This is a genomic window from Aquimarina sp. AU58 (genome assembly GCF_900312745.1).
GTDB classification, from domain to species: domain Bacteria; phylum Bacteroidota; class Bacteroidia; order Flavobacteriales; family Flavobacteriaceae; genus Aquimarina; species Aquimarina spinulae.
Window position 1 is genome coordinate 346,029 of the sequence record NZ_OMPD01000009.1, and the last position, 230,686, is coordinate 576,714.

178 protein-coding genes and 1 pseudogene (1 of these 179 running past the window's edge) are annotated in these 230,686 nt (G+C 33.1%); 75 read left to right on the forward strand and 104 right to left on the reverse strand.

Annotated features, from left to right (window positions below; all coding sequences use genetic code 11):
- Nucleotides 1–80: 80 nt before the first annotated feature.
- From DK441_RS08185 to DK441_RS08195, 3 genes are all read right to left on the reverse strand, one after another.
- On the reverse strand, nt 81–3,587 hold the full coding sequence (locus DK441_RS08185; protein WP_109098282.1) for a caspase family protein: 3,507 nt from the start codon (nt 3,585–3,587) through the stop codon (nt 81–83).
- Nucleotides 3,588–3,684: 97 nt separating this feature from the next.
- Nucleotides 3,685–4,398 carry a hypothetical protein gene (locus DK441_RS08190; protein ID WP_109098283.1) on the reverse strand — a complete coding sequence of 238 codons (714 nt, stop codon included), beginning with the start codon at nt 4,396–4,398 and terminating at the stop codon, nt 3,685–3,687.
- A 10-nt stretch (nt 4,399–4,408) separates the two neighbouring features.
- A complete protein-coding gene (locus DK441_RS08195) occupies nt 4,409–5,071 on the reverse strand; it encodes a hypothetical protein (protein ID WP_109098284.1) in 663 nt (220 codons plus the stop codon).
- A 202-nt stretch (nt 5,072–5,273) separates the two neighbouring features.
- Between DK441_RS08195 and DK441_RS26490 the strand changes: the two genes are divergently transcribed.
- From DK441_RS26490 to DK441_RS08215, 5 genes are all read left to right on the forward strand, one after another.
- A complete protein-coding gene (locus tag DK441_RS26490; protein WP_159099322.1) occupies nt 5,274–5,438 on the forward strand; it encodes a hypothetical protein in 165 nt (54 codons plus the stop codon).
- Nucleotides 5,439–5,495: 57 nt separating this feature from the next.
- Nucleotides 5,496–7,445 (forward strand): hypothetical protein, encoded by a 1,950-nt coding sequence (locus tag DK441_RS08200; protein WP_109098285.1) that lies wholly within the window; start codon nt 5,496–5,498, stop codon nt 7,443–7,445.
- Nucleotides 7,446–7,454: 9 nt separating this feature from the next.
- A complete protein-coding gene (locus DK441_RS08205) occupies nt 7,455–8,123 on the forward strand; it encodes a response regulator (protein WP_109098286.1) in 669 nt (222 codons plus the stop codon).
- 280 nt (nt 8,124–8,403) lie between these two features.
- Nucleotides 8,404–10,008, forward strand: coding sequence for a PKD domain-containing protein (locus tag DK441_RS08210; protein WP_109098287.1), 1,605 nt, complete (start codon nt 8,404–8,406; stop codon nt 10,006–10,008).
- Nucleotides 10,009–10,097: 89 nt separating this feature from the next.
- Nucleotides 10,098–12,053: an OmpA family protein gene (locus DK441_RS08215; RefSeq protein WP_109098288.1), complete on the forward strand. Its 1,956-nt coding sequence runs from the start codon at nt 10,098–10,100 to the stop codon at nt 12,051–12,053.
- Nucleotides 12,054–12,137: 84 nt separating this feature from the next.
- Here the strand turns inward: DK441_RS08215 and DK441_RS08220 are convergent, their stop codons facing one another.
- From DK441_RS08220 to DK441_RS08235, 4 genes are all read right to left on the reverse strand, one after another.
- Complete coding sequence (locus tag DK441_RS08220) at nt 12,138–12,701, reverse strand: 3'-5' exonuclease (protein ID WP_109098289.1); 564 nt, start codon at nt 12,699–12,701, stop codon at nt 12,138–12,140.
- A gap of 150 nt (nt 12,702–12,851) precedes the next feature.
- Nucleotides 12,852–13,385 carry a tetratricopeptide repeat protein gene (locus DK441_RS08225; protein WP_025663029.1) on the reverse strand — a complete coding sequence of 178 codons (534 nt, stop codon included), beginning with the start codon at nt 13,383–13,385 and terminating at the stop codon, nt 12,852–12,854.
- A 3-nt stretch (nt 13,386–13,388) separates the two neighbouring features.
- A complete protein-coding gene (prfH, locus tag DK441_RS08230) occupies nt 13,389–14,084 on the reverse strand; it encodes a peptide chain release factor H (RefSeq protein ID WP_109098290.1) in 696 nt (231 codons plus the stop codon).
- A gap of 136 nt (nt 14,085–14,220) precedes the next feature.
- Nucleotides 14,221–15,612, reverse strand: a complete 1,392-nt coding sequence (locus tag DK441_RS08235) for an RtcB family protein (RefSeq protein ID WP_109098291.1) — start codon at nt 15,610–15,612, stop codon at nt 14,221–14,223.
- Nucleotides 15,613–16,506: 894 nt separating this feature from the next.
- On the opposite strand from DK441_RS08235, the gene DK441_RS08240 reads away from it, so the two are divergent.
- Genes DK441_RS08240 through DK441_RS08250 form a run of 3 tightly spaced genes read left to right on the forward strand, consistent with a single transcriptional unit; the run spans nt 16,507 to nt 20,699 of the window.
- The gene (locus DK441_RS08240; RefSeq protein ID WP_109098292.1) at nt 16,507–18,879 is read left to right on the forward strand and encodes a TonB-dependent receptor domain-containing protein; all 2,373 of its coding nucleotides are present in this window, start codon (nt 16,507–16,509) and stop codon (nt 18,877–18,879) included.
- A 16-nt stretch (nt 18,880–18,895) separates the two neighbouring features.
- The gene (locus tag DK441_RS08245; protein ID WP_109098293.1) at nt 18,896–19,930 is read left to right on the forward strand and encodes a sensor histidine kinase; all 1,035 of its coding nucleotides are present in this window, start codon (nt 18,896–18,898) and stop codon (nt 19,928–19,930) included.
- 4 nt (nt 19,931–19,934) lie between these two features.
- Complete coding sequence (locus tag DK441_RS08250; protein WP_132066213.1) at nt 19,935–20,699, forward strand: LytTR family DNA-binding domain-containing protein; 765 nt, start codon at nt 19,935–19,937, stop codon at nt 20,697–20,699.
- 84 nt (nt 20,700–20,783) lie between these two features.
- Here the strand turns inward: DK441_RS08250 and DK441_RS08255 are convergent, their stop codons facing one another.
- The 7 genes from DK441_RS08255 to DK441_RS08285 form a co-directional block, all read right to left on the reverse strand.
- Nucleotides 20,784–21,152: a nuclear transport factor 2 family protein gene (locus tag DK441_RS08255; protein WP_109098294.1), complete on the reverse strand. Its 369-nt coding sequence runs from the start codon at nt 21,150–21,152 to the stop codon at nt 20,784–20,786.
- A 10-nt stretch (nt 21,153–21,162) separates the two neighbouring features.
- Nucleotides 21,163–21,906: an SDR family NAD(P)-dependent oxidoreductase gene (locus DK441_RS08260; protein WP_109098295.1), complete on the reverse strand. Its 744-nt coding sequence runs from the start codon at nt 21,904–21,906 to the stop codon at nt 21,163–21,165.
- Nucleotides 21,907–21,911: 5 nt separating this feature from the next.
- The gene (locus DK441_RS08265) at nt 21,912–22,106 is read right to left on the reverse strand and encodes a 4-oxalocrotonate tautomerase family protein (RefSeq protein ID WP_025663024.1); all 195 of its coding nucleotides are present in this window, start codon (nt 22,104–22,106) and stop codon (nt 21,912–21,914) included.
- 131 nt (nt 22,107–22,237) lie between these two features.
- Complete coding sequence (locus DK441_RS08270) at nt 22,238–22,828, reverse strand: Crp/Fnr family transcriptional regulator (protein ID WP_235015731.1); 591 nt, start codon at nt 22,826–22,828, stop codon at nt 22,238–22,240.
- 166 nt (nt 22,829–22,994) lie between these two features.
- Nucleotides 22,995–23,408: a hypothetical protein gene (locus DK441_RS08275; RefSeq protein ID WP_109098296.1), complete on the reverse strand. Its 414-nt coding sequence runs from the start codon at nt 23,406–23,408 to the stop codon at nt 22,995–22,997.
- Between the two features lie 5 nt (nt 23,409–23,413).
- Nucleotides 23,414–24,181: a protein phosphatase 2C domain-containing protein gene (locus tag DK441_RS08280; RefSeq protein WP_235015732.1), complete on the reverse strand. Its 768-nt coding sequence runs from the start codon at nt 24,179–24,181 to the stop codon at nt 23,414–23,416.
- Nucleotides 24,182–24,190: 9 nt separating this feature from the next.
- Complete coding sequence (locus tag DK441_RS08285) at nt 24,191–24,898, reverse strand: inorganic diphosphatase (protein ID WP_109098297.1); 708 nt, start codon at nt 24,896–24,898, stop codon at nt 24,191–24,193.
- A 428-nt stretch (nt 24,899–25,326) separates the two neighbouring features.
- On the opposite strand from DK441_RS08285, the gene DK441_RS08295 reads away from it, so the two are divergent.
- The 8 genes from DK441_RS08295 (at nt 25,327) to DK441_RS08330 (ending at nt 30,640) form a co-directional block, all read left to right on the forward strand.
- On the forward strand, nt 25,327–25,935 hold the full coding sequence (locus DK441_RS08295) for a matrixin family metalloprotease (protein WP_109098298.1): 609 nt from the start codon (nt 25,327–25,329) through the stop codon (nt 25,933–25,935).
- Nucleotides 25,936–26,131: 196 nt separating this feature from the next.
- Nucleotides 26,132–26,833, forward strand: coding sequence for a YafY family protein (locus tag DK441_RS08300; protein WP_074407429.1), 702 nt, complete (start codon nt 26,132–26,134; stop codon nt 26,831–26,833).
- 68 nt (nt 26,834–26,901) lie between these two features.
- Nucleotides 26,902–27,288 (forward strand): DUF4345 domain-containing protein, encoded by a 387-nt coding sequence (locus tag DK441_RS08305; RefSeq protein ID WP_109098299.1) that lies wholly within the window; start codon nt 26,902–26,904, stop codon nt 27,286–27,288.
- A 216-nt stretch (nt 27,289–27,504) separates the two neighbouring features.
- Nucleotides 27,505–27,783 carry a hypothetical protein gene (locus DK441_RS08310; RefSeq protein WP_109098300.1) on the forward strand — a complete coding sequence of 93 codons (279 nt, stop codon included), beginning with the start codon at nt 27,505–27,507 and terminating at the stop codon, nt 27,781–27,783.
- 204 nt (nt 27,784–27,987) lie between these two features.
- Complete coding sequence (locus DK441_RS08315; RefSeq protein ID WP_109098301.1) at nt 27,988–28,365, forward strand: DUF2200 domain-containing protein; 378 nt, start codon at nt 27,988–27,990, stop codon at nt 28,363–28,365.
- A gap of 187 nt (nt 28,366–28,552) precedes the next feature.
- A complete protein-coding gene (locus DK441_RS08320; RefSeq protein ID WP_109098302.1) occupies nt 28,553–28,897 on the forward strand; it encodes a hypothetical protein in 345 nt (114 codons plus the stop codon).
- A 159-nt stretch (nt 28,898–29,056) separates the two neighbouring features.
- Entirely contained in the window at nt 29,057–29,521 is a 465-nt protein-coding gene (locus tag DK441_RS08325) for a hypothetical protein (protein WP_109098303.1), read from the forward strand.
- A 222-nt stretch (nt 29,522–29,743) separates the two neighbouring features.
- Nucleotides 29,744–30,640: a polysaccharide deacetylase family protein gene (locus DK441_RS08330; RefSeq protein ID WP_109098304.1), complete on the forward strand. Its 897-nt coding sequence runs from the start codon at nt 29,744–29,746 to the stop codon at nt 30,638–30,640.
- A gap of 225 nt (nt 30,641–30,865) precedes the next feature.
- Here the strand turns inward: DK441_RS08330 and DK441_RS08335 are convergent, their stop codons facing one another.
- The 5 genes from DK441_RS08335 to DK441_RS08355 all read right to left on the reverse strand — a co-directional run bounded on the left by DK441_RS08335 (nt 30,866) and on the right by DK441_RS08355 (nt 49,016).
- Nucleotides 30,866–42,829 carry a LysM peptidoglycan-binding domain-containing protein gene (locus DK441_RS08335; RefSeq protein ID WP_109098305.1) on the reverse strand — a complete coding sequence of 3,988 codons (11,964 nt, stop codon included), beginning with the start codon at nt 42,827–42,829 and terminating at the stop codon, nt 30,866–30,868.
- A gap of 73 nt (nt 42,830–42,902) precedes the next feature.
- Nucleotides 42,903–46,508: a hypothetical protein gene (locus DK441_RS08340; protein WP_109098306.1), complete on the reverse strand. Its 3,606-nt coding sequence runs from the start codon at nt 46,506–46,508 to the stop codon at nt 42,903–42,905.
- A 233-nt stretch (nt 46,509–46,741) separates the two neighbouring features.
- Nucleotides 46,742–47,434, reverse strand: coding sequence for a hypothetical protein (locus DK441_RS08345; protein WP_074407439.1), 693 nt, complete (start codon nt 47,432–47,434; stop codon nt 46,742–46,744).
- Nucleotides 47,435–47,478: 44 nt separating this feature from the next.
- On the reverse strand, nt 47,479–48,330 hold the full coding sequence (locus tag DK441_RS08350; protein WP_160112002.1) for a hypothetical protein: 852 nt from the start codon (nt 48,328–48,330) through the stop codon (nt 47,479–47,481).
- A 407-nt stretch (nt 48,331–48,737) separates the two neighbouring features.
- Nucleotides 48,738–49,016 (reverse strand): hypothetical protein, encoded by a 279-nt coding sequence (locus DK441_RS08355; RefSeq protein ID WP_074407441.1) that lies wholly within the window; start codon nt 49,014–49,016, stop codon nt 48,738–48,740.
- Between the two features lie 309 nt (nt 49,017–49,325).
- Here DK441_RS08355 and DK441_RS08360 point away from each other — a divergent pair, with 309 nt between their 5' ends.
- From DK441_RS08360 to DK441_RS08420, 14 genes are all read left to right on the forward strand, one after another.
- On the forward strand, nt 49,326–50,054 hold the full coding sequence (locus DK441_RS08360; protein ID WP_160112003.1) for a S24 family peptidase: 729 nt from the start codon (nt 49,326–49,328) through the stop codon (nt 50,052–50,054).
- A gap of 357 nt (nt 50,055–50,411) precedes the next feature.
- Complete coding sequence (locus tag DK441_RS08365) at nt 50,412–53,621, forward strand: SusC/RagA family TonB-linked outer membrane protein (RefSeq protein ID WP_109098308.1); 3,210 nt, start codon at nt 50,412–50,414, stop codon at nt 53,619–53,621.
- Between the two features lie 10 nt (nt 53,622–53,631).
- A complete protein-coding gene (locus DK441_RS08370; RefSeq protein ID WP_109098309.1) occupies nt 53,632–55,068 on the forward strand; it encodes a SusD/RagB family nutrient-binding outer membrane lipoprotein in 1,437 nt (478 codons plus the stop codon).
- 150 nt (nt 55,069–55,218) lie between these two features.
- Complete coding sequence (locus tag DK441_RS08375; protein WP_109098310.1) at nt 55,219–56,322, forward strand: phosphoglyceromutase; 1,104 nt, start codon at nt 55,219–55,221, stop codon at nt 56,320–56,322.
- 277 nt (nt 56,323–56,599) lie between these two features.
- Nucleotides 56,600–57,430 (forward strand): DUF5694 domain-containing protein, encoded by an 831-nt coding sequence (locus DK441_RS08380; protein WP_109098311.1) that lies wholly within the window; start codon nt 56,600–56,602, stop codon nt 57,428–57,430.
- A gap of 354 nt (nt 57,431–57,784) precedes the next feature.
- Nucleotides 57,785–59,287, forward strand: coding sequence for an aspartate aminotransferase family protein (locus tag DK441_RS08385; RefSeq protein ID WP_109098312.1), 1,503 nt, complete (start codon nt 57,785–57,787; stop codon nt 59,285–59,287).
- A 12-nt stretch (nt 59,288–59,299) separates the two neighbouring features.
- On the forward strand, nt 59,300–60,631 hold the full coding sequence (locus DK441_RS08390; protein ID WP_109098313.1) for a lysine N(6)-hydroxylase/L-ornithine N(5)-oxygenase family protein: 1,332 nt from the start codon (nt 59,300–59,302) through the stop codon (nt 60,629–60,631).
- A gap of 60 nt (nt 60,632–60,691) precedes the next feature.
- Entirely contained in the window at nt 60,692–61,879 is a 1,188-nt protein-coding gene (locus DK441_RS08395; RefSeq protein ID WP_235015733.1) for an MFS transporter, read from the forward strand.
- A gap of 9 nt (nt 61,880–61,888) precedes the next feature.
- Nucleotides 61,889–64,348, forward strand: coding sequence for a GNAT family N-acetyltransferase (locus tag DK441_RS08400; RefSeq protein WP_109098314.1), 2,460 nt, complete (start codon nt 61,889–61,891; stop codon nt 64,346–64,348).
- 11 nt (nt 64,349–64,359) lie between these two features.
- On the forward strand, nt 64,360–64,983 hold the full coding sequence (locus DK441_RS27020; RefSeq protein WP_235015734.1) for a GNAT family N-acetyltransferase: 624 nt from the start codon (nt 64,360–64,362) through the stop codon (nt 64,981–64,983).
- A complete protein-coding gene (locus DK441_RS08405) occupies nt 64,976–66,817 on the forward strand; it encodes an IucA/IucC family siderophore biosynthesis protein (RefSeq protein WP_235015735.1) in 1,842 nt (613 codons plus the stop codon). The genes DK441_RS27020 and DK441_RS08405 overlap by 8 nt, the downstream gene beginning before the upstream one ends.
- 36 nt (nt 66,818–66,853) lie before the next feature.
- The gene (locus DK441_RS08410) at nt 66,854–67,792 is read left to right on the forward strand and encodes a sterol desaturase family protein (RefSeq protein ID WP_109098315.1); all 939 of its coding nucleotides are present in this window, start codon (nt 66,854–66,856) and stop codon (nt 67,790–67,792) included.
- Between the two features lie 6 nt (nt 67,793–67,798).
- Nucleotides 67,799–68,911: a heparan-alpha-glucosaminide N-acetyltransferase domain-containing protein gene (locus DK441_RS08415; RefSeq protein WP_109098316.1), complete on the forward strand. Its 1,113-nt coding sequence runs from the start codon at nt 67,799–67,801 to the stop codon at nt 68,909–68,911.
- Between the two features lie 4 nt (nt 68,912–68,915).
- Nucleotides 68,916–69,743, forward strand: coding sequence for a crotonase/enoyl-CoA hydratase family protein (locus DK441_RS08420; protein ID WP_109098317.1), 828 nt, complete (start codon nt 68,916–68,918; stop codon nt 69,741–69,743).
- Nucleotides 69,744–69,749: 6 nt separating this feature from the next.
- Here DK441_RS08420 and DK441_RS08425 read toward each other — a convergent pair whose 3' ends face one another.
- The gene (locus tag DK441_RS08425) at nt 69,750–70,298 is read right to left on the reverse strand and encodes a flavodoxin (RefSeq protein ID WP_109098318.1); all 549 of its coding nucleotides are present in this window, start codon (nt 70,296–70,298) and stop codon (nt 69,750–69,752) included.
- Nucleotides 70,299–70,394: 96 nt separating this feature from the next.
- Between DK441_RS08425 and DK441_RS08430 the strand changes: the two genes are divergently transcribed.
- Nucleotides 70,395–70,754 carry a hypothetical protein gene (locus tag DK441_RS08430; protein WP_109098319.1) on the forward strand — a complete coding sequence of 120 codons (360 nt, stop codon included), beginning with the start codon at nt 70,395–70,397 and terminating at the stop codon, nt 70,752–70,754.
- A 45-nt stretch (nt 70,755–70,799) separates the two neighbouring features.
- Here the strand turns inward: DK441_RS08430 and DK441_RS08435 are convergent, their stop codons facing one another.
- Nucleotides 70,800–71,813: a helix-turn-helix transcriptional regulator gene (locus DK441_RS08435; protein ID WP_109098320.1), complete on the reverse strand. Its 1,014-nt coding sequence runs from the start codon at nt 71,811–71,813 to the stop codon at nt 70,800–70,802.
- A gap of 110 nt (nt 71,814–71,923) precedes the next feature.
- Between DK441_RS08435 and DK441_RS08440 the strand changes: the two genes are divergently transcribed.
- From DK441_RS08440 to DK441_RS08455, 4 genes are all read left to right on the forward strand, one after another.
- A complete protein-coding gene (locus DK441_RS08440; RefSeq protein WP_109098321.1) occupies nt 71,924–74,311 on the forward strand; it encodes a carboxypeptidase-like regulatory domain-containing protein in 2,388 nt (795 codons plus the stop codon).
- 24 nt (nt 74,312–74,335) lie between these two features.
- Nucleotides 74,336–75,610: a DUF4374 domain-containing protein gene (locus DK441_RS08445; protein ID WP_035094505.1), complete on the forward strand. Its 1,275-nt coding sequence runs from the start codon at nt 74,336–74,338 to the stop codon at nt 75,608–75,610.
- Nucleotides 75,611–75,695: 85 nt separating this feature from the next.
- Nucleotides 75,696–76,415 carry a DUF4198 domain-containing protein gene (locus DK441_RS08450; protein ID WP_025662989.1) on the forward strand — a complete coding sequence of 240 codons (720 nt, stop codon included), beginning with the start codon at nt 75,696–75,698 and terminating at the stop codon, nt 76,413–76,415.
- Nucleotides 76,416–76,433: 18 nt separating this feature from the next.
- Nucleotides 76,434–77,087: a class I SAM-dependent methyltransferase gene (locus DK441_RS08455; RefSeq protein ID WP_109098322.1), complete on the forward strand. Its 654-nt coding sequence runs from the start codon at nt 76,434–76,436 to the stop codon at nt 77,085–77,087.
- Nucleotides 77,088–77,202: 115 nt separating this feature from the next.
- Here DK441_RS08455 and DK441_RS08460 read toward each other — a convergent pair whose 3' ends face one another.
- The gene (locus DK441_RS08460; RefSeq protein WP_025662987.1) at nt 77,203–78,024 is read right to left on the reverse strand and encodes a dolichyl-phosphate beta-glucosyltransferase; all 822 of its coding nucleotides are present in this window, start codon (nt 78,022–78,024) and stop codon (nt 77,203–77,205) included.
- A gap of 332 nt (nt 78,025–78,356) precedes the next feature.
- Here DK441_RS08460 and DK441_RS08465 point away from each other — a divergent pair, with 332 nt between their 5' ends.
- The 3 genes from DK441_RS08465 to DK441_RS08475 are packed head-to-tail and all read left to right on the forward strand — an operon-like array spanning nt 78,357 to nt 84,225.
- Nucleotides 78,357–81,446: a hypothetical protein gene (locus tag DK441_RS08465; RefSeq protein WP_109098323.1), complete on the forward strand. Its 3,090-nt coding sequence runs from the start codon at nt 78,357–78,359 to the stop codon at nt 81,444–81,446.
- Complete coding sequence (locus tag DK441_RS08470) at nt 81,446–82,681, forward strand: hypothetical protein (RefSeq protein WP_235015736.1); 1,236 nt, start codon at nt 81,446–81,448, stop codon at nt 82,679–82,681. Before DK441_RS08465 ends, DK441_RS08470 begins: the two co-directional genes overlap by 1 nt.
- Nucleotides 82,678–84,225 (forward strand): cellulase family glycosylhydrolase, encoded by a 1,548-nt coding sequence (locus DK441_RS08475; protein ID WP_109098324.1) that lies wholly within the window; start codon nt 82,678–82,680, stop codon nt 84,223–84,225. Before DK441_RS08470 ends, DK441_RS08475 begins: the two co-directional genes overlap by 4 nt.
- Nucleotides 84,226–84,314: 89 nt before the next feature.
- On the opposite strand, the gene DK441_RS08480 is transcribed toward DK441_RS08475, so the two are convergent.
- The 6 genes from DK441_RS08480 to DK441_RS08505 form a co-directional block, all read right to left on the reverse strand.
- Nucleotides 84,315–85,532 (reverse strand): glycosyltransferase, encoded by a 1,218-nt coding sequence (locus DK441_RS08480; protein WP_109098325.1) that lies wholly within the window; start codon nt 85,530–85,532, stop codon nt 84,315–84,317.
- Nucleotides 85,533–85,781: 249 nt separating this feature from the next.
- On the reverse strand, nt 85,782–86,081 hold the full coding sequence (locus DK441_RS08485; RefSeq protein WP_109098326.1) for a hypothetical protein: 300 nt from the start codon (nt 86,079–86,081) through the stop codon (nt 85,782–85,784).
- Between the two features lie 26 nt (nt 86,082–86,107).
- The gene (locus DK441_RS08490; RefSeq protein ID WP_109098327.1) at nt 86,108–86,404 is read right to left on the reverse strand and encodes an STAS domain-containing protein; all 297 of its coding nucleotides are present in this window, start codon (nt 86,402–86,404) and stop codon (nt 86,108–86,110) included.
- A gap of 102 nt (nt 86,405–86,506) precedes the next feature.
- Nucleotides 86,507–87,769 carry an oligosaccharide flippase family protein gene (locus DK441_RS08495; RefSeq protein ID WP_370444307.1) on the reverse strand — a complete coding sequence of 421 codons (1,263 nt, stop codon included), beginning with the start codon at nt 87,767–87,769 and terminating at the stop codon, nt 86,507–86,509.
- A gap of 113 nt (nt 87,770–87,882) precedes the next feature.
- Nucleotides 87,883–91,911 (reverse strand): DUF4114 domain-containing protein, encoded by a 4,029-nt coding sequence (locus tag DK441_RS08500; protein WP_109098329.1) that lies wholly within the window; start codon nt 91,909–91,911, stop codon nt 87,883–87,885.
- Between the two features lie 95 nt (nt 91,912–92,006).
- A complete protein-coding gene (locus tag DK441_RS08505) occupies nt 92,007–92,813 on the reverse strand; it encodes a glycosyltransferase (protein ID WP_035094503.1) in 807 nt (268 codons plus the stop codon).
- Nucleotides 92,814–93,420: 607 nt separating this feature from the next.
- Between DK441_RS08505 and DK441_RS08510 the strand changes: the two genes are divergently transcribed.
- Entirely contained in the window at nt 93,421–95,460 is a 2,040-nt protein-coding gene (locus tag DK441_RS08510; protein WP_370444308.1) for a tetratricopeptide repeat protein, read from the forward strand.
- A gap of 223 nt (nt 95,461–95,683) precedes the next feature.
- On the opposite strand, the gene DK441_RS08515 is transcribed toward DK441_RS08510, so the two are convergent.
- The 17 genes from DK441_RS08515 to DK441_RS08595 form a co-directional block, all read right to left on the reverse strand.
- The gene (locus tag DK441_RS08515; RefSeq protein WP_160112004.1) at nt 95,684–96,103 is read right to left on the reverse strand and encodes a hypothetical protein; all 420 of its coding nucleotides are present in this window, start codon (nt 96,101–96,103) and stop codon (nt 95,684–95,686) included.
- A gap of 1 nt (nt 96,104) precedes the next feature.
- Nucleotides 96,105–99,695 carry a DUF6443 domain-containing protein gene (locus DK441_RS08520; RefSeq protein WP_160112005.1) on the reverse strand — a complete coding sequence of 1,197 codons (3,591 nt, stop codon included), beginning with the start codon at nt 99,693–99,695 and terminating at the stop codon, nt 96,105–96,107.
- Between the two features lie 20 nt (nt 99,696–99,715).
- Nucleotides 99,716–104,047 carry a PKD domain-containing protein gene (locus DK441_RS08525; protein WP_109098333.1) on the reverse strand — a complete coding sequence of 1,444 codons (4,332 nt, stop codon included), beginning with the start codon at nt 104,045–104,047 and terminating at the stop codon, nt 99,716–99,718.
- Between the two features lie 462 nt (nt 104,048–104,509).
- A complete protein-coding gene (locus tag DK441_RS08530; RefSeq protein ID WP_109098334.1) occupies nt 104,510–107,773 on the reverse strand; it encodes a toxin-antitoxin system YwqK family antitoxin in 3,264 nt (1,087 codons plus the stop codon).
- A gap of 365 nt (nt 107,774–108,138) precedes the next feature.
- Nucleotides 108,139–111,480 carry a toxin-antitoxin system YwqK family antitoxin gene (locus tag DK441_RS08535; RefSeq protein WP_109098335.1) on the reverse strand — a complete coding sequence of 1,114 codons (3,342 nt, stop codon included), beginning with the start codon at nt 111,478–111,480 and terminating at the stop codon, nt 108,139–108,141.
- A gap of 304 nt (nt 111,481–111,784) precedes the next feature.
- The gene (locus DK441_RS08540; protein WP_109098336.1) at nt 111,785–115,810 is read right to left on the reverse strand and encodes a DUF4114 domain-containing protein; all 4,026 of its coding nucleotides are present in this window, start codon (nt 115,808–115,810) and stop codon (nt 111,785–111,787) included.
- Between the two features lie 523 nt (nt 115,811–116,333).
- On the reverse strand, nt 116,334–119,903 hold the full coding sequence (locus DK441_RS08545; RefSeq protein ID WP_160112006.1) for a hypothetical protein: 3,570 nt from the start codon (nt 119,901–119,903) through the stop codon (nt 116,334–116,336).
- A 508-nt stretch (nt 119,904–120,411) separates the two neighbouring features.
- Nucleotides 120,412–121,230, reverse strand: a complete 819-nt coding sequence (locus tag DK441_RS08550) for an alpha/beta hydrolase (protein ID WP_109098338.1) — start codon at nt 121,228–121,230, stop codon at nt 120,412–120,414.
- Between the two features lie 77 nt (nt 121,231–121,307).
- Complete coding sequence (locus tag DK441_RS08555) at nt 121,308–121,655, reverse strand: hypothetical protein (RefSeq protein WP_109098339.1); 348 nt, start codon at nt 121,653–121,655, stop codon at nt 121,308–121,310.
- Nucleotides 121,656–121,948: 293 nt separating this feature from the next.
- Nucleotides 121,949–122,149: a hypothetical protein gene (locus DK441_RS08560; RefSeq protein ID WP_160112007.1), complete on the reverse strand. Its 201-nt coding sequence runs from the start codon at nt 122,147–122,149 to the stop codon at nt 121,949–121,951.
- A 190-nt stretch (nt 122,150–122,339) separates the two neighbouring features.
- Nucleotides 122,340–123,071 carry a LytTR family DNA-binding domain-containing protein gene (locus DK441_RS08565; protein ID WP_109098341.1) on the reverse strand — a complete coding sequence of 244 codons (732 nt, stop codon included), beginning with the start codon at nt 123,069–123,071 and terminating at the stop codon, nt 122,340–122,342.
- Between the two features lie 24 nt (nt 123,072–123,095).
- On the reverse strand, nt 123,096–123,416 hold the full coding sequence (locus DK441_RS08570) for an Hpt domain-containing protein (RefSeq protein ID WP_025667424.1): 321 nt from the start codon (nt 123,414–123,416) through the stop codon (nt 123,096–123,098).
- A gap of 3 nt (nt 123,417–123,419) precedes the next feature.
- Nucleotides 123,420–124,439 (reverse strand): ATP-binding protein, encoded by a 1,020-nt coding sequence (locus DK441_RS08575; RefSeq protein WP_235015737.1) that lies wholly within the window; start codon nt 124,437–124,439, stop codon nt 123,420–123,422.
- 37 nt (nt 124,440–124,476) lie between these two features.
- Nucleotides 124,477–125,613 (reverse strand): FIST signal transduction protein, encoded by a 1,137-nt coding sequence (locus DK441_RS08580; RefSeq protein WP_109098343.1) that lies wholly within the window; start codon nt 125,611–125,613, stop codon nt 124,477–124,479.
- Nucleotides 125,614–125,618: 5 nt separating this feature from the next.
- Nucleotides 125,619–127,214: a PAS domain-containing sensor histidine kinase gene (locus tag DK441_RS08585; protein ID WP_109098344.1), complete on the reverse strand. Its 1,596-nt coding sequence runs from the start codon at nt 127,212–127,214 to the stop codon at nt 125,619–125,621.
- The gene (locus DK441_RS08590) at nt 127,207–127,752 is read right to left on the reverse strand and encodes a heme NO-binding domain-containing protein (protein WP_074407488.1); all 546 of its coding nucleotides are present in this window, start codon (nt 127,750–127,752) and stop codon (nt 127,207–127,209) included. Before DK441_RS08590 ends, DK441_RS08585 begins: the two co-directional genes overlap by 8 nt.
- 264 nt (nt 127,753–128,016) lie before the next feature.
- Entirely contained in the window at nt 128,017–128,427 is a 411-nt protein-coding gene (locus DK441_RS08595) for a response regulator (protein WP_074407489.1), read from the reverse strand.
- 284 nt (nt 128,428–128,711) lie between these two features.
- Here DK441_RS08595 and DK441_RS08600 point away from each other — a divergent pair, with 284 nt between their 5' ends.
- Nucleotides 128,712–130,451: an NAD(P)/FAD-dependent oxidoreductase gene (locus DK441_RS08600; RefSeq protein ID WP_109098345.1), complete on the forward strand. Its 1,740-nt coding sequence runs from the start codon at nt 128,712–128,714 to the stop codon at nt 130,449–130,451.
- Nucleotides 130,452–130,528: 77 nt separating this feature from the next.
- Here DK441_RS08600 and DK441_RS08605 read toward each other — a convergent pair whose 3' ends face one another.
- The 33 genes from DK441_RS08605 to hutH form a co-directional block, all read right to left on the reverse strand.
- A complete protein-coding gene (locus DK441_RS08605; RefSeq protein WP_109098346.1) occupies nt 130,529–132,292 on the reverse strand; it encodes a serine hydrolase in 1,764 nt (587 codons plus the stop codon).
- A 244-nt stretch (nt 132,293–132,536) separates the two neighbouring features.
- Complete coding sequence (locus DK441_RS08610) at nt 132,537–133,832, reverse strand: phenylacetate--CoA ligase family protein (protein ID WP_109098347.1); 1,296 nt, start codon at nt 133,830–133,832, stop codon at nt 132,537–132,539.
- Nucleotides 133,829–135,505, reverse strand: a complete 1,677-nt coding sequence (locus tag DK441_RS08615; RefSeq protein WP_109098348.1) for a C45 family peptidase — start codon at nt 135,503–135,505, stop codon at nt 133,829–133,831. Before DK441_RS08615 ends, DK441_RS08610 begins: the two co-directional genes overlap by 4 nt.
- Nucleotides 135,506–135,553: 48 nt before the next feature.
- Nucleotides 135,554–137,092, reverse strand: a complete 1,539-nt coding sequence (locus DK441_RS08620; RefSeq protein ID WP_109098349.1) for an NAD(P)/FAD-dependent oxidoreductase — start codon at nt 137,090–137,092, stop codon at nt 135,554–135,556.
- A 142-nt stretch (nt 137,093–137,234) separates the two neighbouring features.
- Nucleotides 137,235–140,924 (reverse strand): MMPL family transporter, encoded by a 3,690-nt coding sequence (locus DK441_RS08625; RefSeq protein WP_109098350.1) that lies wholly within the window; start codon nt 140,922–140,924, stop codon nt 137,235–137,237.
- The gene (locus DK441_RS08630) at nt 140,924–142,108 is read right to left on the reverse strand and encodes a DUF2062 domain-containing protein (RefSeq protein WP_109098351.1); all 1,185 of its coding nucleotides are present in this window, start codon (nt 142,106–142,108) and stop codon (nt 140,924–140,926) included. The genes DK441_RS08625 and DK441_RS08630 overlap by 1 nt, the downstream gene beginning before the upstream one ends.
- 21 nt (nt 142,109–142,129) lie before the next feature.
- Nucleotides 142,130–142,627 (reverse strand): hypothetical protein, encoded by a 498-nt coding sequence (locus DK441_RS08635; RefSeq protein ID WP_109098352.1) that lies wholly within the window; start codon nt 142,625–142,627, stop codon nt 142,130–142,132.
- 119 nt (nt 142,628–142,746) lie between these two features.
- Nucleotides 142,747–143,112: a 3-hydroxyacyl-ACP dehydratase gene (locus DK441_RS08640; protein WP_109098353.1), complete on the reverse strand. Its 366-nt coding sequence runs from the start codon at nt 143,110–143,112 to the stop codon at nt 142,747–142,749.
- Between the two features lie 6 nt (nt 143,113–143,118).
- Nucleotides 143,119–143,715: a porin family protein gene (locus tag DK441_RS08645; RefSeq protein WP_109098354.1), complete on the reverse strand. Its 597-nt coding sequence runs from the start codon at nt 143,713–143,715 to the stop codon at nt 143,119–143,121.
- Nucleotides 143,712–144,323 carry a hypothetical protein gene (locus DK441_RS08650; RefSeq protein WP_109098355.1) on the reverse strand — a complete coding sequence of 204 codons (612 nt, stop codon included), beginning with the start codon at nt 144,321–144,323 and terminating at the stop codon, nt 143,712–143,714. Before DK441_RS08650 ends, DK441_RS08645 begins: the two co-directional genes overlap by 4 nt.
- Nucleotides 144,304–144,921 (reverse strand): outer membrane lipoprotein carrier protein LolA, encoded by a 618-nt coding sequence (locus DK441_RS08655; RefSeq protein WP_109098356.1) that lies wholly within the window; start codon nt 144,919–144,921, stop codon nt 144,304–144,306. Before DK441_RS08655 ends, DK441_RS08650 begins: the two co-directional genes overlap by 20 nt.
- Nucleotides 144,914–145,690 carry a polysaccharide deacetylase family protein gene (locus tag DK441_RS08660; RefSeq protein ID WP_109098357.1) on the reverse strand — a complete coding sequence of 259 codons (777 nt, stop codon included), beginning with the start codon at nt 145,688–145,690 and terminating at the stop codon, nt 144,914–144,916. The genes DK441_RS08655 and DK441_RS08660 overlap by 8 nt, the downstream gene beginning before the upstream one ends.
- The gene (locus tag DK441_RS08665; protein WP_109098358.1) at nt 145,684–146,748 is read right to left on the reverse strand and encodes a beta-ketoacyl synthase N-terminal-like domain-containing protein; all 1,065 of its coding nucleotides are present in this window, start codon (nt 146,746–146,748) and stop codon (nt 145,684–145,686) included. Before DK441_RS08665 ends, DK441_RS08660 begins: the two co-directional genes overlap by 7 nt.
- Nucleotides 146,749–146,806: 58 nt before the next feature.
- A complete protein-coding gene (locus DK441_RS08670; RefSeq protein WP_109098359.1) occupies nt 146,807–148,009 on the reverse strand; it encodes a beta-ketoacyl synthase in 1,203 nt (400 codons plus the stop codon).
- A 17-nt stretch (nt 148,010–148,026) separates the two neighbouring features.
- The gene (locus DK441_RS08675; RefSeq protein WP_024771985.1) at nt 148,027–148,284 is read right to left on the reverse strand and encodes a phosphopantetheine-binding protein; all 258 of its coding nucleotides are present in this window, start codon (nt 148,282–148,284) and stop codon (nt 148,027–148,029) included.
- A gap of 1 nt (nt 148,285) precedes the next feature.
- On the reverse strand, nt 148,286–148,906 hold the full coding sequence (locus tag DK441_RS08680; protein WP_109098599.1) for a 3-oxoacyl-ACP synthase: 621 nt from the start codon (nt 148,904–148,906) through the stop codon (nt 148,286–148,288).
- A gap of 7 nt (nt 148,907–148,913) precedes the next feature.
- Nucleotides 148,914–149,975, reverse strand: coding sequence for a methyltransferase (locus DK441_RS08685; RefSeq protein ID WP_109098360.1), 1,062 nt, complete (start codon nt 149,973–149,975; stop codon nt 148,914–148,916).
- A gap of 17 nt (nt 149,976–149,992) precedes the next feature.
- Complete coding sequence (locus tag DK441_RS08690; protein ID WP_109098361.1) at nt 149,993–151,138, reverse strand: beta-ketoacyl synthase N-terminal-like domain-containing protein; 1,146 nt, start codon at nt 151,136–151,138, stop codon at nt 149,993–149,995.
- Nucleotides 151,131–151,592, reverse strand: coding sequence for a thioesterase family protein (locus DK441_RS08695; protein ID WP_108807405.1), 462 nt, complete (start codon nt 151,590–151,592; stop codon nt 151,131–151,133). Before DK441_RS08695 ends, DK441_RS08690 begins: the two co-directional genes overlap by 8 nt.
- On the reverse strand, nt 151,570–152,838 hold the full coding sequence (locus DK441_RS08700; RefSeq protein ID WP_109098362.1) for an ABC transporter permease: 1,269 nt from the start codon (nt 152,836–152,838) through the stop codon (nt 151,570–151,572). The genes DK441_RS08695 and DK441_RS08700 overlap by 23 nt, the downstream gene beginning before the upstream one ends.
- The gene (locus DK441_RS08705) at nt 152,831–153,571 is read right to left on the reverse strand and encodes an ABC transporter ATP-binding protein (protein ID WP_109098363.1); all 741 of its coding nucleotides are present in this window, start codon (nt 153,569–153,571) and stop codon (nt 152,831–152,833) included. Before DK441_RS08705 ends, DK441_RS08700 begins: the two co-directional genes overlap by 8 nt.
- Nucleotides 153,572–153,585: 14 nt before the next feature.
- On the reverse strand, nt 153,586–154,581 hold the full coding sequence (locus DK441_RS08710; protein ID WP_109098364.1) for a BtrH N-terminal domain-containing protein: 996 nt from the start codon (nt 154,579–154,581) through the stop codon (nt 153,586–153,588).
- The gene (locus DK441_RS08715) at nt 154,571–154,978 is read right to left on the reverse strand and encodes a hypothetical protein (RefSeq protein ID WP_074407509.1); all 408 of its coding nucleotides are present in this window, start codon (nt 154,976–154,978) and stop codon (nt 154,571–154,573) included. The genes DK441_RS08710 and DK441_RS08715 overlap by 11 nt, the downstream gene beginning before the upstream one ends.
- A gap of 7 nt (nt 154,979–154,985) precedes the next feature.
- A complete protein-coding gene (locus DK441_RS08720) occupies nt 154,986–155,441 on the reverse strand; it encodes an ABC transporter permease (protein WP_109098365.1) in 456 nt (151 codons plus the stop codon).
- A gap of 3 nt (nt 155,442–155,444) precedes the next feature.
- Complete coding sequence (locus DK441_RS08725; protein WP_109098366.1) at nt 155,445–155,876, reverse strand: hypothetical protein; 432 nt, start codon at nt 155,874–155,876, stop codon at nt 155,445–155,447.
- A gap of 1 nt (nt 155,877) precedes the next feature.
- A complete protein-coding gene (locus DK441_RS08730) occupies nt 155,878–157,011 on the reverse strand; it encodes a beta-ketoacyl-ACP synthase III (protein WP_109098367.1) in 1,134 nt (377 codons plus the stop codon).
- A gap of 12 nt (nt 157,012–157,023) precedes the next feature.
- A complete protein-coding gene (locus tag DK441_RS08735) occupies nt 157,024–157,947 on the reverse strand; it encodes a hypothetical protein (protein WP_109098368.1) in 924 nt (307 codons plus the stop codon).
- Nucleotide 157,948: 1 nt separating this feature from the next.
- A complete protein-coding gene (locus tag DK441_RS08740; protein ID WP_109098369.1) occupies nt 157,949–158,833 on the reverse strand; it encodes a lipid A biosynthesis acyltransferase in 885 nt (294 codons plus the stop codon).
- A 6-nt stretch (nt 158,834–158,839) separates the two neighbouring features.
- On the reverse strand, nt 158,840–159,088 hold the full coding sequence (locus DK441_RS08745) for an acyl carrier protein (RefSeq protein WP_074407515.1): 249 nt from the start codon (nt 159,086–159,088) through the stop codon (nt 158,840–158,842).
- A gap of 3 nt (nt 159,089–159,091) precedes the next feature.
- Nucleotides 159,092–160,315 carry a beta-ketoacyl synthase gene (locus DK441_RS08750; protein WP_109098370.1) on the reverse strand — a complete coding sequence of 408 codons (1,224 nt, stop codon included), beginning with the start codon at nt 160,313–160,315 and terminating at the stop codon, nt 159,092–159,094.
- 15 nt (nt 160,316–160,330) lie between these two features.
- Nucleotides 160,331–161,062, reverse strand: coding sequence for a 3-oxoacyl-ACP reductase FabG (gene fabG / locus DK441_RS08755; protein WP_109098371.1), 732 nt, complete (start codon nt 161,060–161,062; stop codon nt 160,331–160,333).
- 56 nt (nt 161,063–161,118) lie between these two features.
- The gene (locus tag DK441_RS08760; RefSeq protein WP_109098372.1) at nt 161,119–162,246 is read right to left on the reverse strand and encodes a WG repeat-containing protein; all 1,128 of its coding nucleotides are present in this window, start codon (nt 162,244–162,246) and stop codon (nt 161,119–161,121) included.
- The gene (hutH, locus tag DK441_RS08765) at nt 162,246–163,781 is read right to left on the reverse strand and encodes a histidine ammonia-lyase (RefSeq protein ID WP_109098373.1); all 1,536 of its coding nucleotides are present in this window, start codon (nt 163,779–163,781) and stop codon (nt 162,246–162,248) included. The genes DK441_RS08760 and hutH overlap by 1 nt, the downstream gene beginning before the upstream one ends.
- A 111-nt stretch (nt 163,782–163,892) precedes the next feature.
- Between hutH and DK441_RS08770 the strand changes: the two genes are divergently transcribed.
- On the forward strand, nt 163,893–165,134 hold the full coding sequence (locus DK441_RS08770) for an NAD(P)/FAD-dependent oxidoreductase (protein ID WP_109098374.1): 1,242 nt from the start codon (nt 163,893–163,895) through the stop codon (nt 165,132–165,134).
- Nucleotides 165,135–165,173: 39 nt separating this feature from the next.
- Here DK441_RS08770 and DK441_RS08775 read toward each other — a convergent pair whose 3' ends face one another.
- From DK441_RS08775 to DK441_RS08785, 3 genes are all read right to left on the reverse strand, one after another.
- Nucleotides 165,174–165,923 (reverse strand): LytTR family DNA-binding domain-containing protein, encoded by a 750-nt coding sequence (locus DK441_RS08775; protein ID WP_109098375.1) that lies wholly within the window; start codon nt 165,921–165,923, stop codon nt 165,174–165,176.
- A gap of 7 nt (nt 165,924–165,930) precedes the next feature.
- The gene (locus DK441_RS08780; RefSeq protein ID WP_160112008.1) at nt 165,931–168,990 is read right to left on the reverse strand and encodes a histidine kinase; all 3,060 of its coding nucleotides are present in this window, start codon (nt 168,988–168,990) and stop codon (nt 165,931–165,933) included.
- A gap of 168 nt (nt 168,991–169,158) precedes the next feature.
- Nucleotides 169,159–169,734, reverse strand: coding sequence for a hypothetical protein (locus DK441_RS08785; protein ID WP_074407523.1), 576 nt, complete (start codon nt 169,732–169,734; stop codon nt 169,159–169,161).
- Between the two features lie 593 nt (nt 169,735–170,327).
- Here DK441_RS08785 and DK441_RS08790 point away from each other — a divergent pair.
- From DK441_RS08790 to DK441_RS08800, 3 genes are all read left to right on the forward strand, one after another.
- On the forward strand, nt 170,328–171,170 hold the full coding sequence (locus DK441_RS08790; RefSeq protein WP_109098377.1) for an N-acetylmuramidase family protein: 843 nt from the start codon (nt 170,328–170,330) through the stop codon (nt 171,168–171,170).
- Nucleotides 171,171–171,249: 79 nt separating this feature from the next.
- Nucleotides 171,250–171,717, forward strand: coding sequence for an RNA methyltransferase (locus DK441_RS08795; RefSeq protein ID WP_109098378.1), 468 nt, complete (start codon nt 171,250–171,252; stop codon nt 171,715–171,717).
- Between the two features lie 75 nt (nt 171,718–171,792).
- Nucleotides 171,793–173,136, forward strand: coding sequence for a sodium:alanine symporter family protein (locus DK441_RS08800; protein ID WP_109098379.1), 1,344 nt, complete (start codon nt 171,793–171,795; stop codon nt 173,134–173,136).
- Between the two features lie 41 nt (nt 173,137–173,177).
- On the opposite strand, the gene DK441_RS08805 is transcribed toward DK441_RS08800, so the two are convergent.
- Nucleotides 173,178–175,253, reverse strand: coding sequence for an OmpA family protein (locus DK441_RS08805; RefSeq protein WP_235015738.1), 2,076 nt, complete (start codon nt 175,251–175,253; stop codon nt 173,178–173,180).
- 169 nt (nt 175,254–175,422) lie between these two features.
- Between DK441_RS08805 and era the strand changes: the two genes are divergently transcribed.
- The 4 genes from era to DK441_RS08825 all read left to right on the forward strand — a co-directional run bounded on the left by era (nt 175,423) and on the right by DK441_RS08825 (nt 180,091).
- Entirely contained in the window at nt 175,423–176,304 is an 882-nt protein-coding gene (gene era / locus DK441_RS08810) for a GTPase Era (RefSeq protein ID WP_025667378.1), read from the forward strand.
- 166 nt (nt 176,305–176,470) lie between these two features.
- Nucleotides 176,471–178,003, forward strand: a complete 1,533-nt coding sequence (locus DK441_RS08815) for a choice-of-anchor I family protein (RefSeq protein WP_109098380.1) — start codon at nt 176,471–176,473, stop codon at nt 178,001–178,003.
- 304 nt (nt 178,004–178,307) lie between these two features.
- Nucleotides 178,308–179,615, forward strand: a complete 1,308-nt coding sequence (gene der, locus DK441_RS08820; protein ID WP_109098381.1) for a ribosome biogenesis GTPase Der — start codon at nt 178,308–178,310, stop codon at nt 179,613–179,615.
- A 236-nt stretch (nt 179,616–179,851) separates the two neighbouring features.
- Nucleotides 179,852–180,091: a hypothetical protein gene (locus DK441_RS08825; RefSeq protein ID WP_235015739.1), complete on the forward strand. Its 240-nt coding sequence runs from the start codon at nt 179,852–179,854 to the stop codon at nt 180,089–180,091.
- Nucleotides 180,092–180,272: 181 nt separating this feature from the next.
- Here DK441_RS08825 and DK441_RS08830 read toward each other — a convergent pair whose 3' ends face one another.
- The 15 genes from DK441_RS08830 to DK441_RS08890 all read right to left on the reverse strand — a co-directional run bounded on the left by DK441_RS08830 (nt 180,273) and on the right by DK441_RS08890 (nt 194,339).
- Nucleotides 180,273–180,737, reverse strand: a complete 465-nt coding sequence (locus DK441_RS08830; protein ID WP_109098382.1) for a hypothetical protein — start codon at nt 180,735–180,737, stop codon at nt 180,273–180,275.
- A 2-nt stretch (nt 180,738–180,739) separates the two neighbouring features.
- Nucleotides 180,740–181,000, reverse strand: a complete 261-nt coding sequence (locus tag DK441_RS08835; RefSeq protein WP_109098383.1) for a hypothetical protein — start codon at nt 180,998–181,000, stop codon at nt 180,740–180,742.
- Nucleotides 181,001–181,320: 320 nt separating this feature from the next.
- Entirely contained in the window at nt 181,321–181,866 is a 546-nt protein-coding gene (locus DK441_RS08840; protein WP_109098384.1) for a hypothetical protein, read from the reverse strand.
- Between the two features lie 3 nt (nt 181,867–181,869).
- Complete coding sequence (locus DK441_RS08845) at nt 181,870–182,253, reverse strand: hypothetical protein (protein WP_109098385.1); 384 nt, start codon at nt 182,251–182,253, stop codon at nt 181,870–181,872.
- Between the two features lie 4 nt (nt 182,254–182,257).
- Nucleotides 182,258–185,704, reverse strand: a complete 3,447-nt coding sequence (locus DK441_RS08850) for a DUF6443 domain-containing protein (RefSeq protein ID WP_109098386.1) — start codon at nt 185,702–185,704, stop codon at nt 182,258–182,260.
- A 19-nt stretch (nt 185,705–185,723) separates the two neighbouring features.
- A complete protein-coding gene (locus DK441_RS08855) occupies nt 185,724–190,184 on the reverse strand; it encodes a hypothetical protein (protein WP_109098387.1) in 4,461 nt (1,486 codons plus the stop codon).
- A gap of 146 nt (nt 190,185–190,330) precedes the next feature.
- Entirely contained in the window at nt 190,331–190,693 is a 363-nt protein-coding gene (locus DK441_RS08860; protein WP_109098388.1) for a hypothetical protein, read from the reverse strand.
- Between the two features lie 261 nt (nt 190,694–190,954).
- Nucleotides 190,955–191,128: a hypothetical protein gene (locus tag DK441_RS08865; protein ID WP_160112009.1), complete on the reverse strand. Its 174-nt coding sequence runs from the start codon at nt 191,126–191,128 to the stop codon at nt 190,955–190,957.
- A 39-nt stretch (nt 191,129–191,167) separates the two neighbouring features.
- On the reverse strand, nt 191,168–191,341 hold the full coding sequence (locus DK441_RS26495) for a hypothetical protein (RefSeq protein ID WP_160112010.1): 174 nt from the start codon (nt 191,339–191,341) through the stop codon (nt 191,168–191,170).
- Between the two features lie 762 nt (nt 191,342–192,103).
- Nucleotides 192,104–192,583 carry a hypothetical protein gene (locus DK441_RS08870; RefSeq protein ID WP_109098390.1) on the reverse strand — a complete coding sequence of 160 codons (480 nt, stop codon included), beginning with the start codon at nt 192,581–192,583 and terminating at the stop codon, nt 192,104–192,106.
- A 24-nt stretch (nt 192,584–192,607) separates the two neighbouring features.
- Nucleotides 192,608–192,820: a hypothetical protein gene (locus DK441_RS08875; protein WP_109098391.1), complete on the reverse strand. Its 213-nt coding sequence runs from the start codon at nt 192,818–192,820 to the stop codon at nt 192,608–192,610.
- Nucleotides 192,821–192,847: 27 nt separating this feature from the next.
- Nucleotides 192,848–193,087: a hypothetical protein gene (locus DK441_RS08880; protein WP_109098392.1), complete on the reverse strand. Its 240-nt coding sequence runs from the start codon at nt 193,085–193,087 to the stop codon at nt 192,848–192,850.
- Nucleotides 193,088–193,211: 124 nt separating this feature from the next.
- The gene (locus DK441_RS08885; RefSeq protein WP_160112011.1) at nt 193,212–193,532 is read right to left on the reverse strand and encodes an AraC family transcriptional regulator; all 321 of its coding nucleotides are present in this window, start codon (nt 193,530–193,532) and stop codon (nt 193,212–193,214) included.
- The gene (locus tag DK441_RS26500) at nt 193,519–193,722 is read right to left on the reverse strand and encodes a hypothetical protein (protein ID WP_160112012.1); all 204 of its coding nucleotides are present in this window, start codon (nt 193,720–193,722) and stop codon (nt 193,519–193,521) included. Before DK441_RS26500 ends, DK441_RS08885 begins: the two co-directional genes overlap by 14 nt.
- A gap of 20 nt (nt 193,723–193,742) precedes the next feature.
- A complete protein-coding gene (locus tag DK441_RS08890) occupies nt 193,743–194,339 on the reverse strand; it encodes a hypothetical protein (protein WP_160112013.1) in 597 nt (198 codons plus the stop codon).
- Nucleotides 194,340–195,510: 1,171 nt separating this feature from the next.
- On the opposite strand from DK441_RS08890, the gene DK441_RS08895 reads away from it, so the two are divergent.
- The 6 genes and pseudogenes from DK441_RS08895 to DK441_RS08920 form a co-directional block, all read left to right on the forward strand.
- On the forward strand, nt 195,511–196,482 hold the full coding sequence (locus DK441_RS08895; RefSeq protein WP_160112014.1) for a hypothetical protein: 972 nt from the start codon (nt 195,511–195,513) through the stop codon (nt 196,480–196,482).
- Between the two features lie 52 nt (nt 196,483–196,534).
- On the forward strand, nt 196,535–196,849 hold the full coding sequence (locus tag DK441_RS08900; protein ID WP_109098396.1) for a hypothetical protein: 315 nt from the start codon (nt 196,535–196,537) through the stop codon (nt 196,847–196,849).
- A 15-nt stretch (nt 196,850–196,864) separates the two neighbouring features.
- The gene (locus DK441_RS08905) at nt 196,865–197,434 is read left to right on the forward strand and encodes a Crp/Fnr family transcriptional regulator (protein WP_109098397.1); all 570 of its coding nucleotides are present in this window, start codon (nt 196,865–196,867) and stop codon (nt 197,432–197,434) included.
- A 129-nt stretch (nt 197,435–197,563) separates the two neighbouring features.
- Complete coding sequence (locus DK441_RS08910; protein ID WP_109098398.1) at nt 197,564–198,208, forward strand: hypothetical protein; 645 nt, start codon at nt 197,564–197,566, stop codon at nt 198,206–198,208.
- 651 nt (nt 198,209–198,859) lie between these two features.
- On the forward strand, nt 198,860–199,405 hold the full coding sequence (locus tag DK441_RS08915) for a hypothetical protein (RefSeq protein WP_109098399.1): 546 nt from the start codon (nt 198,860–198,862) through the stop codon (nt 199,403–199,405).
- Between the two features lie 787 nt (nt 199,406–200,192).
- Nucleotides 200,193–200,336: pseudogene (locus DK441_RS08920) on the forward strand (ribosome biogenesis GTPase Der); the annotation flags it as partial.
- A gap of 34 nt (nt 200,337–200,370) precedes the next feature.
- On the opposite strand, the gene DK441_RS08925 reads toward DK441_RS08920, so the two are convergent.
- From DK441_RS08925 to DK441_RS08935, 3 genes are read right to left on the reverse strand one after another with little or no spacing between them, the layout of a single operon-like run.
- Nucleotides 200,371–200,700, reverse strand: a complete 330-nt coding sequence (locus tag DK441_RS08925) for a MerR family transcriptional regulator (RefSeq protein ID WP_024772724.1) — start codon at nt 200,698–200,700, stop codon at nt 200,371–200,373.
- 2 nt (nt 200,701–200,702) lie between these two features.
- Nucleotides 200,703–201,809: a CapA family protein gene (locus tag DK441_RS08930; protein WP_109098400.1), complete on the reverse strand. Its 1,107-nt coding sequence runs from the start codon at nt 201,807–201,809 to the stop codon at nt 200,703–200,705.
- Nucleotides 201,810–201,815: 6 nt separating this feature from the next.
- Nucleotides 201,816–202,793: a M23 family metallopeptidase gene (locus tag DK441_RS08935; protein WP_109098401.1), complete on the reverse strand. Its 978-nt coding sequence runs from the start codon at nt 202,791–202,793 to the stop codon at nt 201,816–201,818.
- Nucleotides 202,794–202,999: 206 nt separating this feature from the next.
- Here DK441_RS08935 and alaS point away from each other — a divergent pair, with 206 nt between their 5' ends.
- A complete protein-coding gene (gene alaS, locus DK441_RS08940) occupies nt 203,000–205,633 on the forward strand; it encodes an alanine--tRNA ligase (RefSeq protein ID WP_109098402.1) in 2,634 nt (877 codons plus the stop codon).
- Nucleotides 205,634–205,691: 58 nt separating this feature from the next.
- Nucleotides 205,692–206,639, forward strand: a complete 948-nt coding sequence (locus tag DK441_RS08945; RefSeq protein ID WP_109098403.1) for a GSCFA domain-containing protein — start codon at nt 205,692–205,694, stop codon at nt 206,637–206,639.
- A 298-nt stretch (nt 206,640–206,937) separates the two neighbouring features.
- On the opposite strand, the gene DK441_RS08950 is transcribed toward DK441_RS08945, so the two are convergent.
- The 3 genes from DK441_RS08950 to DK441_RS08960 all read right to left on the reverse strand — a co-directional run bounded on the left by DK441_RS08950 (nt 206,938) and on the right by DK441_RS08960 (nt 212,102).
- The gene (locus tag DK441_RS08950; RefSeq protein WP_160112015.1) at nt 206,938–208,557 is read right to left on the reverse strand and encodes a cadherin domain-containing protein; all 1,620 of its coding nucleotides are present in this window, start codon (nt 208,555–208,557) and stop codon (nt 206,938–206,940) included.
- A 287-nt stretch (nt 208,558–208,844) separates the two neighbouring features.
- Entirely contained in the window at nt 208,845–210,020 is a 1,176-nt protein-coding gene (locus tag DK441_RS08955) for a DUF3103 family protein (RefSeq protein WP_109098405.1), read from the reverse strand.
- 321 nt (nt 210,021–210,341) lie between these two features.
- Nucleotides 210,342–212,102: an aromatic amino acid hydroxylase gene (locus DK441_RS08960; protein WP_109098406.1), complete on the reverse strand. Its 1,761-nt coding sequence runs from the start codon at nt 212,100–212,102 to the stop codon at nt 210,342–210,344.
- Nucleotides 212,103–212,219: 117 nt separating this feature from the next.
- On the opposite strand from DK441_RS08960, the gene DK441_RS08965 reads away from it, so the two are divergent.
- Nucleotides 212,220–213,893: a T9SS type A sorting domain-containing protein gene (locus DK441_RS08965; protein WP_160112016.1), complete on the forward strand. Its 1,674-nt coding sequence runs from the start codon at nt 212,220–212,222 to the stop codon at nt 213,891–213,893.
- A 25-nt stretch (nt 213,894–213,918) separates the two neighbouring features.
- On the opposite strand, the gene DK441_RS08970 is transcribed toward DK441_RS08965, so the two are convergent.
- On the reverse strand, nt 213,919–214,356 hold the full coding sequence (locus DK441_RS08970; RefSeq protein WP_109098408.1) for an META domain-containing protein: 438 nt from the start codon (nt 214,354–214,356) through the stop codon (nt 213,919–213,921).
- A 250-nt stretch (nt 214,357–214,606) separates the two neighbouring features.
- On the opposite strand from DK441_RS08970, the gene DK441_RS08975 reads away from it, so the two are divergent.
- The 18 genes from DK441_RS08975 to DK441_RS09060 all read left to right on the forward strand — a co-directional run.
- Complete coding sequence (locus tag DK441_RS08975) at nt 214,607–215,176, forward strand: TetR/AcrR family transcriptional regulator (protein WP_109098409.1); 570 nt, start codon at nt 214,607–214,609, stop codon at nt 215,174–215,176.
- Between the two features lie 102 nt (nt 215,177–215,278).
- On the forward strand, nt 215,279–216,352 hold the full coding sequence (paaE, locus tag DK441_RS08980) for a 1,2-phenylacetyl-CoA epoxidase subunit PaaE (protein ID WP_109098410.1): 1,074 nt from the start codon (nt 215,279–215,281) through the stop codon (nt 216,350–216,352).
- 12 nt (nt 216,353–216,364) lie between these two features.
- Nucleotides 216,365–217,345 carry a 1,2-phenylacetyl-CoA epoxidase subunit PaaA gene (paaA, locus tag DK441_RS08985; protein WP_109098411.1) on the forward strand — a complete coding sequence of 327 codons (981 nt, stop codon included), beginning with the start codon at nt 216,365–216,367 and terminating at the stop codon, nt 217,343–217,345.
- A 33-nt stretch (nt 217,346–217,378) separates the two neighbouring features.
- Complete coding sequence (gene paaB / locus DK441_RS08990) at nt 217,379–217,663, forward strand: 1,2-phenylacetyl-CoA epoxidase subunit PaaB (RefSeq protein ID WP_025667674.1); 285 nt, start codon at nt 217,379–217,381, stop codon at nt 217,661–217,663.
- Between the two features lie 101 nt (nt 217,664–217,764).
- Entirely contained in the window at nt 217,765–218,520 is a 756-nt protein-coding gene (paaC, locus tag DK441_RS08995; protein ID WP_109098412.1) for a 1,2-phenylacetyl-CoA epoxidase subunit PaaC, read from the forward strand.
- A gap of 93 nt (nt 218,521–218,613) precedes the next feature.
- Complete coding sequence (paaD, locus tag DK441_RS09000; protein WP_109098413.1) at nt 218,614–219,117, forward strand: 1,2-phenylacetyl-CoA epoxidase subunit PaaD; 504 nt, start codon at nt 218,614–218,616, stop codon at nt 219,115–219,117.
- Nucleotides 219,117–219,485, forward strand: a complete 369-nt coding sequence (locus tag DK441_RS09005) for a VOC family protein (RefSeq protein ID WP_235015740.1) — start codon at nt 219,117–219,119, stop codon at nt 219,483–219,485. The genes paaD and DK441_RS09005 overlap by 1 nt, the downstream gene beginning before the upstream one ends.
- 2 nt (nt 219,486–219,487) lie before the next feature.
- Nucleotides 219,488–220,267, forward strand: coding sequence for an enoyl-CoA hydratase-related protein (locus DK441_RS09010; protein WP_109098415.1), 780 nt, complete (start codon nt 219,488–219,490; stop codon nt 220,265–220,267).
- A 5-nt stretch (nt 220,268–220,272) separates the two neighbouring features.
- Nucleotides 220,273–221,445, forward strand: coding sequence for a 3-hydroxyacyl-CoA dehydrogenase NAD-binding domain-containing protein (locus DK441_RS09015; RefSeq protein ID WP_109098601.1), 1,173 nt, complete (start codon nt 220,273–220,275; stop codon nt 221,443–221,445).
- Between the two features lie 78 nt (nt 221,446–221,523).
- Nucleotides 221,524–221,901 (forward strand): four helix bundle protein, encoded by a 378-nt coding sequence (locus DK441_RS09020; protein WP_109098416.1) that lies wholly within the window; start codon nt 221,524–221,526, stop codon nt 221,899–221,901.
- Between the two features lie 111 nt (nt 221,902–222,012).
- On the forward strand, nt 222,013–222,393 hold the full coding sequence (locus DK441_RS09025; RefSeq protein ID WP_235015741.1) for a PaaI family thioesterase: 381 nt from the start codon (nt 222,013–222,015) through the stop codon (nt 222,391–222,393).
- A 92-nt stretch (nt 222,394–222,485) separates the two neighbouring features.
- The gene (gene pcaF, locus DK441_RS09030; RefSeq protein ID WP_109098418.1) at nt 222,486–223,697 is read left to right on the forward strand and encodes a 3-oxoadipyl-CoA thiolase; all 1,212 of its coding nucleotides are present in this window, start codon (nt 222,486–222,488) and stop codon (nt 223,695–223,697) included.
- A gap of 3 nt (nt 223,698–223,700) precedes the next feature.
- Nucleotides 223,701–226,202, forward strand: coding sequence for a phenylacetic acid degradation bifunctional protein PaaZ (gene paaZ / locus DK441_RS09035; protein ID WP_109098419.1), 2,502 nt, complete (start codon nt 223,701–223,703; stop codon nt 226,200–226,202).
- 173 nt (nt 226,203–226,375) lie between these two features.
- Entirely contained in the window at nt 226,376–227,128 is a 753-nt protein-coding gene (locus tag DK441_RS09040; protein ID WP_109098420.1) for an enoyl-CoA hydratase/isomerase family protein, read from the forward strand.
- Nucleotides 227,129–227,241: 113 nt separating this feature from the next.
- The gene (locus DK441_RS09045) at nt 227,242–227,838 is read left to right on the forward strand and encodes a transferase hexapeptide repeat family protein (RefSeq protein ID WP_074407553.1); all 597 of its coding nucleotides are present in this window, start codon (nt 227,242–227,244) and stop codon (nt 227,836–227,838) included.
- 152 nt (nt 227,839–227,990) lie between these two features.
- Nucleotides 227,991–229,271 (forward strand): dihydrolipoamide acetyltransferase family protein, encoded by a 1,281-nt coding sequence (locus DK441_RS09050; protein WP_235015742.1) that lies wholly within the window; start codon nt 227,991–227,993, stop codon nt 229,269–229,271.
- 102 nt (nt 229,272–229,373) lie between these two features.
- Nucleotides 229,374–230,447 carry a branched-chain amino acid aminotransferase gene (locus DK441_RS09055; protein ID WP_109098422.1) on the forward strand — a complete coding sequence of 358 codons (1,074 nt, stop codon included), beginning with the start codon at nt 229,374–229,376 and terminating at the stop codon, nt 230,445–230,447.
- Between the two features lie 140 nt (nt 230,448–230,587).
- Nucleotides 230,588–230,686: the 5' portion of a thiamine pyrophosphate-dependent enzyme gene (locus DK441_RS09060; protein WP_109098423.1), read on the forward strand. 1,965 nt of this gene lie beyond the right edge of the window; 99 of the gene's 2,064 nt are visible here — the first part of the coding sequence; it begins with the start codon at nt 230,588–230,590; its stop codon lies off the right edge, out of view.

The following is a 230,686-nucleotide window of genomic DNA, read 5'->3' on the forward strand; positions in this document are numbered from 1 at the left end:
TTTCTTTAAGACCAAACTAGTTTTATGCCAGACTTAACCAAAATATACGATATTTTAGCTTGATGTTTACTCCTCAGTGATTACCACATCCTGAAGTTATTATAGATATTATTATGTCTGATTAATGGAATATTTTTGTTGAATTTACTTTCAAAAGGGTCTTCATTACTTTTTGTTGTACAATATTGAATAATGTCTTTACAAAATTCCTGAACTGTAACTTTCTTTCTGGAGTTTATGAGCTCTAAAATAGCAAGCGTTATTATTCCATTTCCTTTAGTATTACTTTCATAGTATTTGTTAGTTCCTTCTGAAGCAGAAATAACCGTAGTACCATTGGTTAATTTTAGGTCCTCAAAAACTTTTCTCATTAAATTAACAGCTTTTATCTCTTTTATTGTATTAGCTTCGAAAACCTCACCAGAATAACATGTGTTTAATATGAGTAGCCTGTTTCTGGATCGTGCATTTCCCAGAAGGTCATCAAAATCAGTATAAGTAATACCTGTGGTGGTAATATTATCAATTTTTGAAGTACTTGTACAAAAGAAATATTCATTTTCTGCTTGAATTGCATGACCAGAAACAAAAAATAAGATCACATCGTTTTCTTTAGCTTGGGATAAAAACTCAGAAATTTGCTTTAAATTATTTTGGGTTACCTGCTCATTGATTAAGCTTAATGATTTTATTGTGGCTGTATTAATTTGTTTAAAAGCTTCTGCTATTTTTTGAGCATCTTTTGAAGAGTTTGGAGTGTTTTTTAGGTACTGGTATTCTGAAACTCCTAAGGAAACGATATACAAATCAGAAGAGATGGGTTGTCCTACATATTCTATATGTATTTCCTCCTGGTCAGAAGATGTTCCCTGTTCATTAACTACAGATATCAGGATTTTGTTTTTTCCATTAGATAAAACCAATGGGATAGTTTCAGAAAATGATTTTTGTTTTAAATCATACCCCAGATCTCTAATCCAAATACCATTAACACTAACCTGAAGGTTTTTTAAAAGATATTTACGATCTATTGCCTTTACATCAATATCGATTACCTGGTTATCTGTTTTGTTGGGTAATAGTGACTTATTTGTAATGGTAAGCTCTGGTGCGTGGATACCAGATTGCAATTCTTCTTCTTTTTTACCAATTCGTTGTACCCTTTTCTTATATGCTAATTCATAAAGTTCTTTAGTACTATAGATGCTATCGCTTATGGTTTCTTTTATAGATTCTATGACCAAATCGGGTCTATGGTATTTTAGATCGAATTGCTCAAAACCGTATGTTCTATTATTTTTAAATAAGGATACCAACTCGTATCCTTTTCCTTTGTTGAAGTAGTTAAGATCATTATCTATAATCAAACTACTGGTCATGTCTTTATGAAAATACTTTGAAAATATTTTTTTAAAGTTTTTAGAAAAAAATTCTAACCCTGTATTGCTACTTACAATTAGTGAGTCTGATTGTCTTATATCAAAATGATCATAATTCAAATCAAGAAAAGTTTGTTTTCCTGATTTAAGATCGACCAAAAGGTTTTTTTCTTTTCCATAAAATAAAATCAGAGATTTGTTTAAAAATTTTAATTTTCGGGATAGTTTGATTTTTTCTTTACTTACTGAATGTGAAGAGTTTATTTTTAATTTATTAATAGCTTTTAAATCATTGTAATTTCTTATTTCAATTATATAATGATTATCTATTTCGTTTATAGAACATAATAATTTAGAAAATCGACTAAATGAAGAATTACCATTTACATTATTTAAAATTTCTTTCAAGGACTTAGAATTAATATCATATAGATAAGTTGACCACCTTATATCTACTTCGGTATTAAAATTCTTAACATTAAAACTATTAATTACTATTTTTTGATTGTCTTCTGAAAAACTGATATCGTTTATGGCATACATAGGGATTTTAATCTCTCCGTTCTTGGTTATTGATTGATTATTGATTTGATATAGATTTACTTTGGATAAAGATTTATTTTTAAACAAATTTTTAAATTTTTTTGAGGAAGGAGGAATCATACTAAGTTTATTCATTTTACTTACATCCAGATTACCTTCATTATTTAAAATTGCTGATTCTTGCATACTCAAATCTGGATTTTCAATAATGGCAATATGTTTAAGTTTATTGCTTATAAAAATTGGATCCGAAAGGGGATAAGGCCTTAAAGTTTTAAGGGGTATAGAGTCAATTATTTTTAATGGGTTTATTCCTAAAATTTTTAGTTGATCTCTAACCTTGATAACTCCGATCCCAGCATTAAGATCATATTTGAAATCAAAGTTTCTTGTTCCATCATTTCTTTCTTTTATTTTATCGATTACTTTTATTTTTTTGAAATCATATTGAATAATATGATTTCCTTTTTTATAAATTATTGTAGAATCTGATGTAAAAAAGGGATACGTAACAGGTAGGATATTTGTGCTAAAAATTTCTTGCTGATTATGTTTATAGTTCCATACCCAAATTTGCCCTCTTCCTTTAATACTAAAATAAACTTCATTTTTACCTTCGTTTACTGAGATATTTGAAATTTTTAAAGGAGGAGTTGTTTTTAATTTATTTTTCTTTTTTGAAATTTTAATTGGCTTCATTCTATTAATCAAATTCCCCGATTGTATATCCCAAATAGAAATAGAATAATCAGCATTTATGGTCGCGATTAATCTTTTATTTATTATTTCAACTTTTAGAAAGCCAATATTAGAATTACTAATACTTCTTATGATGCCAGATTCAAAATCAAATAATTCAGCATGTTTTTTACCTCTTAAGGAGATATTATTGACTAATAATTTTTCATTCAAATTTTTACTAGATGGTTTATATTCGTTAATAAGAGTAAAGTTATTTATTAGATTTGTCATAATACAGCCATAATTAAATCCATTCGACTTTTTTGAATTTATAAGACTATAATTTTCGATACGCCACTTTTGAAAGATGACAGGAGAATCTTTTGTGCAATTTTCTGCAATAAATAAATCAAAATATTTTTCATCATTGGTAAACTCTAAATCAAAAACAAAAGAAAATAAATTCTTATGTGGTTTTTTTAGAGTATAGTCTATGCTATACTTGTTCTTTTCTTTTTTATAGAAATCAATAGTTTGATTAATTATTTTACCATTTTTTATTATACCGAACTTTTCTCCTTTTTTATCAAATTTTATGATATCAATAATATCTAATTTTACGGTTAGGATAGGTTCTCTTTGTGTAATTTCATAAAACACACAGAGACTCTTTTTTTTGTTTGTATTTTCTTTAAAAACATAGAATATATCACCAGAATAGTTAAGGCCAAATCTATGTGCATTATTTCCAATTTCCTTTTTGAATAAAATTCTTCTTGAAGAAATATCCCATATTTCAATGTCTTCATCAGTTAAAAAGGCTATTTTAGATTTATCCCCACTTAGTTTAAAGTTAATACCAAAAGGAGGCCCAGAAATGCTAAAGTAATTAGACTTTTGAATTATTATAGTACTTTTTTTTTGAGAAAAAGCACTATTTATTTGAATAATAAGCAAAAAGAGAAACAGTAGCTTTAGTCGCATTTTTATTTGTGTTAATGTAGTGAAGTATATATTATAATGGCAATCTATAAATATAGTTCTTAGAAGACTTGCGGCAATCCGCAAACAACCGCCAATATTACATTTCTACCATAAAAGGCTCTGATTGGATTATTTGCCCGTTGGTGAACTTAAAATTAATATGTAATAATACTTTAACTCTTTCAAAACTACCGTTCCAATGTTCTGAAGAAAATAACCTTAGATTTAATGCAAGTCCGCCATCTTTTACCGCATGCGCCTGGTTTAATTGCAATATTTGTTCCTGACCAATTTTAGTAATATCGATAATCAGTTTTTCTCTTTCGTCTTTTTTATGGTTAAAATAATCACGATCGGTACTTAAGGGGATTTTAGCATGATATACATAGGCAGAAACTTCATTGATATGATAGATAGTTGTAGTACTCTGAAGCTCAAAAGCAAACCTGATTTCTGGTGATGATTGTACATACTTACCGTAACATGCTTTCAGGTTTTCTTTCCAAAAATTAGAAAACTCCTTACCTTTTTTATATTCTTTTTCTATTTTTTTTACTCTTAGATCACATGTTGCAGTATATAACTTTAGATTGTCGTCTGGAGAAAATTCAAAACTTCGAATTATGTCGGGAAATATGGAGAACAAGCTATCCGAAACTACATGATTTGTAAAAAGATCTTTTGGATATGTTTTTTCGATATAATAATCGGTGTGAAGCTCTGTTGCCAGAAGTTTGATTTGTTGCTCGTTTTGAGCCGATATGTTTTCGGAAATTAGAAATATACCAAGTATAAGATATAGGTGCTTCATATTGTTTAATTCAGATTTTTGATAAGATAACAGGAGCCATTGACCTCCAAAAAGGTAGTACTTCTATAATTTCTGCACCAGGATATTCCTTTCCATCTTGTTCTTCTAATGAATAATAGTATAACTCAGTCTTTCCTATAGATAGCCAGGTATTAAATTGATATCCATTCTGTTTGGTAAGTCTTCCTAATTCAGTTTGGTTATTCTTGTCTATTACAAAAACAACAATTTCTTTATCTTGTTCAGAAGTTATGTGTACTCTTCCAAAAAAAGAAAAAATAAAGAGGATTATCAAAATGAATAGTGTAAAAGTTACCAGCACTATTTTTTTTAGTAGTTTCTTTTTTGATGTTTTAGGTTCTTCTTTTACGAGATCTATTCTTTCTAATGAATCTGTTGATTTATCTATAAAATCCGAATAGTTTTTGTATCCTAAATATTGTATTAAATATTTAAGAGTAATTTCTGAGGGGGTTCCTCTTTCTTTTCCTTCTATAAATTTTTCATATACCCGTTTGATAGTTTTGCTATCGATTGTACCTTCTATTTCGGGAGTGTGATCTAGAGTATCTGAAATATGGTTACAAATAGCATTTTTTGTAGGATTGCTAAGTTCTTTTTTAGCTTTCTCAAAAACTAATAATGCTATTTTTTTGATAACTTCTTGACTCATAAAGTAAAATTACAAATTAATTAGACATCTCTTAAGTACTGTATTTATTGGTGTCCAAAAATTGTCCACAACAAGTCCATGCTTTGACAATCCCAACATACAATCTCTGCATTTACTTTGTTCTCGTAGTTACAAGATAACGTAGTGTTATCAATCATATGAGAGGCCTCTCATTTTTTCTAACAATTAAATGTTTCAAAAGATGAGAAATTCAATTAAATTTTTATTTGCAATGTTAATGGTATTAAACCTTGGGATTATTTCCTGTACAAAAGATAGTTTGGCAGAGGTTGAAAAACTAGAAAATATCAATGCAACAGAAGGTGATCAAGGTGAGGTTATAGAAGAACCTGATGACGAAGACTAAAATTTATAAAAAAAAGAAAGGCTGCATTTTATATGCAGCTTTTCTTTTATATCTTTAATGATAAATCAAAGAAAAGTGAATTATAAGGCTTTTATCCTTTTCCTTACCCCCTTTTTATTTTCCTGTCATAATAAGCACACCACAAGCCCTAATCTTGGCGATGTGTATTTAGACAGTATTGTTTATTATTATGATGTATCAAAAGATAAAGCACAAACGATAGGTAACAGACAACAGGCAATCGATAAAGCCTATCGACAGGTCGTAGCACAACAAAACGATACCTTATATGTTAAAGTGCTATATCGAAAAAGTGTGCTTCACTATTCGCAAAAACAATATGATAGCCTTACGTATTACAATGATTTATTATTGGCAAAAGCAAAGGAATCTGGTGACTTATATTATACAGGAAAAGCTAATTATCTAAAAGCATATTATCTTCATGCCATCCAATACTCATTAGATAGTTCTTTTTATTACTATAATAAATCAAAGAACAATTTTTTAAGTATCCCAGATAGTAGCCAGGTGGGTAGGCGTTTGTTGAATATGGCTCATATTCAACAAAATTGTAGTGATTATTTTGGTAGTAAGGAAACAACTACTGAAGCCTTGCAATATTTAGACAAACAAAAAGACACTAAATATTTTGCTTCTCTATATAATGTATTAGCTATCAATAATAAAAAACTTTTAAATAGAGAAGATGCTATCAAATATTATAAAAAAGCTATTGAAATTACGAAATCAGATTTACATAAATTGGTTTATAAAAATAATTTGTCTTTGTTATATGCAGATAATAAAGAGTATGAAAAAGCAATTATAGTATTAAGTTTAATTCTTAAAGATTCTCTCATTCAAAGTAATCCTACCCAAAAAGCACGAATAATTGATAATTTGGCATATGTAAGATGGCGTAAAGATACGATAGATGTAGAAGATAAATTTCTGGAAGCACTTGATATCAGGATCAAACACAATGATCAATCAGGGTTGATAGCGAGCTATACCCACCTGGGAGAGTTTTTTTTGCAAAGGGATAAAAACAAGGCTACATCCTGGTTTCAAAAAGCGATCCGAACGGCTAAAAGGATCAAAAACCCTAGAGGAGAACTAGATGCTTTACGGTTTTTAATGAGAATACAATCAAGTGACGTTGGTATAAACAGGTATATTAGATTAAGCGATAGCCTTAAGAAACAGGAGTTACAGGTAAAAACACAGTTTGCCAAAATACAATACGATGGCCGGTTAAGATTTGAAGAAATTGAAAACCTGAAAGTGATGATGACAAAGCAACAACTGGAAGTTTCTATCCAAAGAACTCAAAAAATTGTATACCTGTTAGCAGGAATTATATTGCTACTCACAATCGTTTTTTTTGGTCATTATTTAATCCGAAAACACAGAAAAGAAAAAGAAATAGAAGTCTATGAGACCGAAAAAAGAATTTCTAAAAGGATTCATGATGAATTGGCTAATGATATTTCTCACTTAACCAGTTTTGTAGAAAAAACAGAAGATATCCCGATTGTTTCTACAAAAGAACTGTTGGGAAACAAGTTGCAAAATATATATCTGAGAGCAAGAGATATTTCGATAGAAACAGCAACTGTAGATGTTGATGAGTTTGAAGGAGAACTGATGAATCTGATACAACAATACAATACTAGTGATGTAAGTGTAATCACTAACGTATCAGAATTTGAATGGACTGCGATACCGGACTATAAAAAAATAGCAGTATACAGAGTTTTGCAGGAACTTTTTATCAATGCCAAAAAACATAGCCATTGTAAAAGGATAACATTGATGGTAAAGGACAGTGATAAGAAAAGGGTGATTAAGTATATAGATAATGGAAAAGGGTGCAATATTGGCGTTATAAAAACAAATGGATTGGTAAATGCGGAAAATCGCATAGAAAATATCAAAGGGAAGCTTACTTTTGAAACAAGCCCTGAACAAGGATTTAGAGCCACTATAGTATTTCAAAAATAGAGCGTAGTGATGTTTAAAAAAATACTGATCGCAGAAGACCAACAAAGTATAAGTAGAGGACTACAAAGTACCTTAACAGAACTTGATATCCCCTACATTGAAACTGCTGATTACTGCGATAATGCATTACTTAAGTTAAAATCTTCTTTACTTAAAAACGTTCCGTTTGATCTTTTGATTACAGATCTATCCTTTAGAGAAGATCATAAACTAAGAAAATTATATTCTGGCGAGGACCTTATCCGGCAAGTCAGAAAAATACAACCCAACCTCGATATTATTGTTTTTTCTATAGAAAACCGTGTAGGAGTCATTAAGAAACTAATTGATGAATATGGGATTAATGGGTACATCTCAAAAGGAAGACGAGAAGCAGAAGACATGGGCAAGGCTATACAATCAATCTTACAAGGTACCTCGTATTACTCCGAGGATATTGTAGCATTACTTCGCAACTCGAGTAACATATCAGAGGTAAGTACATCTGATAAATTAATCCTTGGATTATTAGCCAAAGGACTTAATCAAAAACAGATTTCTGAACATTTTAAAGCAAACAACATCCCTTCTGGTAGTAAAAGAAGTATAGAATATCGATTGCAGGATCTTAAAATACTCTTTGAAGCCGACACTCTTCCTCACCTTATTAGTATTGTAAAAGATATAGGACTGATTTAATATCTTTCTAATGTAAAATTAGCCAATTAAATCACTCTTTTTGCCTTATACTTCATATTAAAAATAAAACGTAGCTATGGTTATGATTGATTTTTAGTATTCGTCTAAAACAAAAATTTTCGACTTTCCTTTTGAGTATTTTCACATCAGAACTGGTATAAGCCTTTTTTAAAAATATTCCTGTTGCGCATTTCCGCAAGCTATTGTCTTGTATAGCTTTTATTTTTGATGCAATTCACATAAAACATTGATTTAGAAATAATTATCAAAAATTAAAACTATGAAAGCAATATCGCATATAAACCAATTATTATTTTGGTTTTTGAGGAGAACCAAGTACACTATAGCAACTCAATACAATTACTTTAAAAAAACAAATCAAAAACTGTATACATCAGGATTATGTTTACTTCTACTTGTGGTAGCAGGAGCATGTAGTGAAGATGAATCAGATCCGGATATAGACCCTCCAACGTCAAAAATTACAGTAAGTGCAGAAAATATAAACCCAGGAGAAGAAGTTACATTTACCAGCGCATCAACAGGTCAAGTCGATAAAATCGAATGGATATTTGAGGGAGGAAATATTTTAAGTTCAAACAAACCTACAGTAAAAGTACTTTATGCGAACGAAGGTAGTTTTAAAGCAACCCTAAAAGTTTCTAATTCGGCAGGATCTGATGATGATCAGAAAACTATTCAGGTAGACAAAACAAATACTGGAACTAATTTAAATGCAGATTTTAAATCAAATATTCGAAATGTAGCTGTTGGTTCTGAAGTAACTTTTTCTGATATGTCATCGGGAAATCCGAATCAATGGAGCTGGTCTTTTCAGGGAGGAACTCCTAATACTTCTACTATCGAGAACCCTAAAGTAGTTTTCAATCAGGCTGGTGTATTTCGAATTTCTTTAACCGTTTCAAACGATCAGGATTCAGATACCGAAGTTAAAGATAACTATATATCTGTTTTTGAACCTGCCAATGCGGCTTTTACTTCTGATGTTACAGAAATCATTGAAGGAAATACAGTTGCATTCACAGATCAATCTACAAATGCAGGGCAATGGTTATGGACTTTCCCTGGCGGAACTCCAGAAACCTCTACAGAACAAAATCCGGTAGTACAATACGATACTTCTGGTACATACTCAGTAACACTAGAGGTAAGTAACAGTGATAGTACAAACTCGATAACCAAAGAAAACTTTATTCATGTCAAGCCCGCTATAGATATTATATCAGATTTGATAGCACATTATAAATTTGATGCTAACCTTACCAATGAGGTTGATGCTGGTGATCCGGGTATTGCACAAGGAAATGTTACCTATATAAATGACCGAAACGGAAACAGTAATGCCGCATTATCTTTTAATGGAACATCAGGCTATGTAAATTATTCGAACCCTATACCTGGTCCGGATTATATAGGAGACTTAACATTTTCGTTTTGGATGAATACAGCAAATATCAATACCGAATCTACCATTTTGGGGTTATTCTCCTCAAAATCATACATCGATATTAGAAAAGTAAATGATCAAATTGAATACAGGGTCATGTTTAGAGGTAATTCAGTAGCTTCAATAAGTATCACGGAAATTGTAAAAGCAACGATTCCTGCAAATTCATGGGTACACGTAGCCATACGACATAAAGCTACAGATGTTTTCGAGATTTTTATCAATAATAAACTTTCAGGAAGAGAGGAAATAACAAGAGCACAAATAACTGAAAAGTCTGAAAACTCTTATATGGGAGCAAAAGATACGGGGAGTTCTGATCAAATTGAATACTATGAAGGAGCACTCGATGATCTGCGTATCTATACAAGAGCTTTAACCAATGATGAGATTAAAGCAGTGTATGAAGAGCAATAATTAATATGTAATCGAAATGATGACTACAAAATCAGATTTACCTGTCGGGGAAACAGATCTGATCTCTATCACAATACAAACATAAATACATGAAAAAAACAAGTTATTATATTGCCATTATTGTCATTGTAGTATGTCAATTGGCACAGTCACAGATATATGCAGAGACAACGTATAGTTTTTCGATACTTCATTTTAGAGTCAACATGAAAAACGTAGAGAGCTATGAATTTTTTGTCGCTGATAAAAGCGTCTATAAAGCAACTCGTAGTGGGCATATCAACTTTGGAGTACATGGAGAACTAACCATTGATCTAAAAATAGTAGAAACCTTACTCAACGGAAAACAACGGACTTTAGAAAAAAAAATTCCATTAAAACATTACCAGATTATTTCAAATGGGAATTGGCATAATGACTTTTTTTGGCGAATAAAAAAAGGAAAAGATATTGGAAAATGGCAATTTGGGCTTTTTGCTGTTTTTGGGTCAAAACATTTAACCCGAATTAATGTGTATAATGAAAACGGCCGTACTTTTTTTGATCGATATGATAGAGAAAATATTGATGAAGATGATAAAATCACTAAATATGATTATAAAATTGGTACTGATAACTATGTTTTAATCAAATCTTTAAATAGTAGACATGATGATTATTTTCCTATGGTCAATCCTTCGGCAACCAAATTATATTTTACCAGTCAACGAGGAAGTAGATTTGGTAACCCGGGAAAAGAAGATCTATATGTTGTAAATTTATACGAAGGAGGAATCGGGCAGGCACAGTTGCTTCCCGAACCATTAAACTCAATAAAAAACGAGGGAGCCTCAACTTTTACTGGTGATGGGCAAATTATGATCTTCGGTAGATGTAATGCTCCTGATGGTATGGGAGGTTGTGATTTGTATACCTCATCATTAAATGGAGAAACCTGGGAAATTCCTAAGAATATGGGGGCAGTCATCAACTCTTCGAGTTGGGATGCACAACCTTCAATCTCTGCAGATGGATCAAAACTGGTTTTTTCTTCCGGTCGAGCGGGAGGATACGGGCATTCTGATCTTTATATAAGTCATAAGAATGAATCAGGAGAGTGGAGTATCCCCAAAAATGTTGGAAATACTATAAATACTGCTAGTGAAGAAAAATCTCCGTTTTTAGCACCAGATGGTCGTACCTTATATTTTAGCTCTTCGGGGCATGGGGGGTATGGCGATACAGATATGTTTAAAACAGTACTTATTGATGGAGAATGGTCTGAGCCTGTTAATATGGGTAGTGTTATTAATACTCCGTATAAAGACCTATATTTTACCACATCGGCATCGGGAGATTATGCATTTTTTGCCTCAGAAAAACCAGGCGGAATAGGAGGAAAGGATATTTATCAAATTGGTTTACCGCCCGATATGAAACCCACAGCAACAACTATTGTAACAGGTTCTGTATGGGACAAATCTCAAAACCCTATCGAGGCTAAAATCGTCATTCAGGATTTATTAACGGGTGACTATGTAGGGAGTTCACGTAGTAATCCTAAGACAGGCAAATATACTGTAATCTTACCTGCTGGACGAAGCTACAGTATGACGGCCAGTGCAGAAGGAAGGTTCTTTAATTCACAAAATTTTAGACTAGATGATCAATCCGAATATAAAGAGGTAAACAGGAATATTATATTGGAAGAGATAAAGGTAGGTGCCAAAGCCAGATTAAATAATATATTCTTCGATACTGGTAAGTCTAATTTAACTATAGAAAGTAGGTTAGACCTTAATAGAATAGTCAAAATGATGAAAGATAGTCCAACTATGATTATGGAAATTGGAGGGCATACTGATAATGTAGGTGATGAATCTCTAAATATGTCATTATCACTAAAAAGAGCTCAGTCGGTGAAGAGATATTTGGTCGAAGCCGGAATCTCTTCTGATAGATTAGAAGCAAAGGGGTATGGTGAAAACGAACCTTTTACAACCAATTTAACAGAAGAAGGCAAAGCATTAAACAGAAGAACCGAATTTTTAATCAAAGGGTATTAGTATAAATTGTAAGATTTTAGCATTGTTTTGATCAATAGTAAAGCCAGTTATTTTTATAACTGGCTTTTTTATGAATGAAAAACATTAATCATTCGAATCATTATCTTGCTGAACACACCAATGTAAGATTTTAGCAATATTTTTGGCATCATCGACTCCTCTGTGATGCGTTCCTTCCAGAGGGATTTTTAAAATTCCTAATGCACCTTTCATTCCAACCTTTCTTCTTAATCCTTTGGTTTCAGAAAAAAGCGCTTTCACATTAATATGATTTTGTGATAAAGGATACTCCATTCTTCTGTTAGCACATTGCTTCTTCATCATATTTAGATCGTACTGCCCATAACTCGCCCAAGTGTATTCATGACCCTTGTATTGAGCTTTTAGCATTTCACAGGCAGCTTCAAAAGAAATTCCTTCTTGATCTACTAATTCTTGAGTAATCGTAGTGAGTTCTGTGCAAAAAGAACTGACTTCTGATCGTTCGGGCTTAACTAATATCCCTTCATTTTTAGAAATGCTTCCCGTTTGCGTATCCAAAAGGCAGATTCCTATTTCTATGATTTCATTGACCTGATCTGCAGGAATAGGTCCATTCCAGCAGGTAGCTTCCAGGTCTATGATTATAATTGTATTTGTTGTTTTCATTTTTTGTGTTTTTATTACGAGGGCCTAAAAAGTCATTATATTTTGATTTGTCAGGTTTAGCTTGTCGAAATCCATATGAATTACCAGTAAGATAAAAATATTTCGACAGGCTCAATATGACATCGAATTTACTTTTTAGACCCTCGTGCTTTATGATTTCTTTGTTTTCTTTTTAGAAGAAGACTTATCCTTAGCTTTTTTTTGCTTTGGCATTTTATTTTTAATTCGCTCTTCCTCTTCTTTTATATCATTAATAAAATGATTATTGTAGGCATTTTCTTTTGCCAGCTTCAGACATTTTAATGCTTTTTTATAGTTCTTTTTTTGCTCAAAAAGAATTCCTTTTTTTAGATATAACATCGCCTTATCTGTTCCCTTTACGGTTAGGGCAAAGTCGACTAGTTTTTCGGCTTCTTCATAGTCTTCATTCCAAAGTAAGACATTGATATATTTTGGATATACATCTAATGCATACATATCTTCTGCCAAAGCTTGTTGATAGTACTCTTTTGCAACCTCATAGTTTTTCAAACTTTCTGCATATATCTGACCCAAAAGACTTAATGCAATTGGATTTTTTTCATCATAAGACAATGCATAGTTCAAAGATTCTACAGCTTCCTCTAAGTTATAAGGATAAGCGTCTAATGCCTGAAATAAATATTTGTCTAGTAAATTACTCATTTTCTAATTCTTTAATTGATTGTGTAAATCATTTTTTAATTGATTTCGTTTGTTTTTAAAGGTTTTTGTCACTTTTTTCTTTTTAAAATCCGTTCCTTTAAATACTCTAATCGGGTTACCACGTTGAACATTTAGGTGGTTTTCCCATTCGTCTGAGACCGATTTTTTTAATTGTTCTAACTGTGCTTCGGCTACTTTGTTTTTTAATCGTTCGACAGCAATTTTTCGATTTTGATGTTGTGAACGACTATCCATTACCACTACACTTGTACCTGTAAGTTTATGTGTTGCTCTAACTGCAGAATTTACCTTATTTACATGCTGACCTCCCGGGCCCGAACTTCGCATCGTTTGAAATACAATATCTTTTTCTGCTATTTTCTCTATGGGTATAAGATCTAGTTCGTAGATCCCGATAAACCAGTTTTTTCGTTTATGATATTTACGAAAAGTTGAGGTTCCTATCCATTGTACAGTTCCTAACCAGGAACTTACCAAAGCGTTTACTTGATCGCCCTGCAGTTTTAGTGTTGCAGATTGTAATGTGCCGTTTTCGATACCTTTTACTCTCTGTATGATGCTATAGGTTACTCCTGTATGTCGTATATCATCCAAAAAATACTTAAGTACCTGGGCTACGACCCAGCAACATTCTGCCGGACCTCTTCCTGCTGTTATTTGTATAATTTTTTGATTCATTTTATTGTTTTTTACAGACCTCACAGGTTTTAAAACCTGTGAGGTCTTAATTTTGCGTTAGGGATTGAGGCTTTGTTGAAGCTCCTCGCCGAGAGCGACTGCCGAAAGCCCGACCCTTTGGGTAACGCCCTAACTTTTATTTATCCATTCGAACAATTTTTGGTGTAAATGTTCCAACAATTTCTACGAGTTCTTGTTGATTTGCCATTACTTTTTCGATGTTTTTATATGCCATTGGAGCCTCATCAATTCCTCCTCCTATAAGTGTTACATCATGCGCTTTTAACTGCTTTTTGATCTCACTTCTTGTAAATTTCTCTTTGCACTTTCTACGTGAGTGTAAGCGACCAGCGCCATGTGATGCAGATTGTAAACTTGCTTCGTTTCCTAATCCTCTTACGATGTACCCTGGGGCCGTCATAGAACCGGGAATAATCCCTAATTCACCTTTGGCAGCCGGTGTAGCTCCTTTTCGGTGTACAATGCATTCCTCTCCATTTACTTCTTGTTTCCAGGCAAAATTGTGATGATTTTCAATTTTTGCTATGGGTTTTGACCCTAATAACTTTGCTATCCTGGCATGAATATCATCATGACAAGCTTGTGAATAATCACCAGCAAGATTCATCGCCAACCAATATTCCTGGCCATCGTGAGTATTTAAATCTAACCAGGCCAATTGTTGTACATGCTTTGGTAACGGGCATTGCTTGGTAGCTAAATACGTATAGTGTTTGGCGATATTGGCTCCTAACCCTCTTGAGCCGCTATGTGATAACACTCCTAAATATTCGCCAGTCTTCAACCCCCACTCATTAGCTGTATCGGTAATTGTAATTACTCCAAACTCTACAAAGTGATTACCACCACCCGAAGTACCTAACTGCTTATACGCTTTGTCTTTCAATCTTTTGACTAACGGGATGGTTTTAAATTCATCTCGTTCAAAGATCTCATGATCATACTTTACCTTATGAGTTTCATACATCCCGAACTTGGTATGTTCAGAAAGTATATTCTCTAATTGATGCTTTTTTCCTTTGAGATATGAGATTGCTATTGGATAGACCGTTAAACACATTCTACATCCAATATCGACTCCAACTCCATAAGGAATCACAGCATTCTTTGTTGCCAGTACTCCTCCGATAGGAAGACCATATCCGGTATGTGCATCTGGCATTAAAGCTCCTGCAGTTGCAACTGGTAATTTTAAGGCATCAAACAACTGGTATTTTGCCTGTTCATCAATTTCATTATCACCATAGATTTGGAAAGGAGATCGAGTTGTTTTCAATGCATGCCTTTTGACCTCTACGGGTTTTAATAAACTCTCTGCTATTTTCCCCCAAATACCATCACCCTGGTATGCTTCTGGATTAAGCAACACTTTTTTGGCTTCAATTAATATATGTTCTTTTTTTACTCTCTTCTGATATCGATTAATCTGACCCAAAGTCACATTAATACTATTATTCTTTGGAAAGCCTAATTTAATTAGATCCTTTCCGCTTAGTTTCTTTCCCATTGGTACAGGTTTTAATATTTGTCAATAATGAGTGGTGTAATGAATTTTCATTACTGACATAAACTTGATAAAATGTTTCGAGAGATTTTATTGTGATTTTGACTGCACTTCGACAAAGCCTGTCCTGAGTTTACCGAAGGGCTCAGTGTGACAAAATTGTAAAACAAAAAGTCCGAAACTTTATGGCTTCGGACTTCTTCTCATATATAATGGAAATTATCTACTGGTGAAGTCCCGAAGCATACTCGTAAAAGAACCTGGTTCTTTTGGAGTGTGGCAATATAGGTTTGTAAAAATCATATTACTTCGGTTATTAAAGATTAACTATTATGGTTTTGCAATTTATAAACTGCGGTGCAAATATGTAATCTATTTTTTAATTATACAACTAAAATTTAAAATTTAATTTACTGGTTTTTAGTGTTTTATGTTGTTCTTAGGCATAGGAATCCCTGTCCGTTTTTTAACGGATATTAGCCTGTTTGGTAACCAATTACTGTTCTGATGTTTATCTCTCAAATACCATTTTTATTTGATAAAAGTAGGTATACAAAAAAGATGATAAAAAAAGCGTCCAATGTATTGGACGCTTATGATTTTTATATCTTATGTATAGTTTACTACCTATATTCTTGATTTAAAAACGGCCTTACAGCGTCCTTTTTATATGTGAAAAATAATAACATAGGCTTAAAACTTGTTTTTTGGTTCAAAATTATGACGCAAATATGAGGTTATTTTTTATTCCTTCAAAGGATTTATTAGAATTCATATGTCTAATAGACTTTATCCGCTATAAGAAACTCTTCATCTTTTTTTTATCCTGATTCGTCAGAATCTGGTTTTTGGCTATTAACGTATCATGCAATTTTACCGTGTAAAAAAAAGGAAGTCATGAATACATCAATCAAAATCACGTTAGTTTTTTTCCTGGGAATTTTGTTCAGTAATGCACAAAATACAATTTTGGGAACGGTTACCGAAAACACAAATTCACCATTAGAATTTGCTAATATTATTTTACACTCATCTAATATATCGAATAGTCTGACAGGTGCTGTTAGCGATAATAATGGGAGCTATATTTTTGAAAATGTTCCTGCTGGAAACTACTGGGTAGAAATTTCTATACTTGGGTTTAAAACCCAAAAATCTGAACCTTTTTTACTTTCAGAAGAAAGTACAAGAAAAGTAGTAAATTTTGTTCTAGAAGAAGAAACACAAACATTAAATGAGGTCGTTATAACATCTTCTAGGCCTATAATACGACAAACTGCAGAAAAATTGATTGTAGACCTTGAGAAATCTGAAATGGTAAACTCTAATCTTCAGGGTGTAATGAAAAAGCTACCGGGGGTTATTGTTACCAACGGAAAACTAAGTTATGGAGGCCAACGAAATATTAGAATTTTGATAAATGGTAAGACAACTGATTATATGGATATAGCTTCACTTTTACGAGATATGCCTGCTGATAATATAGCAAAAATTGAATTAGTCCAACAACCTGGTGCTCAATTTGATGCAGAAGGTTCTGGTCCGCTGATAAACATTATTCTAATAAAAAATGTGAAACTAGGAACTCATGGAAATATAAAACTAAATACAGGGTACAATAATGAATTTAATTATGGTGCCAGTGCTTCTGTAGCGAGTTATAAAAACAAATTAAATTGGCAAATAAGTACTGGATATCAAAAATCTACTTCTCGTGAAGATTTATTTTTAAAACGTCAGGTTAATAATCAAGTCTATGATCAGGCCACTATTTCTCCATATGATCCAACACCGTTTCGGGTTAGTGGAGGATTAGATTACTATATAAGTAATCATCATAGTATTGGAATAAGCGCAAGAGGAATTCAAACAAACTCAAACAGAATTGCGTCAAACAATACTTCTATCATTGAAAACGATATATCTAATACGTTGATAACAGCATATAATTATGATAGAGAACGAACTATTTTTAGCATTAATCCATATTATGAATTTGATACCGATAACAATACCCTTGTTTTAGACTTTAACTATATTAATTATAAGAATAAGAACATTGATAATTTATATCAGGTTGGACAAAGTCCTATTCTGTATGATAACCAGCGTTATTTTCAGGATGGTAATTATGAGATATTTACCTATAAAGGAGATTATAAGCGATCTTTTAATGATGTTTTTAATGTAATAGTAGGTGCAAAATATTCAGTGGTAGATACAGATAGTGATTTACGTTCTTTTACAGAAGACAGCAATCAGGGTTTTGTTTTAGACATTGACCAAAGCAATCGTTTCTTGGTAGATGAAAGTATCATTGCATTGTATTCTAAACTGGATACTAAATTAGGGAATTGGTTATTATCCGGAGGTCTGCGCTGGGAAGATAGTAATACCAAAGGAACATCTACTAATACTAATGAAACCCAAACAAGAAACATATCAAAACTATTTCCAAGTGCTACAATTACTAGAAAGTTAACCGAGGAATTTAATGCAAACTTATCGTATAGTTATCGTATTCGCAGGCCTTCATATAATTCATTAAATTCTTTTGTATATTATTATGATCCCTATACTTTTGAAGAAGGTAACCCAAATCTTAAGCCAGAGTTTACAAACAGTTTTCAATTTAGTTTAACGTATGATGAACAGCCGTTTTTTAGTGTTAGCTATAAAGAAACTACCGATGTTTTGTTTGAGATCACCTCCCAGAATGATGCTACAGGACAAGCTAAACGTTCTGTAATTAATTTAGCCAAAAATGAGAATTGGAGTTTCAGAGCATTTGGGCCATTAAACTTTATTAAAGGATTAGATGGATTTACTGGTGTTATAGTAAGTCATAATAAATATACATCTAAAAATTTAACCCCAAAACTAGATTTAGCACGATGGAATTTAATCTGGTATACGAGTGCCCAACTCAAATTACCGTGGGGTATTAATTCTGAACTTACGGGGTATTACTCAACCAGTGGGGTGGATGGACAATTTAAGCACGAATGGCTGGCAGGATTAAACGTTGCAGTGAGTAAAAAATTTATGAAAGATCAATTAAAAGTTAATATGGGAATGAACGATATTTTAAATCGCCCAATTAATGGAGTTGTAAAATATGATAATATTAATGCAGAGGTAATAGTCGATCAGTCTCGACAAAATGTGTATTTACAACTTTCATATAGCTTTGGTTCTAAATTTAGCAAAAAGAAAAGTAGAAAGGACACTTCTAAAGAAGAACAAAACAGAATTAAAGACAATAATTAATACATTTACGTTATAAATGGATACACGTCTTAACAAATCAGATTATTTATTAATTGGTATTTATTTACTACTGATACCAATAGTATTACATTCGTACGAGTATTATTTGCAAGGCGCTTCACTAAGAGCATATTTGGTAGATTTTTCTGCAGGATTTATCCTTATTTTTATTTTCATCTTTTTGTTTATGTACTGGTTAATTCCGGCGTATATTATCAAGAAGAAACGGTATGTACACTTTACTTTTTTTAGTCTGTTTTTCATGACGATTATAGGCACAACTGGATTAATTGCAGGATTTTGGTCGATAGAAAAAAGTTGGGATTGGAATGCTCTTATGGTAGCCTATAGATCTGTTCCAAATCTAATTACTAAAGGTTTATTGGTAAGTATTGAAAACATAGGATTGCCTTTGGGGTTACTTTTAACAAAGAAGTTTTATGAAAGCCAAACAAAACTTTTAGATATGCAAAAGCAACAAAAGGAAAGTGAATTAAAATTCTTGCGCTCACAAATGGAACCTCATTTCCTGTTTAATAATTTAAATTCTGTAGTTGCGCTAATAGATAGTAATACAGAAATAGCTAAAGAATACGTTAATCGTCTATCTTTAATTTATCGCTACTTAATTAAAACTAAAGATTCTGAAATTATGGAGCTTCATAAAGAAATGCGGCTTGCAGAGAATTACATATTTTTGATAGAAACCCGATTTGGTAAAGATTATAATTTTAAGATTACACAAAATACAACGCTTTCAGATAAATTTATCCCAACAGGAGCTATGCAGACATTGTTAGAAAACGTTATAAAACACAATAAACCACGACAACAAAATAACATAAAAGTTACTATAGCAATTAATGAAGATTTGATTATTGTATCTAACAGTAAATCTGATTTTAAGACCAGTGAAGAATCTTTTGGAACTGGATTAGTGAATTTAAATACAAGATATAAGTTGTTATCGGATAAGGAGATTACTATAATAAATACAGAATTGGAATATAAAATTTCGATTCCAATTATTAAACTAAGAAGTGAATCTTAAAGGAATGAATATTTTAATTTTAGAAGATGAAATTCTGGCGTACCAGATGTTAATTACTCATTTAAATAATTTTTTTGGAGAAGAAGTTTCTCATGATTGGTCGCGCTCTGTTGAAGATGGTAAGGTGTTTTTAAAAAGTAATACGTATGATTTCATTCTATCTGACATTCAATTATTAGATGGTCTTTCTTTTGATTTATTTGATGAATTTACTGTAAATTATCCAATAATATTTTGTTCTGCTTATGATGATTATTTGTTTCAAGCATTTAATACAAATGGCATAGCATATATATTAAAACCATATACAGATAGCGATTTTAAAAATGCACTAGAAAAATACCAGACACTATTTCGGCAGGGTGATTATGACACATTAACCCATTCGACTCTAAAAGCCTTAAAATCTGCATTACAGGAGGAGCAGGCTAACTATAAGCAACGATTTGTGATAAAACATACAAACGGTATTCAGTTATTAAATACAGCAGATATTAGTGTTATTATTGCTTCTGGGGATTTCTGTATCGCTACTCGTCATGACGGAAAAAGATACCCTATCTCGCAAAGTATTGGCGTTCTAAAAGGCCAATTAGCACCTAGTAAATTCTTTAAAATCAATAGAAGTCAAATCATACATATAGAATATATCGATACTATCGAAAATCATTTTAAAAACCGATTGCTAATCACAATGAAAGGGTATCCCGAAAAAGTAATGACAAGTACCTCAATAACCTCAATGTTTAGAAAGTGGCTAGAGCAATGATTAGGTTATGTGGAAAAAAATAAAGCCTCTGTAAAGAGGCTTAGAATAAATTGTTTTACAAATCAGGCCTGTATAACACTTCATTTATTGCTCATGAGTGAATAGTTTATTTACAATTTTCCAATCGTTATTGATTTTACTTAATGATAAATAGTCGTAATAATTATAACCTAGCATGGGAAGGTGTAATTTCGCCATGGCAATTTTACCTATGATATCGATTCCTATAATTTTCATTTTTAGATGCTCATTTAATTCCTTAGGACTTTGTCTATTTTTAACTCCTTCAAGATATTTGGTTACACTTTTTAAGTAATCAACGCCTTTGATATCTCCATAGATATATACGTTTTTATGAAAACAAGATTCGAGTTTGGTTGCATCTCCATAAAAAATTCCCTCAAAGTAATTAGTAATTAGACTTTCGATTTCTTTTATATTCTCTTTATACATGATTTATTTTTTAGATGGCGTGTCCAACCGTATGTCCTCCTGCCACATTAATTGTTTCTCCGGTTACAAAATTTGATGTAACCAAATAATATGCTGCTTCGGCAATTTCATTAGCTTCTCCAATTCGGTTTAATAAATGCAATCCTGCTAAGCTATCGGCATCTTCAATTCCGATTTTACCTTGTAATGGGCTTCTAATTATTCCCGGAGCTATGGTGTTTACTTTGATGTTATTTTTACCAAATTCGGCGGCAAGTTGCCTGGTTAAAGCATGTATGGCTCCTTTACTCGCTAGAGGAGCTGTTGCCGGGAATCCATCAATAGCATGGTCGACTAAAACGGTTCCGATGTTTATAATTGAACCATTTTGTTGCTTTATCATATGAGGAATCGCAGCTTGCGATGTAAAATATGTTCCTTTTAGGTTTACATTCCAATACTGATCTAAATCTTTTTCCTCAACATCTAAAAAAGGTTTTGGAGAAAATACTCCTGCATTATTAATTAAAACATCTACCGTGTTGAATTTTTCTATTGCCAGACTTACGAGTTTTTGTCCTGTTTCTTGTTTGCTGATATCACCGACCAGGTAGATTACGTTAGAAGGAGAACCAAGTTCCTTATATGCGTTTTTTAAGTTTTCTTCGTTAGAAGAGTTCATTACAACATTACTTTCTCGCGCTATAAAGTATTTTGCAATTTCTTTACCAATTCCTGTAGATGCTCCTGTAATAATTACTGTTTTGTTTTTCATGTTCTTTATTTTTTAGTTCCTAAATACTGTTTCCCGTTCACTCCCCAATTTTCGATAGGAACTTCTTCAATAACAACATGAGTTGTTTTTGGGTTTTTGTTCAGTATGTCAACAACGAGCTGTGTAGCTCCTTCTATTAATTGACGTTTTTGGTCTGTTGTTACCTGTTCATCGGTAACTTTAATGTTAATGTATGGCATGACTTTTTTATTAAATTAATGGTCACACAAAGGTGTTGTAGAATGAAATTATTACGAAGGAGGATTGTCACTTCTTTAGGGTGATGTACATCACTTTAACCCGGATTTAAGCAATAAACGAGTAAAAATAATTAAGAGTTTAATCTGCTAAGCGTTTCTCTGGAAACCCCTAAATAGGCGGCAATCATTTTTTTGGGAACACGTTGAAAAAGTTTTGGATAATGCTCGAGTAATAATTCGTATCGTTCTTTAGACGAATTTTTCAATAATGATAAGATTCTATTCTGAAGCGCAATTCGACCAATTTTACTTTTTTTCGCCCAAAAACGTTCCATTTTATGCATTTTGGCCGTTAGCTTTTCTCTATTTTCAAAAGTTATATAGAGTAACTCGCTATCTTCTATACAGTCTATAGAGGTTTTGGATTTGGTTTGTTTTACAAATGATTCGTAATCTGTAATCCACCAATTTTCCATCCCGAATTGTAGTATATGCTCTTTTCCTGTATGGTCTATAAAATAGCTTTTTAGACATCCTTTTATAATCCAGTATTCTTTGTTAACAATTTCACCTTCCTGAACAATATATTGATGTTTACGTCTTTTGATTTGCTCAAAATGACTCAACACAAAATCGAATTCTTTATCGGTAAGACTGATTATTTCTTCGATATGTTGTCGTAAAGGGTGTGTCATTTTAATTGTTGCAAATCCTAGATGCATGAATCAAAGCAAGATAAATATACCCGAATCCATTGGTTTCTGTATTTATTTTACTTCTGGTTAAACTTATAAAAAATTAGTGCTATAGGAAATAGAAAAGCCTTTTGATCAGAAGTTAAACAATTCTGGTTTTATGATATGGAGTATAGTTTTTTACTTTTCATATTCACTCTTTACAAATTTTTCCATCTTTCCTTTCTTTTTTTCCATCTATTATCATTGTTGACTTGTATAGAAAACAATTTCCAACGATTTCAATTTTCTCAACAAATACACCATTATGAGAGTTAATGAATTTTTCAGATTCGGTAAATTTCATCTTAGTTTTATCATACTTGAGACGATAAGAGCATTCATCAATCCACTCTATAATTATGTAAGATTTTTTTTCAACTCCGTCATGTTCTACAATCTCAATTTGGCTATTTCCATTTCGTTTAATTTTAAAACTTTTTGTTATATCTTTTTCAATTGGAACATAAAATTCACCATTCATAAAATCTTCACATTTCAAGCTTTGAGCATAAGAACTTAATCCAATTAACATCATTCCAATTAGTAATAATTTTTTTCTTTTCATAATAGTTAATATGATGTTGGCGTATTGTTTTTTATTCTAATTATTGCTAAATCATCTGTTACCAGATGACTCCATTTATCTTTTAATACTCGAATTTTTCTATCCAGGAAATTATCGAATTCTGCACCTTCATTATCAATTAATAAATATTCGATAATTTCGTTTTCAGGTTTTTGTTTTGATTTGTTCTCCAGATTCTTAAATGTAAAGATTCCATCTGTACAGATGGATAAATCTTTAAAATTAGAAATTGAGACTTTTTGTTCTTGACTATCAAACCAGCTATCAAAATCATCACCTAAATGATATCCAAGATAATCAGGTTTGTCATCTTGTTCGTATTCAATTAGCTCTCCATCCTTACAAATTAGACCATCTCCGATTGTCAAAAACTCAGCTTTTGATTCTTTCGTTTCGACAATACCAATTATTAGAGTTGATAGTAGCTCATTTGTTTCAAGCCCTAGTTGATTTTTGAAGAGTTTAGTCTCGCGAATTAGGATTTTAACAACTTCCTTAAGTTTATCTTTTAATTGTATTGAATTATCAGTTACAAACTCTTCATAAAATTTATTTTTAGCAATATTTCGTAAAATCTTTCCGAATAGAATTGAAGCAAAAACGGATTCTGTTCCCATTGTACAGCCATCCAAGACAGCCAATAGTATTTCATTTGTTCCGATTTGCTCCTCAATTAAGAAGTCTTCGCAGTGGTTTGTATGAAATTCACCAATATGTAATGTTTTATATATTTTCATTTGAATTTTGGTCATTTCAATGCTCTAAGGCTTTTCATAGGATACGTTGTTGTGTTTAGTATCTTTTAATTGATATTCATTAATTGCTTCTGTAAGTATATCAATTGCAATTTTTTTATTTCCAAATCCCTTAGATTCGATTTTCCCTGGTCCTTTATAGTTTGTAAACCATAATTCCACTATTTCGGTAATTCCTTTGTAATCATTGTTTAATTCATCTATACTATTAACTCCGTATATTGGAGAATTGCTCGAAACAGCAATTAATTTATCATCTTGTTCTCCTCTATCCTGTAGATACAAGACGCCAATTATTTTACATTTTAGTATATGACCTCTTTCCACTGGAGGTCCAAGAACGAGTATGTCTAATGGATCACCATCACCACCTTTTTCTTTTGAAAGTAAAGTCCTCGGGATCATTCCGTAGTTACCAGGATATCCTATATATTTTACAATTCGAGGTTTTTTGTCGATCAACTCCCATCGTATTTTTCCGGTTGATTTATCTAACTCCCATTTATCCAATGTACCTGCAGGTATCTCAATTACTGCATTAATATCTCCATCCTCAAGGAGAGGTGCGATATCAGTCAGTAAATTAAGTGTATCACTTTCTTTTTCCTGAACGATTTCAACAGAATCGGATTTTTTATCTGTTTGTCCTGAATCACATTTGGTGAGGAATAATGATAAAGAAATGCAAAGTAAAATGACAATATTTTTATTCATAGCTTTTGTTGGTTAAAGAACATGGTATACACAAGTTAAAGATTGGACTTTACACTAAACTAGTTTCTAACCTTGTCGGTTGTTCTTTTTCTATATTTTTTTGAGGTTTTTCTTTCAAGTTCTGGACTTCTCTATTTCGTGAACAACAATGGTATATGTATTAGTATACATATATCGATTATATTTTCACAAATCTACAGGATTTTTGATGAATAGAATAGTTTCATCCTGATGGTGTGGATTTAAGGTGCAAATCCGTGCCATTTGGCTATATCCAAACCTTATTGAGGCATAGTTCAAGCAAAACAACAGAAATTTATACTCAAGTGCCAACAAATAATTTGAGGTGTATCCAAAATCTTCTAGATTTGTGAGTAAAAGAGAAATATACCCAATTGGATATATTCAATTGTTGGCAACATTCCAGAATGAAGAAATTTTTATTGTTAATTATTACTCTTTTATTCCTTAATTGTTCGTCTGAATCGGCAATAATAGGGATTCAACCTTATGGAAAAATCAATCAACCTGTTCTTGACTCTATTACAAGTATTCTAAAAAGGACATATCATACTGAAATTGTAGTTTTGAATGGAAAAAAACTACCGGAAAAAGCTTTTGTAAATATAAAAAGTCCAAGATATCGAGCGGATTCATTACTCATTGAATTATCCAAAAGTCGTCCAGACTCAATTGGGTTTATTTTAGGGATCACATCAAAAGACATCTCTACAACTAAAAGGGGTTCGGATGGGAATATTAAAAAACCTAAATCAAAATATACAGATTGGGGAGTTTTTGGTTTAGGCTATAAACCTGGCACGAGTTGTATTATTTCTACATTTAGATTAAGGAATGTAAAAACAGATTTGTTTATTAGTCGTGTTCAAAAGATATCTGTTCACGAAATCGGACATAACTTGGGACTTGATCATTGTGAAACTGAAAAATGTGTTATGCAAGATGCTGTTGAAACTATTAGCACGGTGGACTCTGAAGGATTTAAACTTTGTGAAAAATGTTATCGGAAAATATAAAAAACGTTGTCTAACAAGATATATGTGATCATAGCTGATTAGTGTTTAATCGATTGGTTCTTGTATATTTATGATGGCGCAGTGATTTTAAAACTGAAAAAGGTATAAAATCTGCGCAGATGTGTCCAAGGCTAGGTAACATTTTGCACAGCTACGACACATATATTAAACGTTGGCCACAAGCAGAAAACACAAAATGGAAGAAAAAGAAAAACCAAGACTTTCGAGATTAACTGCTATCCTTACCCAATTACAATCGAAAAGAATTATTACTGCAAGACTACTTGCTGAAAAGCATAATGTAAGTTTAAGAACCATTTATAGAGATATTCGAACCCTTGAAAAATCAGGAATCCCTATTGTAACCGAAGAAGGTAAAGGCTATTCAATTATGGAAGGATATCATCTTCCACCTGTTCTTTTTTCAGAGGATGAAGCTAATGCCCTAATCACAATAGAACAATTAGCAATAAAAAACAAAGACCAGTCATTAGTTGATAACATTTCTAGCGCATTAGAAAAAATCAAAGCTATATTGCGCTACTCTCAAAAAGGAAATGCTGATTTATTAGCAGAGAGAGTTTACTTTAGTGGTAACAATAATGAGGAAAAAACAAGTAATAATCTGATGCAAATACAATCAGCTATTACCCAATATAAAATATTAACAATAGATTACCTTTCTTCTGAAAAGAAACAAACTACCCGTAGTGTTGAACCTTTTGCGATTTATAGTATTCACGGAGACTTTTTATTAGTAGCTTTTTGTCGATTACGAAATGATTTTAGACACTTCAGAATAGATTTTATTGAAAACATCACAACTGAAAAACAGGTTTTTAGTCCTCACAATATGACTATAAAAGAATATTTTGAAAAATATGTGAAAAATCAATAATACCCTTGACATAACCATGTCACAACCCCGATTTACATTTGCGGATATAATAATTAAAAAATCTAAAAATGGAAATTATCAGAATTATAGTCTTATCATTATCAGCTTTAATGCTCGTATTTGTTGGTGTAATGAGATTAAGCAACCCAATAAAAACTTATCTAAAAAGTTCTGGGATTAAACTTGAAAATGATGCTAGTTTATTAAATGAAATGAGAGGAGTCGCTGCAGTAATGCTTTTTGCAGGAATGATTATTTTACTTGGCACATTTATCGAAAAACTAACTTTTAACTCACATTTAGTCGCTTCATTAATTTTTATAGGTTTCGCAATCGGCAGGTTAATAAGCCTAAAAGCTGATGGAAAACCAAGTAAGCAGATTATTCAAGGAATTTTATTTGAAATTGTATTAGGTGTTGCAAATGCTTTTTGCCTGATTCATGTTTTAGGTTAGTTATACGATAATGCCAGTAGCTAACACGGTGTATAAGTAATTGCGGTTTGGGTGCTCCTCAAACCGTTTTTCTTTTTTTAATAACTATTTTCATTTGAAAATAGTTGCAATAAATCCGCTACTACTCATACAAGAGATGTTATCTACATATGACAAAATTTTACTTCTTAATATTAATTTCACTCTTTATTTCATATAAATAGGAACTAAAAAAATTTGGGCAAAAGTTCCTTTTTAGTTTCACAAAATACTGGTTATGATGAATTTTATGACAATGGCTATCCTGAATATTTTTTTGTCATCATACTTGATACAAAAAACCAAATTGTCTTTATTAGTAAACTTCTAGACTTTAATTACGGAGACGAATTCTGGGAATCTGAATTTAATGTAAAAATAAGTTACAAGAAAAATGGAAACTTCAAGTTTACGATAATTGGACTTGATGAAAAATATACTGGAATTTGGAATGGTCAGGAATTAAAAAAAGAATAAACACGGTAGGTAACACGATATATGTGATCGTAACTGACTAGTGATTTATCGATGGATTCTTGTATATTTATGATGGCGCAGTGATTTTAAAGCTGAAAAATGTATAAAACCTGCGCAGAAAGTGTCTGTAGTTAGGTAACAATTTACACAGCTACGACACATATTATTAAACGTTAGCACCAATCAATTCAAAATCAAATAAAAATGAAAGTTACGGCCGAAAAAAATGAAAAGGTTGCCAATATGATATTTGCATCCATTTATCCACTTTATTGGAATAGATTGGAAAAACATGGTAGGACAAAAGAAGAGTTCCATCAAGTAATAGAGTGGTTTACTGGTTTTGACGAAAATAAATTACAATCACTTATCGAAGAGAAAGTAACGTTTAGAACGTTTTTTGAGAAAGCAAAAATCCATCCCAATGCATACATGATTAAAGGAGTCGTTTGTGGTTATCGAATTGAAGAAATAGAGGATGAATTTGAATTGTATAGACAATGTAGACGTATGGAAAAACTGATTGATGAATTGGCAAGAGGTCGTAAAATGGAGAAAATTTTGCGTAAAGAAAAAAAGTAAAAACTGGTGCTAACAAAACCTAAACTGCATTGAAACACAGTTTAGCCAGAACGTTATCGATAGGTTATATAAATTAAACAAGATCATGATAAAACCAGTATTCCTTTTTTTATCCCTCTTACTTTTAGGGTGCAACGGTCCAAATAAAAAAGAAAATAGTTCCTTTTCAAATACGGAAAGAAAAAGTATGAATTGTGTAAAGAAGATATTTGAAAAAGACAGTATCTATGGAGACATTAGAAATCACGCTTCTGAAAAGGCCCCATTAAGTGAAGCAATTCACGATTACACAAAGAATGTGAAGTCATTGGATTATTCTGATTGCCCAAAAGAATTTGAATCAGCATTTCATAAACATATGGATGCCTGGCTGGATTTTAGAAAAGTATCGGATAAATATCCGTTACTTCGTGGAGAACTACATGATATTTTTGCTACGATAGAAAAAAGTGAAGATTCTACAGAGTTTAAATCAAGGTTGAATCAAATTTTGGAAACATGGAAAATAGTTGAAGAGATTTCAAATCAATAAAAGCTCGTTGCTAACAGCATGTCCTATGTAAAACTCTCCTCGAACGCTAAGGTTAAAAATTTATAAAATCAACGTAGATTCGTCTATAACTGGGTAACATTTTACCCTGCTACGACACATATATTAAACATTTGTATTAATTATGAAAATCTATTAAACTTGAAAAACATTTATATCTATAATGCACCAATAAAAGGATTACTTATAATAAAACTTTTATTAGGAATCAGTTTATTATCTTTTTTTGTTTACTTATTTAAAAATGAAATCTTTCCTGATATCTGGACATTTGCGGGACCACTACTTAGCCTAGCACTTATAATAAATGGACTGACAAGCTCTAAAATAAAAGAAATAAATGTCCATAACTCACAGAAAATGATTGAAATTATTAAAGAATCTTTGTATTCAACAAAAACTAAAAAGATTAATTTTCAATCATTAAAATCAGAATTGAAATCAGAAAATGCAAAAAAAATATTCACGCTTATAATTAAACTTAGATTAATCATTTCAGAAAATGATAAAGAGATTGAAGAACTCAACAGTAATTTGTTTTCACTTAATAATGATAAGCTTACAAAGTTACATTCTGATTTAAAGGCAGTATATAAAAATAAATAAAGCTTACAAAACCTATAAACAATACTTCGAGCTTAATTGAAAAGTTTACGTATTTTTATTAGGTCTCAAAATCTTTGGAATTTTGTTTTGGATGAGAAAACCAAAACCAAAAGATTTTGCTATATACATGGCGGAAAGCAAACTCTAGTTAGCTCCTATACTGTTCATAGCTAGACGTTATAAACAATCAACATGCAAAATGAGTAAAAACATCCATCAAAAATGAATTTAGCACAAAAATTGGGGTTTCAGGAAAATGCAAAACTGTTGATAATCCATGCAGACGATGCGGGACTTTCGCATTCTGAAAATATAGCAACAATTCAATCACTAAAGAAAGGCTTTGTGAATTCATATAGCATAATGGTTCCGTGTCCGTGGTTTTATGAAATGGGAGTATTTGCAAAAAATAACCCACAATTTGATAATGGAATTCACCTGACACTAACCTGTGAATGGGAAAATTATAGATTTGGACCTGTTTTACCTGTTTCTGAAGTTCCAAGTTTGGTTGACAAGAATGGTCATTTCTACAAAAAAAGAGAACAACTTAGAAAAAATGCATCTGCCGAAGATGTTAAAAATGAGTTGCAAGCACAAATCGAAAAAGCAATCAAATTCGGATTAAAACCAACGCACATTGATTCGCATATGTATAGCATCGGTGCAAGTCCTGAGTTTTTTGACATCTATAGAGACTTAGGAAAAAAATATGGTCTTCCTGTTTTAATAAATAAACAATTGATGAAAATGGTTGGACTAAATCCTGAATTAAATATTAAAGAAGGAGATTTTCTAATTGACAGGACTTATGTTGGAGAACTTGAATATTTCAAGACTAATAAACTAAATGACTATTACAATTCAATTTTAGAAAATTTGACAAGTGGATTGAACCTTATTTTAATTCATCCTGCATTTGATGATAACGAAATGAAAGGAGTAACTGTTAACCATCCAAATTTTGGTTCTGAATGGAGACAAATCGATTTTGACTTCTTTACAAGTGAGCAAAATAGCTCGAAACTTAAAAAGAACAACATCGAGTTAGTTACTTGGAATGATATTAAAAAAATGCATAACAATATATCCTATGTAAAACCCTTTCCCAAGTCTTAAGTTGAAAATACGATAGTTTTAATATTCTAATTAACTTATAGTAATGATTTTATGTTGATGTATTGTTGGTATTCACTTCGTGGTATATCCTTACCAAGGCAGATACAAACAGAACCGGTATAAGAGCATCTGATCCTTAAGGTTCCCCTATCTCTGTATAAAGAAAAACCCCATACGACTAGTCGTATGGAGTTTTTGGTTGGCTCGCCTGTTTTTACATATGTATTACATGTCTGTAATATAATCTAGTGATAATGTTAATGTTCTTAATCGAATTAATGGTTTAGGTTGTGCAGTTAGATTAGAAAATATAGTAAGATCAAACCAAAGTGATGCTTCGGTATCATCTACTTGATTTGTACTATACCATTCTTTAATGCTATTGGCCCAATCAGAAATCATTTGTTTCAATGCTTTATCCGACCCATCACCTAGTACTTGTATCGACTGTAGTGGTTGCATAATTACCGGAAGAAAAATATCACTTAGCTTGCTGTTTGCCTGATAGCTATAATTAGCATTCATCAAAATACTAATGGTATCCTGGGAATTTTCTGCCAATAACGTATCAAATAAAATAGTAAGCTGTTGCTCTAATGTTCCCACATTCGGGCTGGCTGGATTATTTATCGTTGCAATATTTAGCGGTTCGCTACTATCTATAGTTGGGTGAAATGCATTCGAAAACCCAATATTACCTGTCGTATATACAAAATCATCTGCCGATGGTTTACCAGGGACTAACTCTACATTACGCTTCAGGTTTGCAGTAGTATCGGCATCCTGTCTGTTTAGGATATTCATCGTAGGGATAAGTACCTCACGATTGGCTATAGATTGTCCAATAGAAGCTTCAAGGATTTTACCTGTATCTTTAGAAGTATAATAATAACTATAACTGGCTCCATCTTCAGGATCAATACTGATTGCATTGTAATCAGGTATATTTACAATTGGGATACCTATTCCTTCTGGTACTGCACCAAAAATATTAACTAATAATACTCCTGTATTGGTTTCTATTGTTGTAGAACTTTCTTTGATATAAAAAGAATACGGATCTGCAGTATAGCCTTGTTTTAATAGCTCATTAAAAGTATTAAGAGCAAAACCATTACTGGTTTCTGCGGCATCTGCCATTCTGGAAACCATTTTATTATAAGACGATAAGGCTACTGCTGCTGATTCGAACTGAGAAGCATCAGTAGTCGTAGCATCGATCTTGATCAATGTATCATTAAATACCTGATTGATGTTAGGGAAAACAGAAATAAACTCAGCCATCTGTGCAAATGCATCTTCAAAACTGGCAAGAGCTTTAGCCATATTCTCCTGAACATTAAACAGAATCTCAAAATCAACCTGATCCTGAGGGTAGTGAAAGGTTTGAGAATAGGTGATCTGGTAGTTCCAATTTAGGATGTCATCTACCGTATTTGTATTGGTAGTATAAGGATAAGAACCTTCTTGTTTAACCATTGCAGGTGCAGTAGGGAAGGACCTTAAGATCAAAGGAACTTTAAAATTACCTAATGAAGTTTCTAATGGATGGGTTTTGCTTTTTGAAATAAAACTTAACCATGAAGAAGCTTTATAATCCTCGATTCCCGGAACCGAACTAATTTGATGCTCGATAGCAAAGCCAGCATAGGTAATACCCAGATCTACATAGGATAATACTTCATTTTCGGTACCTCTAATGATATCTGGAGAAGAAAGCAGGAAGGGCAGCTTGGCGTCTTTACTTTCACTTAATGCCAATTTTGGAGAACTTAGACTAAAGGATGAGCTGAAGTTACCGCCATCAACATTTTTCTGTACGGTATGACTTAGTGGAGGTGTAATAACGTTTCCAACTTCATCAAACAATGTATCTGTTATAGTTACTATAGTTTTGTCGATTACAGCATCGGCACTTAATTTTAAACGAACAATTCGATTATTCTCGCTGAGGAGTGAGGCGTTTAAAACATTTATGTCATCAGAAACGGTATAATTGCCTATTTTTTCTGCTTCTTCTTTACTCATAAAATTAGAGAAGAAAAGATACACTATAGTGGCTTCTTCCTGATCTAATTCTACTCCCATAAAGATAAAGTTCAGATTGATGTTTCCGTATAGTTGAGGAGTATCTGCACCTTCGGGAACGGTATCTGCCTGTACCGTGGCAGCAAATTGAATTCCGGCACGAGTGGTATACGCATTACTAAGTTTAACTAATAATTGCTGTAAGAAGGTTTCCTGAATATTAGATGTATCTGCTGTCTGCCCTGCAAAAACAGGCACCATTGATAGCTTAAGGATTTCTGCCAGTCGTTTTTTGTTGGCCAGCATGTCAGTAAAGAATGTTGTACTTCCGAAATCATCAACTAATTGAATAGCAGCTGTAAATTCTGGAGTTAATACATCATCAATACTTGAAAAGATCTGTTTACCCCAAAGATCCATATCAATATTTTTAAAATCAGTATAGGTAGAAGGAGTAGAGAAATCTATCCCCGTCTTAGGATTAAAATAATAGATAGGAATGTGATCTTTTGTCTCTAACTTATTAGATATTGGTTTTGGTGCAAAAATCACCGGGTTACTGGTATCGTTGATCTCATATCCAATACTGGTAGTCGAATCAAGACCTAATCGAGTAGCCCATATTTCTGTACCCCCAGTATTACTTAGATTCTCATCGCGGTCTACACCAGAAGTAACTTTAAGTTGATACACATCACTTTTAGATAAAGCAGTTTCAAATCCAGTAGCAAAGTCTTCTAAACCTGTTGTTTTTCCTGCTTCTGCTTTTGATAAAGGCGGAATACTGGTACTGGCAGATTTAATACCTCCAGTAGTTTCAAAATCACCAGAAATAGAACCTCCGATACGCTCGATGGTAAAACTTAACTCTAATCTGAATATTTGATCAGTATTTACCTGTGCAGCATCTATGTCGAAAGATATGGTATGATCACTATCTGGTGTTGCAGTAGTAATTTCTCCCATACTACGATTAGCTAAGAATAGATAGATAGAAGCAATCCATTCTTGAACCAAGCTGTTCACATCATCTTTACTTAGTACAAAAGGATTAGAGGTTAATGTAGTATCTATTTGAAAAGCGATACCATTAGGATCGGTTAACTGGTACCAAATCTGAGTATAGGTTTGTAGATCCCTGGTGGCTTGTTCTATCACTGTAGAGGTAGCCAGATCTTTATCATTATCGGCACTAAATTTTGACCAGCCATTAAAAACAAGAACATTAGTATCACTTGGATTCGTTAAATCGGCTTTAACATTACTTACGGTAACCGTTATTTCTACATTTTCAGGAATGTTATCTACCGTAATAGTGACTGATTTTTTATCGGCATTAAGAACAATAGACTCGATATTAACATTTTGATCGATTGTATAGTTAGCTTTATCTATAGCACTGGTTTCATCTACAGTTACAGTATATTGTCCCAGAATAGTAGTACTGCTTTTTGCTGTTGTAGAGATTAGTCCCTGATAATAACTGGGATCAAAGTTTAATCCCGTATCTAGTTTGGCTTGCCCTTCTTCTCCGGTTACCATCCAGGAAGAACTAACTGAAGGCCACTGGTTAAGTCCTAGAATAGCATCTGTATATCCTGTTAATACAGGTGGTTCATTTAATGGTTCATTACTGGTTGCAGATGGATCTGATAACTCGCTTATAATACTGTTACCATAAATATCCTGCCATGCAAAATTAACTTGAAGAATATCACCTAATCCTAAATATGGACTATCGTTTCCATCGGGAAGATCATTTTCTGAAGCGACTACCTCTTTACTAAAACGAGTATAAGGTATGCTTACCTGGTAGTTCCAGTTATCATCGGCCGTTAGTGTTTTTGGAACCTGGATTTTATCGGTACTCTCTGGATCTTCTGCATCTGTTGTCGGACCAGAAGGTAAACCAATGTTACTACTGTTAAAATAATCATTAGCGACTACCTGATAGGTGAGCGAACTATACACATTTTGTAAGAATAGTTCTCCAAAATCTGCTGTTTTTGGATTATCGGGAACAGGAGCAGGTATAGGTCGTATTGCATCTATAGAAGTAGTGCCTGCAGCAACAGTGGCTGTTCTGATTTTTGGACCACCAGTGATTGTAACATCTTGATTATCGGCAAATATCCCTATAACATCCTGATTGTAATTGGCTATAGAAGAAATATTTTCTCCATAAAAATCGGATAATGAAGCGAAGGTAGTACCGCCAGGGCTGGTACCTACAGTGATGGTAAGCTGCGGTAAGAAAATAGAGTCAAATAAGTTCAGCTGATCTGGTAATTCACTACCTGATTTCTGTTTGTTGATTTCCTGTATAGCAGCAACAGTAGTCTCAAAACGACTAGCAATTTCCTGAAGCGTATTACCACCAACTCCAACTTCGTAGATGCCTTCATTGATATTTAATTTAATCCCTGATCTAAGGGTCAGGTTTTGATTATCGGAAGCTACATCAGCAATATTTCCGTAGTATGCATAGGCCAGTTCACCTAATGTTTGTGTATTGGCAGATGCTAATTTTATGGCATTCGGATTGGATTGTGCAAAGAGTACAGAGTTATCTTTATTAATGGCCTCCCCATTGGCAAAAACATTCATATACGAAGTTATTGTATTTTGAAGGCTTTCTTCAGAAGGTTTGCTGTACATTACAATAAATGATAATGTAGCCTCGCCGTTATCATCAAAAATACGATCCGGAAGCCCTTGTTTACTATCTGTATTATAGTAGTATAAATAGTATCCTCCGTTTCTGGTAATGCTGGCTTGCCATAGCAATCGTAAGAAGTCTGTTTGCGTATTGAGCAATCGCATTTTTTCGTCTTCGGGAATCGATGCCGTTTTTAGTAATGCATCAAAAGCCATATCAGGTCTGGTTTCCGTAGAAAGATTTACCTGAGCTAATCCCATAGTGAGTGCATTTTGTGCATCTGTCTGGATACCGTCTGGTGTACTTCCGTTAGAATCAACAGCATAGGCAGGGATCAAACTGGCAATTAGTGAATTGTTATCCCCAATTTCGCTAACTATTTTTTCAAGAATATTAGCATTATTACTGTTTGCCCCAACCACTTCATACGTGGTTTGTGTGGATGGACTATCAGAAACTACAGGTACTTTCTTTATAGTAACTTCTACCAGGGATCCAAGTCCATAATATGCAACATCATGATTGATCATCTTTTTAGAGACGTCATCATATTGACCTATTAAAAATTCCATTCTTGGATTAACCACTCGGGTACTTAGATCTGGTAGTTGCAGTAACGTATCTGGTAATGGCCATAAACTTAATGCCGGCACACCAGGAGGAGTACCTCCATACGGTAGGTTAATAGAAGAAGCAGCATTCCAGACAATCTCTGATGTATATGGATAACTAGCTTCGCTATTCGTAAACAAATCATTAACACCTAAGAAACTAAGACCTGTGTTTAGTTTGTTTTTGGTAGCATATTCAGCAACCTTATTTATGCGGATAGCATCATCACTATCGGGTGTAATAGTAATCACCATTTTTGCAGGGTCATCACCATTAAATGATAACCATTTTAATGCATCTGGATCTGGATTGCTAAAGGTAATTTCAAAATTATTACCTTCTGTAAGAGTGGGGATAGGAAACTGCTGACCATCTAGTGCATATAGTCCTGCAGATTCGAGATCCCCGTATGATAAAATACCTTTATTATCTTCTACCCACATCCCTTTATAGTTTGGAGTAACTCCATCTACCGGAAGTTTAAGACCTGCCAGGTAATATCGAGAAGTCATACCAGATAAGTGTTGTATGCCCTGAGTAGCCTGAATTTCTTTAAGTAGTTCGCCTACTTTAAACTGCTCTAGGTTTGCCATATCCAACGTTGCAGAATCAAATAGATCTGTAATCTTATCGTTATTATGATCTTTATCGTCAGAATTAGCGAGATTTTCTGGAGTAACATTAAATTTGGAAGCTACACTTCTCAGGTTATCTCCTTCGACAGTGGTATATGTAATTAGAGGAATACTCAATGTAGCGACAGGAAGTAATAAGTTCGCTATAGAAGCAATACCACCATCAGTAATCAAAATATTGATATCAATTTGATTTCCTTTTGGTACGATATCATTGATAGCTTTAACTACTTGAACCAGAGATTGAGAAGGTAAAGTGGTGTAATCGTATGTATAATTGTTATAGGTAAAACTAATAGCAATGCCTTCTTGCAGAATGTTTTGAGCTTCTTGGTTTAAAGTTGCCAGGCTATTTCCATCAAAGCTCTTTCCATAAATAGCTTGATTAGCAATACTGTCAAAAGTATCTCCCTGTTGCACAGTATACGTACTGTTAGAGATATACATATTTTTGCCAGAAGTTAATGCTACCCCAGAATTATCATTAAAAAGTTCGGCAATAGTATATGCCATATCCCCAGAGAGGTCACCATTATCATTAACCCATTTTACAATACTGTCTGGGCTATCTCCGCTATTGGTGTAATATTTAAAATCTTTTAAGGAATCCTGCGCATTCTGAACCATTTGTTTGGCAATCAGTAAGAAATAGTCACTAAATACAAAGTTACCTACAGAAATATCTTCTCCTTCTGCAAAAGCAGCAAAAGTTGCAGGATCTTTCTCTTGCATCTGGATTGCTAATTGATCGAAGTATTTTCTAAGATCACTTATATATGTAGAAGAAATAGTGTTATAACTTTCAAAATCATAGGTCACTCCTTTGTAATCGGTACCATAATCTGGTGTCGATAATTCTAGTGACAATGCCATTGGGAAAAATGTAGCGTTGACATCTGTTTCTTGCTGTGGTTGTTCCTGAATATGCAGATCAAACTGATCTGTCATAAAAGAATCTATAGCTTCTGTCGGGATTGGACTAGGATTAGAAGGATCACTAAAATAAGCTAATAATTGCGTTAATTGCGAACTGGTGACAGGAGTATTATCTACTTGTTCACTAGTGATAGAACCATTCTGTAGTGCAGCGACTGTCCATCTGAAAATTTCTTTACTTAACAACTCAAAAGAAGAATCTGCGGTGTCTTTAAAAGCTTTTTGATATCCATCTACACGATCCTCTTGTGGTGGTGTCATAGATTCTAAGAAAAGCATAGCAATATAGCATGCTTGTTGCTCGCTTAGTTCAGTAGCTTTATCACCGGCCATAGTAAGCCCTAGTCCCAAATATCCTGTTAGTGGGGCTACTGTTGCGGCTTTTTCCAGATTAGACCAGTTTGGTGTAACTTGAGTTAATGCTACTGTAAGTGGATTATGTAAAGCGATACGAAGTTGTTTTGCATTTTGTAACTCATTCTGTGCATACGCTTTTAAAGCCATACCAGAAGAAGCATCTCCCCAAGGTGGATTACTTGCAATGGCTTTGATTGTAATACTCTGGCTGATACTTGCAGAGAAGCTGAAGTGCATTTTTATTTTGAATAACCCCAGATTTATACTTACACTCAATGAAACACTTACCGAAGCTGATAACTGAATTACAATAGGCTCATAAGGAGAGAAGGTTAATTGAGCCAGTAACCTGATATCAATATTAAGATCAGCTTTAATGATGGCAAAATCAATAGTACCATATAGTTTTCCGATAACACCCACTGTACCTCTAAACCAGAAATAATACGCTTCTGCTACCTGAGCATCATTAGATGAAGAGGTAGTTGTTAATTGATATGGATTATACTTAGCCAGAACCCCTTCTAGAATTGCTACTGCAGTAAGGCTAAATCCTGCTTTCAAAATACCAGCATCAAAATCATAACCAAATCCAAATTGCATACCGAAACCAAAAACCAGAACAGGATTAAAAGTACCTAGCGTGGTATCCGGTACTTTATTTGTTGTAGCACTACTAAGTTTACCAAAATAAACTCCGGCAGAACCCATAACAGGGATCGGGATACCTATCGGTGTCCAAATCAAAGTTTGAAACGTGAATGATCGAGAAAAATCTTCTTTCCAGGGGAATCCTATATCTACTTGAAAATCACCATTGGTAAACAATTCTATACCAAAAATTGGTAATGTAAGGTTAACCTGCCCTAACTGTATTTTTCGCATTACTGTAGGTAGAGCAATTTCGGCCTTATACAGACCTATGGTATCACTGATCTTTTTGTATAAAATCTGAAAATCGAGACCTTTAAAAATACGAGCCGGTTCTCCTTCGAGAGCCAGGCGTAATGCATATAAATTAGGATCATTAAAAACAATCTGCATGGTGATAAAGTAATCACTGCTACTAGCATCGGATCCATTTGTTAATGCTACTGCCGATGTAGATTTTTTATCTTCCTCAAGCTTAAGTACCCCAAAATCCATTCCTACCAACCAGTTACTGTTGGCGTCCAAATTGATGCCAGGGATTTCTCCTGGCTCTGTAGGTGGCAGACTAGCCATAATATCTATAGCATCCTGCACTTTTTCTACATTCTGGAAACCCGGTATTGCCACATGCTGTCCTAATGCCAATACCCGTAAATCCAGATATTTGTTTCCTTGCCCCGAAGGAGAAGGCGTAGTTTCTGGTTTGGCGGCATCCCAGGTTAAAGGTTCCTTAGTGTTATCTTGCCATAAGAAACTACCATCTAAAGTAACCATCACTCCATTATCTTTTGGATCAGGTTGATTTGATTTGTAGGTAACCCCAATAGATTCTATAGTAGCGAATCCTAATGAAATAGGGCCTATACCCAGACTGAAGCCAACCTGTTTTGATGTGAAATCATACTTTAGACTCAGGTTGTTAAGTGGTATCTTATCGAGAATATTCCAGGGAGCAGCTAATCCAAATTGAGTTCCTGTTGCCCAGGATACCATTTTTTCTACCATACTACCGATAGTAGTAGATTCGGTAAAGCTTAATTCTGCTACATAATGATGTTTTCCATTGGTGCCAATGTCCTTTACTTCACCTTTTAAGAATTCCCAGATAATTCCAAAGGATTTTACACTGGGATCGAAATCATAGAATGCCTGAAAATTAATACCCAACCAGGTAACATTAGCATTTATATTACCGTAGTATCCTACCTCTGTTTCTTCATCTTTCTTACCATATGCTACCATAGCATTACCTTCTACACTAAGATCAAGGAAATCAATCTCCCAGGGTTTAGCAGTTTTACCGTTAAATTCCCAATATTTGGTTTTTGTCTGGATTTTAAAACCAAGACCATCAATAGCATAATCAAATCCATCCTCGGGTTTCCAGGTTGGTGCAATGTAAAAAGTGAGTAGTTGCCCAATTTCTAGGGCTCCAGAGGTCTGTGTGCCAGTAAATGTCCAACCATTCCCGGTGGCATATGTAGATTGTAGTGATAACCCAATTTTCATACTTTCGGGTAATACTACAAATTCACCTCCGATACTGATTTCATTTTTACCCGTGTTATGAATAACATTAAACGTTAATTTATTAATCGTAAAAAGAGGTCCTATAACTAAGGGTTTGTCTGCTTCGAGAATCGTATTTAGTTGATAGTACTTTTCATTTGGTTTTAGGTCAAAATCCAATAAGGTTACAGCGGTCTCTAAATCCAGTTCTGCACCAAATAATTCTAGTAGGTCACTAAGCTGGATAACACCGTCGCTTAGCCCTCCGTGGACTTTAAAATCAGGGTAAGTACCTAAAACACTAACTGTTCCTTCACCTATTGTAAAATCACCGGTTACCGTAAATTCAATTTTTCTGTTCGTTACGTCCTGTACGTTGTAGACTTGCACATCTACACTGGGATTAATTTGAAAAGGAGGATTTGCAGATAATTCCCAGGGTGTATCTGTACTCATTGCATACGACATATAATCAAATGCATGAGTTTGATTGTTGTAGTGTAGTTGAATGTCTTTTAAACCAAAACCTGCCATTCCATTCAAAGGAGGTTGAAGTACTTGAACCAGATTAATACCTCCGGCCATCTGGAAAAAACTGGATACACTTAGAGGACTGCTAAAACCGCCAGTAATAAGCCAGGTGTTCTCTTCTTCAGGGTATTTAATCATTGTTTCCAGTACTATAGGATCATTATTGGCATCTTTGCCAGACCCAATAATATTCCCTTTCAAACCTCCTTCTACTGCGCTTCCGGCTTCGTTAATTTTTAAACTGAAACCAGGCTTTTCGAAACCTATCCAAGGGATTCCGTCGATATTCCAACTTTGATTTATTTCCGTTTCAATCTCTGTTACAACTGACTCTTCGGGGCTGGTAAAATTTAATGTAATATTAAAATCAGGACCAAAGGCAGTTGTTGTTCCTTTAGATAAGGTAACTTGTGTTACTGTATCCCCGTCTTTTTCTTCTGTAATATCCTCTTTGGCTACAGTAATAAAAAACAAATTACCTGTTACGAGTTTGAAAAAAGAGGATAAGTATGTATTTGGTAATGCATTTAGGATATTTACACCACCATTACTATAATTATTAATAAGTTTATTATATACACCTTCTAATGTAAGCGCTTCTTCTTCTAAAACCATTAGATCGGTGTCAGAACTGGTTTTGGTACGAGCTTTTGAAGATGCTAATAGCGTAACAATAGGTAAGACCAATTTTACTCCTACCAGACCAAGCATTAGTTTATCATGAATATCTTGTTGATAATAAACTCCCAAATTCGTGAAATAGGTGTGTACGTCATTAGATTCGGTATACGAGTTTACCATAAACGCTCCCGAAACAGCTAGTGCATTGTAGTACTCTTCGGGTTTACCTGGATTTGTTTTTTTTAGATAAGTATCAAAAGTTTGATTTCTGAAGTTTAATGCTGCGGTTTTTGCCGCTTCTGCAACAGGAGAATAGTTTACAGCGGATAAGGTAGAAGGATAATTGGCTCTATCTTCTTCTCCAGTTTTTGGAATTTGTAAAAAAGGTCGCCCCAAACTAATAGGTAAACTGGATGATCCTTGACCTTCAAACACTCCGGGTAATCCCGAATTGGCATAGTAATAATTATAAACTTCCTGAGGAACTGGCCCAAGAGTGATAGCTACGATTTCTTTATTTCCTGCCCCGGTAAGCGTACTGGTTAGGTCATCAATTTTTACATAGCTCCCATTTTTGTAACCTTCTACTAATGATAATGTATATCCACCATCCATTAATGGTTTAACTTGTTGCCCTAGTTTAAGAATAAAATTATCTAAACTTAATTGAGCATAAGCTCCAAACATATCATTATCGATGTATACTTCTTGAATTTTTGTTTTAAGGGCGGGTAAAGAACTGTTTTTATTTTTTAGATCCACAGCAAATGCCGAGGCATAATCAAAAGGCATTTCCTGATACTTTTTTTGTATTTTGGCAATGTCACTTAGGATAAAAAATGCAATGGGTGTATTACTGCTCATTTGTGCAGTAAAAGCAGAAAGGATTAAGTTTAAAGTCATTTCTGCCGGACTAGAAAACTGATGCAAACCATATATGGGCCAGAGTCGAAGTTCTTTTTTAGTAGTATGGGCATTATAAATCGACTCGGCATTTATAGATCTTATTTTTAAATCGGCATTATAGGTTTGATCTTTTGCATACCATGTCCATAAGGTTTCTGGAACAGTTGTTAGGGAATCTGCAGGAAATTTGAACGCTAATTCTGCAAATGAAGCCGATTCTTTTGTTAAATCGTACGGGTCTTTACCTTTACGCTCTATTTGATTAGGTGCTTTTTCCCATAAATAGGGCTGTAGTCTTAAAAAATAGGTGACATTAAAAAGATCTGCATAATTTACCTGGCTGTTATCGGCTCCGCCAGTAAAACCAAAATCAATTTGTTCCAGGTTTGGTTTTGTGTCTTTATATTCTAAAAAGGTAATGGTGGCTTTACCATAGGTTATACTGGTTGTCAATATATCATTTGGGATAAGATCGGTAAGTAATATAGCCAATTTGTCTGGAGTATCTGCTCCAGAATAGATCATTAGAATATTTTTAGAATAGTCTGTAGCATCAACTATTCTTTTCATAATATTTACTGTAGTGGCCTGATGTCCAAAATTTGGAGTCCCATCTACATAGAATCGTAGTTCATCCTTACTTTTTATAAGTGCAAGCATGTCCTTTATTGATGCATCGGTAGTAGACTCACTAGCTTCCTGCCCTTGCATTAATTTGGTTAAAAGATCATTGAAGTCGCCCATCTTAAAATATTTTTATGATTTGTGTAATTCTTTACAGAATTATGATATGTTGATTATAAATGTCATGTCTGTACTACTCTGCTAGTGTCGCTATTTTCTTATTGCTTTTTAAGCTTTTTACGGTGCTTGGATCATCTTTGTTATACATAGCATACCAGCCTAATCCAGATGATTTTCCTCCAGAATTAGGATTGCCAAACAGATAAAATAAAGAAGAACCATTAGGTGGAATTTTAAGTAAGCCTAAAAACTTCAAAGCAATTTGGGTAAACATAAGAAGGAACGATTTTTGACTATCGTCAAAAGCTAATCGAAGCTGCCCTATAGAGAGTTTAAGTACCGATTGTAGGCTAATCAATTTTGCTCCACCACCCGTACCTGGTAGAGAAATACCAATGTTGGCATTATAAGTATCTCCAGTGCTATCAGGTGCCCAACTTAATAGCAGAAAAGAGTCTAAACTTACTTTACCTGCCAGTTCTCCCGGAGTTCCCATGTTTAGTTTAAAATCCAAACCATACCAGGCAGAATTATCAACCCCAGATAATCTAACGTCGGGGATTACAGTTAAGAAACCTTTGTCCTGAGGGCTTTTTTCACTGTTTCCGATAATTAGGCCTTTAAGATCTAATGCAAAATTGATAAATAAACTTTCGCTTCTGGCTGTACTGGTGGTGATATCAAAGGTGATTTCTCCTGCATCAAAATTCAGGGATTTATTTTGCTGTGGATGTTCAATTTCATAAATCATAGAAATCCCAAGATTACTGAAATTAAGACCACTTCTTGGAGTAAGATTATCGTTATCAGGACTTCCAAAAGAGAAAATATCAAAATTGGTTATATTTTTCGTATCACTTGTATTCTCAATGATTTTGTAATCAATGAATCCTTGCATACTAAACCAGGACTCATCATACCCTTCTTTAGGGGAGTCTCGTGTAGTTAATAATACATTAGTGATCTCTATTTTATTATAGATATTACTGTCAAACAAAAAGATATTATCCTCAACACTACCCATGCTATATACTGCATTCCCGTTATTAATCTGAAAACTACCTTTGAGTAAAATATTTTTGAAAATATTCTCTGGATTCCCCATACTTAATACTTCACTATCAAAAAGTTTATTGATGGTTAATTGAGAATAGCTTTCAAAGTTTTTTACGGCAGTATTCTCGAATAAAACTTTTAACGAGAGGAGCCTAAAATCATAAGTATCTGCAGTAGTCGGGGAGATGGTTTCTGGTGGGTTGATGGTGTCATCAAAGTCTGGATCTACATAATAAATCAAACCAAACATAGTACTGGATTGATCAACAACAGCTCCTGTGTTTTTGGCATCTCCTTTTTTTACGGGGCTTATTTCTACTGCAAAATGGTGTGCATTAAATGCTTCGGGATTAGTAATTCCTGCCATAATACCCTGAAGATTTGTAGGGATTTCTTTAATATCCATTCGCAATACCAAAATACCTGTCCAGTTTTCATCGGTAGCGATTTCATTAAATTTAGAGAAGTACTCGTTGTCAGACTGTTCGTATGTTTCTTTAAAATAGGATTGCAGCCATTGTGATAGTATGATTAATTGATCAGCATCTGGATCTTGTTGTACTCCTTCAGAATTAATGGTAGACGGAGAACCAAATTGATCGCGTTGCGTCCATTTTTTGGGATTAGCGACCAGGCTTTCTTTAGCACTAATTTCTGAGTCAGGATTAGGATCATATAATTTGCCTTTACGCCCTTTAATGATCATAATATTTTTGTAGTTATTGTATTCACTTCCTTGCCCTACATTGGCCTGCAACTCCCAACTATCAATACTCATGATATTGTTAAATGTAGCTGTTAGAGGGTCTTCTTCGCCTAGTGCTCCTAAATATTTTGAATTTGCAGTGACTAAAAAGAGGTCACTGGTTTGTAGTGCTTCGACCAGTTCGTTTTCTGGATTTAAAAACTCTAGTTTGTACTCTTCACTATGATCTGTATTTTGGCCTAAGAAAACTTCGTTCCATAGGGTTTGCCCTCCGCTTTGTGTTGTGGTGGCCAAAAGTCCTGACGGAGTGGTAGAAGTAGTGGGAGTTACTCCGTTTTTATTTACCATTTCTTTTGCAGATAACAATGATGTATTAGTGCTAGCTTTTCCTATGTTATTTCTACGAGTTTGACTAATAATTTGACTTTCAAATGTTTCTGTGTCCGATTCAGAAAAAGAAGTGATTCCATTTCCTACAGTTAATCCCAGATATGGAACTATCGGGAACAAGGTTGTATTATCGGCATTATAGGTAAAGCCTAAATTATTATGAATAAATAAATCTGGATATTTATAGGAAGAGCTCCCTTCTCCAAAAAGAGCAGAGCCTTTTGGTTGAGATACATAGGTAACCGTATTACCAGAAGTGTTTAGTATAGTTGCCCAGGCGGTTTCTTTTGTATGAGATAATAAAGGAGCTGTTGGTGATTCTGGTGCTTTTACAGATGATGCAGCTTCAAAAGGGAATTTAGGTGCTAATGCTGCATTTTTAGAAATAAAACGAATGGTATCTCCTTTTTGACTTAAGGTGAAAAACTCTGTGCCCTGTAGGCCACACATCATGTAGTATTCACCAGTAGTTGTTTCTTTTTGAAATTGAATTTCAAAATCTCCTTCGGGAGTGAAATGAAATTCTTCTGAATTACTATTATCGTTTATAGCACCTGTAGAAATTACCAGGCGAGCATTGTATATATTGTTAGATTCTTGCTTAGGTAGTAGTGTTATTTCATTTCCATAGTTAGAAGTAAAATACGAGTCTAGGGTAGTATCTCTTTGATCACTGTTTTTGCCGGTAAAGTTGAAATAGGTTCTTCTCGAGTTGTATGCTGTATTGATATTACATACAGAAGAATCATCATTCGGGCAAGGATCAAAGGCTTCATTCGTAACATCTGAAGGATCGATTGCAACACTAAAACCAAGATAATCTCCTGCAGGAGTGCTTTGGGCTAATGGTAGCCATTCTGATAATGAATCTTCATCACCTTCTTCCTCTGGAAACAAGTATTGAAATCCCCATTTTAGATTGTTTAAGAGGGAAAGCCTATTGATAAAAAAATTAGAAAAGCGTATACAACCCCGTAACTCTCCTGAGAAATCAATGTACCCTATTTTGGTAGGAATAGTTTTTGGAGCCGAAGTTCCTGAAAAATTGATAACCAGATTACCTGGGTTGCCATTAAGAGTAACTACATTGGTAGTATCATCTAAGATGAGCCCCATTCCATTTTGTATAGTAAGGTTTAGGCTCGAGGTAAGAGGTGCTTGTAGTCCTGTGTTTAAGTTAGAACCGTCTGCACTAAGCCCCATGAGAGATGTGTTAGATTTGTCGATTTCATTAATATCAATCTGTTCGAGCCATATCATAGCTCTATTGGCAGAGCTAGAGGAGATTAGCTCGTTTATGTTTTTTACAAAAATTTCGGCATCTGCTTCATTTTCAATAGAAGGTGCCTGTGCAGAAAACACAAAATTTCCGTTATAATAGGTGTTACTCAGAGCATCTTTTAAGTAAATAGTACCATCGGGAGGATCTATTTCTTCTGGTGTAACAAAAGCAATAAAACCACGATCATCTGCTGCATTTTCAGCGATATATAACTGATTGATAAACTTCTTAGAGAAAACTGTCATGTCTAACTAATTAAGATGGATAAAAGCAATAAGCTTTGCCTTGTTTTAAGAGAATATAAGAGCACTACTAATTTGTTTTTAGACAAAAAAGCATTGATGATGACTAGGGTTAAATTTCTGATATTCAGGTGAGTAAAGGCCCATGTGTATAGGCCTTTACTTATCTGAACACATTAATTAATGCTTACTCCTAATCATAGTGTAAAGGAGATACTAATTATTAACCTGAGCTATTAATTAGTAAACGTATAGGCAGCAGCCATAGTTTCCTGATTACTGTTTCCAGTAGGATTATATCCACTCATGAAAATAGCTATAGTATAGGTAAGACCTCTACCGATATTTACATTGTTAAAAGCTCCGCCATTATTACTGGTGATCTGAACCGCAGACAACGGACGAGCGTAGAAAGAAGGAGCTCCTGCTTGCCAGATAGCTGCCCATGAACCATTACCTTTAAGATCGATTTGATTTGGGAAATTTTCCAAACCAAAAGATACACTAGTTGTACCAGGTTTTACGTTAACGATTGTTCCTTCAAAATTATTAGTAGGACTTGGTTGTCCAGCAGCAGGAATAAATGAAGAAGAACAAATGTTTCCATAGGTCTGTGCAGGGTCGTTTAATGTAGGACCAACCGCATACCCAACAATATAGCTATTGTTGTTAAGATCCAAACCATCAAAGTTTAATGATCCTGCCTGAGTATTACTAGGTATGATCTTGCTTTGAAGTGGTGGTGTACCAAATGGAATCTCGTTACTATTCTGCCATAATACTACTTGGTTTCCAAAAGTATTTGGTTGATTCCCCGAAAGAGTATCATAAGTAATGTCAAGAGAGTTGGCCGTAATGGTAGTAATCTCAATTTTTGTTGTTAATACCGTTGTTGATTTTCCTTGTTTTTCTAATGTTGCAGTACTCATAATTGTTTAGATTTAAATGTTAATTTTAGGTTTTAAAAATGTATCTATTTATCCGACGCCGGATCACTTGTGTTAAAATTTAAGATGGCTGCAGCAGTGGTATTATCTGCCCCCATAAAGTATATTAAGGTATATTCTGTATCTCTACCTAGTGATAGGTTGTTTAGCGCTACAATCCCTTGATTAGAATAACTATCTATTTTTGTTTTAATAAGAGCATCAGGAGGTAGGTTATATGGCGAAGCATAGCCTTTCCATAACCCAACCCAATTTCCGTTTTTTTTGGGCAGGTAGCCCGAAAGAGTTTGGTAGAAAACTGATAATGAAGTTTGCCCTAAATTTTCAATTCCAATATGTACATTAGACAGCGGTGCTTTGATACCCCCTGCACCCAGAATCGCACTGGCACAAATATTTCCTGTTCCAGAACCTACACCGTATCCCACTACATAGCTGTTATATGTAATAGTAAGGCCATCAATAGTAACAGTGCCACTTTGAGTATTAACTCCTATTTCTATCATTTTTAAGGGCTCTACTGTCCAGGGAATAACAGATGATTCCCAAATAGCTATAAAATTTTTGTATGTTGATGGTTGATTAGCAGGAAGTCCCGAAAAGGCTACAGTAATTGATTCTCCGGTAAAACTAGTAATTTCAATCTTACAAGTATTGAGTTTTGCCGTTTCAATTGCTACAGCAAGAGGTTGAAATTCTTTCAAAGCAATAGGATTAATATTAGAGGTGTTAAATTTCACTACAGGACAGGATGCTAACACGCACGATGATTGATTTGGAAAACATAAAAAGAGTATAACTATACATAAGGATATAATTCTCTTCGTTGTAAATCCGTAAAGCCCCGATTTAAAGAAATAGTTGAAATTTATTGGCATTGCTATTTACTTTTTGATTTGTGTGTGTGAGTTGGTGTATTGAGTATGAATGTACTCTTGTACTAAGATACCTTTAAATCAAAACATTTCCTATAGGTATAAACCCGTGTTTTTTAGGAGTTTACAGTGGTGTTTTTGAAGTTTATAGCAAGGGTTTTACCATAAAAAAGAAGGGAAAAAAGGATGGTTATTGCTTAAAATCAGAAGGTTTACAATTATATTAGATAAGAGAGCGTACTTTTCTTAAAAGTGAAATAATCATGACAGAAATTAACGATCCGTCATCAAAAATTAGGCATATGTAATTTGAAAAAAGATAAGCTGAAAAAGGAGTTTGATTATACAGTATTAAAATGTGTCAAAATATGCAATCTATGTGGTCATGATTACGTTTGCTCCCCCAAAGATCACAAAACTGATGCTAGATGAGATCTGGTATTAGAATTTTGTTCTTTTGAGTAGAACCCGAACTTAAAACCTACGTCTTCTACATATACATAACTTTGTATAGAAACATCATAGTTAATAGGCGCATTTAATTCTTTCATGAGATCTATAATACGGTAGAGTTTTGTTTTTGAAATCCCCAGACGAGATGCTAATTGTTCTGGTGATCCTGTAGCTTGTAAACGAGTGAGTTGATCTATTCGTTCTATAGTTTTAATGTGTTTAATAATAATACCCATAACTTATTTTCTTTTATGATTACTGTTTTTAATACACTTTTATTCTGATCTATGATAAGCTTTCAACTTATCTTAAAATTCAAAATTTTCAACTTCTTTAGTGGAGTAGTACGGGGTGTAATCCAATTTAATAAGACTTAATACAGGCGAGAATTTCTTTTTGTTCATTTTTTTGTATATTTGTTTGTGAGTAATACAAATATAGTTTAAAATATTGAACTAAACAAGATAATAGTTTAATATTTTGGTTTAATTAAGATGTGTAATATACTTTTAAACTGTAAAGTTTATAATATTAACTTTTTGAATATGGATTTACAAAAGATTAAGGAAATAGCAGACGAAAAAGGCAAGTTAATCAAGGATTTAATTGAAGAAACAGGGATTAAGAAAGGAACTCTTTTCAATTATATGAAAGGAAAAACAGCTATTACTTTAGAAGCTTTTCTAAAAATATCGGATGTTTTAAAAGTTCCGCCTTTAGAATTATTGGCCGTAGTTCAAAATATTAAACTTAACAATGATGCAGCCGAAATGATTCATAGTATGGAGCCTACTAATGATACCGGGCAGGTCCAATCAAATTCTATTAATGTTATGATGGTTCCTTTGGTAAATCAATATGCATATGCAGGGTATTTAAGTGGTTTTGAAAATGAAGGTTATGTAGGAGAATTACCAAAAATGCCATATCTGGCAGATAGGCAATATAAAGGTAATTACGTGTTTTTTGAGGTAAAAGGAGATTCTATGGATAATGGTAGTTATGAAAGTTATCTTGAAGGTGATCTTATCCTTTGTCGAGATGTGAGACAGGATTTTTGGAGTAGTAAATTGCATATTAATAAATGGGATTTTGTAATCGTGCATAAAGAAGAAGGTATTCTTTTAAAAAGAATTATTGAGCATGATGTTGAAAAAGGAATACTAACCCTTCATTCTTTAAATGATTATTATGATGATATCGAAGTGCATCTAAAAGACGTTGCCAAAATTTTTAATGTTGTCGATGTAAGAAGACATAGAAATCGACGATAATTATAAACTTTTTTAAAGAAGTAGGTATACAAATGTTATATACCTGTAATTTTTAAAACTACCCTGTCTACAAAATATTGGTCTTTTACGACGACGTATTCATTCCTCGGTAAGATTTCATCTTTTTTAGTACTGCAGAATTTCAATTCATAACCAGAACTCTTCCTTTAGGTTGATTCATACTTCATTCCTTAAAACTAGAAATCGAGGTTAAATTAAGTTAATCTTTTTAACGTTAGGTTTACCATTTGTCATTATTATAGTAATGATTAAATAACGTTTCTATTTTACTAATATTAAAATTTATATACAATTTTGGCTGGTAAATTTAGTATTAGTAAAATTTAAACTTAACAAATGAAAAGTTCATTAACACTTTTTTCAGTATTATTTTACTTTTTTTCTACGGTAGTCAGCGGTCAGGAATCTAGTATTAAGGGAATAATTACAGACGGTCAAACCCCACTTCCCGGAGCAAATGTTATGCTTCAGGAAACTCAAAAAGGGGTGGTAACAGATTTTGATGGTAATTTTGAAATCGTTGGAATTCAAGAAGGGCAATACAGTATTGCTATTTCTTATCTTGGTTTTGAAGATAAGGTGATTTCAATTACAATACATCCAGAGGAAATTAAAAATTTAGGAAGTATTGAACTCGTTGCTTCTGCAGAAGCTCTGGATGAAGTTGTAGTCACAGCTTTGGGTATAGAGAAAGAAAAAAAACGATTAGGGTACTCGGTGCAAGAAGTGCAGGGAGATCAACTTACAACGGCCAGAGAAACGAATGTTACGAACTCATTAGCTGGCCGTGCAGCAGGAGTTCAAATAACAGGAGGAGGATCGGGTGTAGGGTCAACTTCGCTAATTACAATACGTGGAGAAGGTTCTCTTATTCCGGGAAATAATTCTCCTTTGTTTGTAGTAGATGGTATTCCGATAAGTAACCGTACAATTAGCAATCGAGCCGAAGGAAATCTTGAAACAGATTATGGTAATGGAGCACAGGATATTAATCCAGATGATGTTAAATCTGTCTCTATCCTTAAAGGACCTAATGCAACAGCTCTTTACGGATCTCGTGGATTAAACGGAGTCGTTTTAATTACTACGAAATCTGCCGAAAGAACAAAAGGATTAGGGATTAGTTTTACTCAAAATGTAACTTTTGAAAATGCATTACGAATACCAAAGTATCAAAACCAATACGGTCAGGGAGCAGGAGGAGAATTTGCATTTCTTGATGGATTTGGAGGCGGTGTTAACGATAATATTGATGAGAGTTGGGGACCGCGTTTAAATGGTCAATTAATTCCTCAACATGATAGCCCAACAACTAGTGGTTTTAGAGCAGGAGATTTTGCAGTAAGACCAAGGAATGCCGATGGTACTTTTGCAGATGAAATTATTCCTACACCATGGAAATCTAATCCCGATAATATCGAAGATTTTTTCAGAACAGGATCAACAATAACAACAAACCTGGCTTTAACAGGGGGTAATGAATTTGGGAATTTAAGACTTTCTTTAACCAATTTAGAAAGTGAAGGCATTCTTCCAAATACAGATTATGACAGAAGAACATATGCATTAAATGGCTCTTATAATCTAACAAAATGGTTAAAGGTTTCTTCATCGGTTAACTATGTTAATAGTAAAAGTAATAATAGACCAAATAACTCTTATGGTACAGAGAATATCATGTATTTATGGGTTTGGTTTGGGCGTCAGATAGATATGAATTCTCTTCGAAATTATTGGCAACCAGGCTTAGAAGGGAGACAGCAGTTTAATTATAACTATAACTGGCACGATAATCCATTTTTTACATTGAATGAAAATACTAATGGGTTTGATAAAAATCGAATTTTTGGTAATGCCAGAGTAGATATAAATATCACACCTAGTTTATCTCTTATGTTGCGTACAGGTGTCGATTATTTTAGTGAACTACGTGCCAGTAGACGCGCCTATAGTACTCAACGGTTTGCAAAAGGGCAGTATCGTGAAGATGATATTTTCTTTAAAGAGCAAAACACCGATTTTCTCCTGCAGTATAATAAAGCACTAAATGAAGATTTTACAATGGGATTATCATTGGGAGGTAATACGAGAGAAGAAGAAAACCGATATAAACGAATTAGTGCAAACTCGTTATCAGTTCCCGGAATTTATAATTTTGAAAATTCGGCAGAACCATTGTCAAAAACACAATTTAATGATAAGCGTAAAATCAATTCATTATATGCATTTGCGAACTTTTCATATAAAAACTTCCTTTTTCTGGATATCACAGGTAGAAATGATTGGTCCAGTACGTTGCCAAAAGACAATAACTCATATTTCTATCCATCGGTCGGTCTTAGTGCTATCGTTTCTGATATGGTAGAGTTGCCAGAGATGTTTTCTTTTGTAAAACTTCGTGGTGGTTGGGCTGTCGTTGGTAATGATACCGATCCCTATGCCCTTAGAAATACATTCTCATTTAATGAGCCTTTTGGGAATTTTCAACGAGTGAGTGCATCGGATATATTGCGCAACGAAAATTTGAAACCAGAAGAAGCTTCATCAACCGAAGTTGGGGCAGATATCCGATTTTTTAATAATCGCCTGGGATTTGATGTAACCTATTATAAATCTATTGTAAAAAATCAAATTCTGACTTTACCCGTATCGAATACATCAGGATTTGGATCAAGGATTATTAATGCAGGTGAAATTGAAAATACAGGATTCGAGGTTGTATTGAATGCTAAACCTATTAAAAGTAAAGGTGGGTTTACATGGGAGACCAATGTTAACTTTACCAGCGCTCGTGGTGAAGTAAAATCTTTAATTGATGATTTAGATACTTATGAGATATCCTCTAATTATGTTAATGTATTAGCTCAGGTCGGAGGTAGAATGGGTGATATTTATGGTACAGGTCTGGTAACAGTAGATGACCCTAACAGTCAGTTTTTTGGTCAGGTAGTACATAATGAAGATGGCTTTTCTGTACGAGATCCAAACTTAAAGAAATTGGGAAATTATAATCCCGATTTTACTGTGGGTTGGCAGAATACTTTTACGTATAAAGGATTTAATTTCGGGTTCTTGTTTGATTGGAGACAGGGAGGAGAAATCATGTCTAGAACAACCCTTATTGGTGGTACTTCGGGAATGATGGATTTTACAGCTGTAGGAAGAGAAACAGGAATCATCTCAGAGGGTGTTATCCAAAATGCAGATGGAAGCTATAGACCAAATGATGTAGTGCTTTCTGGACGAGATTATTATTGGTGGCGTTATAATCGTGGTAACGAAGAAATAGGGATATTTGATGCCTCTTTCTTAAAACTACGAGAAGTACGTTTGGGATATAATTTTCCTCAAAAAATCCTTAAGAAAACGATTATTAAGAGCCTGTCGTTGTCATTGGTAGGTAGAAATTTAGCATTATGGACAGAAAACCCTCATTTTGATCCAGAGACGATCTCTTTTAATGGAGGAACCATTGTACCAGGAGTTGAAGATATGGCATTACCAAGCTCTAGAAGCTATGGGATTAATCTAAATGTAACTTTCTAAAGCAATAAAGATGAAAAAATATATAATAGTAACATTAACAATATTAGTATCAGTACTATCCTGTACTAATGATTTTGAAGAAACGAACGCTAACCCCAACCAACCCGAAGAAGTAAGTTCAGATTTATTAATATCTACAGTTATCTCTACTGTGGCTAATAGAGCAGCACAATCTGGATGGGATAGGGGTAATATTGTAGGTCAGCTAACTGCAAAGATTAATTTTACAGGTTTCGACCGTTATGAATGGGGGTCAGAATCTGGATTATGGAATGAATATTATGGGATTCTACCAGAAATTGATCTTATTTTGAAGACTTCACTACAACAAGAAACCAGAAATACAAGTTATGAAGGGATGGCATTAATCCTTAGATCTTATGTCTTTTCTATTCTAACAGATAATTGGGGAAATATTCCTTTTTCAGAAGCGATAGATGGCCAAAATAATAACTTCACTCCTAAATATGATAGTCAACAAGAGATTTATACTGCAATTCTTCTGGATTTAAAAAAAGCAGAAGAACAATTGGCAATAGGACAGCCTATCCTTGGTGGCGATGTTTTATATGGAGGCGACCTCGAAAAATGGAGAAAGCTGGCAAACTCTTTAAGGCTACGTTATCTATTAAGAATTTCGAACAAAGTAAATGTTTCTTCAGAAATGAAAGAGATAGTAGATAGCGGCATTTTTATAGCTACCAATGCCGATAATGCTGTAGTACCCTATCCAGCGACAACACAAATAGATTCATGGCCTATAAGTACAGGTAGAATTGGGGGATTTGATGAACACCGACTTAGTGAAACCAGTGAGGCCGTTTTGAAACAATTTAATGACCAACGCTTGTCAAAGTGGTTTCAGCCGACAGATAACCCAGATGATGATCCTAATCTTTTTGTAGGGTTAACTAATGGATTAAGTGAAGATAATGCATCAACATTTAATGGTGGAGCCAGTAACGTATCCAGAATAAATCAATCCTTTTTTTATGATTCTCCAAATAGTGTAAAAGCAGCAATCATACAAGCAGCCGAAGTTCATTTCATCATTGCAGAAGCTGCACAACGAGGTTGGATCACTGCAGATGCTAAAACATCATATGAAAATGGTGTGAGATTATCTTTTGAATATTGGGAGGTTAATCAAGATATCAATACTTATCTTGCACAAATTGGTGTGGCATATGATGATAAGTTAGAAACCATAATCACTCAAAAATGGTTAGCATCATTTTTGGTTGGTTTTGAAGCCTGGTATGATTTCAGAAGAACGGGATTACCCTCGGCAATTGTTCCGGGACCAGACAATGTAAATGGTGATCGTGTACCAGTACGTTTTTTATACCCGGATAGCGAGCAAACACTTAATAATGAGAGCTACGAGCAGGCAATTTCCCAAATGGGAGGTAATGATATTAATATAAAAGGCTGGTGGGAAAACTAATGATCACCAGGTTTTAGGATAACGATATCATGTTTAGAACATAATAAATAAAAAATATCAGATGGAATAAGCATAATTAAGAGCGGTAATACCAGCCAAAATGATTAGTATGCGATTCCATCTGGTTTCTAAAATAATACATATAAACAGATGAAAAAAAATATAATCTTTATAGTCGTTCTTGCTTTGCATTTGTTTGCAGTTAATGGCAATGCGCAAAAAGAAAATTCGCCAAAAGTAATCTTGATCACTTTAGATGGCTTACGCTGGCAAGAACTTTATACAGGTGCCGATTCTCTATTGGTAACAAATAAGACGTATGTAAATGATACTACAAAGTTAAAAGCAGATTTTTGGAGGTCAAAAGCAAAAGATAGAAGAGAAGCTCTGATGCCATTTTTTTGGAAAAAAATCACTGCTATGGGGCAATTACACGGAAATAGAAACGCAGGAAGTAAAGTTGATCTAACAAACAATATGTGGTTTTCATATCCGGGATACAATGAGATTTTAACCGGGGTTGCTGATGATAAAAATATCAATAGTAATAAAAAGATAAATAACCCAAATAAAACAGTATTGGAAATCACAAATAATCTACCAGGTTATAAAGGAAAAGTAGCTGCCTTTGGAAGCTGGGATGTATTTCCGTATATCGTAAATGAAGATCGTTCTGGAGTCCCTGTTAATGCAGGTTTTGAAGCTGCAACAGGAAATGATCTTAGTCAAAGAGAAGTGTTTTTAAACCAGTTGCAGGACCAGATTCCGAGCCCTTGGGGTACGGTTCGTTTAGATGCTTTTACACATCACTATGCAGTAGAGTATATGAAGAAAAACCATCCCGACTTGGTGTATATTGCATATGGTGAAACAGATGATTTTGCTCATGATGGAGATTATGAAGCCTACCTAAGAGCTGCTTATAATACAGATGGTATGATCAAAGAATTATGGGAGTTTACACAGCAGGATGCCTATTATAAAGATAATACCGTTTTTATTATCTCTACAGATCATGGTCGAGGAACAGATCCTCTGGATACCTGGAAGAGTCATGGAACAAAGATAAAAAATGCAGGACAGGTTTGGATTGTTGCTTTTGGAAAAGGAATAACAGTTTTGGGAGAGGTAAAGAATACCGAACAATTATACAGTAACCAAATAGCGGCTACTGTTGCTGCGATTATGGGAAATGAATATCCTGTAAAAAATGCTGGGAAACCAATTAAAAGTATCGTGAAATCAAAAAAATAACCACTTCTTAGTCAAAAAAGAGATATTACATAAACTCTAACTTTTATTTTTGAATATCTAAGTAAACTCTCACAAAATGCTCGTTACTTATTCCTATATAAGCGAATGAATAATTATCAATGCATTTTGTGAGAGTTTACTTGCGTTTTATGGGGTATTTAGAATTTTCTTTCAAAAAGCAGTCATTACTTATCATTCTTTGATTGCTATTTATCATTCTTCTCTTTTTTTGTAACAACTTGAGTAAATTAACATCTTTACTATAAACGTGTTACTAATGAATCCTAAAAACCTATTTTCTGTACTAGTATTCTCCGTTATTTTATTATTTCTGTCATGTGAGAAAACTAAACCATTAGAATCGTCTAAAGAAAAAATAGAATCGCCTAGTATTGCATTATTTGGTACATTCCATTTTGCCTCTACTTCAGATTATTCATCTATGGATCTTGATGATTTTAGGTCGACTAAAAGGCAAAAAGAAATTCGTTTGTTAATAGAGGCACTTAAAACATACAGGCCAACAAAAATTATGGTCGAATATCCTTACAGAAAAGAGGATAAGCTCAATGATGATTATAAAGAATATCTTAATGGTATATATACGCTTAGCATTAATGAAATTAACCAATTAGGTTTTCGTCTTGCTAAAGAGTTAGGGCACCAAAAGCTTTATTGTATAGATCAAAAAATATCACTTCCCTTTGGGCCATTATCTAAATATGCAGAAAAATATGAAAAGCAAAAGTTTGAAACTTTCTTATCAAGTATCAAAGAAAATGATCAAGAAGACTCTAAGCGTTTAAAAAAATCAACACTATTAGAATACTTTGTGTATAAAAACTCAAATGAAGAAGATTTAAAAAATAAGAATCAATACTTAAAAGGAACTGCCCAGTTTGTTTCCGATTCGACTTATATTGGAGTACAGTTTGTTTCAAAATGGTGGGAACGCAATTTTCATATTATGGCTAATATTGATATGCAAACTCAAAAAGATGATAGGCTTTTAGTTATTATAGGAGGAGCGCATCGAGCAGTTTTGAAAGATTTTTATGAGGATAGAGAAGATGTTAGATATGTTGAAATTTCAGACTATTTAAATTAGAGCGACTTAGAATCTAGATCATTACTACATGCCTATATACAATTTTTAGAATACTTCGATCTAAGCAGTAGTATACAGAGATAGGGTAGTGTAAATAATTTAAATATTATTTAAACAACTCTATATACTGTGTGAAGCTGAGCTTTTTGGCATTCAGACTATAATTCTTTAGGAGTTAAAAATGTTTAAACCACCTTGGTATTTATTTAAAAAAAATTAAAATAATATAAGATATGTGTTAAGTAACACCTAGTTAAATATTCACGTCATTTTTTATCCAATTTCCGTCATTTAGTTATTTCAATTGATACTTAATTTTGTGTTATAATTTATTTAGATTAAATAAAAATAACAATGTTGGATACCCAAATTACCCTTAAACCTGACCTCGCGGTTGACTATCTTTTTGATGCTCATTCTAAATATGAATATGAAGAATATATACAAAAAGCTGTTCAGTATATTAAAACCTTTTTAGATAATGACTGTTTTTATAGTGGGGAATCTGCAGAAATGCTTAAGTCTCGTAAAGAAGGAATTTCAGTAAATTCACAAACTAATTTATCTTTGGATCAGGCATTACGAGAGATTAAAGATGTATTTCTTGACCATGCCATTTCTTTTCACCATCCTCATTATGTAGCGCATCTTAATTGTCCTGTTTTATTACCAGCATTGGTAGGAGATTTAATAGCTTCATCTGTTAACACAGCGATCGAAACCTGGGATCAAAGTACGTCTGCTACTTTAATAGAAAAAGAGATGATTCGTTGGATTTGTAATGAAATGAATTTTCCCGCAGAATCAGATGGTGTTTTTACCAGCGGGGGTACACAATCCAATTTTAAGGCACTTTTGATGGCGAGAGATCATTATGCATTTACACATTATGGAATTAACTTAAAAGAGAATGGGTGGTCTGATGAGGTTAGTAAGTTTCGTATTTTTTGTTCAAATAAAGCACATTTCAGTATCAAAAAAAATGCAGCTTTATTAGGTATGGGATATGATGCTGTAATACCTGTAGAAACAGATGATAAGATGAAAATGAAAGTAGATGCTCTGGTACAGGCTATAGAAAAAGAAAAACAACGAGGCAATATACCAATTGCTATAGTTGCTACAGCTGGGACAACAGATTTTGGAAGTTTTGATCCTTTGCAAACGATCTCTAAAATTGCAAAAGAGTATAATATCTGGTTTCATGTAGATGGAGCATACGGAGGATGTTATGTCCTAACCGATACCCATAAACATATGTTTAATGGCGTAGAATATGCCGATTCGATGACAGTCGATTTTCATAAAACTTTGTTTCAACCAGTATGCTCTAGTGTCTTTCTGGTTAGAGATACAAAGTATTTTAAATATATTTCTTACTACGCAGATTATCTTAATCCTATAGAAAACAGGGATGAAGAACATCCGGATTTGATTGAAAAATCTATTCAGACTACCCGACGATTTGATGCTTTAAAACTATGGTTTACTTTAAAAGTAACTGGAGCTAAAAATTTGGGTGGATTTCTAGAAAGAGTACACCACCTGGCCAGAGAAATTTATTACATCATTAAGGATGATATCTATTTTGAAGTAGCACACAAACCAGAACTAAGCACTCTTGTATTTCGGTTTAAGATTCCTGGTGTATCTGATGAAAAAGTCTTAGATACAGTAAATCTACATATTAAAAACACGCTTTTTAATGCTGGTAAAGCTTCTGTAGCCAGTACTAAACTAAATGGTAAAACCTATTTAAAATTTACCTTGTTAAATCCGAGAACAACAAAAGAAGATTTGATAGAGGTTGTTAAAATGATCAAAGAACAGGGGCTAATTTATACCACAAATAATTAAAATAATACGATGATGAGTGATACTAAAATAGTAGATTTTGTAGCGGTAGGGATTGGTCCTTTTAACCTGGGACTAGCTTGTTTAACCGAACCTATTGATGGGTTAGAAGGAGTTTTTTTAGATAAAAGCCCTAAGTTTGACTGGCATCCCGGGATGTTACTTCAAGATACAACATTACAGATTCCGTTTATGGCAGATTTGGTAACTCTGGCAGATCCTACCAGCCCATTTAGTTTTTTGAATTATATCAAAAAACAAGGACGCATGTATTCCTTCTATATAAAAGAAAATTTCTTACTACTTCGTAATGAATACAATCAATATTGCCAATGGGTAATAGAAAAACTGCCTAACTTGTTTTTTAATACCGAAGTAACTCATATACAGTATAATGAAAAAGAAGAGTATTACGTTGTTACTTCAAAATGTACACAGACCGATGACTTAAAAATATACAAAGCAAGAAAACTGGTTTTAGGAACAGGAACTCAACCTTATGTTCCGGGATGTTGCAAACAATTAGAAGGAAAAGCATTTCATTCTTCATCATATCTACAGAGTAAAGCAGTAGTGCAATCCAAAAAATCTATTACCATATTAGGTAGCGGGCAAAGTGCAGCAGAGATTTTTTATGATCTTTTGCAAGAGATTGAAACAAAAGAATATCAATTAAACTGGATTACCAGGTCTCCAAGATTCTTTCCATTAGAATATTCTAAATTAACTCTAGAGATGACTTCTCCAGAGTATGTAGATTATTTCTATAATCTGCCACAGAGTAAAAAGGATCATTTAATTCAAAATCAAAAACATCTCTATAAAGGAATTAATCAAGATCTAATTGCAGATATCTATGATCTAATCTATACCAAGCAGTTGACTAATGATGTTAAGATATCATTACGTACCAATTCTGAATTGACTGCTGCAGCGTATAATGAAAATGAAAACACTTTTGATCTTGAATTACACCAAATTGAACAAAATAAACGATATCGCCATCAAACAGAAGCGCTAATACTAGCAACTGGCTATACCTATCAGAAACCAGAATTTATAGAAGGTATAGCAGATCGGATTAAGTGGGATGATAAAAACCGATATGATGTACATCGCAATTATAGTATCGATAAGCAGGGTAAGGATATCTACGTACAAAATGTAGAATTGCACACCCATGGGTTCGTAACTCCAGATTTAGGAATGGCTTGCTATCGCAATTCTTTTATCATTAAAGAACTAACAGGAAAAGAGTATTACCCGATAGAAAAACGTATTGCTTTTCAACAATTTGAAGTGACTCGGGAAGAAGAAATTAGTATGGAGGAACCTGTTTTAAGGTAAACCATAATCAGACCTCACAGGTCTTTAAGACCTGTGAGGTCTATAAATTGTAATCTTACAATGACTCTAAAAAAAATCCTTATTCTTATGACTCTGGTAGCGGTAGTAAGCGATTATTTGCTACACCCCTTTTATCCACAGTTTTTTGAAGCTCGCTTTGGGGTTACAGATCCCAAATATGTAGGGTACTATTTTGCTGCCATTTGTTTTATGGTGATGATTGCGTTTCCGTTTTGGGCATATATATCAAAAAAAGTAGCTGAGTTAAATATTTTGGTGTATACGCAATGTATAGCAGGAATATTAGCATTATACTGTTATTGGACCACCTCTTATATTAATTTCTGGATCATATCCTTGATTATGGTATTATTTAAAGGAAGTTATCTTTTGGTATACCCATATATCTTAAAAATTATTACCAAAAAAGAACATACAAGCACGATAGGAGTGCTCTCTGTTGTTGTACATCTAGGAGGAATTTTAGGAGCAGTGATTGGTGGATTGACGGTAGATCTTGTTGATGCCAGTTATATTTTTCTGGCGATGGCCGCTGGAGATTTTATACAAATGGGAATAAGCATGTATGTAATGCGTAGCAAAAAATATGATACAAATAAAATTATTGAAACTCAATCGACTCTTGATGCTAAGGATAAAATTATTCCCCAAGGTTTTATCCTTAAGATTGGGTTAGTAACCATGATCTTATATTTTAGTGATTTTCTAATCCGCCCTTTTTTCTCGTTATACTGGGAAAGCCTTTCTGATTATGACGGTAAATTAATTTCTGGAAGCATATATGCGATACCTGGTTTTGTAGCATTAATTGCGCTGTGGATCAATACAAAGTATAGTCCAAAAAATAAAAATAAGAGTATCATATCAGCATTATTTCTAGGAATGATTGGGCTCATACTTCAAGGGCTTCCTGTTGAGGCCATTGTGATTGTAGGAAGAATCATTTATGGTTGGGCGATTTTTCAGGGAGTAGTACGTTTTGATGTATTACTGTTCGAGTTTAGTTCACCAAATTCTTATGCTATCGATTACAGTAAGGTCCATTTTTTTCAAAACCTGGGAGTATTACTAGCTTCTTTTTCGGTAGGGATTGTGGTAGATCAACACGGGTTACAAATTCCATTTACAGTAGCATTAGCAGGTTTTTTCATTGCACTAGCAATGTACTATTTCATGTTTATCAGAACAACAATTAGAGCAAGAGCAAAGAATCTAGCAAAAACATAAAGATTTTATATGTCAGTACAAGAACATACAGGTTTAGTAACATCTGCAAAAGAAGGATATGAGTTTTCATCATCATATAAGAACTTTGGTGATATTCATATACGACATTTTGATGTTGAAACAGACAGTATTGTATTACACGATTGGGTAAATCGGGATTATGCTTTATTCTGGGGTATGCAACAAAGTTCGGTTGAAAAGGTAAAAGCCGAATATGCCAGGTTAATACGACCAGATCATTATGATATTTTTGTTGGTGTATATAGAGAACAACCTGTTTTTGTTTTAGAACGTTATCATCCACAACAAGATCTTATCGGAAAATATTATTCGGCCCAGAGCAATGACTGCGGGATTCATATTATAGTAGCACCGCCATCCGAAGGTAAAATTGAAAACTTTACATGGTATATGTTTGATACGATTATGAATTTTGTTTTTCAGGATGAAAAAATACATCGAATTATCGTAGAGCCCGATATACGAAATAAAAAGATGTTTTCGATTTGCCAACGTGTAGGTTTTCAGCTTGATACTATTGTCGAACTTCCGCATAAAACCGCACAACTCGCTTTCTTAACCAGACAAAAACATAACCAACTTAAATTATTTCCACAAATCCATAAACGAAGTGCAATGAATACATTAGACAACGCCGTTTCACCCCAACAATCTGTATCCCATATACAACCAGAATTATGGGTTAAAGTAAATACTTTACTAATCAAAAAAGCAATATGCGAATTTAGCCATGAGTTACTTATACAACCCAGAATAGTAGAAAAATTGGGAGACGGTTGGAATAGGTATTCTTTGGAAGCCGATAACCCCGAGATTCGATATGAATTTAGAGGAAAACAGTTGGCATTACATCATTTATGGATTAGCGAAGTTTCTATTCAGAAATATGAATCCGAAAAATCGGTAAGGCTAGATGCTATTTTATTTATCAAAGAGTTTAGAGAAAAATTAGGGATTGATACTACTACAATGCCTGTATATCTCGAAGAAATTATTAGCACCTTGTACGGAAGTGCTTTTAAGCATGTAAAAGGAAATCCTTTGGCTATAGATTTGGTCTCTGCAGATTTTCAGACTATCGAGCAATCAATGATGGAAGGTCACCCTGGTTTTGTAGCTAATAATGGCCGAATAGGATTTGATAGTAGCGACTATAGATCATATGCTCCCGAAGCCGGAAATTCCTTTTACCTCATATGGTTAGCAGGCCATAAGAGTAGTGCCGTATATGCTGCTATCGAAGATTTACCGTATGAAACCTTAATTGAACAAGAATTAGGTGCAGATACTATTTTATCTTTTAATACTATAATAAAGAATAAAGGTTTTGATCCAGATGAGTATTACTTCATTCCTATGCACCCCTGGCAATGGTTTAATAAATTAGCTAATATATTCTCTCCAGAGGTTGCCAAAGGAAATCTGATTTGTTTGGGTTATGGTCCAGATCAATACCTGGCACAACAATCGATACGTACATTATTTAATATTTCGAACCCTCATAAACTGTATATCAAAACGGCCCTTTCTATCTTAAACATGGGATTTATGAGAGGATTGCCTTTATACTATTTGGGTACAGCTCCAAAAATGGCAGTTTGGTTAGAAGAATTATTATATAATGATTCTTATATTAAAGAAACAGGATTTAGGATGCTGGGAGAAATAGGTTCTGTTAGTTATGTAAATCCATATTTTGAGGAGTTTGGGCCACACAATGACTATAATAAAATGCTGGCCTCATTATGGAGAGAAAGCCCGATGGGTATGATCGATGACGGCCAAAAACCAATGACAATGGCTGCTTTTCTACATATTGATCAAACCGGCGAAGCATTATTACCCAAAATTATTGCCGCCTCGGGGTTATCTATCTCAGAATGGTTACACAATTATTTTAAAGCATATCTAAGTCCGCTAATACACTGTTTTTATCATTTTGATTTGGTGTTTATGCCTCACGGCGAAAATATCATCATGGTATTAGAAAATAATATACCGGTGAAAATATTAATGAAAGATATTACCGAGGAAGCCTGCATTCTAAGTTCAGAGGTTAAATTACCCGAGCACTTGAAACGTATGTATGCTCCTGTTCCCGAAGATGTGAAATTGTTATCTATTTTTACAGATATTTTTGATGGATTTTTTAGATTCATGTCCCATATCCTGGTTGAACATGCTGGATATTCTGAAGAGAATTTCTGGGAGTTAGTAGCAGAAAATATACATCAATATCAGCAACGTTATCCAGAAAAAGCAGCCAAATTTAAACAATACGATCTTTTTGCGCCAGAATTTCATCTATCGTGTCTTAACAGGCTACAATTAAACAACAATAAACAGATGATTGACCTAGATGACCCTGTTGCATTACTTCAGTTTGCAGGGCGATTACAAAACCCTATTGCTGCTTTTAGAAAAGAAAAACCCAGCCCTCTAGTATAAGATCCTTTTTTATGAATAACGCAGCAACCATACCATCCACAGTTTTTTCTAGAACTATTAAAGAGCTCGGAGATATACATTTACGTCTTTTGGATATAGAAAAAGATATAGAAACTATCCACGATTGGGTTACCAGGCCTTATGCTACTTACTGGGGTATGCAAGAGCATACTTTAGAAGAAGTAAGACTTGCGTATCAAGAAATAGTCGAATCAGATCATCATGATGCGTTCGTAGGTGTACTAAATAACCAACCTATTTTTTTAATGGAACGTTACCTCGCTATAAAAGATTCTATTTCAGAATATTATGAAGTACAGGAAGGAGACTGTGGAATGCATATTTTGGTTAGCCCCATCAAAAAAAAGATTCCAAATTTTACCTGGCATATATTTTCTACAATTCTCGAATATCTGTTTAGTGATCCACAAACCAATCGAATTGTTGTAGAGCCAGATGTGAGAAATGAAAAAATTCATGTACTCAATAAACGAGCAGGATTTCAATATCATAAAGAAATTGAATTACCTCATAAAACAGCAGCATTGGCTTTTTGTGATAAAAAAGATTACGAGAAAGCACTCATGCTAGAAGAAAATAAAAATATAGTACATAAAAATAAAATCAATGGCTAAGTTAGATATGGTAATCCAACCAGAAGTTAATCTTGATTATCTAAGACTTGATGTTTGGAAAAAAGTAAATCGAGCTCTTGTTAAGAAAGCAATTAGCGAATTTACACACGAATTACTTTTACAACCAAAACCACAGTATCAGGAAAAATATTGGGGGCATTTTGTTTTGGTCTCAGATTTACCAGGAATTACCTATGAGTTTAAAGCCAAAAAACGAAGTCTTGATCATTGGCATATCGATGAGAATAGCCTTGTAAAAAGACGAAATGGAAATCTGGTGACTGTAGATGCCATACATTTTATTTTAGAATTTAGAAATACTTTGGGAATTTCTGATGACATGTTGCCTACCTATCTCGAAGAGATTGCCAGTACTTTATCTGGAGCAGCATATAAATATCATAATAAAAAATGCTCTTCAAGAGAACTGGTCCAGTGTAGTTTTCAGGTAATCGAACATGCAATGACCGAAGGGCATCCCTGTTTTGTAGCTAATAATGGGCGTATAGGTTTTGACGCTAAAGATTACATTAAATATGCTCCCGAAACCGACAATTCGTTTCAAATTATATGGCTGGCAGGCCATCGCGATAAAGCGACATTTACAGCAGTAAAAGGGTTTGAATATAAATTACTAATGAGGCGAGAACTAGGAGTTTCTACAATCGCCAAATTTAATGATGTATTAGAGAATTTAGGATTGGATATGGAGTCTTATGTTTTTATACCCGTTCACCCCTGGCAATGGCATAATAAGATCATTCATATTTTTGCTGCAGATATAGCAAACATGGATCTTGTGTTTCTGGGAAAAGGAGAAGATCAGTATTCTGCGCAACAATCGATAAGAACATTATACAATAAAACGGCTCCTGATAAATTATACACCAAAACGGCACTATCTATTTTAAATATGGGATTTATGCGAGGCCTTTCTCCATATTATATGCAAAGCACACCCCATATCACTACTTGGATAACAGAATTGCTTAAAGATGATAAATACCTTAAAAAAACAGGGTTTACCATGCTGGGTGAAGTTGCTACTGTTGGATATAAAAACTTTAATTACGAAGTTTTAGGCAAGACAAATGCTCATAATAAGATGCTTTCTGCTTTATGGAGGGAAGCCCCCGGGGCTAAGATTAAAGAAGGTCAGCAGGTAATGACCATGGCAGCCTTTTTACATGTAGATAATGATAATACTTCATTGTTAGCAGAATTGATACAAGCTTCTTCATTTGATACCGAAACCTGGTTGAAAAAATATCTACAGTGTTATCTAAGTCCTTTATTGCATTGTTTCTATGCTTATGAGTTGGTTTTTATGCCACATGGCGAAAATCTGATTATGGTCATGGAAAATCATACTCCTGTAAAGGCGCTAATGAAAGATATTACCGAAGAAGTAATCGTTTTTAATTCTGAATTAAACTTACCCGAAGAAGTAAAACGCCTGTATACCGAAACTTCTGATAAAATGAAAATACTTTCAATTTTTACAGATGTGTTTGATTGCTTTTTTAGGTTTATGGGAGATATACTTGAAGAATATTGTGAGTATCCCGAAGGACTATTCTGGGAGTTGGTTGCCGATTGCATTAACACATATCAACAAAAACACCCCGAATTAGAAAGGCAATTCAAGAAATATGACCTTTTTGTGCCAGAATTTGATAGATGTTGCCTCAATAGATTACAATTGAAAAACACAAAACAAATGCTGAATCTGGCAGACCCTATAGAGAGTTTACAATTAGTAGGAACCCTTAAAAACCCTATTGCAGAGTATCGTAATAATAAAGTAAGGATTCCGGCTATGAGTAACTCATAAAAGAAAATCAGGTTAACCTATTTATTCTAACAAAGCATGAACGAAACAATTCAAATATGGTTAGATAAGTTTCAGAGTATTTCTGGAATTGTTATTATAACTCTTGTCGTTATAGAATGGGTTATTCTGTTTATAACCAGAAAAATAGAAAGCCATAAAGAAGGTGTAGTAAATATAGTATCCTATATATTAGAATCGATTCCATACATTTTTTTGGGTAAGATTGTGATTTTGGGGATAATGATGTGGGGATATGAATATCGCTTATTCACCTTAGGATATGAATGGTATATATGGGTGCTGGCCTATTTTTTATATGATTTTATGTTTTATGTGTTGCATTTTATAGGGCATAAAATTAGATTCTTTTGGTGTATCCATGGGGTGCATCATACCGCAGAAGAAATGAAGCTAACGGTAGCGGTACGAGGATCATTTCTTATTTTTTTGCACATGCCGCATACCATATTATGGCTTCCTCTATTAGGATTTGACCCCTTTATGATTTTTATTATCGAGTTAATAGCAAATTTGTATGGACTTTATGAACATGTGAGCGAAAAACTAATCGGTAGACAGCCATGGTTAGAGTGGATTCTTATAACCCCTTCTTTGCATAGAGTACATCATGCCAAAAATCATAAATACTTAGATACAAATTACGGAGAGACTTTTTCTATTTGGGATAAAATTTTTGGAACCCTACAAGTAGAACTAGATGATGAAAAACCCGTGTATGGATTAATGGGTGATAGTATAAATAGTGAGAGTTTATGGCAAATTCAATTACTATTATGGAAAGAACTTTGGGCCGATATGAAGACAGCAAAAAAAGTATCAGACAAATTAAAATACTTGATTATGTATCCCGGTTGGAACCATATTGATGGAGGTAAAAAGGCAAGTGATTATAGATCTGAAGCATGGATACGAGACGAACTAATAAAACGAACACAAAAAGAAGTACAAACGTAAATACAGATGAGAAATAATAATAGAATTTTAGCAATAGATTTAGCGAGAGGGGTAAGTGTATTGATGGTAATCATAGTACATACCTTATGGATATATGGCGATATACCTACTCAATCAAATACCTGGCTAGGAGGAGTAGTTCATTTTATAGGAAAAGGAACTCCGATGTTTTTAATTGCAATGGGAGTTTCATTTACCTTATCCAGAAATCAAAGCATAGTACTGTCTATAAAACGGGCATTATATATTCTCGCTGCGGGGTATATTATGAATTTTCTAAAATTTGTTTTGCCAGTTCTAATTGGGACAATACCACATGCTTTTATAGAAGCCTATGGCTGGACAGCTCCAGCTACTATAGATAACATGATCTATATGTTGCTTACTGGAGATATATTACAACTTGCAGGAGTTTCTCTATTATTTATGGGAATTATAAACAAATTTTCAAAAAACAAATATGTACCATTAATTATTGCATTTATAATAGCTGTAGTAACCAAGGAGGTACACGGTTTCCAATTAGGAATAGGAAGTGTGGATTATATCCTGGACCTAATGTGGGGAGCAAAGTGGAATGTATATTTTGCTGTATTTCCTTGGTTTTCTTTTATACTTATTGGGATGTTTTTTGGAATGTGGTATAAAGAGAATAATAAAAGTAATGCCCATATATTTAAAAGAATGTTTATAGCAGGTGTTCTTTTGATGTTGATCGGGGGTGGATTGTGTTTTTATAATTTTGAGTATCACTTCGGAGATTATTTTCATTTAGGGCCAGGAGGAACTATTTATCTGGCAGGATTCAATTTAGTTCTAATGTGGTTAGCGCATATTTTAGTTACCTATATAAAGACAAACAGAGTTTTTGAGTTTCTATATTACTGTAGTAAACGAGTAACTACAATATACATCATTCAATGGGTAATTATCTGTTGGGGAATGGGAGCTTTAGGATACCAGCAATTTGGGATTACAGCAGTTCTGATTTTGATCCCTTTATATATAATGCTAACACTCGGAATACAAAAATTACTGTTTGATAAACCATTTTGGTCGAAGAAAACAAGAAAACAAAATAATATCACAAAAAATTCAATATCTCTACAAAAACCTTAATATCATGCGACAATTTAATTGTGTTACTATAGAATATTTCAAAGAGCAAGAACTTTTATTTTGGAAAATCAAAGATACAGGAATGCCAAATTTTTGTCTGGATGGTCTTTGGGAATTTCAGGAGTTCGCAATTTGGGTAAAAGAATACTTTTCACACCCGGATCGTCCTCTTAAATTTATTGTTTCGGCTTCAGAACATGACGGAATCTATAATATGGGTGGAGATCTTCCTTTTTTCTTAGAAAATATTAAAACAAAAAATGTAGAGAACCTAACGACTTATGCGCATTTATGTATAGATGCGATTTATAATATTTACACTTCTTTTGGTCTGCCTGTAATAAGTGTAGCTCTGGTAGAAGGAAATGCGTATGGAGGCGGGTTTGAATGTGCATTGGCACATGATTTTATAATTACAGAAGAAAAAATACAGTTTTGTTTACCCGAAAATAAATTTAATTTATTTCCAGGAATGGGGGCCTATAGTTTACTGTATAGAAAATTAAACACAATAGATGTCGATGCAATAATAAAAAGCGGAAGAATCTATAAAGCAAGATATTTACAGTCATTAGGATTAATTGAAGAATTGGCTGAAAAAGGAACTGCTCTAGTATCTTTACATCTCTTTATTAAAAGAATAACTGAGAACTTCAATTTTGAATACCATCACATACAATGTAAGAAAAGTGTTTTTCCACTAGAAAAAGAAGAACTTTTGAAGGTTACAGATTTATGGGTAGAGGCATGTATGAAAATCAATACATTTGACCTTCGTAAAATGGAAATTCTCATAAATGCACAATCTAGAAAAGCTAAAGTAGAAATCTAAAATAGATCAACTTAAAACAGCTTCTTCTAGTACCAGATAAGGCTTTAATTCTAATTTTAACTGATGAATCCATTTTTCTAAGCGTTCATCGCTTAATTGAGATTCGTTATCATGATCCAATGCGAGACCATAAAAATAATCTTCTTTTCCTTCTATGACAGCTACAGAATCTGTAAATCGATATCCTTCGATGGGCCAATGCCCAATGATTTCTCCTCCATTTTCTAATACGACTTTGGCAAGTATTCCAATACCATCTACAAAGTATTCTCCATATCCTATTTGATCTCCCAAACCATAAATAGCCACTACTTTGTCGGTAAAATCAATTTCTTTAAATTCATCAAAGAAAGTCTCCCAGTCACTTTGCAGATCACCATCATACCATGTTGATAATCCTAAAATTAGGATTTTAAATTGATCAAAATCTTCTTTAGATACATCATCAATTTCTCTTACATCTAACTCTTCACTATCCCAAAGAGAAACAAAATCTTTGGTAATATCATCAGTACATCCGGTATCTGATCCATAGAACAAGCCTATTTTCTTCATAATGGTTATCATTAAATATTTCTACAAAAATATATTATTTTTAATTATTCTAAATAAAAATAATGCAATAAATTTGAATATCGAAATTTAATAGATATGTATATTTTAGATCCATTATATTGTAATAGTACTGGTGCCGCTTATACGGTAAAAAAAAATGATGAAGACGATGAAGCGCAACAAAAAATACAATTGCAAATAGGTGATATTGCTGTTTTGATGAATAATAAAGAAATAAAAACTTTTCTTACCGTTATTCGTTCTGCCCGAAAAGGGTGTCAATGCAAGAATTGTGATAATCAAAACTTTTATAAAACCATAAAATGTAATACTCCTCAAGTAGAAATTAATTTTAAGTTAACTCCAGAAATTTTGGATGGATTAGAAGAATTAGTCTTAGGGGTTTTATTTCATAAAGAGTATAAAGATATCTTAGAAAATAATAAGATAAGTTAGTAGATCAATTTGTTAGGAAGCATCAATATAAATAATTAAGTGGTTTTACCGTATGGTCTCTAATCCTCTTTGCCTGTATTTTTTAGGAGTAATACCCTCGAGTTTTTTAAAAGCTGCAGTAAAATGAGTAGAATTTTTATACCCTACTAATTCTGAAATCTCATATATTGGTTTTTTACCGTGTTGTAATAGTTTTTTTGCTTTACTCATTCTCAAATTCAAAGCATATTCAAAGATTGTTGTACCAAAAACACGTTTAAATTCTTTTTTAAGTATAAAGTCATTGAGTCCGACTATACGGGTTAATTCATGAACAGAGTATTGATTGGTTAGATCAGAGCTTATAATAAACTGAACTTCATATAGCTTTTTAATTAGGTTATCAGTATTTGAGATTTCGGTTTTAGAATTCTTTTGTATGTCTAATTGTAGAGATAGTAACTCTAGTACTTTTGATTCTAGAAATAAACGTTTTAATAGCCCTTGTCGAGTATCGGTTAATAGTTCTGCAAGTATTTCCTGAGTTTTGATACATAGAGGTTTTGTAAACTCTTTATCTTGTTTTTCTAATTCATATTTTTCACGGATTCCATATTCTGAGTCGAGTTTATGTTTTTTGATAAAATCCAGACTCATCCTGATCTTAATCTCTTTAAAATATTTGTTTTTATGATATTTAATAGATCCAGAAGTTTGGGATATATACAGAAGGTAACTTTCCTGACTTTCATAAATCAGATCGTAATTTTTTCCATTAATTTTAATGATTTGTTCACCATCAATTAGGTAAGAAAGCTCTAGTGCATTTATCGCATATGTACCATGAATATCGAAATCCTTGTTTAAGGATACATCAAAAATTGCTATATGTAATCCATCAAAATGGACATACTCTAAATAACCATCTCCATATTCAGGTAGGAATTGAAATTTTTTTGTAAGTATACCACAGTGTTCCTGGGTATTAATTAGTTCTGTAACAGTATGTAATGTGCATTTATTTTGATTGTTTGAGTTTGTTGTTTTTGACGACTCTGTATTGCGTCTTTTTTTATCCATAATGCGTCATTTTTCTCTTTCCCTAGATACTAATTTTGCAATTAAATTTATTTAGACCAAATATAAATAATAATATAAAGTCTAAACTAAATTGTTTAAAAAAAATTGTAATGTCAGTGATTATTTTAAGAAAAAACAGTGCTCTTTTTTTTCTGTTTTTATACGCAATGGTCTGTAACGCTCAGAGTAAGGTAACAGGCGTGGTTTTGGATCAGAATTCTAATCCGATTCCCGAAGCATCTATACAGGTTTTAGGACGTCAAGATAGAGGGACTGTAAGTGATTTTGATGGTAACTTTAGTTTAGAAATACCTCCGGGGTCCTATACTCTAAAAGCTAGCTTTGTAGGTTTTAAGAACTACATCAAGAAGATAGTAGTAGATAATTCAACAACTACATCCTTAACAATTGTTCTACAAGAAGATATTAAGGAATTAAGTGATGTGATTGTAAAAGCAAAATCTAACGCTCGAAATACAAGAGAAAAGGCATTTGAAGTTGAAGTTGTACAGACCAAAGGGCTTAAAAATGTAAGTGTAGATGTCAACTCGATTTTAATGACTATTCCTGGTGTAAATGTAAGGCAAAGAGGTGGTTTAGGCTCTGGTTTTGACTTTTCATTAAACGGTTTATCTGGTAAGCAGGTTAAATTTTTTATCGATGGTATTCCTTTAGAAAATTTTGGGAGCTCATTATCGCTAAATAATTTCCCGGCAACTTTGGTAGAGAGAGCTGAGGTCTATAAAGGTGTTGTTCCTATATATTTAGGAGCAGATGCCTTGGGAGGAGCGGTAAATATTATTACAAACCAACGCAAAAATAATTTCCTGGATGTATCTTATGATACGGGGTCTTTTAATACGCATCGTGCTACAATAAATGGACAATATTATAGCAAAAAAGGCTTTGCTGTAAAAGTTTCTTCGTTTTATAATTATTCTGATAATGATTATAAGATAGATGGTATTGAAATAAGAGATGAACTGGGTAATGATACAGGAATCAGACGTGATAATGTAAGACGATTTCATGATGCATATAATTCTCAAATGATCAGTGTTGAAACTGGTTTTGTAGATAAAAAATTTGCAGATAAATTACTGGTTGGGATTACTGCATCGGCTAATAAAAATGAGATTCAGCATCCTATTGATCCTCAGAACCCTTTTGGTGAAGTTTTTACAGAGAATGATGTAATTAAAGCTTCTGTTACTTTTGAAAAAGCAAATCTACTCAAGGAAAAGTTAAAAGTAAAGTTATATGCTTCTATTGGTCAAAATAATGATAAGGTAGTAGATACTTCTGCACGAAAATATGATTGGTTTGGTAATTTTATAGAAAGGGGAGACCAAAACTTAGGAGAACTTGAATTTAGTAAAACTTTATTTGAATTTAAGGATAATACACATTTGATTAATGCTTTTGGAAGGTATAAGATCAATGACTGGAGCAAGTTCAATATTAATTTTACCAAGAATTATATCAAAAGAAGAGGTGAAGATCCTGCCAGAGTGGGAAGAATACCTTTTAATGACCCCCATATTATAAACAAAAATATATTTGGTGTATCCTATGATTTAGGCTTGTTTGATGCTACCTGGAATACCACACTATTCGCTAAAGGATATTTATTAAACTCAGAAGGTATTATTGAAGATTCATTTACTACTGTAGAAGCAGATCGTTTTACAAAGATTGAGAATACATTCGAAGAACTGGGATACGGATTTGCATCGACCTATAAATTTTCTGATCACGTTCAGGTAAAAGGCTCGTTTGAGAAAACATTTAGAATTCCTGATGGCTATGAGGTATTTGGAGATGGGTTTCTATTGAAATCAAACCCCGAATTGTTACCAGAAGAAAGCTATAATGCAAATCTTGGAGTTCTTTTAAATACAGATATTAATAAGTTCAAATTGCGTTTTGATACTAACGTTTTCCTTAGAGAATCAGAGAATTTTGTTGCAATTCGATCCGAAGGGATTTTTTCAAGATTTTATAATACCGCAGCAGCAAGAAGTACAGGAATAGAAGGCGAAATTAGAACATTATATAATGATATTCTATTTCTGGATCTTAATGCAACCTATCAAAATATTATAGATCGTAATATAGGAGGGAATTCTGGTGTTGATTTTCTAAAAAATCAACGAATTGCTAATATCCCATATCTATTTGGTAATGCCAGAATAGGATGTAATTTAAAAGATATTTTTTCTACAAACGATCAAGTAACATTCTCCTGGGGTTCTTACTACGTACACGATTATCCACTTACCTCTTTTGTAGAAGGAGATCCAAATGAGAGAGATATTATACCAGAACAACTGTCACATAATGTACAGCTAGGATACTCTTTTAAAAAGGGAACCTATAATATATCTGTACAGGCACGAAATATAACAGACGAGAAAGTGTATGACAATTTTGAAATACAACAGCCAGGAAGAGCTTTCTATGTAAAATTAAGATACTATTTAACAAACAAAAACTAGTAATAACTATAAAATCATATCATAATGAAAATAATAAATTGTATTAAATATTTGATGTTGCTAGCAGCAATATCAATACTAGCTACTTCTTGTAGTAGTGACGACGACGGAGGGCCTGTTATAGATCCAACCCCAACTTCTACTTCAAAATATGTAGTTGGTTTTCAGGCACTTCCTGTAGGGGACGCATCTCCGGTAGACTATATCTTAGAATTGCCATCATTGGCATCACTTACAACTGGTGAAATCTCTGTAGAAGGACAAGGAACACCACTAAAAGGTTGGAGGTTTTTTCATAACGTAAAAAATACAGTTTTTACTGCAGGATATTCTGATGATGACAAATGTATTGCCTATGGATTAGACAAAGACGGTAAATTGATAGAAAAAGGAAATTTCGCATTTCAATCAACTTTAGATAACTATTCAGCGATAGATGATAAAACACTATTAGCTGTTGAGCTTACTTATAGTGGATTATCAGATAAGAGATTTCATATTATAAATGCAGAAACAGGTAAACTAGAAAAAATTGTTGAGCATCCTATTGATATTGATAAAGGAGATGGTACTGCAAAAAATCCAGGAACGATTCCTTGGGTAACAGGTATGGTTTTAAGAGACGGAAAACTGTTTGTTTCTTATCATAAATGGATGGCCGATGGTTCTTATGTGACACCAGATGTGAATAGGGCTTATGTTGCAGTTTTTAAATATCCCGAATTCGAATTAGAAAAAATAATTTATGATGATAGAACCAGTCCGATAGGAGTTAATGGGCATAGCACAGGGATCGAAAAAACAGAAAATGGAGATATTTATTCGTTTTCTACTTCAGCATTAAGTGCTGGTTTTACTTCTGCTACAAAACCTTCAGGTATTTTAAGAATAAAAAACGGAGCTACAGAATTTGATAAAAGTTATTTCTTTGATGTAGAATCTGCGCCTAATGGAGGAAAATTATTCTGGATGGATTATGTGGGAGATGGTAAAGCAATCGCTAGAATAATTATAGACGATACTGTTGGGCCTTGGGGCGTATTTAAAGAAACAGGAGATTTTTTCAAGCTGGTTATTATTGATTTAGAAAATAAAACCGTTACCGATGTACAAGGGATGCCAACCCATGCCAACCGATATACATCACCGATGTATGTAGAAGATGGTAAAGCATACCTTAGTAGTTATGCAGGGACAGAAACACATGTGTATATTGTAGATCCTAAAACCGCTACAGCCACCAAAGGTGCTAAAGTACAAGGATTAGCACTTAAAGGAATTTTTAAAGTAACTAACTAATCTAATCTTTGTGAGAAGAAACACTCCTGAACAATTTGGTTTAGGAGTGTTTTACATTTTTAATCAAAGTATAAAGCAATAAGAAATGAGAAAAATAACAGGATTAGTAATTCTATTATTACTATGTACTACAAAAACTTTTGCACACTTCTTTTGGATAGAAACCAATCCTAATGGAATGATAAACCAAGAGCACGAAATACGTGTGTATTTTGGAGAATTTGCTAGTGGAGTAGCAGAAAAAACAGACGGTGAAGTATTTCAAAATGCACAACATTTTACACTTTGGGTTGTGGATCAACAAGGGAATAAGATAAAACTAGAGACCAAAGCAAAATCAGCTTATCATGTAGCTAATTTTACTCCAAAATCCGAAGGTACATATTCTATCGTTTTAGATAATAAGAAATATAAGGTTTTAGATTATACTCAATATGATTATGGTATTTTTAGACCACAATACCATTCGGTTGCTAAGGTAGAAGTAGGAAAAAATACGACACATAAAACGGTTGCCATAAATCCCGAAAGTATAGCGATAGTTGATCTTTCTACAACATCTAAACAGGCTAAACTTCAAATACTTTTTAAAGATAAACCTCTGGCAGAAGCAGAAGTTACAGTATTCATAAAAGAGGATTGGTCAAAAAAAGTAAAAACCGATAAGAACGGAATGATAACATTTGGTTTGCCTTTTGAAACCCGATATGTGATTGAAGCAACACACGAAGATAAACAACCAGGAACATATGATAGCGTAGCATATCAATTTACCTGGCATTGTGCAGTATATACTATCAATTAATTTATATTAGAAAAAGCTATGACCGAAAAAGAGTTGAAAGCAATAGCATCCCAATTAAGTTGCCCTAGTGGAGATTCTGGTCTGGAAATAGCAAAAAAAATGAATCAGTCTAATTTAGGGATGATCCTTAATACGATTAAGAGTTTAAAGCTCGAAAAAGAGAATCATGTTTTAGAATTAGGACATGGTAATGCTATTCATCTTACTGAAATTCTAAAGCAAGCAAACGACATATCATATGTTGGTTTAGAAATATCAGAATCAATGAAATCTGAATCTGAGAAGCTCAACAAAAAGTTTGTGAAAAATAACCAATCTATATTTTCACTTTACGATGGTAATACGATTCCTTTTTTAGATCATTATTTTGATAAAATACTGTCGGTAAACACAATTTACTTTTGGGAAAAACCACTCTTTTTATTAGCAGAAATTTATAGAGTTTTAAAAAAAGATGGGGTGTGCTCTATAGCATTTGCTGGCATGGATTTTATGAAAACTCTACCTTTTGTAGATTCAAGGTTTGAATTGTATGATGCTAATAAAGTCAAAACTTTGGCAAATAAAATACCATTCAGATCAATCGAAATTATTGATAAAATAGAAACTGTCGAAAGTAAATCGGGAGATATGGTGAATAGAGAATATACAATCGTAAAATTTACTAAGTAACCCTATTAGTCGATGCAAAAAAAGAGAGAACATACTTGTATAAAGTATGTTCTCTTTATTGATAGATATATTTAGGGGCAATTTCGAGTCAAATTTTGTAAGGTAATCTTATACCTTAGGCAGCTAAAGCCGGAGTAGCCATTCCGTATACTTCTATTGTAGGTTCGGTAATTTCTTTAGAAAATGAAACCTGTAAAGATTGAAGTATATTATAGTTAAACCATATCGATAATAATCTGTAAGGAATTTCTAATGAATCTTTTAATCCTAATTTAGAATCTTCCATATGAACCCATCTTTTAAGAGGTTGTTCATAAATCTTATTCATAATTTCGGTTTTACCGAAGTGCTTTTTCATTTTTATAAACATTTCTACATCAAATAACCATCTGCTAAAGAAACTTTTGTTAAAAATCACAGGAACCAGGTCTGCTTTGAACACTTTGGCTCCACATTGTGTATCTTGAATAGATAATCCCAAAATGAATACAATAAGAATATTGATAAGTTTTGAAATCATTGCTCTAATACCATCTTTTTTGATATCATCTGAAGCGTTTTTAGCTCTCGATCCAAAAACAAAACTTAATCTTTTATTTGTTTTTAATGTTTTTAAAAGTCCGTCAAAATCTTCAAAATCTGTAGATAAATCAGCATCAATAAAACCAATAAATTCTATATCACCTCTACTGTGTAAGTATCTGGCACCTGCTCTTACTGCTGCAGCCTTTCCAGAATTTTTTTTGATATCAATAACACTTACTTTAAGAGGGTTGTGAGATTGAATCTTCTTTAATACTTCTACAGTGTTATCCTTACTTCCATCATTTACAAAACATAAGTGGAAATCGTTTTCCTTTTGTATAAAGTTTAAAAAAGCAGTTACATTTAATCTGTTTTCTTCGTTATAGCATGGTATGATAATTCCTGTTTTCATAATGGTAGTATTTTGAGGTTTATACTCCAAAAGTAGCCACGATTTGTGCTGTACGAGAAGGTATTTCGATGAGTAGAATATTGCTGTCGGTGAATGGTTTTTATCGAAAGACATACCATTCGTCTATAGCTGTATTAGAATGCTGGGATTCTTGAAAACCAATGTTTTGAGGATTGTGAGATTACTCTGAAAAGGTTGTAGATTTCAATAGAAGTCTGATTTGTAGTCAATCAGAACCGTAAACTGCTAATTTTTAATTTGCATTCTTTTCAGACTTGTTCTAAACCGAAACCTTTATCGTATATTTAAATCGAAAACTATGGCGAGTCTTTATGGATAAAACCACAAATAAGTATTTGATAAGTGCATTACTCATCGGAGTGGTTTTTCATGGTACCACCATTTTTTTTACGCTAGAGTCTACATATGATGCATTAATTCATCTATTTTTTGGAAATCATTATGCCAATAATTGGTTCGAACCCTGGAACTATAGTTGGTACACAGGGTTTACAGTAATGGGATATCCACCATTAGTGCATCAAAGTATTGGATTGTTCTCTTATATTGGTGGGCTTAAATTTGGTTTGTTTACTGTAGCTATTATAGCTATCATTCTTTTTATTACAGGAATATATCGTTTTGCCTTAGTACTTACCTCTAATAGAAAAGTTGCTGGATACACAGCTATACTTGCAGTGTTCTCTTCTGCTTTTATAGAAACACTACATATTTTTGGACAATTACCCAGCATTATAGGATTGTCTATCCTGTTGCATGCGTTACCCGAAATTTATCTATGGCTTAAAATCGGAAAATATAAATATTTATTAAACGCTTTGAGCCTTTTAGCGGTTACAGTGACTTCTCATCATGTAACCCCGATTTTTGGGATGGTATTCTTCATTTTTCCGTTAATAGGTATGGTAATCATGGATGTTTCCAGAGAAAAAGTAGGTTCATATAAAGAAATTAGGTTTTTACTGTTTTTACAAAGCTTTCTTTCACTTTTTAAAAGAATTGTAGGTTTTGGTTTTGGATCGCTACTACTTATCATTGTTTGTATTCTTCCGTATTGGATTAATACTAAAAACAACCCAATTACTCAAGTCCCCATACCACATGGATCTAGAGATAATTTTCTCGAAGTCACTTCATCGGGATTAGTGTTTTTTTTGATACCGTGGGGCGTTTTGCTATTCTTATTACCCTATATATGGTATCGATTTTACAGTAAACGATATTTATTTTTTGGATTATCGATAACGCTTTTAACGATATTAGGAACAGGGGGGACAACGCCAATCCCCAGAATGATGTTGGGAGACAATGCGTTTAATATTCTTACATTAGACAGGTTTACCCTATGGGCTTCTATTATGGCATTACCCATGTTTGGCGAATTTAGCTACCGATTTATAGAAGGAGATTTAAAAGAAAAAATTCAAAAAAGATATGGAGGAGTATATCATAGGATTTTAGGAGGATTGTTTACAGGAGTTCTTGTGTTTATGACACTTTTTACCATGAGTCTTGGGTATTTTAGACCTTCGCAGCCACAAAAAATTAAAATGCTGCCCATCTTAAATTTTTTAAGCCAGGATCAGCACGATCACTGGAGATACCTTCCTTTGGGGTTTGGAGATCAGATGGCGTGGCTTTCTGCTCAAACTAATGCAATGACGGTTGATGGCAATTATCACTCTGCAAGGAGATTACCCGAGCTAACGACCAGAGCGGTAGAACGACTAGAAAATTCAAAATTTAGAGGTGTAGAAGGCATTGGTTCTCTGCAACAATTTCTTACGGTTCCCGAGAAATATAATTTAAAATATGTGTTTTCTAACGATAAGTTTTATGACCCTATTTTGTATTTCTGTGGTTGGCAGAGGTTGCGGCAATTAGAAAATGGGATTATGGTTTGGGAAAAATTAAATGTTCCTCCGCTATCCAGTATTTTACCCAAAGAGGATGTTCCTATGTTTCAAAAATTAATGTGGGGTTTGATTCCGATATGCACTGTATTACTAGCATTTATTATTAATGTACAGTTGATATGGATACACGCTTTAAAAGCTAAGCATAAGAGTTTTCCTGTATATTTTAAGTTTGGAGTACACTATAAGGAATTTCAAAAATCAGTTTTTAAAGCGTCTTATCTATGGGGATTCCTAATGTTAATTATTATAGGATGTGGTTTTTATTTGATATATATAAAAAATGTAAAACAAATAAGCCCAGTTAATGTAACAGAAGCATATTATGATGCATTAGATTTTAAAGAATTTAAAAGAGCATATTCTTATCTGGATCCAAGAAGTGATAAGACGGTCGATCAATATATGTTAGAGGTTGCCGTAACAGATGGTTTATTGAGTTCGTATGCCAAAATGGATGCAATTAATGTGAGTATTACTACTCAAACAGATAGTACTGCCAGAGTTAAAGCCATTACACATTGGATCACTCCATTAGAAATAATAGATAAAACGTTCTATCATGAGTTGGTGAAATATCATAATAAGTGGTATGTAAAACCATTGCCATATGATTTAGATATTCCTCCTGATCAGTTATTTGCAGAAAACATCACTGCTTTTTATAATCATGGAAGACGTAGAATTAGTTCAGAACAGACGTATCATGAAGATGTTCTTAAACAGCCTGTATTAGAGGTGCTATCAGCAAAAATTATTGAATGTAGTGATCAATATAGTCTTATAGGCGAAATACAAAATGTTGATAATATACCAGCCGATGTTGTAATCACTGGGACATTGTATAATGGTAGAGATGAAAAGTTAGCTAGATATAATGCCAAACACCAAATGAAACATAAATTGATGCCTAAGGAAATTACTAGTTTCCGTATTAATTTTGAAGGAATTGCCTGGATAAATAAAGAGGATCATAAACCAAAAACGTTTGATCCCGATCAGTTCACAGCAATGAAATTTGATGAAAAGCCTGCTAAATTTAATTTGCAATGTGCAGGAAATGTAACCACAGTAGATTTATATAAAGGCGTTGCAATTAATGAGCTTTCTATAAAAAATGATCATGTAGAAGGAGTCTTGTTTAACTCCGGACTAGAAGAGGTTACCGTTCCTTTATTATTAGTTTCTTATTACAGTAAAGATCATGAGCTAGTGTGGGTCGATCATCAATATTTACCAGAAGGTATTCGCCCACAACGCAAACAATATTTTGATTATCAGTTATTGGATTTATCAGGCGTACAAACTATTAGTAAAGATTTGAAGAACGTTTTTGTAAATGGGTTATTAAATACTTTAATTAGTAATAAAGTAGTTCCTAGCAGAAAAGTCGAACACCAATCGGTACAATTTATACCAATAGAAGGAAAAGGATTTAGTTATATTAAGTTTGAAATTAATACCTATATCGGAGCACCAAACTAATGAAGCTAAAAAAGAAACATATCATTCTATTGTTTTTGGGAGCATTAATTTGTGCTATAAGTATTGCTTTTACGACTGTTCTAAAAAAACAAGATGAAATTTCTGCAGTGTTAGTAACCAAAGAAAGAGTATTTGAAGCAGGAAATCCTATTGTGCTAGATTTTAAGCTTAATACACCTGTTCGAACTCAACTTTTTATACATTCCTCTTTCGGAAGTAATGTGATCGATCCCGATACACATGATACAATTCGTTTTACCGTTCCAGAGTTTATGGCTAAGAAAAAAGGGTTAGTATCGTATACCTTACTTGGTGAGTCAGGGAGTTTATATGAAGGCGAAATACATATTATATCTAATACCAAAACTAAAGTACATTTAGAATCCTATATAGGGCCTCCTAGTATCATAGCAGGGGGAGAAGATTATACCATGCAAATTATCGTTCCTACAGATTCTTTTGATAATCCTTTGCCAGATAGTACTGCAGTATTGATTAGGCATCAATTTTTAGATATAGAAAAAGAAAGGATATTACAGAGCAAAGATATGATCGGTTGGGAAAACATATTTTCTTATGATCAATCAGGGCGAATATTGTTGTTTTCGAAGGTTGGAGAAACAGTTTCTAAAGAGTTTTCTATTGAGGTATATCCTTCACTACCAGAAAATTTTGAGATTAGAAGTAATCGAAAACATGCATATGCAGACGGTAATCAAATTACCGAGCTTACTACATCTATTATAAAGGATGAATATGGTAATATAGTAAGTGATGGTTCTCTTGTAAAATTTGTAATTAAAGATGAAAAAGGGTTGCTATTACATACACAAGGAAGTACAGTTAATGGCCAGGCAGTAGGTAAAATTTTGCATCCCGATCATAAAGATACGTGGCAGATTAAAGCCTATGTGCCGGGCATGGCAGAGAGCAATATACTAACTATAGCGTATACTCAGGTTTTGGATGATTTTGAAGTAAAATTTGACAATGATAATAGAGAGATTACTATTGGACCCCTGATAAGTTTTATGGAACAATTAATCCCCGACGGTACCATAGTAAAGATGGATATTTTTAAGGATAATCAAAAAATAGATACCAAAGTTAAAACTTCTTCACATGGGTTGGTTAGATTTCTGTTACAAGATGGGTTTTATGCTTCAGGAAATTACGATATGCAGATCAAAGCTTTAGGAATACAAAAAGAATTTAAGAATATAACACTAAAATGATGGGTTGGAATAGAAATATATATAGGTCATTCATCATTATTTCTTTTGTTGGAGTTATTATACTAATGCTTTTTGGTATCAGTCAGACATTATCCTATCTTACTACGGGAGCAGATCGAAGTTCGATGCTACATCTGGCTTTGCATAAAGAACAAGTATATTTACCTAAATTAAAATGGAAAGATACTATCAATCCCGGGCGACCTATAGAAAAACAAACGCTACAAGACATAGAACAAGATTACCTTAATGCATGGTATATACGTAATACAGCATATCAAACTAATACCCCAAAAGGAATAGACGATTATTATACCAAAAGTGCACGAAAACACATTTTTGCATCACTAATATCAAACAAAGAAAAAAATATTGCTATACATAGCACAACAACTACTCATAATGTAGCACTAGATTTTTATAGTGCAGATGGCCAATTAGCAGTTATAACAGATACTGGTGTAAAAGAATATCAAAGGGTTTATCGTGATCATGAACTGTTATTAGAAACAAAATTACAATCAGACTATCAAGTATTGTTAATGCTAGAAGATGGTTTTTGGCGAATACGCCATATGGTAAAAGAAAAAAATCATTCACCAGACCCAGTAACACAAACCAGTAGGTCGGTTAAAGTTATGGGAGACAAAATATTTGTTGAAGATGAAGAATACCAGATCAAAGGGATTAATTATTACCCACAGAAAACACCATGGGATATGTTTGGTGATGATTATGATATTAATGTGATTGCTACAGATTTTGATATTATTAAGAACGCAGGCTTAAATACGATACGAATTTTTATACCCTATGAAGTTTTTGGCAAAGCTAAAGTAGAAGCTGAAAAATTAGAAAAACTTAAACAAGTATTAGATAAGGCAGAAGCCAAAAACCTTAAAGTTATTGTTACACTATTTGACTTTTATGGAGATTACTCGGTATTGGATTGGACATTAACTCATCGCCATGCAGAACAAATTGTAAGTGTTTTTACAAATCATAATGCTATCCTTGCCTGGGATATAAAGAACGAACCTAATCTGGATTTTGATACCAGAGGAAAAGAAAATGTATTAGCCTGGCTAAAAGAAATGATCTACCAGATCAAACAATTTGACCCTAATCATTTGGTAACAATCGGGTGGTCTGATACAGCGTCTGCTGACTTACTACAAAATGAAGTAGATATTATTTCTTTTCATTATTATCTGGATATCGATACCTTTTCTGAAGCGTATACTGCAATGAGAGCAAAAATTGAGAAACCTATGGTTTTACAAGAATTTGGATTATCCTCTAATAGAGGATTTTGGAGCCCTTTCGGTCCCTCAGAAAAAGGGCAAGCTGATTATTATAAACAATTTCAAGAGATTATTAAGCAAGATAATATCCATTATCTCTCCTGGACCTTATATGATTTTGATGAGGTGCCTAGTACTGTGGTAGGCAAGCAGCCCTGGCGAAAACATAAGCAAAAACACTTTGGGTTTATAGATCGTGATGGTAACAAGAAACCTGCTTTTGAGTACATAAATAAATAAAAAACACTTGTATCTCGTACAAGTGTTTTACAGTTATGACAAATCATTAAGTTTGGGGCAATCCTGCCAGTATACCGGCAGAAGTATTTTTATAAAGAAGCCCCTTTGTATGTCTTTTCAATTTTGCGTGCTTTACTTTTTTTGATAGCATTAAATTGCTCTAAATACATTGCTGTGATTTTACTCATTGGTAGGGCAGTTGCTGCCTTATAATTTGCTTGCCCCAAAGCAGTGCGATATGCAGGGTCCAATACTATTTTTTCTATAGCATCAGCCAGACTGTCTACACTTTCTGGATTAAAGAACTCCCCCTGGTAGCCTTCGTCTTTTACTAATAAACTTAGATCTCCCAAATCTGGCATAACCACTGCTTTACCGTAACTTCCTGCCTGATGTAATACTCCAGAACTACCTGTTGTAGAGGTATAAGGAAACACGACCATTGCACTTTCTGCAAAGATTCGAGGTACATCTACTTCTTCTACATAACCGGTAAAAGTGAGTTGAGGTACATCTGCATATTTTTCTTTCATCGATTGCAAATACCCAATAACATTAGGATTGTCTGTTCCGGCAATTACAATCTCTAAATCAATATTTGTTCTGGATCGTATTTTTTCTACCGCTTCAATCATAATTTCTACTTTCTTGTAGGTGCCAAATTTACCAAACGTCATAATTTGTAATGGGCCCGCAGGAAGTGTGTATTTTGGTTCTTCAGGTATTTCAAAAGTTCCATGAGGAATCTGTACTACATTTTTGGTTTTATATTTTGCTTTTAAAATGTGAACATACTTGTCAATGGTAACGGCAACGATATCGGCAGATAAAATAAACCGGGTGAGTGTTGTTCCTATAACATTATAGATTTTTTGTAAAACTTTATTTTTTGTAAACCCAGAGCTTTCCAAATCAACTTGCTCCATAATATTATGCAATAGAACTATTGTGGGTATGTTGTTAAAGACACATCGTTTGGGTAATAATAAACCAAGTGCTGCAGCTATTTTTTTATCACCAAATTTCATAAACTGAAGATTGAACAATACTGCATCTGGACGCGTTTGTTTAATAGCTTTCATAACAGAGAAGATATTACTATACCTATTAAATTTCCAACATTGTTTAACGACTACATTACATCCTTCTTCTTCAAAAACGGTATCGGCATCTTTAGGAGACACATCGGTTAATAAAACAAGCTCAGATACCTCTGCATGTTGCCTAAAATGTTTTACCAGGTGGTATGCATATTCATTTAAAGTCACCTTACTAGGCGGATACGCCGTTACAATTGCTAATTTCATCTGTTGAATTTTGTATTCTTTTTTAGAAACAGACAGAGACGAATTAAAATCGAGTAGAAATCTTGTTGGTTAACAGGTTTCAAGATTTTAGGACGAATGGGGTACGTCTTTACTTTTTTAAAATAATAAACTACAATTTATAATAACCTGACAACAAAAACAACTGAAACGTAAGAAGAATAACTATAATGTTGTCGATTAGAAAGAGTTTTGTACGTATTACAGATACTAAATTTATATAACTAGAGGTTAGTAATTTTCTCTAAAAATATGATCTGCTTTATTTTTTTTGAAAGCGTTTGCTATTACATTATTTTCTTTGCCTAAAACAAAAAGTATTTTACTTCTTCTATTGGCTTTTGCATAGATTTCTTTTAAAACTTTTATTGCTTTTTTGTCGATTTTTTTTACTTTTTTTAAAGACATAACTACTTCTTCATAATGATCTAATAAGTAGTTAAAATGATCTTTTACTAATTCTGTATTATCCAAAGTAAAGTTTCCTACGACTTCAAATGTTCCTGAGGTATTTATTATTTGTAGTTTCATGATATTTAATATTTGGGGGTTATGTTTTATACGAAATCACTTCTTAGTATGTAACTTACTTTACCAAAAGCATTACTTACTTTTTTATTTTCTTTTCCAATGATGTAAAAAATCTTGTTGCTTTCCACAGCATTTCTAAATAATTTGGTCAACACTGTAACACCTGAAGCATCAATTTTTTTAACCTTATCAATACACAATATCACTTTATCAGAATTGAATAATAACTTCTCAAAATGATGCTGTAGCGACTTGGTGTTTTCTGCTACAATACTTCCTTTAATTTCAAAAATCCCTTGGTTTTTAGTAATTTGTAAAGCCATAACTTCTTGTTTTATTGGTTATTATTATTTCAAAGATGGATCATTTTTTTTGCATCTCTACGCCAAATCTGTTGAGTTGCAAGTATCCTTCGATGAATTGATTTAATGGTTCGTTGAGCCTTTTTTAGATAACTTCTGATAGCTTACAAAAAAGAAGATTTGAAATATGAGAAGAATAGCCATTGCTATTATTTGCATAATAACAATATCGGATAATGTGTCGTGAAAGAATATGATAAGTACCACTTGCGAAACCCCAAGTAACGCCGATAATACAACGGGTATATATTGATCTAAGGATAAAAAGTAATAGGCAAAAATGTTAGAAATAGCAAAAAGTGAAGTTGCGATTGCATATTTCCACAGTAGTGGCGCAACACTTAAGTATTCTGAGCCAAACATGATATTGATCACGAATTCGGGAAATAGGTAACACCCCAGAACAATTGAAGCAGAAAGTAATGTGATATAAAACACATACTTAAATAAAATAGGAGCATGAGATTCTCCTTCTTTTTGTTTTTCTACTACTTTAGGTAATAGTAACATTACAAACATCCAGGCAACAAAATAAACTACTCTGCCAATCAATGCTAACGACGCATATAGACCTGCCTCATAGGTTTCAAAATAATGCTTAACCATCAGGATGTCACTATTGTTGATTATGATTTGGGTAAACTCATAAAAAGCCGTTAGCAAAAAAAACTTAATGATATATTTAGATTCTGTAGATGGTAGTTTATGCTTTTTTGTGATCTCTATATCCTGGGAACGAAAAGGTAATAACCCAAACAAAAAAGAAATAGCAATACCCAAAGCAACTAAAATAGAAGATTGTAAACCTAAGGTATATATTAAAATAAGAGTAATAACCAATCTGCTTAGCATTTCTCCCTGGTAGGTAATTGCAAGGCTGTCAAACTTTTTACTGCCCTGAAACACTCCTCTGTTAACACTCATTATAAAATAAATAGGGACACCAATCCCAAAAATGGTAAACATAGTAGAGGATTGAGTATTAAAAAGTAGCTGAAGTTGTTTGGAGAAAATAACTAAGAGTGCACCAAAGACAATCCCGATACTACTCGAATATTTATAAATAATATTGATAAAACTTTTAAATATTGAATCCTCAAAAAGCACAGAAAACTTGGCGGTTGATAGCTGAAATGTCATCGCTATAAACGATAAAACCAAAAGAAAAGTAATTAATAATGCTGCATCTGCAAATTGTTCGGGACCTAAGATTCTTCCTAATATCAAATTGTATAGATAGTTTCCTCCATTAACAATGATAACGCTGATCATAAATTTTTGTTCAGCACTTAATTTCTTTAAAGCAGTATTAAGAATCATATTCATAAAGTTAGTTTTTAATTTTCCAACCTCTACATTTTATTTTAAAAAAAATCTCTTTTTAATAAAACCACTATACTACCTATTTTTGGGTAGTATAGCAGCTTTATTGACTATTGTTATTGTATTAAAAAACTTCCCTCGTATCTTTTCTTAAAATCATCTCCTCTAATAATATACTTATACACTCCTTGCTGTAAATTCTTGGCAGTAAACGTAAAAGTATCTGATGGAGCTGCTACAGTTCCTAACTCTTCTTTTTGCACAACTCTACCCAACATATCGATTACAGAAATTGTAATTTTTTGATTTGCTGTAGGCATTTTGATCGTTGTTTGTGTCCTGAACGGGTTAGGAGAATTATGTATAACAGTAGTATTATCTGTGGTTAGCGTAATGTCCTCGATATCATCATTATTAATAATTGTTGCATCACTATCTTCCTCATCAATAGTGTCGTCGGTATTTTCTTTCTCCTTGGTAAAAGCAAGTTTAGCAACTTCTAGATTAAAAAGAGCAAAGCTTTGATAATCTCCCTGAATAGAAAATACAACACTTCTTAATTCATCGATAGAAACACTTTGTTTTGCCTTACTAGAAAACTCTGAAAAAGGAATGGTATACGTTTGTTTTGTATCACTTGCTTTTATGGTATATCTAAGCCTGTCATTCCAGTTTACAAGATCTTTGGTTACCAAAATTACTTCTACATCTCTGTCGGTATATAATTCAAACTCAACTGCATCATACTCAGAAACATTTAGGGTTAGATCACCACCAAGAATATTTCTAAACAAGTTCACGGTTTCTTTAAGGTTACCACTTACTTTGGCATCTCGTTCTACTTGATAATGCCCTTCTTGCGTGTCACTGTTTTTATTTTTTATGATTTCAAAATTAAATACAGTAGCTCCCTGCTCAAGAAAATCGATACCCCATGGACCATCTGCCAGGTATAATACATCTGCTGTATTGGGATTATCTCCCGTAATTGCAAATCCAATATCAAATAAGTATCCTGTTTCTACAGTAATAGTTTCCTGGTATTTACCAGATAAGGATATGGTTTTGGTAATTAGTTCTTCTTTAGATAGCTCGGTAACTCTTTTGTTTCCTCTGAAATTAAACTGACTTACTTCTGATTTATTTACAATATCCAGAATAAGTTTACCGTCTCTATAAAATCCTTTTTGTACAAATACAGATGGAATGTTATTAGGAATAAAAGTTTTACCTAATGATTTTTGTTCGATCAATTTATCGATAATCGTATTTGCAATAGTTGCTACCTGTGGGATAGAACCACCCCAAATCTGGAAGTTAAGGTAGTCACCTTCTGGATATTGATCGATATTCCATAAGCTATATAATTCATTTTGAAACTCATCTATTCTTACAGAGAAATGTAAGGCTTGTTCAACTTCTCCTGTAACTCTTCTGATTTTGGTATTTACCAAAGTATGATTTCGAATTGTTAATGTTCTTATATCTTCTAATACAGAACCATTAAGTCTATCACAGATCGTTTTAGAATGATCATAAACAGATCCTTTGGTTGCCATAGCCAGGGCTGCTCCAACTCTCTTATTTTGATTGTAGTAATCTATCGAAAATACTGCCGTAGCATTCGTTATACCAATTAGATCGTCTGGACTAGAAACAAAAGATGTTTCTGTTCCTGTAGCACCGGTTGTTGGGAAATAGATACTTAAATCTTGGTTATTACCAGACTTGTATGATTTTTGACCCGGGGCGAAACGTTTCTGTAATTTCTTTTGATTGTATACGTTGTTCGTTTTTGATCTTAAAAAATTTCTTTTGGCAATTAAACTAGCCAGGTCACCATTACTTTCTAATCCACCGTCGTTTCCAGAAGTTACAACACCTTCTTCTGTTAATTCTGGAATGTTTGTAGTTTTTAAGGAGGAGTATTGATCGGCTTTGATGTGAAAAAGAACATCATTAAAGTCGTGATCTGCTCCCGGGTAGTCCCTTCTAATATCTTCAAATCCAAGTACGATACTCTCATTTGCCGTATCAGCAAGCAAGATATTATGTGGTCGTAGGGCTTCATCACATTCTGGGTTGTAATCAGGATTAGAATAGATTTGCCATAACCCAGAGTCTACGGTGCTACCATTCCAACCGTCTACAAGTAATACCCAACCAATACCAGTATCTGCTGCAAAACTTCCTATGTTTACAGTATTACCAGCATTTAATTCACCATTACTACCTGTTTTAGAAGCATTAGGAAATACAATAGTTATATCTTCTGGGCTAGGAGCCACAGCAGAAGGACTATTGATATCATAGGTATAAAAACCTAGTGTATTTTTATAATTTGTGTTTTCACCAATAAAAGTTACAGAAACATTCGTTGTACTTTCAATAATAACATTGGTGTCATATCCCGAATAGATATAATTCGGGTTAAGGTTTGGTACAGAATTTCCTTCTGGTAATGCGTTATCGATTCGTGTGAGATAATCAGAAGTGAGTGTTTCGTTTGTTCCCAGATAGTCTGGCGTTCCGTTACTATTGTATGTTCCTGGATATTGGTATCGCTGACCGATACTTAGTACAGGAAAACTGCTTGGAGTTTGGTTTCCGTTATCAGAATCAAATACAGTTTCTTTTAAATCAAAATTATCATCTAAGCCATCCTGATCAAAATCATTTCCTGCGGCAACTGTATCAGCAGTACCATCACTGTTAGTATCATACCCATCTACAGTATCCAAAGTTCCATCATTATTAGAATCGGTATCCATAAAGTCTGGATTATCAGTACCATCAGTATTTACATATCCTTGGGGAGTACCACCATGATCTGGATCAAAAGCATCGTCCATACCATCTCTATCCTGATCAGAACCAGAAAGGGTTACGAAACTTGCGCTGTTTTGCCCTTCGATAAGATCAATAATACCATCCTGATCTGCATCAATATCGTATGGATCATAAATTAAGTCACCATCGGTATCGGTAGGGTAGAATGCAACTCCAGTTTGATCAACGTCTACTATGTCTGCAATTCCATCAAGATCAGAATCCACAAAATTATCATCTTCAGAATTAAAAAAACCATCTCCATTGGTGTCATAACTTCCTAGTCCGGCTTCAACGATATCAAATATCCCATCGTTATCACTATCAAGATCCAATGCATTAGGAACTCCGTCACGATCAGTATCAAAAGCCAAAGACACTCCACTATTACAGGTGTTACCAAAATCCGGATCCAGGTAATTAAAAATTCCATCAGAGTCATCGTCTCCATATGGGTCAACTCCACCACCTTCTACCACATCAGGGATTCCATCACCATCGGTATCCTTATCAAAAGGATCCAAAACTTCATCTTTATCAGCATCTATAGGAGATACTCCAACTGCACATTTAAAGCCATCATTAGAATTTGTTACTTCTGTATTGTTTAATAATGTAGCATAAGGAGTAGCAGACTCATAGTCATTTACTAAATACAATCCACCTTTATTACTAGATACATATAATCGGTTACTGGTGTCGGTATAACACGCACCAAATGTATGACTAGGCAAATCTGTAACAGACTTATAGCTAAAAGCAGGTGTAGCTGTTGTAAGATCCCATTTATACACATTTCCTTTACTACCGCCATATAGATTACCATCTATAAATACGATATCTGCACAAGTACTTGGTGAAGCCTGATCGGATACTACAATCTCAAATGTAGGAGATGAAGAACCATCATAGCTTTGAAGATTGGTAATCTTATGAAAAGATTGTTTGTCGAGTGCGTTTTGAAAAACCCATAGATTTCCTTCGCTATCTACATCGGCAGCATAACCACCACCAAAAGAAACACCTCCGTTTTGTGCAACAGCACCTAGATCTACTACCATGTCTGTTCCAATACGTAGTAAATGCTTATCGCTATTTCTAATCGCATATAAAAAGTTATCTACAGGATTGTATCCCCCCGCATTGTATGCTGTATGCGTATGAAGAGGGTCTGAGTATGTTCCTGTTATCGGGTCGTATGATCGTAATGCTCCAGAAATTACCTGATAAAATTTTCCCTCGTTACAATCAAAAGATTGTTGGGCATACGTAATATTCGCTAGGAGAATTATCAAAAGGATAATGATCTTTTTCATAGTATATACTGGTCGTATGTATTGAAACTAATACAGACGTTTTTTTGATAGTTAAAATAGATTTTGAATTAAATTTTGCTTAAGAAGAAAAGTAGTTATCTTACCATATAGTAATTTGTTTTAAGATTGAAAATATCTGAAGCACTTTTGCTATTTGTTTTAATTTTGAAGTAGCTAAACCAGATCATTAATAGATTGATCGGAATAAGAAAAGAATCTTTTAATGTTATTTTAGAGCCTTCTACTTCAATCCAACTATCTAGTGGTTCTTCACTAATACAGTTTAACAGATCTTTTAACCCTACATGTTTTTTTAATCGAAGAAAGATTTCGATATCAAATAGCCATCTGCTTATAAATCGTTGGCTATATACATTTTCGATGATACTTTTCTTAAATACTTTTGCACCACACTGTGTATCTTTAATAGGAAGCTGAAGAATAAATCGGATAAAGAATCCAACAAAGTTTGATAAGAGCTTTCTAATTATATTTCTTTCAATATTGTTTGCTTCTGCTGCTTTTCTAGAACCAAAAACCATGGTTAGTTTTGGATCACTATTTAGTTTCTTTACTAAGTTGTCCATTTCTTCTAGTGATGTAGAAAGGTCGGCGTCAAGAAAAGCGATATTTTCTATAATGTCTATATCTGCTAGGTAGTTTGCTCCGGTTTGTACTGCGGTAGCCTTACCTTGGTTATGTTCGAGGTCAAGTACTGCTATCCTTTGTGGATCAAACTCTTTGAGCTCGCACAACATTTTTAAAGTGTCATCAGAACTGCCATCATTTACAAAACATAAGTGGTAATTAGAATTTTTGCTTAAGAAATCGCAAAACTTTTTTTGATCCAGTCTATTATATTCATTATAGCATGGGATAATAATTCCGGTAATTTTCGTCATTTTTTTTAGATTTTGGGACATACTTCCGGGGTAGTAGAAGTATTGGTTTTTTAATACGGGTCTTTATTATTTTTTTAGACCTTAATCTTTTAAAACATGTTAAACATTCTTCTGGGGATTTTTGAAGACTATTTTACATTTTGACGAATTTACTGTAATCTCGAATTGATGGTAAGCGCTAGTTATCAACTCGTTGTAAAAGTAATATTGGTTTTTGAAATTTGATTATGGTAAAACCACAAAATATTTACGCAAATTCCAAAAACAGTGTATTTCGTCGGTTAATCGATATTTTTTACTGAAATTTTAACATTTTTTGATTTGAAAAAGAAGGTAAAATACTACAAATGTTAAAGAAAAAAATGATTTTTTGATTATTTTAATGTTAAAAAAAGGGGGTTTTTCCCCTGTTTCATTCCTTAATTATTTAAAATTATGTTAATGCTGATACATTTTTTGTTAAATGAATCCAGGGTAGAGATATTATTTTTATAAAACTTATTAAGTTTTTGACTGCTGTTTTTTTAGTTATTCTTACTTTAACGATGTTAATCAACTATTACACAAAATAATGCACTTAAAGTCATTTTTTATTAGCCTTATATTTTTGTTTTCATTTTCACTTCTATTTGCACAAGATATGCAAGAAGGGTTTACGTATTTAGAAACCGGTAAATATGATAAGGCAAAATCTTTTTTTGATACAATTCTAAAACAATATCCCGATAACAAAACAGCACGTTTGTGTTACGGAAGAGCAGTGGGGTTACTAGGAGATTCGCAACAGGCGGTATCTATTTTTACAGGGCTAAAAAAGGAATATCCAGATGATTTCGAAATTAAACTAAATTATGCCGAATCACTACTCTGGAATAGCGAGTTTGCCAAAGCTGAAACGTTTTATGAAAAATTGATTAAAGAAGATAGTAATAGCTTTCCTGCAGTATTGGGGTACGCAAACACACTTTCTAATCTCAAAAAATATGAAAATGCATTAAAGATGGTTAACAATGCATTACAATTACAAGAAGGAAACCCCAATGCTCTATTATCACGCAAATATATTCGTCTTGGGTATGCCAATACCATTGCACAAGACAAAAAATATAATGAGGCCATTGCATTATTAGATCAAAACCTAATTGATTTTCCTAATGATAAGGATACCCAGTTAAACAAAGCAAATCTGTATCTCATGACTAATGACTTAGATAATGCAGAAAAAGCATATACTGCTTTGGCAATACATCCTAAGGATAGTATTATATCGCTAAATGGCCTGGCTCTTGTAGCGCATAAAAGACATAAAGAGAAAAAAGCACTAGCTATAGCTGGTATGGCGATGCATAAAGTAAAAAAGTTTAAAGAAGATAAAGAACTCTACTTATCTACACGAGAACGATATATACAAGCGCTATTATGGAACAGGAAATTTGCTGTAGCAAAAGAAGATATAGCCCGATTACAGCAGTTATATCCAGATCACCCAAGAGTACTGGCTTTACAGGCTAATCATGGGATGTATACCAGTAATTTTAAAACCAGTCTTCAAAAATACGATACGATATTAGAAAAAGACAAGGGATCTTTTGATGGTAATTTAGGAATAGCAAATGCGTATAGAGCTGTGGGGAAGGATATGAAATCCTATACATACGCCTTTAAAACATTAGAATATTACCCAAAGCAACAGGATGCCGAAAAGTTGATAAAGACGTTAAAGAAATCACATACACCATTTATCGAAGAGAAAACAGCATTCACTTTTGATAACGGAGATAATGAAGCTGTAAATATTACAGTAAAAACCGAGATTCCTCTGTCTGCCAAATTTAAATCAGAGATTCAATACGATTATAGAACTACAAAAAATACAGTAACCAAAAATGAAGCCACTTCTCATGATTTTTGGCTGGGGGGAGTATATAAATTTAATGGAAAAGTTTCTCTACAATCCAAAATAGGAATCACTAATGCCGATGGATTTACAACCGAATATACAGAATTAGTTGCCGAGGCGATAGTAAAGACAAAACCTTTTAAACTTCAAAACTTAGATGTTGGATATAAAAGAGAGTTGCAAAATTTTAATGCAGATTTATTAAACCGGGAGATTGTAATGAATAATTACTTTTTGAATTATAACCTGGGGACCAATTTTAATTTGGGATGGTATACCCAGTATATCTATACTTCTCAAACCGATGATAATAGCAGAAATCTACTTTTTACCTCTTTATACTATACGGTACTACAACGACCTATTCTAAAAGTAGGTATTAATTATCAATATCTTTCTTTTAAGAACCAGGTGCCTGTAATTTATTTTAGTCCTGCACGATTTAATTTGGGAGAGCTATTTGCAGAAGTGGTAAGTGATCCACAAAAAAAGTGGTTTTATAATGCAAGTGCAGCTTTGGGTCGACAATTTGTAGAAGACGATCCGGGTTCATCTACTTTTAGAGCAGAAGGAAAATTTGGATATCGGTTTTCAGAACGATTTAAAGCAGGAGTCTATGGTAAGTATAGTAATATCGCTTCGGCTACAGCAGCAGGTTTTGAGTATGTAGAATTTGGTTTCAGGTTAAAATGGCATTTCTTAAAAAAACCAATTTTTGATAAAAAGATTATGGAGTTACAAAAATAGTACAGATTTGTATCTTAAATCCACTGTCGGGGTTATACCAGGTTTTCTTCTTTTATATAATACAACCTACGTCTTAAACCTCTAATTTTTTTGATATTTTGTATTACAAAATTTCAAAAAAACCAGCTACATCTCTGCAACTGGTTTTTAGCATTTATTTACTCTACCCCTCACTCATGTCTTTGACGCCACTAGCGAGATGCTAGCGGGAGCGGGGTTTTATTTACTTTTTCAAAGATTTAGCTAATAGAGGTAAAACTTCATTTAGTTTTTTATATTCATATATTTTATTCCCCCCATATTCCATACCAACCCATAAATATGATTCTATCGAACTTTTTTCTTCTAATGATAAATTTTCTATTGCTTTTAAATATTCTTGTTCACCAATCTTTTCGATTAAACTAATTAAAACATAGCCATGATCATATCCTGCTGCATCGGAAATTTTATAAGTTGAAATCTTAATTATTGCTTCTTTATCTAATTTAATTGCTTTATCTAGTGTATCACAATATAAATCATCTATTTGTCTATTTAAAAGTTCTGAAATTTTTATTCCTTGAATTTCTCTACAATTACTACAACTCATAATCATTGTATAAACAATTGTAATCATTACAAAAAAGTGGAGTTTTCGCATTTTAGTTATTCTTTTTTTGTTTTGGTTTAGGATTTTGTCCAGATACTGTAATAGTACCATAAACAGTTAATCTAGAAAGAGGGTTCACAGATTGTCTTCCTCTTCTATCATTAACAGTTGTAGTTTCTGTAGATTGTATGATTTGATCCATAACTTTCCACTCTTTTTGTTTTTTATTATATTCAGGACCTCTACAGATAGTAACACATCCATGACTAACACTTCCTAAGTGTAATCTAAATCCATCTCTTAAATTTCCTTTTGAGTTTCTCTCCGTTGGATCATCATATCTATCATTATACCGATTTCCATCAGTTCTTGAATCAATCCTGTAGTATTCTGGATGTCTTTCATCTGCTTTATTATCTACTAAATCGTATTCTCCATTAGGAATTGGTTTTTCTTCAGGTTTTTCTCCAAAATTGACTTCTCCATCACCATCCTTATCATTACCACCAGTAAAAACATTATGAATTACTAATATTTGATTATACTTTTCTTCATCTTCTCCAAAAGAAAATTTATATTCCTCAGCGCTTACTGCTCTTGTATCTAGATTGTCATCCCATTTATCATCATCATAAATGTATAATCTGTTATTAGTCTTATCAAAATGGATTACAACTTCTTGACCGTCAGGATCAACAAAGAAAACAGGGTTGTTCATTGTGTAATTATATGGACTTAAGGATAAGTACTGTTCTGCAAGAGGGTCTAAGTTCATCCATCGACCTAAACTAGTATCATAATTTCTTGCTCCATAATCCATCCAATCCAACCCAAGTTCGTCTTGTTCTTCCTTACCATTATACCCATAATTATGATTTCTACCACGTAACATAGTATTATACCCGGAATGAGTCATCCCAAAGGGGTAGTAGTTTTTCTCCTGTACGATCTCACTTTGCGTTATAGAACCATTCTTATCAGCATCTTTATAGGATAGTCGTATGTTTCCTAAGTGATCTTTAAACTGGTATACATACTTATATCCATCAGCTTCTTTCTCTACAATACCTTCTGTATGATTAAAGAACTCCAGGTTACCATTCTTATAGACGAATTTCCCAGCATATTCTGTTGTCGATGAACTTCCCTCTGTTGTAATCTTCTTTAATTTTACCCCAGTGGCATCGTAAATATAGGTAATATTTCCATTATGAGAAGCATTATTTACTGTTACTGTTTTAGGGAGATTTAAATGATTATAGGTAATCCCTGTAATCCCCTTGTTTTGATCTATTGTCATATTACCATTGGCATCATAGGTATAATCATCATTGGTATTGGTACCATCTTTAAAGCCAAAACTGATATTGCCGGTATCGGCTACTTTTAAGAGTTTATTACCACTATCATAGGTATATGCCAGGATATCCATATCACCAAAAGAATTAGCTGCGGTATTTAAATGCCCCTTTCGATTTAAAGAGAGGATATTACCAACTCTATCATAGGTGATACCACTTACATCATAATGACCACTAGTACTGCGTCCTTGAGTAATTCGATTTAGATGATCATACTGATATCCATAGGCACGTTTGGTATTGTCATTTGCTGTTTTCCAGGTGGTTTCACTAATATTACCATTGTACAAAGCCGTTGCTCCCAGGTTTTCTGTAGTGGTGTTATAATTGATCTTAAATGCAAACAGTTTGTTACCAAGAGCTATATCAGGATCATTGATTTTAGTCAACCATCCCCTTACATTATAGGTATAATCCACTTCTTGTAATCCTCCTCCAACTGTTTTAGAGGTTAATTGTCCTAACTTATCATAGGTATTAGATACGATCAATTCTCCCGGGAATTCCTCGTTCTGGATCTTAGCAAAGAAAGAAGTACTAGCTGTAGCTGCAAAATGAAATCCATTAGACAAGGTAATGGTATTACCCGCTACAGTAGTTGTAGTCTGGGTGATCGGTTGTGATAAGGTTACTGCTGGTGTAACCCCGGTATTACCGGTGCAATTTACCCCAGAAGTATCTTCTATACATTGTCTTTGGGTGAGCATCCTACCCATATGATCATAGGTAAAGGTATCTATGGTAACAATGGCAGCATTGCTATCTTTGGTGTGAGTACTTTTGGTTTGTTCTACTTTACCTACAAAATCCAATTGGGTTTCTATAACATCTGTAGTGTTTAGATACTCATTCTTGCTAGCTATATAGATAGGTCTTGCTTTTTTATCATAATAAGTAACCGTGGTGATCCAATCATAGGTATCAAGTACTCGTACCTTGCTTCCTGTAGGTAGTGTCTTGGTTTGATCGGTAATAGCTTCGTTATATACCGTACCAGGATTGGTTAATCCTACAATGTCAAACCCATAATCATCATAATAGTTGATGGTATGTAACTCCAGGTTTGTTTTTGGGAATGCCACATTACTATAATAGATAGTAGTCCCATCGATCATAGCCACAGCACCGCGCTGCTCCCATAAGGTAGATTCTGTATTTACAGCTTGTTGTATGGTTTTTCTATCGCGGTTATCGGTAATCTTACCCGTATAGGTAACCCTGCCAAAAACATCATATTTGGTAAAGAGCCAGACATTGCTCGCTTTTAGATTCGCGTCCTGAGTCAGAATAGGGTGATCTAGTTTATTATACACAATATACTCCCAATCCTTACCAGGGATTTTCTTTTCAATAAGTCTATTACGATTGTCATATCGGTATTGATAACAGAGTTCTGCAAGCTCACTCTGGCTTACCCCATCACTAACCGCTACTTTAGGGGGGATTACATAGGTTAAATTCCCAAATCTATCGTAAACATAATGAGTGTCGTGTGCCGATCCTGCATTAAAGGTTCGTTTTAAAACAATTCTACCCTGTTTATCCTTGTACTCTTTGGTCGTATGATTGTTACCTTCTGCCGGAGTCCAGTTTTCATCTTGCGTGATGGTTATATGTAACTGATTTACAGCATAAAAATTATCCTTTACCAGACTAGGGGCCTCAGTATCATTTGGATTAGCAAAATCTACTTTAAAATACACCACCTCATTAGCTTTATTAGTATACCAATCTGTCTTTATAGTATGATCTGCATCACTACTGGGGTTTGCTTTCCAGGCTGTACCAGGTGCACCGATTTTTACTACTCTATTAAGAGGAGATTTATCAAAAATGCTTTCTGAATAGGCATTAATTTGTGTAAGATCACTAATCCCAGGAAAATCACTGGCATAGGTATCTCTGTAATACTGGTTAATATCGGTGTTTACATTGATCTCTTTATAACTCCCTATCGTATTGTTTGCCTCAAAAGGTAGATATTGCTTTGCTTGTCTGCCATAGGCATCATACTCGATATGAGTCACAATATCTTTACCATCTCGTGAGGCTTTGATGGCTCGTTGTTGTATGGGTCTACCCAGTCCATCAAAATAGGTGACACTTTCTATGGCTTTATCTATATCGTTAATGTTAGAGCAGTTTACATTCTCTAGTTCTGCAATGGATAACGCTACTTGAGGGACTGTGGTATGAATATAGTTCTTGTCTGATAGCACTACCTGGGCCTGGAGATTTACCCCCATTAGGATAAGTAGTATATATATAATTTGTTTTTTCATGTTTTTTATTTTAAATAAGATTACCATCCTGTACCACCACCTGTAGTTCTGTTTACTGTAACATACATAGTGACCGTAGATACTTGTCCGGTTTTGGTATCCTGTATTGTAGCACTAATCTCATGTTCGCCATTTGTATTAGACCCATAAGAAAATGTCCTTGAGGTATTTGTGGAAGTATGGTTTAGAGAAGAATCCTGCAAGCACCTTATTTTCCAGGTTACATTACTAAAACTCCCAGAACCACCACTTACTCCAGTTATTTTAAAAGTTACATTAGGGTTGTTATTATTAATATCTCCGAACAAAGGAGTGGCGCTTATTACCATTGGATTATACGCATATACTGTTTGAGTATTAGCACCCCATTGATACTGCGAGTTTTCTAATCCTCGATCCACTACTCTAAACTTAATTGTATATGTTCCTGCGTTAGGAAAATTATATGAAAGTGTTGTTCCTGTATCAGGTTGTTTTACATCATTAATAAACCATTGGTACAATCGAAGACCTGTACCACCGCCTATAGCAGAAGCAAAAAAGGTTGTCGTTGTCCCTTTTAGAATATGTGTATTTGATGCACTTACATTAGGTGGATTTAAAGGGTTATACGCATATAATTTACGTATAGCGCTGTTTACAGATTTTCCACTTCTGTTATCAATAACTTTAAAATATACGTTATAGGTTCCAGCAGTAGCAGGAATATATGCTAATGTAGTTGCTGTACTGGCTTGTTTTACATTGTTGACATACCATTCATAGCGTAAATTACCAGACCCGCCACCAACACCAGAAGCACTAAAATCAACGTTAGTTCCTTTTACAATATTAGTGTAGTTTGCGCTTACAGTAGGAGTAACTATAGGAGGATATTCAACTACTACACTCATCGTTTTGCTTACCCTGTGTTTGGTTTGGCTATTATAGGCCAGTACTGATATCGTATAAGTACCTTCGCTACTAAAACTTTTAGTAAAGCTTGTGCTGCTATCACATTGTTCTTGCGTGCCGTTAACACTCCATGTATAGAGATCAGCACCACTACTTCCTGGAGTATTGGCTGTAAAAGTAACAGCCTGATTCGGCTGGGTTGGTCCAGAACCTGGTAGATCAATAGTCACATCTCCTAAAGTAGCCGTTTGTTCACCTTGGTAATTATAACGTACTTGTTGCGCAATATGCTGGTTGTTATCTAACCCATACATAAGTCTGTTAAACTCATCATACTTATAATACGCTTTATGCCCTTTGGGGTCGGTAATACTGGTTACCCCAATAAGAGGATCATAGGTGTATCCCGTTACTTGGGCATCTGCAAAATAAGCGTCCTCTCTAAGGTTTTTAAACAGGTTTCGCATGGTTACTTCTTCTGCTTCTGTATCTTCTGTATTCGATGCGGTTTGTAACTGAGTGATTAAACTACTTGCTGTTGAAGAAATCCCGGTATAACTGGCATTATCGATCTTAACAATAGGCAAGGTGTTGTTATATCCCCATACATACATGATATGACGACCATCAACCTGCGAAACTTCTAAGGGATACCCTTGATGATCATAGCTTAGATACTCTACCTGATCCTGAAATACATTTAATGCGCTTTCCTTTCCTTTTAGGGTTTTAATCAGTTTTGGTAGTAATTTACCATTACCCCAATCTTTAAACGCTATACTTTGAGTAGCTACAAATTCATTACCTTCTTTAGTTTGAGTTTTTATCGGGATAGCAATTCTGTTCTGGGCTATTAAACTGTTATGCACTGTATTGCTTAGATCATACGGGTAGAGAAATTCTGTAATCATTGTATTATTATGACTACCAATATCTGTTTGTGTCTTCAATTGTCCATATGGAGTATCATATGCATATGAAGTTTCCCTGGTAAGTGTTTGTTCATGTAAAAACTCTCGATGTATCGTTTTTATGAGTTTGTACTCTTTGGGATAATCGATGTAATAATTATCCTTAAAATGGTGTGGGTTTCCATAACTACTCGAAATATAGTGTCTGCCAACTGCCATTCCATAGGCCTTTACACTACTATGCATACCTTTGCCATATGGGTAAAATTCCTGATATTGGTTAATAGTTTCTTTTTCAAGAACAAATTTTCCGTTTTCTTTTTTATGCACTTCCTTTTTAAGAAGCTGACCTTTTTTCCAGTCGTTATTCATTGTAGTTATAAAAGGAAAGTTTGTATAATTGTTACGGGCCACAGTATAATAATTTACCTCTTTCCCATTATCTCCACCATTTACAATGGTTTCTACTCGTCGATATAATACCGGAGCTCCCTGATAACTGGTAAAATCACGCATACTATTGCTCACGGTGTGAATTCTGGTTATATCTGCATTTATTCCATCATAGTATTTTGTAGAATACCTGAATACAGGAGAGGATCCGGTCAAAACGCCACTATCTATGCCATCTTCTAATACATATTTATAATTGGTTGTCTTGCAATTTCCATTATTATCACAATCCTCAGTGGTACTCACACGTACTCCTCCTACATAACTAAAGAGTTCTCCTGCTTCATTAACAAGCTCTTCATATTTTATAGAACAGTTTGCATATACATCTCTTTTTGTTGGGGCATAAATGCTACCTGTTATACGAATTATAGCACCTTTAGGAACTGCTGTAAAAACAACAGGGTTTGTTTTATAGTAGCTATCTGGGCAGCCTGCTGGGGGCTCACATTGTGCTTCGGTATCTTCTCCGGTTATGTTTATTTCTCCCAAAGTAGAGTAAGGAGGAGGTAAATCTAAACATTCAACTTTTATACTAGCCTCTGCACCTTGTAAACCGATATTAGGGGTTACATCTGGGTTATCAGGATCATACAGGAACATTCCTGCTCTTAGGCTTACTTCAATAATTTGGCTAGATGAGACAGTAAATGTTGTGTCAATTGTTTTTGTAATCCCTTGTCCTGCCTTATTATCACTTCTGAATGTTTTGTTCCTGGTGTAGGTATAAAAATCTGCCAGGCCGGAAGATGTAGAAGGTACCCTGTTTTGCTCATAACTGATCAAACTGTATCCTTTTGTAGGATAGATTATCTTTTTTAATGCCCCCGAGCGTGTTTTATTATGATCTATTTTCCTGTTTTCTAGAGATAAAAGAGAACCAGAATTCCCATTATAATACCCCCATGGATCCTGATATTTATAATTTACAGAAGGCCCTAAGGTGTTAGGAAAAGGATAATATTCAAATTGATACCAGGGTAAATTTGTATTGCCATTACTTTTGGTAATTCCTACTAATGTTTTTCTGTTTTTTGTTGGATCACTATACGTAAAATTATACTTTATGATCTGTTTTCCTGTATTCCAAACAGAAATCTCATTCAAGGTCTGAACCGATACTTCCTGGTCTAAAACACCCGAGGTGATATCAAATCTCACCTCACCGTTGGGAAATATAATTTTTTGAAGCTGGTGTCTGGTTGTAGAGTTATCGGTATAATCCTCTTCAATAGAAGCTGTACCTCCCACAGAGGTATCTTTAGTTCTTGATTCAGAATACACTCTTTTACTATAACTTTCTGTAGGGCTATACTCAAAATAAATACTTCCTTTATTATCGTTTAATTTGATACGGGTTAATAAAAAGCTCATAGGGACATTGCGGTTAAGAGATTCTCCTTCAATTGAAGTCTTATATGTGTAACTCCCTATTTCGTGTATCTCAAAATAGTATGTAACTCCGTTATCTTTGGTAATTATTATTGTATTGTTCGTTTTGTTTACTTTGAAGTTTCTATGCTCCATAAAAACGATATCTCCTTTCTCATCATGCGCATAGCTTCCACTTAATCCAGGAGCACTAATAACATATTTGTCCTGTTGTGCATCATAATTTCGATTGGCAATATTATTATAAATCTCAAAACGTTTATTAGTATCATACTCATCAATTGGAGTACCCTGGTCATATACTGTTTGCAAAAAAGGAATAATAGCATTGGCTTTATAAGATTGATCTCCATATTCATCATCTTTTCCCCTGATTTGTCGTGTTATCCTTCCATTGGCAATTAAATCCCATCCCATCCCGGTCATGGGATGATCTTGTTCGGTAATAAGACCACCATAATTGTACGACAGATGAATGGGCCATTCAAAATCCCCGACTTTAATAGTGTAAACAGGTATTGTATAATTAATTTTTCCGGTAGATAGGTTAACAGGGATATCCCCATATTTACCTAAAGAAGCTGCTTCTGGTGATACAGGAAAAACCTGTAAGGCTTCTTCTAATGGGTTTGGCGTATTAGTTTCCTGACCTATGGCGATAGTACCCACTATAAGCAGAAAACTTAAAAATAGTATTCTCATATAAAAGTTTTTAGTGACTGATTTTATTTTTTAATCGTATTCCCAATGCAATATTAAATCATCCCAGTTTCGTTTTTCGGGACTGAGAAAAAAAAATGAAAGTTTTTTTCGAAAAAATAAACATCAGATTTTGAGGTGAGGTAAATACCAGCATATCGAGGGTAGAATCCATACTAAAAAATAGAGCAGAAATCAATCTGCTCTATGTTAAGAATCACTAGTATTAATTTGCATTTGTCAGGCTAATTGCCAACAATAATGCGTGCTGCCAGATATCCATTATAAAAAGTAGTATGGGTACGTTTAAAACGTTTCATGACTTTATCCCCACTATTACCCAAATCCTGAACTTTTAAATCATCTTTTAATTTTTTATGTAAACTTTAGAATCCAAAAGAATCATTAAATAATCCTACCAAAGTGACAGAAGAAAAATTCGACTTATTTATTTAAGCTGTTTTTTTAGTTTATTCTAAACATAGCATCATAATTATCTTCGTAAATACTATGTAATTGTTCTAAGGGAATTTTTTGTAAGGTCTTAATAATCTTTGTTTTGTTATAGAGCGTAACAGTATAGGAGGTAAAATCTCTATTTGCTTTGACTTCCATTCCATACTTTGGTTGGGCATTTTTATCAAATGTTAAGAGGCATACAAATTGCTTCTTGGTGAAATCACTGTTAAACCAACTATTATCTACTTCATCCTCCCACCTGTTTTCTTCTTTTTTAGACAGTAATTCTTTTTTGAAATTGGCGAATATATATTCTTTTTTGTGTATGTATAAGGATAGTTTTGAAAAGAGTTGTAACATGTAATCATCATTCCGATAATTTTCTATTTGTTGTAATTTTTTATCATCCCAGATAGAATAAACATGACTAAATACTTCCTGAGTTTGTATATCATTATCTTTTATATAAGTATATCGTATTTTGGTTTCAAGATTTTTATTGATTCTTTTTTCTTTTAGAATTTGACCTTGATGATTTTTTAATCTTAGTATATTGTTTGTATTCGTTATAGAAAATTTAAAAGGTTCTATAATAGAATATCCATTAGCTATTGAACTAAGTGTAAATATTCTACCACGGAACATACCTGGAATTCCTATTATGATGCTATCGATTTCTCCATTTTTTATATGGGACCTAGTTATGATTTGATCTTTATCCTTTTCTTCATACAAGTACTGATATCCATTATAAATACTACCATTTTTATAGATAGATTTTGTAGTTAAATTAATGGATGTATCTTCTTCTTTATTGTTTGCTAACGATATAGAATATTGAAACTTCTTTTCTCCATTTTCGTACTGATCTACTGCCATAAAGTCTTTTACATCAAAATATCCATGAAAGGGTTTCCCTTTTTTATAAATCCCTTTAATATTATTTTGCCCATTGACAAAGATACTATCATAGGCCACAGATTGGATTACGCCTTCTTTATATATTTCTGTTATTGTATACTGATACCTTTTTTTATGTTTACGAATTTGTTCTCCATGAAGTTTCCCTTTAGCATACAAAGTCTTATTTCCATCATAATCTGTCGTAAACCCATCATAGGGGATTCCCTTTTTGTAATATATTTTTTGATTTAGTTTTCCTACGTTATCATAAAAAACGCATTCACCATCTACGACACCTGCTTTTGCATGATAATATCCTACATGGTCTATTGTATTAGAGTTTCCGTTTTTAAGATGGGGATAATAATAATAGTTTTGTTTTCCCTCTTCTAGACCATTTATAATATGTTGTATTTTGTAACTGACCCATATAGGTCTAGGATATTCATAATCGTATCCTATATCATTATCTGATAGCAAAAATGTACCATGGTCTTTTTTTCCATCTTTATAGGTGCCTTTTGCAATGATTTTGATTTTTTCCTCAGAGTTGTCGTTATATTGTAGCTTAACTACTCTTTCCTCCCCATTTTTTTTTCCTGCTTTATAGGTGTAGTTATATTGTCGATCTAATTGATGGTACGGGATAGAGTCGGTATATGTATTATAACTACCTTCATAACGCTTATCATTTTTATAAATAAGTACGTTTTTGAGTTTACGATCTTTGGTATATGTTGCACTTTCTCCATTTTTTTTACCATTTTTTAGATGATAATATGAGGTAATGATGCCCTTTTCAGTATTATAGACCTGCTGTATTCCTTCTTTTTTTCCACTGGATACTTTAGCAATGGTAATCTCCGCGGCCTTTAATTCAAAATAATTTTTATAAAACACAAAAGTTCCTTTATTGCGTTTACCATAAACAAAGTTCCCTTCAGCAATGATCTTTCCTTTATGCTTTATATATTCTTTTCCGTGTTTAACTCCTTGTTTATAAGTTACAAATAACTCATAGTTTTTTGCGTATAGAGGGTATAGGTAAAATGTACCTTCATAAGGTTTATTATTTTTATATATTCCTTGAGTTACTAATGTCCCTTTTCTATCAAAATGGGATGTTTCATATCCATTTTCTGTATACGAGGTAATATCTTTAATGCCATTTACATATCCACATTCATTAGCGCTGTAGTAGTTAATTTCTTTTGTGTGAAATAGATCATCATTCGAATAAAAACTTGGAGTGCCATTATATAAAAGTTCCCCTGTAGGGCTGTAATTTGAAATTTCTTCTTCTCCATTAGGCAGGTATAGTATCGAATATGCCAATTGTGTTGACCCCACATAGAATTTTTCTTCCTTGACAAGTTTTCTTGCTTTATAGGTTTCAAAACATTGGTTTGTTCCTTCCTCAGTCCAACCGTTTTTAGTATAATATGAATATACGATCTCTCCTGTTATGCTATATCCTGTACATTGCCCTTCTTGTTCTCCATTGTGATACGTGCATTCTTCTTTTTTTTCGCCAGTTGTATAATAGGTAGTAATTATTCCTTCTTTTTTACCATCTACATACATTCCTTTTTCATAAGTCCCATTTTCATAAGTCCCGAAGTGTTCATAAATATCGTTTTCAGGACATAAGGTTAAGGTATATTCCCCTTCTCGTTTACCTTCAATGTAATGTCGCTCTAGTATGATGTTTTCATTTTTATCATATCTGGTATATGTACCGTGCATTTCACCTTTACGATAGTGTACTTTAGATTCAATAGTTTTTGTATCACTATAATATGTTATACAAATGCCTTCTTGTATATCATTTTTATATGTTCCTTCTTCAATAATATTCCCAATCTCTGTGCTATATATGGTATATGAACCATGTTTTTGACCATACTCATACTGATATTGTTCATTTTTTTTGCCTTTATAATATTTGATGTTAACACCATGTCTTTTTCCATTTAAATAATTTACCTCTTCCTCTATTTGTGTGTATTGTTCACCTGTAGCATTATCAAATACCCAATCATATTTAACTACTGCGCCTTTGATTTTTCCATTTTCATAGTGAGCTATGGTATTGATCTGTCGGTTTTCGTAATACCAGATAACTTCTCCTTCAAATTTTTTTTCATTATTTTTATGTGCCCATCCTGTCATTTGAGGATCGCCATTTATATAAAAATCCTGGATGTATATTAAATCTCTTTTCTTTTTTAAGGGTAAGTTACGATAATAGACTGCATTTTTTTTATGGGTTTTTTCCCATTCACCATCAAAATAGATTTTACCTTTTTTTTGAGCAATACTCATGAAGGGAATCACAAGCAGTAGAAATAATATTTTTATATTCATTCCTCTTTGATTTATTTATGCAATCACAAAAGTAAGTTCTATGAAACGAGGAGATACACCCTGGAAACAGTGATTATAACTTCACAGAATAAGTTTTTTTGTTTTTTAATAACGGATTATCAACCTTGAAAACATTGAATATGGTATATAATGGTAGGATTGATATATATTTTCAGTTCATAAAATCCTAAGTGTGTAATTAAATAGCGAGGACAACCATGACATTATCCCCGCTATTACCCAAATCCTGAACTTTTAAATCATCTTTTAATTTTTTATGTAAACTTTAGAATCCAAAAGAATCATTAAATAATCCTACCAAAGTGACAGAAGAAAAATTTGACTTATTTATTTGAGTTGTTTTTTTAGTTTATTATAAACATATCATTATAATTATCTTTATAAATACTATGCAATTGTTCTAAGGAGACTTTTTGTAAGGTCTTAATAATCTTTGTTTTGTTATAGAGTGTAACAGTATAGGAAGTAAAATCACTATTTGCTTTGACTTCCATTCCATACTTTGGTTGGGCATTTTTATCAAATGTTAAGAGGCATACAAATTGCTTCTTGGTGAAATCACTGTTAAACCAACTATTATCTACTTTATGATTACTGGATTCTTCACGATTACTGAATTTTTCTTTTGTAGACAGCAATTCTTCTTTAAAATGGGCGAACATATATTCTTTTTTGTGTATGTACAAGGATAGTTTATGAAAGAGTTGTAGTGTATAATTATCATGTTGATCATTTTCTATTTGTTGTATTTTTTCATCATCCCAGATGGTAGAAACATGAGTAAATACTTCCTGAGTTTGTATATCATTATCTTTTATATAGGTATATTGTAGTTTGGTTTCAGGGTTTTTATTGATTTTTTGCTCTATTAAAATTTGACCTTGATGATTTTTTAATCTTAATATATTGTTTGTATTCGTTATAGAAAATTTAAAAGGCTCTGTAATAGAATATCCATCATCCTTTGAGCTAAGCACAAATATTCTATCACGAAATATTCTTGGGAACCCTATTGTAATAGTGTCGATTTCTCCATTTTTTATATGAGATCTAGTTATAATTTGATCACTATCCTTTTTTTCATATACGTACTCATATCCATTATAAATACTACCATTTTTGTAGATAGATTTTGTAGTTAGATTGATGAGCGTATTTTCTTCTTCTTCTTCTTCTTCTTTATTGTTTACTACAGGTAAAGAATGTTGAAATATCTTTTCTCCATTTTCGTACTGATCTACTGCCATAAAGTCTTTTACAGTAAAATATCCATGAAAGGGCTTTCCTTTTTTATAAATCCCTTTAATATTATTTTGCCCATTAACAAAAATACTATCATAGGCCACAGATTGGATCACGCCTTTTTTATAGATTTCTGTTATTGTATACTCAAACTTTTTTCTATGTTTTCGAATTTGCTCTCCATGAAGTTTTCCTTTAGCATACGAAGTCTTATTTCCATCATGATCTGTCATAAACCCATTATAGGGTTTTCCTTTTTTGTAATATATTTTTTGATGTAATTTTCTTTTGTCATCATCATCATAAACACGCTCTCCATTTATATATTGTATTGTTTGATATCGTTTTCCTTCGGTATGAAAAAACACACATTCTCCATCTACGACATCTGCTTTTGCATGATAGTACCCCACAAATCCTTCCTTCATATTAGGGTTTCCGTATTTATAATCGGAATAAAAATAATAGTTTTGTTTTCCTTCTTCTAGGCCATTTATAATATGTTGTATTTTGTAAGTGAACCATATAGGTCTAGGGTATTCCTTGTTGTATCCTATATCATCATCTGATATGAGAAATGTGCCTTGGTCTTTTTTTCCATCTTTATAGGTGCCTTTTGCAATGATTTTGATTTCTTTCTTATGGTCGTCATTATATTGTAGTTTAACTACACGTTTTTCTCCATATATTTTTCCTGCTTTATAGGTGTAGTTATATTGCCGATCTAATTGATGGTACGGGATAGAGTCGGTATATGTATTATAATTACCTTCATAACGTTTATCATCTTTATAAATAAGTACATTTTTGAGTTGGCGATCTTTGGTATATGTTGCACTTTCTCCATTTTTTTTACCATTTTTTAGATGATAATATGAGGTGATAATGCCTTTTTCAGTATTATAAACCTGCTGTATTCCTTCTTTTTGACCATTAGATACTGTAGCAATGGTAATCTCTGCGGCCTTTAATTCAAAATAGTTTTCATAAAATACAAAAGTTCCTTCATTTCGATTACCATATACATAGTTCCCTTCAGCAATGATCTTTCCTTTGTGTTTTAGATATTCTTTTCCGTGTTTAACTCCTCGCTTATAAGTAACAAATACTTCATAGTTGTTTGCATATAGAGGGTATAGGTAAAATGTACCTTCATAAGGTTTATTACCTTTATATGTTCCTTGAGTTACTAATGTTCCTTTTCTATCAAAATGAGATGTTTCATATCCATTTTCTGTATACGAGGTAATCTCTTTAATACCATTTACATACCCACATTCATTAGCGCTGTAGTAGTTAATTTCTTTTGTGTGAAATAGATCATCATTCGAATAAAAACTTGGAGTGCCATTATATAAAAGTTCCCCTGTAGAACTGTAATTTGAAATTTCTTCTGCTCCATTAGGCAGGTGTAGTATCGAATATGCCAACTGTGTTGACCCCACATAGAATTTTTCTTTCTTGACAAGTTTTCTTGCTTTATAGGTTTCAAAACATTGATTTGTTCCTTCCTCAGTCCAACCGTTTTTAGTATAATATGAATATACGATCTCTCCTGTTATGCTATATCCTGTACATTGCCCTTCTTGTTCTCCATTGTGATACGTGCATTCTTCTTTTTTTTCGCCAGTTTTATAATAGGTAGTAATTATTCCTTCTTTTTTTCCATCTACATACATTCCTTTTTCATAAGTTCTGTCTTCATAAACACTGTTTTTAGGACCTATGGTGAAGGTATATTCTCCTTCTCGTTTACCTTCAACGTAATGTTCCTCTAGTATGATGTTCTCATTTTTATCATATTTCGTATATCTACCGTGCATTTCCCCTTTACGATAGTGTACTTTAGATTCAATAGTTCTTGTATCACCATAATATTCTATACAAATGCCTTCTGGTAGATTGTTTTTAAATGTTCCTTCTTCAATAATATTACCGGTTTCAGTACTATATATGATATATGGGCCATGGTTTTGACCATGCTCATACTGATATTGTTCATGTTTTTTGCCTTTATAATATATTATGTTAGCACCATGCCTTTCCCCATTTAAATAATTTATCTCATATTTTATTTGTGTGTATTCTTCATCTGTAGTATCATCATGCGCCCAATCATATTCAATTACCGCACCTTCAATTTTTCCATTTTTATAGTGAGCTATAGTATTGATCTGTCGATTCTCGTAATACCAGGTAACTTTTCCTTCAAATTTCTTTTCATTATTTTTATGCGCCCATCCCGTCATTTGGGGATCGCCATTTATATAAAAATCCTGAATATATACTAAATCCCCTTTCTTTTTTAAGGGTAAGTTACGATAATAGACTGCATTCTTTTTTGTGGTTTTTTCCCATTCACCATCAAAATAGATTTTACCTTTTTTTTGAGCAATACTCATGAAGGGAATCACAAGCAGTAGAAATAATATTTTTATATTCATTCCTATTTGATTTATTTATGCAATCACAAAAGTAAGTTCTATGAAACGAGGAGATACACCCTGGAAACAGTGATTATAACTTCACAGAATAAGTTTTTTTTGTTTTTTAATAACGGATTATCAACCTTGAAAACATTGAATATGGTATATAATGGTAGGATTGATATATATTTTCAGTTCATAAAACCCTAAGAGTGTAATTAAATAGCGAGGACAACCATGACATTATCCCCGCTATTACCCAAATCCTGAACTTAACCTAATACCATTTAGTGTAAACTCAAGTGCTAAATGGTATACTTTATTATCGGATTAAAAAACTGCCTTTATATTTTTGTTTGTTATCACCTCTTAAGATGTAATAGTATACACCGGGGATAAGACTTTTGGTTTCAAAAGTTATACTGTTATTATGCAGTGCCATACGTTCTTGTCGCACTGTTCTTCCTATCATATCGATAACAACCATTTCTATGGTCTCGTGTGTTCCCGGTACTCTAATCGTAGTTTTATTTCTAAAAGGATTAGGGTAATTAGAAAGCGTAGTCACTGTGATTTGTTCATCTGTTTCTACTTGTGCCATTTGGTCATCATTATTTTCTTCCTCATCTTCTGCTACCACAGCTGGTGTCTCGGGATCTAGTTCTGGATCTATTGTTACCGTACTGGTGAATGCAAGATCCGATACTTCTAAATGAAATGGAGTAAAGTTTTGGTAATCTCCCTGTACAGAAAATACAATACTTCTTACTTTTTTGAAGGCTTCATTTTCTTTATTCCCATTTGTAAAATCAGCAAACGAAATGGTATGAGTTGTTTTTTTATCGGTGGCAGCAATTCTATATCTAAGTCTGTTACTCCAGTCTGTAAGGCCTTCGGTTACTAATATCACCTCGATATCTCTATCATTATGCATTTCGAACTGTACAGCATCGTAGTCAGATACCGTTAGTGTAAGTTCACCGGCCAGTATATTTCTAAAAAGATTTAGCGTTTCTTTTACTTCACCATATACCAGTGCATTACGTTCTATAGTATATTCATTTTTTTGAGCTGCTACGTCATGTGTTGTGACTTCAAAATTCTCGATTACGACTCCCTGCTCCCGGTAATCAATACCCCAGGGACCATCTGCCAGGTATAATGCATCTAATTGAGCAGAGTTTTCTCCTCTAATAGAGAACCCGATATCAAATAAATATCCTGTTGCTATAGTGATTTGCTCATGGTATGCTCCTGATAGTGCTACGGTTTCAACCATATTGTGTTCTTTTGATTGTTCGGTCGTTCTAATGTTACCATTAAATGTCATATGATGTGCACCTAATTTATTGATGATGTTAAGGGTTAGTTTTCCATCTGTATATGATCCTTTTTCTACAAATACCGTAGGTACTCTATGGCTCACTTTATGACTACGCATAGGTTTATCGGTTGTAAATGTATCTAAGATGTGATTCGCAATATTGGCTACTTGTGGTACCGATCCACCCCATACCTGGAAATTTAAATAATCTCCATCTGGGTAGTTACCGATATTCCATAAGCTATAGATTTCGTTTTCAGATTCACCTTTTTTAACCGAGAAGGTTAGTGCATATTCAATTTGACCCGTAGCTCTTTCTATTCTGGTACTTACTAGCGTATGATTTTTGATAGTTACCGTTCGTACATCTAGTAATTTAGAGCCGTTTAATCGATCGCATATTGTTTTTGAATGATCATAAATAGAACCTTTGGTCGATGTTGCCAGTGCAGCAGCTACTCTTTCATTTCCTTTATAGTAATCTACAGAGAATACAGCTTCTGCATTGGTGATCCCTAATAGATCTTCTGGGCTGGATACATAAGTAGACTCGGTCCCGAATATTCCTGTTTTAGGGAAATAGATACTTAAATCTTCATTGTTTGCAGATTTGTATGATTTCGTACCAGGCTGAAATCTTTTTTGACTCTTTTTGGTATTGAAAATGCTGTTTGTTTTTGTTCTGCTAAAATTACGTTTAGCGATTAAGCTGGCTAAGTCACCGTTACTTTCTAATCCTCCATTATTGGCAGAAGTAACATCGGTAGCGGTATCGATATCAACACAATTATCTGTTGAGATCGCTGTATAAGGGCTTGCTGTGATATAGAACAATGCATCGTTAAAATCCTGGTCACAAGAAGCATAATCTCTTCTTATATCTTCAAAGCCTAATATGATTCTTTCGTTATCGGGATCAGATAATAATACATTATGATATCGTAGGGTAGGGTCTGTTTCTGGATTATAATCCGGATTAGAGTGTAGCTGCCAGTGTCCTGTTCCTACACAACCGTCTGACCATGCATTGGCTAGTAATACCCATCCTATTCCTGTATTAGGAGGAAAAGTTCCTATTTTTACTTTATCACCCACTTCTAATTCGCCACCGCTTCCTACAGCCGATACATTAGGGAAAATAATGGTAATATCTTCTGGCGCGGGTATTGAAGTTGATGGGTTGTTAATATCATACGTATAGAATCCCAATGTGTTTTTATATCCTGCTCCTTCTCCTATAAAAGTAACCCATATGTCGGCTTGTTCCTGTACTTCAATATCTGTATCATAACCCGAAGAAATATAGTGGGGGTTAAAATCTGGTACCGGGTATCCTTCTGGTAATGCATTATTTACCAAATCGATAGTTTCCTGGCTTACTACATCCTGCCCGTCTAAATACAGTGGCTTTCCGTTAGAAGAAAAATCACCTAAATAGTTATATCGGTCGCAAATCTCTGGGATAGGGAAACTTGCTGGGGTTTGCCCTCCGTTTTCTGGAGCAAAACTACTTTTTCTTAAATCAAAACTATCGTCTAATCCATCATTGTCGTTATCAACTCCAGAAAGTGTAGTTTCTGCAACTCCATCACCATCACTATCATATGCTTCGGTACTATCAGATACACCATTGTTATCAGAATCCGTATCCAGATGATCATAAGCATCGGTACCATCGGTATTTACGGTTCCGTTTACCGTTCCTGCATAATCGGGATCAAAGGCATCATCCATACCATCGTTATCTTCATCAATGTTAGATAATCCCTGGTAGTTAGCACTATTTTGCCCTTCTATGATATCTACAATCCCATCATTATCAGAATCGATATCGTAGCAGTCATATATATTATCATTATCGGTATCTATAAGGATAACGGTATTCCCTTGATCAGGATCAAATGCATCTGCTAATCCATCGAGATCCGTATCCAGAAAATTGTCATCAGATCCATTGTAGACTCCATCGTTATTGGTGTCTTTATCGCCTTGTCCTGCTTCTACAATATCATAGATACCATCGTTATCAGAATCGATATCCAGAAAATCGGGATTACCGTCGCTATCTCTATCAAAAGCATCTTGTACTACATTGTCTCCGTTACCACTGATATCATTATCCAGGTAGTTGTACAAATCATCTCCATCACTATCTCCGTAAGGATTTATACCATTACATTCTGCAATATTTGTAATCCCATCACCATCACTATCGGCATCCATAGAATCTAAGGCACCGTCTTGATCTTTATCCAGCGGAGAAATACCGTTGGCGCATTTAAAACCGTCATTAGAGTTTGTGGTCTCGGTAAGATTAAGCAATGTAGCTGTTGGGGTAGCACTTTCGTAATCATTGATTAAGTATAAACCTCCGTTGTTAACAGATAAATACAATCTGTTATTAGCATCGGCATATGCTGCACCAAAAGTACCAGTAGGTAGATTGGTTACTGTTTTTTGAGAAAATACGGGTGTTCCCGAAGATAGATCCCATTTGTATAGTTTTCCTCTACTTCCGCCATAAAAAGCACCATTTATATAGGCGATATCTGCACAAGTACTGGGCGAAGCCTGATCGGCTTCTACAACCTCGAAAACGGGAGAAGAAGACCCATCATAGTCTTTTAAGTTTGTTATTTTATGAAATGTTTTTTTATTGTTGTTTTGGTATACCCAAAGGTTTCCGTCTGCATCTACATCTGCTGCATATCCACCGCCAAAAACTGTAGTCCCGGCAGGAGTTACAGCACCAAGATCGATCACCATATCTTTAGCAATTCTAAGAAGGTGATTGTCACCTTTCTTAATGGCATACAGGTAATTATCTTCTGGATTATACCCTCCTGCATTATAGGTAGTAGAATAGGTATGTAGTGCATCAGAATATGAACCGGTAATGGGGTCATATGCTTTTAAAGATCCAGAGATCACCTGGTAGAAATTACCATCATCACAATCAAAAGGTTGTTGAGCGTATCCAGATAAAGCTACTAATATAAATATGAGGGTAGTTATTTTTTTCATTTTGATATAGATTTAGGTTTCAGACACCTAAAATTAATCTATATCAACCCCTTATGTTGGTGTTATTCGATCAGTGGTAATTTGCTGTAGATGAATGGGTTTTACGAATAGATGAGTTTTTAAACCGGATAATCAATGTCTGAGCCCTTCAGGCCTGTCGAAGACATTTGAAAATACAAATTTGAAAGCACTTCAGGTCGAGTGCGGCGATGTAACTTAAAAATAATTTTTTTTAGTTCAATAACTCAAAGACTCGGCCTCATAGGATATTTATTTGAAAACAGATCTTATCTATCGTTTCTATAAACGCAGCAGTCTTGATTCTAATTCTTCAATGGGTTGTCTCAAGATAATTTATTGAACTCATTTAAATGATGAGTATACATTTTCACTTCTTCTAAAATAAAATGTGTACAAAGAATATCATGGAGTAGATTGATAAAAATACATTCTAAGCATTGATTTTTTTCCTGTTTTGACTCTTTCAAGATCATTACTATCGATCTAAGAATTCCCATATATCCTATTTACCTTTTGTTTCCTCTCTAAACCAATTATCCCATCCACTATTTTTAATGTCAGATATCGCCTGATCATAATCATTTTTATCGAGTTTGTTTTTTAGGATATATTTTTTTACCAAATCAAATTCTCCATTTTTATGGAGTCGTATCTGATCAGGCACCTTTGAATCATAAAGGATTTTCCAAATATCGAGATAGATAGTTTCTTCGACTAATGTATTTATTAATTCTTTAGAAGTTTTGAGATCTGTAAAAAATGCTGAGTAATATTTTTCTGATAATTGTAATACATCGGGTTTTCGTAATTTTTTATGATTTTGCAATTTATCCCACATGGTAGCATAAGCAATTCTTTTTTTGTTATCTGTTGCTGTTATAAATAGTGATAATAATTCTTCATTCTTAGCAACACGCTGTTTTAGGTTCTTTTTTTCAGCAGAACTCAATACTTTCATATCATCCAGAAATTTGAAGGTGTCTGAAGTAAACGTTTCAATGTCCCAAAGTGTCCAATTTTTATCACGAATTTGTCGTAGTAAAGCTTCAGAAGATTTATTTGGAAAATAGTTTAAATACGTAAAAATCTTTCTTAGATCAGTTGGCCTACTAGGGGATACACCACTATCTGGTATTAAAGAGAAACTGTATACTATTTCATAAGCCATCCATGAGTTTTCTTCTTTGATTATTATTTTTTTAATAGACTCATTTGTTCTTATCCTTTCTGCCAGATCTACAATCCAGCAACTTGAGGAGTTTTGTGCACAAAATTTTGCACTAGGATTTTTAGCTCTATAGTTTTTCCATTTAGAAAAGAACTCAGGATTCTCATCTAATAGCTCTTTGATAGATGTGTTTTTTGTATAATCTATTTTAAAAAATTTCTGCATTCCTGGAGATAATTTTTCATATTCAGTTTTCAAAGCATTTGGCAGATTATCGATTGTTATTATTTCAGAGTTTTGAGTTTTCTCCCATTCTTTCCATCCTCCGGCTTTTTTAATTTCTTCGCTTATCTGATTATAATTTTCTTTTTCTATCTTGTTTTCTGTCAGATACTTTTTTATCAAATAAAACTCTCCATCTTTATTCAATCTTATCTGATCAGGAACTCCTGTGTCATACAAGGTTTTCCAGATATCCATATAGATGACTTCTTCTGCTAGTGTAAATGCTAATTCTTTAGAACTATTAATATCTTTAAAAAATGTAGTTTGATATTTTTCTGCTAATTGTAGTACATAATTTTTTCGCAATATTGTATGGTCATTTAAGTCTTGCCATAGTATGGCATATGCTATTCTTTGTTGGTCATTTTCTGCTGTTAAGAATAGGTTTGTTAACTCTTTGTTATTTTTAATTTCACTTCCTAATATAGGTTTGTTATATGAATCTAAACCTTTGATAGGATTATTCAGAAATCTTGTTGCTTGTTTTATATTGCCCCTATAGGAATTGAGTGTACTCCATCTTTTCCATGTTTTTTTACGAATTTCTTCTAGTAAAGCTTCATAAGTTTTATTAGGGAAATTATTTAAATAATTAATAATAAGGTTCAGATTGGCATAGTTATTATATGTTGTCAAATCATTAGAGCACAACACGTCGAATGCCATCCAGGCATTCTTTTTTTCTTTTAGGGTTTTTAAAATGTTTTTTGTAGTAATAGAAGACATTGCTTTAAGCCAGCAATTATTTCCTGTACAAAACTCTCTGTTTGGGTTTCTTGTTTTGTAATCCTCCCATTGCCCCAAATCTTCGGGATATTTTTCAATATATTTTCTGAAATTCATATTCGACCAATCCTGTTTAAAAAGCTTTTGCATATCTGGCGTTAGACTTTTATAAGGTGTTTTTAATGCCTCTGGGATAAATTTTATATCGCCTGTAATTTTAAGCCAGACGTATGTTCCATTATTCTCAAACTGCTGATATTCATCTTTATTAATCCAATTATGGCCAAAATCATTTGCTTGGTTTTGATCAATATCTAAAAACTTAATTTCATGGATATCATGTATTTTAAAATGTTGTATCGCATCCTTGTAAATATGAGCGCCTATGCGCTTTATATCTTTAATAAATCGGGAGTTGATCATGATAGTCAATGTTTTTTCTGAATATTTAAATTCGATATATTCAAAAAGTCCTGTTTTTTCAGAATTGGCCTCTAGATGGTAAGAAATAATTTCTGGAGATGTTTTTTCTGAACGATAGATATACATTTTTTCTCCATTTATGTCTTTAAATCTATATGACTTTCCTTTAATTTTAACAATGCCATCTTTGTTTTTCCAATTTACAAACCCTCCACTTGCATTGATCTCTGCCTGTATTACCTCCAACTCTTTTGTTTCTAATTGTTTTTTGATAAAATCATACTCTCCGTTATGATTTAGCCTGATTTCATCAGAAACGTTAGCGTCGTAGAAAAACTTCCAGATATCCATATCCAGATATGTATAATCTTTACTTAATGTAGATTTTAGAGTAGATGAGATGTCTATGTCATTAATAAAAGTATCGCGATACTCTAAAGGTAATTTTAATAAATATATTCTGATTGATGATAGAATATTAGGGACTTTTATCCATGTATTGGCATATATTATTCGCTGATCATTATTTTCAGCCTTTATAAATAGAGATAGTAGTTTTTGATTATTAACGATATCCTTTTCAATTCTGTTTTTTAGTTTAAAATTAAGATTCTGTATATCTTCCAAAAATAATAAGGCAGATTTAGCTTCTCCATAGATATCATATGTCACTGTAGACCAATGATACCATCCTCGACGTTTAATGTTTTCTGCAATCTGTTGAGCGCTTTTATAAGGAAAATGCTTTAAATGTGTAAAGATTATATTTAGATTTTTTTCAAGATTAATGTTTATAAGCTTGTAATATTTACTCTTTTTTGTTTGTGCAATCGTATGTAGGATTTCATATGCCATCCAATAATCTTTGTTTTTTTCTAGGGATGCTTTGATTTTTTTATGAAGCTCTAATTTATCAATCATGTGTGTGAACCAGCAGGATTCATCCGAATAAATCTTTCCATTTGGGTTTTTGGATCTATAATTTTCCCAATAAACAAAATATTTTTTAGGATCTTTTTTTAAAAACTTTCTAAAATCTTTACCAGACCAGTCTTGTTCAAAAAGCTCTTGCATGTTTGGGGAGAGTTTTTTGTACTCGGTAGCTATAGAAGGGAGTGTTTTATTAATGTCAAATACTTTAATAATATCATCTTTTTTTTCTTTCCAGATATCATAGCCCCCTTTGTTTCTAATATCAGTGATGATTTGATCTGTCTTTATTTCAGTACCAGCTAAGTATTGTTGTAAAAACTCTAATTCATCAATATTATCCATAAGAAAGTCACTGGTATGATTGATTTCAGGAGTAGACTCAAATAGAATTCTAAAAGCATCCCAATTGGTTTTTTCATCTATCATATAATTCTGAAATCGATCTAGAATAGTATTTTCCTTAGCTTCAATTTTTAATTTATTAGCTAAATATTTAAACCAACAAGTAGTTGATGGCTGGGCATGGCACAAGCGCATAGAACATGTTATAAGAAATATGATTAATATAGGGTTCGTATTGTTTCTTTTTATTTTTTTATTTCTCATTAGAATTATAGCCTTGTATTAAACATCAGAATCTGTTATCTATATTTTTATGGTATTCACTTTTTATTAGACACATTATTTATCACTTATAAACCAATCTGTTACTTCAAAATTTTCTTCAAAATCACTAATGACATTAGTAATGCTTTCATTAGAGCGGATTACTACCTCTCTACAGTCAATTTGATAAGGCGATAGATAATCAGTTTTAAAAATTGTACTAATTGTATTGAAATAAGGGACAAAATCTGCATTTCTTTTTCTCGATAGTGCGAATCAAAAATTTCAATAAGATTTTTACTTTTCAGAATATTATGGTCTTTTTTAACAAGTGGATGCAATTCCTTTTTTTTATTATCTACGACGGATGATGATAAATAAGAGTAGAGTAGTAGGGATGAAAGAGCTATTACTTCTCATCGATCGTTAGTAAACGTATTTATTTTTTAGTTTCATATACATATTTTAATCCTTCCAATAGAGTTGGTAATCCATTATTGGTGTGCCCGTATGTGCTATTTTTTATAAATTTGAAATAATCGTTAGTCTTTTCAAGTTTTTCCCGAATTGTTTCAAAAGATTTATGCTTGTAATCCCAATCATTATTACCGATTGTCATATAAATTGGTTTATTTTTATTGTCATCCCCAATTTGTTTTTGCAAGTAATAATTATCCCAAAGTATAGCTGGACTTGCAGCGATGTAGTTATCAAAAATTTCAGGCCGTAAAACGTAGAAACTCATAACTCCTAATCCACCATTAGAATGTCCAAAAATGGTTTTGCTAATAAATGTGGTTTTTAATTCTTTGGATAGAGTTTGAATTAACTCTTTGTCAATAAAATCTGCATATTTTTCAAATTTACCCGAGTTTAAATAAAGTAAGCTGTCTTTTTGATTAATTTCTTTTCTAGGTGGAACATTTGATGGGGTATAATATTTCCATCTACTTTCTACCGTACTTGGAAGTCCAACAATTAAAGTTGGTGGCATTTTTTCAGACCATTCATATAACTCTGTAACATCTGATGCTATTTTAAAATATTCATTTCCGTCTAAAAGGACAAGGATTGATATACTGTCTTTATGTTTTTCAAAATCGGTTGGAAGTCTTAACCAAGTTTCTATTTTTTCATTTAGTATTTCTGATTTTAATAATAACTTCTTTCCAAGTGTTAAAGGAATAGTGTCCAACTGGGCATTTGCAGAAATACAGATTGAAAAAAAAAGAATTACTAAAAGTGCTTTTCTTGTCATTGTTTTTGTTTATATGTTCGCAACGATTTGTGTATGAGTAGTAGCGGTTTTTAAGCGCAAGCTATTACTTATAGCACTTAGTTGTACGTATGTAATTGATTCATAAATTCATTTTCATCATTATCTTCTGAAATGTCAAAAACGAGTGTTTTATCCTTTGGATTTATGTATATAAAAAATTCATGATTTCCTTCACCCGTTAAAAACCTCTTAATATTACAAGAAACTTTATCTACATTATTGAGATCTCCTTGAGAATGGAAGATATTCCGAACTATAGCATTCTCTGGGAATGAGATAAATTTTTTGTTCTTGATTTTTAAAACAAGTGAATACTCTAGTTCATCGGAATATCCTTTTAAATCGAAAATGAAATTTTCCTCACATCCTGTGATATTTTCTATAGTAAGCCCTAATTCTCTCATGTGTTTAAGTTTAAATTATTGCGTACAACAATAATATATAGAACGTATGTACTATATTCTAGATACTATATGCCAAATTTTTGATGCATCATGTTTTTTAAATATGTAATTCGCAAAAATATGGTCTTTCCCCCCTCATTTTGGTAATATTTTCATGAAATGTGATGAACTCAATTGTATATGTGATGATTTTTATGTAATGTTTTTTATTAATCGATTGAATTTTTGATTAACCTAAAATTATTTATAGCATTTTGAGTATAAATTTCTACAAGAATGAATGATGTTCCTTTCTAGAATACCTTTTCCTGAGAATTTGGAAATTTAACTCTATACCTTCTGTGCAATATTTCATGATTGTGTATGTTATGCCTGGTTTTTTGCCATAGTCTTTTTGGGCTTAGGCACTCTTCTTTCAATTCTTTAGAACCTTGTATGTTTCCTGTTTTCTCTTCGTGTCTTCTTTTTGCATATGGCAACCAAAACCTAAACATGAAGTACACAAGATGTGGTTTTCTGAGCAGTTACGGTATAATCATATCATTAATACAGCCCGATTTGCAAGTGATTAGTAATTCGAAAGGTGTTTATATTCTTTTGAAATGAAAATGAAGTATCAAAGAATATCATAAATGAATCTTATGGCTTGGAGCGAATTAAAGACTTTATGAATTTCATAGATTGTTATAACAAATTCAATCGTCTCATTAACTCCGGTCGATTAGAACGACTTACCGGGATAACATCTTTTGCAATAAGTACACTATTGTCTTCTATATCAATAATTTTTTTGATATTAATGATATAAGATCGATGTACTTTTAAGAAAAGATCGGTTGGTAGTTTTTCTTCAACTTTTTTTAAGGTAGAATGCACTGTATAATTTTGCTTTTCGGTTTTAATTAGCACATAATCTCCTTTGGCTTCAATCAAATTAATAGTTGGGATATTAATCTTGATTAATCTTCTGTCGATATTAATATAAAGCTCGTTTTCTTCAGAAGAAGGAGTGTTCGATGGCAGTTCTGTAGAAGTCTCTGCTACGGTTTCTGTTGTAGCAACTGTTGTTGCACTTTCTGCCTTTTGTATTGCTTTAAGAAATCTAGGTAAGGTTATCGGTTTTACCAGGTAATCTACAATACACTCATACTCAAAAGCTTCTAAAGCAAAATTCTTGTCAGAAGTTGTTAAAACAATCTTAGGTGGATTCTTTAAGGTATCGATAAAATCAAAACCTGTAAAATCGGGCATATGAATATCCAGAAATATAAGATCTACCTCTTCTTTATTTAAAAATTTAATGGCCTGAATTGCATTAGGGAAATCCTCAATCACATTGAGCTCATCAACCTGCGTACAAAGTTGTTGAATAATCATTCTTGCGGTTTCTTCATCATCTATAATTATGCAATTCATAGTAAGTTGGTTTTTAAGGATTTTTTAAAGCGTTTTTAGAAAATGCTCTATGGATTCTAAAATTAATATAAATTTTGAATATAACGAAGTGTTACTGCTTTTTAGCTCTTCTTCAAAATCTATTGCAGTTTGATACCCTTCTTCAAAACCAAACATTCCGATTTTATGTTTTAGTTTATGCACATTTTCTGCTGCTTTAGTATATGCTTTTGAGGTATAATTTTTAAGAAATTCATCTTTTTCATCAGGAAATTCTCGCTTTACAATACCAATTAATTTTTGTTCAAAAGCTTCAGAACCTGCAGCCAGTTCTTTTATATATATGAGATTTGGAGTTTCGTTCATAGGTTATTTTTTTAATGTAAAATAAAAAGTAGTTCCTTGCCCTTCTTCAGATTCGATCCAGATCTTACCATTATAAAATTCTACTATTTTTTTTACGATCGATAATCCAATACCTGTTGATTTTTTTTGATCATCAAGCGTTTGAAATATCTGAAATATCTTGTTGTGATATTTTTTAGAAATCCCTCTTCCATTGTCTTTAATACCGAATTTCCAGAAATTGGGGATTTCTTCATACATCACAATAACTTCTCCTTTATCCTTATCTATTGCTTGTATCGCATTATTAATTAAATTCTGAAATATTTGTTTAATTCGTGATACATCTGCATATATAACAGGAAGCTTATCGCGTGTGCTAATTGTGATATGATCAGGAGGATGTATGAGATGTGTAATATCTTCGATTAAGATATTTAAATCAATATCAGATTTTAAATTCCTAGATTTATCACTAATTATAGAGTACTCTAAAATCCCACTGATTAGATTATCCATTTTTTCAATATTTTGATCTATCAAATCCAGGTTCTTTAGTATTGGCGCTTTAAGTTCCCCATTAGCATCTTCTTTTATCCAGTTAATAAGCGTATTGATACTTCGTAATGGAGATTTTAAATCGTGAGATACTACATGCGCATAATCGTTAAGCTCTTTATTACTTTTTTCTAAATCTTTGAGTAGCAATTCTCTTTGTTTCTCTATTTCAGAAATTTGAACAGCTTGCTCCTCGATCATTACCGCAAGTTCGATTCCCGAGAGTTCGTTTCCATTTTTACCTTCTTTCATGTTTTTGAACGTTATGGATTGTAGAATTCTGGTGGCATCGGTTAAACTGGCAATCACCTTTTTTTGCTGCTCTGCTTCCTGCTGAAGCTTTTGATTGGCATCAAATAATTCTTTAGAACTTATAGACATTGCCCTTTGTAACATGCCTAGTTGATCTTCAAAATTGTGATAGGATCTATCAATAGCATTTAGAAATTTTTCTGAATACTGAGATTCTTTATGCTCGGTGTTCAAATGTTTTTTGATTTGTCTGGTCAATAATGAGTGCATATTATTCACTAAATAAAGTTAAGGTCATTGTTTGATTGTGTAGTTCACAGTTTGAGTTTTTTCCTTCAAAAGGAGAGAGTTCACCGTATGAATAAAACCCAGCTACGGTAGCCTGAGTACCAATAGATTCTATAACTTCTTCTACTTCTTCTTCAACACGTTGATCCATGACCAATTTTCTACCAATACAGCTTACTAATAAAGCTAATTCGGGTTTGTGTTTTCTGTTTTTCATTCCTATTTCTGCTGCTTGCTGGGCTCCATCTACAATATTATCAATATGTCCCATCATTAATTGAACGACAGCTCCCTCTGGGACATCTCCTGCCAGTGTCATTGTATTACTTTTTTCATCGATAGATAAAATGGTTCTTACAATAGGTTCTTCTTTATCTTTAGATTTAACACTAAGTGGGTATAATAATGCAGATTGAGGAAGCTCTGCGGCTTTATCTCCTAGATATTTTTTATATAGATCCAGAGCAGGTTGATGATCTAATTCGTACAGTACATTCTGATCAGATTTTGTAATAATTCGTTCTGGTCCAAAAGGAGTCCACCCTCCATACTGGGCATAACTAATCTCTAGAGATTCACCATAAAAGGCGATTAATATAACTTCTCCTTCTTTAGGATTCTCATTATATCCCGATATTGTTTTTTCAAATCTCGAATCATCCCCACAGAGTCCACCCGTAATGGCAATATCGTCGATCCTTGTTTCGAGACCTTCGATTAATGCCGAACCGTTTACAAAACTACCTTCAGAAATAATAAAAATATGTTTTAAACCTTCTTTTGGTACTTTTTGAATCAGTTTGTTTCCTAGCTGTATTGCATCTTTATTATTATCGATACTATTTTCTCGAAATATGGCATAGGTGCTTTTTTCAAACTCTATAGCGGTTAGTGCTATAGAATCATCAAGAACTTTACTCCCAATAATTTCACCGGCGGTAGAACCGATAACAATTTCTCCATCTGGGAATAGTTTTTTTACATCGTTATAAACTTCGGGGTTCTCTAATTCATATCGATTCCCGAAAACCAAAACTAAAGGGTTTTTTAGCTTTTTTTCTGTTGTTACAACAGCAGTCCAATCTTGATTTTTTTTCTTTTCAAATTGTTGAAATCTCATAGGTCCTATTTTTTTAATGTGAAGTAAAATGTTGTACCCTTACCTAATTCACTTTCTAGCCATATATCACCTTCATATAGATCTATTATTTTTTTTACAATTGCGAGTCCGATTCCAGAAGAGTTTTCATTATCTCCTACAGATTGAAACATCTTAAATATCTTCTCGTGATGTTCTTTTTTGATGCCTATACCATTGTCCTTAATTTTAAAGAGGTGATAGGTCTTTTTGTCCTCGTGATCAATTTCTATTGTTCCGATTTCTTTATCAGTATAAATTACAGCATTACCAATTAGATTCTGAAAAAGCTGTTGAATTCTGGTGATATCACCATCTATTACAGGAAGTTTATTTTTAATAAAAACTTCTATATGATCAGGAATCAGAATGATATTTTTTATATCGTCTATAAGTATATTAAGATCTATTTCTTTGGTTTGTAGGTTTTCTTTGTTACTTACACTAGAATAACTAAGGATATCATTGATGAGGGTTTCCATTTTTTCGAGTGTATTTTCGATCATGTTAAAATGATGTACCCCGGTTTTATCAAGTGTATCGATATGATCTTCTTTAATCCAGTTTACAAGAGCATTAATACTTCTTAATGGTGATTTTAGATCATGAGAAACGATATGTGCATAATCCTTGAGTTCCTGATTTGTTTTCTCCAGGTTTTTTACCAGTTGATCCCTTTGTTTTTCTATCTCTAATTGTTCTGTAATATCTTCTACTAAGGCAACCATGTATTTAATATTTCTATCTGGATCACGTACTGCCGCTACGTTGGTCTTTGCCCAGAATGTGGATTTATTTCGTTTTACATATCTTCTGTTTATAGAAAAATTGTCAATCTCACCATTATTCATTTTTTCCATATTGCTGGCCGAGGCTTCGTATTCATCTTTTAGAGAAATATCTTTGATCTCCATTTGTAGTAGTTCTTCCTGTGTATATCCTAATAAATTCTGGAAAGCTTTATTGGTCTGGAGTATTTTTCCAAATTGAGAAAGCGCAATTCCCAAAGACGAGTTTTCGACAATAACAGATAGTTGTTTTTTCTGTTCTTCGAATATTTGTTTTTGTTTAAGCTTTTCGGTAATATCGGTTACTATACCCTGTGCGCCTATAGGAGTTTTGTTTTTGTCAAAAATAAGACTGGCATTAATATGAACGGTGCGTACCCCATTATTTTTTGTATATACCCGGGCCTGGTAATCAGAAAAAGAACCTTTGGTAACCAATTCCTGAAAAGAAGCCATAGCGTATTGATAATCGTCTTTATAAATAAGTTTTACAACATTTAGTTTTTCTTCGGTAATATCATATCCAAATAAATTTCTAGCGGCATAGTTCATCTCCAGGACATTACCAAAAATATCCATTCTAACGTAGGCATCAAGCAAATTATCAAATACACCTTGTAGCTCAGATTCCTTTGTACCTACCTGATCTTCTAGCTTTTCATTAGTTTCCTTTAATTCTTGAGTGATCAGATAAAGTTCCCGGGATTTATCCTCAAGAATTTTTTCTGCTTGTTTTCGAGCTAATTTTTCTCTTTGTATGGCTCTTTTTAGTATTTCTATATCATCACTACTCATTTGTTTTCACGATACTAAATTTTACTTCCGTCCCATCTGATGTGAGTTTTTCTAGAGTGATTGTGGCGGTAGCATCAAAATGCTCAAAAGTTTTACGCATTAGCCCAAGTCCAAAACTATACATGGCTCTACTGGATTTATAAATCATAACCAGTTTAGAGGCTGTTTTTTCTTGTATTTCAAAAGTGGGAAGTTCTGCATCAGGATATATTTTTCGAACTTCGACATGAATATGATTTTCGATAGAAGATAGCATTTCTATTGGATCATTGTACTTGTTAATTAAATCAGGGTAGCTACTGGCTAAAACAGAAAAAAAATGTTCGGCATAGGTAAGAAGAAGATCGTCGATACTTAGTTTTGTGTGCTCGCTTAGATGCTTTAACAATCCCAGCATTTCAGAAAAGTCATAGGTACCTATGGCAGTATATGCTCCTTGCGAGGGTAGATTAGATTGTTGAATAATTTTATCAACTACTTCTAGTCCGAATTTATCTTCGACTAATTCTAAAAATTCTGTAAATACTATTCCTTTCATTCTTTTAAAAACTTTTTGGTTAGATGTTTTTATACCTCAAAAATACTATTGTGTTGTAGTTTTGAATGATTGTGTATGATCTTAAAAGAAAACGATATAGGGGATAGCTCTCAGTTTTTGAGTTGTAATTACTTTAACTCAAACTGATGTTTTCTTTATGGGGTATAAAAAACGGATAAGAACTCCTATAGTGACAATATATTTACATTAAAAAGGTATTTATTTCATATCCATATTATTTTTTGAAGTTTATAAAGATAACTGTTATGCTTTTAAAAGTTCATTAACACTCCAGTATTCAATTAAACATTTTATTTTATGCGTGTATTCTTCATATTTTAGTGGTTTTACAATATAACCAGCAGCTCCAATTTCATACGCTTCTTTAAGATCTTGATGATTATTAGATGTACTTAAAATGATCACCGGTATGTATTGTAATGATGTATCTGATTTTAGTTCTTTTAAAAATTCTAAACCATTCATTTTAGGCATGTTTAGATCAAGGAAAATAATATCGGGTTGTTGATCCTTTTTTGCTAAAACATCTAAAGCTTCTTCACCATTTTTGGCCTCTATAATTTTGTGAGGATAGTCGTTTTTATCCAAAACTCTGGCAAATTTTAGCCGTTCTATTTCGTCATCATCTATTAATAAAAAAGTCAAACTCATCATTTCAGTGTTTTAAGTTAGGTTAAAAAATGTTCTTTAACAACACTAAAGGTCTCCTTTTTAGGGATAATTTCATTATTACTTTCGTTGAAATGTATTTTTAGTGTAGACGAATGGTAATTTTTTATAGATAAATGGGGAATTGAAAACCATAACAAAATTGAAGGGTAAAGTGTGTATTTTACAGATAAAAGTAGTACTCTGGATAAGTTCATTCGTCACTTCTGAAAATATAGTTGTATCATTACAAAACAATTAAAAAGTTAATCTTTTATTTATTATAAATAATGCAAAACAACCCTCAGGAAACATCAGATCTAAAATTGAAGAATGAAAATGAAATAGATACAATTATTATTGGTTCTGGAGTAGGGGGGTTAGCTTCTGCAATTTGTTTGGCTCGTAGTGGTCAACGGGTATTAGTTCTCGAACAACATGATGTGCCCGGAGGATGGTGCCATAGTTTTTACCTAAATGGATATCGTTTTACACCTGGAGTGCATTATGTAGGATTGTTAGATAAAGGACAATCGACAAGCGAACTTTATGAAGGACTGGGAATTGCAAATGATTTGGCTTTTTTTAGAATGAATACAAAGGCATACGAACATTGCTGGATTGGTGATGAACGTTTTGATTTCCCTGCTAATTTTGATGCATTATGTGACTCGTTATCACAACGCTTTCCAGAAGAAAAGAAGGATATTAAAAAGTACCTCACTATGGTTCGTACAGTGAGTCGACAGATACAATTGATTCCTAAAATAAAAGGCTTTTGGGATCATGTTACTATTCCTTTTCGAACAAAATACATGGGTAAATATGCTTTATTTAGTTTAAAAAGGGTGATTGGTTGGTATCTCAAAAACCCATTACTCAAAACGATACTCAATATACAATATGGTGATCATGGATTACCACCAGGGAAAGCAAGTTTTCCTTTGCATTGCGCAGTAATGGATCATTATTTTGACGGTGGTTTTTATCCTATGGGTGGTGGTGGAGCCATAGTAAAAGCAATGACTAATGCTATTAAAAAACATGGTAGTGAAGTGCGTACCGGGCAAAGTGTAAAACGAATTTTATTAGAAGGAGAAAAGAAAAAACGAGCTATTGGAGTCGAACTCGAAAACGGTGAGCGAATTCTTGCCAAAAGAGTGATCTCTAATGCAGATCCGGGAAAAACCTATTTAGATATGGTAGGTCGAGATAATATAAGCCGTAAATTAGTAAAGAAACTTAATAAAACGAAATATTCGTGTACATCACTGATGCTGTTTTTGACAGTAGATATGGATCTTCGGAAAGCAGGATTGGATTCTGGTAATATTTGGATGATGCCCAAAAATGCAGATATGGATGAGCAGTTTGCAGAAATGCAAAGAGTGGATATCGAGAAGGGTGAAGAATTTGCGGGCCTTTTTATAAGTTGTACAACGCTTAAAGATCCTATAAGTTTTGATGGTCGATATCATACCATTGAAGTAATTACCTATATTAATTATGAAGCTTTTAAACGATTCGAAAACGAGAATAAAGAACGCTCTCCAGAATATCTGAAATTCAAAGAAAAATTGACTCAAAAGTTTATGAATAGCCTGGAAAAAGTAGTTCCCGGGATTAGTGATCGCGTGGTACAAAAAGAACTAGGTACTCCGATTACCAATGAGTATTATATAAATTCTACCAATGGCTGTGTATATGGTACCGAAAAAAGTTTACGCCATATTGGCCCTTTGGCGTATAAACCAAAAAGTGAAATCGAAAACTTATACCTCTGTGGTGCCAGTATTGCGTCTCATGGGGTAGCAGGAGCAAGTTATTCTGGAGTTCAGACGGCGGCGATAATCCTTAAATGTAGACAAGATGACCTTATACAACCAGATGTGGATCTAAATCAGGATGTTCGTATTTATGATGCCGAAGATCCTTCTGATTACCCAGACTGGATGCTACGTAAAATAGAAGTAAAAAAGTCACGTTTGGCTACCGATGATAATAGATTCTCTTCTGTTAAAGAAAAGTAATCTCTACTTGATATATTAACGTTATCCCATTAAATTATAGAACTTAATCTGGATAATGTTAATACTTTCTTTATTTTTTACTCTTTGTTATAAGGGATATAATTCTCCCAATGCCATGGTGTATACGTATCTGCAATCGATACTTCTAATAGTTCTTTAAAGATACTTTCTCCATTATCACTATTGGTCATTATCATAATACCCTTTTGTGCTTCTGGAAATATGATTGAATAATGCTGAAATCCATTGCCATGGCATTCTTTAAACGCCCCAAAACCATAAGGAGTTTTCAAAATACCCCAACCCAATCCATAACTTAACGCAATAGCATCATTTTGTATAGAATCTTTTAGGGCTAGTGGCCCAAATTGCTTGATAGAATGAATTCTAAGCTGTGGCTTAAACAGTTCATTCCAAGAATTTCGAGTGATAATTTTTTGTTGTAATACGGCTTTAAGAAACTTCGAATAATCTTCTGGCGTAGTTTCTAGAGTACTACCTCCTCTTGGCTCATTGTCTATATCTTTTTTAAAACGCTCACTTGTGATAGTATGACCGTACGCAAAGTTATCTTCAAATGATGATGACCATTGGTAACTGGAGTGACTCATGTTTAATGGTTTGAAAATTATTTCTTGTGCTAATTCTTCCAGATTCTTCCCCATTATTTTTTCTAATACAACCTGCAGGTAAATAAATCCTTCTCCAGAATAACTATACCTGCTTCCTGGTTCCCGGTGTACACGCAATTGATAATCCGATTCCATCCATCGGGAATTTGCAAAGCCAGTAGTGTGAGTCAAACACATACGAGCCGTTATTTTATGATATAGACTGTCGTTTTTTAAGGCAGAAAAATCATCATGCCAACGTGTAAGTGGTTTGTACTCGTATATTTTTTTAGGTAAATAAGACTCTAAAGCTGTGTCGAGATCAATAACACCGTCTTCTACCAATTTCATGACCAGTACTCCAAAAACTGCTTTACTAAAAGAGCCTCCGTAGATATTAGTAACATCATTTAGAGCTAATTTTTTATCATAATCTTTATATCCGAAAGTCTTCTGATATGTAACCTCATTGTCATTAAAAATAGTAACTGCAATCCCAGGTACATTTGCCTTTTTGATGAGGTGATTAATTTTAATTGTTAATGAATCTTTAGCTATTTGGGTCCCATCTAAACGTACAATATTTTGTGCTTTCGCATGAGTGCAACTTGTAAAACACATAGTGCTCATCAATAGTAATACGATCATTTTTTTGGATACAGCTTTTTTGTTGCTGCTTATAAACGGAAATGATAATGGGTAATAGCATTTTTGTGAATTAACGACTCTTACTATATTAAATAACATACAAATTATACTAAATGGGATTATAGATATAAACAAGAAAAATCCCCATTTTTCAATAGTTACAAGAACTACCAATGAAAGTATGTACACTATGCTCATCGTTATTTGAAAATTAATAATTTTGATACCATGGCGGTTATATAATTCGTTATCCTCTCGTTTATGAATCCAAATAAATAAAGGGAAAAGTATATTTGCCAGTGGTATTATAAAACCTAAAAATGGAGTACTATGTAATAAGATTAGCCATTTTTTCTGTATCGTTTCCTCCTTTGGATTTTCTAATATCAATAAATCATTCACCTCAATGTCTAATGCAGTAGCTAACAATTTTACGGTTTGAAGATGTGGAGTTACATCTCCTTTTTCTATACGCTGGATGGTACGAATTGTAACTTGTGTTTTTTCTGATAATTCTTCTTGAGTATACCCTTTTAATTTTCGTTGATACACTAAGTTTTTTGCAATTGATTGGGTTTCCATAATTATATTTTTGTTTGATACAAAGCTATGGAGAGCTCCTCGTTTTTGTAACGACATTTAGATGTCACCTATCTGTCATTTTTATGAGGAATCAAAACACAACGCTTAACTACATAATTATGATTTTATACAGAATATGTGTAGTTATTACCATTACGAGTATCTTTTTGTTTACCGAAGGTAACTAAAATCAATATAGAGATTGCAAAGTCTGATATGTGCACTATTTACATCAGAAAAGGTATTATTCTATTTCCCTTTTATCAATAACAATTACAGGTTTTCTGCTTAATTTAGGGAATTGAAGTTTTTGGATGTCTTTTTTATCATGAAATTCAATTTTTGGAGATACTCTTAACTTTGCTCTAAAATGATCTTTTATATCATGTAGTAAATCTTCTGTCGGGGTTTGGGTAACTATTTTAATTAAGATTTCATCTGTACCTATTGTATTGTGAAAAATCTCGATAATATAATTCTCTACCTCATTAAAATCATTAAGAATATTATCCATAGCAGGAGGGTATAAAGTTGTTCCTTTATACTTAATCATTTGCTTTTTTCTTCCTACCACTGGCCCCAAACGCATAGTATTACGCCCGCATGCACAACTTGAAGTATGCGCCTTAACCATATCACCTGTTTTAAATCGCAATAAGGGCATTGCTTCTACCCCCAGAGTGGTAACAGTAAGTTCTCCTACCTCACCAGGAGGAACGGGGCAATTATGTTCATCCAGAATTTCTGCAATAATTAGCTCTGGGTGATGATGCCCTCCTTGTTGTTCGCTACACTCTGTAAAAGCAGTATTCATTTCTGTAGATGCATAGGTAGAGTATAATTCTATGTTCCAGTTGTCTTTTATCTTTTTTGCAAGTGTATTTAACGAAAAATCTTGATTTCTAAGAGATTCTCCTATACAAATCGCGCCTTTTATTCCCGAAGCATTCAGATCAATATCGTGTTCTTGAGCATATTTAATTAATTTTAATAAAAAGGAAGGAACTACGATTAAGTAGGTAGGTTTAAATTTTAAAATAGAATCCCATTGTAATTCGGGAATCCCGGCTCCTACGCGTATAATCCCAGCTCCTAATTCTCTAGCACCCAGAAAATAGGCTATTCCCGCCATAAAGCGCCTGTCGATAGTTGTCATTAACTGCATAACGTCTTCCTTTTGCACACCAGCACAGGCAAAAGAAATGGCTTCGTTATACGCTAACCTTTTTAAATCATTATCTGTTAGTGCAAAAGTAACAGGCTCTCCGAGGGTTCCAGAGGTAGTAACATAATCTATGATTTCACTTTTCGGCACACAGATAAAATCATCATTAAACTGTTGTAATTGCTCTTTGGTAGTAACTGGGATTTTTACTAAATCTTCTAGAGTATTAATCGTCGAAGGAAGAATGTTATGCTTTGCAAAAATACCTTGATAATAAGTAGAATGTGTATCTAAATACGATATTAATTTCTTTAATTCTTGCTCTTGTACCGTTTTGATCTGAGCCAACGATGCTTTTTCTATTTCAGGAATCATTGTTTTAATTTCCTTTTTAATTTTTTAATATACGAATCAATTTCACGTTTGTCGGGAACTGTCGTAATTTCTTTGTTGCCAGCTTCTTCAAAAGCATGCAATGCAGCAGTATAATATTGTTTTTCGTAATAATACTTACCAATTAAATAATATACTTCCCAATACTCTGGATTGGTCTTCTGAAAGGTCCCAATAAAAGTGGGATCTAACATTTCTTTGTTATCAATTGCTTTTTGAAGATCTTTACGTAACCGTCTGTAATTTTCGTAATCTTTATATGCTTTAGTGAACTGAAAAGGGTCTTTTTCAATATTTAATTCGGATTGAGATAATGTTGTTTTTGTACGTTTTTTATTAAAAATATCATTCAGATTGTAAGCAACAAATTCTCCTAATTGATATGGGTTTGATGATACCCATACCATACGATCCTCTGGTTTAAAAACTATACCATGATGTGCTAATAATTGATTTAAAGCTTTTTCATTACCATATCCTATTTGTTTGTTGTTTAACCCTTCTTTGTTTCTTAGGATATTCACAGCAATTTGCGGTGTTACTTTTGGTTGCTGTTGTAATAACTCCTGCATTCTTTTATAGCGATATTGAGAATGGCTTTCTTCGATATGTTTTATATTGTTTTGATCATCAGAATAGGCCTCACTTTGAAAATGATTAGAACAAATTAGTTGATTAGAGTTAGCGACATCATAAACACCAAAGTTTTTGGGAGATACTTCAATAGTGATTGCCTTTTTATCTTTTGCACTTCCTATAAATATTGATTCAGACACAAAGACTTCTCGTTTTTTTGCTATTGCTATCGCTTCGTCTATTGTCGAGGCGTATTGTAAAATCTCACGAACCAAAATTGAAATTGGTGTTTTTGCTAATAAAGGAATTTTAGATTTCCCTGCATTTATAGTTACCGTAAGTCCATGCTCATTCATTCCCGAAACTACACCAATCATTCCTCCCCAGGTTACAGACATAAACTTATGACCTTTTGTAGGGGTTACAAAAGCAATGATTTTATCTTTGGCAAAGTCATCACCAGCATAAAAATCAAAATTCCTACCAATGATCAAATCGCCATCTACGGTTTTTTCTCCCCAGGCGGCAAATGAAGAACATCCTACTAATGCTAAATCCTGCAAAGCATGTCCTATATCATGTGCACCATGAAGATACAGTATTCTTAAGTAGTTTTCTGCTATATGATTATAATCGTTTGATGCATATTTTGAAAGTCCGTATATTTCTGCTTTATACTCTGCAGGAATATGTAAATACATTTTCCTGTTATACCAGGCTACAACTTTTCTTAATAAATATTGTTTTGTTTTTGAAGGTACTAATTCTCCGACCTTAGATAAAAAAGCATGCTCTTGTTTTTTAAATAATTCTTGTGTCAGGCTTCCGGTTTGTAACCCTATTTGTAAAGGATCTCCTTCTACATAAAGTTCCCATAAACCTTGCTTGTTTTTACTAAGAAAGCTATTTCCGATAGTAAAAAAAGAATCAGAAACTTTGATTCTTTTTTCAATAGAAGAGGAATAGTCACTAACATCTGGGATATCTTTTATAGATTTAGATACACCACATGACATTAACAGAAAAAAGAGTGCAAAAAAGCACAACCATTTTGTAAAACAAGATGTTTTTAAGAACATACTTCTTTGTTTTTTTTAGATGCTTGTTATTTTTGTTATTCTCATAGTCTAAATCGTTTTTTGCTCTTTGTTGGCTTCTAGTATTTTATCTAGTAAATAATCTTTACCTATTATTTCTGAGCAAGTAGTGACTGCACTAATAGTGACTCCCAAAATACCATGCATATTTAAACTCTGCCCGGTAAACATTAGGTTTTTGATTTTGGTTTTTGGAGATAAAAAAGAGTGCATTGGTTTATTAACATCTTTAACATAACCATACATCGACCCTTCATTACTACCAATATAATCTCTGTAGGATAATGGTGTCGAGGTATATGTTTCTTGAATACAATCTCTTATGTTTGGAAATTTTTTCTCTAATTCAATAATGATTTTTTCAGCTTTTTCAGCTTTAAATTCTTCATAAGTTTGCCCTCTTTCATTTTTGTTAGCTACCGTATTAAACGTGTCTTGCCAGGGTTTAACTTCTTCATAACGCATATAGGTCATTACAGCAATACTATCTCCATACTCATCTGTGTTTTTATTAATTCCCATAGTCATCATATATCCTTCTGGCCAACTTTCGTGGGTATAACCTTGTGTATCCCAAACTCTATCTGGATGATTAAAATGATAGAAATTTTTGTTTTGATAAGCAAAAGTATTTGGTTTTAGTACAATGTATAGGGTAAAAGCAGCAATTGTGCTTTCGATCTTATGTACTCTATTGGCATATGACTTTCTAAATTTATCTTCTCCTGCTATCTTTAGCGTTAGTTTTGGCTCAATATTAGAAATAAACAAATCTCCTTTTATTTCTTTACCATTTTTGCAGGTAACAGAATTAATTTTTTTATCATCAAATCCAAATTTAACAACCTCATGGTGTTTGTATGTTTCTCCGCCATATTCCTTTAGCCTTTTAATTAAGATTTTTGTAATTTGGCTTCCACCATTTATACATCGGTATGAGCTTTCGATGTAAGAATTGATACATAAGGCATGTACATAAAAAGGGGTACGATCACTGTCTCCAGCATATAAATAATTTGTTCCTGCAAGAACTCCTTGTAGCTTTTTATTATCAGTAAGGGAATTGATATAGGATTTTGCATTGAGTGAAAAAATTTCACTATCATCAAAGTATGGCTTCCCCTGTTTTAACTGATACAGCGGGAACTTACGACATGTTTCTTTTAATTTATTACAATAGGTTATAATAGCTTCTTCCTCGTCTGGGAATTGATTCACTAAAACTTTTATAAAATTTTCATACCCTTGAGCATGTTTGTATTCTTTTTCGTCACCTTCAAAAGTTATGATATCAAAACCGTCTTCATCGAGTTTTTTTAATTTTAAATCATCGATGATACCAATGTATTTAAAATATTGATATAGATTTTGGCCTTCAGAAAGTCCACCAATATAGTGTACTCCTGTATCAAAAATAGTTTTGTCTCTTACAAAGGTTTGTAAATTTCCTCCATACTGATTGTTTTTTTCTAACACACATACACTATAGCCTTCTTTGGCTAAAATGATAGCAGAAACCAAACCACCTAAACCACTTCCAATAATTACAATATCATAATGCTCTTTCACACGTTTAAATTTTAGTAATTTATTAATAATAAATTAATTATAAAATTGAGAACGTGTGTAACCACCACGTTCTCGCATTAAAAATTTAAACATTTTCTTTTATGAAATAATTGTTGAAATTTCTTAATGCTCGTTTCATTTTTTAATTTTCTTTATTTTTTAAAATAACCAGATTATTCTTTTGGTGCCTGATCTCGAATCCCAAATTAGTAATTATCTGTGTATGTATATTTTGACTTTCGTTTAGTAAAACTAACAGATTAATTTTACTGCTTAGTATCTTTCCTAATTCATTTTCTGTAATCGTAGCTAAATTTAGAATAAGAACATTTGTATCATATGCCATTGTTTCTTCTATAGTATCGACACAAATAATTTTACTATGATTATTAGTAATATAGCTGTTTTTAACAATATTTCTAGTGTTTTTGTTTTCTATATAGTTAATAACCTTCCTGTCTGGGCTATCTAAAGATAACAGAAAATCTAATTGACCCGAATCTTTTGAAATATGAAGTATAGTTTCTTTTTTTTCGACCGTGTCTATAATTATTTTGTAAATCTCTTTATTCGCTTTTAGATCTTTTAGTACTTCTTTATAAAGAGGGTCACCTTTGTATCGATATTCTTCGAGAATAATTTTGTTAAAATACCCATCATGTTCTATCTCATTCCTAAGTTTTCCGAATTCGCTTTTAAAATATGCCCCAATTTGTTTTGTTTTTCTAGCATAGTTTTCGCCAAAACTAGTATCGTTTGCTTTTATCCTATCGAGTATTTTGATGGTTATGCTACCATCTTTAATAATAAAACTTCCTTTGGGGAGTACTTCAGAATTTCCATGTATAAGTATGGGAATGATGTCTAATCCAAATTGCTCTGCCAGATAAAATGCTCCTTTGTGAAATCGTTTAATTTTGTTGGTATTAGATCTTGTTCCTTCGGGAAAGGCTATAAGTGAATAGCCTTGATCAACTTTTTTCTTTAAATGGTCTAATCCATTTTCTATACCACTAGATACAGGATAAAAACCAGCTAACTGTACTGCTTTTCCAAAAACAGGAGAGTTGTATACCCAATCGTTTACCAGAAAAATAATTTTTGGATATAACATTCCTATCGCCAAAATATCTAAGAAAGAAGTATGATTAGCAATAATAACTCCTGGTTTATCAAAGGTTTCATTACTTTGGTTAATGATTTTTTTCTGTACAAATGGATTTGTATATAGTACTGATCCCATAAACTTTGACATTATTTTATGAAACCATTTCATTTTTATTTTTTTAGGTAATGGGATAATTTTTATCAGAACTACACTAAATAACGAAAGCAATAAGCCTCCTAAACCATAGTAAGCAAAGGAAAGAATAGAATGTAAAAATAACCTAAGTGTTATTGGTCTTTTTGTCTTACTGCCAATAAAAAGCCTAAATAATTGTGGTTGGATGGTGAATGAAATAACAATTGCCGATAGTATTCCGATAATAGAAAGTAATGATATTGTATATAGCGCAGGATGTTTGGCAAATATTAAAACACCTACTCCTAAAATAGTAGTAATAACAGATAAAATAATAGATGTTTTATGAGTTGCTACTGCTTTTTCCCCGGTTCTATACTCATGTAGTAACCCATTAGTCATAAAAATACTATAGTCAATCCCAAGACCAAAAATAAAGGTCGAAATTATAATATTAAAGATGTTAAACTCTAATGAAAATAATCCCATTATACCAATGGTTAGCAACCAGGTGATCGCTATAGGAATACTTGTTACCAAGGTAAGAGATAAGCTTCTGTAAAAGAATAAAAGGATAAGTAATACAACAATTAATGAGTAACCAACTAGTTTGTTAAAGTCATTTTTTAGATTCCCTAAAAAGGTTTCATTCATATGTTTCCTGTCGATAACTATGGTCTGAGGTTGATCTTTAAAAAGGTCAACTACATGCTGTGCATTTTCATCTTTTACTTTAACGAGCGTTGTTGCTGTGACAAAATCCTCTTTTGTTGTTATATAATCTGCTATAGAAATCGTTTTTAAGGCATTGTAGTCTTTGATTTTTAAAGGCTCAAAATTCGATTCCAGGAGCGTATAAAATGCATTAAAACTAGTAGGTTTAAAACCTAATTTATTTCCGCTTTCAATAAGATTAGCTTTTGTGCTAGCTATTGTGTTTGTATTCCAAAAAGAATTCCATCTCGAGATTCTTTCTTTTTGAGTTTTTTCTGAATAAATTAAAGATCCGATAGAGCTGAAATCGATTACTTTTCCTTCATCTTTTAGTAGTTGCAGCTTTTCAAAAATCTTATCATTTACCTGTAAAGTACCTTGCTCCGAATTTTCATAGGCCGCCAGATAAATTGATTTTGAGGCAATATTAGTTAAAGCATCTAATCTTAATTGTGCATCTTTTAACTCTTGTGGCTCAAAGTTTAGCTTAGAAATATCATTGTTAAATTGCACTTTATTATAAGTAAACAGACTTACTATTAGTAATAATGTTAATGTTATAATTACCCATTTGTTTTTATGTAAAGGATATTGAGCTGCATTATCTATGAGTGTTGTTTTTGGCCTTTTTTGAGAAGTGCTTTTATATACTTGAGGGATAAAAATTAATGCAAAAAAAGAAGACCCTACAACACTAATTGCTGCAAAAATACCCAAATCCTGAAGTGCTTGTGATTCTAAAAATAATAAACATAAAAATGCTAAAGCGGTGGTTAAACTGCTCATTAAAACCGGAGTAGTGATTTCTTTATAAACTGCTTTTATATTAGTGTTACTTCTTATGTGTGTTAGGATATGAAGTGAGTAATCCAAAGTAACCCCTAATAGTACAGAACCGATACCCAGTGATATTGCAGAAATTTTTGCACGAATTAAGAACAATAAAGCAATGGCTAATAGCCCTCCAAAAATTGTTGGAACAAATAAAATAATCGGAATGGTAATTTTTCTATAAAAGAAGATAAGTATGATTAATAAAATCGTAATAGCGATACTAATAGTTAGTTGAATATCTCTTTTTATTTGTTTAGCATTTGCTACAGCAATTAAAGTACCTCCAAAATATTCGCTTTGTACCTTACCTTTAAAATGATCATTAAGTTGATTGTTTATTTGATAAAGATCCTCTACAAATTTGGCATTTTTGTCTGTTTCGCTAGATTTTAACTTAGGAGTAATAAATAATAAAACATGATTTTGATCTTTACTAAGTAAAAAACCATTGTGCAATGTGAAATCATCTCCAAAACTAAGTTGCTGTAATTTTTTTAAGGCAATAAATGATAATCCCAAAGGATCCTTTAAAATGTTATCTCTTGCAATAATTCCCGTAGGAGAAATTAAAGTTTTATAATTACTATTCGTTATAGTTTCGATGCTATCTTTTCGAATTTTGCTTTTAATGACTTTATAATCATTTTCTTGTAAAAAAAGAGGAAGATTTTTGTACACAAAGTCCAAAGTGTTAAAAATATCTTCTTCTTCAACCTTACCTTGGATTTGGGTAATGTGCTCACCAGATTTTATAGTAACACTATCAATAAATTGTGCTGCATATTGAGTAAGATCATCAACCGATCCTTCGGGGTCGCGCGTAATGTTTACTATGATTTTATCAGCAAAGTTTACTGTTTTTAATACTTTTTGAATCTCAGAAGTCTTATCATTTGTAGGAATCAATTTGGTGATATCCTCTTCAAATTGAATTTTTGAAGCAATAAATAATAGCCCCGCAATAATGAGTGCAAATATTCCAAAGCTCATTACTTTTCTAGAAACAATAGATGTATATAGACTATAAAAAAAGCTATCCATTATGATGCATTATTTTTTTTATAAAAAATGGTAAGAAATACATATGCTAAAATTCCTATAGTAATAGAAGAAATTATGGCTAAGGTAAAACTACCTACAATATAGGTTTTTAGGCTTTTTACCATTTCAAAATTTTCACCAATATTGGTAAATGATGGTTGAGGTTCTCCTAAAACAAAACTACCAACTTTTAAGCTCATAAAAATGATAAACGGAATGAAAGGAGGCAAACTTACATTAGAAAAAGCAAAAGAAATCACCTTATTTAGTTTTAAAACGACAGCAAAAAACAGCACGAGTACGGTGTGAAATCCCCATAGTGGTGATATCCCTATAAAAACTCCCAGAGCTACTGATAATGCTTTTTTTTGTGGGGAATCCTGGCTTTCTAAGAAGTCTTCAAAAAAGAAACGTTTTACTCCTTTTTTTTTAACTTTCCGAAATAAATTTCTAGGCTTTATATATAAAAAAGCTACTGTAACCAACCAGGTATTAAGAATACTTATTCGGGTAAAATCTTTAAAAGGCCTAAAATGTGATACCCGTTCGGTTTCATCATATAATACTTGTATCGGAATGTTTTTTACAATTACATCGCTCCAGGCCGCTTTTACAATAACCTCTATTTCAAATTCGAATTTTGAGGTATAAAAATTCAATTTTGCTAATTCTTCTAGTGGATATAGTCTATATCCAGATTGGGTATCCTGAAGTTTTGTACCCGTTTCTACCCAAAACCAGAAATTAGAAAACTTATTTCCGAAGCTACTTTTTTTAGGGACACTTTCCTGACTCATATTTCTTGCACCAATGAGCAAGATGTTTTTATGTTCTGATTTTTCTAAAGCTGTAATAAAAGCAGGAATGTCTTCGGGAAAATGTTGACCATCAGAATCTATCGTAATTGCATACTTAAAACCCTGTTTTTGTGCAGCTGCAAACCCAACGCGCAAAGCATTGCCTTTTCCTTTGTTTTTTGGTAGATGGATTTGTTGAATTTGAGGATATTCTTTTAATATCTCCCGAGTAGTATCTGTAGCCCCATCGTTTACAACAATAATATTTTTAGTGTAAAATAATACACCATCTATAACCCGTCGTAATGTTTTGCAATTATTGTAGGTAGGAATTATTACACATACGTTGAATAGGTCGATTTTTTGTTTTGTAAACTCTTTTATCACTCAATTGAAGTGTTTCAATTTTTAAGGAACTAAAATTACTGCTTTTTCTTCATCACTAAAAGCTTTCGATTGCAAAATATACTCACCGATATGTTTTTTTAAAATTTTAGGTTTTATCGTCTTGTATTGTTTAAGCAGAAATAATTTATCTTCTTTTATATTGGATTTATATTTTAGCAATCTAGGAGTATTTTCCTGGATTCCTATACGTATAAAACGAGGTTCGACAGCATTTGGTGATTTCTCTATAGCAAATTCGATATATGAAACTCCTTCTATAAACAGTCGTTTTTTTTCTTTTATACTTTTTTCATATTTCGCCTGCAATGTAATAGCAGCTCCTTTATAAGCCACCAAAACAATATCATCTTCTTTATTTACAGGTGCAAGTTGCTTATTAAGTGCAGCTACTTTTGTTTTGTCATGAGCAGCTTCTTTATATGCAATTCTTATGGTATCCAAATCTATCGATAGCATAGTAAAAGATAATAATGATATGAATGCAATCAAAAATTTCACTCGTTTAGGTTTTGGTAATTATTTGATAATATATTAATTATAAAATTAAGAACGTATTAGGCGCTACATTCTATCATTAAAAAATTTAAATATTTTTAATGTTCGTTTTATGTTTAGATTTATTGTGTTTTAAAATTAGCTGTTAATTTTAAAGCAACTGTATCTTCAAATGTAGTTACATTTTTTACTTTATAAGTATCATCTGTTTGGGTAATATCTAAAGTTAAAACTAAATCTGGATTTTTTTCCGGATTTATAATAGCCATAAATTTAATATTACTAGAGGATTGCATAAATAGTTTTTTATTTACAATACCTTCTGTTAATTCTTTTATGATTTGCATCATGCAAACACCAGGTGTTACAGGGTTTCCCGGAAAATGTCCTTTGAAAATCTCATGGTTTTTGTTGATGGTAATAGTTGCTGTCGACATATTTTCAACAGTCTCTAATGTATTTGCGGTGTAAAAATCTTTTAGTAACATGTGTAATTAGAAATTAAATCTATACGATAGGCCAATTTGAAAAACGCGATTAAATTGATTCTTTTCTTCGTATATAGATTGTGTTGAAAAATCATGAAAATCACCAGAAAAAACATCTAGTGTGCCATGCTTATATCTAGCTTCTATAGCAATTCCGTTTTTAAATTCGTAACCAAGACCTGCTGCAATAGAAAGGTCTACAAAGGTAATGTCATTACCTTCTTCTCTGTTTACAAGACTTACAGGGGTATCGTCAAAATCAAAATCAAGGCTTGGTGCAATGATCAAATGTAATCCTGTATTTCTAACAAAAAATTTGTTAGTAGCAGATATTGAAACGTAATGGATTTCGAGATCATCTCCATTTGAAAATTTGTTGTTACCTCCTTGGTTAGAATATCCCACTTCGGGTTGAAGAGCATATAGTTCTGAGAATCTGAAATGTAAAAAAGCCCCTATATAAATCCCCGCTTTAGATTCTAAATTAGCATTAGAAAGATCCGAAATATTAACTCCACCTCTTAATCCAAAAGATGTCTTGTTTTGTGCAGAGGTAGCTCCAAAAACACCAAAAAAGGTTATGACCAATAAAAGATTTCTCATTTTTGAATCGATTTTAAATTAATTTTAAGCTTTAAATTCTTATGCTCAATCGTAATTAGATTTGCAATAGTATCACTAATTTCTGAAAATGTAAAAACTACTTTTTCTTTTCTATTCCCAGTTCTAACAATTTTATGAATTGCGTTATTTGTATTGTAATAATAATGCTTATCGTTATTAATTTCAGTTTCAAAAACAATATCGTTTTGATGTGAAAATGTATTTAAAAGGATAGGAGTTTCTTCAATCAATGCTTTAAAATCTTTTTTTAAAATGTTTATTAAAATCTTTTTATTGAAGTCTTCTAAGATGTAATTTACGGTAAAGCTTTCGTTAATAAATGAAAAGTCAAAAATTTTATTTCCCATTTCTGTAGTAAAGACAATACGATGATTATTATCTTCAATCTTTTTTACAATAAAAATACCACCAAAATGTTTTTTGTAAACATCAATATTTGCTTTATACACATAATCTTGTGTCTTATCTGAAAAATAGAAATTTCTTACTTCTATATCAGATGCTTCTCTTTTAATGAAATTATTTTTCTTAGGATAGGAAGCACATCCTATACATATAAAACAAAAACTAATGAGCAAATATCTCATCTGCCAAAGGTGTGTTTAAGACTCTGTTGCTAAATACTATTCTGGTGTAATCATTTGAAGGCTCTATCATTTTTACTTCAATAACATCGCCTTTGGAGTTAAATGTTATATGAAATGCTTTAATAAATTTTTTGAATTTTTTGTCCTTTGGACTAAAATGCACCTCGCTATTTTCCTGGTTTTTATAATAACTGATATTAAACTCCTCATCATTAAACATATCTCCTTTTACGCTATTAATAATAAGTTTGTTCAATTGCTTAAACTGCTCACTAGACCCAATATCAATGTTACTTTTATTGCCCTCATCATTAATATATAGTGTCTTGTTTTTAAATAACACAGAATATTTAAAAGGTTCTACATATTCCCATTTTACGACATTTGGTGTTTTAAAAGCAAGTTTTCCTGTTGTGATAATATCATTCGATAAAAAATCCAAGTGTTTGTGTTGTGTAAAATCACTCGAAATAGTTTTTGTTGTGGTGGCAAGAGCTTTTACTTTTGTTTTTAAGGCATCGGCTTCTATAGTACTCATTTTAGTTTGAGCAGATAGCGTAGTAGCTAGAAATAGTAGTAAATAAACAATTTTAGGCATATGCTTTTATCTTAAATAAAGAATCTATAGTAATCGATTCTATATTTTGTTGTTGTAAAAATAACAATAACTGTTCCAAAACAATAATTGTTTTTAAACTTGTATCATGAAGTAAAATAACATCACCTTTCGAAAGTTTTTTTGTTATTCGTTTTAATACTTTATCCGAATTTCTGGATGTTGTATCCAGGGATCTGACATTCCATCCAATAGGTTGTAATCCTGTGACTTTTAATGCTCTTTTAATTCTTGGATTTGTTACACCAAAAGCAGGCCTGTATAGTTGCATAGTTAACCCCGTTACTTCTTTTACTATAGCGTTGGTTTGTTGTAGTTCTGAAATTACTTCTCCTGTTTTTAGAAAACCAAAAGAGTTAGGGTGCGAATACGTATGATTACCAATAACATGCCCTTGTTTAATACTCTCTTTAACTAATTCGGGATACATCTCAATGTGTTTGCCAATGCAAAAAAAAGTAGCTTTTGCATTATACTGTTTTAAGAGTTTTAAAACTTGAGGTGTGAATTCTGGGTTTGGTCCATCATCAAAAGTAATAGCAACTTGATTATTTTTTATATCCCTATTTGCATTAAGAGAAGTGAAATGGTAGTTCCATTGTATAAGTCCAGAACCAGCCATAGTAATAATTAGCCATATAAAAGCTAATAGGAAATAAGACCATACCGGTATTTCTATTGAGTAATTGGTTATGTGTAAAACCAAAAAAGCGAGTGCTGTTATTCTATTGACGTATTTAAAATTTAGCATTTACGCAGTAAAGTGAAGCTATGATTCTCTCCTCTATATTGATTGTATAATAAAATAGTAGTAAAGTTTGATATTGATTTTTTATTTAGCTTAACTACTTCTGGTAATTCTTGCGTTTTCAGGATTTTTGAAGCTAACCACACTCCAAAAGACGATGCGGTATTAAATTCACCACATAAATGTTTGTAATATATCTGTTGTGTCTCTTTGAATAGATTTAAACTTAGCTCATTGTAAAATGCATCGTATTTTACATCTCCATTATTTCCTAATACAATAGCATCTATATCATCAATAGCTAAACCATTATCCTTTAAAAATAGTTGAGCTGCATGAGAGACTTCGGTTTCTGATAATGTATTATAGGTTTGTACCGCTATAACTTCGGCATAACTCGAGTCTTGTTTTTTATTTGATACGACAAAGAAGTTCGCACCTTCACCAAATATTGCTCCTTCTGTTTTAGAATCCAACACCTTGGTAGAATCGGTTTTTTCTAATTTGATGTGGTTAATAAGCTTGTGAATCGTAATGGTATGATCACCATGTTCATCAACGCCTCCGATTAGAATAGTATTGGCCTCATCATTTTCTAACTGTAATTGGGCATCTAATAATGCCGATTCAAAAGATACACTTGCATGTACATATGTAAAATTGTAACCTTTACACTGAAGTCCTAGAGCGATTTGCCCACCAACTGTATTATGAGTTGATTGTATAAATGAAGTAGGGGTGAGGTATTGTTCGTTATTATCAATAATTGCACTAACAAATTTTTCTGAATCTCTAACACATCCCATTCCTGTTCCTGTAATAATAGCATCAACATTGTCTATGTTTGCGTCTGCTAATGCAATTCTAGAGGCAACAACTCCCATTTTAATACCTTTTGCCATTCTACGTGCTGCTGCGGGAGGAATATATTCTTTATAATTTGGATTAACCACAGAAATCACATTATCTGTATAGGTATTGATTTCTTTCAAAAACTCGGTATTGTCAAAAGTTTTTTGAGATGAAATAGATCCGATACCGGTTATATAGACTGCACTCATATCTCTTTAATTAAACAGTTTTTGTATATTAGGTATTACCCCTTTGTTTACAATTTTGCTATTGTTCTTTTGAAAAAATTATGGTAGAACAATTACCTCCAAAACCTAAGGAATTAGACAACACCGTATGTAATTCTTTTTCTTTGAGTTCTAATTGTGGTGTAATATCAAACTCTTTCATCTGAGTTTTAAAATTGAGATTAGGATAGATGATATTATGTTGAAGCGCTAATACGGCATAAACAGCCTCGATAGCTCCTGCAGCGGCCAATGTATGTCCTGTATATGCTTTTGTAGAGCTAAAATCGGGAATTTCTTCGCCAAAAACTCTTAGAATAGCACGCCCTTCGGATAAATCATTATTTCCCGTTGCTGTCCCATGTGCATTAATGTAATCAATATCATTTGCTGTGTATGCTGCAACTTTTAAAGCTTTTTGCATTGCTAAAGTTGCTCCATCTCCATTTTCTGAAGATGCAGTTTGATGATAGGCATCATTTGCATTACCATATCCTTTAACATATCCTAATACTTCTTTTTTTTCTGCAGCAATAACTTCATCAGATTCTAATACTAAGAAAGCCGCAGCTTCACCTAGATTAAGTCCTTTTCTATTTTCATCAAAAGGAGTATTGTACGTGTCAGATAAGATCATTAAAGTTTTAAACCCGTTAATGGTAAACTTAGACAAACAATCAGAACCACCCACAATAACCCTGTCTAGTTTTCCCGACTTAATCAATCGGGCACCAAGCATTATAGCATTTGCAGCAGAAGAACAAGCCGTACTTATTGTAGTTACCAGGCTTTTTTCGATTCCTAATTGTTCTGCAATTTTTTGAGTAGAATCTCCGGCATGATGACCTTCGATATATTTTTGGGTGCTTTTGTTTTCAAGATAATCATAATAATACGTTTCTGTCATATCCATCCCACCAACGCTGGTCGCCGAAACTAATCCTGTTTTATAGGTATTGATATCAGAGATTCCGGCATCTTGTATTGCTTGCTTAGCAGCAATAGCACCTAATAAAGCTGTTCTTGAGTAATTATTATCAGGAGTTAGACCTAATTGTTGTTCTAACTCCAGATTTGTAGATGCGATTTCACCAACCATAATATCGTCCTTATGAATGGTATCAATTTTAGAAACTCTAGAGATTCCTTTTTTACCATTAATAAGCGATTGGTAATTTTCTGTAACATCGTTTCCAATAGCAGAAATTATTCCCATTCCGGTTATAGCAACACCTTTACTCATTTAAATACAAATAAAATTTATTTTGTTCTATGTTCAGAAATGTATTTTGCCATTACTTCTATAGATGCAAAAATTTCACGTCCTTCTTTAGGGTCGGTTAATTTAATACCATAGTTTTTATCTAACATTACAATTAATTCTAATGCATCAATTGAGTCTAAACCTAAACCATCACCAAAAAGAATATCGTCATCAGCAATATCTTCAACAGCAATATCTTCAAGATTTAATTGCTCAATAATGTTTTCCTTTAGTTCTTGTTTTAAAACCTCCATATTATGTATTATATAAATTTACTATATTTTGTTTAGTATGTATTGCGGTTCCTTCTCTAGAAACCAGATATAAAAATGCGTCATATGCTACTCCATCAAATTCTACCCAACCACAAAGTGCTTCATTAGCTTTATTTGCTAATAATAGACTATTTGTATAGTCTGATAAATATTCGGCATTAAAGCTGTCAAAGATAAAAAAACTATTTTCAGAATGAAGTTTATATTTTATACTAATCTCACCAATACAAATATTGGGTAATGTATAAACAAAAACGGCGGGACTTGGATAGTAATTGTCTTTACTCTGGATAGATTCCTGATGTTTTTCATCGGTATCTAAACTAGATGATTTATTTGAAAATATAATAGCAATGTTATTTTCGTCTTCTATATTTAGTTTTTCTTTTTGCAGGATAAGATCTGATGCCAAAAAAGCAAGCTTACTTAACCCATCCATTTTAAAGAATTTAGGATATTTAATATCAAAACTCCTATAAGCTGCTTTAATAAATTCTAAAAAATCTAAAGCATCTTTATCGTCATATATAACAGATCCGTTTAAAGAGATTTTATTATCTTTTATGTGACAGAATGATTTTATATAAAATCCAGACTCCATAAATCGGTTACTTTTTTTTACAGACAAATATGGTATGGTATTCTCCTACAGCCAAATCTTCTTTTATAACTAACCCGGCTTCGTTTGCTAATTCAATCAATTCAGTAGCTTTATACATTTTACTATTTCCATTTGCCAGTACTGTAAAATACAATGATGTAGCTTCTAAGATAAATTTTGCATTATCAAATTTTTGTCTGTCGGTGTATGTTTCCATAATTAATAGTTCTGTGTTGTCATCCATAGATTCTACACAAACTTTTAATATTTTTAGAATTTCGTCTTTAGAAAAACAATCTAAAAATTGACACATCCATATAGTATCTGCCCCGGTTGGGATTTTTGGATTTTCGGATAACCAATCTATTTCATGACCGGTGACACGGTTTTCAAATTGATTGTTTTTTACCGCAGCAAGGGCCTTTTTTAATTGACCAGGTAAATCAATCATTTTTATAGAAACATCTTCATTATAGTTGCAACAGCTAATAGCAAACTTTCCTGTATTTGCACCAATATCAAATATTAATTTTGGATTTTTTCTAAAAACTATTTGTAATGCATCCTGAAATATATCATCAGAATAATGATGATCAAACTCAAACCAGGATTTTTGTATTTGTGGATCTAATTGTGATAAACCTTCATATATGGTATCCCAATTTCCTAATTCTTTTAAGCCTTCGGGTTTTCCTTCTTTAATAGAATCGTTTAAATGATATAGTCCTTTATAGCAGACATCATTCGTGAAATTGATATTAACATCAACCGTTTTATTATAATTTAAAAAATAACCAATATTAGTTAACTCGTAAGTGTTGTCTTCATTTTTACTAACGATATTAGAGCTTTCGGCAATTTCTAATAAAACACCGATACCATAATTGCTAATAGATAATTCTTTGGAAATATCTTCTAATGTGATTCCTCCTTTTTTCCTTCTATCAAAAATAAGATTTAAAACCCCAAGCTTTCTTAACGAAATTGTTGCTTGAAAAACGAAAGGTGCAAAGGCTATTTTTTGTGCTTCCTGAATTGCGTCTATAGCTTTTATAGTTTGAACTGACATACTTTTATAAATATAAGTTATTTTATTTTTTGGAATACAACTGCGGTATTACAACCTCCGAATCCAGAGGCGGTTTTTAGAAAAATATTTAATTGTTTTGGGGTGGTTTTTGTGATAATGTTTAAAGGCTTTGATGTACCGGGTTCTTTAAAACCTAATGATGTATATAGTGTATTCTTCTGCAATGAATACATCCCAACAATAGTCTCAACTAATCCTGAGGCCCCTAATGTATGACCAAAATAGCCTTTTAAACTATTTAATGGTACTTTGCTTAAATTAAGTCTGTTAAATGCAATTGATTCTGTTTCATCATTAAACAATGTTGCTGTTCCGTGGGCCGAAATGTAATCAATATCGGTATGGGAGACATTCCCTTCTTTGAAAGCAGATTGTACACTTCGAAATAATCCTTCACCAGTTCGGGAAGGTCCCGAAATATGATTAGCATCGTTACACGAGCCTTCACCCAAAATAGCAACCGCTTCTTTTGGAAGCCCTTTTTTATTATTAGTAACTAAAATACTAGCAGATACTTCTCCTATATTAACCCCTGTTCTATCTTTGTCATAAGGTTTACAAGGTTCATTACTTAACGCTTGAAATGAATTAAAACCAGTTATTATAAATTCACTTACCATATCCCCACTAACAATAAAAACATCATCATAGGTGCCATGGTTAATATAGCGTTTTGCAATTGCAATAGATAAAATTCCAGAAACACATGCATTAGAAACAACTATAGCATCATTTTTAAAACCTAAAGTTTCTTTGATTACTTTTCCTAGAGTGCTTAAATAAGCTCGCTCTTTTCGGAATCCATTGTTTTTATTTAGAACATCGATATTGCCTTTGGTTGTAGATATAATAAGTCCAACACGATTTGTTAAAGGAATTTTAGATGCTTTGACAACCTGACTTAATGAAGAAATCATCATCTGCTCTAAACGGGTGAACTGCCCTTTATTATTTAATTGCTTAAAACTAGCAGCTAAATCTTCGGTATTTATAATTGAAGAATAAAATGGACTTGGTAATAGGTCTTTGTTATCAATACGTCGCAAGCCCGAATTCTCGTCATGAATATTCTGTACAACAGTTTCGCTATCAAAACCAAGCGATGATATTATATTATTATATGAAGCGTAAATCTTACTCATTCAATTTTATAAGGCCTTCTTTTTGTTTCCATTTGATAAAGAAAGATGGAATTGTTAGTGATAAATCACCATTCCCTATATCTTCAACAAACACCTGCACGGTTTCTCCTGTGCAGACTAATTTATGATTTTGGTTGTAAATTTCATATCTAAAAATCATTTTAGCAGCAGGACTATCTACATAAATTGTTTTTATGGTAGCAATATCTCCATATCGCAAAGGTAGTTTATGTTCTGTACTGGATTTTACGATTGGCGTTGCATAACCAAATTTTTTTTGATCTAAATATGAAATACCGTGATGTCTTCCAAAAGCTTCTCTGCCATCTTCAAAATATTGAATATAATTACCATGCCAAACAATTCCTAAGGGATCAGTTTCTACAAAACGTACTCTAACCTGGCTGGTAAAACTTATTTCTTTGTTATTTTTAGACTGCATTTTTCTTTTCATTATAAACAATAGAAATTAAGGCCGTTATTATAAAAAATAATAAAAGTAATATTATTTCTGGAACAATTTCTATAAAGCTGGCATTTCGCAAAAATACATCATAGAAGGCATTTAAACCCCAATTCATTGGCGAAATATTTGATAATAGTTGCATAAATTTGGGCATTACAAAAACAGGTACCCAAACACCTCCCAAAGCAGCGAGGATAACCACAAAGGTTGCTCCAAATGGAGCAGATTGTTCTTGCGTCTTTGCAATAGTTCCTAGTAATAACCCCAATCCTATTGCTGCTAAGCCCGCAAAAAAAGCAACAATAAATAGATTTACTATTCTTCCTGATACATCTAATGTTGGTAAACCTAGTTTCGGAAATAAAAACACTCCTATAGCTAGCATTAAAGTAAATTGTATGAGACAAACAGCCAGATATACTGTAGTTTTTCCTCCTAATACTATTGCATAGGATACAGGATTTGTTCTTAATCGCACAAAAGTTCCTTGATTTTTTTCTTTTACAATATTTATAGATAATGGTACTATAATAAAAAAGATAGCAAATAAAGTCCAGGCAGGTACATTGTGTTGCGCAGAATTCGGAATAATCTCTTTGTCTCCTTGTTTTGGAGCTATTTCTTTAAAACTGATAAAATTATCTGTTTCAAAAATAACCTCTGTGTCGTCTTCTGCTACTTGTTCATGAAAAGCCTTGTAAATAGATTGTGTTTCTATTTTAGAAATCATTTTATCAATACCATTTTTTACAGAACTTTTAAAAGTTAATTGAGTTGCCGGATCAAAATATAGTCTAACCTCCTTATTTAAAATAGTTTCTTCTGGTCGAACCTCTTTTTCTTCTTCCAGACCAAATTTTGATAAAATACCCTCTACATTCTGATTGACTTTTTTCTCTAAGTCTGATGATAACTTTTCTGGGATAATTATAGCGAGTTGATAATTCCCCTTAAACACTAGATTTCTGGCTTCTTGCTCTTTATCTTTTTGAATGACCTCAAAAGTATTGGATTCTGTTAAGCTGCTAATTATAGTCTCAGAAACATGACCATTATCATTATTTACAAGAAGTATTGGGATCTTAGTATCACTAATCGTTTTAAAACTACTATCCTGAATAATTGTTATCGTGATGATTAATACAATTGGCATTACAAATAAAATAGCAATACCACCAATATCTCTGGTGAGCAATAAGAATTCTTTATATGTAGAAGCCCATAATTTATGCATGATCTCTTAATGCTTTCCCGGTTAAGGCTAAAAATACATCTTCAAGATTATTTGCCTTTTTTTGATTAGAAATTAATTCTTGTGGTTCTCCTTGAGATATTATTTTTCCATGATCTATAATAGCAACTTTAGTACAAAAATCTTCAGCTTCATTTAAATGATGTGATGTATAAATAATTGTAGTTCCTTTTTGATTTAAGAGTTGTAAGTATTTAATAATTACATTTTTAGATTGTACATCTACCCCAACTGTTGGTTCGTCCAAAAATAATACTTTAGGCTCGTGTAAAATACTTGCGATTAAATTGATACGACGTTTCATCCCTCCAGAAAATGTACTCACTTTTTTGTTAGCAAATTTTGACAGGCCTAATGTGTCAATTGCCTGGTTTATTTTAGATTTTAATAGCTGTCCTTTTAAACCATACATGCTACCGAAATACTGAAGATTTTCATTAGCGGTTAACGAAGGATATAAGGCGTACTCTTGAGGTACAATACCAATTAATTGTTTTAATTGATTAGGTTTTTTATACGTTAAACCATCTATGGTAAATGATCCTGATGTAGGTTTTATTAAAGAACATAACAATGAAATTAATGTAGTCTTTCCTGCGCCATTTGGGCCAAGTAACCCAAAAATTTCTTTTTCATCGATAAACAAATCTAAATCTGATACAGAATATGCATCTGCACCTTTATATTTTTTAGATAATTGTTCAATTTTAATCATGCTTTATTTTACTATTAAATCGCTTTCTTTAATTTTTTAAAGAAAACTTCTTCTCGATTTGCTATATCGTCTAGTTGCAAAGCAACATCGTTATATGCATCATCTTTTGCGCTTCGGTTTTTGTATATGCGAGAAGCATCTAAAGCAAAATCTCTCCACGAATCACCAATTGCAGTCATTTCTGTAGATAATTCGATTAATGTATCATTTTTTAATAAGTTACCAGCCTCTTGTAAGAATGCAGCATAGATATATCTAAATCCACCACCTCCGGTTCCTATTTCTTCTTGCATTCTAACTACTTGTCCCAAATAATGATTGGCTACTTTTGTGCCTTTCTTTTTTGGCCATTTGCGAATTAATTTAGCCACTGTTCGAATTCCTTTAACTCCAACGATAGGCACTGGAGCAAGCATTTCTCTGCAAGTTTGTTTAATTCCTTGAACTATAGCTTTTTCTAAAGCTAACTCCTTAGGGAAATCGATAGGGTAGTACATGTGCCCTTTAGGAGCAAAAGCACCTTTGGCAAAACGCACTTTTTCCAGCTCTTTTGCTGTTAAAGTTGTAACAGTTTCCATCACCGGATCGCTAATTAGATACGAATCTTCTTTTTTTCCATAAACAACCAAGTTGTGAGCATTAAAATGAAAGCGATATTCGTCAGGAAAATATACTAGGTTATATACTCCAACTTGAAGTCCTACGGGATTATTCTTCTTAAGATTTTCGTCTAAACGTGCCTTAGCGTTCTGAGGATTTTTAAATTTTTCTCGTTTTATTTTTATACCAACTCTTTTTGCAAATCGTTTGAAAATAAAGCCAGGCATTGCCCGATAAGTAAGGGCCGGAGCATGATTTACCATTAAAAATGGTATGTAACAAAATAACAAACCTGATCCAATACCAAAGACCAAGGGTTCACTAACATTGAAACCATTATGTTTCATTAAATTAGACACAACACCATTTTCGCAGTGTGCAGATTGATGATGCGTAAAGTTAATTTCCATGTTCAATGTGTTTTAATTGGTCTACGGTGATTTCGAAAACATCAGCGTATTTTTGTAATATTTTTTGAGATAGTTTTTGAAACACTTTTGGCTTAAAGTGCCTTTTAACACGCCATTTCCATAGGCCAACATAGCTAGCTAAAATGGTAATATCCATTTTATGTAGTTCCATATAATATTCTATTGGGCTTGTTTGATTGTTTAAAACCCTAGCCTGCGCATCCTGTACCCGTTCATTTATTTCTTGTATAGCATTGCTTAATGCTATGGTTTTAGGATCCCATCCGCTACTGTTTGTTGTTATGTATTCTCCATTATCATTAACCGCGTAACATAACTCTCTAAAATTGGCAGATTCTAAATTACTTTTGTCCTGTGGAACTTCACTTTCTTTCATAAGAGCATTATTTCATTTCCTGAATAAATAAATTTATTTCACAAGATAATAATTCTTTATCTGTTTCATGAATAGTGCATTCTAATGTACACATGCTATATTGCTCTGTGTCAAATCGGGATTTTAAAACAGCTTTAGAAACTATTGTTTCTCCTATCCTGGGACAACCGTAAACCACAACTTTTTTGATCGCACTAATAAAACCAATAAGTTTGGTGCCTTCACCTTCTAGGTCATCGTCTTCAAAATAACTTTTACCAACGATCGAAGAACAGGTTTGAGCAGCATTTTCTACCATACCTATTTCGCTAAAAAAAGAATCGTTAACAAAAATGCAATCTGATTTTATATTAAATGAGGTTGCTACATGTTCATCATCTATAGATAGCACTTTGTCGACCATTAAAAAAGGAGCGCGATGCGGTAGAAATTTAGCGATATCTAATGTTTTGACTTTATCCATTAACTAGCTAGCAATAACAGTTTTCATTTGTCCAGAAGCGATCACTTCTTTTTCTGTGTTAAACACCTCGATTTTTACCATAGTAACTCCCATGAACTCGTGTAAAATTTCGGCTTTGGTAGTTATAATCTCATTTAATTTTGGGAGATAAAAAATTTCTACTTTTTTTACAGATCCTATATACCCTGTTGGGGCGGGCTCGTCTCTAAGAAAATAATCATAACCTGTGTGCAATGCCACAGTTTGCGCCATATTTTCGATAATTCCTGGTTCTAAAAATAGATCGTCTTTTAGAAAAAGGTTACCTTCTGTAATTTTGAAGGAGGACGAAACACTCGTTTTCGAAAAGCCCAACAAAGTATCTACCATTTCGAAAGGCTCTTTTTGTGGAATTAAATGTTTAACATCTGTAATAGGTAGGTTTGATTTTTTCATCTTAACATACAGTTAAACAGGCATATGTGTAAGAAAATCTTGCGCTTTCGGGAACTGATAATAATATTTTATCACCTTTTTTAAGGTTTCCGGAAGCAACTAACTCTTCGAGCATTATATAGATAGATGCTGCTCCAACATTTCCTACATTGCTTAAATTCATAAACCAATTTTCCCAAGGAATCTCTACGCCATTATCTTTCATTTCCTGGTATAAATTTTCTTTAAAATAATACGAAGATATATGAGGGAGGTAATAGGTAATATCTTGAGGCTTTATTTTATTTTTTTCTAGAGCCATTTTTAGACTATCTACTCCTTTTGTAAGAATATTTTCTCCCAGTAGTTTTACATCCTGTTTCATTGCAAATAGGGATCTCTGAGCCCATTCTTCTGATGGGTATTCGCTCCAGGGTTTTAATAAGCCATTATCTAATTTATCCCCTCCTGCATACATACATGCTTCTATTTCATGTGCATAAGAATAGCCTTCCATCCATTCAATTCTTAAAGGGAGATCTCCATTGGGTTGATCTTCTAAAAGAAACGCGCCGGCACCATCGGATAACATCCAGCGTAAGAAATCTTTGTTAAAGGCCAAAATCGGTATTTCGTCTAATTTTTTTAAATGCTCTACTTCATTTTTGAAAACGTCTGATTTCATCCATGACGATGTTCGCTCAGACCCTGTGCAAACTGCATTAGTATTTTGTCCTGATTTAATTGCCAGATAGCCATACTTTAATGCATTCATACCAGAACAACAAGCTCCCGAAGGTGAGTTAATTTCGATATTTCCGTTTTTCAAAAATCCATGAACCATAGCTGCGTGCGATGGTAATATTTGATCAGGGCTAGAAGTACCGCATGATAATAATTCTATATCAGAAGATTTAAAAGTATCATCACATAATAATTCTACAGCTTCTTTTGCAAGCTGAGCATTATTATGTGTTATGTTTCCGCTATTATCAATTGCATAGTATCTGGTTTTTATTTTATTATTACGTAATACAATTCTTCGACCTTTAGATGTCTTCCCATCTATAACACCTAGCTTATCTTCCATCTCATCATTACTAATGGGAGAATTTGGTAAAAATTTTGATATTCGTGTAATATAAACTTCCTTCATTTTAACGTCTTCCTATTTTACTTCTACAGATGAATAATATTTTTTATCTTTTCTAATTTTCGGAATCAAGAATAAATAAGTTAACAAAAATAAAATAAAAACTATAGGAGCAATAAACCAAATAGCAAATAATAAATATTTATTAAACATTTTCTCCCAAAAAAACCTTTTTTGGCTGTTTTTCTTTCCTTTAGTAATAATAAATTTTGCCCATTTTGAAAATAAAATATTCCCGCGCTTATCTACAGTAATTAAAAAGGGCTTAATTTTTACTGCTTTTTCGAGCAAAAGATCATTTTGCAGCGTATCATAATTGTTTTTGGCCATGTGTTTTGAAATTACATGTCCAAATTTTACCGATTCATCAATATCTTTTTGAGAGACCCCAGGCTTAGGGAAAATACCCAAATAGTTTCCTTTTTTTCCAGAAAACATCCAATGCGAAATTGTAATGAGGCTAATATGGTTAAGATGGCGATCCGTAAGAACAATATGTCCAACTAAGTTCGCATTTAGTTGGTTTAATTTTTTCTTCATTTTTTCCTGCGCCATAATCCACATATTCCTGCATCCTATTACGGTTATTACAGGTGTTCCTGATAGAATTTTTTTGGCCTCTGCAGTGTTTAAAAACGAAGTGGTAGGTAGCGATGGTGTTAGATACCAAATTTGATAACCTAGTATTACCAGGTCGTATTTTTGATTTGTTATTTCTTCAGGAAGAGGTTTTGTTTTTTCTGGCACCTGAAGAAATGTTTCTGGAAAAACCCCAAAAAAAGCTTTTTTGTTCCATGGAAATGGATAGGGGTTTTCCATTTCAATTTTGTGATAGGTTACCTTTATTTCTTCAGAAGAAGCCATAGGGGAAGCTATGTTTTTAACAATTTCTGTCAACTGCCCAGACTGCGAATAATGGATCACTAAAACATGTTTCATCTTACTTATTATTTACATTCCAAAAATCGAAATAGTTAAACCATTGTAATGGATACTTGTCTAACATCCATTTTACGCTTTCTGTGTATTCTTTTAGTAATTCTTTAGCATCCCTATGTTTTGCTTTAGCTTTTCTGGCATAAAGGTGGTAATGTGTATTGGTTTCTTTCATAACATACACAAAAAGTACAGGTACTTTTAATCTAGAGGCTAGCATAAAAGGTCCAGAAGGGAACTTGGCTTCTTGCCCCAATAAATCTTGTGTTAAATATTTAGAACCTTCAAAATAACGATCTCCTGTAATGCATACAATTTCATTTCTAGCCAAAGCGGCATTAATTTGAAAGATATGAGAAAGATCTTCTTTGATGAAAATAAATTTAATATTAGATTTAGAGGTCACGCTATCAAGATAATTCTTAATTGCAGTATGTTCTATGTCTGTAGTTAAAAGACTAATTGCAGCATTTTCCTCTAACTCACCAAAAAAATGTTCAGCAATCTCAAAATTACCAAGATGTGCACTAATAAGAATACCTCCTTTTTTTTCCTTTAAGGTTTCGTTTATGAGTTCTACGCCATCAAACTCATACGTGAATTTGTTTCTAAGGCCCGATGATATAGCTACTTTATCAATAATAGTCTGGCCAAAAACATAATAACTTTGGAATATTTTTAAAATACTCTTAAATCTAGGGTATTTAAGTCTCTTATTTAAATAGTAATATATAGATTTACTACTAGATAAGGCAAAAAAACAAAAATATACAGCAACAAAGTATAAAATAAAATAGGCAGAGCCTAAGCCAACTTTTTTAATAAAGAAAACAAATATTTTATACCCAAATACTGTACCTCTGGACTTTCCTTTCCATTCAGTAGTCATAAATGTTTATAGCGATTTTATTTTATTCTCTATAAGATCGTAAAAATTTTGAAGTGTTACAACATTTATAAAATCTTCGCCTATTAATTTTACACCAAAATTGGATTCTACAGCTACTACAAGATCAACAAAATCTAAGCTATCTAGCTCAAGAGTCTCTTTTAAGTTTGCTTCTGGAGAAATGTTTTCCTCTTCTACTTCAAACTCATCAATAAGAAAGTCGTTTATCTTTTCAATAATAACTTCTTTATCCATATTCTATTTATTAAATTTTTTTATTATTAATGCGGAATTTGTTCCCCCAAATCCAAAAGAATTAGACAAAAATACATCAATTTTTTTATCTAGAGTTTTATTAACCAAATTTAGTTTGGCTGCATCTTCATCTGGCTGCTCCAAATTTATATTTGGTGCAATAAAAGAATGTTGCATCATGAGCATAGAATAGATGACTTCACTAGCTCCTGCCATCCAACATTCGTGCCCTGTCATTGATTTTGTAGAGCTTACATGTGGTCCGTTTTCTCCAAAAACATTATAGATCGCTTTTGCTTCATTGGCATCTCCAACAGGGGTTGAGGTTGCATGAGCATTTACATAATCTATAGCCGATGTTTCAATATCTGCTTGTAGGAGTGCTTTTTTCATAGCTCTTGATGGACCATCAACGTTAGGAGTAGAGATGTGTTCACCATTTGAAGAAAACCCATACCCTATAATTTCTCCAAGAATTGTTGCTCCTCTTTTGATTGCGGATTCATAACTTTCTACAATAAGTGTGGCAGATCCACCACTTGGGACCAATCCATCACGATTAGTATCAAATGGTCGAGAGGCTTTTTCTGGATGTTCTGTATTTGTAGAGAATACTCCTAAGCCATCAAAACTTCCCATGGCAAGCTGGTTTATTTCCTGAGCTCCTCCGCAAACAATACAGTCTTGTAATCCGCTTTTTATAAACTGATATGCCATTCCGATAGCATGGGATCCGCTGGCACATGCTGCACTAATAGTAAAGTTTATTCCTCTAAGTTTAAAAATTGTAGAGAGATTCATAGTTACAGAAGAATTCATTCCTCTAAAAATTGCTCCTGAACCTACTAATGTGGTATCTTTTTTTTCTCTAATCTTTTCTACAGATTCAATAACCGATTGCGCAGTACTATCATTCCCATAAAGGATACCGACTTCATTTTGATCAAGGAAAGACTGATCTATATTTGCATTTTTTAAAGCTTCGAGTGTAGCTATATAAGCGTATGTTCCTTCTTGCCCTAAACTAATACGTTGTCTTCGGGAAAGTAATTTATTTAATTCTGGTTCTGCTACCATTCCTGTTAAACAAGAACGATATCCGAATTCTTTTCTTTTTTCATCAAAAACAATTCCAGATGTCCCGTTGTATAATGATGTTTTTACTTCTTCGAGGTTTTTACCAATACAAGAATATATACCCATTCCCGTGATTACAACTCTTCTCATATATTCAGAATTAATTTACGAGTAAATTCCGCCATTTATATTAATCACTTCACCTGTAATATATGAAGCTTTTTTGGAGGCTAAAAACGATACGATATGCGCTACTTCTTCGGCTTCTCCAAATCTATTGGCTGGAATTAACTTTTTAAGTTCTTTTTCATCTAACTCATTGGTCATGTCGGTTCTAATAAACCCCGGAGCAACAGCATTTACTGTGATATTTCTTTTTGCTATTTCTTGTGCAAGAGCTTTTGTAGCTCCGATTATAGCACCTTTAGCGGCAGAATAATTAGTTTGCCCAGCTGTTCCCTTAACTCCAGATACAGAAGCAATATTTATAATTCTACCATATCTGTTTCGTAATAATTTTTGAATTAAATGGTTTGTTACATTATAAAAACCATCAAGAGAGGTGTTAATAACATTTTGCCAATCATTTTGGGTCATCCACATGAATAGGTTGTCCTTTGTGATTCCCGCATTATTTATGATGACTTCAATAATAGCGTCTTTATTATTCTCTTGCCAGGTATCTAGTTTTGTTTTTACCTGATCAGCATCAACTACATTAAATTGAATAATTTCTGCAGTTCCGCCATTGGCTTCTATTTCTGTAAGAGTTTGCTTTGCAGCAGTTTCGTTACTATTGTAATTAATTAATATATGATAATCGGTGTCTTTAGCGAGTTGTACGCAAATTGCTTTTCCAATTCCCCTCGAGCCACCTGTTATTAAAGCACACTTCATTTATTTGTAAGATGTAATAGTTATTTCAATCGATTTTAGATAAAGATTAATAAGTATTAATTAAATAATTCTAAATTTTCAAACCACAAGTTTTTAAGTATTTCTCCTTTAGTGTTTAGATAACACCAAGATTTTTTTTGTTTAACTCTTGCTAAGCCATTTACAAAACCTTTTTGTGCATTTTTTTTAAAAACAGAAAAACCACCAGCAGTAATTTCATATTTTTCTTCTATAATGAGTTCTCCTTTTGTATTTACGAATCCCCAAAGTTTTTTAGTTTTAACAGGAGCTAGTCCATCAGCACTAAATATTTCTGCATCTCTAAATTTAAAAGGAATTACAGTTTCGCCACTAACGTTAATATATCCCCATTTACCATCTTTTAATACAGGTGCTAATCCATTATTAAAGGCTCTTACTTTATCATATGTGGGCTCAATTATCCATTCTCCATTTTTATTGATAAATCCAATTTTATCATTTTTTTTGGCATAAGTATATTCTCCATTTACAGAGAAATCCCATATTTTTTGAGCTCCTGATACTTCTTTAAATTCTCCGTTAATAATCAATCCATGACGAAGGCCTTGAGTAGCTACAATTGTATTATGGTAGACATTACTTACACCATCATAGGTTGTTTTTACAAAATAATTACCAGAAGGATCAATTAATCCCCATTTTTCACCCTCTCTTACTTTTGCATATCCATTTCTAAAATTGAATGCTTTCGAAAATTTTGGAGCTACTGTAGTTTCTCCTTTGGTATTGATAAAACCTACTTTATCTTCTTTTCGTACAATAGCAAAACCGTCTTTAAAATCATAAATTTTGTCAGAATCAATATTGGTAAGGATTTTCTCTCCTTTGGTGTTGATATAAAACCATTCTTTATTTTTTAAAACGACAGCTATACCAGAACTAAAAGCTTTAACTTTATCGAAACCAGGCTCAATAACCCATTCTCCTTTTCTGTTTATAAATCCCCATAGTTTACCTTTTCTCGCAGCAGCTAGATCTTCAGAAAAGTTTTTTGCAACATCTAATGTTGCGGGTATTTGCCAGTCACCTGATTTTGTAAGATAACCAAATTTACCGTCAAATTTTGCTAATGCTAGTTCTTGAGCAGATCCTACTAGCGAACAAAGAGAAATTACAAAAATTAAAAAATGTTTAGTTTTCATCACGATTCTATGGTTTCATTATTAATAATAAAATCTTTTACTTGATTCACATAGGGGTACATAACAACATCTTCTGTAAATATAGGAACTATATTTCGTATGGCATCATACATCTTTTTTGTATTCGTAGAAACTTGATCTTTTACGCCTAAATATTCTATTGCCTGAACGATGGTTATTAGTTCTATACCAACAACTTCAAAAGCATTTTCTATAACCTTTTTTGTAATCAAGGCAGCATTTGTTCCCATACTTACAATATCTTGATTGTCGTTATTATTAGGGATACTATGTACATACATCGGGTTTGATAGCATTTGGTTTTCTGCTGTAGTAGATGTAGCTGTAAATTGTACTCCTTGCATTCCAAAGTTTAAGCCTAGTTTGGCAAGGTTTACAAAAGGAGGAAGTATGTCGTTTAATTTAGAATTTAATAAGTAATTTAATTGACGTTCTGCCAACATCGATAATTTGGTAACCACAATTTTTAACTTATCCATTTCTAAAGAAACATAGTCTCCATGAAAATTACCTCCATGATATACGTGTTTTTCTTTAACATCGATAATAGGATTATCATTAGCAGAGTTAACTTCTTCTATTAGGATTTTTTCAATATTGTTTAAAGTATCTAAAACTGGGCCTAATATTTGAGGAACACAACGTAATGAATAGTATTCCTGAACCTTCTCTTTAAAAACAGTTACTTCAGTTTGATCAGTATATAGATACTCTTCTCTTTTTCTGATTAAAGAACTACTTTCTAAATGCTCGCGCATTTGCTTAGCAATTTGTTGCTGCCCTACATGCTTTTTTGCATGATTTAATTCTTGTGATAAATGGTCATCATATGCTTTTACAATTTCATTAATTGCACATGAAGCCGTAATCATCCAGTTTAATAATCTTCTTGTATAAATAGTGTTTACTAACCCCACTCCAGTCATCACAGACGTACCGTTCATTAAACCAAGTCCTTCTCGTAAAGCTATTGTAATGGGGTTGATATTTTCCTGTTCAAAAACTTCTTTAGTATTTTTTTGTTCTCCTTCATAAAATACTTCTCCCTCGCCAATAAGAGTTAAGGCCAAATGTGCTAATTGAACCAAATCTCCACTAGCACCAACACCACCATGTTCATAAATAAGAGGCGTAATGTTTTTATTGATCAAAGATGTCATAACATCTACAACAGATTTATGAACACCAGAGTACCCTAAGCATAGCGTATTTAAACGTGCTAACATTGCTGCTTTTACGTACATGGGAGGGATCGGGTTTCCTGTCCCCGAAGCATGACTTCTTATTAAGTTATATTGTAGCTGATTTCTTTCTTTGTCGTTTATTTTGTATTGTGCCATTGGCCCAAAACCAGTATTTACACCGTAAATGATTTTATTTTCAGAAAATTCTTTTAAAAAATTAAAACTTTCTTCTACAGTTGCTAGAACACTTTCGTCTATTGCAATCGATTCTTCTTTAAAAATAATGTTGAAAAAGTCCTGTATTTCTATTTTCCCTTTTAGTGTTAGCATCTATATTTTGCTCAAAATTTTAATGAATAATATTTTAATAACCAAAAATAAAACAGTTATTTTGGTTTGCAAATTTATAATAATTAAGGAATTAATAAGTACAATAGTGCTATGAATGATGAAAATATTGATGTTTTAGTAGTGGGAGCAGGACCTTCGGGATGTGTTGCAGCCTCTTATTTACATAATAATGGTTATAATGTGAAAGTTGTTGAAAAGAGTCTTTTTCCAAGATTTGTGATCGGAGAAAGTCTTTTGCCAAGATGTATGGATCATTTTGAAGAAGTAGGACTATTAGATTGCCTAAAAGCATGTGAGTTTGAAGTGAAATCAGGAGCACGATTTATTAAAGGAGAGAAGGTTTGTAATTTTGATTTTAGTAAAAAGCATACAGAAGGTTGGGATTGGACATGGCAAGTGCCTCGTGCAGATTTTGATTCGGCTCTGGCAAAAGAACTTATTAATAGAGGTGTAGATATCTGTTTTGAAGAAGAAGTCGTTGCTGTAGATTTTGAAGGGAAAATTTCAAAAACGACTATAAAGGATAAAGAAGGGAAACATCGTGTTATTACTGCAAAGTATGTTATAGATTCTAGTGGTTATGGAAGAGTACTGCCTAGGCTTTTAGATTTAGAACAGCCATCTGAGTTGCCAAAACACTCTTCGATTTTTACACATGTTAAGGATATTAATAGACCTGAAGGAGGCGAAGGGACGCTTATCACATTTGATGTGATAGATACAGAAACCTGGTTATGGGTGATTCCTTTTTCTAATGGGGTTACTAGTATAGGATATGTAGGACCAACAGAGTTTTTGGATTCGTTTGAGGGTAATGCTACAGAGAAATTAACACAAATGTTACAGCGTTCGGATTATTTCTATGAGCGTTTTGAAAATGTTGATTTTATGTTTGATCCTATATCAATTAAAAATTATTCAAAATCTGTAAAACAATTGTACGGCAAAGGATATGTGTTAACAGGAAATAGCGCAGAGTTTTTAGATCCTGTGTTTTCTTCTGGAGTTACATTTGCTACAGAATCTGCATTGTTAGCAGCAAAACTTGTTGCTAAAGAGTTGCAAGATGAAGCTGTAGATTGGGAAGAGGAATATACAGGATATATTAAAGGAGGCGTTCATGTTTTTGCGTCCTATGTAAAAGAATGGTACACCGGAAATCTTCAAAAGTTGTTTTTCCATCAACCAGAGAACCCAGAAATCAAGAGACAAATATGTGCAGTTTTAGCAGGTTACGTATGGGATAAAACAAACCCTTTTGTTACCAAACATAACAGATTGATTAAAACGGTTGCACATATGATAGATATGGAAACCGAAAAAGAAGCATAGTCGAGTAGAGGTAATAATTCTTGAAATCTCTGTAAGTATTTATCTATGTAAACGATCTAGAATTTCCATTACTTCTATTTTTTTTCGTACCGAAACGGGGATATTTTCTCCGTTTTTTAGCATAAGATACCCTCCGTCGGTTTTAATAAAGGCACTAATACATTGTAAATTGACCAAGTGACTTTGGTGTACTCGTAAAAATTGATAAGTCTTAAGCATATCAGAAAAATATTTCAATGTCTTGGTCACAAAAATTTTCTGTCCATCCTGAAGATAGAAAATGGTGTTATTACTATCAGATTCGCAACGAATAATATCATCCAAATTTACGATGATGATTTTATCGAGAGTATGTAGCGAGATTTTGTCTGGTTTTTGCTCTGGTGCAGATAATGTGTCTTTTAGGATGTTAAGACGTTCTTTGTTGGGTTGAATCTGTTCTTTTGCCCGGGCAATAGCTTGAGCTAATTCTTCATTTGAATATGGTTTTAAGACATAATCAATAGCTGCAAATTTAAAAGCCCTGATAGCAAATTCATCACTGGCTGTAACAAAAATGATCTTTGATTTTAGGTCGGGAAATATTTCTAATATGTCAAATCCAGTACCATCGCCCAGCATGATATCTAAAAAGAGAATATCTGGTTGTGTATTGCGTAATGATTTTGCTGCCTCAACTACACTTTGGGCAGTATCAACTACTTTTATTTCTGGATGATTCGCTTTTAAGTCACTTTTTAAAAGCTGAAGTGCATCAGGCATGTCTTCTACGATAATTGCTGTAAGCATAATTGTTTTAATAGTCGGTTTGTAATGGTATTTTAAATGTAATCTCTGTTCCTGCCACAGAATTACCGTTTAAGAGGATTTCTTTTATATGTAAGGAATCCTTCCCTGAAATTGATTCAAGTCGCTCTCGGGTCACTGTAAGTGCCATAGATTGATGATCTGTATTGGTTTTGTTCTTTTGTGATTGAAAAATACCTTGCCCATTATCTAATATAGTGCAATGTAAGTGTTCTTCGCTGGTATGAAATAATACTTTTAACTCACCATCTCTGCTTCCTTTTAAAATACCATGTCTAACCGCATTTTCTACAAAGGGTTGGATTAACATAGGGGGAATAAGAATTTCTTCGGGGTCAAAATCAGAATCTATAGAAATATCATATACAAATGGTTTGCTGGCCATTAATTGTTCTATTTCAATATAATGTTTTAAGGTCTGTATTTCCTGATCTAGGGTTATATGATCTTTTCTAGAGTTGTATAGAGTTTCTCTTAATAAAGTAGCAAATGTATTTATAGTAGTATTCATACGATTGGGATTGTTGGTTCCCATCGCTTTTATACCATTTAACGCATTAAATATAAAATGAGGATTCATTTGTAAACGCAATGCTTTTTGTTCTAATGATAGTAGGTGATTTTGCATTTGTAGACGGTTACGTTCTTCCCGGTTTTTTTGTTTCACTCTTCGGATGTAAGATAATGCATATCCACCTAAAATCAATACAATTATTACTAATACAGTTAATTGAAACCAGGCTTTTTCATAGATGGGACTATCAATAAAAAAGCGAAACATAATAGGGTCACTTTCTTCCCATCTGTAATTTCGGGATTGTGCAGAAAAGTAGTGTGGTCCATATGCTAATCCGGCAAGATTTTGTTTGTGATCTGATGACCAGGGGCTCCATTCAGAATTGTTCAACCTCCATCGATATTCTACATCATTAGGATGATCAAGATCAATAGTTTTATAGCTAAATGATAATTCTGTTTGATTTGGCTTCAGTTTAAGAACACTTTTGTTATTTACCCAAGCTCCCAACTGTATAGAATCAACACTGCGATACGCAACTTCTACGTCTTCAAAATGTATACTAGGCTTGATTGTAGCTTTAGTAGTTTCTGTTGGTTGATATTTGGTTAGCCCATATATTGCTCCAAACCATAGATTACCATGATCATCTTTGGTAACAGCATTAAGACAGGTTTCAATCCCTAAGAAACCATCATTTCTTCCAAAATGAAAAACATCTACAATATCATTTGATTGATTTAGCTCAATTCTATCAACTCCTCGTTCACTCCCTGCCCATAGGTTGTTTTTGTCATCAAATATCATTTGATAAATATTGTCTGAATAGGGTTTTTTTCTTCCTTTTAATTTTTTGAATGTGATCTTCTTATCAAGATCAGACCACCAAATCCCTCTTCCTGCTGTCCCGAGGTATAATATGTTTTTGTGAAAAAGTAATGTACTAATTGCCGTTTTTTGGTTTAAAACATTGCCTAAGTGCGTAACTTTATTTTTTTCAATATACCCTAGATGCCCATTTTGAGTAGCATACCAGATTTTGCCAAGAGAATCTTTTTTCATGTCCCTTATTTGCAAATCTTCAATACCACTTTTTCGGGTAAATTTCTTTAAAGACCTTATTCGTTTCTTTTTTGGGTCGTATATAAATCTGGAGACCCCAGCAGAATATGAGGCAACCCAAACAGTATTGTCTATTACTTGTATAGTTCTTATCCAATCTGATAATAAGCCTTTGTCTCTGTCAATAATGTGATTTTTACTAACTGTAATTGCAATCGTATCTGTAGTTATAATTGGATCTTCATCTAATTCTTTGCTATTAGTAGTATCTACAACAATACTGTCAACTTGCATAATCTCTTTAAAGAGAATCCCTTTACCTTCTGTGCCAGCCCAAATGTTTCCGGAGTTATCACTGGTTATGGTTTTGATTTTCACATCAGATAAACGTTCTTCCTGAGGTATATGATGAATCCCGATAGAATCGATTTTTACCATTCCTGCTTCTGAATTAGATGTCCAAATACCATTTTTTGCATTATGAACAGCATATACACGATTACCTTTTAGTCCAGTATTTTGGTCATAGTGTGTGAAATTATTCTGAAAATATTTATAAAACCCCCCGCCAGATGTAGCAATCCATATATTAGATTGAAGATCTAAAATACTTTTTCGGGTGTGTGAAACAGATAGGCCATTTTTTCGATTAATTTTCTTTTTTAGAGCATGCGTTTCAAAGTCTAGTATGGTAATTCCGTCATTATCTGTAGCAAACCATAACTCATTATTACTATGTATTGAAATATTTGTTACCCGAACTGGTTTTTGAATCCATTGGTTACCATATGTTTTTGCATTGGTGTTTAGTACTAAAATCCCTTGATTAAAAGCAGCAGCAAATACTTTGTTATTATGAAAAATTGCCGCTGTAAAATCATATGCGCTATGTCTTTCTATGATTCTTGTACCTTGTTTAATGTGATTTAGTTTCCAAAGCCCTTTATTGGTTGCAACCCAGAATAGCTTACCATCAAAAACAATATCATTAATAATACTGGTATTGATTTTTGGATTAAGATTAATCTTAATTAACCCCAGGTTTTTTCGATATTCATAAATGCCAATATTGGTGGCCAGATAAGTCTTGTTGTCTATCAAGCATATTTTGTTAATTCGGGGCCCTTCAATGTTAGTGAATTTATTCTTGATCTTGATACTAAGCCCATTTTTTGTACCGATAAAAAGACTGTCATTTACAAAGGCAAGAGAATGAATGTAGTTTGATTGTAATCCATCATTTTCATTCCAGGTTTTAAACTCTTCGCCATTAAATCTAGAGAGCCCTCCTCCTTGAGTTCCTAACCATAAGTACCCTATTTTATCTTGTACAATATCATAGACTTGTGATTGAGGTAGCCCATCTTCTAGAGTATATGCTCTAAGTTGATTGTTTTGTGCTGATAATGAGCCGATAATATTCAATATCAGGAAAGAAACAAGATAGATGTATTTATAGTTTAAGTTCACAAGAGATTTGTCTGGTTGGTAACAAATATAATCAAACTGCTTTTTTCTGGGATATAATCGATTTAAATGTAAAAAAAACCGACACCACCGGTTAAGGCGTGTCGGTATAATAAACAAAAGTTTCCCCCTTTTTGTTTATTAGATTGAGATTACTGTTAGGATTAATAATTAGTACCCTGTGATAGCATTTGTTTTTGAATCTTCAACAATGCCATCTTTCCAGGTAAAACTTTGTTTTAAGTTTACATATTTAGTATTAGTTGTTGTTGTTTGATAAAATGTTTGTGTTTGTAATATGTTATCTTTTATGCCGTATTCCTGATTTGGAAATATGTATTGAAAATCGGTATCAGAATTTTCACAATACACATTTTTAAGTTCAGGCAATGCTACAATTGTATTGTCTTCTTTAAGCATGTAGTAATATGCTTCTACATGAGCGCAACATGCTAGATACTCGACTTCCATCTTAATTACCTTAGAGATCCCTTCTAGTCCAGGGTTCTCTAAGGTAGTTATAAAGATATCCTCAAAAAGCTCTGTGTCTTCAATCGTAAGAGTAGATATTTTATCTAAATTTTCTTCTCCCGAACGAACCAGATTAATAACATATGAGGGGTGTTTTTCTCCACGGTCCATAATTTCGGTAGTTACCAAAAACTCTTGAGTATCGGCAAAAACTTTTTGTGCATGGATACCTTGAAAACTTTGAAATAGAATAATGATTATGGCAACATTTTTCATAACAGCTTATTTTGAGGTTGGCTATTTTGTATAAAAGTAATTCCTTATCTTATTCTTGAGGATGTGCTTTTAGTATTCGTAATGATTCAACTAGAATTCGTTTTTTGTAACATAAAACCATCTCTTAATGATTTTATACTCTAATACTTTATAAGGTAAGAGGCAAGGGTGTTTTAGTAAGCTATATGGTTAATTGTTTAATGAATTTATCTTTTTTCAGGTTCTATAAAATTTTTAAAGCTTTTGATTTATACTATTTACTGTAAATTAGGTATAAGTGTTTGATAATGTGATGAAATCATGAGGGTGGAATTGGCTTTAGGGCGCTGTTTTTTGTATCTTCACAAGAATTACCCTTACAAAATTTAGATGTTAGACATCTTTTTAATGTAAATCATCTCTTATGATTATACAAAGATGTGCATGTCTATCTATATAATAGTTAAAGAAAATAAAAATCAATATTCCAGATATTTAGTTTTTGCTAAACATATTTAGAGAATTTTACGTTTAGTTATAGACTATTTTGACACTTACCTTCTGTTTTAAATAGAAGTTGACTCAATACAGAAAAATCTATAAAATACAAACAAATGAAAACAATACGGTATCGTTCGAACGGACAGGATGTTCATTTTTTGGAAGAAATTTTAACAACTCTGGGATATCAAGTATATGTGTCTAATTTTTTTGGAAAAGATACAGATACAGCTGTCAGAGATTTTCAGGCAAAGCATAACCTTGTGATAGATGGTATTGTTGGGCTTAAAACCTGGTCTAAACTTATTGAAGTAAAAAACGACTTTATTGCGTTTAATGATAAGCTCTTGTCCGAACAAGATATCAAGGATTTTGCAGATCAGTTTGGGTTAGAATTAGCTATGGTGAAAGCGGTTAATGAAATAGAAAGTAATGGAAAAGGCTTTTTGGTATCTGGTAGACCCAGAATTTTATTTGAAGGCCATATTTTTTGGAAAGAATTAGAGAAACGAGGAGTAACCCCATCTCAATATGTTTCAGAATATACCAAAAATGTGCTATATGAGAAATGGACAAAAGTACATTATAAAGGAGGAGCTGGAGAGTATGATCGTTTAGAAAAAGCTGCTGGGATGTCTGATGACCCAGCTTTTCATGAAGCGGCCTATAGCTCTGCATCCTGGGGAGCTTTTCAAATCATGGGATTTCATTATGCGAACTTAGGTTTTTCTTCTATAGATCATTTTGTTTCAGAAATGTATGATCATGAAAGAGAACACCTTAAAGCTTTTGGTAAATTTATAGAAGCTACATCTTTTAAAGGTAAAAAATTACTAGATTGGATAATAGAAAAGAACTGGGCAAGATTTGCCGAAGGGTATAATGGATCTGGTTATAAGAAGAATAAGTACGATACTAAACTAAAAAATGCTTACATAAAATATAGTACTAGTTAATCGGGATTGTATCATAGAATTAAATTTGTTTTTAAACGATGTTCCTACAACTATATCTCAGTTTTTCTATTTTTGTTCTATGATTGATAATTTCGAGAATGAATTTTTTGGGATCGGTATCCAAAATGGTAAAACACCAGAGAACCTTGGTGTATTATGGCGTTCTGCACAAAATATGGGAGCTAGTTTTATTTTTACGATAGGTAATCGATATGCAAAACAAGCCAGTGATACTCATAATGCGGTAAAAGCCATGCCGTATTTTCATTACGATACTTTTGAGGATTTTTACCGACACCTGCCTAAAGGAGCAATGTTGGTAGGAGTAGAGCTAACAGATAATGCACAATCTCTAGAGACGTTTAGTCACCCAAAACGCTGTGTGTATTTACTAGGAGCCGAGGATCATGGATTATCTAAAATTGCTATCGAAAAATCACAGTTTTTAGTCAAGTTTAAATCCGAATTAAGCATTAATGTGGCTGTAGCAGGAAGTATTATTATGTATGATCGTGGAGTTGATAAACCCAGATTTATAAGAGCGTAGATTCTGCAATTTTTAGATTGAAGGCATCATATCTAATTTTTGTCACTACATTTATAACCACTATCCTTATTGTCTATGTTTAAAATAGTAGAAGATTTTATTGCCGGTTTTAGCTCCTGGGTATGGGACTGGCCTTTATTGGTATTGCTTATTGGTGGAGGAATATTTTTTCTTATCTATTCTAGATTTACACCTTTTTTCTATTTCAAACATGCGATCGATGTGTTGCGAGGTAAATATGATAATGAGCATGCGCCTGGCCAGCTTAGTCATTTTCAGGCATTATCTTCTGCAATTGCTGCTACAGTAGGTATGGGTAATATAAGTGGTGTAGCGGTAGCAATTGTCGCAGGTGGCCCAGGAGCTGTGTTCTGGATGTGGATCAGTGCTTTAATCGGTATGGCAACCAAGTTTTATACCTGCTCATTAGCGGTAATGTATCGATCAGAAGATGATAAAAGGGCTTTGCTTAGTGGTCCTATGTATGTAATTACTAACGGCTTGGGGACCCAATGGAAACCCTTAGCCATAATTTTTGCATTGGCAGGATTGGTTGGTACATTACCTGCGTTCACTGCAAATCAACTAACACAAACATTAGTAGATGTTTTAGATTGGGATGATGATTATAAATGGTATATCGGAATTGTCTTAGCGGGTTTTGCCTCGCTGGTCATTATGGGAGGAATAAAAAGAATTGGGATTGTGGCCAGTAGATTAGTCCCTTTTATGGTGGTGCTATATTTTATTACTGTGATTACTATTTTGGTATTACAAATAGAAAAAATACCAGATATGTTTATGCTAATTTTTTCAGATGCATTTTCTGGAAAAGCAGCCGCAGGAGGAGCTTTAGGGTATTTGATTAAAACAGGAGTGAAAAGAGCTGCATTTTCTAACGAGGCAGGTATAGGAACCGCTCCTATGATGCATGGTACGGCAAAAACCAATGAGCCTATTCGAGAAGGATTAGTGGCAATGATTGGCCCGGCAATAGATACATTACTGGTATGTACATTAACTGCTTTGGCAATACTTTCTACAGGAGTATGGCAAAGCTCTAATGGTAATGGCATATCTCTTACTTTAGAAGCTTTTAATTCTGTTCTGCCATATGGGTTGGGGGATATTGTAGTGGTTATTATGGTTTTGGTGTTTGGACTTTCAACACTGTTTTCATATTCTCATTATGGTACTACATGTTTAGGCTTTTTAACCAAGCCGAAGTATGGTAAATATTATAATTATTTATACATAGTATCGATTATAATTGCTGCAGTAGTAAAAATAGAATTTGCGATTAATCTTATTGATAGTGCTTTTGCTATAATGGCAATCCCTACAGTGATTTCTGGATTATTACTGGCTCCAAGAGTAAATGCCAGAGCTAAAATCTATTTTAAAAAATATAAGGTATAAACTATTCTTTAGCGTGTTTTATTAGACCAGATTTCACGGGATTATATTTTCATGATAATAAACTCACTTCTTCTGTTTTCTTGATGCTCTTCTTCTGTGCAATCGACTCCATCGGCACATTTATTAATCAATCTTCTTTCTCCATATGCTTTACCAGGTATGCGTCGCCAATCAATATTGCCTTTTCGCACGATATACCGTATTGTGGCTCTCATTCTTTTTACACTTAACTTTTTGTTGTACCAATGACTAGATCTACTATCGGTATGTGAGCGAACTTCAATTTTTAATTTGGGATACTTGTTCATTGCCGAAATTATTTTTTGAAGCTCGACTTCGGCTTTTGGGCTAATTTCATAATCATCCAGCCCAAAATAGATAGGTTCTAATTGTAAAATTTTCCCCAAATCATCACCAACAGTAACCTCCACTGTTGTAGATAATACTTCTTGTGTACCTATTTTTTCTAATGCAAAAGGAATATCATGAATAAATTCAAAAACATCTGTGGTTTCTAGGGTAACCTCTTTTGGGATATATTCATTTAACGATGCTTGTATCACATATGATTCATCACAAGGTACTTTGATTTTGTATTTTCCTTTTAAATCAGAAACAGCTTGATGCAATATGTCACCATTATTATCCAACACTATAACATCTGCTCTAATAAGTGGTTCACCAGTTGTGCTATCTGTTATTGTACCTTCTATATATTGCATACAAGAAGTGATCAATTCTTCGACTTGCTTAAAACTGTAGATGTCATCATTACCTTTACCTCCTTTTCTGTTACTGGCAAAATACCCTATTTTGGTATCTTCATTTAATACAAAGGTAAAGTCGTCTTTAGAGCTATTTACAGGTTTGCCAATATTAAAAGCATCAGAAAAACCAGACTCATTAGGTACAGAAACAAAAATATCTAATCCGCCTAGGCCTACATGACCATCACTAGAAAAGTATAACCTTCCGCTATCACTTATATAAGGAAAAGTCTCTCTACCTTCTGTATTTATTTTGTTTCCTAAGTTTTTTGGTTCGCCATATTTTCCATCTCCTAGTACATCTACCACAAACAAATCAGACTGTCCGAAAGTACCCGGCATATCACTGGCAAAATAGAGTTTGGTTCCATCAGCACTTAATGAAGGATGAGATACAGAATAATCATCACTAGAAAAAGGCAATTCTACGATATCAGTCCATATTCCGTCTTTTAGGGTGGCTTTATATAATTTTAGGAGTACAACACCCTTTTTACTCGTTCCTAATTTGTTGTTGGTGTAGTTGTTTCTTGAAAAATATACAGTTTCTCCGTCCTTACTAAAACTGGTAGATGACTCATGGAATTTTGTATTTATTTTTCCTTTAAGTTTAACAGGGTCTTCTAGAGTAATCTGATCTTCTTTGATATTTGAAGAAAAGATATCTAAAAAAGGCATTTTATTCCATTTATGAAGTTTTGAGTCATTAGTGTTTTTACTTCTTGATGAAGCAAAGACAATTTGATTTTTGTTATTGAAACTAGGTGCGTATTCTGAATTTTTCGAATTAATACTCAAAGGAAATATGTCATATTTACCCGATTGCATTTCGATAAAATCTAAGTAATTTCTTTTTTCTATAAAAGATTTAGCCCGTTTGTCATTTCCTGTGATAGCATAGAATTGATCCATAATCCTATCGGCTTCCTCGTAGCGCTCAACACTTTTTAAGCTTTGTGCATATCTAAATAAATATTCGGGATTAAGATCCTCAGGATAGGTTTGAATAAGCTTTTCATACCAAACTACAGAATCTTCAAGATCTCCTGTGAAATAGAACGAATCTCCTAGTTTAGAGTATAGATTTTGAGAAGAATATCCACGTTGAGCTACATCCATGTAGATTGCTCTGGCATCTATATATGCAAATGCTGTAAAACTTTGATCTGCTTTAGTTATACGTTTATCCTGGTCTTGAGAAAAAAGTTGCGACGATGTTATAAAAATGAGTACGCAGAAAGAAATGAGATTTCTTCTTATAAAGATTGAAGCAAAAAATAAGGTGTGATTTTTCAAACGATCCCAGAATTTAATGTTAAAAACTTGTTTCCACGGGGTATTTGAAAACATACTGGAACTAAATTTAAGAAAAATTCAATTAAAAATTCAATTCAGCTTCTTTATTTTAATAACTACTTTTTGTAGGAAAATGTTAATAAAACAGAGATGTGCGTAATAATTTTATGATCTGTTGTTTTCTTGCTTAATATTCATCTACCTTTGCATTAAAATCAATGATATGGCTCATAAAGCTGGCTTTGTAAATATTATAGGTAACCCTAATGTAGGTAAATCTACATTAATGAATGCTTTTATTGGTGAGAAGTTATCTATTATTACTTCTAAAGCGCAAACAACAAGACATCGTATTTTGGGAATTGTAAACGGTGATGATTTTCAGGCGATTCTGTCGGATACTCCTGGGATTATAAAACCTGCTTATGAGCTTCAGGAATCCATGATGGATTTTGTTAAATCTGCTTTTGAAGATGCAGATGTATTGATATATATGGTAGAGATTGGTGAAAAAGACCTGAAAGATGAAGCTTTTTTTAATAAAATAACAAATGCAAAAATCCCTATTCTTCTACTAATAAATAAAATAGACCAGTCCAATCAGGAGAAATTAGAAGAACAGGTTCAGTTTTGGAGTCAAAAAGTACCCAATGCAGAAATATACCCTGTATCTGCTTTAGAGAATTTTAATGTAAAAGAAGTTTTTGGTAGAATAGTCGAATTATTACCAGATTCACCGCCTTTTTATCCTAAAGATCAGTTAACAGATAAACCAGAACGCTTTTTTGTAAATGAAGCCATTCGCGAAAAAATATTGGTGCACTATAAAAAAGAAATTCCTTATTCTGTAGAAGTAGAGACAGAGGAGTTTGTAGAGGACGATACTATTATTAGAATTCGTTCGGTGATTATGGTAGAACGTGATTCTCAAAAAGGAATCATTATAGGTCATAAAGGATCTGCTCTAAAAAGAGTGGGTACAGAAGCACGTAAAGAACTTGAAAAGTTTTTCGGAAAAAAGATACATATAGAACTGTATGTGAAAATTAATAAAAACTGGCGTAGTAATGAACGTCAATTAAAACGATTTGGATATAATAACTAATTCGTAATCCTTGCAATATCACTTTTTAGGCCTTCTTTGTCACTTACGAGAAGGTTTTTGTTAAAACTATTTATTGATTAATGTCTATAATTTATCCTTAGCATAACGTTAAGGATATATGTGTTGTTAACATTTGAATTTTTAATCACACAAAACGAGATCAATAATGAAAATTTTTAACAAGACTATTCTTATTTCCGCAATTGTATTAGGGCTTTTTGGCGCATGTGACCCTGATGATTATCATGGAGGTGGAAACACAGGTAAATTAACATTCAAAAAAATCGGAGGCTTTGTCAATGGAACAGGAGATGAAGGATTTGCAGAGATTTCTGCTTTTGATCCGAAAACGGGTAAGCTTTTTGTTGTAAATCCAAAAGAATCAGAACTTTCCGTTTGGGATATATCTGATCCAACCGTACCAGTACAAGGAGTAGATATAGCTTTGGTCGGTATACCTAATAGCGTAGCCGTAAACAACGGAATGGTGGCTGTGGCTTTAGAAAATGCTGCAAATAAACAAGCTAATGGAACTATTGCGATTTATAATTCGGATTCGCAGGAACTGCTACATACTTATCCGGCAGGTGCGCTACCAGATATGGTAACTTTTAGTCCTAACGGGAAATATATTGTAGCAGCAAATGAAGGAGAACCTAATGATTTGTATACAGATGATCCAGAAGGATCAATAACTATTTTAGAAGTGGTAACCGGGCAAGTCTCGAATGTAAGTTTTACAGCTTTTAATGGCCGGGAAATTGGTAATGATTTTCGGGTTTTTGGACCAGGAGCATCTCTGGCACAAGACGTAGAACCAGAGTATGTAGCTATTTCGCATGATTCGAAGACAGCATATGTTACGTTACAAGAAAATAATGGATTGGCAATTGTTAATCTAGAAACCAAGACAATTACTGATGTCATCGGATTGGGAGTAAAAAATTATGAGTTGCCCAATAATCAAATAGATGCTAGTGATAAAGATGATATAGTAGGGAATTTTCAAAATTGGCCGGTTTTAGGGTTTTATCACCCAGATGCGATAGCATATACCAAGATTAGAGGAGGGCGATATTTAATAACGGCAAACGAAGGAGATGCTAGAGATTATGATGGATTTTCTGAAGAAGAAAGAGTAAAAGATCTAACTCTTGATCCTGTTGTTTTTTCTGATGCAGCTATCTTACAATTAGACAAGAATTTGGGAAGACTAAAAATTACTACTGCAAATGGGGATGTTGATGGTGATGGAGATCATGATGTGATTTATGCTTATGGTGCAAGATCATTTACAATATGGTCTACATCTGGAGCAGTTATTTATGACAGTGGAGACCAAATAGGGAAAACAATTTTTGATTTGGATCCAAGTGCTTTTAATAGTAATGAAGGAAGTGCAGCCGATAAAAGATCTGATGATAAAGGAGCAGAGCCAGAAGCTGTAGAAACTCTTAAAGTGGGTAACAAGACATTACTTTTTGTAGGATTAGAGAGAACAGGAGGAGTATTGGTGTATGATATATCCAATCCGTCTAGCCCAAAGTTTTTAGAATGGTTAAGAGATGAGACAGATATTTCTCCAGAAGGATTGATTGTGGTCGAAGCAAAAGATAGTCCAACAGAAAACGACCTGATTATAGTAACTAATGAAGTATCTAATACAGTTGCTATTTATGAAATAAATAAAAAGAATTAAATCAATATAAAAAGAGAATCCTTGTCATAATGCTGGCAAGCGGCTAAACACCCCTGTTTTTTCACTAATAACAATAAAAACTTTGTTGTTTTACAGTAACCAACTTGACTACAATACGTGGTATATTTGACTAAGTAATTATTTCACTGACTGACTATCAATTATGAAAAGTTCCATCGGCCTGAAACATCGGCCTTTGGGCTTTTTATTTTTACTTTCTCACGTATTATTAATCAAATCAAAACATTTATAGTATTGCTAAAATAAAAAGTCTAATTTTGCACAAAATTTAGAAAAGATATCAATGAGTGGTATAGTGGCAATTGTAGGAAGACCTAATGTTGGAAAGTCAACGTTCTTTAATCGGTTAATTCAAAGAAGAGAGGCTATTGTAGATGCTGTTAGCGGGGTAACCCGTGATAGACATTATGGAAAGAGTGATTGGAATGGAGTAGAGTTCTCGTTGATTGATACCGGAGGTTATGTTGTGGGGAGTGATGATATTTTTGAAACCGAAATCGATAAGCAAGTAGAACTGGCTATCGATGAAGCTGATGCTATTATTTTTATGGTTGATGTAGAGTCAGGAATAACAGGTATGGATCAGGATGTCGCTAATCTACTTCGCAGAGTGGATAAACCTGTTTTTTTGGTTGTAAATAAGGTAGATAATGGGCAGAGAGCTACAAATGCAGTAGAGTTTTATAATTTAGGTCTTGGTGAGTATTATACTATTGCCAGTATTAATGGAAGTGGTACAGGAGAACTTCTGGACGAATTGGTAAAAGTATTGCCCGAAAAAGATGAAGACGAATCCAATGAGTTACCTCGATTTGCAGTTGTAGGAAGGCCTAATGCAGGTAAATCTTCATTTATTAATGCTTTGATAGGAGAAGATCGGTATATTGTAACAGATATTGCAGGAACTACCCGGGATGCAATTGATACCAAGTATAATCGTTTTGGATTCGAGTTTAATCTGGTAGATACTGCAGGAATACGACGTAAATCTAAGGTAAAAGAAGATCTGGAGTTTTATTCTGTTATGCGATCTGTTCGAGCAATAGAGCATAGTGATGTTTGCTTAATAGTTTTGGATGCGACCAGAGGTTTTGACGGACAAGTACAAAATATTTTTTGGTTAGCCGAGCGTAATCGTAAAGGGATTGTAATCTTGGTTAACAAATGGGATCTTGTAGAAAATAAGGAAAGTAATACCTTAAAAGATTTTGAAAAATATATACGTAGAGAAATAGAACCATTTACAGATGTTCCTATCATATTTATTTCGGCTTTAACAAAGCAACGTATATTTAAAGCTATAGAAACGGCAGTAGAGGTGTATAAAAACAGGTCTAAAAAAATTAAAACCAGCGAGCTTAACGATATTTTATTACCGATAATTGAGCATAACCCGCCACCTGCCTATAAAGGTAAATATGTAAAAATAAAATACATCACGCAGTTACCGACACCGCAACCGCAATTTGCATTTTTCTGTAATTTACCACAATACATAAGGGACCCATACAAACGATTTCTCGAAAATCAACTTCGTAAAGAGTTTGATTTTCATGGTGTGCCAGTTTCGGTATATTTGAGAAAGAAGTAGAGGTATCCTAAATCTTATTACATTGGTATTAGAAGGTTTGCAAGGGTTTCATTATCTACAATCCTTTTTTGAAAAGTTACAACCTTTCACAGGGTAGTTATGATAAAGCATATGGAGTATTTATAATATCATAGAATACTTTGCTTCTATTGGTATTATTCTTAAACATCTATTTTTGTTACTATTTATTTTCACTCTTACCGGTACTAGTTACAAACTAGCACTAGCGATATACTATGCCCGAGCGGGGAGTGTCTAATTCATCCCATAAAATACCGACGTGTAAAGCTGCGGATATTCACACGCCTACCAAAGCCATTAGAAATAAAATAGTAGTGGCTGCCAAATTAGTAGGATTTAAACGTATTGGAGTGGGAAACACTTTTGTGCATCTGGACAATGATGCTGCTAAATCTCAATATGTAGCCTGGGGATATCCGAAAGGGACAAAACCTGCAATTAATCCGTTTGTGTAGAAAAAAACGAGGTTGCCTAAAAATTACTTTAGTTAGACAACCTCTTCTTAATCTTTATTTATTACTCATACAGCTCACTCATTATCGCCACAGAAGCATAGCGGGAGCGATCAATTACACGTTAGGAGCGGCTCTTTTTGTTTAATAGATTCTTCCTAAATTCCTGTTATAGTCTATTGCCTTAATTCTTAACTTGGATTTTATCGTATAGAATGCCTTGCTTGTATTCACCATATTTCTTATTTCCTGTTAACATCTTAATTTTGATTATTTTTTCATCTTTATCTAGCACATTCTTATATTCATATGTTCCATTTTTAAATTCCAATGTATCCGCATTAATCATTTTGTCATTAATAATAGTATCATATTTGATAAAGAAATCACTTTTATTAAAAGCGGAAATAGTAATATTCATTCTATAGTCACTACCCAATTTATAATTATTTTCATGAATGGGCTTATTCACTATAGATATACTATCAAAAATATATTTATTATTTATTTCACTTACAATGCTTTGAAGAGAATCATTTTTCGATTTTAGTAATTTTACTTCTTCTTCAAGAGATTGTATTTTCTCTTGGTTGCAAGAAATTAATGTTCCTAGAATACTTAAAAATGCTATTTTTTTTATTAAACTCATAATTAGTTATCTAGTATTTTATCAACTATTTGTTGTTGTTTTTTTATTGATAATTCCGACTGCTTATTAAAATTAACAACTTCGTTTTTATTCATAGTAGCTGTAGAATCTTTTGTTGAATGTAAGATTGCTGAACCTTCTGTGCGTTCAATTCCACTAGCAAATTTAGCAGTAACGGTTGTATCAGGTTCTTCGTTACTAGCTTCTGTTAAACTTCCTGCTTTTCCTGTAACTTTATCAACATATCCTGCTTGCTTAACCATCTTTTTTCCGCTAACGTCTCGCTAGTGGCACTACAGTTTTAGATAATCCAAAATATCAATGTATATAATGTCTGTATAAGTCATCCTGATAATTTTTCGCACTACTATATTAATAATATATCATGAGCGAAGCTAACAAAATATAATCCCGATATATTATATAATTTATAATTCCTGCTCATTTTGCCAAAATACAATAGTACAGTTTCAAAAAATGAAACTAGAATATTCTTATCCTAATAAAAAAAACCAGTTACATTGCTGTAACTGGCTTTCGTTTCTCTGGTTTATGTTGTTTTATTTTTAAATATTAATAAATTCTACAATCTTTGAGGTTCAATATAATTATCGTGCTTTAATAACTTAAAACTCAACATTACATCTTCCATTTCTGATAAATATTTATTAATATCTATAGATTTACCACAGAATGTTAAAACAAATATTTTATTGTTCACAATTAAGCTATGCTGAAGTACAGTTAAACTAATATTGTTTTCTGTTGCTTCATAAATTATTCTATGAATTTTTAGATTATTATTCTCTATTATTTCACTTTTAATTATTGTAGCAATTTTGGTGATTTCTGTGTTAGAATATTTTATATGCTCTTTAAGTGTCATATTATAATCATATGTAACCAGATTAATGTTTTCTATAAAATTATCTGTTTCAGATGTTTTTTTAGTAAATAAAATAAATTCTGTTCCATCTATTTTACTTTTATCTAATCTTAAATAATTCGGATAGGATATAGAAAAATTATCAGTACTAAGCTGTTTAAATTTATCTGCTTGTGCTTGACAACTTAGTATTATGTTTATAAAATAAAATAAACATAGTTTTTTAATTATAATATTTTTCATTTTTTAAAAATTTAAAATAAAACTAATTTGATAAGCAAAAATCATTATATAAATTACTTTATGCCTCATAATGTTAATCATAAACACTAATCTTTTTTTCTCTACAGGAGCATATTTAAGTTTTTCTTTATTTCCTATAAAAAATAAAATCAGAGCTTCAAAACTATAATGATTAAAGATAATTAAAAAGCTAAAGAAAACAAGATTATAAAAATCTTCATTAGTCAAATAAAACTTATTGAGATATAAAATTTGAATTAATGAAAATATAATTAAAATTAAAATTATAAAAACAATAATTCTTTTATTTATTTTTAAGTTATTAATCAAATAATAATAAATTAAAAAATTAAGACATCCAAAAAAAAGCACATAAAATAATTCCATTTCTTTATTTTTTTACATTATTTGATGAATAAGAAAAACCATATTTAAATCCAGCACCAAGACCATAATGAACTTGAGCTTTAAAGTTTATGCTACCATCTTGTTTAGTTGTAGCCTCTAATGTTCCACCAGCATGAGCACTAACAAAAGTTGCTCCTCTGGTAATACCTATTTTAGCTCCTCCAATAATAGGAAAAACATCAGGAAGAGTTATAGATGTATTTGTTGAAACTTTTGCAACATATCCACCAACTTCTCCACTAATAATAGAACCTTTTTTTCCACTATTTTTAGAATAAGTTCCAATTGCTCCACTTGCTTTACCCTCAAATATAGCTCCTTCAATTTTTGTTTCAATTAAATCATTTTTAGATATAACCTTTGCTTTTAAACCATGTATTGATGCATTACCAGCTAAAACACCTTTTTCAGATTGATCTTGATAACCACCACTAAAGCCAGATATTTCACCACTTAGCTTTGTATTAGAAAGATCATTAGTTTTAATTTCTCCTTTAGCTCTAAATCCATAAGCTCTTTCTCCTCCATCTAAAGGTTGAACATGAGCACCTTGAGCACTTCCTGTAGCGGTTGTATTATTACCAAAAAAACTAGCTATTTTAGTCATAATTCCAACACAATCAACTCCGGGAGGACAGTTTCCATCAGGGTCAATATAGTAGATTGGGTTATTCATAGCATAAGCATAAGGAGAATTATGAATCTGTCCTTTGGCATCGGCAAGGGCATCAATTACAAACCACCTGCCTAAAGAAGGGTGGTAGTTTCTTGCTCCAAAGTCATAGGTGTTTATGTCTAGTTCTAAAGAATATTCTTTACCACCAAAACCATAGTTATGATTTCTTCCTCGTAATGTTTCATTAACCCCTCTCATTTTTAATCCAAATGGATAATAATTCTTCTCTTGTACGATTTCATCTTGTGTGATAACTCCATCTTTATTTGCATCTTTATATGATAGTCTTATATTATCCACATGGTCGAGAAATTGGTATACATATTTATACCCATCTGCTTCATGTTCTACAATACCCTCCGAGTGATTAAAAAACTCTAAATTACTGTTTTTGTAGATATAATTGCCGGCATATTCTGTAAAAATTTTACCATTAGTTGTCGTTGCAATCTTTTTAAGCTTTGTTCCGGCGGCATCATATATATAATTAATATATTCTGCACCTCCATTAACATTAATTCTGGTAGGCAAATTTAAGTGATTATATACTATTCCGCTGATATTTTTATTATTATCTACGGTCATGTTTCCATTAGCATCATACGCAAAATCATTACCTGTATTGCTACCATCTTTAAAACCAAAAGTTGGATTCCCGGTATCAGCTACTTTTAAGAGTTTATTACCACTATCATAAGTATATGTCAGGATATCCATATCTCCAAAAGAATTAGCTACTTCATTAAGATTTCCTTTTCGGTTTAAGGAGAGGATATTTCCTGTTTTATCATAAGTAACACCACTTAGATTATAGTTGCCATCACTGCTGATTCCTTCTGTGATTCGGTTTAAAGCATCATACTGATATCCATAAGCACGTTTGGTATTGTAATTTGCTGTTTTCCAGATAGTTTCACTAATGTTACCATTGTAAAGGGGCGTTGCTCCCAGGTTCTCTGTAGTGGTGTTATAATTAATGCCGAATGCGAAAAGCTTATTTCCAAGAGCAGTATTAGGATCATTGATTTTAGTAAGCCAACCCCGTACATTATAGGTATAATCCACCTCTTGTAATCCTCCTCCTGTTTTCTTACTTTCTAACTGCCCTAAAGCATCATACCTATTTTCAACAATAGTTTCAACGGCCTGATTGTTGATTTTTTGGGTTTGGGTCAATGCTCTACCCATATGATCATAGGTAAAGGTATCTATCGTTACGATTGCAGCATTGCTACCTTTAGTATGAGTAGTTTTCGTTTCTTCTACCTTACCTACAAAATCTAACTTACTTTCTACAATATCAGTAGTGTTAAGATACTCATTCTTGCTAGCTACATAGATAGGTCTTGATTTATTATCATATCTGGTAACGGTAGTGATCCAGTCCAGAGTTTCCAATACCCGTACTTTACTTCCTGTAGGTAATGTCTTGGTTTGATCAGAAATAGTTTTTCCGTATGCCGTACCAGGATTGGTTAATCCTGCAAGATCAAAATTGTAATTATCATAGTAATTGATGGTATGTAGCTCCAGGTTTGTTTTTGGAAATGCCTCATTACTATAATAGACGGTAGTCCCATCAATCATTGCAGCAGCACCGCGCTGCTCCCATAACGTAGATTCTCCATCTACTACTTGTTGTATAGCTTTTCTTTCTCGGTTATCGGTGACTTTACCAGTATAAGTAACCCGACCAAAGGCATCATACTTGGTAAATAACCAGGTATTGCTCGCTTTTAGATTAGCATCCTGAGTTAGAATCAGTTGATCCAATTTATTATATACTATACACTCCTTGCCTTTACCCGGAACTTTCTTTTCAATCAATCGGTTTCTGTAATCATAATGGTATTGATAGCACAATTCAGATAACTCACTCTCTGATACCCCATCTGCAACATTCACTTTAGGAGAAATCACATAGGTAAGTTTCCCAAATCTATCATACACATAATAAGTGTCGTGTGCTGATCCTGTATTAAAGACTCGCTTTAAAACTACTCTACCTTGTTTATCCTTATACTCTTTGGTAGTATGATTATTCCCATCTGCCGGAGTCCAATTCTCATCTTGAGTAATAGTAATGTATAGTTGATTAGCACCATAATATCCGTCTTGTACCAAACTAGGTTTCTCTGTATCACTAGGATTAGCAAAAACTACTTTATGATACACTACCTCATTAGCTTTATTAGTGTACCAATCTGTCTTTATAGCATGATCTGCATCACTACTGGGGTTTGCTTTCCAGGCTGTACCGGGTGCACCAACTTTTATTACCCTGTTAAGCGGTGAACCATCAAAAAGACTCTCTGAGTAAGCATTGATCTGGTTAAGATCGGTGATCCCAGGAAAATCACTGGCATAGGTGTCCTTATAATACTGATTGATATCAATATTAACATCTACATCTTTGTAAGCTCCAATATGACTGTCCGATTCAAAAGGAAGGTATTGCTTTGCTTGTCTGCCATACCCATCATACTCGATGTGTGTTACAATATCTTTACCATCTCGCGAAGCTTTGATCGCTCTTTCTTGTATAGGTCGTCCTAATCCATCGAAATAGGTTACGTTCTCTATTGTCTTATTTATATCATTGATATTAGAACAGTTTACATTCTCCATTTCGGCTATAGTTAACGCTACTTGCGGAACTGTGGTATGTATATAGTTCTTATCGGATAATACTACCTGGGCCTGAAGATTCCAGCCTATTAGTAGCAGTGCTATATATATTATATTTTTGTTCATTCTGTATGTTTATTGTTAATTAATGTTGATCTCCGCAGTCAAGACAATCGATAGGGTCTCCATTACCGCCACCAGTAGATTTGTGTACTGTAATTGGCATGGTTTTTAATACAACTTGCCCTGTTTGAGTATCAGTATACTTCACACTCAATTCATACTCTCCGTTCTCACTCATTGTTGCAGTATAACTCGATCCACTGCCTACATTACGAGTCCATGAAGGACTAGTTATTCTCCATAATTTCCATGATGTTCTAGTGTATTGACCTGAACCACCACTTACACTATTGATGGTAAAGCGCCTACTTCCATTAGTGTTATTAAGGTTAGCATGTGCCGGACTAACAGAAACACTCATAGGATCATAAGACTTTACAACTCTAGTATTTCCACCCCACTGGTATTGTCCATTTTCTAATCCTCTATCCACTAATCTAAATTTAATTGTATATGTTCCTGCAGAAGGGAAACTATAAGAAAGTGTCGTTCCGGTATCAGGTTGTTTTACATCGTTTATAAACCACTGAAATAAATATAATTCTGTTCCTCCTGCTATTCCAGAAGCAAAGAATGTTGTCGTTGTTCCACGTACAATATGCGATCTGGAAGCACTTACATTAGCTGCGGTTAATGGGTGGTAAGCGTATAATTTACGTATAGCACTATTTACAGTTTTTCCACTTACAGTATCAATAACTTTAAAGTATACATTATACGTTCCTTTAGCGCTAGGAGTATATACAAGCGTAGTTGCTGTACTAGCTTGCTTTACATTGTTAACATACCATTCATATCTTAAGTTCCCTGTTCCTCCTCCTACACTTGAAGCTGTAAAAGTTGTTGCAGTGCCTTTTACAATATTGGTATAGTTTGCACTTATAGTAGGAACAACAAGATCAGAGTAGCGTATAATAATGGGTGTAGGCTTACTTTTTAATAATCTTTTCTTCACAGTATCATACGCGACTAAAATAATACTATAGCTCCCCTCATCAACAAAAGTTCTGGTAAAAGAATAAGAGTTATTACATTGTTCTTGATTACCATTAACAAACCAAGTATATAAGTAATTACTTCCAAGGTTTCCAGTAGCAAATGTTACAGGTTGTCCGGGAGTTACTCCTCCTGAACTTGTTATGTTAAACGTAATTGCGTCATAATCATCTGGAGATTGACCCTTGTAGTTATAGTTAGTTCTTTCAATTATCTTGTCCTCATTATCCGCTATGTATTGTAATCGATTAAAGCCGTCATAATCATAATACATTGTATATCCTTTCGGATCGGTCATACTTGTTACACCAATTAAAGGGTCATAAGTATAAGTTGTCACCATTGCATTAGGTAAAGCATCTCTTAACGACTGTAAAGCTTCTCTAAGAATTTGCTCTTTACAACCAGCTTCTTTACAATGGTCAATATCAGCGTTTGATTTTGCTTTTAAATCCGCTACATAAGGCGTTACCTCTGCATAAGTAGCGTTCTCAATCTTAGCAATAGGATAAGAATCTTGATATCCCCAGATATATACTACGTGAATACCGTCCACTTTAGAAACCTCCAGAGGATTTCCTTTGTAATCATATTTGTAAAACTGTATTCTGTTTTGAAACGGATTTGCAAGATTAAGATCACCTTTTAAAGTCTTTACAAACTCAGGCAAAACTACATTATTACCCCAATCTTTAAACTGTGTAAACGATGCATTTTTAGATAAGACAACACCATCTGACTTTCTAACTGTAGTCTCTTGTTGTATCGGCTCTGCAATACGATGCTGAGTAATTAATTTCTGTATAGAAGGAGGCTTTACTTCAATATCGGAAGGATACATTGTCTTAGTGATCTCCTTGTTATTTTCACTCGTTGTAGTTTCAACTCGCGTAGCTTGTAAGTGATCAGGGTTGTCATAGAAGTATTCTGTTATAGTAGTTATAGGCTGTTCCCCATTACGTTGATATTCTATTGTCTCTGTCTTACTTAAATACCTCCATTGAGATTTTACAAAATACTTCACGATATCAAAGCTGTTGATACTTGTGACTATATGCTCATAATTATATCCCGAATAAGTATCTCTTAACCTCACATTATATGATGGTTGTTCTTTATTGAGAACAGGATCATTGTGATAGGTGTTAGTTGTCTTTTGTAAGACATTAAAACGATTTCCTACCTTTTGCACAATCTGAGTTTCTATTTCTTCTCCAGTTCCAAAACTAGTGTCATAAGGCGTTCTTGCAATAGGTAATCCGAAAGGTAACGGATTCGTGTTTGGAACTATTCTAAATTTATGAGTAATTCCACCGTTACCAAAGTTTTCACCTAACTCCTCAACAACTGAAGTGTATCCTATTTGATGTCCTGCTCGACTGTATAGATTACGAAAAGTAGAAGAAGAAAGGGTTAACACATCTACTTGAGTTTGATTCAATATTAAAGCTCCGTTAGACGACCCAAATCTCCTACTATATGAAATAGAAGGCATTGGCTTTTCTGCTACACCATTCGACGAATCTAAATCTAAAAGCTCCCCATAATGATATTTCTTTACCTCTTGCTTTCCTTTTCCATCGTCAGTAATCACTTTCTGTAATCTCTGGCCTCCTACTTCAATGTCGGTTTTAACATCATAAGGAAGACTGTCATAGTATGAAATACTAAAATCTCCCCCTACACACTCAAATTGAACAGAAACGGTAAACTTATATCTCTTACCTTTCTGTAAATCTATATGATATACTCCCGGAGAATCTTCTGCTACCACCAAACCTCCAGTGTGATAAAGTTTATTGCCGTTCTGATCTAAGCTATAAATAGTTTCATTACTTGGAGGAACATTAAAAGTAGAAGACCCCTGATTTGCCACCTTAACAGATAAACTTGCTTTTATATGGTGATCAGAGCCTCCTGTGTTCGGCCAACATGAAGTTCTCCTTGTAGTCAACCCAATATTAACTTGATTTTGAGTAAATAAGATTTCATCCGTTGTAAAATCTTTTGAATCTCCAAATTGATCTTCTTTATTTTCAACATGACGGGTTCTGGATATTGGAGGAGGATTTGTCGACACTGCTGTAGTATAAGAATGAGGTTCGTATATCAACTCGTTAAACCCTCCTGTAGGATATGTTATTTTCTTTAACATTCCATTACGGCTGTATTCCCCGTTTGGTTTCTTATTTCCACCTATAGATTTAAATATATTTTTAAGGATAATAGTGTTTTCTTGAGCGTAAAAGAAGTAATCTTCATTACTTACCAAATAGCTATTATTAGTTACTCCATTATAGTACCCCCAATAGTCTTGTGCATAAGAAAATCGTGGAGGAATTTTATCAGGATTATAGTATGATAGAACATAAGGAGGATTACTATTACTTCCTTTTCCATATTCAGTAACACTAGTTAAAAATAACCGATTATTGTACTCATCAAAATAAGTAATATGATTGTTCTTTAATACCTGAAGAGAAGACGTTATATTTTCATATCCTAAAGCAAACTTTTTAATACGTATTCCATTAGGGTCTTTTATCTCAACTGCATCTAACTTATTAGGCGCTGAATTATTAACAGAATACGTAAAATCAACTCGACCTGTATTACTTGTAATACTGCTTAACTGAGCAATAGACACGTTTGATCTTGTTTGAATGATCCCTTGACCCGGAACAGTAATAGCTCCTAACTGAGCGTTTCTTTCAATAGATTGCGATACCCCGCTGTAATACTCTTGATGAAAATTAGTATACGTAAAAGAAATTTCATCCCCTTGAGGGTTTGTCATCTTACTTAAATACCAACTGTTCTCGTTATCTGCACTCCAGCCATGCTGACCACTACCGACATGTTGAAACGAGGTTGTTTCTGTTGAATTATCATTTCCAAACCAATATATAACACCATTAGGATCAGTAACCTTAAATGCATATCCCGGAACTCCTTTTTCGATCTTTACCGGAGAAGGGTTTATTAAAACTGGAATTCTATTAGCATCTAAATAAAACTTACCTGAAAACCCATTAATACTAAAAGAATAAATGTCCGAAAGCGTGTCACCTCCATCTTCTGATTTTGTAGCGTTAATTAGATAATCTAACACCTCTCGGTTGTAAGCTCCAGGGAAATTACTAGGAAGAGGTATAAATGAGGTTTCGTCTGGATCGTCCATAATAACTCGTGTAATAACACCACCAGCACGTAAACTCCAGCTTAAACCAACATTAGAAGGTAATTGATCAACTCTAATACCATTAGAACTATAATCTAATGATATAGGTAACGACAACTTTCCAGATGTTACCGTATACAACGGAATATTAATTTGTGGTGTTCCTGTAAATAACCCTACAGGAACTTGTCCATACTTTCCTAATGATGCAGCATTAGGAGAGGGCGGAATAATTTTAGGGAGTTCTTGAGCATAAGAACCAACCCAAACTAATAGCAAGGCTATTAGAAGTATTTTTCGTATCATAATTGATTTGTTTTATAAAAGATTAGTGTATTACAATTTTTCTGGTACAAGCCTATGGTGTATCAATGTGGTAATAGAGAGAATACACGCTTGATGTTGATAGAATATTAATCCTTTTTTGTTTTCATAGTTAGATAATTATATAGTTAATATTTAAGTACTCCGTGTGCAATAATACACCATGCCAGTTTCATTTTTCGGGACTGGGTAAAAAAACTAAAAGTTTTTTTATTCATGTTTTCTACCATAGTATACATCTGATTCACAGTGCTTTTGTTGGAGTAAAAACCACAGGTGAATTTTACCGATTCTGCATAATAATACTGTTGTGAAGAGGTATCAAATTCTACAGGAGCATTAAGTTGTTTCATGATAAAAAGGGTACGGTATAGTTTGGTTTTAGAGATCTTTAATTTTGCTGCCAGTTCCATAGGAGAGCCTGTAGCATTAAGACGGATCAGTTGATCAATACGTTGTATCAATTCGATTTGTTTTAACATGATATTCATCTGTTCTTTTTTATTGTTTTTTAGTGGTCAGATGGAATTTGCCATTGATCATATTGGTTGGTATTAACCTAATTATTATGGCTCATTTCATAACTCTAAAGTTTTTCCCGATAATCGAGATTTAAATACTTGGGCTGTGCTTAGTACAGCCTCGAAGCTTACTTATTAAAAAAATCATAGCTATAGACACAAGTAGGAGTTCATTATGGGTAAATTATGGAAAACGGGGCGCGATGTTTTGGGGAAACATCAAAAATGAGATCATTCATTATAATCTTCATTATATAGGTCATCATCTTCTTCAAATTCTTCATCATAAAGCTCATCATACTCAGTAGAGTCAACAACTATAGGGTATGATTGTTTATTTTTATAGCGTGGTTCCTTATCCTGTATTAGTTCATCTTGTAGTAGGGTAATGGTTAAAGAGAGCATTGAAACAAGTATAGCTGGCAGCATTACGTTTTTCATCAATCAAATGGTTTTTGTTATATCATTTACAAAAGCATATATTTTAGCATAGATCATGATCTGTTTTGGGTTATCATTTAAAAGTTGGTACATAAACTCACCAGTATCAATATGCAATGCTTTTAAAATGCCATTGAGCGTATCTGGTGGTATATCATTTATATCGTCTGGTAACATTTTCTTAATTAAAAAAGGATACAGGAGTAATCTTATCGCGCATAAGGGGTATTTACACAAACTCAACTTTACTGTAGTATGCTAATTACTCCTGTTTTTCCTTTTATCTAAGTAGGCAACACATACACTTATGGTTGTTTACTTCTTGTTTTTTAGATTATTGATTTTTCAATAAGAATACAGGAGTAGCACAACGCAATAGTTTTCTATACGGCTACATATTATAAATGGGGTACTATGTAATTGTGAACATACTCCCATATTCCTTTTGTAAGTTTCGAAATTATGACGATAGAAGTGTGAGTACGTATAAGTTGGGAAAGAATGTTTAAAACATTTTTTAGCTATAAAAAGCTAAGCTAAGCTGGTTTTAGTTGATCATTTATCTCATAGTATTTTTCTGAATTGTTGTTATGTTAATAATTTTATATTGGGGTTTGATACGGTTTTATTTTAAAGATATCAGGGTACTGTACAGTCATGGGATACAAACATGACCGTTAATACATAATTTGACTACCCTTGCTTATTGAATTATTGGTACCATGCTTATCACTGTAACAGTACCTGATATCTTTTGGAGTTATACAAAACTTAGACTATACTATGCTAGTTATTCCTGTTTTTCCTTTTTTTAAACTTTTGTACTCGATTTTTAGTTGTTTGAGCTGAAGTTTTAGTAGAGCCTATCAACCATTTAATCACAAAGACCATGTGATACGTCTTTTTAACCCGTGAGAAGGTCTTTTGAGTTAAACAGGGTTATTCTTCTGTTTCATCGGTTGTAGGAATACTTTTGGTACGTGCAAAAAACTGTTTTAATTCTGCTACTTTTTCAGTAAATCCCGGTTTTCCTGCCCCTTTACTGTATTGTGAATATGCATAATCGTTTAATGCATCCTGGTAATTATCGTAATCATGTAGTATTTTGGTACTTTCCAGACGATACGCCAAGCTTTCTACACGACCTAAAAGGTTTTCTGTAAATACTCTGGCTTTATAATCTTTCTCAAACTCCTCCCAATCTACATCTGGTGAACTTAAAGAACTACTATGCTGTCGATAATCCCAGATTTTATTGACAAACAATTTATTTTTCTCATTGATTGCTTTATAGTCTCTGCGTTGTTTCTCTGTTAGTGCAGATAGTTTATCTATAAATATAGCTTCTAATTCTGTAACCAGTTTTTCTGCTTTCTTTTTTTCGTCTTGTGTAAGTAAATCTTGAATAATATTTCTCATTGAGATAAAATTTAAATGATATAATTATGATTTATAAATGGTTTTGATTCTTTGTTCAATCCTGTCCAGAGTGTGATAGTTCATAATCACATTTTGACCTACAATCTTTATGGGAGGGTTGATTTTAAGTAATATCGTTCTTACTATTTTTTTAGGTGCTTTTAATCGTAGGGCAAGTTTATGGTAGGCTAGTTTTTGTTGTTGTGTTGTTAATTGTCTGTAGGTAGTAGAAAGCATAAGTAGGAAGTTCTTTACAATGATAGGTTAATGATCACTACACAAAATGTTATTAAGTAAAAGTATGTTTCGGGCTTTATAAATCAATTGTATTGCTTCTTCACTTGATTTTCCTTTAGAGTAGAGCTTGTTAATCCATACATAGAGTAACATTTCATAAGGATTATGGTTTGCCAGATTATACATAAATGCATCTATTTTCATATGTAATGCTTCTATGATATCGGTTACAAATTCTCTTTTGCTATAATGATATTGGGATTCCATGATTTACATTTTGTTGAGTCAAATGTAAAGCTATAAGAAGTGTTACAACAAAGAGTAGTAGTTACGATTCAGTGAAAATGGACTTCCTTTTCACTGAAAACGCACTCATAAATTATATAGAAATCTATGAAATAATGTTTTTAATATATTCAGAAGGATGCATTCCTGTTTTCTTAAAAAAAGCTTGAGAAAAAGCTTTGGGGGTATTGAAACCTATTTCTTTCGAGATAGCTTTGATAGTATAATTCCTATAAGCATTATCTGTTTTAAGCTTTTCTATTAAGTATTCTATTCTTAGATCATTTATATATTGAGAAAAACTTTTTTTCTTATGTAAGTTGATCGTTTTTGACAGATATTTACTGTTGGTATTTAATTTTGAAGCAAGGTTTGCTAAGGTAATATTTGGTCTTAAACAATCTTTGCTATTTTTAAATTTTTCCAAAGCATTTAAGTTTTGTTTTTTGAATTGATAAGGTAGAAACAAATATATCAGAATATTTTTTTTGTTTAGCTTCAGTAGTAATCTCAAGGCTATTTCTTTCCTTTTTCAAATCTGATTCAGCAAGCTTTCTTAGTTCTTCATTAATGTACTGCCGTCTTCTAAATACGTCTAATATTTTTCTCTTCTTCATAAATTTTCTTTCAAATAAACTTAAATATTGTTAACTACATCTCTTAAATCGTTTTGAAATTCATCGATATCATTGTCTAAATCTGACTTCACAACTAAGCCTGCCTTTTCAGCATGTTTCGCCTTTTTAGCTACTCTTGGATAATGTATTGATCTTATCCTCTCAAGGAAAGAGAGTTTTTTATAAATTATATCATCTTTATAAGTATAATATTTGACGAGAAAATATGTAAAAGCTGCAAATAACGAAGCAGCTATAACAAGAATCAAAACATATTTGTTTTGAGTAAAATCTTTTTGAGTGAGAAAAATGAGATGAATAAACCAAAATCCTGAAACCAATATTCCTGTAAGTGAAACAAAATGAAATTTAAAAGTACTGCCCCTGGAGAAATCGTCGTGTAAGGATTTACAACTAAAAAAGAAAAGAGCAGTCACTAACCCAAAAACAAATATCCAGAAATGAAAACTAGATCTACCCCGAAAAGAATGATCTCTATTGATTTGACGTTTCTCTGCATTTATTTTAGCAACATTTTGTTTAGAGGTTTTAACTAGGTCAGTAGCTAAAACGTAATATTGTTCAATATCAATTTTCCTATTTTTTAGATCTTCCAAATATTGATTCTGTAAATCATTCCTACGATTTATTTCTACTGAGTACTTTTGATTATTTAATGGGACTAATTTAGATTTAGCGTTAAAAAAAAACATGGAATAAAGAAAGGGTGACTAGCATAAAAGCTATCACCCCTTTTATAAATGGTAATATTTTATTATTGTCCTTCTCTGTGATCGTCTTCATCAATGGTTCCATCGTCTCCTGGGTCAGTGAGTTGTAATTCTGTTTCGCTGATTTCATCATTTAGTGTTTGTTTTTAAAAGCTACTCATAAAAAAAATTAAAAATAGCATGCTGAATAAAATAATAACATTTCTCATCTGATAAATATTTTAAGGTTTGTTACCCTAAAATACTATTAAATAAGGAGATTATCCTTTACCAAATGATAATTGATTATATTTTTTTAGACTGATTTGGGGAAGTACTATAGAAATAGTAGAATCAATCCAATTTTATTTTAATATTTATCTTTTAAAAACAATCAAATATAATAAAGATGACAGCTTTTTCAAATACGGTTTTACCGTAAACAGCTGATTTTGTGAGAGTAAAACAATAGTACAACACTGACATATAGGTTTTTATAAAGTCATAAATTTTTGAAAAAAATTACAGTCCTATCTATTTACGGGAACCCGTAAACATTGAGGTGAGCACTTTTATTTGTATAACTTTTGATTCCAAAATTGCTCTTTTACAAATAAGATGATAGTTTCTAAAAGTATGTACGATTTCCTGTCTTTTTTAGAGTGTTTGGTTACTTCAATCTTATGGTGGTTTTATTGACCTATTAGTTAGAAACAGAAGAGTAAAACCTATCAAGTTCAATAAAACGGTTCATTTTCTAAGTTTGCGAAATAACCCTTAAATGAACTATAATGTTGTATGGATATGTTCTCTTTAGCACTACTTATCAAAATCTGATTTGCAAAAGGGGAATTACAAGAAACACATCAAAATCCAGACAAAGCGTATTGTAAAAGCACAGAAAAACAGAAATGGAAATCTAAGGGAGATTAAATAAAAATTTCTATCTTAGAACCAACGTAAAAAAACGAATTACCCCATATCTGGATTATCTCCGGATATGGGGTGTTTTGTTTATCGAAAATAAAGGGCATATATACCCCTTATTTCATTGTTAGCAGTAAGACAGAATTAAATCGTGAAAAAAGATGTAAAAAAAATATCTGTAAGGTTTATCTTCACTTTTGGAATTCTCTGGGGGTTCTTGGAATCAATGATTGTATTTGGAGTAATGAACCTGGAAAAAGGAGGAGGTAAATACTTTATTACTTTATTATTGTTTAGTCTTTTCCTCTCTATAATTAATTGGTATTATGACAAGTTGACACAAGACCGTGAACTATCGACTTTATTGAATAACATTAAAATAAGAACATCTTCAATCAGCAGACATTCAAAAAGATTTCATTCTGATGGGAGCTATTATAAACTCTTATTCCTTGACTGGAGAATTGAAACTGAATTAAAGAAAATAAGAAAACTACATGGAGGGCACTTTCAAATAGAGGGGAGAAAACCTTTTGATAATCTCATTTACGTTTTTAGAAGTGTAATCACAAAACTCCAAGAAGGAGATGTATATAGAACCTTGTCCTGCATAGATTTCTGGGAGCACGTTAGACTTGAAAGAAATTTTTTTCTTACAGAAAACTTAGAAGCAGCCAAAAGAGGGGTTACGATAAAAAGAATACTAATTATTGATAAAGAACTTTTTAAATCTAAAATAAGATCTGATGATCGTAGAATTTTAGAGGATGTTGTTAGAGGCATTTATGAAAAAGCTATTAATAGTAAGGGTTACTTTGATAAAATGGAATTAAAATTTTTCTATAGCGACAATTATACAAAAGACATTTCTTACCCAGTACCATACGCCCTTATAACCAATGATAACTTTGATGACTACATGGCTTTATTGCCAACCTTTAATCAATTTAGAGACTCTCCTTTCCTAGACATTTACTTCACTCATGATAAAACTAATACTCATTTTATCACACATGATAGAAGGTTTGAAGATCTATGGGGAAGAAATAAGGGCTTGTATACACTGGAGGAAACTTATGATAAATTATTTGGTGTAGAAAGCACTACTGCTAACAAAACCTAAACTACATTAAAATGCAGTTTAACCATATCGTTAAAATAAAATTTTAATAAATATGAATAATGTAATTAGTTTTCCAAGTAATTATCCAGAAGGTTGTTCTGATGATTTGATAAAGGATCTTATTACAAAGTTTCAAAAACAAATCGTTGAAAATAATAACAGAAAAAATCCGGTTATAAGGCATATTGATTATCCGTTATTAATTGAACAGGGGAATAAAGAGTTAAATATTAGGCTACAAAAAAGATTAATTTCAAACCTAGAAAAATCTTCTAAAAGGCAAAGAGAATTAACTTGGGCAATAATAATTATTGGAGGAGCAAATTTAGTTTTAGGAATATTTAAATTACTCAACATAATAAATTAAAAGTTCAATTAAACGATGAAAATAGCGCTGTCTGGATATCAGGAAAATCCGTTATTATTGTTAGAAAACCCTGAAATAGCTTCTGCTTTTCAAGAAATAGCCGTGTACAAAGAGTATCCAAAAAATCATTTGTTATGTGAAATAGGAACAATCTGCAATCATTTTTACATTATTACCTCAGGAATTACACGGATGTTTTATTATAAAGAAGGTAAAGACGTTACAGTTCATTTCTGTACAGAACAAGAAACCGCATCAGTTTTTGAGAGTTATGTTAAACAGGAAAAAAGTAAATTTAACATAGAAACGCTTGAACCTGTCAAAGCGTACGTAGTGTCGTTTCAAGACTTTGAATATGTGTTTAGCAAAAACTGTAAACTTGAACGGCATATTAGGTTATTTGTACAACAGCTTCATGTAAATTTAATAGAACGTATAAATGACTTACATTTTCATAATGCTACAGAACGTTATGAAAAATTACTGAGTAAAAAACCAGAATTATTCCAAAGAGTTACTTTAAAGCAACTAGCTTCATATCTAAACATTACTCCTGAAACTTTAAGTAGAATCAGAGGGAAATAATGTTATCAATTTCTTAATGAATTGTTTTCCATTCAACTATTTTTTTCTTGATAAATATCAAGTACAACTTATTGTTTTTTCTTTACTTTTCATAAAAAAAACAATAAATAACTTTTAAAACCCTTTATTATGAAAAATTTGAAATTCTTGTTAATTCAAATAACCTCAATTGCCTTTTTAACCATTTTATTTTCGTGTGAAAAAGAAAATATTAATAAGTTTACCGAAAGTGAAGATGCTTATCTCTCTTTAAAAGTAAATAATACTCAGAACAAAAGTGCTGATTTAAGACCAGTAGTAAACGGATCGAATTTTAGACGTTTTTATATAGATGCTAATGGTGATGGTCATACTGATTTAGTTGCTATAAAAACAAGGAATACTGGCACCAGAAGTACTGAAATACATGTGATAGACGGAAAAAGTAAGTTCACAAAGTTTTCTATTCAAACAGGTACTGCTCTACATGAAACAAATTCAGATTGGGATTTTTTACCAGCAGTTACAAGGAGAGGAGGGAAATTTGGATTACAGATATTCGCTATCAAAAAGAGAAGAACGGGTACTAATAAAACAGAGATTCATGTGTTAAGTCAAAATTATTATTACTTTTCACGCTTTACTTATCAATTAGGAACATTTCTTCATAAAACAGATGCATCATATCAATTTAAAATTAAAGGCGTTCAACATAATAATTTTCTATATGATATAAATGTGTTTAAAAATGGAAGGTTTTATGCTCTTTTAAAAGCAAGAAATTTATACCGATAAGTCGTATTCAAGAGTATAGTAATTCTTCTTTTTCAAAATTTACAATATAAAAATATTTCTGGTAATTTTTGATAACTTATTTGATAGAGGAGATAATCGTTTATATTTCAAAAATAAGTATGCAGAGATCAATAAGAGTAATTAAGATGTTTTGGAAAAAGAAATCAAACTTCTATTTCCTTTGCTTTATTAGAAGTTCGATAAACTAATAAAATTGAAACTAGGAGAAAAGAGACTATTAACTAATACAGTTGATTGAAAAGTATATACAATCAGGTTATTATGATATAAGTGATCTAGTTGGGCGCCTTTTATTTTGCTATAATTGTAATACAATTCAAGAATTAGTTAGCGAAAATCTTCCAGAGGAAGTATAATCAAAGTCTAAATATATGATACTACCAATTAATCACCCATTTGTTTTAGTTTTTTAGTAATTTAGAAGCGACGTAAAAAATTATAATTAAACCCCGTACTCAGTTTAACTCTGAGTATGGGGTATTTTGTTTAAATAAACGATGATTGAAACGCTACTTGATTTAATCGCAGAGATAATTAAAAGCAATAAAAGGTTATCAGTAATACTTGCAATTCTGATTCTACTTTTATTTGTAGGGTATCTAATTTACACTAAAGTTCAATAAAACGATTATGATCAATAAGTTAATTTTGTATATACCTTTATTCGTAATTACTACAATCAATGGGCAAAATCATACAGATAATAAATTTACCGAAAAAGAAATTTCAATTTTTCAAGAAATTGAAAGACAGGGTATAATAGCATATACGAATTCGTTGAGTAAGGGAAGTATTGAAAATTTAAAAAATGCCTCTCCTAAAAAAGATACCTGGACATATTCTAAATTAGAAGCATATAAAAACAGAATAGGTGATAGCATAACCTATGGTAGTTTTATACAACCTTCTGCCCGTGTAAAGAATTTATATTCGTATAATTACTTTGCCATTGATAGTCGAGCTGAACGAACAGAGTACTTTTTTGTAGCAATATTTTCTTTTGAAGTACTCGATGATAAATTAAAGAAGGAAGGAGCTTATTTGTTTACCGAAGAAAAATCCTTGAAAAACTGGTGGAATCATATATCCAGATTTTGTTTTAGCAAAGAAAAAGAAATGGTTCCACCTCAATTTCTATTTGAGGTATGCCCACCATACCCTTCAACATTTAAATAAAAGTTCAATAAAACGGTGATAAGAGATTCAAGTAAATTAATAAAATGACACAATCTGAACTAGCAACTTATATTCTGAATGGTTTATTCTTTATAGTAAATTTAGGAATAGCTTAACTAAACGACATTAAACCTGTGAAGTCTAGTGAGGTTTTGTCATGTATTTAGATTTTTACTTATATGATACTCTTTATATCTTAGAAAAAAAGTGTTTAAACAGTTTATATATCGACCATCGGTATACTAATTGCTCTACTCGCACAGGTGTACCTCGTCCTCTACATTACTTTTATCGATCATCGGCACTTTATATGTTTTCATCACATCATTGTGGTTTTCCTCGCACTAGTTATATCGACCATCGGTATATTGGCGGCTTCCCCCGCAGAGGTAAAACAAACCCGCGCACAAGATTAAGGCTTCCCAATTGCGCTGAAACCTTAACCTTGTGCGCGGGCTTATACCATTTGTATTTTGAATTTACTGGCAAAGAAAATTAAGATTTTTTTGTTTCAGTAAAGAAGAAAAATCAAGCATAGCAGGGCTACGGTTGTGCTTTATTTTGAAATATTAGACAAAAAGACACGGTTTTATTGAGTAAATTTAGATTGGAAATGGTATAAATACATCAACAGGAATTGTTGGTGAAATAGTGATAAATTAACATTTTTATTAAATATTTCGCGCTAATAATTGACTTTGTATTGAGAGTTGTTTGTTAAGATTGTTAATGTAGATAACATAAGAATAGAGAGGGGGGTTACCAGCTTCCTCCGGCACCACCACCGCCGAATCCACAACCGCAATTTGCGTTTTTCTGTAATTTACCACAATACATAAGGGATCCATACAAACGATTTCTCGAAAACCAGCTTCGTAAAGAGTTTGGTTTTCATGGTGTACCAGTTTCGGTGTATTTGAGAAAGAAGTAGAGGTTTTAGTGTTGTAACAAATGTATAAATTAAGCTACAATTGTTCTTTAATCTTAAGCAATTGTCCTTTGATAGATTCTAGTTTTCTTATGATATCGAAACTATCTAAGGCTTCTTGTTTCTGCTCTTTAAGGTGAATTTTAGCACCTTCGAGAGTAAAACCACGTTCTTTTACCAAGTGGTAAATTAACTCGAGGTTTTTGATGTCTTCTGGGGTGAATTTTCGATTGCCTTTAGCATTTTTTTTAGGCTTTATAATATCAAACTCTTTTTCCCAAAAACGAATTAATGAGGCATTTACATCAAAAGCATCGGCTACCTCACCAATACTATAATACATTTTTTTAGGCAAGTCTACATACATACTTATTCTTTTTGTTGTGTAAAACTTCCGTCATCTTCAAAAATAAGCTTACTTTCAGGGAAATCCTCTTTTGTTAGTGCTTTAATTTCATTTAACGCTCCCTTTTTCTCATCCATAAATGGATATACTTCATCTATTTGTTTGGCAGAGTGCAGTTTTCCTTTAATAAAATTACCATCGGTATCAATATTGATTTCTGCAATAGGAGCATACCCTTTAATCCCTCTTAAATTAAATCGGGAGTAAGTACAAAAATTACCCAAACTATAGGCTATAAATTTATTTTTATATACTTCAAAAGCTCTTGATACATGTGGTCCATGCCCTAGAATGATATCAGCACCAGCATCAATCATAGTATGTGCAAAACGATACACATCACCGCGATCTTCGCCATAAAAACGTTCTGTTTTTCTGGGAACATGAGTGTATTTAAGGCCTTCTGCCCCTCCATGAAAAGAAACGATCACAATATCTACCTTTTGTTTGAGTTCGGTTACGATTTTTTTAGCATTGGTTAAGTTATGAATTTTTATGCAATCCTTGTTAGGGGCAAAAGCACAAAATCCATACGTGATACCATCTTTTTCGAAAACTGTAGAAGGTTGAGCAAATACTCCTGCATAAGCAATATTGTGCTTTTCGAGAGTTTTAGAAGTGTTCTTAATTCCGATTTCACCAAAATCACCAATGTGATTATTGGCAATACTCATTACATCAAACCCAGTTTCTTCAAGGTATTTTCCAAAATATTCTGGTGATCTAAAGGAATAACATTTTGACGGATCAGAACAGCGTTTAGCATTCTCTCCCTCATCAGTAAGTGTGCCTTCTAAATTACCAAAAAGCAAATCTGCCTGGCTAAGTACAGGGTTAACATCATCAAAAGGACCTTTACCTTCAGGAGGTAAATAACTATCATTAGGGAAATCAGTTCCCATCATGATATCACCAACGGCCATAATTTTGATATACTTTGGTTTTGCTAATTTTTGTTGGGTGTTTTGGACTATTACGTACATCGAATCCAATACTTCTTTTGAATATTTTTGAGCTTGTATTGAAGAACAGAAACCAAAAACGAAGACAATAAAAAGAAGTTTGCGCATTGATGTTTAATCTAAAGTTTCATTAATTAAATTAGAGGCCTTAAGCATTTCACTAAATTCTTCAGAAGTTAAACTTCCGTAGTAAAAATTACGAGGATTGATTCGTTCACCATCTTTAAAAATTTCATAATGTAGATGAGGTGCTACAGATCTTCCTGTGCTTCCTACATATCCAATAACATCTCCACGATTTACTTTCTGACCTTTCTCTACGTTATATTTACTTAAGTGAGCATATAAACTTACATAATTAAAACCGTGATCAATACGAATATGCTTTCCATAACCAGAAGAATTAGCATCTGCCCGGGTTACTACACCAGTACCCGACGCATAAACCGGTGTTCCTGTATTAGCCGAAAAATCCATTCCGTAATGAAATTTTCGTGCTTTGGTAAAAGGATCACTTCTCCATCCATAACCAGAAGCCATACGTCTTAAATCCGAATTTTGAATAGGTTGTATGGCAGGAATTGTAGCTAATAATTCTTCTTTTTTCTCTGCCAACGATGCGATTTCATCAAGAGATTTTGATTGAACCACAATTTGTTTCGTTAATTTATCGATACGCTCACTACTTTCAATAATAATATCAGAATTATCAAAACCTTCTAAGCTTTTATATCTGTTTACACCTCCAAATCCAGCATTACGTAATTCCTCGGGAATAGGATTGGCACCAAAATAAAGACGATAAATGTTATCGTCACGTTCTGCAATTTCTTTTAGAATATTTTCATCACGCTTCAATCTTTGATTCATTAAATCATATTGAAGCTGCATATTCTCAAGTTCTCTTTTATATGCTTTTTCTTTAGGAGTCTCTAATTGAGGGATGTTAAGATAAATAAGAAGAAGGACGAAACCAGCTAAAAAAGCGCTAATAACTCCTAATGCAGCTATACCAAATTTACGACCTTTCTTTTGCTCAATTCTGCGATAAGAAAGCGTCTCGCTATCATAGTAATATTTAACCTTTGACATAATCTAAAATATGCTATTTTTGCAGGATATCAACCAATATGTGGTTTATAAAAAACCAAGACATCGCAACAAATATAACAAATTGTTGCAAAGTCTAGAAAAAACTGACAAATATCGATTTAGAATCTTTTTTTAAAACAACGCAAAATAATGATCGCGATTGTGTTAAGTGTTTTATTTCGAAAAAATAGTAATACATAGAATTCATGAAATCCCAAGAAATACGAAATCAATTTTTAGAGTTTTTTAAATCCAAAAAACATAGCATCGTGCCTTCTGCGCCAATGGTGATTAAGGACGATCCTACTTTAATGTTCACTAATGCCGGGATGAACCAGTTTAAAGAATTCTTTTTAGGTAATGGTATTCCAAAAAGTAATCGAATAACAGATACTCAAAAATGTTTACGTGTAAGTGGTAAACATAATGATCTGGAAGAAGTAGGTATGGATACCTATCACCATACTATGTTTGAAATGCTTGGAAATTGGAGTTTTGGAGATTATTTTAAAAAAGAAGCAATCCAATGGGCCTGGGAATTATTGACCGAAGTATATGGTATAGATAAAGATATTCTTTATGTTTCTGTTTTTGAAGGTGCGAAAGATGAAAACCTGGATATGGATCAGGAAGCTTATGATCTTTGGACAGCTATTGTTCCAGAAGAGCGTATCATCATGGGAAATAAGAAAGATAATTTCTGGGAAATGGGAGATCAGGGACCTTGTGGTCCTTGTTCCGAAATTCATGTAGATATTCGTTCTGAGGAAGAAAAAGCTAAAACTCCTGGTCGGGACCTGGTAAATATGGATCATCCACAAGTGGTAGAGATCTGGAACCTGGTTTTTATGCAGTATAACCGAAAAGCAGATGGGTCATTAGAGAAGTTACCTGCGCAGCATGTAGATACCGGAATGGGTTTCGAACGTTTATGTATGGTGTTACAAGGAGTGAAGTCAAATTATGATACCGATGTTTTTACACCTTTAATTCGAGAAATTGAAACGATCACCAATTCTACATATGATAAAAATAGCTTACCAACTAATGATGATGGAAAAGTAAGTGTTGCAATTCGTGTTATTGCCGATCATGTAAGAGCTGTCTCATTTTCTATTGCAGATGGCCAACTACCTAGTAATACAGGAGCAGGATATGTGATACGAAGAATTTTACGTAGAGCTATTCGATATGGGTTTACTTTTCTGGATACCAAAGAGCCTTTTATATATAAGCTGGTAGAAACACTTAGCAAACAAATGAGTAAAGCTTTCCCCGAATTGAAAGCTCAGAAAAACTTAATCACTAATGTAATTAAAGAAGAAGAACAATCTTTTTTAAGAACATTGGATCAAGGATTAGTATTATTAGAAAATGTGATCAAGAATACCAAAGGAAATATAATTTCTGGAGAGAAAGCTTTCGAATTGTATGATACTTTTGGTTTTCCGATTGATTTAACAGCTTTAATTTTAAGTGAGCAGGGATATGAATTAGATGAAAAAGCTTTTGAAATAGAACTTCAGAAACAAAAAGATAGATCCAGAGCTGCATCACAGGTAACTGCCGGAGATTGGAAAATATTACTAGAAGGTACTGCTACAGAAAATTTTATTGGATATGATCATCTTAAAACAAATGTAAAAGTAACCCGTTATCGTAAAGTAAATAGCAAGAAAGATGGAGAATTGTATCAGTTAGTGTTTGATAAAACACCATTTTACCCCGAAGGAGGAGGGCAGGTTGGAGACAAAGGATACCTAGAGGTGCCTAATGGTGATGTGGTATATATAATAGATACCAAGAAAGAAAATAATCTGATTATTCATTTTACTAAAAATTTACCTAAGCATATAGATGAGACTTTGACTGCTGTGGTAGATGAAAAACAACGTTCGAGATCTGCTTCTAATCATACGGCAACACATTTGATGCATCAGGCATTACGTACAATTTTAGGTACTCATGTAGAACAAAAGGGATCGATGGTTCATAGTGGTAATTTGCGTTTTGATTTCTCTCATTTTGCTAAAATGACTACTGAAGAATTGAAAGAAGTTGAGCATTTTGTAAATGCGAGAATTCGCGAGCAACTTCCGCTAGAAGAGCAACGCAATATTTCTTATGATCAAGCAATAACAGAAGGAGCAATAGCACTGTTTGGAGAAAAATACGGAGATACAGTAAGAGCAATACGATTTGGAGAATCTATGGAACTTTGTGGTGGTACTCATGTAAAAAATACCAGTAGCATATGGCACTTTAAAATTGTATCAGAAAGTGCAATTGCAGCAGGAATTCGCAGGATTGAAGCAATTACCGGTGATGCGGCAAAAGAATTTTTTACAACTCAATCTGAAGCGTATGGAGAAGTAAAAGCAGTTCTTAAAACAAAGGACCCTTTAAAAACTATTATATCATTACAAGAAGAAAACTCAAGTCTGAAAAAACAGATAGAAACTCTTCTTAAGGATAAAGCTAAAAACCTGAAAGGAGACCTTAAATCAGAATTTGAAGATGTAAATGGGGTTAAATTTCTAGCAAAAAAAGTAGACTTAGATGCTGCCGGAATTAAAGATTTGTCATTCGAATTAGGAGGTGAACTTGAAAATGTTGTAATGCTATTTGGATCAGATCAGAAAGGAAAGGCCTTGTTGTCATGCTATATTTCTAAAAACCTGGTAGAAGAAAAACAGTTAAATGCCGGGCAGATGGTTCGTGAACTTGGTAAGTATATTCAAGGTGGTGGTGGTGGACAACCATTTTTTGCTACAGCAGGAGGGAAGAACCCTGCCGGTATAGAAGAAGCATTAAAGAATGCAAAACAATATTTGAAATAATCTTAAACTATAAAATTTCTCCTCTTTCTTTACGGAAGAGGTTAGAGTAAGGAGACTTATGAACCTACAAACCAAAATAACGCTACAGTCTCAAGAATCAAAAGTTGATTATAATTCAGAACTTTTACTGTTAGGATCATGCTTTGCAGAAAATATAGGAGAGAAATTCAAATACTTTAAGTTCAGGAATAAGATTAATCCATTCGGGATATTATTTCACCCTAAAGCAATAGAAACATTTTTGTGGATGGCTACTCAGGGAGAACAATATACCGATACCGATTTGTTTTATATCAATGAACAATGGCATTGTTTTGATGCACATTCCTCTTTAAGTAATGCTGATCAAAATGTAGTTTTATCTAATTTAAACACGGCATTAACGACTACAAGAAAGAATATTAACTCTGCGACACATATTTTTATCACTTTAGGAACTGCTTGGGTATATCGATTAAAATCTCTGGATATGGTGGTGGCGAATTGTCATAAAATTCCGCAAAGAGAGTTTGAAAAAGAATTATTATCTGTAGATGAGATCAATCAATGCCTTCAGAATTGTATACATCTAATTAGAGGTATTAACCCTTCAGTAGAAATTGTATTTACCGTTTCTCCTGTACGACATAGTAAAGATGGGTTTGTAGAAAATAATAGAAGTAAGTCTCATTTAATCACATCGCTGCATCAAACTATTAGTAATAGTGAAAATTTAAGTTATTTTCCTTCTTATGAGATCATGATGGACGAACTTAGAGATTATCGGTTTTACAATGTAGATATGATTCACCCTAATACACTGGCGATAGATTATATTTGGGAGCGTTTTTCTGAAGTTTGGATTTCTGAAAAAACTGCTCAGACTATGGGTAGAGTTGAAGAAATCAAAAAAGGAATGATGCATAGACCGTTTAATCCAAAAAGTAAACAGCACTTAGCATTTTTAGAAAGACTAGAATCAAAAAAGTATCAGCTTTATCAGGAATACCCTTTTATGGATTTTTAATCCCGAATTGTTATACCAGTTCTGATTTAAATTCACTCATAAGAAAAATGATGGATTTTTGACTTAGATGAAAAAGAAAATTCAAGTATAGCAGGGCTACGGTTGTGTTTTATTTTGAAATATTAGACAAAAAGACGCGGTTTTATTGAGTAAATTTAGATTGGAAATGGTATTATATGTCGTTTACTTTAATTATTGTATACGTATATTGCTCATGATCAAAATATAAAAACCCCATAGCGATGAATACTAATTTCATCACTATGGAGTTTGATATCAATGTACGACTTGTTATTAATTAAAATGTACAATCTCTAGAATATCGGGCAGCGTCATCTTTTTTCCATATAGGCAGATATGCTGCTTCAGGATCATCTACCTGTATACAACTAAGGTCAGGGTTATTCTTTAAATCGACAGATGACATACTAGCATTTTTACCATTGTTCATGGTTAAATTAGTTAATTTGTTGTTAAAACACCATAAGTGTGTTAAGGCTGTATTTTTGCTTACATCAAGGGTTGTTAATTGATTGTTATGACAATATAAAAGATCCAGCTTTATATTTTTGCTTACATCAAGGGTTGTTAAGTTATTTTCATGACACTTTAAAAACTCTAAAGCTATACTTTTGCTTACATCAAGGTTTGTTAAGTTATTGTTAAAACACCGCAAGAGTGTTAATGCTGTATTTTCGCTTACATCCAGGCTTGTTAAGTTATTGTTAGAACAACTAAAGCCTGTTAATGCTGTATTTTTGCTTACATCAAGGTTTGTTAAGTTATTGTTAGAACAACCAAAGCTTGTTAATGCTGTATTTTTGCTTACATCCAGGCTTGTTAAGTTATTGTTAGAACAACCAAAGCTTGTTAATGCCATATTTTTGCTTACATCCAGGAGAGTTAGTTTATTATAACGACAATATAAATCCTCTAAGGCTGTATTTTTACTTATGTTCAGGGTCGTTAATTGATTATTGTCACACCATAAAATCTTTAATGTTGTATTTTTGCTTACATCCAGGTTTGTTAGCTTATTATTACGACAAAATAAAAATTTTAAAGCTGTAAAATGTTCAATCCCTGAGAGATCAGAGATGTTTTTATTATCTATATCTAATCTTTCAACAACCTTGGCTTCTTCTATACTTATTTCACCATCACTATTGGTATCTACTACAGGGGCGGTATGTTCTACTAATGCCTTTTTAAAATTAGGGTCTTTAAAAGTAATGTAGCCTGTCTCTATAATATCATTCAGGTGTATTGTTATATTAGCTTCGCTGTCATTTACCAGTACCGTTGCCGTAAGTTTTTTTCTGGTTTCATAGTCAAACAAGGAAGCATCTTTTACGGTAATTTTCCCGGTTTCTTTGTCTATGTTTAAAGCTCCTTTTGGCTCTTCGTTTTTAAGGGTATAGGTCAAAGTTCCCTGGTTGGTAGTTGCTTCTATAGTTCCCAGTTCTTGTCCTTCTGTTGGGTTTTCGTCTATAGTAGTTTCAAAATCTTTTAGGGTAATTAATGGGTCATGAATATCGTTTAGGTGTACTGTTACTTTAGCTTCCTTGTTACTGTCCCCATTTTTTATGAGTAGGGTTGCTGTAAGTTTTTTTCTGGTTTCATAGTCAAATAAAGTAGCGTCTTTCACCGTAATTTTTCCTGTTTTTGAGTCTATACTTAAAGCTCCTTCAGGTTCTTCGCTTTTAAGAGTATAGGTCAAGGTTCCTTGGTTGGTGGTCGCTTCTATAGTTCCTAGTTCTTGTCCTTCTATAGGGTTTTCGTCTATAGTGGTTTCAAAATCTTTTGCGGTAATAGTCGTTTCTGTCACATCATCATCATCGCTGGAGCATGAAATGATAATTGCGCTAATGCACAATATAATACATCTTTTCAGTGTTTTTATGGAGTTATTTTTCATAATCATTTATAAAATTTAGAAGAACAAAATTTGTGTTATGTATGATGAAAAAACACCCTGTAATCCGTGAATTTGAGTAAGAAGGAATATAAAGCGTGTGCTGTTTAATCCAAAAAGTAAACAACACTTAGCATTTTTAGAAAGACTAGAATCAAAAAAGTATCAGCTTTATCAGGAATATCCTCATATGATTTGGGGAGAATAATTATGTATGAGTTCTATGATTAAAATAAAAAGAGGTTGTTGTATTTATTACAACAACCTCTTTTATTTTTATAGCATGTTGTTTAATTATTAGGGATAAACAGAGGAGATAAAGTAACGGTTGCATTACCTCGGGCACCTACGTGATTGGTATAGGTTTTGTTTTTTTGAATGGTATACAAAGAATCTACATAATCATCGTTATTGGTGTACCATTCATCTGGCATTGCTTGTAAGATAGCTCCTGCTACCTGCCCAAGTACATTTACCCATGGTTGTCCAGAAACTGTACCAACAATTTGAAAAATACCATCAACAATTATGGTAACCAATTGCTTAAAATTGTAGTTGTCATCTTTTTCGAATAATTGGATGTTTGCCGCCTGGTATTTATAATCGTCCCAGAAAAGCAAGATTTGGTTAGGGTAATATGTTGTGCCTTCATAATCTAGATAATACATAGGTATGATCTTTACTTCAGCTTCATTACTATTGTTTTTTATTCCAGAGGTGATAGCGTAAACTTCTGCGGCACCACTAATCCAGGGCTCCTCATCGTTATGTAATCGTATTTTATCTAATTTGGTAGTTTCAAGCCCCATATTGGTTTTTGAAGAAGGGCTTAAGTCCATTTTGGCAGACTTAAAACGATTATTTTGTAATCCAGCAGTTTGTAACTGGGTATTCATATAATCTACTTCTGCTTTTAAGGTTTCATAACCTTTGGTTTCTATAACAAGTACAGGTACATTAGGGATGTCTTTAACGTCTAGAAAAACGGTTTCTCCATCAAGCGTATACGCTTCAATTTTTGTCCATGATTTTTCATCACCTTCGGGAGCATATGATATTAATAGATCAGCATAATCTACCGATTTATGATTAGGTTTTTGTAACCATAATTCTGGTATTTCTATAATGTCAGGTATTTTGTTAGATTTAAGCTGGTTATCTGCTTTATCTACTATCTTTTTTAAGGATTGATAGGATTCCTGATCTGATAATAAAGCGGCGTTTTCTTTTAATACTTTAGACAACTTGATCCCTGGTGTTCGATCTTTGGCTAATATCTCCACAATATTAGTACTAAACTCTGTGTTAGCTAGTAAATCAATTAGGTCAAATGCAATCTTCTTTTTGTCTATTCTATTCTTGTTTTGAACGACATTAGTTTCGTTAACGACTACTTCTTCCCTTTCGCAATTAAAAAATAACAAGGAAACGAGAACTACATTTAAAAGTAAAAATGATTTTTTCATAATTTTAATATACTTAAGTTAGTTTTGTCTTTTAAAATTAGGAAAATGATATCTTATTAACTTGATTTATAAGGTATTAAATACTCAAAAGAAATGCGGTTAGACCATAAAAATTGGCAAGTGTTTTTTTGTTTTTCACACATTTATTATGCATGCATATGAAATTATGTTTTGTGATTAAATTATTGATAATGAGTTTGTTGTTGATATTTAGGCCGTTTTGGTTAAGAATTTTAAAAAAGCACACACCTTTATAGTAGCAAACTAAAAATTCTAGAAGCCATGATTTTTGAAGAAATAATTTTAAAAAGAAATAGTATTCTATACCGTAAATTCTGAATTGACCACAGTATCAATACCGCTACTAATTAGATGTTTAATATTAGGTCTATTTGATTGTATGTTTTTAAGATGTTCTAACACTTGTGAAGCAAATATAGAATCTCTATCATAAACTAATTCATAAATCTCTAATGGGAGCAACCAATCATTAGGATGGTCTTTCTCTAAAATTTCGAATACGGCTTCCAGTGAAAACGTAGTATTTTTTCCTTCCCTAATATTTTTAACAGATAAGTATAAAGAATGGAGATCTTTTTCTTTTTCAGAATATATTCTTTGTGCTGTAACCGAAGAAGGGTTATGAGTTACTAAATCAAATGAGTTATCATCTGCAGGGCCAGAGAAAGCAGATACGATTTCTTTTCCGACAGCCAAATCAAAAGTACCCCATTCTGGTTTAAAAAGATATTCATCTTTGTATTTGATAGTGCATTCACTAAACTGAATTAAAATCAACTCACCTTTAATGTTTCTTATTCCGGTAATATTAGTTCCTGCAATAGTAATCCCACTTTCGAATTCGAATTCTATATACTCTCCATCATAAAAATTATAAGCTTTCAGATCTCTAGGAGACATGTTTTCTATAGCAAGATTGATCCCTTTTAATTTTCCAAGAGGAGATCTAAGTCCATTTGGGTGAGCCTCTATACCATGGCCAATAAGCTCTTTTTCTCTAAAAGAAAGTGCTGTTGGGCCACTAGTTTCAAAATAAATAACTTCATTATCCTCATTTTTTATCATTCGGGTAAATACTCCCGAGATTTGTAGACCAGTACTTAGCTCTATGGTTCCTAAATTCTCTGATTCGATTAATTTTGCAAGTCCTCTGTGTCCACCTTTTCTTAAAGCCATAGTATCTGCAAATTCTTCTAATACCTGACATAAATAAGCAAAATCTGGCGTTACAAAGAGTTGAGGTTGTGGTTTGGTAATGTCAAAATCCTGAAAAGCAGCATCGGGAGAGTAGGGTAGTTTCTTTACATTATTAGTCATACACCATTCGCTTTCTCCAATCGAAGAAAGCAATCCTGCACCATAGATTCTAGGCTCATCTACTGTGCCGATTAGGCCATATTCAACCGTCCACCAATGTAAATTACGTATCAAAGCCATTTCTGAAGGGTTCTCTTTCTGATTTTGTAACTCTTCTATTTTTCTTTCTGCTTCTTCTATCTCTTTTGGATTTGTGCCGTATGCTTCTTTTAGAATAGAAAGTGTACGCACAGCTTCATACATATCGTAATCTTTTTTAGAAGAGATTGCTTTGCAACCAATTTTTCCGAAACGTCGTAGATATTCTGCGTAATCAGGATTAGCAATGATAGGAGCATGCCCTGCTGCTTCATGAATTATATCGGGAGCAGGGGTGTATTCAATATTTTCTAATTGCCTGATTTCTGATGCAATAACAAGAATATTATATGCCTGAAACTCCATAAATGCATTAGGAGGGATAAATCCATCGACAGCTACAGCCGCCCAACCAATTTCTTTTAAAATTCGATTCATTCCATACATACTTGGTATCTCATCGATCGAAATTCCTGTCTTTTTAAGGCCATTTAGGTAAGAATTATGAGCAACTTTGCTAAGGGAAGTAGTATTTTTGCGCATAACATACCTCCAAACTGCTTGATTTATTGGTGTATATTCTTCATAATTTTGCGGTTTTATGAATTGTTTTAAATGCGCGGGGAGCCGGTCAATTAAGGGATTAGATGCAATATTTAGAGACATATATAGAAATTAATTTTTGATCAAGACAATTTAATTGGAAAATTAATAGTTTTATTTTGATATTGAAGTATTCTTAAATAGTTAAATTTGTTTTATCAATTAAAAAAATAGATGGTTGTGAGAATTAAGCTGATAGTATTAGGATTATTATTATTTACATTAGGTATAAATGCCCAGGTTACATATAGTGAACCAGTAAGTTGGGGTATGCAAGAGAAAAAAAGCATAGTTCCGATGCTTATGAAAAGTTTTGATTTGGCTAAAATCAAAGCTGAAGATGCTAAGAATGATTCGGATAAATCAAGACCATGGAGATTTGGTTATGAACTTAAAGTGAATTTAGGTCTTAAAAATTCTGGAGTATGGGACGAATTACCGAATGGAGATAGAATATGGCGTGTTAATATTATATCTAAAGGTGCCAAGACATTAAATTTCATTTTTGATACCTATAAAATACCTAGAGGAGCTACTGTGCATCTGTATAATAGTGATAAATCTGACCTTTTAGGTGCGTATACAAATATTTTTAACAGACCAGACCAGATGCTAGGTACCTGGATGGTAGAAGGAGATAATGTATGGATAGAATATTTTGAACCTGCTTCTGTTACTGGTAAAGGGCAATTAAATATTGCTAAAGTAATTCATGGATATCGCTCGATTACAAATACTCAAATTCAAAGCAAAAATTTTGGTGACTCTGGAGATTGTAATCAAGATGTAGAGTGTTCTGTTGGAGAAGATTTTGATGAATTAAAAGATAGATTAAAGCACGCTGTTGCTTTTGTAATTATGGATGGTTTTGTTTGTACAGGAACACTGATTAATAATACAAAAAATGATAAAGCACCATATTTTTTGACAGCTAATCATTGTAATGCTGGTAGTGAATCTACATGGGCATTTCGTTTCAATTGGATTAGCCCTAATCCTTCTTGTGCAACAACAACGAGTAGTACAGATGCTACGATAAATCAAACAACGAGTGGTGCTACACGATTAGCTGCTAATGTAGAATCTGATTTCAAACTGTTGAATTTAGATGGAGGTTTAGATGAATCCTGGGAATTAGAATGGGCTGGTTGGGATAGAAGAGATATAGCAGCAAATTTTGCAATAGGGATTCACCATCCTAGCGGAGATATAATGAAGGTATGTAGAGAAAACACAGCACTAACACAAATAAAAACTGGCATAGGAGGTTTAACAGATCCTGTTGATTCCTGGCAGGTAACAGATTGGGATCTTGGAGTTACAGAAGGTGGATCTTCTGGTTCTGCTCTTTTTGATCCAAATGGTAGAATAGTAGGGCAGCTTGCAGGAGGAGGAGCAGCCTGTTCGGGGACAAATGATAATGGTCTTTCAGATTTTTATGGTAGGTTTAATGTTTCATGGAGTTTTGGTAACTCAGATTCTAACAGACTCTCTAATTGGTTAGATCCCGATAATACAGGAAGAGAAACATTAAATATGCTTTCTCAGGAAAACAATGGAAACCCACCGCCACCGCCACCGCCAATTGATCCAGAACCTGAAGAAGAAAAGGTGTTAGCGGTTTCTTTTAACGCATCAGAAGCTATTGTTAATATTACTAATACAGTAGAGGGTAAATTAGAATATTATCTTTATAATATTTCAGGAATGGTTGTAGGTTCTGGGAAATTGTCTGAGGAAAAAGGACAAATTGATATGTCAGATAAATCAACAGGAATGTATTTTATTTATGTTAAAAACACATCTGATGGCACTTCTTTTACTAAAAAAGTAATTGTAAGTAAGCAATTCTAAATATAGGATAATAATATTTAAAGAGTTATTCTTTGGATTTTACACCAGAGAATAACTCTTTATCGTTACCGTCTTTTAGAATTAGAGAATCTTCTTTCAGGATTCTGGTTTTAACTTCAACAAGAGTTTTGAAAAATTCTTTTTCTATTGCTGCATTTTTTTCGCAATATATTTTTGTTGCAATGGGGAAGCTAAAAGAAATAGTTCCGTTTTCTTCAGTATACTTAGACGAAAACGTATTACAGCCAGAGTGGCCATAGGCAGAGCTTTGTTCTTCATCAAAAGTGATGTGTAATTTTCTCTCAGAAACATCTTTCCCGTTAAGAAGAGTGATGAAAAAAGTTATTTTTTTAGTAACCTGATTTTCTTTGTCCTGACTTTTGACTGCTGCATTATTTTTGTTTGCACAACTATTTGTATTTGAAAATGCCACGAAAAACAAAATGATTAGTAAAGATTTCATAAGTCTAGTTTCTTTTTATGGTTAATATAATATTATTTATAACATAAATTCATCATAATCATTGTTTTTGGTCGCAAAAATATGGGTTATATGAGATTAAAATTTATTTTTGAGTGGAAAACAAAATACCTACCATGAAATGAGTATAGTTAAGGTTTTTAATACCGGCTTCACTTTATTAGTTGAGCCTGTTGAAAAATGATTACTATGTGAATTTTATCTGACCAATAAAAATGATAAATCAAAACAGATGAGACCCGAAAGCAGAAAACAAGAAATTATAAATGCAGCAGCTATTCTTTTTAAAGAAAAAGGGTATAGTGCAGTAACTATGAGAGATTTGGCAAAAGCTATGGGGATTAAAGCAGCAAGCTTATATAATCATATTCAGTCAAAACAAGAAATATTATCTACTATCATAATTGGACTTGCAGAGGAATTTACCGTTGGGATGAATAAAATTGTGAGTTCTGATGAAAATACGATCCAAAAACTGGAAAACATTATAGACTTACATATAGATGTGACATTGCGAAATGCAGATGGTCTGGCTTCACTTAATAACGATTGGATGCATCTGGAAGAGAATAATTTGCAATATTTTGAGAAAATGCGCCAAGAATATGAAGATAGTTTTAGAGATATAGTAAAGAAAGGATTAGAAAAAGGAGAGATTAAACCCTATAATGTAGAAATTATGGTGTTTTCTACACTCTCTACCTTAAGAACATTGTATTTATGGTACCCCGAACAAAAAGAGATTGATTCTGATATCTTGAAACGAGATATGATATCAGTATTGTTAAAAGGGGTAGCATGATCAGTATTTTGAGGTAGTCATAAAATTAACAGATAATTATTTGTGTATCAAACTAACAATTGTTAGTTTTGTTTAGCTATAACTATATAGTTAAATTAAGATATGACTGATTTTTATTCTATTCGCGTTTCTGAATTAACTAAAGAAACTAAGGATTGTACATCTATCACTTTTGATGTACCAGAAGAGCTTAGAAGTACATTTTTGTTTAAGCAAGGCCAGCATCTTACTCTAAAAACATCTATTAATGATGAAGAGGTAAGGCGCTCTTATTCTTTGTGTTCGAGTCCTGTTGAAAATAAATGGCAGGTGGCAGTTAAACGAATTGATCAGGGATTGTTCTCTAACTTCGCAAATGATGTGCTTAAAGAAGGAGATGTTCTGGAAGTAATGCCTCCTATGGGAAACTTTTTTGTTGAAGTGGCTCCTTCAAAAGCCAAAAATTATATTGTTTTTGCAGCAGGAAGTGGTATTACACCCATATTATCCATACTAAAAACTCATCTTGCATCTGAGCCAGAAAGTACTTTCAAGCTCTTTTACTTGAATCGGAATGCGAAATCCATTATCTTTAAAGAAGAGATAGAAGCGCTTAGAAACAAGTATTTTGGAAGAGTAGAGATATTTTACTTTTTAACAAAAGAACATCGGGATATACCATTACTTAATGGAAGATTTACAGAAGAAAAGATACAGGAACTTACTGATAAAATAATTGACGTATCCAGTGTAGATGAATGCTTTGTCTGCGGTCCTGAAGAAATGATCTTTTTGATTAGAGATGGATTGGTGAATGCAGGATTGCCAAAAGACAAAATTCATTACGAACTTTTCTTTTCAGGTGTTTCTGAAGAAGATAAGAAAAAAGCAGCAGAAGTAGTTGATCATAAATTTGATGGAACTGAGGTTACTATTATTGATGGCGGAAAAGAGTTTCACTTTGCCATGGATGATGATCACGATAATATATTAGATGGAGCGTTGGCTTCTGGTGCAGATCTGCCCTTTGCTTGTAAAGGCGGAGTGTGCAGTACTTGTAAATGTAAAGTTGTTGAAGGAGCAGTAGAAATGAAGGTGAACTATGCGCTAGAAGAAGATGAGGTTGCAAAAGGTCTTGTCTTATCTTGCCAGGCTGTTCCTACTACAGAAAAAGTAGTAGTTGATTTTGATGTATAAAACTCTAGGATTATGAGCGAAAAAGAAATAAAAAACCATGGGACTGGGCAGAGTCTAAGTCTAGAAGAAATCTTTGAGCAGAGAATTGCCAGAGATGAAAAGATCGAACCTAAAGATTGGATGCCGGAAAAATACCGGAAAACTCATATTCGGCAAATTTCTCAGCACGCACATTCCGAAATTATTGGAATGTTGCCAGAAGGAAACTGGATTACTCGTGCACCTTCCTTAAGACGTAAAGTAGCTTTAATAGCTAAAGTTCAGGATGAGGCAGGACATGGATTATACTTATATAGTGCATGTGAGACTTTAGGAATTTCTAGAGAAGAACTATACGAGCAATTGCATACAGGTAAAGCAAAATACTCTAGTATATTCAATTACCCTACAATCACCTGGGCAGATATGGGAGCAATTGGTTGGTTGGTAGATGGTGCGGCAATTATTAATCAAGTGCCTCTATGCAGTACTTCCTATGGGCCATATGCAAGAGCGATGATTAGAGTATGTAAAGAAGAGAGTTTTCATCAGCGTCAAGGATATGAAATAATGATTACGTTGGCGAATGGTACCCCAGAGCAAAAAGAAATGGCGCAAGATGCATTGAATAGATGGTGGTGGCCATCGTTGATGATGCTGGGACCTACAGATGCAGAATCTGTACATACTGCTCAATCAATGAAGTGGAAATTAAAAAGAAAAACTAATGACGAATTACGTCAGCAATTTATTGATCAAACAGTTCCGCAAGCAGAATTAATTGGACTTACTATTCCGGATCCAGATTTAAAATGGAATGAAGAAAAAGGGAGTTACGATTTTGGAGAAATAGATTGGGACGAATTCTGGCAAGTAGTAAAAGGTCATGGCCCTTGTAACAAAGAGCGTATGACAGCTAGAGTTAATGCTTGGGAAAAAGGAGAATGGGTAAGGGATGCAGCGATGGCATATGCCAAAAAACAAGAAGATAAAAAGCTTAAAAAAGCAATATAATAATTCTGAATTCAGAATTTAAAATTCATAATTATGAAAAATAACTGGCCACTTTGGGAAGTGTTTGTAAGAAGTAAAAATGGTTTAGAACATCGTCATTTTGGTAGTATTCATGCTGCCGATGCAGAAATGGCTTTGGAAAATGCCAGAGATGTATATACACGAAGAAATGAAGGAGTAAGTATATGGGTAGTAGAATCTAAACATATCACAGCATCAAACCCCGAAAATAATGGAGAATTATTTGAGCCCGCTCAGGATAAAGTGTATAGACATCCTACGTTTTATACATTACCAGATGAAGTAAAGCATATGTAATTTTTACAATGGTAAAAATTACAATTCCCGTGAATACGGAAAACGTACTATTTTGAAATTAAAGTTATTTAAATAAGATACCCATCATTACGGGCAGTGTTATGAAAAACGAAAATAAAATACAATATATCTACGGTATAGCAGATAATGCTTTGATCCTTGGTCAGCGATTATCAGAATTATGTGGCCACGGACCAAACCTGGAAACAGATATTGCAATGACCAATATGGCATTGGATTTATTAGGCCAGACGCGAAGTTATTACCAATATGTGGCTCAGCTTTCTGGAGATGGGAAAACTGAAGATGATATTGCTTTTTTGAGAATAGAAAGACAGTACAAAAATGTACTTCTTGTCGAACAACCAAACAGACACTTTGGATATGTGATTACAAGACAGTTTTTCTATGACGCTTTTCACTTACTATTGTTAGAAGAATTGCAAGATAGTAATGATGAAACAATAGCAGCAATTGCAAAGAAAGGAATTAAAGAGGTAAGCTATCATCAAAGATTTTCTTCAGACTGGATGAAAAGATTAGGAGATGGTACAGAAGAAAGTCACCAAAAAGTTCAGGAAGCAGTTGATGATCTGTGGAAGTATACAGACGAACTATTTCATATGACAGATGATGATAAGATGGCTGTAGAAAATGGAGTTGGTGTTAATACTGCTGCTTTACGAGAAAAATACGACCAAAGGATTAGAGACGTATTTGAAGAGGCTACGATCACCATACCAGAAACAAAATGGTTTCAGAAAGGTGGTAAACAAGGTATTCATAGTGAACATATGGGATACTTGCTTTCAGATTTGCAATATATGCAACGTACCTATCCTAATATGAAGTGGTAAAATAATACAGAATACCGAATTTAGAATATTGAATGATGAAGAGAAGTAAAACTTCAGCTTTGGATATTAAATGTTCGATATTCCATATTTATTATGACAATAGAATTTGAGAAACATATAGATCCGGCGCTGATTCCAATTTTGGAAAAAGTTCATGATCCCGAAATTCCGGTATTGTCTATTATGGATATGGGAGTGGTTCGTTCTGCTCAAATGATAGAAACGATTGCTCAGGTTACAATAACTCCGACATATAGTGGTTGCCCTGCAATGGATGTGATAGGAGATGATATTATTAATGCTTTTGCAAAAGAAAATATCGAAGCCAAAGTTTCCTTGGTCTTATCGCCGGCATGGACTACCGATTGGATTACACCAAAAGGTAGAGAAGCACTAGAAAAATACGGGATTGCAGCACCTTTACATGAAAAAGCAGATAAAGAAGCATTACTTGGGGGTAAAAAAATAGTAAAATGCACCCAATGTGGCTCAACAAATACAAAAATGGTAAGCCAGTTTGGTTCGACAGCGTGTAAAGCACTTTTTCAATGTAATGATTGTTTAGAACCTTTTGATTATTTCAAATGTCTCAAATAATGATGCTCGGATTAAGAACAACAATATATAAAGTTAGTGATCTGGATAAAGCCAGGAAATGGTATTCAGATGCATTTAATACCAAACCCTATTTCGACGAACCTTTTTATATAGGATTCAATATAGGAGGGTATGAACTTGGATTACTTCCAGAAGAGGCCCCTTCAGAAACAAAATCTGATAGCGTACTTTCGTATTGGGGTGTAGAAAAGATAGATACAACATACCAAAGATTACTCGATTTAGGAGCTACCGAACACGAAAAACCAACAAATGTAGGAGGAGAAATCGTGGTAGCAACAGTTAAATGCCCATGGAATAATATCATCGGAATAATTTATAACCCACAATTCAAAATAGAGAATTAAATATGCCTTCAATCGAATTGCACATTGATAATGGAGTAGCGAGAATAACGCTAAACCGCCCAGATACTTTTAATAGTTTCAATAGAGAAATGGCCTTGTTATTACAAAAAACATTCGACGAGTGTAATGCTAATGATCAAGTAAGAGCCATTATGCTTATCGGAAACGGAAAAGCGTTTTGTGCAGGACAGGACCTTAAAGAAGTAACTTCTCCCGAATTGAACCCTGGTTTCAGAAAAATATTAGAAGAACATTATAATCCAATAATCAGCCGTATTAGAACTATCGAAAAACCTATTGTGGCAGCTGTAAATGGGGTTGCTGCAGGAGCAGGAGCCAATATAGCTTTGGCGTGTGATATTGTTGTAGCTACTGAGGCGGCAAGCTTTATCCAGGCATTTAGTAAGATAGGGTTGGTTCCTGATAGTGCAGGAACCTTTTTTCTACCCAGATTAATTGGTTTTCAAAAAGCTTCTGCTTTAATGATGTTAGGTGATAAAGTAAGCGCAAAAGAGGCAGAGCAATTAGGGATGATATATAAAGTGTTTGAAACAGAAGCCTTTGAAGAAGAGGTAACTAAACTGGTTTCAAAATTATCTCAAATGCCAACCAAAGCTTTAGGATTGACTAAAAGATTATTAAATCGGTCATTGATAAATACGCTCGATGAGCAATTAGCAATAGAATCGGATCTACAGATAGAATCTGCAGAAAGCGAAGATTATGCAGAAGGTGTAAATGCATTTATTGAAAAAAGAAAACCAATATTTAAAGGTAAATAAGAATGATGATTGTTGGAGTAATAGGATCAGGAACAATGGGAAGTGGTATCGCTCAGGTAGCAGCTACTTCTGGTTGTAAAGTAAAAGTATTTGATACAAAGCAAGAAGCATTAGACCGAAGTAAACAAGCTTTAGAAAAAATTCTTTCCCGCTTGATTGAAAAAGGAAGAATTGATCAAACAGAGAAAACACGTATTCAAGGTAATATTTCTTATGTTGATTCTTTAAAAGATCTTAAAGATGCAGATCTCACAATCGAAGCTATTATAGAGAACCTGGATATTAAAAAGAAAGTATTTTCAGAACTAGAAACATATGTTTCTGAAGATACAATTATAGCATCTAATACCTCCTCTTTATCTATAGCATCTATAGCATCTTCATTACAAAAACCAGAGCGATGTATAGGAATTCATTTTTTTAACCCTGCTCCGTTAATGAAATTGGTTGAGGTGATTCCGGCGGTACAAACTTCAACTCAGGTTACCGACAAGGTGGTAGAGATTATTAATGGTTGGAAAAAAGTAGTAGCCTTAGCAAAAGATACTCCCGGGTTTATTGTGAATCGTGTGGCAAGACCATTTTATGGAGAATCTTTACGTATTTATGAAGAAGGCTTGGCTGATATTGCTACTATAGATTGGAGTTTAAAAACTTTAGGAGGGTTTAGAATGGGGCCTTTTGAATTAATGGATTTTATAGGAAACGATATCAATTATACGGTTACAGAAACTGTGTTTAAAGCATTTTACTATGATCCCCGATATAAACCTTCTTTTACACAAAAAAGATTGTCTGAAGCAGGATATCTAGGAAGAAAATCAGGTAAAGGATATTATGATTATAGTGATACTGCAGTAAAAGATGCCCCAAAAGAAGATAAAGTACTGGCAGAGTATATTTTTAATAGAGTATTAGTAATGTTAATTAATGAAGCTGCTGATGCATTATTCTGGAATATAGCTTCGGCAGAAGATATTGATAATGCAATGACTAAAGGAGTAAATTATCCAAAAGGATTGTTAACCTGGGCAGATGAAAAAGGAATTGACTGGTGTGTTACTATGCTGGATAATCTCTATAATGAATATCATGAAGATCGATATCGATGTAGTCCACTATTAAGAAAAATGGTGAAAGAAAAAAAGAGTTTTTTTAATGAAGTGGTGAGTAGTTGAGTGAATGAGATGATGAGTGAGTAATATATAGACTCACGCACTCATAAGCTAAAAACTAACAGGCTAAATAAAAATATAATGAAAAGTAAATATCATTTTAAATTTGAAGATTTGATGATTTACAATAAAGCAATTGACTTTGGAGAATCTGTAAATGATCAAATAAATACTTTTCCAAAAGAAGAAATGTATAGGCTTGCATCTCAATTTATAAGAGCTGCAGATTCGTTAGCATTAAATATTGCAGAAGGTTCTGCAAGTTCTGATGCTCAATTTAATAGATATTTGCAATTAGCATGGGATAGTGCTCATGAATGTGTAGTATGTAGTACAAAAGCTAGATTAAGAGGTTTTATAACGGAAAAGCAAGATGAAAAAAATAGAGCAGAAATTACAGAATTATCAAAAATGATTACCTCTTTCAAAAAACATTTAAAATCAAAAATGAATAAGTAATTGAGTAGATGGGAAATATAAGTTAATAATATACTCAAAGGCTCACAAACTAAATAACTAAGAAACTAAATGGCTCACAAACCTATTCTCTCAAACTTCATACCTAAGCAAATGCTTTCCCAAGACGCCTTTAGCCAATGGTTAGGTATCGAAATTATTGAAGTCGAAAAAGGAAGATGTAAAGTAGGAATGACGATTAGGAAAGAAATGCTCAATAGCATGAGTAAAGCTCACGGAGGAATATCCTATAGCTTGGCTGATACAGCTTTTGGTTTTTCTGCAAACACCCATGGCAAATATGCTGTATCTATAGAAACCTCGATCAATCATATCGAGGCATTAGAAGAGGGGGATTATCTAACAGCAGAAGCTACAGTTGATATTACCAAAACAAAAGTAGGCTTCAATATTGTAGAAGTTAAAAGAGGAGATGATATTGTCGCACTTTTTAAAGGAGTAGTATATAGAACCAGTAAAGACTGGGAGGAATAAATATAAAACCGTAAAATGATAAATATAAAAGTGGTTCAGATATATGAGATTACATTTTAGAATTTATGATTTAACATTTAAAATTTAAACTTTTGAAAGAATCGTATATAATAGACGGAGTCCGCACTCCTATAGGAAGCTATAAAGGAACATTATCAGCAGTAAGAACTGATGATTTAGGAGCTTTGGTAATAGAAAAGTTAGTAGAAAATAATCCAAATATTCCAAAAGATGCATATGATGATGTCATTATGGGGTGTGCTAATCAGGCTGGTGAAGATAATCGTAATGTAGCCAGAATGGCTGCATTATTAGCAGGGCTACCTTTTACTGTTCCGGGAGAAACGGTTAATCGTTTGTGTAGCTCAGGATTATCTGCAATAATACATGCTAATAGAGCAATCAAAGCAGGAGACGGCGATCTATTTATTTCGGGTGGAGTAGAAAATATGACACGTGGGCCATACGTGATCGCAAAACCGTCATCTGCCTTTGGTAATGATTCTAAAATGTATGACTCTAGTTTTGGATGGCGATTTGTAAATCAAAAAATGCATGACCTGTATGGTACAGATGGTATGGGAAATACTGCAGAAAACCTGGTAGAGAAATATAATATATCTAGAGAAGATCAGGATGCATTTGCGTATTGGAGTCAGATGAAAGCGACCAATGCCCAGAAATCTGGGAGATTAGCTAAAGAAATTACTACAGTCGAAATCCCACAGCGTAAAAAAGATCCAATCCTATTTTCTGATGATGAGTTTGTAAAACCAACTACTACCAAAGAGGTATTAGCAAAACTACGCCCGGCCTTTAAAAAAGAAGGTAGCGTAACGGCAGGAAACTCTTCAGGATTAAATGATGGAGCAGCAGCTACCATTATTGCATCAGAAGATGCAGTAAAAAAATACAATCTAAAACCACTGGCCAGAATAGTAAGCTCTGCAGTGGTAGGAGTAGAGCCTAAGATTATGGGTATCGGACCTGTTCAGGCTTCTAATAAAGCTCTGGAAAAAGCAGGGATTACAATGGATGATATAGATGTTATTGAGCTTAATGAAGCTTTTGCTTCACAAGCGTTAGCGTGTATACGAGAATGGGGATTAGCAGATGATGACCCAAGAATAAACCCTAACGGAGGATCTATTGCAATTGGGCATCCATTAGGAGTAACAGGTACCAGGATTGCGTATTCCGCAGCTTTAGAGTTACAACAACAAAATAAACGATATGCTCTAATCACAATGTGTGTTGGAGTAGGTCAAGGGTATGCTTGTGTAATCGAAAATACAAATATCTGATTTATGAAAAAACTAGAAAGCTACATAAACGGAAAATGGACTTCGGGTTCTGGAGATGGAATCGTAATGCACGATGCCATTACAGGTGAAGTTATTGGGACGTCTACAACTGAAGGATTAGATATTCCCGAGGTATTACAATACGGAAGAACCAAAGGAGGAGAAATCCTTCGGAAAATGACTTTTCAGCAACGTGGTAATATGCTTAAAAAATTGGCATTATATCTTACCAAACGCAAAGAAGAGTTTTATGAACTAAGTTATCGTACAGGAGCAACCCGAGTAGATAGCTGGATCGATATCGAAGGTGGTTTTGGTAATCTTTTTGCCAACGCTTCTTTGCGAAAACTATTCCCTAATCAACCATACCATGTAGAAGGAGACCCTATAGATCTGTCTAAAGGAGGACGGTTTATGGCACATCATATTTTAGTACCCAAAAGAGGAGTCGCTGTACATATTAATGCTTTTAATTTTCCTATTTGGGGAATGCTGGAAAAATGTGCTGTTAACTGGATGGCAGGAGTACCAGCAGTTGTATTACCTGCACCACAAACCGCATACTTAACAGAAGCAGTAGTACGAGTAATTATAGATTCGGGAATACTCCCCGAAGGAGCATTACAGTTACTTAGCGGAATGACCAAAACGATTCTGGACACAGTAGAATCTCAGGATGTAGTAACTTTTACAGGTTCTGCGCATACAGGAAGAATGCTGAAAGCACATCCAAGACTTATAGAAGAATCTGTACCTTTTACTATGGAGGCAGACTCATTAAATGCTTCGGTGTTAGGAAAAGATGCTGTGCCAGGTACACCAGAGTTTGACTTATTTGTTAAAGAAGTTCGAAAAGAAATGACTGTAAAATGCGGTCAGAAATGTACCGCCATACGTAGAATTATCGTGCCTTCAGAATTGGTTGAAGATGTACAAATCGCATTAGGGCAACAGCTGGATAAAGTTACTGTAGGAGATCCAAGATTGAAAGAAGTGCGAATGGGAGCACTGGCAAGTAAGCAGCAGGTAGAAAGTTTTAAAAATAATATCTCAGAAATAGCTAAAACTGCTCAGATTGTATATGGTGATTTAGATAAACTTGAAACTGTAGGAGCCGATGCTCAAAAAGGAGCATTCGTAAGTCCGATTTTGATGCGAGAAGATAACCCATTCAAAAATACAAATGCACATACGATTGAAGCATTCGGTCCAGTAGCGACTATTATGCCTTATGATACGCTAGAAGATGCTATTACCTTATCTCAAATGGGTAAAGGATCATTAGTGTCCTCTATTTTTACATACGATGATAAAATAGCCAAAGATTATATCGTAGGTGCAGCTTCTCATCACGGACGTATCTTGGTTGGTAATCGAGAAAATGCGAAACAAAGTACTGGTCATGGTTCTCCATTACCATTACTTACACATGGAGGCCCGGGACGAGCTGGTGGTGGCGAAGAAATGGGAGGAATGCGAGGAATTAAACACTTTATGCAACGTTGTGCCATCCAGGGAACACCAACCACACTTACCGAAGTAACAGGTATATACCAGGCAAATTCTGCGTATAAAGAATCAGAAAATCATCCGTTCTCATATCATTGGGAGGATATAGAACCGGGAATGTCACTAAAAACCCATAAACGTACAGTAACTGATACAGATATCATTGGTTTTGCAAACCTTACCTGGGATCATTTCTATGCGCATACCGACATCACATCTTTAGACGGAAGTATTTTTGAAAAACGTACCGCCCACGGATATTTTATCCTGGCAGCTGCAGCAGGTTTGTTTGTATATCCTAATAAAGGCCCTGTAGCAGCGAATTATGGATTAGAAGAATGTAGATTTTTAAGACCGATCTATCATAATGACACAGTATATGTTAGACTAACCTGTAAAGAAAAAGTAGATCGTGATGTTGCAAGTGCAGAGCACCCTAGCGGAATTGTAAAATGGTTTGTAGAGGTTTTTGATACTGAAGACGAGTTAGTAGCTATTGCTACCATTTTAACGATGGTGCAGAAAAAACAAACCTCTCTTGTAGAAATGACTGAAGCAAAAATTAAGGAATGCTTACGTAAACTATCTGCAGATGCTAAACCAAAATGGGGAATCATGACACCCCAGCATATGGTTGAACATCTGGAGTATACCTACAAAATTGCTGCCGGAGAAATTCAGGATTTCGAAATTGCAACACCAGAAAAGATTCTGGATAAAGTACACAATAGTTTATATAATTATGAACCTTTTCCTAAAAATACCGACTTTCCCTTACTTAAAAAAGGAGAGTTAGAAGAGCTAAATCATCCTGATCTTGAAACAGCTATAACAAAGCTAAGCGAATCTAGAGAAGTATATAAAACATATTTTAAGGAAAATCCAGATGCAATACTAAAAAATATTGTTTTCGGAGAATTGAACAAATATGAATGGTATCTGTTAGAAAGAAAACATTTAAACCATCACTTTGATCAATTTGATCTGTTAGGCTAAGTAGTTTAGAAAATAAAATATAAACCTCACAGGTTTTCAAAACCTGTGAGGTTTTAGAAGAAAAAAAATATATTATAAAAACCGAACAATGTAAAATAGTAAATGATAAAGTTTTAAAGCAATGCCATCTACTTTAAACTTTTAGATTTTACATTTAAAATTTGATATTTATTTTGACACAACCATACGTAAACATAAACATAGAAAATCAGGTAGGAATTATTGAATTTTTTCATCCTGCGCATAACTCTCTACCGGGAGATATTTTGACTAAGCTTGCTCAAACTATTACTGATGCGGGTACTAATGATGATATCAAGGTAATTATATTAAAAAGTGGAAAAGACAGAACGTTTTGTGCTGGAGCCAGTTTTAAAGAGTTGATCAATATTAATGATGCCGAAACCGGAAAAGTATTTTTCTCTGGTTTTGCCAATGTAATCAATGCGATGCGTAAATGCCCAAAATTTATTATTGGGCGAGTACAAGGAAAAACTGTTGGAGGAGGAGTTGGATTAGCTTCTGCTACCGATTATTGTATGGCAACAAAATATGCATCCATAAAATTAAGCGAACTTAATGTAGGGATAGGACCATTTGTAGTAGGACCTGCGGTAGAACGTAAAATAGGATTGTCTGCGATGACGCAGATTGCAATTGATGCCAATTCATTTTATGATGCAGAGTGGGCTAGAGATAAAGGGTTGTTTACCAAAGTTTTTGAAGATATAGAAACATTAGATGCTGAAGTAAAAGCTTTTACAGAACATTTATGTACATACAATCCAGAGGCAATGAAGGATATGAAACAAGCATTTTGGAAAGGAACAGAAGATTGGGATACACTTTTGGCAGATAGAGCTGTAATTAGCGGAAGATTGGTATTAAGTGATTTTACAAAAGAGAAATTAAAAGGATTTAAATAGAATATTGAACACCGAATACTAAACAAAGAATATCGAATGTCGAAGTTTATATTTTATTAAACAATAGTTTGATTTCAGTATTCGATATTTAACATTCAATATTAGATATTTTCATGATTTACAGCTTTAAAGGATATATACCCGTAGTACACGAAAGTAGTTTTGTGCATCCACTGGCAGCAGTAACTGGCAATGTGATCATTGGTAAAAACTGTTATATTGGTCCAGGAGCGGCGATACGTGGAGATTGGGGAGAGATTATCCTTGAAGATGGAGTTAATGTGCAAGAAAATTGTACGGTACATATGTTTCCGGGTAAATCTATCGTGCTCAAAGAAAGTGCACATGTAGGACACGGAGCAGTGATTCACGGAGCAAATTTGGGCCGTAATTGCCTAATTGGGATGAATACTGTAATTATGGATGATGCAGAAATTGGAGATGAATGTATAGTAGGAGCAATGTCTTTTGTGAAAGCAAATACAGTTTTTCCAAAACGAAGTTTGATTGTTGGTAATCCGGCAAAGGTAATTAAAGAAGTAAGTGATGAAATGATAGCCTGGAAAACAAAAGGTACACAGCTATATCAACAATTACCAGCAGATTGTTATGAGTCATTAAAAGAAGTAGAGCCTCTAAGAGAAGTCCCGGAGGATAGAGGAAGACAGGAAGCATTTTATAAAACGTTGGAAGAGTTTAAAAAGAAATAGATCATTACGAATGTCACATTGAGTTGTCACACTGAGCTTGTCGAAGTGTTGTCGAAATGTAACATAAACGAATAAAATTAATATATTACAAATAATTAACTAACAAACATTTGTTAACCAAGATGTCGACAGTAGAATTAAAAATGCCCAAAATGGGTGAAAGTATATCAGAGGCTACCATTCTTAACTGGTTAAAGAATGTAGGTGATACGGTAGAAGAGGATGAAACAATTTTAGAAGTAGCTACAGATAAAGTAGATTCTGAAGTGCCTTCTCCTTGTCATGGAGTGATAACAGAAATACGGTATCAGCCAAATGAGGTAGTAAAGATAGGGCAGGTAATTGCTGTTATCAATGCCGATGCAGTATCTGGGTCATCTCATCAAAAATCGGAAGAGACAGAAACTACTATTGAAAGATCACAAAAAAAGCCAGAACCATCTGTTCAAATAGAATCAAGAGGAACAAGTAGTTCTGATTTTAAAAACCTAAATCTAGGTGAAAATGATGGCTTTTTATCTCCTTTGATCATTAGCATTGCTCAAAAAGAAAATATCACTATTGAGGAACTACAGAGTATTGCAGGTACAGGAGTAGAGGGTCGTATACGCAAAAGTGATGTGATGAAATACCTGAAAAACAGGAAATACCCACTGCCTAGCAGGCCACAACCACAATCACCAAAATCAACTTACAATGCACCACCGATCTCGTTTATAGAAGGCAAAGATCGCATTGTAGAAATGGACCGTATGCGCAAAATGATTGCAGATCATATGGTGTATTCTAAACATACTTCGCCCCATGTAACCAGTTATATCGAAGTTGATGTAACCAATATCGTGAATTGGAGAAACGAAGTAAAGGTGAAGTTTCAGGAAAAACACGGAGAAAAATTAACATTCACTCCAATTTTTGTAGAAGCGGTTGCTAAGGCAATTCAGGAATACCCAATGATTAATGTTTCTGTAGATGACAAGAAGATTGTGGTACATAACGATATTAACGTTGGTATGGCAACTGCACTACCTAATGGTAACTTAATTGTTCCGGTAGTTAAAAATGCAGATGAAAAAAACCTACTTGGATTGGCTAAACGTGTAAACCATTTGGCAAATAGTGCAAGGAATAATGCTTTAAAACCAGATGAAATACAAGGAAGTACTTTTACCATTTCTAATGTAGGAACCTTTGGTAGTTTGATGGGAACACCAATTATTAATCAACCAGAAGTTGCAATTTTGGCTTTAGGAATTATTAAGAAAAGACCAGAGGTAATTACTACAGAAACAGGAGACGAAATCGCAATTAGAAGTATGATGTATTTGTCATTGTCTTTTGATCATAGAGTAGTAGATGGGTTTTTAGGAGGATCATTTTTACGTAAAGTAGGTGATGAACTGGAAGCTTTTGATATAAATAGAGAAATATAAAATAATCAATACATGCACAAGGGATAGAAGCTGGCTACCATGTAGCGCGAATAGCCCGACCCCGAGAGATACGATTCGGGGATGTGCCCAAAACAAATACTAATGGAGCAGCAAATCAAAATTACAACAACCTCAGATTCAAAATTAAAGGATATTGATTTTGATAATATTCCTTTGGGTAAAGCCTTTACCGATCATATGTTTATCTGTGATTATGAAAATGGAGCGTGGCAAAACCCGCGTATCGAACCATTAGAATTTATTCCTACACATCCTGCAGCAATGGCTTTGCATTATGGGCAAGCAATTTTTGAAGGAATGAAAGCTACAGTGGGAAAAGATAATACTCCGCTGTTGTTTAGACCAGAAGAAAATGCAAAACGATTTAATCATAGTGCTGCCAGAATGGGAATGCCTTCTGTACCCGAAGAACTTTTTGTAGAGGCAGTAAAGCAGATTGTAGGTGTAGAATACGACTGGATACCACCACAAGAAGGAAGTGCATTGTATTTGCGCCCATTTATGTATGCAGATGAACCTTTTATTGGGATGCGTGCAGCAACAAGTTATAAGTTTATTGTGATCTGTTCTCCTGCCGGACCATTCTTTACCAAAAAAATAAAATTATATGCTGAAACCGAATATATAAGAGCTGCAGATGGAGGAACAGGAGAAGCAAAAGCAGCAGGTAATTATGCTGCAGCGATCCTGCCTACAGAAAAAGCTAAAGCCAAAGGCTATGATCAGGTATTGTGGTTAGATGCTAATGAACACAAGTATATTCAGGAAGTAGGAACGATGAATATCTTTTTTAAAGTAGATGGAAAGTTTATCACTCCAAGAACCAATGGATCAATTCTAAAAGGAATTACTCGTGATAGTGTAATCACTTTGCTAAAAGGTAAAGGTTTTGAAGTAGTAGAGCGCCCAATTACGATTGATGAGGTTATTGAGTTTTCGAAAGAAGGAAAATTAGAAGAAGCTTTTGGAACCGGAACAGCAGTTGCTATTGCCATGATAGAGGCTATCGGATATAATGAAGAATTAATCACATTACCCGACACAAACCCTGTAAGCCAGGATATGAAAAATACTCTGGATGAGATCAAAGCTCAGAAAAGAGAAGATAAACATGGTTGGATTATACCTGTGTCTATTAAAGAGAAAGTGAAATAATTAGAATTTACGAAGGATAAGATAATTAGAATGTTATTTAAGGAAGAATTTGAATTGTTTTAGTGTTTTACAATAGTCAAAAAATATCGAGAACAAGTGAAATCAAAAATCGTAAGTCGTACATCAAAAATTAATTTAAAATGTTAGCTGAAAAGACCATAGCAAAAGAAGTATTAGAAAAAGCATTCATGACACTCTGTACGGCTAAGTCGATGACAGAGTTATACGAAGAAAACTTC

Excerpts from the sequence above, each read along its gene's own strand:
- DK441_RS08365 (WP_109098308.1), top strand. The coding sequence starts at position 50,412 with ATGAAAAGTTCATTAACACTTTTTTCAGTATTATTTTACTTTTTTTCT.
- DK441_RS08580 (WP_109098343.1), bottom strand. The coding sequence starts at position 125,613 with ATGAGATTTCAACAATTTGAAAAGAAAAAAAATCAAGATTGGACTGCT.
- DK441_RS08505 (WP_035094503.1), bottom strand. The coding sequence starts at position 92,813 with ATGACGAAAATTACCGGAATTATTATCCCATGCTATAATGAATATAAT.
- DK441_RS08975 (WP_109098409.1), top strand. The coding sequence starts at position 214,607 with ATGAGACCCGAAAGCAGAAAACAAGAAATTATAAATGCAGCAGCTATT.
- DK441_RS09050 (WP_235015742.1), top strand. The coding sequence starts at position 227,991 with ATGGGTGAAAGTATATCAGAGGCTACCATTCTTAACTGGTTAAAGAAT.
- DK441_RS08530 (WP_109098334.1), bottom strand. The coding sequence starts at position 107,773 with ATGAATATAAAAATATTATTTCTACTGCTTGTGATTCCCTTCATGAGT.
- DK441_RS08730 (WP_109098367.1), bottom strand. The coding sequence starts at position 157,011 with ATGAAGGAAGTTTATATTACACGAATATCAAAATTTTTACCAAATTCT.
- DK441_RS08445 (WP_035094505.1), top strand. The coding sequence starts at position 74,336 with ATGAAAATAATAAATTGTATTAAATATTTGATGTTGCTAGCAGCAATA.
- DK441_RS08385 (WP_109098312.1), top strand. The coding sequence starts at position 57,785 with ATGTTGGATACCCAAATTACCCTTAAACCTGACCTCGCGGTTGACTAT.
- DK441_RS08400 (WP_109098314.1), top strand. The coding sequence starts at position 61,889 with ATGTCAGTACAAGAACATACAGGTTTAGTAACATCTGCAAAAGAAGGA.
- DK441_RS08735 (WP_109098368.1), bottom strand. The coding sequence starts at position 157,947 with ATGAAACATGTTTTAGTGATCCATTATTCGCAGTCTGGGCAGTTGACA.
- DK441_RS08275 (WP_109098296.1), bottom strand. The coding sequence starts at position 23,408 with ATGAAAAGAAAAAAATTATTACTAATTGGAATGATGTTAATTGGATTA.
- DK441_RS08665 (WP_109098358.1), bottom strand. The coding sequence starts at position 146,748 with ATGAGTGCAGTCTATATAACCGGTATCGGATCTATTTCATCTCAAAAA.
- DK441_RS08660 (WP_109098357.1), bottom strand. The coding sequence starts at position 145,690 with ATGCTAAATTTTAAATACGTCAATAGAATAACAGCACTCGCTTTTTTG.
- DK441_RS08500 (WP_109098329.1), bottom strand. The coding sequence starts at position 91,911 with ATGAAAAAGATCATTATCCTTTTGATAATTCTCCTAGCGAATATTACG.
- DK441_RS08855 (WP_109098387.1), bottom strand. The coding sequence starts at position 190,184 with ATGATACGAAAAATACTTCTAATAGCCTTGCTATTAGTTTGGGTTGGT.
- DK441_RS08485 (WP_109098326.1), bottom strand. The coding sequence starts at position 86,081 with ATGAAACTACAAATAATAAATACCTCAGGAACATTTGAAGTCGTAGGA.
- DK441_RS08860 (WP_109098388.1), bottom strand. The coding sequence starts at position 190,693 with ATGAATATCATGTTAAAACAAATCGAATTGATACAACGTATTGATCAA.
- DK441_RS08430 (WP_109098319.1), top strand. The coding sequence starts at position 70,395 with ATGTATATTTTAGATCCATTATATTGTAATAGTACTGGTGCCGCTTAT.
- DK441_RS08265 (WP_025663024.1), bottom strand. The coding sequence starts at position 22,106 with ATGCCATACATTAACATTAAAGTTACCGATGAACAGGTAACAACAGAC.
- paaB (WP_025667674.1), top strand. The coding sequence starts at position 217,379 with ATGAAAAATAACTGGCCACTTTGGGAAGTGTTTGTAAGAAGTAAAAAT.
- DK441_RS08355 (WP_074407441.1), bottom strand. The coding sequence starts at position 49,016 with ATGGGTATTATTATTAAACACATTAAAACTATAGAACGAATAGATCAA.
- DK441_RS08875 (WP_109098391.1), bottom strand. The coding sequence starts at position 192,820 with ATGCTTTCTACTACCTACAGACAATTAACAACACAACAACAAAAACTA.
- DK441_RS08900 (WP_109098396.1), top strand. The coding sequence starts at position 196,535 with ATGAATAATGTAATTAGTTTTCCAAGTAATTATCCAGAAGGTTGTTCT.
- DK441_RS08360 (WP_160112003.1), top strand. The coding sequence starts at position 49,326 with ATGGATTTACAAAAGATTAAGGAAATAGCAGACGAAAAAGGCAAGTTA.
- DK441_RS08835 (WP_109098383.1), bottom strand. The coding sequence starts at position 181,000 with ATGGTTAAGCAAGCAGGATATGTTGATAAAGTTACAGGAAAAGCAGGA.
- DK441_RS26495 (WP_160112010.1), bottom strand. The coding sequence starts at position 191,341 with ATGTTACCAGACGATATAAATGATATACCACCAGATACGCTCAATGGC.
- DK441_RS08185 (WP_109098282.1), bottom strand. The coding sequence starts at position 3,587 with ATGCGACTAAAGCTACTGTTTCTCTTTTTGCTTATTATTCAAATAAAT.
- DK441_RS08405 (WP_235015735.1), top strand. The coding sequence starts at position 64,976 with ATGGCTAAGTTAGATATGGTAATCCAACCAGAAGTTAATCTTGATTAT.
- hutH (WP_109098373.1), bottom strand. The coding sequence starts at position 163,781 with ATGCTAACACTAAAAGGGAAAATAGAAATACAGGACTTTTTCAACATT.
- DK441_RS08605 (WP_109098346.1), bottom strand. The coding sequence starts at position 132,292 with ATGGAAACCCAATCAATTGCAAAAAACTTAGTGTATCAACGAAAATTA.
- DK441_RS08470 (WP_235015736.1), top strand. The coding sequence starts at position 81,446 with ATGAAGCTAAAAAAGAAACATATCATTCTATTGTTTTTGGGAGCATTA.
- DK441_RS08640 (WP_109098353.1), bottom strand. The coding sequence starts at position 143,112 with ATGTTACTAAAAGATTTTTACACCGCAAATACATTAGAGACTGTTGAA.
- DK441_RS08515 (WP_160112004.1), bottom strand. The coding sequence starts at position 96,103 with ATGCGAAAACTCCACTTTTTTGTAATGATTACAATTGTTTATACAATG.
- DK441_RS08845 (WP_109098385.1), bottom strand. The coding sequence starts at position 182,253 with ATGGAATTATTTTATGTGCTTTTTTTTGGATGTCTTAATTTTTTAATT.
- DK441_RS08770 (WP_109098374.1), top strand. The coding sequence starts at position 163,893 with ATGAATGATGAAAATATTGATGTTTTAGTAGTGGGAGCAGGACCTTCG.
- alaS (WP_109098402.1), top strand. The coding sequence starts at position 203,000 with ATGAAATCCCAAGAAATACGAAATCAATTTTTAGAGTTTTTTAAATCC.
- DK441_RS08245 (WP_109098293.1), top strand. The coding sequence starts at position 18,896 with ATGGATACACGTCTTAACAAATCAGATTATTTATTAATTGGTATTTAT.
- DK441_RS08440 (WP_109098321.1), top strand. The coding sequence starts at position 71,924 with ATGTCAGTGATTATTTTAAGAAAAAACAGTGCTCTTTTTTTTCTGTTT.
- DK441_RS08600 (WP_109098345.1), top strand. The coding sequence starts at position 128,712 with ATGCAAAACAACCCTCAGGAAACATCAGATCTAAAATTGAAGAATGAA.
- DK441_RS08585 (WP_109098344.1), bottom strand. The coding sequence starts at position 127,214 with ATGAGTAGTGATGATATAGAAATACTAAAAAGAGCCATACAAAGAGAA.
- DK441_RS08625 (WP_109098350.1), bottom strand. The coding sequence starts at position 140,924 with ATGGATAGCTTTTTTTATAGTCTATATACATCTATTGTTTCTAGAAAA.
- DK441_RS09045 (WP_074407553.1), top strand. The coding sequence starts at position 227,242 with ATGATTTACAGCTTTAAAGGATATATACCCGTAGTACACGAAAGTAGT.
- DK441_RS08465 (WP_109098323.1), top strand. The coding sequence starts at position 78,357 with ATGGATAAAACCACAAATAAGTATTTGATAAGTGCATTACTCATCGGA.
- DK441_RS08830 (WP_109098382.1), bottom strand. The coding sequence starts at position 180,737 with ATGAGTTTAATAAAAAAAATAGCATTTTTAAGTATTCTAGGAACATTA.
- DK441_RS08710 (WP_109098364.1), bottom strand. The coding sequence starts at position 154,581 with ATGGAAATTAACTTTACGCATCATCAATCTGCACACTGCGAAAATGGT.
- DK441_RS08930 (WP_109098400.1), bottom strand. The coding sequence starts at position 201,809 with ATGCGCAAACTTCTTTTTATTGTCTTCGTTTTTGGTTTCTGTTCTTCA.
- DK441_RS08415 (WP_109098316.1), top strand. The coding sequence starts at position 67,799 with ATGAGAAATAATAATAGAATTTTAGCAATAGATTTAGCGAGAGGGGTA.
- DK441_RS08850 (WP_109098386.1), bottom strand. The coding sequence starts at position 185,704 with ATGAACAAAAATATAATATATATAGCACTGCTACTAATAGGCTGGAAT.
- paaZ (WP_109098419.1), top strand. The coding sequence starts at position 223,701 with ATGAAAAAACTAGAAAGCTACATAAACGGAAAATGGACTTCGGGTTCT.
- DK441_RS08935 (WP_109098401.1), bottom strand. The coding sequence starts at position 202,793 with ATGTCAAAGGTTAAATATTACTATGATAGCGAGACGCTTTCTTATCGC.
- DK441_RS09010 (WP_109098415.1), top strand. The coding sequence starts at position 219,488 with ATGCCTTCAATCGAATTGCACATTGATAATGGAGTAGCGAGAATAACG.
- DK441_RS08340 (WP_109098306.1), bottom strand. The coding sequence starts at position 46,508 with ATGACAGTTTTCTCTAAGAAGTTTATCAATCAGTTATATATCGCTGAA.
- DK441_RS08285 (WP_109098297.1), bottom strand. The coding sequence starts at position 24,898 with ATGAATAAAAATATTGTCATTTTACTTTGCATTTCTTTATCATTATTC.
- DK441_RS08295 (WP_109098298.1), top strand. The coding sequence starts at position 25,327 with ATGAAGAAATTTTTATTGTTAATTATTACTCTTTTATTCCTTAATTGT.
- DK441_RS08805 (WP_235015738.1), bottom strand. The coding sequence starts at position 175,253 with ATGTTTTCAAATACCCCGTGGAAACAAGTTTTTAACATTAAATTCTGG.
- DK441_RS27020 (WP_235015734.1), top strand. The coding sequence starts at position 64,360 with ATGAATAACGCAGCAACCATACCATCCACAGTTTTTTCTAGAACTATT.
- DK441_RS08720 (WP_109098365.1), bottom strand. The coding sequence starts at position 155,441 with ATGGATAAAGTCAAAACATTAGATATCGCTAAATTTCTACCGCATCGC.
- DK441_RS08260 (WP_109098295.1), bottom strand. The coding sequence starts at position 21,906 with ATGAAAAACAAAACAGTAATTATTACAGGAGCATCTACAGGAATTGGT.
- DK441_RS08870 (WP_109098390.1), bottom strand. The coding sequence starts at position 192,583 with ATGAGAAATATTATTCAAGATTTACTTACACAAGACGAAAAAAAGAAA.
- DK441_RS08315 (WP_109098301.1), top strand. The coding sequence starts at position 27,988 with ATGAAAGTTACGGCCGAAAAAAATGAAAAGGTTGCCAATATGATATTT.
- DK441_RS08925 (WP_024772724.1), bottom strand. The coding sequence starts at position 200,700 with ATGTATGTAGACTTGCCTAAAAAAATGTATTATAGTATTGGTGAGGTA.
- DK441_RS08320 (WP_109098302.1), top strand. The coding sequence starts at position 28,553 with ATGAATTGTGTAAAGAAGATATTTGAAAAAGACAGTATCTATGGAGAC.
- DK441_RS08725 (WP_109098366.1), bottom strand. The coding sequence starts at position 155,876 with ATGAAAAAATCAAACCTACCTATTACAGATGTTAAACATTTAATTCCA.
- fabG (WP_109098371.1), bottom strand. The coding sequence starts at position 161,062 with ATGAAGTGTGCTTTAATAACAGGTGGCTCGAGGGGAATTGGAAAAGCA.
- DK441_RS08950 (WP_160112015.1), bottom strand. The coding sequence starts at position 208,557 with ATGAAAAATAACTCCATAAAAACACTGAAAAGATGTATTATATTGTGC.
- DK441_RS08300 (WP_074407429.1), top strand. The coding sequence starts at position 26,132 with ATGGAAGAAAAAGAAAAACCAAGACTTTCGAGATTAACTGCTATCCTT.
- DK441_RS08250 (WP_132066213.1), top strand. The coding sequence starts at position 19,935 with ATGAATATTTTAATTTTAGAAGATGAAATTCTGGCGTACCAGATGTTA.
- DK441_RS09005 (WP_235015740.1), top strand. The coding sequence starts at position 219,117 with ATGATGCTCGGATTAAGAACAACAATATATAAAGTTAGTGATCTGGAT.
- DK441_RS09020 (WP_109098416.1), top strand. The coding sequence starts at position 221,524 with ATGAAAAGTAAATATCATTTTAAATTTGAAGATTTGATGATTTACAAT.
- DK441_RS08370 (WP_109098309.1), top strand. The coding sequence starts at position 53,632 with ATGAAAAAATATATAATAGTAACATTAACAATATTAGTATCAGTACTA.
- DK441_RS08825 (WP_235015739.1), top strand. The coding sequence starts at position 179,852 with ATGCCCGAGCGGGGAGTGTCTAATTCATCCCATAAAATACCGACGTGT.
- DK441_RS08555 (WP_109098339.1), bottom strand. The coding sequence starts at position 121,655 with ATGAGAGAATTAGGGCTTACTATAGAAAATATCACAGGATGTGAGGAA.
- DK441_RS08785 (WP_074407523.1), bottom strand. The coding sequence starts at position 169,734 with ATGAAAAATGTTGCCATAATCATTATTCTATTTCAAAGTTTTCAAGGT.
- DK441_RS08390 (WP_109098313.1), top strand. The coding sequence starts at position 59,300 with ATGAGTGATACTAAAATAGTAGATTTTGTAGCGGTAGGGATTGGTCCT.
- DK441_RS08700 (WP_109098362.1), bottom strand. The coding sequence starts at position 152,838 with ATGCATAAATTATGGGCTTCTACATATAAAGAATTCTTATTGCTCACC.
- DK441_RS08955 (WP_109098405.1), bottom strand. The coding sequence starts at position 210,020 with ATGAAAAAATCATTTTTACTTTTAAATGTAGTTCTCGTTTCCTTGTTA.
- DK441_RS08945 (WP_109098403.1), top strand. The coding sequence starts at position 205,692 with ATGAACCTACAAACCAAAATAACGCTACAGTCTCAAGAATCAAAAGTT.
- DK441_RS08240 (WP_109098292.1), top strand. The coding sequence starts at position 16,507 with ATGAATACATCAATCAAAATCACGTTAGTTTTTTTCCTGGGAATTTTG.
- DK441_RS08520 (WP_160112005.1), bottom strand. The coding sequence starts at position 99,695 with ATGAAAAAACAAATTATATATATACTACTTATCCTAATGGGGGTAAAT.
- DK441_RS08740 (WP_109098369.1), bottom strand. The coding sequence starts at position 158,833 with ATGACTACTGAATGGAAAGGAAAGTCCAGAGGTACAGTATTTGGGTAT.
- DK441_RS08560 (WP_160112007.1), bottom strand. The coding sequence starts at position 122,149 with ATGTTTAGGTTTTGGTTGCCATATGCAAAAAGAAGACACGAAGAGAAA.
- DK441_RS08380 (WP_109098311.1), top strand. The coding sequence starts at position 56,600 with ATGAATCCTAAAAACCTATTTTCTGTACTAGTATTCTCCGTTATTTTA.
- DK441_RS08695 (WP_108807405.1), bottom strand. The coding sequence starts at position 151,592 with ATGAAAAGAAAAATGCAGTCTAAAAATAACAAAGAAATAAGTTTTACC.
- DK441_RS26500 (WP_160112012.1), bottom strand. The coding sequence starts at position 193,722 with ATGAAGAAGAGAAAAATATTAGACGTATTTAGAAGACGGCAGTACATT.
- DK441_RS08205 (WP_109098286.1), top strand. The coding sequence starts at position 7,455 with ATGTTTAAAAAAATACTGATCGCAGAAGACCAACAAAGTATAAGTAGA.
- DK441_RS08195 (WP_109098284.1), bottom strand. The coding sequence starts at position 5,071 with ATGAGTCAAGAAGTTATCAAAAAAATAGCATTATTAGTTTTTGAGAAA.
- DK441_RS08525 (WP_109098333.1), bottom strand. The coding sequence starts at position 104,047 with ATGAGAATACTATTTTTAAGTTTTCTGCTTATAGTGGGTACTATCGCC.
- DK441_RS08220 (WP_109098289.1), bottom strand. The coding sequence starts at position 12,701 with ATGAAAACAACAAATACAATTATAATCATAGACCTGGAAGCTACCTGC.
- DK441_RS08815 (WP_109098380.1), top strand. The coding sequence starts at position 176,471 with ATGAAAATTTTTAACAAGACTATTCTTATTTCCGCAATTGTATTAGGG.
- DK441_RS08760 (WP_109098372.1), bottom strand. The coding sequence starts at position 162,246 with ATGAAAACTAAACATTTTTTAATTTTTGTAATTTCTCTTTGTTCGCTA.
- DK441_RS08335 (WP_109098305.1), bottom strand. The coding sequence starts at position 42,829 with ATGGGCGACTTCAATGATCTTTTAACCAAATTAATGCAAGGGCAGGAA.
- DK441_RS08235 (WP_109098291.1), bottom strand. The coding sequence starts at position 15,612 with ATGGGAAAGAAACTAAGCGGAAAGGATCTAATTAAATTAGGCTTTCCA.
- DK441_RS08540 (WP_109098336.1), bottom strand. The coding sequence starts at position 115,810 with ATGAAAAAAATAACTACCCTCATATTTATATTAGTAGCTTTATCTGGA.
- DK441_RS08680 (WP_109098599.1), bottom strand. The coding sequence starts at position 148,906 with ATGGAGTCTGGATTTTATATAAAATCATTCTGTCACATAAAAGATAAT.
- paaC (WP_109098412.1), top strand. The coding sequence starts at position 217,765 with ATGAAAAACGAAAATAAAATACAATATATCTACGGTATAGCAGATAAT.
- DK441_RS08545 (WP_160112006.1), bottom strand. The coding sequence starts at position 119,903 with ATGCGCTTGTGCCATGCCCAGCCATCAACTACTTGTTGGTTTAAATAT.
- DK441_RS08460 (WP_025662987.1), bottom strand. The coding sequence starts at position 78,024 with ATGAAAACAGGAATTATCATACCATGCTATAACGAAGAAAACAGATTA.
- DK441_RS08565 (WP_109098341.1), bottom strand. The coding sequence starts at position 123,071 with ATGAATTGCATAATTATAGATGATGAAGAAACCGCAAGAATGATTATT.
- paaD (WP_109098413.1), top strand. The coding sequence starts at position 218,614 with ATGACAATAGAATTTGAGAAACATATAGATCCGGCGCTGATTCCAATT.
- DK441_RS08495 (WP_370444307.1), bottom strand. The coding sequence starts at position 87,769 with ATGAATATGATTCTTAATACTGCTTTAAAGAAATTAAGTGCTGAACAA.
- DK441_RS08705 (WP_109098363.1), bottom strand. The coding sequence starts at position 153,571 with ATGATTAAAATTGAACAATTATCTAAAAAATATAAAGGTGCAGATGCA.
- DK441_RS08350 (WP_160112002.1), bottom strand. The coding sequence starts at position 48,330 with ATGCCAATAAATTTCAACTATTTCTTTAAATCGGGGCTTTACGGATTT.
- DK441_RS08615 (WP_109098348.1), bottom strand. The coding sequence starts at position 135,505 with ATGTTCTTAAAAACATCTTGTTTTACAAAATGGTTGTGCTTTTTTGCA.
- DK441_RS08375 (WP_109098310.1), top strand. The coding sequence starts at position 55,219 with ATGAAAAAAAATATAATCTTTATAGTCGTTCTTGCTTTGCATTTGTTT.
- DK441_RS08255 (WP_109098294.1), bottom strand. The coding sequence starts at position 21,152 with ATGTATAAAGAGAATATAAAAGAAATCGAAAGTCTAATTACTAATTAC.
- DK441_RS08790 (WP_109098377.1), top strand. The coding sequence starts at position 170,328 with ATGAAAACAATACGGTATCGTTCGAACGGACAGGATGTTCATTTTTTG.
- DK441_RS08215 (WP_109098288.1), top strand. The coding sequence starts at position 10,098 with ATGAAAAAAACAAGTTATTATATTGCCATTATTGTCATTGTAGTATGT.
- DK441_RS08420 (WP_109098317.1), top strand. The coding sequence starts at position 68,916 with ATGCGACAATTTAATTGTGTTACTATAGAATATTTCAAAGAGCAAGAA.
- DK441_RS08305 (WP_109098299.1), top strand. The coding sequence starts at position 26,902 with ATGGAAATTATCAGAATTATAGTCTTATCATTATCAGCTTTAATGCTC.
- der (WP_109098381.1), top strand. The coding sequence starts at position 178,308 with ATGAGTGGTATAGTGGCAATTGTAGGAAGACCTAATGTTGGAAAGTCA.
- DK441_RS08675 (WP_024771985.1), bottom strand. The coding sequence starts at position 148,284 with ATGGAGGTTTTAAAACAAGAACTAAAGGAAAACATTATTGAGCAATTA.
- DK441_RS08550 (WP_109098338.1), bottom strand. The coding sequence starts at position 121,230 with ATGACAAGAAAAGCACTTTTAGTAATTCTTTTTTTTTCAATCTGTATT.
- DK441_RS08280 (WP_235015732.1), bottom strand. The coding sequence starts at position 24,181 with ATGACCAAAATTCAAATGAAAATATATAAAACATTACATATTGGTGAA.
- DK441_RS08910 (WP_109098398.1), top strand. The coding sequence starts at position 197,564 with ATGAAAAATTTGAAATTCTTGTTAATTCAAATAACCTCAATTGCCTTT.
- DK441_RS08840 (WP_109098384.1), bottom strand. The coding sequence starts at position 181,866 with ATGAAAAATATTATAATTAAAAAACTATGTTTATTTTATTTTATAAAC.
- DK441_RS08970 (WP_109098408.1), bottom strand. The coding sequence starts at position 214,356 with ATGAAATCTTTACTAATCATTTTGTTTTTCGTGGCATTTTCAAATACA.
- era (WP_025667378.1), top strand. The coding sequence starts at position 175,423 with ATGGCTCATAAAGCTGGCTTTGTAAATATTATAGGTAACCCTAATGTA.
- DK441_RS08685 (WP_109098360.1), bottom strand. The coding sequence starts at position 149,975 with ATGTCAGTTCAAACTATAAAAGCTATAGACGCAATTCAGGAAGCACAA.
- DK441_RS08270 (WP_235015731.1), bottom strand. The coding sequence starts at position 22,828 with ATGCATCTAGGATTTGCAACAATTAAAATGACACACCCTTTACGACAA.
- DK441_RS08775 (WP_109098375.1), bottom strand. The coding sequence starts at position 165,923 with ATGCTTACAGCAATTATCGTAGAAGACATGCCTGATGCACTTCAGCTT.
- DK441_RS08190 (WP_109098283.1), bottom strand. The coding sequence starts at position 4,398 with ATGAAGCACCTATATCTTATACTTGGTATATTTCTAATTTCCGAAAAC.
- DK441_RS08410 (WP_109098315.1), top strand. The coding sequence starts at position 66,854 with ATGAACGAAACAATTCAAATATGGTTAGATAAGTTTCAGAGTATTTCT.
- DK441_RS08745 (WP_074407515.1), bottom strand. The coding sequence starts at position 159,088 with ATGGATAAAGAAGTTATTATTGAAAAGATAAACGACTTTCTTATTGAT.
- DK441_RS08475 (WP_109098324.1), top strand. The coding sequence starts at position 82,678 with ATGATGGGTTGGAATAGAAATATATATAGGTCATTCATCATTATTTCT.
- DK441_RS08715 (WP_074407509.1), bottom strand. The coding sequence starts at position 154,978 with ATGAAAGAAAGTGAAGTTCCACAGGACAAAAGTAATTTAGAATCTGCC.
- DK441_RS08210 (WP_109098287.1), top strand. The coding sequence starts at position 8,404 with ATGAAAGCAATATCGCATATAAACCAATTATTATTTTGGTTTTTGAGG.
- DK441_RS08425 (WP_109098318.1), bottom strand. The coding sequence starts at position 70,298 with ATGAAGAAAATAGGCTTGTTCTATGGATCAGATACCGGATGTACTGAT.
- DK441_RS08455 (WP_109098322.1), top strand. The coding sequence starts at position 76,434 with ATGACCGAAAAAGAGTTGAAAGCAATAGCATCCCAATTAAGTTGCCCT.
- DK441_RS08480 (WP_109098325.1), bottom strand. The coding sequence starts at position 85,532 with ATGAAATTAGCAATTGTAACGGCGTATCCGCCTAGTAAGGTGACTTTA.
- prfH (WP_109098290.1), bottom strand. The coding sequence starts at position 14,084 with ATGAATCAAAAAATTATACAAATAACAGCAGGAAGAGGTCCGGCAGAA.
- DK441_RS08645 (WP_109098354.1), bottom strand. The coding sequence starts at position 143,715 with ATGAGAAATCTTTTATTGGTCATAACCTTTTTTGGTGTTTTTGGAGCT.
- DK441_RS08750 (WP_109098370.1), bottom strand. The coding sequence starts at position 160,315 with ATGAGAAGAGTTGTAATCACGGGAATGGGTATATATTCTTGTATTGGT.
- DK441_RS08330 (WP_109098304.1), top strand. The coding sequence starts at position 29,744 with ATGAATTTAGCACAAAAATTGGGGTTTCAGGAAAATGCAAAACTGTTG.
- DK441_RS08395 (WP_235015733.1), top strand. The coding sequence starts at position 60,692 with ATGACTCTAAAAAAAATCCTTATTCTTATGACTCTGGTAGCGGTAGTA.
- DK441_RS08800 (WP_109098379.1), top strand. The coding sequence starts at position 171,793 with ATGTTTAAAATAGTAGAAGATTTTATTGCCGGTTTTAGCTCCTGGGTA.
- DK441_RS08690 (WP_109098361.1), bottom strand. The coding sequence starts at position 151,138 with ATGAGTAAGATTTACGCTTCATATAATAATATAATATCATCGCTTGGT.
- DK441_RS08490 (WP_109098327.1), bottom strand. The coding sequence starts at position 86,404 with ATGGCTTTACAAATTACTAAAAACCAAGGGATTTTTGAAATTAAAGGA.
- DK441_RS09025 (WP_235015741.1), top strand. The coding sequence starts at position 222,013 with ATGCTTTCCCAAGACGCCTTTAGCCAATGGTTAGGTATCGAAATTATT.
- paaE (WP_109098410.1), top strand. The coding sequence starts at position 215,279 with ATGACTGATTTTTATTCTATTCGCGTTTCTGAATTAACTAAAGAAACT.
- DK441_RS08880 (WP_109098392.1), bottom strand. The coding sequence starts at position 193,087 with ATGGAATCCCAATATCATTATAGCAAAAGAGAATTTGTAACCGATATC.
- DK441_RS08960 (WP_109098406.1), bottom strand. The coding sequence starts at position 212,102 with ATGTCTCTAAATATTGCATCTAATCCCTTAATTGACCGGCTCCCCGCG.
- DK441_RS08595 (WP_074407489.1), bottom strand. The coding sequence starts at position 128,427 with ATGATGAGTTTGACTTTTTTATTAATAGATGATGACGAAATAGAACGG.
- DK441_RS09055 (WP_109098422.1), top strand. The coding sequence starts at position 229,374 with ATGGAGCAGCAAATCAAAATTACAACAACCTCAGATTCAAAATTAAAG.
- DK441_RS26490 (WP_159099322.1), top strand. The coding sequence starts at position 5,274 with ATGAGAAATTCAATTAAATTTTTATTTGCAATGTTAATGGTATTAAAC.
- DK441_RS08535 (WP_109098335.1), bottom strand. The coding sequence starts at position 111,480 with ATGAATATAAAAATATTATTTCTACTGCTTGTGATTCCCTTCATGAGT.
- DK441_RS09015 (WP_109098601.1), top strand. The coding sequence starts at position 220,273 with ATGATTGTTGGAGTAATAGGATCAGGAACAATGGGAAGTGGTATCGCT.
- DK441_RS08570 (WP_025667424.1), bottom strand. The coding sequence starts at position 123,416 with ATGAACGAAACTCCAAATCTCATATATATAAAAGAACTGGCTGCAGGT.
- DK441_RS08450 (WP_025662989.1), top strand. The coding sequence starts at position 75,696 with ATGAGAAAAATAACAGGATTAGTAATTCTATTATTACTATGTACTACA.
- DK441_RS08345 (WP_074407439.1), bottom strand. The coding sequence starts at position 47,434 with ATGAGTACTGCAACATTAGAAAAACAAGGAAAATCAACAACGGTATTA.
- DK441_RS08590 (WP_074407488.1), bottom strand. The coding sequence starts at position 127,752 with ATGAAAGGAATAGTATTTACAGAATTTTTAGAATTAGTCGAAGATAAA.
- paaA (WP_109098411.1), top strand. The coding sequence starts at position 216,365 with ATGAGCGAAAAAGAAATAAAAAACCATGGGACTGGGCAGAGTCTAAGT.
- DK441_RS08865 (WP_160112009.1), bottom strand. The coding sequence starts at position 191,128 with ATGCTCTCTTTAACCATTACCCTACTACAAGATGAACTAATACAGGAT.
- DK441_RS08610 (WP_109098347.1), bottom strand. The coding sequence starts at position 133,832 with ATGATTCCTGAAATAGAAAAAGCATCGTTGGCTCAGATCAAAACGGTA.
- DK441_RS08225 (WP_025663029.1), bottom strand. The coding sequence starts at position 13,385 with ATGAGTAATTTACTAGACAAATATTTATTTCAGGCATTAGACGCTTAT.
- DK441_RS08915 (WP_109098399.1), top strand. The coding sequence starts at position 198,860 with ATGATCAATAAGTTAATTTTGTATATACCTTTATTCGTAATTACTACA.
- DK441_RS08905 (WP_109098397.1), top strand. The coding sequence starts at position 196,865 with ATGAAAATAGCGCTGTCTGGATATCAGGAAAATCCGTTATTATTGTTA.
- DK441_RS08435 (WP_109098320.1), bottom strand. The coding sequence starts at position 71,813 with ATGGATAAAAAAAGACGCAATACAGAGTCGTCAAAAACAACAAACTCA.
- DK441_RS08670 (WP_109098359.1), bottom strand. The coding sequence starts at position 148,009 with ATGAGTAAAGGTGTTGCTATAACCGGAATGGGAATAATTTCTGCTATT.
- DK441_RS08655 (WP_109098356.1), bottom strand. The coding sequence starts at position 144,921 with ATGCCTAAAATTGTTTATTTACTACTATTTCTAGCTACTACGCTATCT.
- DK441_RS08795 (WP_109098378.1), top strand. The coding sequence starts at position 171,250 with ATGATTGATAATTTCGAGAATGAATTTTTTGGGATCGGTATCCAAAAT.
- DK441_RS08200 (WP_109098285.1), top strand. The coding sequence starts at position 5,496 with ATGATAAATCAAAGAAAAGTGAATTATAAGGCTTTTATCCTTTTCCTT.
- DK441_RS08650 (WP_109098355.1), bottom strand. The coding sequence starts at position 144,323 with ATGAGATATTTGCTCATTAGTTTTTGTTTTATATGTATAGGATGTGCT.